The sequence below is a fragment of the Leucobacter chromiiresistens genome (assembly GCF_900102345.1).
GTDB lineage: Bacteria > Actinomycetota > Actinomycetes > Actinomycetales > Microbacteriaceae > Leucobacter > Leucobacter chromiiresistens.
In genome coordinates this window covers 507,600-734,242 of sequence record NZ_FNKB01000001.1, presented here as the reverse complement: position 1 = coordinate 734,242, position 226,643 = coordinate 507,600, and the positions used below count along the sequence as shown (strand labels likewise).

Sequence of the window (226,643 nt, the reverse complement as noted above, 5' to 3'; positions counted from 1 at the left end):
CGCAGCCGCGGCCGTCACAGCCGTGGCGTTCATCGCCGCAGGCTGCGGCACGACGACCGTCGAGGCCGGCAGCGACGACGCCCCCCGCGCCGCATCCGAGGCCTGCCAGAACGACTCGACCGCCACGTCGACCGGCCCGATCGAGCTCACCGACGGCGTCGGCCGCACCATGCAGCTCGACGCGCCCGCCGAGCGCGTCGCCGTGCTCGAGTGGCAGCAGGCGGAGGACGCCATGACCCTCTGCGTCGCCCCCGTCGCGGTCTCCGACCCCGAGGGCTACGCCACGTGGGTGAGCGCCGAGCAGCTGCCCGAAGACGTCGTCGACCTCGGCACCCGCGGCGAGCCCGACCTCGATGCGCTCTACGGGGCCGACCCCGACCTCATCATCGTCGAGGCGTTCGAGGCCGACGCCGACATCGTGCAGACGCTCGAGCAGGAGAGCGAGGTGCCGGTGCTCGTCACCGTCGGCGCCGACGCCTCCGACCCGATCGGCAACATGAAGAACGTGTTCTCGCTCATCGCCGAGGCGACCGGGCGCACGGAGCGCGCCGATCAGGTGCTCGCCGACTTCGACCAGCACCTCGCCGACGCGAAGGCGGAGGTCGCGGGCGCCGACCTGCCCACCACCGACTTCGTCTTCTTCGACGGCTGGGTCGAGGGCAGCAACCTCGTGATCCGCCCCTACGGCGAGGGCGCGCTGTTCACCGCGTTCGGCACCGAGCTCGGGCTCACACCGGCGTGGAGCGACGACATCAACGAGGCGTACGGCAGCGGCGGCGTCGACCCCGCCTACGGCCTCGCGCAGACCGACATCGAGGGCCTCACCGCCGTCGGCGACGCGAACCTCTTCTACTCGAACGAGGGCGACTGGACCGACGAGCTCGAGAAGAGCGCGATCTGGACGTCGCTCCCCGCCGTGCAGGAGGGCCGCGCGCAGGCGTTCCCCGCGGGCGTCTGGGGCGCGGGCGGCCCGATCTCGGGCGAGCAGGCCGTCGACGCCTTCGTCGATGTGATCCTCCAGAAGTAACGGGCGGATCGCGATGACGGCGAGCACCGCTCCGGCGACCGCGGCGGCGCGCGGCACGGGATCACCGGGCTCGGGCGCCCGCGATCTCGGCCTGCGCGGAAGCGCCGGCGGGATCGCGGTGCTCGCCGCCCTCCTGGTCGTGGTGGTGGCGGTCGGGGCGTGGCACCTCACGCAGGGCACGTCGGGTGTCGGCGTCTGGGATCTGGTCCGGTACGCCGGCGGCGCCCGCGAGTCGGTGAACGGCGTGCCCGTGGGCGACGTGCTCACCGGCTCCCGCCTCCCCCGCCTCGCAGCCGGAGTCGCCGTCGGCTTCGCGCTCGGAGCCGCCGGCGCGCTGCTGCAGTCCATCACGCGCAACCAGCTCGCCTCCCCCGACACGCTCGCCGTGACCGCGGGATCGTACTTCGCACTCACCGCGGTCGCGGCCCTCGGCCTCTCCCTGCCGCTCTGGGCCTCCGGAGGGGTCGCGTTCATCGGCGGGCTCGCGGCCGCCGCGCTCGTGCTCGCCCTCGCCGGCAGCACGGCGGGCACGGGCACGACCCGGCTGATCCTCGCCGGCTCGGCGCTCGCGATGGCCCTCGACGCCGGCACCGCGATGCTGCTCATCCTGTTCCGGGAGAACACCACCGGGCTCTTCGCGTGGGGCAGCGGATCGCTGGCCCAGCTCAACATCGACGCCGCCCTGCGGGCCGCGCCGCTCATCGTCGTCGTCCTGGCGGCGGCGCTCCTGCTCGCGCGCCGGCTCGACGTGCTCGGCCTCGGAGACGACACCGCATCGGCGGTGGGAGTGCCGATCCGCGCGACCCGCCTCGTCGCCGTGCTCGGCGCCGTGCTGCTCACGAGCACCGCCGTGATGCTCGCGGGCCCCATCGCGTTCGTCGGCCTCGGCGCCCCCGTGCTCGCGCGCCTCATCGCGGCGCGGGTGCGGCCCGTCGCCCGGCACCTCCTCCTCATTCCGGTCTCGGGGCTGCTCGGCGCGCTCCTCATCCTACTCGCCGACGCGGGCCTCCGCGCCATCCTCGGCGCCGAGGGGGCGACCTCGGTGCCCACCGGCATTCCGACGGCGCTGCTCGGGGCGGTCGTGATCGTGGTGCTCGCGCTGCGCATGCGCGACGCCGGAGGGGTGCGCAACCCGCCGCAGGCGAAAGCCCCCGGGCGCTCCCGGCGCCGCCTCGGCGTGGTGGTCGCGGCGGCCGCGGCCCTCCTCGTGGCCGCCGCGGTCGTCGGCCTGCTCGCCGGCAGCCTCTGGCTGCGCACCGGCGACCTCGTCCTCTGGGCGCAGGGGATCGCGCCCGACCTCGTCGCCCGCGCCCTCGACGAGCGCGTGCCGCGCGTCGCTGCCGCACTCCTCGCGGGGGCGGCGCTCGCGCTCTCGGGCTGCGTGGTGCAGTCCACCGTGCGCAACCCGCTCGCCGAGCCCGGCCTGCTCGGCATCACCGCGGGCGCCGGGCTCGGCGCCGTGATCGCCGTGACCGGCGGCGGCGGCCGGCCGTTGCTCATCGCGCTGGCCGTCGCCTGCGGCCTCGCCACGTTCGCCGTCATCGCGCTGCTCTCGTGGCGCGGCGGCATGCTGCCCGACCGCTTCGTGCTCATCGGCATCGGCTGCGGCTACGGGCTGACCGCGGTCACCACCTTCCTCCTGCTGCGCGCCGACCCGTGGAACGCGCCGCGCATCCTCACCTGGCTCTCGGGCACGACCTACGGCAGATCGCTCGGCGACGTGCTGCCGGTGGCGATCGCGCTGGTGGTCGCCCTGCCGATCCTCATCGGGCTGCGCCGCCACCTCGACCTGCTCGCCGTCGACGAGGACACGCCGCGCATCCTTGGCATCGGGGTCGAGAAGACGCGGTTCTCGCTGCTCGCGATAGCGGCGGCGTTGGCGGCGGTCAGCGTGGTCGCGGTCGGCGTCATCGGCTTCGTCGGCCTCGTCGCCCCGCACCTCGCGCGCGCCGTCGTCGGCGCCCGGCACACCCGCATCATCCCGGTGTCGATGCTGCTCGGCGCACTGCTCGTGTGCGTCGCCGACACGCTCGGGCGCACCCTCATCTCGCCCGCGCAGCTGCCGGCGGGGCTCATGCTGGCGCTCGTCGGCGCCCCCTACTTCGTCTGGCTGCTGCGCCGCTCGGCGTGAGCGCGGGCCGGGGCCCGGGCCTCGCTGCACCCCTACTTCCCCGATGCACCCGTTCTTCACACGTGCATCGGCGAGAAAGCGGTGCGATGGTGGCGCGGTCGGCGGGCGCCGACGCTCACCGCCGAGGAGCCTCCGCCAGGAAGTCGCGCACCAGCGCCGCCACGAACTCCGGCTTCTCGTCGACGAGGCCGTGCGACGTGCCGGGCACGAGGCCCAGGCGCGCGTTCGGCAGCGCCGCCGCGATGCGCAGCGTGTGCAGCGGGCGCACCGTGTCGCGATCGCCGGCGAGCACCAGGGTCGGCACGGCGACGCCCGCGAGGTCGGCGGGGTCGATGTGCGGCTCGGTCGTCCAGAGCCGCACGCACTTCTCCCACACGGCGTCGGCGTGCGCCCGACCGTCGGGCGACAGGCGCTCGTAGGCCGCGCGTTCGGGGCTCACGCGATCCGGCCCCGGGTTCGCGCCCGCTGCCGCGTCGACGCGGCGCAGCGGGGGCAGGATCGGCCCGTTCACCTCGGGGTCGCGGTCGTAGGCCGAGGGATCGAGGTTCGCGCTGATCGCCGTCAGCGAGCGCACGCGCTCGGGGCGGCGCATCGCGAGGAGCAGCCCGATGATCGCGCCGTCGCTGTACCCGACCACGTGCGCGTCGGCGAGACCGTGGGCGTCGAGGAACGCGAGTGCGTCGGAGACGCCGCGGTCGTAGTCGTACTCCCCGGCGATGTCGGCCGAACGCCCGTGGCCCGGCCGCTCGTAGGCGTGCACCCGGTACTCGGCGGCGAGCGCCTCGGCGATCGGGGCGAGCGACTCCAGCGAGCAGAAGCCGCCGTGCAGCACCACGACCGGTTCGCCCGCACCCGCGGTCTCCGCGTAGAGGTCGACACCGTTGATGCGCACGTATCCTCCGCGCTGGGCCGCCGCGCGCCGCGCCGCCGCCGCGCACTGCGCCTCCGCGCCCCCCACTCCCGCTACCGCCAGTCTCGCGACAGCCACTTGAGCTTGCGGCCCCGCCACCGCCACATGAGGGCGAGCACCGGCCGGAACAGCGGGGCGAGTGCACCCCCGATGTGCAGCTCGTCGGTCCAGACCGCGCGGTGCTGCGACGCCCGCGAGCGCGAGACGGTCATCTCGTGGCGCCACTCCGTGAGCACGGCGAGCGGGCCCGAGAGCGGCCGGCCGTGGTCGCGCATGGTGCGCGGCCAGGCGGCGGGGGCGGTGCCGGCGGGCGCGGTGCCTGCGGGGGCGGGCCCGGTGGGGGCGGGGAGGTCCGTGATCCGGATCAGCTGCGAGCCGACCGGCAGCACGCCGAAGGCCCGCAGCCGCGTGCGCATCTCGACGCCGGTGCCGAGCGTTTCGGGAAACCCCGTCTCGGGGCGCATGACGAGGAGCGGGGCGTAGAGCTGCGTCGCGACGCTCGGATCGTGCAGGGCCCGCCATGCCGCCTCGGGCGGGCAGTCGGCTTCGAATTCGGTGCGGATGCGCATGCCTCCAGTGTGCACCCGATGCATGCGAACGGGCCGAGGGAGCATCCTCCGGTCGCCCGCGCGGCGCAGGCCGCCCCTGCGACGATGAACGGGCCGCAGCACCCAGGTGCTGCGGCCCGTTCGAAACGGAGGGAACGACCTACTTCGCGACGAAGTAGAGCCGCTTGTTGGCGAACTCGCCGATGCCGATCGGCCCCATCTCGCGACCGAAGCCCGAGCGCTTCACCCCGCCGAACGGAATCTCAGCAGACTCCGCCGCGATCGTGTTCACGTGGCTCATGCCGGTCTCGAGGCGCGAGGCGACGCGCGCCGCGCGGGCCTCGTCGGTCGAGAACACCGAGCCGCCGAGGCCCAGCGCGCAGTCGTTCGCGAGCTCCAGCGCCTCCGCATCGCTCGACACCCGGTACACCGTGGCGACCGGTCCGAAGATCTCCTCGCCGTACGACTCGGAGTCGCGCGGCACGTCGACGAGCACGGCGGGCGAGTAGTACGCCGCGGGCCCTTCCGAGAGCACGCCGCCGGCGAGCAGCTTCGCGCCCTCCGACACGGCCTTCCGCACCTGGGCGTCGACGGTCTCGGCGGCGGCGCGCGAGGAGAGCGGCACGTACTGCCCCTCCTGCAGGTCCAGCTGGTCGCCCGGCTCGAGACCCTCGGCGAGGCGCACGAGCTCGGCGACGAACTCGTCGTAGATGTCGTCCATCAGGATGAGGCGCTTGTTCGAGTTGCAGACCTGGCCGGCGTTGTAGACGCGGAAGTCCCACGCCTGCTTCGCGACGTCTGCCACGTCGTCGGAGTCGAGCACGACCATCGCGTCGATGCCGCCGAGTTCGAGCACGGCCTTCTTCAGGTGCGATCCGGCCTGCGCGCCGATGATCGCTCCGGCCCGCTCCGAGCCCGTGAGCGAGACGCCCTGCACGCGGGGGTCGGCGATGATCGTGGCGATCTGGTCGTGCGACGCGAAGACGTTCTGGTAGCCGCCGACGGGAACGCCGGCCTCCTCCATGATCTCCTGGATGGTCAGCGCCGAGCGCCCGCAGACGTCGGCGTGCTTCAGCAGGATCGTGTTGCCGAGTACCAGGTTCGGCGCCGCGAAGCGGGCCACCTGGTAGTACGGGAAGTTCCACGGCATCACGCCGAGCAGGGCGCCCACGGGGCGGTGCTCGATGTACGCCTTCCCCGGGATCGTGCTCGGGATCTCGTAATCCGTGATGAGGCTCGGGCCGTGCACCGCGTAGTACTCGATGATCTGGGCGGCGAATTCGACCTCGTCGAGCGACTCGGCGATCGACTTGCCCATCTCGAGCGCGATCAGACGAGCGAGCTCGTCCTTCCGCTCCAGAAACAGCTCGGCGACTCGCTTGACGACAGCGGCGCGCTCCTGCACGCTCCGCTCCCGCCATTCCCGGTATACGGCGTCGGCGCCCGCGAGCGCCTCCTCGATCTGCGCGTCGGTGGCGGCCTCGAACGTCTCGAGAACCTCACCCGTGGCAGGATTCTGCACCCGGTACTTGGACATGGTTATCTTTCCTCCAGATAGGCGGCGCATCGACGCGCCAGGAGCGGCGTGGTGCACGCCGCTTCCGCGTTCCACTGTAGCGACGCTCATCCTCTGGGGGGAGGCGCGGGGCCGAACCCGCGCCTAGGCTCGAAGCATGGAACCGCAGGCACTCATCCTGATCATGACGATCGCCGTCCCCGGCGTCGTCGCCGCCATCGTCACCGCGCTCTGCGCGAAGCGGTGGAACGTGGCGATTCGGGCCCAGCGGGTGCGTCGTCTCGCCGAGCGCGACGGCGCGACCACCACAGGGCGCTAGCCGCGACCGCGAGGGCGATGCCGACGACGAGGGCGTCGGGCACGGATCGCGACTGCTCGAGCACCCACCCCTCGAGACGCATCTGATCGGAGGCGCCGAGCGCTCCTCCCAGGCTCGTGGTGCCGCGGGTCGCCAGCATGAAGACGCCGATGCCGATGGTGAGGGCGCCGCCGACGATGCTGCTCCAGGTGCTGCGCCACCTGCCGACGCGCACCTCGCGCGGCCTGACGATGCGGCGCACGAACGGCAGGCGCGTCCACAGCAGGCTCAGCACGAGCAGCGGCACGGCCATGCCCGCGGCGAACACCAGCAGGGTCACGCCGCCGAGCAGGGCGTTGCCCGAGACTGCGGCCATGGTGAGCGCCGCGCCGAGCAGCGGCCCAGCGCAGACTCCGGCGAGACCGTAGACCGTGCCGAGCGCGTACACGGAGAGCGCGGTGGTGCCCCCGCCGCCCTCGCGACCGCGCATGAAGGGCATGGGGATGCCCAGCAGCAGCATCGCTCCGAGCACGATGATGACGATCGAGGCCACGAGCACGAACCCCTCGCGGTGGGCGTTCACGAAGGCGCCCAGCGTGCCGGCCAGTACGCCGAGCGGCACGAGCGTCGTGATCAGCCCAAGGTAGAAGACGCCCGTGCGGGTCAGCATTGCGCCGGGCGAGGTGAAGGCGTACGAGAAGAACGCCGGGAGCAGCATCACCGAGCAGGGGCTCAGCAAGGTGAGCACCCCGCCGAGCAGGGCTCCGAGCAGGCCGAGCTCCACGGGTCAGGCAGCCGAGTCGGGCGCCGCTTCGATCGCGGCGTCGAGGAAGCCGCGGAACGCGTCGATCGGCTGCGCGCCGGAGAGCGCGTCGGTGCCGATCGCGAAGAACGGAACTCCGGTGACGCCCGCCTGCTGCGCGGTCGCGGTGCTCTGCTGCACGGCCGCGCGCAGTGCCGGGTCTTCGAGATCCGCCGTGAACTTCGCGATGTCGGGCACGCCGACCTCCTCGGCGAATCCGATCAGCTGATCCGCGGGGAGATCAGGGTGCCCCTCTGCGGGCGCCGCCGCGTAGACGGCGTCCAGGTACTCCATGAACCTGCCCTGCTCGCCGGCGGCCCGGGCGGCGACGGAGGCCGTCTCGGAGGCCTCGCCGAAGAACGCGACGTCGCGCACCTCGATGCGCACCTTCCCCGCCTCGACGTACTCGTCCACGATGGTCGGCAGCGTCTCCTGGTTGAACACCGCGCAGTAGGGGCAGCGCATATCCGTCCACTCGACGAGCACGACGGGCGCGTCGGCATCTCCGATCGCCATCGGGTCGGCCGGGTCGCGCGTCTCGAAGCCGGTCGGGGCCGCGGAGTCGCCGGCGCCGGTGTCGGCGCCGCTGCCGTCTGCGGCCGCCGCGCCCTGCTTCGCTGCGGCGCCGAACGAGCCGTTGCCCGAGTTCATCGACGCCTGCGCGAAGATCACGACGCCGAGGAACACGATCACCGCGGCCGCGAGGAAGAGCCAGGATTTCAGTCGGCGCTGAGACGTTCGAGAGGAGGTTGATCGCTGCGACACGCGTCTAGGATACAAGATGTATCCTTGCCGGGCCCCGTCCGGCCCGATCCGGCCCGATGACGGCCCGAGACGGGAGAATGGACGCATGCACCCCGCCGTCGACGAATCCGCCGCCTCCCGCGCCTACCGCGCCATCCTCGACGGCATCCTCTCCGGCGTGCATCCGGGCAGCAGCATGCTCAGCGAGTCGGCCGTCGCCTCTTCGATGGGCATGAGCCGCACCCCGGTGCGGGCAGCGCTGATCCGTCTGCAGGACGAGGGCTGGTTGACCATCTTCCCCAAGCGCGGCGCCCTGGTGCGCGAAGTGAGCGCTCAAGCGGTCGCCGACCTGGCCGGGTCGAAAGTGCTGCTCGAATCGGGCGCCGTGCGCTCGGCCGCGCCCACCTCGCGCCGCCGCACTGCCGAGGCACTGCGCCAGCAGCTCGAGACGCAGCGCGAGCGCCTCGAAGCGCGCGACCTCCCCGCATTCGTCGAGCTCAGCATCGACTTCCACCGCTCGTTCGTCACGGCCGCGCGCAATGCCGTGCTGACGGAGCTCTACGATCGGCTGGCGGATCGCCAGCGCTTCCTGCTGTTCAGCTACGGGCAGCGGCTGTTCGACCGCAGCGACGAGATCCTCGCCGAGCACGCGGCGATGCTCGATGCGCTGTATGCAGCGGGAGCGCCCGGGCAGGCGCCGCTCGAGACGGGCGAGGCCGCTCGCGCCGAACGAGCGCTCACCCGCTTCGAGTCACTGCTGCGTCATCACCTGAACGAGACCTACCGACTCGACCCGTGACGGCCGGGGGCGGGCAGTCTCGCTGCGCGACGAGACGGCGACCGGCTCAGGCCGGGTAGGGCTCGCCCCGCAGCAGCTCCGCGAGGTGGGCTGCGTTCGCCGCGGCGGTGCGGATCGCCGTGGCGACCGCCTCGGGCGTCTCCGAGAGCTCGCGGTAGTCGACTCCCTCCATGGCGCGACCGTTCCAGTACACAGAGGACTGGGCGGGAATCGTGAAGCCCGTATCGCCGAGCGCCTGCGCGAGGATGCCGCAGATGTGGTGCGCCCCGTCCTCATTGCCGACGACGACCGGGATCGCGACCTTGCCGAAGAGCGTGGGCCGGCCGGCCTCGTCGGTCGCCGAGATCTCGGCGTCGAGCCGCTCGAGCACCCGCTGCGCGACGCTCGAGTGCTGCCCCAGCCAGGTGGGCGTCACGAAGACGAGCACGTCGGCCTGCAGCACCGCCTCACGGATCTCTGGCCACGCATCGCCCTCGCCCATGTCGCTCTCGACGCCCGGCAGGATCCGGTGGTCGACGGCGCGGATCGAGGATCCCTGCACGCCGTGCTCCTGCAGCTCCCGCAGCACCTGGCCGCCGAGCACGTCGCCGCTCGACGGCTGGGGCGAGGGCTTCAGCGTGCAGTTGATGAGCAGCGCCCTCGGCGCGGCGATCAGGGCTTCGTCATGGTCGTCAAAGGTGGTCTCGTATCCCGACATGAGGCGAGCGTACGGCTCCCCGCGTGCGGAATATCAGGGGGTTTCGCATTCCGCGCGCTCGCGCTAGCTGTACTTGGTCATGAGGTTGGTATCACGAGGGGAAGGGAGAAGGCCCCCATCATTGGTGGTGTCTAAGTCATCGCCGAGGGAGGCCTTCTCTTGTCCCACCGTAATGCTGTTCTGACTATTCGTGGCCGCCAGATCCTGTGCGAACGGATCGCTGCGGGTCGTCCGGTGTCCCATGTGGCCAAGGAGATGGGGATCTCCCGCACGTGTGCTCACCGCTGGTGGGGTCGCTATCGCCGCCAAGGACCGGCTGGCCTGGAAGACCGTTCCTCCAGGCCCAAATCGATGCCGACGGCCACACCGGTGGAGATCGCGACGGCGGTCGTAGCGGCCAGGATCGCTGACCGGGACAACGCGTTCGAGTTGGCAGCCCGCTTCGGTGTCTCGCCCTCGACAGCCGGGCGGATCATCCGCCGGGCCGGCCTTCCACGTCTGGCTGATATCGATCGCGTGACCGGAGAAGTGATCCGTGCCTCACGGGCCACCGATCACCGTTACGAACGCGAGCGTGCCGGTGATCTGGTCCATGTCGACGTCAAGAAGCTGGGCCGCATCCCCGACGGTGGGGGCTGGCGCGCCCACGGCCGCTCCGAGCAGGTTCGTAAACGCGGCATCGGCTTCGACTACGTCCACGTCGCCGTGGACGACCACACCCGGTTGGCATTCGCGCAGGTCCTGCCCGATGAGCAGGCGACCACCTGCGCGACGTTCATGGCCGACGCCGCCGCGTTCTTCGCGAGCCACGGGGTCCGCATCCGTCAGGTCATGACGGACAACGCTTTGGCCTACCGACGTTCCCGCGCGTTCCGCAACGCTCTGGCCGCGCTGACGGCCACTCACGTCCTGATTCGTCCACGCTCACCGTGGCAGAACGGCAAGGCCGAACGGTTCAACCGCACCCTGGCCGACGGGTGGGCATATCGACGCCCCTACGCATCGAACGACGATCGCACCGCCGCGCTCGATGCGTGGTTGGAGCACTACAACTACGCTCGACCTCACACCGCCGCACACGGCCGTCCCCCGATCAGCCGACTGGCACCAACCTCATGACCAAGTACAGCTAGCGGGCGGATCGCGCAGGCGCCGCGGGCGGATCGCGAAGGCGCCGCGTGCCGATCGCGCGGGCGCCGTGGGCCCACGAATCTCGGCACTTTCACGGCTGGCACCGCTACTTTCTTGTCCCATGGACGACAGACCCGGTCATAGTACGAAGCTCACCCACCCAGAACACGCGGGGGGTGAGCGATGACAGGGGAAATCTGGGGCCTCCTCGCGGGGGTGCTCTTGACGCTCGGAACGGGCGTCTTCGTGGCCTCGGAGTTCGCACTCGTGAACCTCGACCGGCCCGAGCTCGAGCAGCGGCGCACCCGCGGCGAGCGGCGCTTGAGCCCGACCATCTCGGCGCTGAAGATCACGTCGACGCACCTCTCGGCGGCGCAGCTCGGCATCACACTGACGACGCTGCTCGCCGGCTACACGTTCGAGCCCGCGATCAGCTCGCTGCTCCGCGGGCCCCTCATGAGCGTCGGTGTGCCCGAGGCGGGCGTCGTCGGCGTCGGAGCCGTCGTCGCGATCGTGCTCGCGACGCTGTTCTCGATGATCTTCGGCGAGCTGATCCCGAAGAACTTCGCGCTCGCCGTTCCGCTCGCGACCTCCAAGGTGGTCATCCCGCTGCAGATCGCGTTCACGTTCGTCTTCCGCCCCGTCGTCGCACTGCTGAACGGCACCGCCAATCGGTTGATCCGCTCGATGGGCGTCGAACCGAAGGAGGAGCTGTCGGGGGCGCGCACCGCTGAGGAGCTCAGCTTCCTCGTGCGCCGCTCGGCGCTCGAGGGATCCCTCGACCACGACGAGGCGACCATGCTGCACCGCACCCTCTCCTTCTCGTCGCGCACCGCCGAAGACGTGATGACGCCCCGCGTCATCGCCGAGATGCTCCCCCGCACCGCGACGGCGGCCGAGGTCGTCGCGCGGAGCGTCGAGACCGGCCACTCCCGCTATCCGATCTTCGACGAGAGCGTCGACGACATCGTGGGCATCGTCCACGTGAAGTCCGCGTACGGAGTCGACTTCGAGCGCCGCGAGTACACGTCCGTCTCCGAGATCATGTCGGAGCCGGTGCGCGTGCCCGAGGCCGCCGGCGTCGAGTCGCTGCTCGAGGTGCTGCGGCAGCGCAGCTACCAGATGGCCGTCGTGGTCGACGAGCACGGCGGCACCGCGGGCGTCGTCACGCTGGAGGACCTCGTCGAGGAGCTGCTCGGCGAGGTGCGCGACGAGCACGACGCGCTCCTCGAAGACGTGGTGGTCAGCGGAGACGAGATCCTCTTCCCCGCCTCGCTGCGACCCGACGAGCTCTGGGATCGCCTCGCGATCCGCGTACCCGAGAGCGAGGAGTACGAGACGATCGCCGGGTACGTGCTCGACACCCTGGAGCGCATCCCCGATCTCGGCGAGGAGCTCACGCTGAGCCACGGCACCCTGCGCGTCGAGGAGTTCGACGGATCGCGCATCACCCGGCTCCGGTACCGCACCGCCGACCGCGAGAGCGACCCCGCCTTCGACACGCGCAACAAGGTCATCGACGCGTTCGAGCGGGGCCAGCAGGCCTCCCCCGACGGTCGCCCGACCGCGAAGGGCGCGCAGGCGGCGCCGCCCGCAGCGACCGCATCGCCCGCGGCGACCGCATCGCCCGCAACGCAGAGCCGACGCGAGGGAGTCGAACGATGAACGAGTACCTTCCCGGCCTCATCTGGCTCGTCGTGCTGCTGGTGGTGAACGCCTTCTTCGTGGGCGCCGAGTTCGCCGTCATCTCGGCGCGCCGCTCGCAGATCGAACCCCGCGCGGCGGCCGGCAGCAAGGCCGCCAAGACCACGCTCTGGGCGATGGAGCACGCGACGCTCATGCTGGCGACCAGTCAGCTCGGCATCACCGTCTGCTCGCTCGTCATCCTGAACGTCTCCGAACCCGCCATCCACCATCTCCTCGAGATCCCGCTGCTCGCCTGGACGGGGCTCACTGCCGAAGCGGTCTCCGTGACGGCGTTCATCGTCGCGCTGGTGCTCGTGACGTTCCTGCACGTCGTGTTCGGCGAGATGGTGCCGAAGAACCTCGCGTTCTCGGTGCCGGATCGCGCCGCACTCCTGCTCGCGCCGCCCCTCGTCTTCGTGTCGAGGGTCGTGGGGCCCCTGATCCGCTCGCTCAACTGGGTGGCCAACGGCTTCCTGCGCCTCTGCGGCGTGCAGCCGCGGGATGAGGCGAACACGGCGTTCACCATCGACCAGGTCGCGAGCATCGTGGAGCAGTCGACCCGCGAGGGAACGCTCGAGGACACGAGCGGCACGATCTCCGCCGCGTTCGAGTTCACCGAGAAGCACGTCTCCGATGTGGAGGTTCCGCTCGACTCGCTCGTGCGGCTGCCGCTCGACGTCACCCCGCGCCAGGTGCAGCAGGCCGTCTCGGAGCACGGCTACTCCCGATACGTACTCCACTCGTCCGACGGCACGCCGGAGCGCTACCTGCACCTCAAGGACATCCTCGACCTCTCGACGCCGACCGAGATCGACGCGCCCATCCCGCCCGATCGCGCTCGGGAGCTCCCGACCGTGGGCTCCGACGCCGAGGTCGAGGAGGCGCTCGAGCTGCTGCGAGACCGCGGTGCGCATATCGCCCGCGTGCGCTCGGCGGCCGGCGGGTTCACGGGCGTGCTCTTCCTGGAGGACATCGTCGAGGAGCTCGTGGGCGAGGTGGAGGATACCGCGCACGCTCTCTGACGCGCGCGAGGGCCCCGGGATCCTGCGGGATCCCGGGGCCCTTCGCGTCGAGAGCGCCTTTCGGGCTCTCGGGGCTGTATTCCAGGTGCTACGCGGAGGCGACGACCACGATCGGGTCGGTGGTCGGGGCGCCCGTGGGCGACCCGCCGCGATCCTCGACCGTAACTGCGAGCGCATCGCCGGGCGTGAAGCCCTCGGCGAGCACCGCGGCGCCGCCGTTCGCGTCGGCGTGCATCACGCCGAGCGAGATGGGCTCCTCGCCCCGCACGATCCACAGCTCGTAGTCGTGGTTCTCGGGCGCCGGGTCCATGCCCTCGGTCATGAACACGGCCTGCCGAGTCGAGTCCGACCAGTGCAGCGTGGCCTCCGCCGACCCGACGCTCACGGTCGTCGACTGCGCGTCGGGGGCGGCCTCGACCTGCTGCATCGCGACCGACACGGGATCCTGCGGCCCCATGCCGCCCTGCAGCGGCAGCGCCAGCGCGATCGCGAGCAGCACCGCGACCGACGCGGCCAACCCGAACCAGGCCCTCTTGCGGCGGGCCCGCGTGAACGCGAGCTCGGGATCCTCGGGCTCCTCGATCAGCTCGGGCACGAGGTCGGACGGCCGGGCGGGGCCCGAATCCGCCGCAGCGGCGCCGTCAGCGCCAGCGGCGCCGGCAGCATCCGCGCCAGCGTCAGCGCCGGATCCGGCCCGCACGTCGGAGGCGCCGCTCGCGGCCGGGCCGGAGACCGACCCGTCGGAGCGCGCGGAGTCCGCGTCCGCCTCGAACTGCGGCGAGCGCGAGATCAGGTCGAGGATCGCGGCGCGCGCCGCGCGGGGCGGCGCGACCTCGCCGATCGAGGTCGCCAGTGCTGCGACGGTCTCGCGATCCTCGTCGACGACCGGGAGCCACTCGGGGTGAGCCGCCAGCGCTTCCGAGAACGCCTGCTCCTCTTCCGGGGAGAGCGCGTGCAGGGCGCGGGCGGCGGAGAGCTCGCGGAACTGTTGCTCGTTCATCGCGTCGCCTCCATTTCTTTCCTCAGACGGGTCAAGCCGTCTCGAATTCTCGATTTGATGGTGCCGAGCGGGGCTCCGAGGAGCACTGCGATCTCGCTCTGGCTGTACCCGCCGAAGTAGGCGAGCACGATGGCGCGGCGCTGCGGCTCGGGCAGTTCGCCGAGGCCCTGCACGGCGCGGGTGCCGTCGATCATGAGCTCCACCTCGTCGTCGACGCCTGGCTGCGGGGCGGCGAGGTCGCGGGTGCCGACGGCGAGGTCCCGGCGGCGCGACGCCTGCGAGGCGCGCACCCGGTCGACGGCTCGGCGGTGGGCGATCGTGAGGAGCCACGTGCGGGCCCGACCGCGATCCGGGTCGAACGAGTCGGCGGTCTGCCACGCTTCGAGGAAGACCTCCTGCAGCACCTCCTCGCTCTGCGACCGATCGACCAGCACCCTGAGGATCAGGCCGAACACGCGAGCCGAGAGCAGATCGTACAACTCTGCGAAGGCGCGCTGGTCTCCCACCGCGGCGCGTGCGAGCGCCCTGTCCGCCGGATCGACGCTCGCGCCGTCCTCCGGTATCTCCACCCCGTCAATGACCATCACACTTAGCATGCCTCATTCACCTCCGCTCTGCCTTGGTCGCATCCCTGCGAGTCGCCTTCGTCGCATCCCTGCGAGTCGCCTCCGCGTGCCCGCCGGTCGCCTTCGTCACGTCCATGCGACGCTCCTCCGCCCCCGGATCCGCTCTACCCGAATGTGTACGAGTAGACCTGCACGCCCTCCGGCACGGTCATCTCGAGCACGCCCTCGGCGGGATCGTCCGCTTCGACCACCCGGTACGAGCGCGGTGTCCCGTCGATCTCGATGGTGCGGGTGCCGCCGCCCTCCACCGCGACTTCGATGGTGCCGCTGCCAGAGATGACGGTGCGCACCTCCTGCCCGCGGTAGTCGAGGCGGATCTTCGCGTCGCCGTCGCCCGCTCCGGCCGTCGGCGTCACGTACTGCGTCTCCACGGTCCATGCGCCGTCGAGCGCGAACGTGTCCTGCGGCTGGTCATCGGGGAACTCGTACTCCCCCTCGCCGGCGCGGTACTCGCCCGGTCCCGCGAAGTTGCGATCCTTCGAGGAGCCGAGGAAGGTCTCGGGTGTGGTGCTGCCGACCTCGGGCGTGGCGTCGGAGACGTCCGTCTCCTCGGGGAGCTGCTCGTCGGGGTTCGCCTCCTCGAGCAGTTCGCGCATGAGCTTCTCCGTGGTCTCGTAGTTGCCCTCGCCGAACGAGATGTGACGCACGGTGCCCTCGGCGTCGATGAGGTAGTGCGCAGGCCAGTACCGGTTGCGGTAGTTCGTCCACGTCGAGAGGTTGTTGTCCATGGCGACCGGGTACTCGATGCCGAAGTCGGCGATGCCGGCTTCGACGTTCGCCTGCTCCTTCTCGAACGCGTACTCGGGCGAGTGCACGCCGATCACCTGGAGGCCCTGGTCGCCGTAGGCCTCATCCCACGCGACCACGTGCGGGATGGAGCGCTGGCAGTTGATGCAGGAGTAGGCCCAGAAGTCGATGAGCACGACCTGCCCCTTGAGCTCGTCGAGGTCGAGCGCTTCGCCGCCCGGCGTGTTCAGCCACGTCTCGATGCCCTTGATGGAGGGCGCCTTGCCGCACGACGCGAGCTCCTCGGCGTCGTTCGCGCACTTGTCGAGATCGCGGTTCTCGTCGGTGACGAGCCCGCCGAGGTTCAGTGCGCTCTGCCCGGCCTCGCTCTCGGCGAGATCCTTCTGAATGCCCGAAGTGTAGTCGGGCAGCAGCCGCTGGAGCGCCTGGGGCACGTTGAACGCGAGGCCGACGGCGAGCGCAATCAGCGCGACGCCGCCGACGATGCGCAGCACGCGCTCCCGCTTGCGGAAGCCGCGGATGCGCTGCGCGACCTTGCTCCCGGCGAGGGCGAACACGAGCAGCGGGATCGCGACGCCGAGCGCGAAGGAGACCGTGAGCAGCACGGTCTCGATTCCGATCTGCCCGGTCGCGCCTGCGACGATGATGGCGGCGAGCACGGGGCCGGCGCAGGGAACGAACACCGTGCCCAGGGCGAGGCCCATGCCGAAGCCGTTGCCGCCCTCGCCGACCTTGCGCCGCGGCAGGCGCTGGAACGGCTTCTCGAGCAGCTGCTCGAAGCCGGGGAAGAGCATGCCGACGCCGATGATGAGCAGTACGGCGACGCCCGCCCAGCGGATCGCGCTCTGCGGGATGTTCAGCAGGCCGAGGAGCAGCGACCCGAGCAGCGTCACCACGGAGAAGCTGATGACGAGCCCCGCGATGATCCAGAACGGGCGGCTGCGCTTCGCCGCGATGACCTCGGGCGCCTTGCCGGGCGCCGCGGGCCGGGCCCCCGCCGTCAGGAAGATGACCGGGAGCACCGGCAGAATGCACGGCGATATGCCGGTGATGAGCCCGCCGAGCAGGCCGATAAGCACGATATCCATGAGAAGCCTTCCTGTTGCGAGGTGCTTCGGAGCGGACGCCCGTTCGGATGGGTCGTGCGACGCCGTGCGCTCGCCCCCGCGCGCGCCCGCACGCGCGCTCGCGCTCGCGCCCCCTATGAGTGGATGCGACAGAAGATCCGTTCACGGCGACCGGTTCAGCAGAGATTCTGTCGCCTCTTCGTCGGCCGGAGCGGGCGGGGCACCCGGCCGCCAGACGGCCGCGCCCCGGGCTCGAGAGCCGCATGGAAAACTTTTCGAAGAATTTCCCATCCGACCCCGAGAGGGCTCCGAAGACGTTCACAAGCCGCGGAAAACTGCGGATCTCATCTGAGGAGGAACCATGTTCACCAAGAAGAAGACCCTCGGCGCCGCGTTCGCAATGACGCTGGTCGGCGCCGCAATGCTCACCGGATGCTCCATGGGGGCGTCGGACGAGGCGGCCGAGGATCAGACGACGGAGCAGACGGAGGAGTCGACGCCGATGGAGGAGCCGACGGAGTCGTCGGACGCCATGGATCCGGCCGCGAATCTCGTCGGCCCGGGCTGCGCGGCGTACGCCGAGGCGGTGCCGGACGGCGACGGATCGATCCAGGGCATGTCGCAGGATCCGGTGGCGGTGGCCGCATCGAACAACCCGATGCTGAAGACGCTCGTCTCGGCGGTCAGCGGCCAGCTGAACCCCGATGTGGATCTCGTCGACACGCTGAACGGTGACGAGTTCACCGTCTTCGCTCCGGTGGATGACGCGTTCGCCAAGATCGACGCGGGCACCATCGACACGCTGAAGACCGACAGCGACCTGCTCACCAGCATCCTGACCTACCACGTGGTGCCCGGCCAGATCGAGCCGGCCGACATCGAGGGCATGCACACCACCGTGCAGGGCGCCGACCTCGAGGTGACCGGTTCGGGCGACGAGCTGATGGTCAACGATGCGAACGTGATCTGCGGCGGTGTGCAGACCGCCAACGCGACCGTGTACCTCGTCGACAGCGTGCTGATGCCGCCGGCCGAGTAATCTCGCCGGCCCGCAATACCCGGCATCGGAGTCGCGTCGACGCGGTCCGATCGCCTGCAAGACCAATGTGTCCGTCGCTCGCACAGGGGAGGCGGGCACATTGCTGTACCGATGGGAAGCGCCCGCGGTCTCGGGAGAGACCGCGGGCGCTTCGTCGTGTGCGGGCGGGGCGAGCGCCGCCCGCACACGGGCGGGGTCACACCCGCACGAGCATCTTGCCGGTGTTGGCCCCGCGCATCATGTCGAGGAACGCGTCGACCGTGTGCTCGATGCCGTCGACGATGGTCTCGTCGTAGGCGATGTCTCCCGCGGCGAACCACTTCGCCATGCGCTCCTGGAACTCGGGTGCGTGCTGCAGGTGCTTGCCGACGGTGAAGCCCTCGAGCGTGAGGGCCCGGGTGATGATGTTCGCCATGTTGTCGGGCCCGGGGGCGGCTTCGGACGTGTTGTACTGGGAGATGGCGCCGCAGAGCGCCGCGCGACCGTCGTCGTTGAAGGCGTCGAGTGCGGCTTCGAGGTGATCGCCGCCGACGTTGTCGAAGAAGACGTCGATGCCGCCGGGGGCCGCTTCGGCGAGCTGGGCGCGCACGTCGCCGTCCTTGTAGTTGAAGGCCGCGTCGTAGCCGTACTTCTCGGTGAGCAGCGCGACCTTCTCGGCGGATCCCGCGGAGCCGACCACCCGGCCCGCTCCGAGAAGCTTCGCGATCTGCCCGGCTGCGGTGCCGACCGCTCCGGCGGCACCGGAGATGAAGACGGTGTCCCCCTCCCGCATCTTCGCGATGGCGGTGAGGCCGACGTAGGCGGTCAGCCCGGTCATGCCCATGATGTGGAGGCGCAGCGAGAGCGGCGCGCCGGGGATCTCGGGAACGACGCGGAAGGTGCCGGCGTCGGCCTGCACGAGGTCCGACCACCCGTGCTGGTGGAGCACGACGGCGCCCTCGGGAACGTCGTCGGAGGCGGAGGCGATGACGCGGCCGATTGCCCCGCCCTGAATCTGCTCGCCGAGCGCGTAGGGCGCGACGTAGCTGCGGGCGTCGTTCATGCGCCCCCGCATGTAGGGGTCGACCGAGACGAACTCGTTGCGCACGCGCACCTCCCCCGGCTGCAGGTCGGCGAGCTCGACCTGCACGGTGCGGAAGTCGTCGTGGGTGGGCCAGCCGCTCGGCCGGGAGACGAGCTGGATCTGGGTGCTGATGGGTGCGGTGGGTGCGGTCACGATACCTCCAGGTGTTGGGCGATGGTGCGCCCTCGGGTGCCGGGCGGTGCCTCGGCTATTCGGAACGGTCGTTCCAATATATACTGGAACGACCATTCCCGAAAGGCGCTCCCATGGCACGCACCGCTGGCTTCGACCGCAGAGCCGTCGTGCGTGCCGCGATGGACGTGTTCTGGTCCGTCGGCTACGAGGGCGCCGCGATCTCCGATCTCGAGCAGGCGACGGGGCTGCGGCGATCCAGCATCTACAACAGCTTCGGATCGAAGCGCGGTCTCTTCGACGCCGCCGTCGAGCAGTACCTCGATACGGTGATCCGCCCGCGCGTGCGCCCGCTGCACGACGACGAGGTCACCCCCGACGCGGTCGTCGTCTACCTCGAAGGGCTGCGCGCCGCACTCGCCGATCCCGCGTCGCACTCCGCCCGCAGCGGCTGCCTCCTCATCAACACGGCGGGCTCCCCGATCGGGCACGACGCGGCGGTCGCCGCGACGGTCGCCGCCTACCGGAGCGAACTCCGCTCAGCCCTCGGTCGCGGCGTCGCGGCCCGTCTGCCGCACCTCGAGCAGCGGGATGCGGATCGCCTCGCCGACGCCTGCACCGGGCAGGTCATCGCGGCGCTGGCCCTCGCCCGGATCGACGGCGCGAGCGCGGTCGCCGCCATCGACACGGCCCTCGCGCTCATCCGCGCCGCCTGACGCCCGCTTCGCAGCGGCGCGAGCGCAGGCGGGGCGCGTCGGACGCACTGCATCTCCGACGATTCCTACTGCAAACCCGCCGGCGACATACTGCCTTCGCCCGCATCGGATACTGCAAAACGCGTGAGCACCGGGTGCGCTGCCGCGTCCATACCTACCGTCGATGGCACAGATCGATGCTGGCGTCGTGCGCTTGCGCACCCGACGCCGACGCTCGATGCAGTGACGCACGAGAGAGGTACGAGGACGACCCATGGGCGAACAGCGCATCAGTATGGAGAGCGGCTTCGCAGATCAGCTGGCACTCATTCGGAACACGGAGACGCAGTACCCCCGCGTCGACGAGATGCAGGCCGTGACCGGCCCCGGCAATGGACTGGGGCAGCACATCGCCAACGACTTGGCAGCCGGCGCCGGCCGCATGCATAGCGTCATCATGGACCTGGATCGCGACCTGCAGGCTCTGGAGCGCACCGCCGCCGCCGCGGTCGCCGATCAGCAGGAGACGGAGGCGACGATCGCCGACGAGCTGCGCGCGACACTGGCGCGCTTCGAGGCGGGCGTCGATGACGCGGGCGTCACCGGTGGCGCAGATGGCACAGGGCCTGCGGCCGCGCGTCAGAGCCGGGGGGTGCCCGGTGCGGAGTAGATCGCGCAGTCGATGGAGCGCCGCGGTGATCGCGACCGCTGCCGCGGCACTGGTCCTGGCGCCGGTGACGCCCGCGGCGGCGGAAACGGTGGGGGCTGACGAGCGAGCCGAGGGGCTCTGGCACGTCGACATGCTGGGCCTCGACGCGGTGCAGGCGGAGGGCGCGACCGGGGAGGGCGTGACGATCGCCGTCATCGATACGTTCATCAACCCCGACGTGCCGGAGCTGCAGGGCGCCGACGTGCAGGTGCGCGGATCCACCTGCGCAGACCCGGAGACGGGGGCGCCGAGGCAGATCGTGAGCGACGACCCCGCGCTCGCCGCCCACGGCACGAACGTCGTGTCGATGCTGGTGGGCACCGGCCAGGCGGGCGACGGCGGCCCCGGCGCGCGGGGCGTGGCACCGGACGCCGAGGTCTGGTTCTACGGCGTCGGCTCCCTCGATGCGGCCGATCCGGAGCACTGCGCACTGCAGGATCCGACCGTGGAGGCAGACGGCATCGATCTCACCCGCGACATCTCCTGGTTCGCCGGCGAGGTGGAGGAGAATATACAGGGACTGGGCGACCTGACGTCGCTCGCCGCCCGCGCCGCGATCCGCGACGGCGCCGATGTCATATCCATGTCGGTGCTCAGCGGATCGTCGGCCAACTGGGAGCAGGTCGCGTTCGAGTCGATGATCGCGGAGGTGCCGATCGTGTTCGGCGTGCTGAACCCGCTCCGGGAGCTGATGCTGCCGGCCGGTCCGATCGGAACGAACGGCCTGTTCCCGGTGAACGCGATCGAGCGCGATGGCCGGCTGCTGACGGACCGGGAGACCGGCAAGTCGTCGGGCATGCTGAGCAACAACATCGCCGTCGCGGCGCCCGGCGACCAGCTGCTCGGCGTGGGCGCCGCCGACGGGTGGGGGCCGACGCTCATCGCGGGCACATCGTACGCGACGCCCATCACCGCTGCGGCGGTGGCGCTCGCTCTGGAGCAGCATCCCGAGGCCACGCCGTTCCAGGTGATGCAGGCCGTGCTGCGCACGACGGGTACCGGCGGGGTGCACGACATCGAGTGGGCGCAGGACCGCCTCGGAGCCGGGTACCTGAACGTGCCCGAACTGCTCGCGGCCGAGCCGCGAGACTTCCCCGATGAGAACCCCCAGTGGGTGACGAGTCTCGAGGATCCGCGATGCGTCGACGCCGAAGGCACCGAAGGGCACATCGACGAGTCGAACGGGCTTCCCAGGTGCCACTGGACGACCGGCCCGTTTCCCGAGGGCCTCGAGAAGTACCGTGCGGTGTACGTCGACGGGGAGCCGATCACGACGTTGGACGAACCGATCGAGACCCCGTATTCGAAACCCCCGACCGATGCCGGCGCCGAGGCGCAGACCGGGCGCGAGCCGTCGACCGCTTCGTCGCCTCTGTGGACACCGGTCGCCGTCGGCGCTGTGTCGCTCGTAGGTCTGGCGGCGGCCGGCGTCATCGTCTGGAGATCAGCGGCACGGCGCGCACGATCGCGAGGGCGCTCGGAGGAGCGGGGTGAGGCGTCATGAGCGAAGCCGAACGGCAACTCGAGGAGATCGCATCGAGCAGCGGGTGGGCGCTGCCCGCGCTGAAACCGATGGCCGGCGCGCTCGCGATGATCGGCGCCCGCATCCGGCGACTGGAGACCGAGATCCGCAGCGGTGCGTGGACGGGTGCGGCGGCGAGCACGGCGGCGGCGCACCTGCACGCAGCCTTCGAGAACCATGGAAACGCGAACGAGTGGGTGAACTCCGTATCCCGACTCCTCACCACCGCGAACATCGATATTCCGCACCGCGCCAACGAGCTGCTCGACGCGCTCCCCTCGGGGGATCTTCCGCTGGCCGTCTGGGACGCGTTCTCGCAGGGCCGGTACGACGTGCTGACCGCATACGGCGTCTCCGCGGTGGCCGCGGGTCCGAGGGGGTTGGAGCAGCTCAACGCGCACTTCGCGGACGCGCGCGAACAGGCTGCTCAGGAAGCCAGGCGCGAGATCATCTTGATGATCGAGGCCCACAGTCGATCTGTGCAAGCCCGCATCGAGACCGGGTTCGCCCGGGTCGACGCCGCGGGCACGAGTCGCGGCGGCGGGGGCCGCGGCGGCGCAGAAGACGGCGGTCCGCGCAGCGGCGGTGGCAGCCGGGGCGCCGAGCAGCCCTCCGGCGCCGGAAGCATCGGCTCGAGCGCCGGCGGCCCGACACCCGCATCGCAGCCCGCCGCACATCAGGCGGCGACGACTCCCCCGCCGAGCGATGGATCCCCGGTGCCGGGGCACCCGGGCGAGACGCCTGCTCCGAGAAGCCCGCACGCGATCAGCGATCCGAATGCGATCTCGCCCGGAGATCCCGCACCACGCCCCGGCCGGCCCGGGGAGGGCGTCGGGCGTGCACACCCCGGCGATACCGGCCCCGCAGGCGTCGCGCCGGTGCACCCCGGCTCCGGCCCGAGCGTCGACAGCACGCTCGACGGCTCCACGCTGCGCGGCGGGCCCGGGAGCACCGCGCCGACGGCGGCCGGACTCGCGGCCGCCGCGCGAGCGGCGGGCATCGGGGGCGGGAGCGGTGTCGGCGGGGCTCTCGCTGCGATTCCGGGCGCAGCCGGCACGGGTGCCCCTGGCGCGGCCGGCGGCGGCCCTCGCGGAACCGCTTCGGCTACCGCCGGCAATGGGACCGGGCGCCCGTCGAGCGCCGGGTCGGGAGGGGGTACGACCGGACGGGGCCTGCGCCCCGGCGGCGTCATGATGGGGGGCGGCTCCGGCGGAGCATCCGAGAAGGCGAAGCCGACCACACGGTTCGGGCGCTATGTCGCGCCACGGCTCGAGGACGAGGAGTACGAGACGCCGCCCGCACGGGCGTCGCGGGCCGGCAGCCGCGCACCGCACCCCTGACGCCCCGTCGAAGGGGCGCGGGTCGCCCCGGCGATTGTCGGCGGCCGCTGCGAGAATGCAGCCATGCTCACCACGTTCGCCGTATCGGGGTACCGATCGCTCGTCGACCTCATCGTGCCGCTCGATCGGCTCACCGTGGTGTCGGGGGCGAACGGCACGGGCAAGTCGAACCTCTACCGCGCGATGCGGCTGCTCGCCGCCGCCGGGGAGGGGCGCATCATCGGCTCGATCGCGCGGGAGGGCGGGTTGGCGAGCGCCCTCTGGGCCGGCCCGAAGGTGGCCCGGCGCACGGCTGGGCCGGTGTCGGTCGGCGGCTCCCAGCACCCCGTCTCGCTGCGCCTCGGGTTCAGCTCGGAGGAGTTCGGCTACCTCACCGACCTCGGCCTCCCGCAGGTCGACACGGGGCGCAGCTTTTTCGTGCAGGATCCCGAGGTGAAGCGCGAGCAGGTCTTCGTGGGGCCGTTCGCCCGCCCGGCGTCCGTCATCGTGGATCGCACCCGGTCGTCGGTGCGCGTGCGAGACCCGGAGTGGCGAATGCTGGCGCAGACGCTCGGCCCGGGTCAGAGCGTGCTGCTCGACCTCGAAGACGCCGCAGCCCTCCCCGACACCCTGCGCCTGCGTCACCGCATGGCGCAGTGGCGGTTCTACGATCACTTCCGCACCGACCGCGAGGCCCCCTCCCGGGCTCCGCAGGTCGGCACCCGAACGCGGTGGCTCAGCGACGACGGCGCCGACCTCGCAGCCGTCTGGGCGACGGCGATCGAGGCGGATCAGCATCGCGACCTCGCCGCGGCGGTCGGCGACGCCTTCCCGGGCTCGCAGGTGTCGATCGACGTCTCGGCGGGCGTATTCCGACTCATGCTCAGCCAGCCGGGCCTCCTTCGCCCGCTCTCGACCGCCGAGCTCTCGGACGGCACGCTGCGCTACCTCCTGCTCTGCGCGGCCCTCCTCCCCTCCGACCCGCCCCCGCTGATCGTCGTCAACGAGCCGGAGGCCTCGCTGCACGAGAGCCTGATCCTGCCGCTCGCGTCGCTCATCGCGACCGCGGCGAAGCGCACCCAGGTCATCGTCGTCACACACTCGAGCGTGCTCCGCCGGGCGCTCGAGGGCGCGGGCTCGTCGATCGAGCTGGTCTCCGAGGGTCTCGGCACGGAGGTCGCGGGACAGGGCCTGCTCGACGTGCCGCGCTGGGAATGGCCGAAGCGGTGACCCGCACGGCGGCCGGCCGGAGCGAGTCGGAACGGGTTGCGGCGAGCGCCGCCCCGATCGCGGTCGCGGGGGCGCGCGTCCTCGTTGGCACCGCCGTCGTCGTCACGCTCATCGTCGCCTACGTCCAGGCGGGCGGCGGCCCCGCGTTCGACTTCTTCGGCTACTTCACGAACCTCACGAGCGCACTGTCGGCCGCCCTCCTCATCGCGGCCGGGTGCATCGGAATGCGGCGGAGCTCCGCGCCGCGGTGGCTTCCGCTCGGCCGCGGCACCGCGCTCGCATGCATGCTGATCGTGGCGGTCGTCTACAACGCCGTCGTGCCCGGCACCGGCTCGGCGGCGCCCTGGATCAGTGCGACGCTGCACGCCGCATTCCCCGCACTGCTCCTGCTCGACTGGGTCTGCGTCCACGATCGGCCACCGCTCCCCTGGCGCAGGCTCTGGGTCGTGCTGCCGTACCCGCTCGTCTGGCTCGCGGTCGTGCTCGTGCGCGGAGCCACCGACGGATGGGTGCCGTACGGCTTCCTCCTGCCCGAGCGCGGCGCGGCTGCGCTGCTCGCGACGAGCGGTGCGCTCCTGGCCGCACTCCTGGCGAGCGGCGCACTGGTCTGGGCGCTCAGCCGAGTGCGGGCGCGCACAGCGATCCTGCGGAGGGCTCCCAGCCCCGCTCAGTAGTGTTCCCGAGACGCAGTGGGCACGCGGCCCGCGCGCGGAAGGGGACGGGACCGGGTGCTGCCGATCGTCGACATCATCATCGTGGTCGTACTCATCGTGGCCGCGTTCGCCGGCGTGCGCTCGGGGTTCTTCTCCGTGCTCGGAGCGCTCGCGGGCCTCGTCGTCGGCGCGGCCGTATCGCCGTGGCTGCTGCCGCTCGTCGCCCGCGAACTGCCCGAGAACGGGGCGCGCAGCGCCGCGGTGGTCGGGTCGGCGATCCTGCTGCTCGCCCTCGGAGCGTGGCTCGGTTCGATCATCGGCAGGTTTCTGCGCCGCGGGGCGGATCGCCTCAAGCTCCGCGCCATCGAGCGCCTGCTGGGCGGAGCGCTCGGTCTCGTGGCCTCGGTGACGGCGGTCTCCCTCATCGGCGCCGCCATCGCCTCGTCGGGCGTGCCCCTCGTCTCGTCGGCCGTCGCCTCGTCCTCGGTGCTGCGCACCCTGCAGCAGTGGACGCCGAAACCGCTCACCGACGCGGCCGCCCGCCTGCACGCGACGGTGCTCGGCGACACCGTGATCCCGACCGTCGACGCGCTGCTCGACTCCGATCTCGGCACGGAGACGCCCGCCGCGGCGATCGACACCGATGATCCCGCGCTGGCCTCGGCGGCGGCGTCGGTGGCGCGCATCTCGGGGCTCGCGTACGGCTGCGGCACGATGCCGACCGGCACCGGCTTCGTCGTGGCCGAGGATCGCATCGTCACGAACGCCCACGTCGTCGCCGGCATCGAACGGCCGCTCGTGGAGCTGCCCGGGGAGCCCGCCCGCGACGGCACGGTCGTGTACTTCGATCCCGTCGACGACCTCGCCGTCATCGCCGCCGACGTGGATGCGAACCCGCTCCCCCTCGACGATTCGCTCGTCGCGGGCGGCGCCGGCGCGGTGCAGGGATACCCGTACGGCGGCCCCTTCACCACGGTGGCGGCGGGTGTGCTCGCCACGCGCGACGTGCCGATCTCCGACATCTACGGGTCTGCGACGGCGCCGCGGTCGGTGCACGTGCTCTCCGCCGACGTGCGGCCCGGCAACTCCGGCGGTCCGCTGCTGACGGCCGAGGGCGGCGTCGCCGGCGTGATCTTCGCGCGCGACACGGAGCGGGCGAACGTCGGCTACGCGATGACGCTCGCCGAACTGCTCCCCGTGCTCGCGACCCTCGACACGGCGCAGACGCCCGTGCCGACCGGCGCCTGTCTCGCCGAGTGAGCCTCGCCCGGCCTCGCGCGCGGGGTCAGCGCGCGGATTCGGGGCGCAGGAGCAGCCGCACGAAGGGGAGGAAGCGGTCGACGCGGTCGGGCAGCGACCCCCAGCGATCCGCCATGCCCGCCATCATCTGCGCGCCCACGTAGAGCTCGTTGATGACCTCCGCGAGCAGCCGCGGCGACTCGGTCGACGTGATCGACCCGTCGGCGACGCCCCGCTCGATCAGCATCGCCCCGTTGGCCTGCCACGTGACGTAGGAGTTGTGGCCGTGATCCCGCAGCGCCTCCGGCAGGGAGTCGACGAGCTGCAGCCCGGCCTGCACGAGCCGGTCGGTCGCCATCAGATCGGCGAGCCGGCGCAGCATGACGACGATGGTCTCGTAGCCGTTGCGGCCCACGGCGAGCTCCTCGTCGAGCGCGGCCCGCATGCGCTCCTGCTGCACCGCGAGCACGGCCTCGGCGATGTCGTACTTGTTGCCGAAGTGGAAGTAGATGGAGCCCTGGCTCGCCCCCGCCTCGTCGGAGATGTCTTTCAGCTTCGCCTGGTCGTACGAAAGTCTCGAGAAGACCCGCCCCGACGCCTCGAGCAGCGCCATGCGCGTCTCGATGCCGCGCTGCTGCTTCGTCCCAGCGCCCTCGACGTGCGGTGCCATGGGCTCCCCCTCGGTATCACTGCCTCGGCCCGAGCCATCTGGCCCGTTCCAAGATATCTGTCTCGCTGAGGAACATCATCCCCCACCCCCGGGTCCGTTACCTCACTCGACTCGCCCTGGCAAGGCACTCTCACTCGCCGCGCCGAGCTCGCAGGGTGGAGGGAGGAGGCACGAGATGAGAGCAATGACGTACCGCGGCCCGTACCAGGTGCGCGTCGAGAACAAGGCGGACCCGAGGATCGAGCACCCGAACGACGCGATCGTCAGGGTGACGCGGGCCGCGATCTGCGGATCGGATCTGCACCTCTACCACGGGCTGATCCCCGACACCCGGATCGGCCACACCTTCGGGCACGAGATCGTCGGAGTGGTCGAAGCGGTGGGGTCGTCGGTCGAGAGCCTGTCGCCGGGCGACCGGGTGATGGTGCCCTTCAACATCTCCTGCGGTTCCTGCTACTTCTGCGCGCGCGGACTGCTGTCGAACTGCCACAACGTCAACCCGAACGCGACCGCCATCGGAGGCATCTACGGGTACTCGCACTCGGCGGGAGGCTACGACGGCGGGCAGGCGGAGCTCGTGCGCGTTCCGTTCGCCGACGTCGGCCCCGCCGTGATCCCCGACTGGCTGAGCGACGACGACGCGCTCATGCTGACCGACGCGTTCTCCACCGGATACTTCGGGGCGCAGCTCGGCGAGATCGCGGAGCGCGAGACCGTGGTCGTGCTGGGCGCCGGGCCCGTCGGGCTGGCCGCCGCGCGCTCCGCCTGGTTCATGGGCGCCGGCCGCGTCATCGTGGTCGACCACCTCGACTACCGGCTCGAGAAGGCCCGCACGTTCGCGTTCGCCGAGACCGTCGCCATCGGCGACCATCGCGACGTCGTCGTGGAGATGAAGCGGCTCACCGACGGGCTCGGGGCCGACGTCGTCATCGACGCGGTCGGGGCCGAGGCCGACGGCGGCGTGCTGCAGCACGTCACCGCCGCGAAGCTGAAGCTGCAGGGCGGATCCCCGGTGGCGCTCAACTGGGCGATCGACTCGGCTCGCAAGGGCGGCCGCGTGGCGGTGCTGGGGGCGTACGGGCCGCTCCCCTCCGCGATCCGGTTCGGAGACGCGATGAACAAGGGGCTGACGATCCGCGCGAACCAGGCGCCGGTGAAGCGGCAGTGGCCGCGCCTGCTCGAGCACATCCGCAACGGAGACGTGCACCCGGGCGAGCTGCTGACGCACCGCATTCCACTGGAGCACATCGCCGAGGGGTACCACCTGTTCTCCTCGAAACTCGACGACTGCATCAAGCCGGTCATTCTCACGGGAACGGAGTAGCACCATGCCGTATCGCGCCGAACACCCGAACCGGGCGCCCTCCTCCGACCAGCTGCGGGCGCGCATCCCGGGCTGGGGAGCCGACCTCGACGCCGCGCAGCGGCCCTCGTGGCCGATGGAGACCGCCGAGCCGCAGCCGACCGGCGCGCACTGGGAGTTCCCCGAGCGCCAGCACGACGACGGCCGCCGCGAGCGCTCGATCGAGCACGAGACGCTGCCTCCGGTGTTCGGCACCGCGCAGCCCCTGCACGGGGTGTCGGGATCGATCCGCCGCCTCGCGTATCGCCGTTTCGGCGAGGGGAAGAACACGCGCTGGCTGCTCCTCGTGCTCGGCGATCGCGTCGAGGCGGTCGGCGCGCACCTGCGCTCGTTCGCCACCCCGCGCCCCGACAACCCCGTGACGCAGACGGGCGTGCTCGCCGAACTGCGCGCCCACCCGGTGCGCTCGCGCTTCGGGAGGGGCCGCGTCGACCTCCGGCACGCCTGGCTGGATCCGCTGATCGTCGCCGGCCCCTGGGTGCTCGGGGCGGCCCTCGTCGGGTCGCTGCTGCTGCGGGGGCGCCGTCGTGGATGAGGCGGGCTCCGCCCCGCCGGGCGACGGCGTGCGCCTCGTCGCCGACGACGTGGCCATGATCACCCGCGCGAACGTGAACTGCTACCTCGTGGACGCGGCGGAGGGGCCCGTGCTCGTCGATGCCGGGCTGCCGGGGAGCCGGCGCCTGCTCGCGGAGGCGCTGACGATGTTCGGGCACCGGCCCCGAGATCTCGTCGCGGTGCTGCTGACGCACGCGCACTTCGACCATGTGGGCCTCTGCAGGGAGCTGCAGCACGATCACGGCGTGCCGGTCTACGTGCACGACGCCGATGCGCCGCTGCTGAGGCACCCCTACCGCTACGCGCATCAGTCCGCGCGCCTCAGGTACCCGCTGCGCTACCCCGCGGCGGTCCCCGGCCTCGGGCGCATGGTCGCCGCGGGGGCACTCGGCGTGCGCGGCGTCGCGGAGCACCGGGGCATCCTCGACCGCGAGGCCGCCACGCGCGCCTTCGCCCCCGTGTTCAGCCCCGGACACACGCTCGGGCACTGCGCGCTGCAGTACCGGGCCTCGCGAGGCGGGTCTCCCGTAGACGTGCTGTTCAGCGGCGACGCGCTCGTCACCTACGACCCGTACACGGGCAAGCGGGGTCCGCGCCTGGTCGCACGCGCGGCGACGGCGGACGCCGATCTCGGGTTCCGCTCCCTCGACCAGCTCGCACGCACCCAAGCGGAGCTGCTGCTGCCCGGCCACGGCGCCCCGTTCGAGCAGGGGGCGCCGCGAGCCGTGCAGGAGGCGCTGCGGGCCGGCATCGACTGAGGCGCCGCCGCACCGCGAGCGCCGCGGCAGCCGCTCCGCTCCGCCAGCTACGCCGCCCCGGCGAACGCGTCGCGCACCTCGTCGTGGGGCAGCGCGAAGCTGGCGTGGCCGTCTCGGCCCTCCATGTCGCGCGCCGCGACGAGCGCGTTCAGCACGGCCTCCTCGGTCGCCTCGACCACGGCGGTGTAGAGCGCGTCGATGGCGCCCCAGCTTACGTGGGCGAGGGTCTCGACCGTGCCGCCGGGGGTGCCCATCCGCGATCTCAGCGCGCCCTCGTTCGCGGTGGAGAACGCGAGGAAGATGTCGCCGGAGAAATGGCTCCCCGTCGTGCCCGTGCGCGCGAGGCCGAGCGGCACGCGCCGCGCGAGGGCGCGGCACTGGTCGGGGAGGAGGGGGGCGTCGGTCGCGACGACGACGATGACGCTGCCCGCGCCCGGCACCGCGGCGCCGAGCGGGGCGCCGCCCGCCGCCTCGACCTCGCGCTCGAACCAATCGCTCGCCTCCATGGGGCACGGCGCCGCCGAGTCGCGCCCCAGCGGGCGGCCGACGACGCGCAGTTCGCGCCGCGATCCGAAGTTCGCCTGGAGCAGCACCCCCACCGTCCACTGCTGCTCGCCGGCGCGCACGACGCGGGAGGAGGTTCCCGTGCCGCCCTTGAATCCGTAGCAGTTCATGCCAGTGCCACCGCCCACGTTGCCCTCGGCGATCGCGCCGGAGGCCGCCGAGTCGAGGGCGGCGCGAGCGTGCTCGGGCCGCACGGCGCCGGCGTTGATCGAGTTCAGGTAGCCGTCCCACGTCTCGCCGACCACCGGCAGCATCCACTGGGCCGCGGCCGCCGCGTGTCGCTCCGCCATCCACTCGTCCACGCCCTGGTGCACGGCCCCGACGGCGTGCGAGTTCGTGATCGCGATGGGCGTCTGCAGCTGACCGGCCTCCTCGATCCAGCTGCGGCCGGTGAGCTCGCCGTTGCCGTTGAGCACGGCGATGCCCGCCGCGCACGGGGCCCCCGCGAGGTCGGCGCCCCGGGGCAGGATCGCGGTGACTCCGGTGCGCGTCGCCACCGGCTCGTCGCCGACGAGCGTCGTGTAGCCGACGGTGAGGCCGGGCACGTCGGTGATCGCGTTCTCGGGCCCGGGCTCCCCGTCGAGCGGCACTCCCAGGTCACGGGCGCGCGGCGGGAAATCGCGGCGGGGTTGGGCGGCGGTCGTCATGCGGTCTCCTCGGGGTCGGTGCGCGCGGCGGGCGGGGTGCGGTCGCCGGTGAGGCGGCAGTCGAGTGCGATCTCGGCGAACTGCAGCGTGTTGGCGAGGTAGGTCTCCCGCTGCCAGTTGTCGGGATCGAGCAGGTACAGGTCGTACGCGTCTTCGAGGGCGACGAGGTTGGCGGCGATCGCGGGCACGTCCATGCGCGGCGCGAAGGCGCCCAGGGCTACGCCGACGTCGATGATGGAGGTGTAGAGCGCGACCTGCCGTTCGAGGAGCAGGGCGATGTCGAGGCGGAACCGCGGCTGCTCGCGGGCAACCGCCGATGCCTCGTACACGATGCGCAGGTCGTCGCTGATGCGCTCGGGGATGCCGGCGTGGATCGTGGCACGGAGTCGGTCGACGGGATCGCGATGCCCCTCGGCCACCGCGCGGCGGGCGTCGATGAACTCCCCGATCGCCCCGCGCACGGCCGCCTCGACGAGCTGGTCGAAGCTCTCGAAGTGGTAGAGCACGCTCCCGGCGCTGACCTGCGCGCGTTCGGCGACGGCGCGCACGCTCGCCCCCGACAGGCCGCGCTCGCTAATGATGCGCGTGGTCGCCTCGAGCAGGTCGCGTCGGCGCTGGGCGGTCTTGGCAGCTGCCATCAGTCGTTCTCCGTCTCCGTCTGGGGCACGACCGTGACGGACTGCGTCAGCGCCGCGTACTTCTCCGGCGATCGCCGTCTCATCACGATAGCGACGACGACGCCGATGGTGAAGACGAGCGGCACGCAGGCGAGCATGAGCCCGTTGATCGGCCCGTCGACGCCGGAGACGAGGTCGAAGTGGGTGGCGATGACGAGGAAGGCGGCGAGCAGCCCGATCGCTCCGAGGATCGGCGCGACCACCACCTCCCAGACGCCGTGCCCGCGGCGATCCCGCCAGAAGAACCCGACGACGGAGACCGCGGCGATCCCCTGCGAGAAGACGAGGCCGGCCACGCCGATCGCGTAGCTCCAGAGTCCGACGCCGAGGAACGGGTCGGCGCCGGCCAGCACGGCCGCGAGGATCGCGATGAGGCTGATCGCGGTGAGCGTGAGGCTCGCCGTGTACGGCGACCGCATGCGGGGGTGGGTGCGCGCGAGCACGGCAGGCAGGAGCCGTTCGCGGCCGAGGGAGAAGAGGTAGCGCGAGCAGGCGTTGTGGAAGGCGAGCGTGCACGCGAAGAAGCTGGTGACGATGAGCACCTCGACGGTCACCCCGGCCCAGGCGCCGAGCGCGTTCTCACCGGCGATGAACATCATCTCCTCGAAGTTCTCGGATTGGGCGAGCGCGATGATGCCGTCGACGCCGAACGCGACGGTGAGCGACCAGAAGGTGAACGCGTAGAACACGGCGAGAAAGGCGATCGCGACGTAGGTCGCGCGCGGCACGGTGCGTCGCGGGTGCTTCGCCTCCTCGGCGTAGATCACGGTGCCCTCGAATCCGAGGAAGGCGCCGAATCCGAACACGAAGAGCGCGCTCGCGCCCGAGGCGAAGAGCACGTTGCGGGGGTCGAACGAGGCGGCGGTCGCCTCGGCGATGTTCGCCCCGTTCTGCGCGATCGTGGCGAGCGCGATGACGTGGAGGATGGCGATCTCCGCGGTGAGGAGCACGGCGAGCACCTTGGCGCCGACGTCGATGCGCCGGTAGCCGAGCACGCCGACGGCGAGCACGGAGGCGATCGACCAGACGCCCCAGTGCAGGTCGAGGCCGAGCAGGTGGGCGAACGTGAGCTGCGCGAAGAAGCCGAGCAGTGCGTAGAAGCAGATGCAGAGGAAGGCGTACGACACGATCGTGATGAAGGCGACGCCCACGCCGATCGGTTTGCCGAGTCCGGCTGCCGCGTACGCGTAGAAGGCGCCGGTATTGCGCACGTAGCGCGACATCGCGGTGAAGCCGATGGCGAAGAGGATGAGCACGACGCCGCTCGCGAGCATCGCTCCCGGGGCGCCGATGCCGCCGACGAGGAACGCGAGCGGAGCCGAGCTCACCGCGACGGTCAGAGGAGCGGCGGCGGAGACGACGAAGAAGACGATGTCGAGGGTGCCGAGCTTGCCCGGGGCGAGGGCGCCGGCGTCGCCGGCGGTGCCGCCGGGCGCGCGGGCGGGGTGCAGGTCGGGTGACACGAGAAACTCCTTTGTTCCGGTGCGAGGATCGAGCGCATGCGTCGCCCGATTTCTGAACGACTGTATCACTTTCTCGACGCGAGTCCAGAGCATGCGCGAAATAGAAGGAGGGTATGCCGTCGCACCGCGTTCAGTTCTCACCCCCTGCGGGGGCGCGCCGGAGCAGCCGGACGCGCCTGAGGCGCGGCATCGGGCCCCGCTCGGGGGCGCAGCGCTACTCGGCCTCGGGATCCGGAATCTCGGCGGGCCTGTAGCTCGGCAGGCGCGAAGCCGGCAGGGCCGCCACGGCGCTGATGCCGGCGAGGATGAGGAAGCCGAGCTTCAGCGTGCGCAACCGCTGATCCTCGTTCACCGCCACCGCGGCGTCGATCTGCTCGGGCGTCGCCGTCGTGCCCTCCAGCACCCCGCGCAGCTCGTCGTTGCCGACGAAGTTCACCGAGTCGAGATCCACCTGCGCGACGAGCTCCGGCGGCAGCTCCGGGTGATCCTCGACCGCCCGCGCCACCCCCGTGGTGAGCAGCGTCACGAGCACCGCGCCCATCACGGCCGTGCCCACGGCCGACGCGAGGTTCTGCGTCGTTCCGCGGATCGAGCCGACGTCGCCCGCGAGATGCTTCGGCACGGCGGTCACGAGCACGTTGAACACGAGCGTGACGAGCGCCCCCTGGCCGACGCCGAAGACGACGAGCCCGGCGATCGTCGGAATCGTCTCCCAGTTGTTCGTCACGACGAACGCGAGCCACACGAGCGCCGCCGTCGTCAGCCCGAACGAGAACAGGGCGATCGTGCGCGGCGCGAACCGGGAGTAGAAGCGCACGATCAGCGTGGCCGTCACGAACACGGTCAGGTTGAACGGCATCATCGCGAGCGAGGTGTCGAACGGCGTGCGCCCCTGCACCACCTGGATGTAGGTCGGCAGAGCGAAGTTCACCGCCGCCTCCATCAGCACGATGATGAACATGGCGTAGATCGCCGCGCGCTCCTGCGGCCGGTCGAGCACGCTCAGGTCGACGAGCGGCGTTCTGCCGCTGCGCATGCGACGCCGCGTCCACATGAAGAAGAGCTGACCGAACACCACGCCGAGCACCACTAGCACGGGCGCCGGCGAGAGCCCGAGCACCGAGAACGGCGCCCCCTCGCGCGCCGAGATCACGCCCCAGCCGTTGAGGTTGTTGAACCCGAGCGTCAGCATGACGATCGCGACGCCGATGAGCACGGAGGCCACGACGTCGATGCGCACGGAGCGATCACCGCGGTCGGATCGCAGGCGGAAGCTCAGCGCGAACACCGCGACCGCGAGACCGAGCGTGATGAGGAACACCGGGCGCCACCCGACCAGGGTGCCGAGCGTGCCGCCGATCAGGAAGGCGCTGACCCCCGAGAAGGCACGGGCCGAGCCGAGCGAACCCACCGCGGTGGCCTGCTGATCCCCCCGGTAGTTCTCGGCGATGAGGGCGACGAGCGACGGCACGATGATCGCTGCGGAGGCGCCGGCGAGCACCTGCCCGCCGATCGCCCACTCGATGGAGGGCGAGAAGATCATGAGCAACGACGATCCGGCGAACGCGACGACGACGATGCGGAAGATCAGCACCCACCCGATGCGCTGCCCCAGCTTCGCGCCGGTCATCACGAGCGCGGCGACCGCGAGTCCGTACACCACGATCGTGGTGCTCGCCGTGGTCGGGGGAACGCCGAAGTCCTCGACGAACCCGCCGAGCGAGATCGGCAGCGCCGCGACGTTGAACGACATCAGCACCTGCGCGAGGAAGAGCCCGATCATCGGAATCCAGGATCGGCGCTCCTCCACCGCCGCGCCCGTCGCGCGCTGCTCCGCATTGCTCATACTGTGCTCCCCGTTCTCGACACCCCGCTGGCGAACAGATTGAGGCCGAGCGCCCGCGAGAGGAACGCGCACGCGCGCTGGCCCCGCACGCTGTTCCCGGCCGGATCGAGCGGCGGCGAGAACGATCCGAGCGCCCCCTTGCCCGGCGAGATCGCGACGATCCCGCCCGAGACGCCCGACTTGGCCGGCAGGCCGATCTCGAAGAGCCACTCGCCGGAGCGCTCGTACATGCCGCACGAGGCGAGCACGGTGAGCGTATCCCTCGCAACCTCCTCGGCGACGACGCGCACGCCCGTCACCGGGTTGACGCCCCCATCGGCGAGCGTCGCCCCCATCACGGCGAGATCATGCGCCGTGACCGTGAGAGCGCACTGGCGCGTGTACATGTCGACGATGACGGCCGGGTCGCGCTCGAGCCGGCCGTAGCCCTCGAGAAGCCGCGCGATCGCACGATTCCGGGTGTTCGTGCGCATCTCCGACTCGTACACCTCGACGTCGACCGCGAGCTCGCGCCCCGCGAAGCGCGAGAGCCCGCCCCGGATCGCCTCCCAGCGCTCGTCGTGCGACTCCGCCGGCATCATCGCCGTCGTCGCGATCGCGCCCGCGTTGACCATGGGGTTCATCGGACTGCCGAAGTTCAGCTCGAGCGCCATCACCGAGTTGAACGGCAGGCCCGTGTTGTTCACGCCGACTCGCTCGTGCACGGCGTGGTGGCCGATCGCCTCGCAGACCAGCGCGAAGACGAACGCCTTCGAGATCGACTGGATGGTGAACGGATCGCCCGCGGCGCCGGCCTCCGAAGCCGCGCCGTCGACGCCGATCAGCGAGAGCCCGAACCGATCGGGATCGGCCCTCGCGAGCACCGGGATGTAGTCGGCGACGACGCCGTCCCGCATCGGGGCGTAGCGGTCGTGCGCCTCGCGCAGCAGCTCGCCGACGCGCTCCCGCCCGGGGAGCGACCCCGTCGAGGCGCGCTGCCGCACGCCCTCCATGTCGACTTCGAACATCCGGAACTCCCCTGGTCGGACCCCCTCCGACCAGTAAACTCCCGTCGCGTCGCCGACCGCAAGCAGTACTTCGGCTGAGGGGCGCGCCGCTCCCGCGCCCCTCAGCCGCCGATCGAGTGCACGGTGAACGCGACGGCGAAGCCGAGCGCCGTGGTGAGCCCCGTCAGCATGTGGTCGTTCTCGAACGCCTCGGGAATCATCGAGTCGGAGAGCATCGCGAGGATCGCGCCCGCGGCGAGCGCCGTGATGAACGCGATCAGCCCGCCGGGGGCTCCGTCGAGCAGCAGGAACCCGGCTGCGGCCGACACGCCCGACAGCACCGCGATGACGCTCCACACGCCGAACACGTAGGCCGCGCTACGGCCCGCCTGCTTCATCCCGGCACTGCTCGAGAGCCCCTCGGGAACATTCGAGATGAAGACGGCGACGAGCATGGCGGGGCTCACTGCGCCCGCGGTCACGAGTCCGAGCCCGAGCACGAGCGACTCGGGCACGCCGTCGAGCAGGGCGCCCACCGCGATCGCGGTGCCGCTGCCCGGCTGCTCCGACTCGCTCTTCTGGCGGCCGCTCGACCGCTTGCGGTGCCGCGCGCCCTTCCGGGCGAGCACGGCGTTCGCCGCCACGAAGATCACGGCACCGGTGAGGAAGCCGGAGACGGTGGGGATCAGCCCGCCGCCGTCGGCGGCCTCGTCGACGAGCTCGAACGCGAGTGCCGAGATCAGCACCCCGGCGCCGAAGGCCATGATCGTCGAGATCGCCTTCGGCGGGATCCGCCACCGCCAGGCAACGAATGCGCCGAGCAGCAGGGCCGCGCCGCCCACGAACCCCCACCACAGGGCCTGCAGCCACATCGGAATCATCGTCACCCCTGTTCGCGCTCGCGCGCATCGTCTCGAGGCCAAGCTACTCGCTCCAGCGCGCCCGCATCGGGGCGTTGCGCTCCGGCGCCCCGGGTCCTTAGGGCGCGGGGCGCTCCGCCCTCCCTTCATGCAGGAGATCCGGCGTCGCGCGGTCGCCTAGAGCAGAAGCCTCCTGCACGAACGCGGATCCACTGCGCGAGCGAGGCCGCGCGAGCGCGCGCCGCGCGAGATCCTCCCGAACACACAACAGCGCCCGATCCCTTCCGGGACCGGGCGCTGCACTCGTGCGCGAGGGGGGACTTGAACCCCCACGCCCTTGCGGGCACTGGCACCTGAAGCCAGCGCGTCTGCCATTCCGCCACTCGCGCGAGTCGTTTCCTGAGCGCTTCCACTCAGACAACTCCCCTAGCTTAGCAGCCGAAGCCCGACTCGCCAAAGCGGGCTAAACTAAACCAAACCGCCTCGGGCGCGATCCGGGGCTGACGAAGGGACGACACGGCACGTGGGCATTCTGGACAGCGTCGAGCGCGGGCTCGAACGAGCCGTCAACGGCGCGTTCGCGCGCACGTTCCGCTCGGGAGTGCAGCCGGTCGAGATCGCCTCGGCGCTGAAGCGCGAGCTCGACATCGGCGCCGTCGTGGTCGACCGCGATCGCGTGCTGGCCCCCAACCGCTTCGTCGTGCGCGTGTCCGAGAAGGACGCGGATCGCCTGTACCAGCTCGGCAGCACGCTCGGGCAGGAGCTGCGGGGCATCATCGCGAAGCATGCGAAGCGGCAGAGCTATCAGCTGCTCGGCGAGCCCGACGTCGAGATCCGCAGCGACAGCTCGATCACGGTCGGCGTGCTGCAGGTCGACGCCTCGCGGGTGGAGGGCGCGGTCGACTGGGTCGCGGCCATCGACGTCGACGGCACGCGCCACGAGCTGGGTCGGGGCACCACCACGGTGGGCCGCGGCAGCGACTGCGGCATCCGCATCAGCGACAACGCCGCATCGCGCAAGCACCTCGAGCTGATCTGGGACGGGGCGGCGGGCATCGCCCGCGACCTCGGCTCCACGAACGGCTCGAAGATCAACGGCCAGCGGTTCCGCGAGGCCGCGCTCTCCCCCGGCACCGTCATCACCATCGGTCAGACGAGCCTGCAGTTCCAGCTGGTGCCGGGCCGGGAGAGCAGCCGGCGAGCAGCGCCTCCCGCACCGACGCGCGCGCAGCCCGCGCACCCGGCGCAGCCCGCCCGGCCTGCGCAGCGATCGACGCCCCCCGCAGATTTCCCGAGCGCTGCGCCGAGCGCCGGCCCCGCCCCTCGCGCGGCAGACGCAGCCGACCGGGGCGCCGGGCGCAGCACCCCCCGCACGTCGAACCCGAATCCCGCGCGAGACGCGGCGCCGGGCATCGACGAAGACTTCTGGAGAGGCCTGTGAGCGAACTCACCCTCCTGATCCTGCGCATCGGCTTCCTGCTGGTGCTGTGGATCTTCATCTTCGCCATCGTCTACGCGCTGCGCAGCGACCTGTTCGGCGCCCCGGTGCGCCGCATGAAGGGAGACGGGTCTGCATCGGTGCAGGCGGTCACCCCGGCGGCCCGGCCCGCCGCACCCGCTGCACCCGCTGCACCGCAGGCGGCGACGGGGCCCCCGGCGATCACCCCGAGCGGCGGCGCGCTGCCCACGGCCGGCGGCCTGGGCGCTCCCAAGCACCTCGTCATCACGTCGGGCGTCGCCTCCGGCACGTCGATCGTGCTCGACGACGACCTGGTGACGATCGGGCGCAGCAGCGACTCCACCCTGGTGATCGTCGACGAGTACACCTCGACGTATCACGCCCGCCTCGCCCGCACCGGCGGCGAGTGGATCCTCACCGATCTCGACTCCACGAACGGCACGCGTCTCGACGGCGCCCGCGTCACGAAGTCGGTTCCCGTTCCCCCGTACACGCCGGTCACCATCGGCACGACCACGTTCGAGCTGAGGCCCTGAGCGTGACGGTCACGTACGAGAGCGCCATCGGCTCCCATGTGGGCATGGTGCGGTCCAACAACCAGGATTCGGCGTTCGCCGGCGATCACATCTATCTCGTCGCCGACGGCATGGGCGGCCACGCGGGCGGCGATGTGGCCTCCGCGATCGCGGCGAAGGCGATGGCCGAGCTCGATGTGCCGCCGACGGGCAGCCCCGAGGCGATGACCAATGTGCTGCGCACGGCGATCCTCGACACGAACACGAAGCTGCGCTCCACCGTGCGCGATCGCCCCGAGCTCGCCGGCATGGGCACGACCTTCACGGGGTTCATCCCGGTCGAGGATCAGCTGGCCATCGGCCACATCGGCGACTCCCGCCTGTACCTGCTGCGCGACGACGCGCTGCAGCAGATCACCAAGGATCACACGTTCGTGCAGCGTCTCGTCGACAGCGGCAAGATCACCGAGGAGGAGGCGAAGACCCACCCGCGCCGCTCGGTGCTGATGCGGGTGCTCGGCGACGTCGACTCCTCGCCGCAGGTCGACACCCTGGTGGTCGACACGCAGCCCGGCGACGTCTGGCTGCTGTGCTCGGACGGCCTCTGCGGCTACGTCGACGACGCCGACATCGAGAAGATTCTGCGCCGCCGCTCGACCCTGCAGAACGGCGTGGACGCGCTCATCGACAAGAGCCTGTCGCACGGCGCGCCCGACAACGTGACGGTCGTGCTCGTCGAGACCGTCGCCGCTCCCGCGGTCGACCCGGGCGACACTCTGGAGCTCAAGCAGGAGGGCCGGCGCTTCGCAGGATCGGCCGCGACGACCGAGGCCGCGATGGACGGCACGACGTCGACGGCCCGCAACCGCCTGCTCAGCCGCAAGCGCGCGGTGCGCAAGGCGCCGGTGGTCGAGGAGAGCCACTTCGAGTCCCGCGTCGACGAGTACCTGGCCGAGCTCATCGCGGAGACGAAGCGGCGCAACCGTCGCCGGCGCCTGCTGTGGGCGTTCGGCGGGATCGCCGTGCTCGTGGCGATCGGGGGCGCGCTCCTCGTCGGCTACCAGTGGACGCAGACCCGTTACTTCGTCGGCACCGACGATCGGACGGTCATCATCTACCAGGGCGTGCAGCAGAACATCGGCGCGCTCTCGCTCTACTCGGTCGCCGAGGACACCGAGATTCCGCTGGAGGATCTCGACGGCCTCGAGCAGCGGCAGGTGAAGCGCACGCTGACGGCGGGCTCCCTGGAGGAGGCGCGCGACATCGTGCTGCGGTTGGGGGATACCGATGAGTGACGCCCAGTCGGCCGACGGCGGGCAGGCCCGCACGTTCGAGAAGACCCGCACCAGCGAGACGGTGCTGCAGCGCATCACGGCGCTGCGCGCGCCGCGCAAGCTGCAGGCGCTCGAGCTGGCGCTGCTCGTCTTCGCGGTCGCCATCGGCGTCGGCGCGATCGTCATCATCGATCTCACGCTCGGGGGCGCCCCGTCGACGGAGCTGCTGCCGATGGGCGCCGCATTCGCCGTCGCGCTCATCGGACTGCACCTGACGATCCGCCGCATCGCGCCCGACGCCGACCCGCTCATCATGCCGATCGCGGCGATGCTGAACATGGTCGGCATCGCGATGATCTACCGCATCTCGTTCGACGAGGAGGCGGCCTTCCCGGTGCGGCAGCTCCTCTGGTCGACGATCGCGGTGGTCGCGGCGATCGCAGTGCTCTGGGTGATCCGCAACCACATGGTGCTGTTCCGGTACACGTACCTCACGGGCCTCGCCGCGGTCGTGCTGCTGCTGCTGCCGATGCTCCCCGGCATCGGCCAGACCCTGAACGGCGCCCGCGTCTGGATCAACATCGGCGGCTTCTCGTTCCAGCCGGGCGAGATCGCGAAGATCCTGCTGGCCGTCTTCTTCGCCGGGTATCTGGTGCGCAGCCGTGATTCGCTCGCGATGGCGGGCAAGAAGATCCTCGGCATCCGCTTCCCGCGCGCGCGCGACCTCGGGCCGCTCATCGTGTTCTGGCTCGCCGCGATGTCGGTGCTGGTGTTCCAGCGCGATCTCGGCACCTCGCTGCTCTACTTCGGCCTCTTCCTCTCGATGCTGTACCTGGCGACGGGCAGGATCGGCTGGATCATCCTCGGGCTCGGCCTCTTCCTCTCGGGCGGCCTGATCGCGAGCCAGACGCTGCCCTACGTCGGCAACCGGTTCGCGAACTGGCTCGACCCGTTCGCCGACCCGAATGGCGCGAGCTACCAGATGGTGCAGGGCCTCTTCGGCATGGCGAACGGCGGCATGACCGGCACGGGCCTGGGCCAGGGGTACCCCGCGGTGACGCCGCTCTCGTTCAGCGACTACATCATTCCGAGCATCGGCGAGGAGCTGGGCCTCATCGGGCTCTTCGTGATCCTCGCCGCCTACCTGCTGCTGGTCGGCCGGGGCCTCCGCATCGGGTTCGCCGGGCACGACGACTTCGGCAAGCTGCTCGCCGCGGGCCTCGCGTTCACCATCGCGTTCCAGGTCTTCATCGTGGTCGGCGGCGTCACCCGGGTGATCCCGCTCACGGGCCTCACGGCGCCGTTCCTGGCCGCGGGCGGCTCGTCGCTCGTCTCGAACTGGATCATCGTCGCCCTCCTGATCCTCCTGTCGAACTCGGTTCGCAACCGACCGAAACTGGTGATCCGCTCATGAACAAGCCCCTCAAGCTCATCACCCGCGCCGTCTTCGGCATGTTCATCGTGCTCTTCTTCTCGGTCACGATGGTCCAGTTCGTGCAGGCGGACGACCTGCGCGCCAACGCCCTGAACTCGCGCGCGCTGATGAACAGCTACAAGGTCGAGCGCGGCGCGATCCTCGTCGACGGCGATCCCGTCGCCTTCTCGACCCCGACCGACGACGACTTCCAGTACGTGCGGCAGTACGCGAACGGGCCCATGTACGCGCCCCTCACCGGCTACTTCTCGCGCACGCAGGGCATGACCGGTCTCGAGGCCGCGATGAACCAGGATCTGTCGGGCAGCGGCAACGCCCAGTTCTTCACACGCATCATGAACACCCTGAACGGCGTCGAGCCGCAGGGCAGCTCGATCGAGACCACCATCGACCCGGCGGCGCAGGAGGCGGCGTATGCGGCGATGACCGAGAACGGGTTCGAAGGCGCCGTCGTCGCGCTGGAGCCGAAGACCGGCAAGGTCCTCGCGCTCACCTCGACGCCGGGGTTCGATCCGAACGCGCTCTCGAGCAACAACGACGCCGACATCATCACGAACTACCGTCAGCTCAACGACGACCCGTCGCAGCCGCTGCAGAACCGCGCCATCGCCGGCGACCTGTACCACCCGGGATCGGTGTACAAGCTGATCTCGGCCGCCGCGGCGATCGAGTCGGGGGCGGCGACTCCCTCGACCGAGTTCGACAACCCGGCGCAGTGGACGCTGCCGCAGTCGAGCTCGGTGCTGCAGAACGCGTCGCGGAGCACGTGCGGCTCGGGCGACAAGGCGACGCTCGACCAGGCGATCGTGCTGTCGTGCAACATTCCGATCGCCGAGATGACGACGAAGATGGACGACAACGCGGTGCCCGACATGGCGGCGAAGTTCGGGTTCGAGCAGGATCTCGCGATCCCCACTCCGGTGACCCCGAGCCAGTCGCCCGTGCCCGAGAGCAAGGCGCAGGTCGCACTCTCCTCGATCGGTCAGCAGGACGTGCGCGCCACCCCGCTGCAGATCGCGATGGTGTCGGCCGGGATCGCGAACGGCGGCACGGTGATGAAGCCGTACCTCGTCGACAAGGTCATCACGCCCGATCTGACGGTGGAGAAGGAGTTCTCCCCCGAGCAGTTCAGTCAGCCGGTCTCCGAGAAGACGGCCGACGCGGTGGCGAGCATGATGGAGCACGGCGTGAACAAGCCAGAGGGTCTCGCGCAGAACGCGGCGATCGACGGCGTCCGCGTCGCGGGCAAGACGGGCACCGCCGAGAACGGCACGGACGCGGATGGGAATGATCTTCCCTTCACGCTGTGGTTCACTGGTTTCGCACCGGTGGAGGATCCGGAGGTCGCGGTAGCCGTAGTGATCGCCGACGGCGGTGGCGCGAACTTCGGAAATGAGGGAGGCTCGTTCGAGCTTCCCACGGCTGTTGGAAAACGAGTAATGGAAGCGGTGTTGAGCGAATGAGGCCAGCGGCAGGGATCACATTCGGCGGACGCTACGAGCTCAGCTCGAGGATCGCCGTCGGTGGCATGGGTGAGGTCTGGAAGGCGACCGACAGCATTATCGGCCGCACCGTCGCCATCAAGATCCTCAAAGACGAGTACATGGGCGATCCCGGCTTCCTCGAGCGGTTCCGCGCGGAGGCGCGCCATGCCGCGCTCGTGAACCACGAGGGCATCGCGAACGTCTTCGATTACGGCGAGGAGCAGGGCTCCGCGTACATCGTCATGGAGCTCGTGCCCGGCGAGCCGCTGTCGGCGATCATCGACCGCGAGGGGCGCCTGCCCGCGAACCGCGTCCTCGGCATCGTCGCGCAGACCGCGACCTCGCTGCAGGCGGCGCACGACGCGGGTCTCGTGCACCGCGACATCAAGCCCGGCAACCTGCTCATCACGCCCGAGGGCCGGGTGAAGATCACCGACTTCGGCATCGCGCGGATCGCCGACCAGGTGCCGCTCACCGCGACCGGTCAGGTCATGGGCACGGTGCAGTACCTCGCGCCGGAGCAGGCCAGCGGCCACACCGCGACCGCAGCCACAGACATCTACTCGCTCGGCGTCGTCGCGTACGAGTGCCTCGCCGGCAAGCGCCCCTTCACGGGCGAGTCGCAGGTCGCCATCGCCATGGCGCAGATCAACGACACGCCGCCCGACCTCCCGACCGACATCCCCGAGCCCGTGCGCAATCTCGTGCTCGCCTGCCTCGCGAAGGATGCGGCCGGCCGCCCGATGACGGCCGCCAAGCTCGCGCAGGCCGCGACCGCGCTGCACCGCGGCGACGTGCAGCTCGCCGCGAGCTACGTGCCGCAGGTGCTCGGCGACAGCCAGCCCGCGACGATGGCGCTGCCGCAGACCTCGGTCTCCGATGCCGCGACGACGGCGCTGCCGCAGACGACGGCGATGCCCGGCGCCATGCCGCTCGAGGCGCCGTCCGACGACGAGGCCCCGGTCGACGAGGAGCCGAAGAAGAAGAAGCGCAGCCCGTGGACCTGGCCGCTGATCACGCTGCTGGTGCTGCTGCTGCTCATCGGCGGCGGCACCGCCATCGCGCTGCTGAGCGGCAACAACGACGCCGACAAGCCGCCGACCACGACGACGCCGACGCGCACGACCACCCCGGCCGAGACCACGACGCCGCCCGAGCCCACCACGGGCGTCGTCGACGGCGACGAGGTCGTCGGGCGAAACGTCGACGAGGCCGTCGCCTACCTGCAGGGCCTCGGCTTCACCAACGTCACCACGGCTCCGGGCAACCAGGCGCCCGACGATCAGGTGAACCTGGTGACGTCGGTGAACCCGACGGGCAGCAGCGTTCCGCTCGACGAGCCCATCACGCTGACGTACAACGTGGCGTACGGCGAGGCGCCGGCGCCGGGAGCGCCGACCGGGCCGAGCTCGGTGGAGTCGGGCGCGTCGTTCACGGTCTCGCTGCCGACGTACGTGTGCCCCACCGGCATGCAGGTCTCGAACTACAACGTCACGGTCTCGGGCGACGGCAGCCTCGCGAGCATCTCGGGCACGACGGCGAACCTCCAGGCGAAGTCGCCCGATGCGGGCGGCACGATCACGGTGAACTACACGGTCGCCTGCCAGGGCAACGGCGCCGAGCGCGTCTCGCCCGCATCGCCCGATCTCTCGATCACGGTCGAGGCCCCTGCGGAGGAGCCGAGCGCCGGCAACGGTTCGAACGGCAGCGGCAACTCGGGTGCGAACGGCTCGGGCGGCAGCGGCAACGGGAACCCCGCGCCCGGCCTGATCGGGGATGATCGGTGAGCGGACGCGACCGGTGAACGAGGCCGACTGATAACAGGTCGGCCACACGGCGAACGCCCGGTTCGCATCGCGGTAAACTGAGGACGGTATCCATGACCACGGAAGAGGTGAACATGCCCGAAACGACCGACGTCGGCGAACAGCGGATTCTCGCCGGCCGGTACGCGATCGGGGAGTTCGTCGGCCAGGGTGGCATGGCGACGGTGTACCGAGGCACCGACACGAAGCTCGGGCGGCAGGTCGCCATCAAGGTGATGAAGGCCGACCTCGCGGGTGACGCGCAGTTCCGCTCCCGCTTCCGCCAGGAGGCGCAGTCGGCGTCGCGGATGGCGCACCCCACGGTGGTGCGCGTGTTCGACGCCGGCGACGACCTGATCCAGACCGCCGAGGGGCCGAAGCGCCTCCCGTTCATCGTGATGGAGTACGTCGAGGGCACGAACCTGCGCCAGCTCGAGGCCGAGGGGCGGCTCTCGCAGTCGGAGGCGTGCCGCGTCGTCGACTCCGTGCTCACCGCGCTCGAGTACTCGCACCGCGCCGGCATCGTGCACCGCGACATCAAGCCCGCCAACATCATGATCACGAAGAGTGGTCAGGTGAAGGTGATGGACTTCGGCATCGCCCGCGCCGTCTCCGACACCTCGTCGACGCTGCAGGAGACCACGGCGATTCTCGGCACCGCGGCCTACTTCTCGCCCGAGCAGGCGAAGGGCGAGTCGATCGACGCGCGCACCGACCTGTACTCGACTGCGGTCATGCTCTACGAACTGCTCACGGGCGACGTGCCGTTCCGCGGCGACACCGCCGTGGCCGTCGCGTACCAGCACGTCAGCGAGCGGCCGAAGCCGCCGAGCGAGCGCGAGCCCGAGGTCACCCCCGAGCTCGACCGCGTGGTGCTCTACGGTCTCGCGAAGGATCGCGCGAAGCGCTTCCAGTCGGCATCCGAGTTCCGCGAGGCGCTGCGCGAGGCCGCCAACGGCCGGATGCCGAAGCTCGCGGTGCAGCAGCAGGACACGGTGCTGTTCTCCGGCGGAGAGGAGGTGTCGGAGTCGGATCTCGCGCTGCGGCAGCTCTCCGACGGGGGCGGCGCCACCCGCACGCAGAGCCGCCCGCCGGTGATGTGGACGTGGGCCGCGATTCTCACGATCGGCGCCGTGATCGCCGCCGTCGTGTTCTGGCTCGTCACCCTCGCGCCGCAGGAGTTCATGCCGGATTCCTCGCGCGAGGTGCCCGAGCTCGCAGACATGCCGAGTGCGGAGGCTCTCGACCGGTTGCGCGAGCTGGAGCTGACGACGATCAGCGTCGAGCAGACGAGCGATTCCATCGCGAACGATCACGTGATCTCCACGCTTCCCGAAGCGGGATCGGTGCTGACGGCCGGCGACAGCATCACCGTCTACGTGTCGACCGGGCCGGAGACCGCGAAGGTGCCGGCGATCGGGCGCATGTCGGAAGAGGACTACCGCGAGAAGATCGAGGATCTCGGCCTCACGGTGGGCATCGTCTCCAAGCGCGACGACCCCACCGAGGCCGCCGGCCGCGTGCTCAGCGTCAGCCCCGAGCCCGGCACAGAGGTGCAGTCGGGCACCGGCATCGAGATGGTGGTCTCGAGCGGCAACGTGCAGGTTCCCGATGTCGTCGCGCAGCCGATGCAGGTCGCGAAGTCGATGGTGGAGAGCCTGGGCCTCAACGTGACGTACACGCCCGAACCGTCGTGCCCGACGGTCGAGGGCTACCCGATCATCGAGCAGTCGATCGTCGGCTCGCAGGCGCAGCGCTCGGCGCTCAGCCTGAAGTACTGCTCGGGCTGACGCGGTTCCGCGCGAGGCGCGACCGGTCGGCGAGCGCCGAACCGGTTCAGTCGGCGAGCAGCGGCGACAGCGTGCGCGCGACCTCTGCCGCGTTGGGCACGCCCACCACCGTGAGCCAGTTGCCGAGCTGCTGGTAGCCGCCCTCGGTGAGCACCGATTCGGGGTGGTACTGCACTCCGTAGATCGGCAGTTCGCGGTGGCGGAACGCCATGACGATGCCGCTCGCGGTCTCGGCGGTGATCACGAGGCTGTCGGGCACCGTGTCGCGCACCACCGCGAGCGAGTGATAGCGGGTCGCGTCGAACTCCGCCGCCACGCCGTCGAAGAACGGATCGTCGGTGTGCACCACCCGCGAGACCTTGCCGTGCATGAGCTCCTCGGCGTGCGTCACGACGCCGCCGAGGGCCTCCGCGATCGCCTGATGCCCCAGGCACACGCCCAGGAGCGGCACACCGGTGCGCAGCGCGAGATCGACCATGGCGATCGAGACGCCGGCGTCGGCGGGAGTGCCCGGCCCGGGCGAGATCAGCACCCCGTCGTATTCGGCGACGAGCGCTTCGAGGCCGGCGGGCGTCACCTCGTCGTTGCGCATCACGTGCGTCTCGGCGCCCAGCTGCTGCAGGTAGCCGTTCAGCGTGTAGACGAAGCTGTCGTAGTTGTCGATGACGAGAATTCTGCTCATGTGGCGACCGTCACTTCCTCGCCAGGCATCTGCGTGGCGACCCAGGGGTAGACGTACGCGATCAGCGCGTACACGATGACTGCTGCGACCAGGAGCAGCACGATGACGCGCAGCCATGCCGGTCCCGGGAAGAAGCGCCAGAGTATCGAGAACACTATTCCTGATCCCCTCTGAGGGCCTGAGTGGCGCCCATCGTCGGATTGAGGTCGAGCAGCTCCTGCGGGGGGCCGTCGGATCGGGGCTGGAAGCCCTCGTACACCGAGTAGGCGATCGCTCGCTCGTCGCTGCCCGCCATCTTCGGATGGCAGGTGGTGAGCGTGAGGATCTGGTCGTCGCCCGGGGTTCCCTCGAGCCGCGGGAAGGGGTTGAGCACGTCGACCTCGTCGGGCGTCACGTACTCGATCGACCGGAATCGGTAGGTGTACCAGCCGTCGGCCGTCTCAACGAAGAGCGGATCGCCGACGCGCAGGTTCATGACCTCGCGGAACGAGTTGATGAGCGGCCCCGAGCGGTGGCCGGCGAGGGCGAAGTTGCCCGGTTCGCCGGGCATCTGGGTCGTCTCGTACCGGCCGATCCCCTTGTCGTCGAGGTTGAGCACTGTGTCCCAGTCCGTGCCCTCGGCGACCCGATTGGCGTAGGTGGTGCCGAACGAGGGGACGCGCAGCACGGCGAAGACCTCTGCGGGCTCCGGCTGCGCCGGCACGGGGACGACGCCGTCGAAGGGCTCCGCCGACGCCTCGCTGTCCCACCGGGCCGAATCCTCGTCTGAGAGGCCGGCCTGCTTGGCGGTGACTCCGACGCCGGTGTGCCACGGCTGCCAGACGATGTAGCCCATGACGGCGAGGCCTCCGACCAGCAGCAGCTCGCCCATCACCGTCAACGGGCTCAGCCTCGCGCGACGGCGCCGGCGACCCCTCTGGACTGTCTCGTTCACCCCCACATTCTAAAGCGTGCTCACTGGGCGCGAACCAGGTTCCGGGTAGACTGTCACCCATGGCAGCAGCTGGAAAGAATGTAAGCAAGCGGAATTCGGCCGAGGTCGCGCAGAACCGCGCTGATCTTGCGGCTGCGCGGAGGGAAGCTCCGAACCCGGTCTGGTTCAAGCCCGTGATGTTCGGCTTCATGCTGCTCGGTCTGATCTGGATCGTGCTCTACTACATCACCAGCTCGAGCCTGCAGCTGCCGATTCCGGCCTTCGGCCAGGCCAACATCTTCATCGGCTTCGGGCTCGTGCTCGTCGGCTTCCTTATGACGCCGTGGTGGAAGTGATCCGAAACGTGTCGTGAATCACACGGGTGTAATTCTCCCCAGCTGGGGAGGAACCTGTGGATAACTGACTGAGGCCCGGCATCCGCCGGGCCTCAGTCAGTTGTCGAGCATTCGTCAGCCGACGAATTGCGCCGCAGGGGCCATGACGAAATAGGCTCCCGAGAGCAGCACCAGCAGTGCGCCGAGCCCGACGAGCCCCGCCACGCGACGGCGGCGCAACCGCGGACCGCGCGTCGCGAGCAGCAGCCACATCGTCGCCGCACCGACGATCAGACCGCCGAGATGCGCCTGCCAGGAGATCGCGGCGCCGGGAATCAGGCCGATCGCGAAGTTGATCGCGATCAGCACGGCGAGCGACGTGATGTTGGCCCGGGCGGCGCGCATCGCGACGAGGGTCGCGGCGAGCACGCCGAAGATCGCTCCCGAAGCGCCGACCGTCGGAACGACCAGGGCCTGCGGATCGACATAGGCCCACATCATGACGCCCAGCGATCCCCCGACTCCCGCGAACAGGAACAGCACGGCGAACGCCGCCCGCCCGATCGCCTGCTCCAGGTTCCTTCCGAACAACCACAGAGCGTAGAGGTTGAAGAGGATGTGGAGGAAGAACGTGGGCGAGTGCGTGAACATCGCCGTCAGCAATCGCCACGGCTCGAAGGCGCCGGGCATCGAGTACAGCGGCGCGTACCAGAGCGCTGCCGTGACCCCGTTCCCGCCGAAGGTCGCGCTCAGCCACTGCGCGACGAAGACGACCGCGCACAGCAGCATGATGCCGTACGTCACGGGTGCATCGAGCGCCGCGATTCTGCGCCCGGCGACCCGAGTCGACCGCGCCGCGCGCTGCCCCGCCGGCGCGCGCATCTCCTTCGTGCACTCGGGGCAGAGCACGCCCACCGCCGATACGACCTGGCAGTCGCCGCAGATCGTGCGCCCGCACCGCTGGCACAGCGCGAAGCTGCGCACGCCCGGGTGACGGTAGCAGACGTCGTCGGGGCCGGGTTCGACGCGTTCGCCGTACACCGGCCCCGACCCGTTCGTCACCTGCGTTCGTCCTTACGCTGCAGCGATGTCGACGCCGGAGATCACGACGTCCTCGACCGGACGATCCTGCGCGCCGGTCTGCACGTTCGAGATCGTGTCGACGACCGAGCGCGAGGCGTCGTCGGCCACGACGCCGAAGATGGTGTGCTTGCCGTTCAACCAGTCGGGCGCCGTCGTCGTGATGAAGAACTGCGAGCCGTTCGTGCCCGCGAGACGGCCCGTCATGTCGGGGCGCTTGCCCGCGTTGGCCATGGCCAGCTGGTAGGGCTCGCTGAAGGTGAGCTCGGGGTGGATCTCGTCGTCGAAGGTGTACCCGGGGCCGCCCGTGCCGGTGCCGGTCGGGTCGCCGCCCTGGATCATGAAGTTCGGGATGATGCGGTGGAAGATGACGCCGTCGTAGAACCCCTTCTCGGCGAGGTCGACGAAGTTCTTCACCGTCTTCGGAGCGTGATCGCCGAAGAGGTTGACCACGATGTCGCCGTGGTTCGTGTGGATGGTCGCTACTGAGGAGTGAATCGTCATGCGACCAGTGTAGGCCGCGGGGGGTGTGAGGAAAGTGTTGTCAAGGCCCTTCGGAGCCTGGGAAACCCTGACAACGTGCGGTTCTCGAGGCTCGCGCCGCCGCCGACCGGCGGGTTCGGTGTAGCGTGGAGGCTACGGGTGATATGGCTCAAAGAATTGCCTCGTCGAGCAAGGAGGATACGAATGAATCTCTCACGTAAGCGCCGCCGCGAACTCCGGAAGCTGCGGAAGAACGCCCAGGAGCTGCTCGACCAGCAGCGCGTGGTGCTGGGGCATGCCGGGGAGGTGCTCGGCCAGGTCGGCGGACAGGCCCGCCACCTCAGCGACGAGCACCTGATGCCGCGGGTGGACGGAGCACTCGAGGCGGTGCGCCCGACGCTCGATCGCGGTGTCGCGACGGCTCGTCGGGCGGCCAGCACGGTGCGTCGCGCGACCACCCCGATCGTCGCGAGCGCGCTCGCGCGCACGATCCAGACGCTCGACGAGATCGACAACCCGAAGGCGGCGAAGAAGGTCCGCGGGTTCGGCGAGCGCTCGGGCTACCTGAAGCCGAAGAAGAGCGCCGGCGGGGTCGTCGCGCTCGGGCTCGGCGTCGCCGCGGCCGTCGGCGTGGGCTACGCGCTCTGGCAGGCGTTCCGCACCGATGACGAGCTCTGGGTCGCGCCCGAGAACTGAGGCATCTGCAACGAATGGCGCTCCGGCTCACCAGCCGGGGCGCCATTCGTCGTTGTGAGGTTCGGTGCGATCCTCGCCGGCCGGCGATGCGGGAGCGGCTCCGGCTGACCAGCGGCCCGCGCCCCGATCCGGCGACTACTTGCGCGGCTTCCCCGAGCGGCCCTGCCGGTTCGCGCCCTTGCCGGGCTTGCCCACCGGGCGCCGATTCAGCCCCGCCATTCGCAGACCCGTCTGCACCAGCGACAGCGTTCGCAGCGACTTGATGTCGCGGAGCGCCACCCACCGCGCCTCATCCGACGACCCGTCGACCTCGTTGCGCAGCGGCCCGTCCACGACGGTCGCCCGATACACGATGCGAATCGTGTGCAGCTCGGGGTCGTCGCCCGTAGGCACCTCCTCGCGCACCATGACGCGCGAGTCCACACCGAGCAGCTTGCCCACCTTCGCCTCGAGCCCGGTCTCCTCCGCCACCTCGCGCACGACGGCATCGCGGGGATCCTCGCCGCTCTCGATGCCGCCGCCGGGCAGCGTCCACCCGTGCAGATGACCCCGACGCCAGTGGGTGAGCAGGATCTTGCCGCGCCGCTCAACGACGGCGTAGGCGGCGACTCGAAGATCCATGATCCGAGCCTAGTCGGTCGGGCGTCGAGGCCGCTCCGCGCGCGCCGACGCGCTCAGGACGCGGCGGTACGAGCCCTGCGGCGCCGGAGGCCCGGTGCGCCCCCTCTCGCCGCCCGCTGCGCCGCCGCCCAGCCCGCAACCCAGCGCTCGAGTCGAGCGTACGCCTCGGCGCGCACCGCATCCCGTGACAGAAAGACATCGTGCAGTGCGCCGTCGAGACGCTCGATGGTGAGCGTCGAGCCCAGCCGCAGCGACGCCTTCGCGATCTCATCGACCTCGAGCACCGTGTCGGCGCTCGTCAGCGCCTCGTCCCAGCGCAGCGGCAGCGCCGAGCGGGCCGAGAGCAGCATGAGAATCGGCGACTCGATGGCGAGCCCCCGACTCACCCGGGCATGACCGGCGAGGATCGCGCGGAGCCACACCGTCAGCACCGCGTGACTGCGCGCCGGCCGCCATCGCTCGTCGATCGTGGCCAGCTCGTCCTGCGGCCCCACCGCGCGCTGCGCACGCGTGTAGAGCCCCGCGTCGAACTGCGGTGCGGAGTCTCGCAGGTTGAACCGCGCGCCGAGATCGAGCAGTGGAGCGAGCATCTGCCGGCCCGCTCCCGTCAGCTGGAACTCGAGCCACGGGCTGTTGAGCACGAGACCGTCGGCCCGACCCGGATGGGTGGACGCCCACAGGCTCAGAATGAGGCCGCCCGTGGAGTGCCCGAAGAGGATGAGCCTGCGCGGGGCTCCTCCGTCTCGTGGCGCAGCCCCATCAGGCGCGGCGGTGCCCGCTCGCGGGCCGTCGCCCTCGCCGTGACCCATCGCGTCGAGAGCCAACCCGATCTCCAGATCGTAGTCGTCGAGATTCTCGATGTAGCCCGGGGTCTGGCCGTCGCGCAGGCTGCGACCGTACTTGCGCAGATCGAGCGCGTAGAAGCGCGCTCCCCGGTCGGTCCAGAAGCGCGCCATGCTGCGCTGGAAGAAGTAGTCGGACCAGCCGTGCACGTACAGCACGTCGACGTCGGCGAGCAGCGGCGTGCGGCGCAGCACGCGGTCGAGCAGTCGGGGAGGCGCCGGCAGGGAGCGCACGAGCGTGGCGACCAACGGACCCTCGTCGTCTGCACCGAGATCGAGTTCGGCCGCCTCGAAGCCCGCCCCGAGCACATCGGGGCGCCAGTGGAGCGGGCTGCGGGCCCACGACGCAGCCCCGGCGTTCCCGCTCGCTTCCGCGCGGGCCCGGCCCGCCGACCCGAGCGATGCGAACCGGGCCGAGGCGCCGAGCGTCGCCGACCGATCCGCATGCGGACCCGACGGTGCCGGCCCGCCCGGCATCGGGCGCGCCGGCAACGATCCGCCGTGACGCCCCGCGTCTCCGCTGTCACGCCCCGCGTCTCCGCCGTCACGCCCCGCGTCTCCGCCGTCACGCCCCGCGTCTCCGCCGTCACGCCGCGCGTCTCCGCCGTCACGCCGCGCGTCTCCGCCGTATCGCCCCGCGTCTCCGCCGTGGTCCATGCGCCCAGTGTACGGTGCGCCCGCGGAGCCGGGGCGACTCGGTGCGCAGAGGCGACTCCGTGCGCGCAGGCTACTGCAGCACGACCTTCGCGGCCTCCGCACGCACCGACACCACGTGCTTCGAGTCGTCGCTCTTCGCGAGACGGTCGTCGAACTCGCCGAGTTCGGCGGTCGCATCGACGCGGTAGTCGGCCTCCGGGAGGTCGAGCGCGGCACTGCCGGTGCTCGCCTCGACGGAGACGCGATCCGGAGCCGCGCCGGTCATCGCCACGCGCACGGATCCAGCCTCGACGCCGACCTCGGCCGTGCCGACGTCGGCGAGCTCGAGCTCCGCCTTGCCGGCTTCGACCTCGACCTCGAGGTTCTGGGCGCTGCCGTCGAGGCGGACGTCGCCTCCCTGCACGCTGACGTCGAGCGAGCGGAAGGATCCCGATCCTCGCAGCGCGCCTCCCTCGACGCTCAGCTCAGCGTCGAGCCTGCCATCCTCGATCATCGACTGCGGAAGCGTCAGCATGCCCGAGGCGTCCCCGAGCGACCCGGCGCCGCAGTTGACGAAGCAGCCCGTGGTGAACCCGCGATCCGGGGTCTCGACGGTCAGGCGGCCCTCGCGCACCGCGAGCGTCCAGTTCGCCGCGCGATCGCCCGTCGCCACGAGCTCGGCCTCGGCGACGTCGCCGAACGCCACCTCGAACGATGCGCCCGAGATCTCGACGTCCAAGGCCCGCACTGCGTCGACGGGCGCGAAGTGCGTCACCGTGCCCGACCCGTCGTCGACCACCTGCTCCGAGCCGGGCGCCGCACCGCCCGAACCATCGGTCTCGTCGAGGTCGGTCGCACTGCCGACGAAGGCGTCGATCGCATCGTAGCGCTCGGGCATGATGTCGGAGTAGGCGGTCGATGCGGCGACCGCGAGCAGTGCCACTCCCCCGACCGCGGCCGTGACCGCGACGATCACTCGCGTCGACGGCGATCCCTTGCGCGTGGCATTCTCCGTATGGGGCTTGCCGGGCTGCAATGCGTCTGGCTGGGCGGCGCCGGGCTGCGATGTGCCGGGTTCGACGGCGTCGGGGTGCCGGACTGATCCGTGGGCGGATTCGTCGGGGGTGATGGGGGTGGTCATGCTGAGGCTCCGGTCTGTGCATCGGGGGTGGAACGTCGGGGGTCGGGCCCTGCGGCGGGCGGGCTCCCGAAGCTCTCGAAGTGAGCGATCGCGGCGAGCACGCGGCGGTTGCCGCCACCGTCGGGCTCGAGTTGCAGCTTCTGGAAGATCGCGGTGATGTGCTTCTCGACGCTCGCTTCGGAGAGGAAGAGCAGGGCTGCGATCGACTGGTTCGATCGACCCTCGGCGAGCGCTGCGAGCACGGTGCGCTCGCGCTCGGTGAGTGCGCGCATGCGGTCGTCGCGCGACCGGCGGGTGAGCAGCTGGGCGACAACTTCGGGGTCGAGCACGGTGGCGCCCGAGGCGATGCGCTGCACCGACTCGATGAAGTCCCCGACGTCGGCGACGCGATCCTTCAGGAGGTAGCCGAAGGCCCCGCCCTGCGCGGCGATCAGCTCGCTCGCGTAGCGCTCCTCGACGTACTGGGAGAGCACCAGCACCGGGAGGCGCGGGTGGGTGCGGCGCAGCTCCAGCGCGGCGAGGATGCCCTCGTCGGTGAAGGAGGGAGGCAGCCGCACGTCGAGGATGCACAGCTCGGGGTCGGTCGTCGCAACGGTCTGCAGCACGGTTGTCGCATCGGGCAGGGCCGCCACGACGGTGTGCCCGCCGTGCTCGAGCAGGCGCACCAGCCCTTCGCGCAGCAGCACCGAGTCTTCGCAGATCAAGATGCGCACGGGACGCTCACCTCCAGTGTCGTGGGCCCGCCGCGCGGGCTGTCGAGGCGGGTGGTGCCGCCGGCGGCCAGCACCCGGTTCATGATGCCGTCGAGGCCGCCCCGGGCGTGACGCGCGCACCGCCGATGCCGTTGTCCTCGACCCGGGCCCAGAGGAACGGGGTCGGCGCACCGTCGTCGTCGCGCATGCGCACGATGACGCGCGCCTCGCTCGCGCGGGAGTGCTTCGCAGCGTTCGTCAGCGACTCCGCGATCGCGAAGTACACGGCGGCCTCCGCGTCGCGGCTGCAGCGCCCCGCGAGCCGCACGTCGACGTGCACGGGGATGTGGGATCGGGCTGCGAGTGCGGAGAGGGCCGCGTCGAGCCCGCGATCGTCGAGCACCGAGGCGTAGATGCCCCGCGCGAGTTGGCGCAGCTCGGTGATCGCCGCCTTCGTCGAGGTGTGCGCCTCGGCGACCAGCATCTTCGCCGCATCGGGGTCGGAGTCGATCTTCTGCTGCGCGAGGCCGAGCGTCATGCCGACGGACACCAGGCGGGGCTGCACCCCGTCGTGCAGATCGCGTTCGATGCGGGTGCGTTCGACGTCTGCAGCGCGAACCGCCCCGGCGCGCTGCTCGGCGGAGACGCGTGCGTGCTCCGTGAGCTCCGCCTCGGCCGCCGTGGATCCGATGATGGCGACGGCGATCAACCGGTGCAGCAGTGCGAGCCCGATGATGCCGCCGGCGCAGATCAGCATCCCGATGATGCCCGGCTGCCACCACACCGACCAGGTGCGGAACAGCGAGATGAACGCCTGCACGAAGCCCTGCACGAGCCCGAGCAGGGCGGCGCCCAGCGCGCTCGAGATCGCGAAGTTCGCGACCGCGCGCCACATCCGCCCGTCCACGGACTGCCGCAGCACCGAACCCAGCCATCCGCCGAAGCCGGGGCCGCGCCGCTGCTGCCACGCCGGGGCCGTGACCGCGATCCCGTACAGGCCGCCGACTCGGTACGTCTCGAACCAGGCGATGCCGTAGAGCGCGTATACGGCCGCGACGAGCAGCACGAGGCCAACGCCGATGATGAGCATGCCGATGCCGGTGCCGAGGAGCGCGGCGAGCACGAGCGTGATGGTGAATCCCACGACGCCGAGTGCGGCGAGGTGGAGGCAGGTGAGCAGCAGTCGGAAGGGGGTCTTCGAGGTCGTCGACGTCGCCGGTCGGCGGTGCTGCTGCGGGCCCGCGTGCGGAAGACCGGCCGCTGCCGGGGCCGGAGGGGCCGCGGGCGCGGTCTGCGGCGCCACTCGCGGGTACGGCAGCGTCTGCGCGTGCGGCTCCGCCTGCACCTGCGCACCCGCAGCCGTCTCCGTACTCGTGTCTGTCTGCGAGCCCGAATCCGCCAGAGACGGCTCGCCGCCGGCCGGCGGCAGTGGCGTCGTCGGCGCATCGGATGCATGAGGAGTGATCATGGTTCTACGGTAGGCGCTCCCCCGCACGCGCGTGGAGCCAGCAGACCCGACGGTCCCGTTCGGGTTTTCCCTACCCTCGTCGGCTGCGCTCCCGAACACGTTCCACGTGAAACACAACACCCCCGACGCGAACGCCGGGGGTGTTTCTCGGTGGATCCTGGGAGAATCGAACTCTAGCTGGGCCCGCACCCTGGCGTAGTGTCTCGCAAAATCAGCATGATTACACGGTTCTTTGCTCACGCCAGCCCTACTGAATGCGACCTGATTTGGCGAAGTGTTGCCACAATGTTGCCACGATCCGTTTCGCTGCCCACCCTGTTTCGTCGGCCTGGTCTTCTCTCCCACTTAGAGGCGCAGTGCCCGCAACGAAGCTTTGATCCGCCTATGACACGCCGAGCCGGGTGTGGAAAGAGGAATTTTTCGGGGCGGGCGACCTTGTGGATAAGTGGGGGAAAAGTGCGAAAGCGTGCCGAAAGTTCTCCCCAATTCCGGCCCTGCATTCGGGAGAAGTCGGTGAAAAACTACATTGGTGTAACTACGGCATGTTGTGGTTGCCCCCGGTGTGGTTCACTAGATGTAGTGCCTCAGCACGCAAAGGGGAAGGCCACCCAGCGAATGCGAGTGGCCTTCCGAATGTTCTAATTACGCCCCAGGTTTCCAACGCCAATTGGAAGCCGAGAGATCCGACGAAGGGATTTTTCTCATATGCACTACCCGGTTTGTTCTTGCTACTCTAACCGTCCTGTCCCGAGGTGCACAACTGACGCGCCGATGACTCCGATCACGCACCGACCGTGCTGGTGCCCTTGCTCCCTCAGACGAGAACTGGTCGGGGTTCCGCCCCGACATGCTCTTCTCTCATCGACGAGAGGGGGTGATTGAAATGGCATCACGCACCGTCACGCGGACCGTTCGCAAGAATGGCGTCACCGTCCGCTATACCGTGACCATTCGGACCCGCTAGTCGGGATACGAGGGTCGTATTTCATCGAGCTAAGGAAGGAGGAAGGCACTGTGTCCAAGAAGAGTTCTAGCGGTTCGAACCGCTCCGCCGTGACTGGACGGTATGTGACCTCGCGCTATGCGAAGTCACACCCGTCCACGACCGTCCATCACGCACCGAAGAAGTCCAAGTAGCTCAAATCTAGAGTTCTAATTCGGTGCCAATCACGCGGGTCGCTTCCCATGCCAGTGGGGAGCGACCCGTCCTACTTTACGCAGGAAAACTGGTAAGACACCAAACACGCGACGCCGCCGCAGTACGCTCTTTGGGTAACTTCACCGCACGCGCTTCGGAGGCCTCTTCGACGTGATCGGGGTGACGTTCGTCGCCGCAGCTACCGCGGCCGCCTGCGCGCCCTGCTCGACGCGGCGCGCGCGGAGCTCGAGCTGCATGCGAACCTTCGGCGTACCGCCCACTTCGGCGAGCAGCTTCGACAGCAGCGAATGCGTCCTCACCACAAGTCCAGTATCGCCGGTCGCGCCGGCCTCGTCGACGAGGTCAGCGAGCGCGCGCACCTGCGCCACGGCCGCCGCATCCGATGCGGCAAGCCACTTCATGCCCGCGATCGCACCCTCGACACTCTGACGCATCACACCCGCTGGAGCGTCAGACGCTGCACGTGCCCGTGCCGTCACCTCAGCACGCTTGCGGGCCCGATACTCGCGGGAATACCGCGCATTGCGCTCTCGTGGCGTCTCGTGCGTGCTGCTGGTCATCTGACGGCCTTTCTACGCGCGTTCTGGACCGGTGGGGGAAATCACTGCCGGCGAACTCTTCGCTGGTGAGGGGTGTCCGCGATCCGGACCCCCCTACCCCGTGGGGTGAGGGCAGCGAGCGCACAACTACTCGCTGCCCTCGTGCTGCGCGGATAAGAACAGCTAAGAACCCCGCGCAGCAGTCTGTGGCTGGTCGTCTACGCTTCGGTGAGCGTTGCCTTGACGATGCCAGCGGGATGATAGGTGGAGAGGCCGAAGCGGCCCTCGACGCGGGCGCGCACCTGGTTCGTGTCGAACCCGGACGACTGGTCCCACTTCGTCTCGATGGTGCCGTCGGTGTCGACGCCGACGGCGCTGCGGTCGAGTGCGAGGGCGGTGCCGGCGGCGATGCGTGTCGAGGTGACAACCTGCGTGCCCCAGAGCTTCTGCGTTGCGCGGTCGACGGGCCCACCGAGGTCGAACGAACCGGAGGTGACGCGCTGCGTTTCGATCGCGGCCCAGTCGTTCGAGTTCACTATGAAGAGATCCGCGGCGTGGCCGACGTTCTCGAGCTTCAGCGCGGCGAGGCGCAGCGTCGTGACGGCGTCGGTGGCGAATGCCTGGGTCTGCACGCCGGACGTGTTCAGGATGCCGCGCAGGTGGCCTTCGGTGCCGTCACCGTTGAGGATCTCTCCCTCGACGGCTTCGCGCAGCATGAAGAGCAGCTGCGACGTGAGGAACGACTGCAGGGCGGACGCGTCCTTCAGGAGGTACTCGGCGACGTACTCGCTGATGTGGGCGAAGACGTGCAGGCGTCCTTCGATGGGCTCGACGCTGACGAGCGACGTGGGCTTCGTGTCACCGTCGGCGACGATCGCCGCGTTGTTCTCTCGCACGGTCTGTCGCAGGTACTGGTATACCGGCTCCCCGCGCAAGACCGATCCGAGCGCCTCGAGAACGCTCGTCGGCACGACGCCGTCCGCGATCGGATCCGGCGAGATGGGAACCGTCGTGACGGTCGTTCCGGTCGCGACGAGCGACTTCGCGCCGTACTGACGCACGATCCCCTCGGCCATCTTCCGGCCCCGTGCTCCGGTGAGGAACACGTGCCCCTTCGCACCCGCACGGCTCGGAGGTGCGAGGAGCTCGTTGCCGCCAAAATCTTCGTCGAGCTGTTCGCCGACGCCGTCGATGGACTTCATGATCGCGTCGCCTCTCTCCTGGCGGTTGATCGTCGCCTTGAGCTCGGTCGCGACGTCGGCGAGCTCCTCGATCCGCTGGATTTCCGCCTGGGTTAGGTCACGCTTCGCGCTCTTCGAACCGTCGACGATGGTCTGCATCTCGGCGAGGACCGCCGCGTGCTTTGCCTTGGCATTCATGGTTGTTCTCCTACTCGTTGTTGAGCAGTCCGAGCCGTACGGCCGCCGCGAGGTGCTTCGCGTCGAGGAGCCCGAGAGCGTGCGCGTGCTGAACGGCAGTGACCTCGTGCGCCTTGAGCGTCGCTTGGTACTTCGCTCGAAGCCGGCGATCGTCGCGGCTCAGGCCATTCCAGCCTTTGCGAGTGACGAGATCGTCGAGTCCCTTCTTCGCGGTGACGTACTCAGGTGACGGCACGGGCCACGCTTGCTCCTGGTGGAGCTTGAATGCGGCGTGCTCTCGAACAGCGAGCCGGTCGAGTTCATCGCGAGACATGTCAGCGAACATGCGACACCTCCGGGTTACGGACTGCAGCGATCCGGGATGCCGTGGAGATACTCGACGCGGCAAGATCGCAATTGACAGTGGCCGGATAACCAGGCCGGGGGTGCCGGGGGATGACCGCCCGGACACCATCAGGGTACACGACCGTTCTCATTCCATACCTTCACTTCGTATCGTGTCGTCGAGTTGCGAGTCAACCTGCGTCGCGAGGATCGCGAGGTTCATCTGATCGCGCCAACCTTCACCGCGGGCGAGTTCCGCGAGGCCGGCGCAAGCTGCGGCGAGCTCGAGAATCACCGTCGTCGCGTTCAGATGGCCGGTCGCGATCTCGTGCAGCAGTGTGTGGATCTTCGCAGCGTCTTGGTCAGCGACAGCGAGGATGAGTTCCCCGCTGACTGAGCGAGCTGTGCTCATGATGAGTTCTCTCTCTGATGGGTTTTCTCTCGTCCCCGATTCGCTTGCGAATTGGGGCTGGTATAGATCACTGGTTTAATCACTGGTATCTCACTGGTAGTAGGCGAAAATTGCCGGTCGTTTTGGCGAAATTTGCCGGTGGTTCTGGCGAAATCTGCCTACGGTCGCGCGAAATCTGCCTACGGTGCGTCGAAAAAGCGGCGAAATCTGCCTACGGTCACGCGACGTTCCAGCCGTGATTTCGAATCCACTCCGGGTCGTCATCGCGGAACTCGTTCGGGACATTCAGCACGTACACGTTGTGCGGCCACCGACCTCCTGGCGACCGGCGCTTCTCGATCGCAAACGCGCCGACCAGCTCGAGAGAGGCGAGGTGCTCCCGCACAGTGCGCGTGGACTGAGACGTCCACTTGGCGATCGTTTCCTGGTTGGGAAATGAGTACCCGAGCTCCGTATTCTCCAGCTCTGCGAGACACAAGAGCACGAGCTTCTCGCCGGGCTTGATCTTCCGGTGGTGGACCTCCTCGATCGCCCACGCCCAGTTGCGGGCGGAAAGGCTCATGCTTCACCGTCACCCTCCCCGACCGTCCGGAGCTTCGCAGCGAGCTCGAGCATGAGCCGCCCTGTTGCTTCGAGCTCGTCGACCTGCTCGGGCATCCACTTCTTCACGATCCGGTCGTATCCGAACGCGACGCCGATCATGCCCGTGCCGCCGAGGATGGGTGACACCCACTGCTGCGCGAGCTGCTGCGGCGTGATGGCCCTCATGCGTCATCACCGTCGTTCTCGCGCTCAGCAGCCTCCTGCTGCGCCTTGAACAGGTCACCGACCGTCGCACCAGGCCCGAGCGCGTTTGACCGCTGAATGAGCGCCTCCGCACCCTTCTCCGCCTCATCATCCAACGGCGCATCGACGTAGTTGCCCGCCCTTCGCCACTCGTCGAGGTCCGAGATCATCGCCGGCGCGGAGTCCGCCGCCATGATTGCCGCGAGCGAACTCGCAGCGGCCATGTGGCGGTCGGTGAAGACCTTCCGGTCACCGTCGTATCTCGGGTAGAACATGGCAATAGCCATGCCGCTGCGGAACGCTTCCACCACCGGACTCCCGTCGTCGTAGACGCGCGTCGCGGGTGGCAGGTGCCGGAGATCTCCGAGGTGCTCGTCGCGACCGACGGGAAGGTGCTCAGCGATCGCGCTGTACTGCTGCTGCCGAAGCGCATCGAGGTACTCGAGCACGCTCTCGGGCACCTCTGCGTCACCCCCTGCAAGTTCGTGCCCGAGGTGATCGAGCGCGTCGATGTTGCGCAGCACGAGAGCTTTCAGGGTGTCGAGCGGGCTGCTCGCGGGCGTCGTCGGGTTCATCTCGGTCATGCTGCTGCTCCGATCGTCTGGTTGTTGAGTCGATCGCATTCGGCCTGCATTTGCTCATAAGCTTCGGCAAGAGCGCGAATCTCTTGCAGGCCCTGCGGTCCTTCCGTGGGATCGGTGATTGCGGAACACGATGCTTCCCAGGGGCGACCGTGGAAGCGGAATGCGTGCACCGTGCACCAATCCGCCGGCCGCCGGATTTCGAGCGCGCACGGCTCGTTCTGCTCGTCCCCGCTCCATGAATGCCACTGGTCCACGCACGCCGCGTCGCGGCACTCGCGCACCTCATCGTCGTGCCGTTCGGTACCGGCTTCGACTGTGCCTCCCATCCACCGCCAGCCGTACTCGGTCCGGGCCCAGAGGTCACCGCCGCGCACCTGGTCGCCGACGCCGTCGACCTTCGCGCACTCCACGACGCGTTGCGCGGTCTGCAGGTCTCTAAGTGTCGCTTCGGTGTACAGGTGGATCATGAACCGACGGGGCTCTTCGAGGCGCACGGTCACCGCGAACGCCTGCCGAACCCACCGGCCCTGAGAGTCGAGGGCGCGCCTTACGCGCTGCTCCACGAACCGGGTGACCGTGGGGAGGTCGGCGAGGTGCGAAGCCGCCCAGAGTCGCGCTGCGTTGTCCTGCGCACGCGTTTGTGCAGTGTCCGATTGGGTGAGCATCATGTTCACAGCCCACCTCCGATGCCGTCGGTCTCCGGCGCTGCTGCGAGATCCGCGGGGCGCTGCAGCTCGCGCGGTGCGAGAATGGGTGTGGTTCGTGGACTATCAAGGTTTTCAGCGGACTTCTGGCCGTCGTCGAGGTGCAACTCGGCGGCGGCTTTCTTCGCGCTCACGCGCCAATCTCCGCGGTCGAGGTGCGCGCTGCCTGTTCGATCCATTCGAGGACTTCCTCGAGCTTGTAGAACACAGTGCGCGGCGTTGGCTTGTAGAAGCGCGGACCTTTCCCGGTGAAACGCAGTTGAGCCAGATGCCCCTTGGTGAGGCCGGGCACCCGTTCGCACACCTGGTCGGGGGTGATGAACTCGGACATGTTTCCTCCATCTCGTTTTCAGTGACTTCGGTAGTGCTAATTACTGCCGAATGCCCTTATTTGTACCACACAAATTCGGGGCCTGTAAACTCGTCCGTAAAAATTGCTAAGGAGAGTGGCCTATGCAGATCGAGGAGATCGCCGATACCCGCATGGTGGCCGCCGCGCCCGGTGTTCACGCGCAATCACCGCTACGTGTGGTCCGTCGTCTGGATGACCCCAGTGGGTTCAGATCTCTAGAGACGCACGAACAGGTGGAGTTCCCCTACGAGTTCATCGCCGAGGTTGAGGTCGTCGAAGGCAGGTACGAGATTGTCCAGCTCCTCTTTCGAGGAGGACAGAACCCGATCGGCACCGGCTGGCTGGCGAAAACTCCCATCGCGGACATCAGGCTGTACGCGTTGAACTACACCAACATTGAGGTACAGGACCAAGACGGTCAGAAACGCGAGATCTATGCGAACAAGTTCATCGACACTTGGTGCGAAGAGGCTAGAGGAGGATCACCCGCATCTGACTTACGCTCTCTCGCCATTGTCTACCGCGTGATTCGCCTCGGATGGCGTAACCCCGTAGCCCGCCTTGCCGGTCTCCTTGGGGTGCACCATGACACAGTGCGCCGCTGGATTGTTTCCGCGGTCAAGAGTGGCCACTTGGAAGCGTGGGAACGTGGGTAGCGTCTACTCGTACACGACGAAGGCCGGCGAGCGCCGCTACCGCATCATCTACCGGCGTCCCGACAACTCGCAGACCTCGGAGCGCGGGTTCGTTCGCAAGCGCGACGCCGAGCTGCGACTCGCCGAGGTCGAGGTCGGGAAGGCGAAGGGCGACTACGTCAACCCGACCGACGGGCACACCACGGTGCAGTCGCTCGGCGCCGACTGGCTGCGATCGCAGAAGACCGTGCTCAAGCCGTCGAGCTACCTGTCATTCGAGACCGCCTGGCGCGTGCACGTCGCACCGAAGTGGGGCGCACGCAAGGTCGGCGGCATCCGCCACGGCGAGGTGCAAGCCTGGGTGTCAGAGCTCGCCGGCGCGAAGTCGGCCACGGTCGTGCTGCGCGCGCACGGCATCCTCGCGGCAGTTCTCGACACTGCGCTGCGGGATCAGCGCGTCTCGAAGAACGTCGCCCGAGGCATCGCGCTACCGAAGAAACGACCGAAGGCGAAGGCCTATCTCACTCACGCGCAGGTCGAGCAGCTCGCGGCCGCGTCATCGAAGCCTACGATCGTGCGCTTCCTCGCGTACACGGGGCTACGGTGGGGAGAAATGGCCGGTCTGCACGTGGAGCACGTCGACACCGTGAAACGGCGCGTGAACGTTGTACAGAACGCCGTCACCGTCGGCAGCTTCGTCGAGGTCGGTACTCCGAAGACCCATGAGGCTCGAACCGTGCCCTACCCGGACTTCCTCGACACCGAGCTCGCCGTGCAGGCTGCCGGGAAAGCGCGCACCGCGATCCTGTTCGGCGACGGCAGTACTTACATGCCGCTCCCCCGCACGGGCTCCGGCTGGTTCAGCCGTGCAGTTGACCGCTGCATCGCCGCCGACACGAAACTCGCCGAGGAAGCCGCAGCGCGAGGAGAGACGCCGCCGGCGATCTTCCCACGCGTCACACCGCACGACCTCCGCCATACCGCGGCGTCGCTCGCGATCAGCGCCGGCGCCCACGTGAAGGCCGTGCAGCGTATGCTCGGACACGCTTCTGCAGCGATGACGCTCGACACCTACGCGGACCTCTTCGACGATGACCTCGACGACGTGGCCGCGGCCCTCAGCCGGGCTCGCTCGTCCGCGATTGTTGCCAACGCGTTGCCAGCAGAAGCGCGAAAGGAATGAGAAAGGCCCCGACTTCCCAATGTTTTCTAGGGAAGTCGGGGCCAATCAGTTTGTGGATCCTGGGAGAATCGAACTCCCGACATCCTGCTTGCAAAGCAGGCACTCTACCAACTGAGTTAAGGACCCGTGGGAGTCGAAGACTTCCACTCGTCGCTCCCGTCGCAGACCGGAACAACTCGATCTACTCTACAGACTTCCTTCGTGAAGCGCAAAGCGGCCGTGCCGCGATCCGGCTCGCAGGCCGCGGCAGACCGGTGCATCCGCTCCTCGCGCCCGAGCCCGGGAACACGAAAGCCCCGCCGAGATGCAGCGGGGCTTTCGTGTGGTTTCGGTGGGGCTACCAGGACTTGAACCTGGGACCTCTTCATTATCAGTGAAGCGCTCTAACCACCTGAGCTATAGCCCCCGACCAAGCAATGACTCTACCCGAATCCGAGACAAATCCGAAATCGTCTGCGGATACCGGGCGTGGCCCGACCCTCACCGGGGCCGGGCCACGGCTCAGTTGCTCGTGAACCCGAGCTGGAATCCGCCGAGAACCCGCACGAGCAGGTTGTAGACGAGGGATCCGACCGCCCCGAGTGCGGTGCCCACGATCACGTTGAGAATGCCGACGACCACGGAGAAGCCGAGCACCTGCGGGAAGCCGATGATCTTCATGAGGCTGTTGTCCTCGCCCACGATGTCCATGAACAGCTGGTCGACCTGCGCGAATACACCGGTCTGCAGCAGCACGGTGTAGACGAGGATCGTCGAGACGACGCTGACGACCGCGAAGCAGATGGCGACGAGGAACGAGAACTTCACCGCCGACCAGAAGTCGACGTAGACGAGCTTGAGGCGAACCTGCTTCGCCGGCGCCTTCTTACGGGTCTTCTTGGCCAGTTTGTCGGCGACAGTGTTACTCATTCAGGTCTTCCTCGTTTTCCGCGTTCTCGGGCCCTGCGGCCTCGGACTCATCGTCGTCGAGCCCACGCTCCGGGTTGCGCGCGATGCCAATAATACGGTCCTGCTCTGGGAATCGTGCAAAGACCACCCCCATGGTGTTGCGGCCCTTCGCCGGCACCTCCGCCACTCCGGAGCGCACGACCTTGCCGCTCGCCAGCACCGCGAGCACCTCGTCGGTCTCATCGACGATCAGGGAGCCCACGAGCACTCCGCGGTTCTCGTCGAGCTTCGCGACCTTGATGCCGTACCCGCCGCGCTGCTGCACTCGGTACTCGTCGACAGCGGTGCGCTTCGCGTACCCGCCCTCGGTGACGACGAAGACGTAGCCGTCGCTCCCATCGATGCGCGACGCACCGAGGAGGGCGTCGCCCTCGCGGAAGTTCATGCCGCGCACGCCGCTCGTCGAGCGCCCCATGGGGCGAAGTGCCTGATCAGAGGCGGTGAAGCGCACCGACATGCCATGCCGCGACACGAGCAGCACGTCATCGGTCGCCTCTGCGATGAGCGCTGAGACGAGTTCGTCACCGTCGCGCAGCTTGATGGCGATGATGCCGCCCGTGCGGTTGGTGTCGTACTCCGTCAGTGCGGTCTTCTTGACCAGCCCGTCTCGGGTGGCGAGCACCAGGTAGCCGGCGGCGTCGAAGTCGCGCACGTCGAGGATCTGGGTGACCATCTCGTCGGGCGCGAGCGCCAGCAGGTTCGCGAGATGCTGCCCCTTCGAATCCCGACCGCCCTCGGGCACCTCGTACGTCTTCGCGCGGTAGACGCGCCCGGTGTTCGTGAAGAACAGAAGCCAGTGATGCGTGGTGGTGACGAAGAAGTGCTCGACGATGTCGTCGGCGCGCAGCTGGGCGCCCTTGACGCCCTTGCCGCCGCGGTGCTGAGACCGGTAGTTGTCGATGCGCGTGCGCTTGACGTACCCGCCGCGGGTGATGGTGACGACCATCTCCTCCTCGGGAATGAGGTCCTCCATCGACATGTCGCCGTCGTATCCGTGGAGGATGGCCGTGCGACGCTCGTCGCCGAACTTCGTGACGATCTCCCCGAGCTCCTGCACCACGATCCCGCGCTGCTCGGAGGGCGAGGCGAGAATCGCCTCGTACTCGGCGATCTGCGCCTCGAGCTTCGCGGCGAGGTCGAGAATCTTCTGACGCTCGAGAGCGGCGAGACGGCGCAGCTGCAGGCCGAGGATCGCATCCGCCTGGATCTGATCCACGCTGAGCAGCCCCATGAGCCCCTCACGGGCCTCCTCGACCGTCGGCGAGCGGCGGATGAGGGCGATGACCTCGTCGAGTGCGTCGAGCGCCTTCAGGTATCCGCGCTGGATGTGGGCTTCCGCGTCCGCCTTCTTCAGTCGGAACGCCGTGCGACGTACGATGACCTCGATCTGGTGCTTCGCCCAGGCGGTGATGAACCCGTCCAGCGCCAGCGTGCGGGGAATGCCGTCGACGATCGCCAGCATGTTGGCGCCGAAGTTCTCCTGGAGCTGCGTGTGCTTGTAGAGGTTGTTCAGCACGACCTTCGCGATGGCATCGCGCTTGAGCACGACGACCAGGCGCTGACCGGTGCGGCCGCTCGACTCGTCGCGGATGTCGGCGATGCCCTGCACCTTGTTGTCTTTGACGAGGTCGGCGATCTTGACGGCGAGGTTGTCGGGGTTCACCTGGTACGGCAGTTCGGTGACGACGAGACAGGTGCGGCCCTGGATCTCCTCGATGTTGACGACCGCCCGCATGGTGATCGATCCGCGGCCGGTGCGGTACGCCTCGCGGATGCCCTTGGTGCCGAGGATCTGGGCGCCGGTCGGGAAGTCCGGCCCGTGCACGCGCTCCATGAGCGCGTCGAGGAGCTCGTCGCGACTCGCATCGGGGTGCTCGAGGTGCCAGATCGCCGCCTCGGAGACCTCGCGAAGGTTGTGCGGCGGAATGTTCGTCGCCATGCCCACGGCGATGCCGACCGAGCCGTTGACGAGCAGGTTGGGGAAGCGCGAGGTGAGCACCGTCGGCTCCTGCGTGCGACCGTCGTAGTTGTCCTGGAAGTCGACGGTGTCCTCGTCGATATCCCGCACCATCTCGAGGGCCAGCGGCGCCATCTTCGTCTCGGTGTATCGGTGCGCAGCGGCGCCGTCGTTGCCCGGGGAGCCGAAGTTGCCCTGTCCGAGCGCGAGCGGGTACCGCAGTGTCCACGGCTGCACGAGACGCACCAGCGAGTCGTACACCGCGCTGTCACCGTGCGGATGGAACTGACCCATCACGTCGCCGATCACGCGCGTGCACTTCGAGAAGGCCTTGTCGGGTCGGTACCCGCCGTCGTACATCGTGTAGATGACGCGTCGGTGCACGGGCTTGAGCCCGTCGCGCACGTCGGGGAGGGCGCGCCCGACGATCACGCTCATGGCGTAGTCGAGGTACGACCGCTGCATCTCGAGCTGCAGATCGACCTGGTCGATCCGACCGTGCATGGCCTCGTCCTGCGCGGCCACCTCGCTGATGTCGGTCTCCGGGGTCTCGTTCTCAGATGTCAAGGAAGCGCACGTCCTTCGCGTTCTGCTGGATGAAGGTACGGCGCGCCTCGACGTCTTCGCCCATGAGGGTGGCGAAGATCTCGTCGGCGATCGCCGCGTCTTCCATGGTGACCTGCAACAGGGTGCGGGTCTCGGGGTTCATGGTGGTCTCCCACAGCTCTTCGTGGTTCATCTCGCCCAGGCCCTTGTAGCGCTGCACGCCGCTCTCCTTCATGAGGCGCCGGCCCTGCTCCGCGCCGGCGGCGAGGCGCGCGTCGCGCTCCGAGTCGCTGTACACGTACTCGTCCTCCGCATTCGACCACTTGATGCGGTAGAGCGGCGGCTGGGCGAGATAGACGTATCCCAGGTCGATGAGGGGCCGCATGTAGCGGAAGAGCAGTGTGAGCAGCAGCGTGGTGATGTGCTGCCCGTCGACGTCGGCGTCGGCCATGAGCACGATCTTGTGGTACCGCGCCTTCTCCGGCGTGAAGTCCTCGCCGATGCCCGCACCGAACGCGGTGATCATCGCCTGCACCTCGGCGTTGTTGAGCGCGCGATCCAATCGGGCCTTCTCGACGTTCAGGATCTTTCCGCGCAGCGGCAGGATCGCCTGCGTGTGCGGGTTCCGGCCGGTCTTGGCGGAACCACCGGCCGAGTCGCCCTCGACGATGAAGATCTCGGAGATCGTCGGGTCCTTGCTCGTGCAGTCGGAGAGCTTGCCCGGCATCCCGCCGGATTCCAGAAGCCCCTTCCGGCGCGCCGTCTCGCGCGCCTTGCGGGCGGCGAGACGAGCCGAGGCGGCCTGGATCGACTTCCTGATGATGTCTTTCGCCGGCCCCGGGTTGCGCTCGAACCAGTCGCCGAGCTGATCGCCCACGACTTTCTGCACGAACGCCTTCGCCTCGGTGTTGCCGAGCTTCGTCTTGGTCTGGCCCTCGAACTGCGGCTCGCCGAGCTTGACCGAGATGACCGCGGTGAGCCCCTCCCGCACATCATCGCCCGAGAGATTGTCGTCCTTCTCGCGGAGGATGTTCTTCTCTCGTGCGTACCGATTGACGAGCGTGGTGAGCGCGGCGCGGAAGCCCTCTTCGTGCGTGCCGCCCTCGTGCGTGTTAATCGTATTCGCGTAGGTGTGCACGCTCTCGGTGTACGAGGTCGTCCACTGCATCGCCACCTCGGCGGCGATCTTGCGGTCCGGATCCTCGGCCTCGAAGGAGATGATCTCCTCGTTGACGAGCTCCGATCGCTTCGCCGCGTTGAGGTGCTGCACGTAGTCCTGGATGCCGTTCTCGTACAGGAATTCGTCGTGCAATGCGGGCGGAGCCTCGAGCTCGCCCTCGGCGTTCTCGACCGGCTCCTGCTCGCGCAGGTCGGTCAGCGCGATCCGCAGCCCCTTGTTCAAGAAGGCCATCTGCTGGAACCGAGTGCGCAGCGTCTGGTAGTCGAAATCGATCGACTCAAAGATGTCGGCGCTGGGCCAGAAGGTGATGGAGGTTCCCGTCTCCGAGCTCAGATCCCCCTGGGCGAGCGGCGCATCCGGAACACTGTCGGTGAACGACATGTTCCACGTGAAACCCTGACGCTGCACCGAGACCTCGAACCGACGCGACAGCGCGTTGACGACCGAGGAGCCCACGCCGTGCAGACCACCGGACACCGCATACCCGCCGCCCCCGAACTTTCCGCCGGCGTGCAGCACGGTGAGCACCACTTCCACCGTCGAGCGCCCCTCCGTCGGGTGCTCGTCGACGGGGATGCCTCGCCCGTTGTCGACGACCCGCACTCCCCCATCTGCGAGAATGGTGACGTCGATGAAGTCGCAGTACCCCGCGAGCGCCTCGTCGACGGAGTTGTCGACGATCTCGTACACCAGGTGGTGCAGACCGCGCGGGCCAGTCGAACCGATGTACATGCCCGGACGCTTGCGAACCGCTTCGAGCCCTTCGAGTACCTGGATCGCTCCGGCACCGTAATTCTCCGCGGCGGGAGCCTGCTCTGAACTCATACGTAGAATGATCCTTATCTGGGCGTCTCAGGGCGCGTTCGAGCCCCATCCACTTCCGCCGTCCAGCTTATCAAGATTCAGGCCGCCACAGGCGCGTTAGGGGCCTCAGAACCCCCGAATTCGCCGGGGATCGTCCCCTTATCCGTATCCGACGACCGTTCGCACGTCGATCCGTGCGCGGCCGCGCTCGGAAACAGCCGGGTCACCCGTACGTATCGCGCGGACCGCGTCCGGGAACCGAGCGCGGTCCGTGCCGCCAACTCGGGGCTCCAGGGGCGAGGAAGCGGATGTCACGCACCTCAGAATCGGGGTAGTCCCGCAGCAGCCGCGTGAGCAGTTCGCCGCGGAGCCGGCGCAGTTCGGTCGCCCAAGTCGTCGAGTCGCACTGGATCTGCAGCACGCCGTGGCTGATGCCGACAACGTTCGTGTGCTCCGCGGTCGCTCCGCCAGCGAATTCCGGCCACTCCCCGATCAGACGCGCCTGCTCCAGTTCGACACTCCACCCCATATCGGAGGCGACCGTCACCAGCACGTCCGAGAGAGCGCGCGGATCGCGCCCGAAGCCGAACGGACTGCCGCCCGCGGCGCTGTCCTCCTGCCGCCGGGCTCGGCGGCGGTGCGGTACACCGCGCCACACCGACTTGGCGCGCAGATACGCCTCCGTGGCGAACGGCGTCCGATCCTCAGGCACCATCCGGCGACTCCGACGTCTCTTCGGTACGATCAGGCTCCAGGGTGCCCGCCGAGATCCGCGTGCGACGCCACGCCACGTCATCGGGAACGTCGGCCTCGACCGCCGCCGTGACGATCACCTGTTCGTAGTCGGCCACCGCACGCATCAGTCGACCGCGCCGCGTCGCGTCGAGCTCGGCGAACACGTCATCGAGAATGATCACCGGATCGCCGGCCGTGGATTCGTTCCTCAGCAGTTCGGCGAGAGCGAGTTTGAGTGAGAGTGCGAATGACCAGGATTCGCCGTGACTCGCGAACCCCTTCACCGGGAGACCATTGAGAGCGAGTGCCAGATCGTCGCGATGGGGGCCGACGAGCGTGACGCCGCGCTCGATCTCGCGGCCGCGGACTATTGCGAGCGCTTCTCGGAATTCACGCGCGAGCGTTTCACGTGAAACGTCGGCCTCGCGGACGAGATCCTCGTCGGACGGTGTTTCACGTGAAACGGAAGCGGACTGCCGCGCATCGCCGACGCTCTCGAACATCGACACCCGCGGCGCGTGATCGCCGCCGACCAGCGCGGCGTAGTGGTCGCGCAGGGGTTCACTCAGATCGCGCAGCAGCTCTCGGCGAGCGAGCATGATCTGGGTTCCATGGTCGACCAGCTGATCATCCCAGACCGGAAGGGTCGCCAAAGCGGACTGGCCTCGCCCGCGCGCAGACTTCAAGAGCGAGGTGCGCTGACGCACCACCTTTTCGTAGTCGCTGAGCGCCCCTGAGGCGACCGGATGTCGGGCGAGCAGCGCATCATCCAAGAAGCGCCGCCGTCCTGAGGGCTCTCCACGAACGATAATCAGGTCTTCGGGAGCGAACGTCACTGCGGAGAACCACCTTGTAACCTCGCGCGGGCGAACGGCATTGCCGTTCACCTGCGCGCGATTCGCACTCCCCTGGTTGAGCTGGAGCTCGAGCCGCACCTCGCGCTCCCCCGCACGAACGCGCATGCGGGCGATCGCCGACGATCGACCGGCGCGGATGAGGGCGGCATCGCCGGAGACCCGGTGAGAGCGCAGCGTAGCGAAGTAGGCGATCGCCTCGACGAGATTCGTCTTCCCCTGGCCGTTCTGCCCGATCAGCAGATTGGGACCGGCCGACAGACCGAGCTCCGCAGACGCGTAGTTGCGGAAATCGCCCAGGGAGAGATGCGCTACCCGCATCCCGAACCTACCGCAGCAGCAGGTTCGGCTGCAGGAGGTAGCGGAAGCTCTTCTCGTCCGCGTCGTCCTTGCTGCGCTGGCTGGTGATCAGCACCGGCCCGGGCTTGCCCGGGTTGTCCGTGCGGGTGAAGCCGATCCGAGCGAACTCCGAATGCGTCGAGCGCAGACCATCGAGCAGGAACTGAGGCTTGAGCGAAACCACCATGTCATCGCCGACCAGATGCGCGTCGACCGTCTCGACCGCCTGAGCCGATTCCGTGCCCGCCGCCTCCAGCGTGACGACGCCCTCGGCGAAGGAGAAGCGGAGGGCGGCCTCGCGTTCGAGCACGAGCCCGACGCGACCCACCGCCTCGATGAGTTCCGAGGTGCTCACCACGGCGTAGTTCTCGACGCTCTCGGGGAACAGGCGCCCCACCGGCGGGTAATTGCCCTTGATGAGCAGGGACGTCACCGTCTTCGTGCCGCCGGTGAACGCCACGAGCTCGCGATCCGCGTCCTTCACGACGCTCACCTGGACCTCGCCCACGCCCGAGAACGTCTTACCCACCTCGGTGACGATCTTCGACGGGACCAGGGCGTTCAATGACTCGCTCGCATCCCGATGCTCCCAGTCGATGCTGCGCATCGCGACGCGGTAGCGGTCCGTGGCCGTCAACGTCACCGAATTCGCGTCGACTTCGAACTGCACGCCGGTGATCACCGGCGTCACATCGTCCTTCGACGCAGCCAGGGACACCTGCGAGACGGCTTCGGAGAATACATCGGCCGGAACCGAGCCCGACACCGAATCGATCTTCGGGATCTGGGGGTACTCCTCCACGGGCATCGCGGGAAGACTGAAGGAGGCCGAACCGCAGCGCACTTCCACCCGGCTCTCCAGCAGCGACACCTCCACGTCCGAATGCGGCAGGCGCTGCGCGATCTCGCCGAGCAGGCGACCGGAGACGAGTGCGCGGCCGGCGTCTGCGACGACCGCGGAGATGGAGGTGCGAGCCGAGACCTCGTAGTCGAACGACGACACGGTGAGCTGATCGCCCTCAGCTTCGATGAGCGCTCCGCTCAAGAGCGGCTGCGTCGGGCGAGGAGGGAGCAGTTTGACTGCGAAAGACACAGCATCGCTGAATACGTCACGATTGACGGTAAATCGCATCGGGCTTCCCTTCGCACGCGTTCTGGGTCGCGTCGTTCTCCTCGGCCTGACAATCTTTGCATACTCCCGAGGGCTCGGCATCCGAGAGTACGCGTTGTGCCCGGCGCCGGCGTTCGGCCTGATCCGGATCGCGTGATCGAACGCCCGTCTGAAGAGATGAGAAGTGTTAACAGTGTTAACGGCTGTGGATTCTGTGGATAACCGGAGCGATCCCAATTCTTGTAAGAGAACTACACGAATGTGAGTTGTGCAATCGCGGTGGATGAAGGCTGAACCGCGGGATGATGCCGAAGTACGCGGCGGACCCCTCGTGCACAGGTCATCGCGATCCATGCACAGAAACGGCTCGGTTCTCCCCAGATATTCACATGTGCATGAATGTCTGTGGATAACTCGTTCAGCGCGTGCCCTGCTTGATGCGGGTCGTCAGCTCCGTGACCTGGTTGTAGATGGAACGGCGCTCGGCGATCAGCTGCGAGATCTTCTTGTGCGCGTACATCACCGTCGTGTGGTCGCGCCCCCCGAAGAGCTGTCCGATCTTGGGAAGCGAGAGCGGCGTGAGCTCCCGGCACAGGTACATCGCGATCTGCCGCGATGTTGCGATCTGCTGCGCGCGGGTCGGCCCGTAGAGATCGTCGACCGACAGGTCGAAGTACTCGGCCGTCTTACTGATGATGTCGGAGGGCTGCACCTCGTTGTCGGCATCGAGGGTGATGAGGTCCTTGAGCACCGTGTGCACGAGCTGCATGTCGATGCGCTGCTGATTCAGGCTGGCGTAGGCGGTGACGCGAATCAGCGTGCCCTCGAGTTCGCGGATGTTGGAGGAGAACTTGCTCGCGATGAATTCGAGGATGCTGTCGTCGATCACGAGGCTCTCCCGCTCCGCCTTCTTGCGGAGGATCGCGATTCGGGTCTCGAGGTCGGGGACCTGGATGTCGGTGAGCAGACCCCACTCGAAGCGGGAGAGCATGCGCTCCTCGAAGCCTCGGAGCTGCTTGGGCTGCACGTCGCTCGTGATGACGACCTGCTTGTTGTGGTCGTGCAGCGTGTTGAACGTGTGGAAGAAGGCCTCCTGCGTCTCCACCTTGTCCTCGAGGAACTGGATGTCGTCGACGAGGAGGATGTCGACGCTCCGGTAGCGCGCATGGAAGGCGGCGCCCTGGTTGTTCGCGATCGAGTTGATGAAGTCGTTCGTGAAATCCTCCGAGCTCACGTACCGAACGCGCACGTCGGGGAAGAGCTCGCGTGCGTAGTGGCCGATCGCGTGCAGCAGGTGGGTCTTCCCGAGGCCGGAGTCGCCGTAGATGAACAGCGGGTTGTAGGCACGGGCGGGGGCCTCCGCGACGGCGACGGCAGCCGCGTGCGCGAAGCGGTTCGACTGACCGATCACGAAGCTGTCGAACCGATACTTCTCGTTGAGTCGGCTGTCCACGGCCTCATCGGCTCCGTGGCGGCGGCGCGGTTCCGCGACGGGGCGCTGCGTATCGTGGCGCGGCGAGTCGAACCGGGCGCCGCCGAAATCGGGAGCGTCGCTCTCACGTACCGAAGCGGCTGCGGGCTGCGGCTCGGGCGCGGGTTCGGGATCGATGTCGGGGTGGGCGTCCTCGTCGACGATGACGATGAAGTTGTCGATCTCGTGCGCTTCGGGAATCCGCGCGATGGCGGCCATGATCGCCGGGCGAAGGCGGTTCTCGAGCAGCTTGAGCGTGAAGTCGAGCTGCACGGCGAGATAGAGCGTGCCCGCCGCGATGCCCCGAGGCAGCGCGAGAGCGAGCTGCGCGCCGACCGCCGGCCCGACCGCCGGGTCTCCCATGACCGCCTGCGTCACGCGCTCCCAGACTTCCTGCAGTTCGTCCTCAGTCACGTTGCTCCCGGCTCGCTGTTCATCATGAAGAATGCCCGTTATACCCAGGCTTATCCACAGACGGAAGGGCACAATCTCGCGGAAAATCAGCGGAGTGCGGCCGTGTGGAAACGCTTGCGCCCACGTTAGTCACAGATTTGTCCACAGGCAAGTCGACTTCCACGCTCGGCGCGGGGCGCCCGCCGCGCGCGACCGGGCCATCCCCGATCGCGCTCAACTTTGACGGAATCGTGCGGAAGGCGTAGAGTAAAGACCTTGTATGGGTGGCTCGTGCCAGACGAGCGCATCACCGTGTGCTCGGAATATCCCGGATGCGCGGACCAGTGCGCGTGCGCGAGCAGCCAACATCCGACTTCCTCACCGCCCCTGAGGCGTGGGGATCTATCCCATAAGTCACGGAGTCTTCACTATGAGCAAGCGTACCTTCCAGCCCAACAACCGCCGCCGCGCCAAGGTGCACGGCTTCCGCGCCCGCATGCGCACGCGCGCCGGCCGCGCCATCGTGGCGGCTCGTCGCGGCAAGGGCCGCTCGAAGCTCACCGCGTAATCGCCTGACTCCCCCCGTCGGTCATGCCTGCACGGCGCAATCGTGTGACCCGGGGAGAGGACTACCGGCAGACCGTTCGTGCCGGACGCCGCGTGGGAGGTGCGTTATGCATCACCCACGCGGTTTTGCGTTCCCCCGCAGACGATGCGCGCTTCGGCTTCATCATCTCGAAGGCCGTGGGCAATGCCGTGACGCGCAACCTGGTGCGTCGGCGTATGAAGTCGATCGTCGAGGAGCGCCTGCACCGCGGCATCTCGGGGGTCGACGTGGTGTTCCGCGCCCTCCCTGCAGCTGCTGAGGCCGAGTTCGCGGATCTCGAGCGGGAGATCTCCCGGGCGCTCGACCGCGTCGAGCGCTGGCAGGCTCCCGCGAAGGCCGAGCCGTGATGCGATTCGCCGCCGAGCTCTGGCTGCTTCCGCGGAACGTCGCGCTCGCCTGCATGCACCTCTACCGCAGATGGGTGTCGCCTCTGTACGGCGAGGTGTGCAGGTATTATCCATCGTGTTCCAGATACGCTGTTGAGGCGTATCAATCCCGCGGCTTCGTCGTCGGAACCGCGCTCACCGCGTGGCGGTTGCTGCGCTGCAATCCGTTCACGGTCGGAGGCATCGATGACGTGCCGCCGCGCGCGCACTCCCATTTCGTGACCAACACCCGCGGCTTCGTCCGCCCCATCGAGCGAAAGGCTTAACCCGGTGGACTTCTTCGAAACAATCCTGTGGCCGCTGCGCTGGCTCGTCGAGCTCGTGCTCGCGGTCTGGCACCAGGCCTTCACCTGGATCGGCATGGATCCGGAGTCGGGCCTCACCTGGGTGCTCTCGATCATCGGTCTCGTCGTCGTGGTCCGTTCGGCGCTGATCCCCGTGACGGTGCGGCAGATCAAGTCGCAGCGGCGCATGATGGATCTCGCTCCCGAGATGAAGAAGATCCAGGACAAGTACAAGGGCAAGAAGGATCAGTACTCCCGCGAGGCGATGAGCCGGGAGACGATGGCTCTGTACAAGAAGCACGGAACGAACCCGTTCTCGTCGTGCCTGCCGATCCTCATCCAGATGCCGGTCTTCTTCTCGCTCTTCTACGTGCTGCGCCACGCCTCGGACAACACGACGGGCATCGGCTTCATGACGGCGGAGCTCACCAAGAACTTCAACGCGGCGGAGCTCTTCGGCGCCCCGCTGAAGATGACCTTCACGCAGGGCTGGGAGTCGGGCAACTGGACCGTGGTCGTGCTGCTCGGCATCAACGTCATCCTCATGATCGGGTCGCAGTTCTTCACGCAGCTGCAGATCATGTCGAAGAACGTCTCGGACGAGACGAAGAACTCGCCGATGTACCGCCAGCAGCGCATCCTGCTCTACATCATCCCCTTCGCGTTCCTCTTCTCCGGCGTCGCCTTCCCGCTGGCGCTCAACGTCTACTGGTTCACCTCGAACCTGTGGACGATGGGGCAGCAGTTCATCGTGATCCGCAACATGCCGACGCCGGGCAGCGATGCCTGGCGCGCGCGCCAGGAGCGCCTCAAGGCCAAGGGCAAGCTGACGGACGATGAGAAGCGCGCGCAGGCTCGCGGCGAGGTGATCGCTCCCCCGAAGGCGGGTCAGCGTCAGCAGCCGGTGAGCGCCAAGCGATCGAAGAAGAAGGGCAAGTGATGGCGAACGACGACCGCGCGGCTGCCGACACGGCGGCGGAAGAACTCAGCCTGGAAGAGCTCGAGGCCGACGGGGATCTGGCTGCGGACTACATCGAGGGCCTGCTCGACATCGCGGACCTCGATGGCGATATCGACATCGACGTCGCCAACGGCCGGGCCTACGTCTCGGTCACCGGCGGCGACGCCGACCTCGAGCGCCTGACGGGCGCGGAGACCGTGCAGGCCCTGCAGGATCTCACGCGACTCGCGGTGCAGGCGAAGACCGGGCGCTTCTCGCGCCTCATCGTGGACGTCGGCGGCTCGCGCGACGCGCGCGCCGGGGAGCTCAAGCGCATGGTCGATGCGGCCGTCGCGCAGATCGCGGCGGGTCGCGACCAGGTCGAGCTCGAACCGATGTCGTCGTACGAGCGCAAGCTCGTGCACGACGATGTCGCGGATCGCGGCTACTTCTCCGAGTCGCGTGGCGAGGGCCGGGACCGTCGTCTGGTCATCAGCCGCGCCTGAGTGCGCGCCCGTTTCACGTGAAACCTCTGGAAGGACGACCATGCCCGTCGAGCAGCTGATCGAGCAGGAGCCCGCTGCGGCAGCGGTGCTCGCCGGCGACCGCATCGACGTGCTCCGGGCGTTCGCGGCGGACCTCGGTGCGCGGGGCGAGGAGCTCGGTCTCATCGGGCCGCTCGAGGCGCCGCGGCTCTGGACGCGTCACGTGGTCAACAGCGCCCTGCTCGCACCGCTCATCGGCGCGGGGGCGCGCGTCGCCGACATCGGGACCGGCGGCGGCATGCCCGGCCTCGTGCTCGCCATCGTTCGGCCGGATGCGCAGTTCCTCCTCATCGAGCCGATGGAGCGCCGGTGCGCGTGGCTCTCCGAGCAGATCGAGGTGCTCGGGCTGGCGAACGCCGAGGTGCGCCGCGGGCGCGCGGAGGAGTTCCACGGCGCCTTCGACGTCGATCAGGTCACGGCGCGCGCGGTCACCGCTCTGCGGAAGCTCGTTCCGCTCACGGCCCCACTGCTGCGAGACGGCGGGGAGATGCTCTTCTTGAAGGGCTCCTCCGTGGAGAACGAGATCGAGGCGGCGGCGAAGGTGCTGCAGAAGCATCGTGTGCGCGGAGTCGAGGTTGCAGAGCTGGGCGCCGAATTGGCGTCGAATGGGCTGCTCGCCGAAACCACCCGCGTCTTCCGCGCTAAAATCGTGAGACATGGCTGAAGCGGAGAAGTCGCTCGTCGGCGACCATCTCGTCGACAAGATTCGGCGACGACGCAAACTCGCGGAGACGGTGTCTCCCCTCCCCTCGGAGACCCGTATCATCACGGTCTCGAACCAGAAGGGCGGCGTGGGTAAGACCACGACGACGGTGAATCTCGCGGCGGCCCTGGCTCGTCGGGGAGCCACCGTGCTCGTGATCGACATGGACCCGCAGGGCAACGCCTCCACGGCGCTGGGTGTGCCGCACCGCCCCGAGGTCACCAGCATCTACGACGTGCTGCTCGGAGACGACACGATCCCCGATGCGCTGCAGCCCACCACCGATCACGAGAACCTCTGGTGCGTGCCCTCCACGATCAATCTCGCCGGCGCCGAGATCGAACTGGTCTCGCTCGTCGCCCGCGAGCAGCGGTTGCGCACCGCGCTGCAGACCTTCCTCGCGGAGAGCGAGCGCACGTTCCACTACGTGTTCATCGACTGCCCGCCCTCGCTCGGGCTCCTGACCGTGAACGCGTTCGTCGCGGCGCACGAGGTGCTGATCCCGATTCAGACCGAGTACTACGCGCTGGAGGGCCTCAGCCAGCTGCTGGGCAACATCCAGCTGATCCAGAAGCACCTCAACCCCGAACTGCGCATCTCGACGATTCTGCTGACGATGTACGATGCACGCACGAACCTCGCGCAGGAGGTGGCGGGCGAGGTGCGGGCGCACTTCCCCGACCAGGTGCTCAGCGCGATCGTGCCGCGCTCGGTGCGCATCTCCGAAGCCCCGAGTTACGGGCAGACGGTGCACGCGTACGACGGAGCCTCGATCGGCGCCCTCGCCTATCTGGAGGCGGCCGCCGAGATGGCGGAGCGCGGAGCCGGCGGCACGCCGGCAGCAGACATTCAGCACGACGGAAAGGCGTAAGGCATGGCGACCAAGAAACGAGGCGGTCTCGGTCGCGGGATCGGCGCGCTCATTCCGCAGACGGCGTCGGGTGAGGAGCGCCCCGTCGATGTCTTCTTCCCCGCTGGCCCCGCGGCCGGAGCGGGTGCGGCGAGCACCCCGTCGAGCGCGGTCGCCGCGTCGAGCGACGGCGCCGCGGAGAGCGCTGCGGGCGATGCCGACGAGGCGCCGCTGCAGGAGGTGCCCGGGGCGCGCCTCACGCGCCTCGACATCGACGATGTCGTGCCGAACCGCGCGCAGCCGCGTACCGAGTTCGACGAAGAGGCGCTCGAGGAGCTGACGCACAGCGTGCGAGAGTTCGGGGTGTTCCAGCCGATCGTCGTGCGCGCGATCGAACCCGAGCCCACCGAGGGGGCGCGCTACGAGCTGATCATGGGCGAGCGCCGCTTGCGCGCGTCGAAGCGGGCGGGCCTGGAGACCATCCCCGCGATCGTGCGCAGCACGTCGGATGAGCACATGCTGCGCGATGCGCTGCTCGAGAACCTGCATCGCGCTCAGCTCAACCCGCTCGAAGAGGCGTCGGCCTACCAGCAGCTGCTCGCCGACTTCGGGATCACGCAGGAGCAGCTCGCCGAGCGCATCGGACGCTCCCGCCCGCAGGTGTCGAACACGATCCGACTCCTCCGTCTCCCCGAGCCCGTGCAGGCGCGCGTCGCCGCCGGAGTGCTCTCTGCGGGCCACGCGCGCGCGATCCTCTCGCTCGACGGGGACGTCGACGCGATGCAGCGCCTCGCCGACAAGGTGGTGAACGAGGGTCTCTCGGTGCGCGCCGCAGAGGCCGCCGCCGCGGAGGAGCCGAAGCGCAACAAGCCGAAGCCGCGCGCCGGCGGCGTGCAGGCGCAGCTCGGGGAGATCGCGGAGCGCCTCGGCGACCGGTTCGACACCCGGGTCGCCGTCAAGCTGGGCGCGAAGAAGGGGCAGATCGTCATCGACTTCGCGACGATCGCCGACCTCAAGCGCATTCTCACCGACCTGGGCGATCCCGGCTTCGGCGCCTGAGCGACACCCGCGCGTGAGAACGCGAACGGCCGGCGATCATGGTGTCGATCGCCGGCCGTTCGCGTACCGGGGAGCGCGTCTCCGCTCCCCGGGATGGGTTCAGATGATGCCGTCGAGGTGCTTCTCGATCATCGGCTTCGGCATGGCTCCGATGATCTCGCGCACCTCGCTGCCGCCCTTGAAGACCTTCATCGCGGGGATGGACGTGATGCGGTACTGCGCCGCGAGATTCGGGTTCTCGTCGACGTTGAGCTTGGCGATCACGATCTTGCCCTCGTTCTCGGCAGCGATCTGATCGAGCACGGGCGCGACGGCGCGGCAGGGGCCGCACCATTCCGCCCAGAAGTCGACGAGGACGGGAACGTCGCTCTGGAGAACGGCCTGCTCGAAGCTCTGCTCGTCGACGGTGATTGCTTGTGACACGGTGACTCCTTCTGTCGGTTCTTGCGGTTAGACAGTCGCGAGTGCGATCTGCTCGGCCTGCTCGCGCGCCGCGAGATAGTGCTCGGCGTCGAGGGCGGCGACCGTACCGGACGCCGCAGCGGTGATCGCCTGACGGTACGACGGATCGATCACGTCACCCGCGGCGAACACGCCCGGCGACGACGTGCGCGAGCTGCGCCCCTCGACGGCGATGGTGCCGTCGGCGGTCAGATCGAGCTTGCCGTGCACCAGATGGGTGCGCGGATCATTGCCGATCGCGATGAACAGGCCCTCGATCGCGAGCTCCCGCTCCGAGCCGTCGACCGTGTCGCGCAGCGTCAGGCCGGTGACCTCGGATTCGCCGTGGATCGCGGCCACCTCGGAGTTCCACACGAATTCGATCTTCGGATTGTCGAAGGCGCGCTGCTGCATGATCTTCGACGCCTTCAGCTCCTCGCGGCGGTGGATCACGTAGACCTTGTCGGCGAAGCGGGTGAGGAACGTCGCCTCCTCCATGGCCGAGTCGCCGCCGCCGACGACGGCGATCGTCTTCTCGCGGAAGAAGAACCCGTCGCAGGTGGCGCACCACGATACGCCGTGACCGGAGAGGCGATCCTCATCGGCGATGCCGAGCTTGCGGTAGGCCGAACCCGTCGCGTAGATGACGGTGTGCGCCTCGTGCACCGAGCCGTCGCCCGCCGTGACGCGCTTGACCTCGCCAGAGAAGTCGACCTCGGTGATGTCGTCGTAGACGACCTCCGTGCCGAACCGCTCGGCCTGCTCCTGCATCTTCTGCATGAGATCGGGGCCCTGCACGCCCTCGGGGAAGCCCGGGAAGTTCTCGACCTCCGTGGTGTTCATGAGCTCGCCGCCGATGCCGACGGCGCTCGCGAACAGCACGGGCTTGAGACCGGCGCGCGCGGCGTAGATCGCCGCGGTGAAACCGGCCGGGCCGGATCCGATGATGATGATCTGGTGCATGACGCTCCTCGCACACCTGGGGATTGTGTCGCGGTGATGACCGCTCGGGTGGTACAACCCATCCTAGGCGCGCCGTATTCCTGGGCGGCTGGGCGCCGGCACTACATCGCGGGGGGCTGATCCCGGCGCGCCTCCGCCGGGGCTCCCCCGGTGGCGCTCCGCCCGCGACGACGGCGCACGCTGCGCACGATGCCGAAGACGAGGAGCAGCACGACGAGGCCGCCGAGCGCCCAGAAGATGATCGTCTCGATGCTGCTGCGGATCGTGATCGACAGGGTGCCGGTGAACACGGTCGTCTGCGCACTCGCATCCGACACGCTGACGACGAGACCGGACTCCCCCGACGAGACGCGGCTGCGCACGGGCACGAGCACGCGCTCCGTCGTCTCCGCGGGCACCACGACGTCCGCGAACCGGCGCTCCTCCACGGAGAGGGCCGCCGACGCCGGATCGACGTCGACGGAGACCACGGCATCGAACGGCAGCGCGTTGCGCAATTGCACGGGCACCCGCGACGAGCTGCCCACGAGCTGGATGTGCTCCGTGCTGATCGCCTGCACGCCGCTGAGCAGCTCGGCGTCGCGCTTGCGGTAGTCGGCGGCGATCTTCGCGAACCCCGACGCGTCGCCCGCGTACCGCGTCGAGAAGAGCTCGAGCAGTCGGGTGCGCTGGTAGCCGCTCAGATACTCCGGATGCGTGAGCACGGCGCCGAGCTCGTTCACCGATCCCTCCCGGTTCGAGGCGGAGCGGAGCAGTTCGAGTCGATCGGGGAGCGGGCCGGACTCGCGGAGTTCGACGGTTCCGGTGCGCTGCTCGGCGAGCGTCGTGGGCGTCGACCAGTCGAACGCCTCGAGCTGTTCGAGCAGGGCGGCGGGATCGGCGGCGTCTCCAGTCGCTCCGCGATCGAGGGCGATCACGACGCCGTCCGAGCCGCGCTGCGCGTCCACGGCGAGGCGCGCCGCGAGCTGCGCGACTCCCCCGGCGCGCTCGGTCTCAGTGGCGGCCTCGAGCGCGGTGCGCGCTGCGGCGTCGAGCCCGGCGTCGGTGACGGTGACGCTCGTGTCGCCGAGCGCGGCGCGCGGCCCCCCCGAGAGAGTCGCCCCATCGGAGCTCAGTACGAGGCCGTCGACGCCCTCGCGCTCGAGCAGCGGGAGGAGCGCGGGGTCGGCGCGCCCCTCGGCGGGCCAGACGCGGGCGGCATCCTCCTGCGGCCAGGCGAGCAGATCGGCGAGCGCCGGGAGCGACTCGGTCTCGGGATCCGCTGCGCCGTCGGCGTCCGATCCTCCTTCGGCGCCCTCGGCATCGACGCCCTCGGCATCGGCATTCGCGGCATCGGCGCCGTTCGCGGAACCGGCGCTCGATTCCGCGTCCTGACCGGCGCCGGACGCCGCGCTCGACCCCGAGGCGGATCCCGCACCCGACGCGTCGGCGTCGGCTTCGACGCCGACGGCGCCCCCGGTGCCTGCTTCGCCGCCGAAACTGCCGAAGCGGCTGACGAAATCGAGATTGGTCGGTTCGAGCAGGGTCGTGAATCCGAGCGCCGCCTGGGCGGAGGGGTCGGCATCCGCGAACTGCAGCAGGAACGATGGGAGCGGAGTCGTCTCGAGACGGCTGAGGAGCAGCTGCGCATTGCGCGGCGCCTCGTCGCCGTAGGCGCGAATGCCCGCGATGATGCGCGGATCGATGGCGAGGGTCGCCTCATGGGCGCGCGCCGCGGTGAGCAGCCGGTCCCAGCCGGGGGCGAGCTCTTCGAGCTGCCCACGGGTCGGCAGCGTGCGGATGTCGGAGGGCAGCACGAACGGCACGATGACGCTCACCGGAACCGATTGCGCCCCCGCGCCCCTCCAGACGACGGCGGTGGTGCTCGACACGGGCGACGGAACGTTCGCGGGATCGTCGGAGGGCTCGTCGGCGGGCTCGGAGCCGAACACCGCGAACCCCGGCTGCGGCTCCTCCGTGAACTCCAGCGTCGCTCCGACCCGGTAGGCGCCCGGGGCGGCGCCCGGATCGATGGGCAGGTCGGCGCGCGCCACGGTCACCGTCGCGGTCTGGTCGGCCCCCGATGCGGTCGGCCCCACCTCTGCTTCGGCAAAGCCGACCGCGGCGGCGGGCGGCTCGGCGTCGAGGTCCGCGGCGTCGGTGACGCGAGCAGCGCCGATCTCGAGCGTCACGGTGCCGGCCGGCAGCTCGGCGGACGTCGCGTTGCGGATCAGCAGGCCGAACTGCACCTCGTCGTCGGCCGCGGCGATCACCGGTTGGCGCGGTGCCACGACGAGTTCGATGTCGGGGTCGCCGCTGACCTCCGCGGAGGGTGCGGCGTCGGCGCTGCGCGGAGCTGCGAGCACGGGACCCGTGATCGCGCCGATCAGCACGGCTCCGGCGAGTGCCCAGGATCCCGCGGAGCGCGCGTGCCGACGGAGAACAGGGAGCATGGCGACAAGTCTAGGGATCCGACCCGCGAGGCGGACCCGGCTACCCTAGAGGGATGCCTTCCCTCGCTGCATCCATGGATGCGCTGCGCGCCATCGCCGGCTCGGCCCCGGTCGCGGCCCTCTCCGCCGCGTTCGCCGAGCGCGGCCACGAATTCGCCCTCGTGGGCGGCCCGGTGCGCGACGCGCTGCTCGGCAGACCCGTGACGGACCTGGACTTCACGACCTCGGCCCACCCCGACGAGACGCGCGCGGTGCTCGACGCGATCTCGACGAACGTCTGGGACGTGGGCCGCGATTTCGGCACGATAGCGGCGAACGTGCTCGGCGAGACCGTCGAGATCACCACATACCGCGCGGAGACGTACCGCGACGACTCGCGGAAGCCCGAGGTGCGGTTCGGCAAGACCATCGAGGGCGACCTCGTGCGGCGCGATTTCACGATCAACGCCCTCGCACTGATGCTCCCCGAGATGCGTCTCGTCGACGTCTCCGGCGGCCTCGAGGATCTGCTCGCCGAGCGGATTCGCACGCCGGGCGCCCCGGAGGAGTCGTTCACCGATGATCCCCTGCGCATGCTGCGCGCCGCGCGCTTCTCCGCGCAGCTCGGATTCGAGGTCGACGCGGCGACACGGGCGTCGATGGCGGAGCTCGCCGAGCGGCTCGACATCATCTCGGCCGAGCGGATCCGCGACGAGTTCGTGAAGCTCCTCTCCGCCCGCGACCCGCTCCCCGGCATCCGCCTGCTGGTCGAGACGGGGCTCGCCGAGCGGTTCCTGCCGGAGCTGACGGCGCTCATCGCGACGCAGGACGACCACGGGCGGCACAAGGACGTGTACGAGCACAGCCTCACGGTGCTGCGGCAGGCCATCGAGCTGGAGCTCGCCCGGCGGGATCGCGACGACGACGACGGCGACGCCTCGACTCCGGGCGCCGGCTCCCCCGATGTCGTGCTGCGCATCGCCGCGCTGCTGCACGACATCGGCAAGCCGGCGACCCGGCGCTTCGAGCGGGGCGGCGTGACCTTCCACCACCACGACGTGGTGGGCGCGAAGCTCGCGAAGAAGCGGTTGCGCGAACTGCGGTTCGACAACGACACGGTGAAGCGCGTCGCACGTCTCATCGAGCTGCACCTGCGCTTCTTCGGCTACAGCGATCAGCCGTGGACGGATTCGGCGGTGCGGCGCTACGTCCGCGACGCGGGCGAAGAGCTCGAACGGCTCCATATCCTGACCCGGGCCGACGTCACGACGCGCAACCGCCGCAAGGCGGAGCGCCTCGATCACGCCTACGACGACATCGAGCGCCGCATCGCCGAGCTCGCCGAGGCCGAGGAACTCGCAGCGGTGCGACCCGAGCTCGACGGCGAGCAGATCATGGCGATCCTCGGCATCGGGCCCGGTCCCGCGGTGGGGCGCGCGTATCGCCACCTGCTCGAGGTGCGCCTCGACGAGGGTCCGATCGGAGCGGAGGCCGCGGAGGCGCGGCTTCGCGAGTGGTACGCCGAGCACGGCGGCGAGTGAATGGGAGTGCGTGACGTGAATGCAGACGTAACGACGTGGTTCGACGGGCGGGCGCGGGTGCTGTTCGTGCACGCCCACCCCGACGATGAGACGATCGCGACCGGCGGCACGCTCGCGGCCCTCGCGGAGGCCGGGCGGGAGCCGCTGCTCGTGACGCTCACGCGCGGAGAGCGCGGCGAGGTCGTGGCGGGGCCGCTGGAGGCGCTCGTCGCCGCCCACGGCATCGCCGTCGCCCGGCAGAACGAGCTGAAGACCGCGCTCGGCATGCTCGGGGTGGATCGCCACGCGTTCCTCGGGGTCGAGCCCGCCCGCGCCGAAGGGTATCCCCCGGCGATCTACGAGGACTCGGGCATGGCGTGGGGCCCCGACGGCCGCGCGACGGCGGCGGAGGATGCGAGCCCGGATGCGCTCACCTCGGCGCCCGCGGTCGAGGCGCTGAACGACCTGCTGGCCGCCGCGTACCAGTCGAACGCGCAGGCGATCGTGAGCTACGACGACGGCGGCGGCTACGGCCACCCCGATCACGTCTTCGCGCATCGGCTCGCGCGCGCGGTCGCGCATGCGCTCGAGATCCCGTTCTGGGCGATCGTCTCCGACGTCTTCTCGAGCGACGCCGGCCCCGTGCCCGCCGACACGTCGCCGAACACGGTGGAGGCGCACGACGTCTCCCCCTGGCTTCCCCGCAAGACCGCAGCACTGCGGGCGTACGCGACGCAGCTCACCGTCGACGGCGACGAGATCGTGCACGTCGGCGGGCAGCGGGAGCCGATCGGCACGGTCGAGGCGTTCCGGCGCCTGACGCCGGCACCGAGCGGGCCCGGCGCCGAATCGGCGCCGGGTGGAGAGGCGTCGAGCGCAGAGGCGCCGGCCGGGTGAGCCGCTATCTCGGCCCGGCGCAGCAGCTCGCGACCCTCCCCGAGATCAGGCGGAGCAGCACGGCTTTCCATCTCGCCTGGTCCATCGGCTTCGTGGTGCTCGGTGGCGTCTTCGTGGCCGTTTCCCTCGGCGCCGCAGCAGGTGCGGGCCCGACCTGCAGCCCGGGGATCGACTGCTCGGCCGCGGCGGGGGCGAGCCGCGCCCTCACGCTGGCGATGATCCCGTTCGGCCTCATCTTCATGCTCGCGATCTCGCTCGGCGGGGCCTTCATGATCCGCCACCGCCTCTGGTTCAACCGCAGTGCCGACGGGTTGCGGCGCAGGTCCACGGGCACACCGGTGGTGCGCGTCTTCGAGCGCACCTGGCACTCCGACGACGCCTGGAACGCGTGGATCTACGAGCAGCTGCGGGCCGGCAACCTCGCGGCGCTGCACCAGCTCGGCATGCCGCAGTGGCACAACATGGGCGATCTGCACCTGCACGTCTACGAGGCGCGCGCGGATCGCGTCGCCTACGTGTGCATCGGCTCGAACGCGGCCATGCGCCGCGGCGTCGACACCGGGTGGCGGCCGATCGTGATGACGGGCCCCTGGTACGACTACACCCTCCAGTTCTTCCGCGGCGGCGCCGGAGTCTGATCGGATGACGGTGCCGCTCGAAGGTGCTAAGCTGTTGAAGTTGTCTGCGTTCAGCGCACCTGCGCTGCGCGACGGCACGATGTATCAACACCCTCCTGTCACAGAAATCCTGTGGCCGTGAAGTCCGAAGGAGGTGGGTCAATAATGCATCCGTACGAACTGATGGTGATCCTCGATCCGGGTATCGACGAGCGCACCGTGGCCCCCAGCATCGAGAAGTTCCTCGGCGTCATCCGCAATGCGGGCGGCGAGATCGAGAGCACCGATATCTGGGGCAAGCGCCGTCTGGCCTACGAGATCAAGAAGCAGTCCGAAGGCATCTACGTCGTGGTGAACTTCACCGCGACCCACGAGGCCACCGCTGAGCTCGATCGCCAGCTGGGTCTCTCCGAGGCCGTGCTCCGCACCAAGGTGCTGCGCTCCGACGAGCTCATCGCCCAGCGCGCGGCTCAGACGAAGCACGACCAGGCTAAGGCCGCTCGCGCAGCCGCGAAGGTCGGCGCCTAGCGCATGGCCGGCGAGCCGCTGATCACAGTCGTCGGCAACCTCGTTGCCGACCCGGAGCCGCGCGTCAGCCAGGCGGGCAAGTCGTGGGTGACCTTCCGGATCGCCTCGACCCCTCGCGTGCGCGACCGTCAGTCGGGCGATTGGTCGGACGGCGAACCGCTGTGGCTCGGGTGCCGCGCATACGGCGAGTACGCCGATAACATCGCGGCATCGCTCACCAAGGGCATGCGCGTCATCGTGCAGGGCCGCCTCACCCAGCGCAGCTACACCGACAACCAGGGCCAGCAGCGCACCTCTCTCGACCTCGAGGTCGAAGAGGTCGGGCCGTCGCTCCGGTTCGCCACGGCCCAGGTCGCTCGCGGCCAGGCTCGCGGCCAGGTGGGCGGCTTCGGCGGCGGCAACGCCGGCGGAAACCAGCCCGCAGGGCAGAGCAGCTGGGGCCAGCCCGCAGCTCCTCAGCAGCAGGACAACCCCTGGACCAACTCGGGTCAGGGCCAGTCCGGCAGCGGCGGCGGCTTCGGCGGCGGTTTCGACGACGAGCAACCCTTCTAAACTTCTTGATCCGGCTCAGCCGGAACGCATCACGAAAAGAGACCAATTATGGCAGGCAAGTCCAGCGGCACAGCCCGCAAGCCGGGTCGCGGTAAGAACGCCAAGACCCTCGCACCCGCGAAGAAGCAGACCGTCGGCGTCATCGATTACAAGGATGTCGCCACGCTCCGCAAGTTCATCTCCGAGCGTGGAAAGATCCGCGCCCGTCGTATCACCGGTGTGTCCGTTCAGGAGCAGCGACTCATCGCGAAGGCCGTGAAGAACGCCCGCGAGATGGCTCTCCTCCCCTACGCCGGTTCCGGCCGGTAAGGAGTAGAGAAATGTCAAAGGTAATCCTCACGAACGAGGTCCAGGGCCTCGGTTCCGCCGGTGACGTCGTCGACGTCAAGACCGGGTACGCGCGCAACTACCTCGTGCCCCAGGGCTACGCGGTGCACTGGACCCGCGGCGGCGAGGCTCAGGTCGCGCAGCTCCGCGCTGCGCGCGAGGCCCGAGCGCTCGCGTCGGTCGAAGAGGCGCAGGCGCTCAAGGCCAAGCTGCAGGAGGGCAAGATCCGCCTCGTCACCAAGACCGGCAACGGCGGCCGTCTGTTCGGCTCCGTGAAGCCCGCGGCAGTCGCGACGGCGGTCTCGGAGGCGGGAATCGGCGAGATCGACAAGCGCAAGATCACGCTCCCCGCGATCAAGACGACCGGCGAGTACGAGGCCATCGTGCACCTGCACGAGGGCGTCGACGCCAAGGTCACGCTGCAGGTCATCGCTCAGCGATAACGCCTCGCGCACGTCACGGCGGGACGTCGGCTCGGTTCTCCGGGCCGGCGTCCCGCCGTTCGCATCTGCGCCCGCCGCTGACCGCCGGCTCGCCGCTCGCAGCCCGCAGTTCGCGCTCGTGCGCCCTTCTCGCGCGCCCTTCTCGGGCGCCTCTTCTCGTGGTCGGCGCGCCCGTTCCGCGCGCCCTGACGGGCCCGTCGCGTTGATCTACGAGATGGCTGCGGGGCGCTGAACGGCCCGTGAACGGCGTGATGCGGTCGAGCTCGGGAGCCGCTACCGCGGCGCCTCCTTCGAGTGCAAGTTCTCCACATGTCGGGCGTTTCTCGAAGACTCAAGTTGTACCTGAGACTTGAATAACTTTTCGCCTGTGGATATCCAAAACCCCAGTTCACAGGCGCGAAAGAATTCCGCTTCCACACCCCATCCACAAGTTCTCCCCAAGCATGTGGACAACGAACGGCTCTGCGCGGTGAGTTCTCCACCGAGTTATCCACAGGCGCGGACACTTCGCCGGGCGGGGCGTTTGGACCGCCGGGATGCGGGGCCTACCGTGAATGTCCGGGGTCTGGTGTCTGATCGTTCAGTAGCCGAATCCATCGCTGTGAGAGGAAGTCTGCGTGTCCATTGCACACCTGGGTATCTCGGATCCGTTCGTCGACGATGAGTCGCGCGGGCACGAGCGCACTCCCCCGTACGACCTGCTCGCCGAGCAGAGCGCCCTGGGCGGCATGCTGCTGTCGAAGGATGCGGTCGCAGACGTCACCGGGCTGCTGAAGGGCTCCGACCTCTACGTGCCCAAGCACGAGGTGATCTACGAGGCCGTGCTCTCGCTCTACTCCCGGGGCGAGCCCACCGATGTCATCACGGTCACCGACGAGCTCACCAAGAGCGGCGAACTGCAGCGCGCCGGCGGCGCCGAGTACCTGCACACGCTGACCAGCATCGTCCCGACCGCCGCGAACGCGAGCTTCTACGCCGAGATCGTCGCCGAGAAGGCGCTGCTCCGACGCCTCGTGGAGGCGGGAACCCGCATCGTGCAGATGGGGTACGCGGGCGAGGGCGAGGCGATCGACCTCGTCAACGTCGCCCAGTCCGAGATCTACGGCGTGACGGGGGAGAGCCAGGGCGAGGACTACGTGCCGCTCCACCTGGCCGTGGACGCCGCGCTCGAGGAGATTAACAAGGCGAACGGCGCCGCCGACGGCATGCTTGGCGTGCCGACCGGCTTCAGCGAGCTCGACGCCATGACCAACGGCTTCGCCGGCGGGCAGATGATCATCATCGCCGCCCGACCCGCCATGGGCAAGTCCACGCTCGCGATGGATGTCGCGCGCAACGCCTCGGTGCACGCGAATGCGCCCACCGTGTTCTTCTCGCTCGAGATGGGGCGCGCCGAGATCGCGATGCGTCTGCTCGCGGCGGAGGCCAGCATCCCCATGCAGACGCTGCGCAAGGGCGCGCTCGACAACCGCGACTTCCAGAAGCTCGCTGCGACCCAGGCGCGCGTGGCCGAGGCACCGCTCTACATCGACGACAGCCCGAACCTCACGCTCGTCGAGATCCGCGCGAAGTGCCGCCGACTGAAGCAGCAGCACGGGCTGCGCATGGTCGTGATCGACTACCTCCAACTGCTGTCGAGCGGCAAGAAGTCGGAGAGCCGCCAGCAGGAGGTCTCGGAGTTCTCGCGCGCGCTCAAACTGCTCTCCAAAGAGCTCGACGTGCCGGTGATCGCGCTCTCGCAGCTGAATCGAGCCTCCGAGCAGCGCGCCGACAAGATGCCGGCCATCAGCGACCTCCGCGAATCGGGCTCGCTCGAGCAGGACGCCGACATGGTGATCCTGCTGCACCGCGAGGCGGTGGGGGATCGCGACAGCCCGCGCGCGGGGGAGGCCGACTTCATTCTCGCGAAGCAGCGCAACGGCCCCACGGGAACCGTGACCGTCGCCTTCCAGGGGCACTACTCGCGCTTCCAGGACATGCCCCAGGTGTGACGGCCGCCCGCGGCGCTGCGGCCGCCCGCGGCTCCGCCCCGTGGCGGGGAATCCGCCCAGCGACGCCGGGGTAGACTGGGTCCGACCGAGAAAGGGGTGTCATGCCTGCTGCAGTTTCGACAACTGCGGGATCGACGACTCCCGAAACGCCCGTGTCTCGCCCCATCAAGCTGGTGCGCGTCGCCGTGCTCCTGCTCTCCGGGATCGCCATCGCCTTCTCGGCGACACTGCACGAGCAGCTGTCGTTCGACCTCGGCATGGCCGCGCTCACCATCGGAGCGGTCGGCATCGCGCACCTCGTCGAGTGGTGGTCGCTCCGCTCTAGCGGCGGCAATCCGCTCCCGCTGCTGCTCGGCGCAGTCTCGCTCGCCGCAGCGCTGGGCCTCGCCCTCGCCGACACCGTCATCGTCTTCGCACTCGTCGTGGCCGGCTGGGCGCTGCTCAGCGCGCTCCTCGAATTCGTCGGCATGGCGGTGCGCCCGGGCAGCCGCCAGGACGCCGTGTTCCTCGGGGCGACCGGCATGCTGCTCGCACTGCTCGTCATCCTCGTGCGCACGGATGAGGTGGCCGTGCTCGGCTTCCTCGGCGCGTACGCGGTGCTCGCCGGCGTGTTCCTCGGCATCTCCGCGTTCGACACGCGCCGTGCGCACGCGCCCAGCGACGGCGCCTCCAGCGACCGTTCACCCCTCTCGAGCCCTCCGGAAAGCAGACGATGACTCAGTCCCCCGAGCCCGCCAATCAGGATCCCGTGACGCCGACGCGCCGTGACCGCCTGAAGCCGCTCGAGCTCATCGGCTTCTCCGTCGTGCTCGGCGTGTTCGCCGGACTCGTCGTGCTGCTGACGACGCGCGACCTCGTTCTCGGCGCCGTCTTCCTGGGCATCGGCTTCATCGTGTCGATCATGATGGTCGCGCTGGTCGGCCTCGGCGGCAAGCCGAGCCAGGACGACCTCGACGCGCGCAAGGATCTGCAGCAGCCCGACGACAAGCCCAACTGGCACTGATCCCCGCGGCCGCGGCGCGGCGGGAGCGGCGGCCCAGAGCGAGACTCCGTGCGCGACCGCCGCGATCCCGCACCTACCGCTGCAGGTAGTCGACGAGCCGCACCGCGTCGCCGATGTACGTCGCCGGGGTGAGGGCGAGCAGTCGCTGCTTCGCCGCGTCGCCGATCTCGAGACCCTCCACGAACTCGACGAGGTCGGCCTGCCCGATGCGGCGGCCGCGCGTGAGCTCCTTGAGCGCCGCGTAGGGGTCGCTGATCGACGAGCGGCCCGCGGTCACCTCGGCGCGGATGACGGTCTGGATCGCCTCGCCGAGCACCTCCCAGTTCGCGTCGAGATCGGCGGCGAGCACCTCGGGGGCCGCATCGATCTGCCCGAGCCCCTTCAGGATGTTGTCGAGCGCGAGCACCGAGTGCCCGAGCCCCACGCCGATGTTGCGCTGCGCGGAGGAGTCGGTGAGGTCGCGCTGCCAGCGGCTCGTGACGAGGGTCGCCGCGAGCGAGTCGAGGATGGCGTTCGAGAGCTCGAGATTGGCCTCGGCGTTCTCGAATCGGATCGGGTTGACCTTGTGCGGCATCGTCGACGAGCCGGTGGCGCCCGCCACGGGGATCTGGCGGAAGTAGCCGATCGAGATGTAGCTCCACACGTCGGTGGCGAGGTTGTGCAGAATGCGGTTCGCGTGCGCGATGCGCGTGTACAGCTCCGCCTGCCAGTCGTGCGACTCGATCTGCGTGGTGAGGGGGTTCCAGTCGAGACCGAGGCCCTCGACGAACTCCTGCGACACCTGCGCCCAGTCGGTATCGGGATCCGCTGCGAGGTGCGCGGCGAACGTGCCGGTGGCCCCCGAGAACTTGCCGAGGTATTCGACGTCGTCGATCTGGTTGAGCTGACGCTCGAGACGGTGCACGAACACCGCGAGCTCCTTGCCGAGCGTCGTGGGCGTCGCAGGCTGGCCGTGGGTGCGGCTCATCATCGGGAGCTCGCGGTACTGCTCGGCCTGCCGGGCGAGCTCGGCGATGACCCGCTCGAAGCGCGGACGCCACACGTCGGCGATCGCCTGCTTGACGGTGAGGGCGTACGAGAGGTTGTTGATGTCCTCGCTCGTGCAGCAGACGTGGGTGAGCTCCGCGAGATGCCCGAGGCCCTGCGTCTCGAGGCGCGCGCGCACCAGGTACTCGACCGCCTTCACGTCGTGCTGGGTGGTGCGCTCCGTCTCGGCGAGCTCGTCGATCTCGTCCTGGCCGAAGTCGGCAGCCCACTCCCGCAGCGCGGCGACCTGATCGGCGTCGATGGGGGAGCCGCCGATCAGGGAGTGCTCGGTGAGGTGCACGAGCCACTCGACCTCGACGTGCACGCGCGCCTTGTTGAGGCCCGCCTCAGAGAGCGTCTCGCCGAGTTCGGCGACCGCAGCGCGGTAGCGTCCGTCGAGGGGGCTGATGGGCTGCGTGGGAAGCGGGGTCATGTGAGCCTCTCGGAGTCGGGATCGCGGTCCGTCGACCATTCTCCCACGCCGCCCGCCCGGGGCGTCGTCGCTGGGTCGGAGCTCAGCCGGCCTGCTTGCGCGAGGTGCCGAGCAGGCCGTTCAGGATGCCCGAGAGGATCGACAGCACCAGCGCCGCGAGCACGCCCCACCAGAACCCGTCGAGGCGCAGCCCGAACCCCGCGAGGTCGGAGAGCCAGGCGACGACGGCCAGGAGCAGGCCGTTCACGATCAGCCCGAAGAGCCCCAGCGTCACGATGTAGAGCGGAATGGAGACGAAGCGCACGACCTTGCCGAGGGTGCCGTTGACGAGACCGAACACCAGGGCGACGAGCACGAGCGTCAGCACCTTGCCCGATCCGTCGTCGTTGATCGGCTCGACCCACACGCCGTGCTCGCCGCTGCCACCCACGATGAGCGTGGTGAGCCACAGTGCGAAGGCGTTCACGAGGATCCGGATGAGCGTGCGCATGCCTCATTGTCTCACCTGCGCTGCGCGGGCGGCAGGGCACGCGAATCGGGGCGGTTCGCGAGAACGGGTGCGGTTGCCACGAGCACGTGCACTTCGCGCGAACGGGTGCGGTTCGCATGAGCACGAGCACTTCGCGCGAACCGGAGCAGTTCGCACTCGCGGGCCCTGCCGCTCGCGCACGGCCCATCACTACACTGAAGCTCATGAGTGACCAGGCCGTGCCCCCCGTCAGCTTCCGCGCAGACGTGCTCGCCGTTCCCGCATACCGTCAGGGCGCCGCGCCGACGAAGCCGGGCTACAAGCTCTCGAGCAACGAGAACCCGTTCCCGCCGCTTCCCGGCGTGCTCGACGCCATCGCCCAGCGCGCCGACGTGAACCGCTACGCGGCCGTCGCGATGCCCGAGCTGCGCGAGACCATCGGCGCGGAGTTCGGCGTCGACGGAGCGCACGTGCACCTCGCAGCCGGCTCCGTCGCGATCCTCTTCCAGCTCGTGCACGCCGCCGCCGGCGCGGGCGACGAGTACCTGCACGCCTGGCCGAGCTTCGAGGCGTACCCGTCGCTCGGCCTCGCCTCGGGGGCCGTGGCCCGCCGCGTGCCGCTCACCCCGAGCGCCGAGCACGACCTCGACGAGATGGCCGCCGCCATCACCGAGCGCACCCGCGTCGTGCTGCTGTGCTCGCCCAACAATCCGACGGGCCCGACGATCCGCCGCGCCGACTTCGACCGGTTCATGACGCGCGTCCCCGCGCGCACGCTGGTCGTGCTCGACGAGGCCTACCGCGAGTTCGTCACCGACCCCGAGGCTGTACGCGGCGAGGACGTGCTGCGGCAGCACCCGAACCTCGTCGTGCTGCGCACCTTCTCGAAGGCGTACGGGCTGGCGGGGCTGCGCATCGGATACGGCGTCGGCGACCCGGCAATCTTCGCGGCCGCGGCCAGCGTCGCGATCCCCCTGTCGGTGACCGGGATCGCGGAGAGCGCCGCCCGCGCATCGCTCACCCCCGAGGCCCGCGCCGTGCACGCCGAGCGCGTCGCCGAGCTGACCGAGCGCCGCGACGCGCTCGCCGCAGCGCTGCGCGACCTGGGCCTCGCGATCCCGCAGGCGCAGGGCAACTTCGTGTGGATCCCCGAGACCGGCGAGACGCCCGGGGGAGTGCCCGACGCGCTCGCGCTCGCCGCCGACTTCTCGGAGGCGGGAACGCTCGTGCGCCCATTCGGGGGCGTCGGCGTGCGCATCTCTGTCGGGGAGCCCGAGAGCGTGCCGGTCGTCATCGACATCGTGCGACGGCACCTCGAGGCGATCGCATATCCCGCGGGGCGCAGCACCACTCATTACACTGAATCGAGATGAGCGAAGAGAGCACCGAGCGCCTGCTGCGCGGCGACGATCCCGAGCCGATCCGCTTCCTGGACGCGGAGGGCGGGTACGCGCCGTCGGCGACCGCTGCCGAGTACGCGGCCGAGCTCGAGGGCGTCGGCGTCGAAGCCTTCTCCCAGTGGTACCGCGACATGGTGACGACGCGCGCCTTCGACACCGAGTGCACGCATCTGCAGCGCCAGGGCCAGCTCGCCCTCTGGGTGCCGAGCGTCGGCCAGGAGGGGTGCCAGGTCGGGCTGGTGCGCGCCACCGAGCCGCAGGACCACGTCTTCCCGGCGTACCGCGAGCACCTCGTCGCCCACGTGCGCGGCGTCGACCTGCTCGACATCGCAGCGCAGTTCCGCGGCGTGACGCACGGCGGCTGGGACATCACCGACCCCGCCAACGGCAACGTGCACCTCTACACCCTGGTGCTCGGCTCGCAGACGCAGCACGCGACCGGCCACGCCCTCGCACAGGTGCTCGACGCGAAGCGGCGCACCGGCAGCACCGCGCTCGACGCCGGCGAGCCCGGCACGCCGACCGGCGAGGCCACCATGGTCTTCTACGGCGACGGCACCACCAGCCAGGGCGACCCGAACGAGGCGATGATCTTCGCGGCCAGCTACCAGACGCCCGAGGTCTTCGTCGTGCAGAACAACGGCTGGGCCATCTCCGTGCCGGTCGCCCGGCAGTCGCGCACCCCCCTCTACCGCCGCGCGCTCGGATTCGGCCTGCGCGCCGTACAGATCGACGGCAACGATCCGCTGGCGGCGTACGCCGTGGGCCGCCGATTCCTGCGCCTCGCCCGCGAGGGGCACGGCCCGGGGTACATCGAGGCGCTCACGTACCGCATCGGCGCGCACACCACCGCCGACGACCCCACCCGCTACCGCCCCGAGGGCGAACTCGAGACGTGGCGCCTGCGCGATCCCATCGCCCGACTGGAGGCGCACCTGCGCGAGCTCGGCGTCGACGACGCGTTCTTCGCCGAGGTCGCCGAGACCGCCGACCGCAAGGCGAAGGCGGTGCGCGACCAGATCCTGACCCTGCCGAAGCCGCACCCCGAGTCGATGTTCGCGCACGTCTACGCCGAGCCGCACCCGCGCATCGACGAGCAGCGCGCCTGGTTCACCGAGTACGAATCCTCGTTCGAGGGGGGCGACGCATGACCGAGATCCAGACGCTCGCCGAGCGCACCGAACTGCCCATCGCCCGCGCGATCAACGAGGGCCTGCGCACCGCCATGGTCGAGAACGATCGCGTGCTGCTCATGGGCGAGGACATCGGCCCGCTCGGCGGCGTCTTCCGCGTCACCGACCGACTGCAGGCCGACTTCGGATCGGCCCGCGTGCTCGACACCCCGCTCGCCGAGGCGGGCATCGTCGGCAGCGCCATCGGCCTCGCCCTGCGCGGCTACCGCCCCGTGGTCGAGATCCAGTTCGACGGGTTCATCTTCCCCGCCTTCAACCAGATCACCACGCAGCTCGCGAAGATCCGTGCGCGGCACGACGGCGCCGTATCGATGCCGATCGTCATCCGCGTGCCCTACGGCGGGCACATCAACTCGATCGAGCATCACGAGGAGAGCCCCGAGGCGTACTTCGCCCACACCGCAGGGCTGCGCGTGGTCGCCCCATCGACTGCGAACGACGCCTACTGGATGATCCAGCAGGCCATCGCCTCGGACGATCCGGTGCTCTTCTTCGAGCCGAAGGCGAAGTACTGGCAGAAGGGGGCCGTCGACCCGGGCGCCCCCGCCGCCGCACTCCACGAGAGCCGCGTCGCCCGCGCCGGAACCGACTGCACCGTCGTCGGGTTCGGCGCCATGGTCACGACCCTGCTGCAGGCGGCCGAGATCGCCCAGTCGGAGGGCACCAGCCTCGAGGTGATCGACCTGCGCACCGTGTCTCCCATCGACTACGAGCCCGTGCTCGCATCGGTGCGCAAGACCGGGCGCCTCGTCGTGGCGCAGGAGGCGTCGGGCAACGCCAGTGTCGGCAGCGAGATCGCGGCGACCGTCGCCGAGCGCGCGTTCTACTCGCTCCAGGCGCCCGTGCTGCGCGTCTCGGGATACGACGTGCCCTTCCCCGCCGCCGCCATCGAACCGATGTTCCTCCCCGACGCGGACCGCGTGCTCGAGGCCGTCGACCGCACGATGCACTACTGACCCCGAACCGACTGCAGGAGTTTCCATGAGCGAGATGACGTTCCCCCTCCCCGATGTCGGCGAGGGGCTCACCGAGGCCGAGATCGTCGCCTGGCACGTCGCGCCGGGCGACGCCGTCGCGCTGAACCAGGTGATCTGCGAGATCGAGACGGCGAAGTCGCTCGTCGAGCTGCCGTCGCCGTTCACAGGAGTGGTCTCCGAGCTGCTCGTCGAGGTCGGCGCGACCGTGCCGGTCGGCGAGCCGATCCTGCGCGTCAGCGTGGAGGGCGCGGGCGCCGAGAGCGCGCCCGGCGGCGGGCAGACGTCGGCCGAACCCGGCGCCGGCGCCGACGCGGCGAACGGGCCGCACGACACCGACGAGACCCGCGACGTCGTCGCCGACACCACCGCCAGCGTCGCCCACGAGAACGGCGACGGCGGAGCGGTGCTCGTCGGCTACGGCACCGGCGGCGCCGTGAAGTCGCGCCGTCGCCGCGGCGGCGAGCCCGTGCTGCGCCGCGAGGCGGGCGGTGCGGACGCGGGCCGCGGAGCCCCCGCCGGGGCGGCCGGTGCCGGTGCGCACCACGGATCGCACGCCGTCATCCCGGTCGCCGAATCCGCGCCCGTGATCGCGAAGCCGCCGATCCGCAAGCTCGCGAAAGACCTGGGCGTCGACCTGACACAGGTCACCGGCACCGGCATCGCCGGAGAGGTGCTGCGCGACGACGTCGTGCGCGAGGCCTCGCAGGCCAGCGTCTTCCGCAACCTCTCGACCCCCGAAGTCGCGGAGGCGCGCGAGGAGCGCATCCCGCTCAAGGGGATCCGCAAGATGACCGCGCAGGCGATGGTGACCAGCGCCTTCGAGGCGCCGCACGTCAGCGTGTTCACCGACGTCGATGCGACGCGCACCATGGAGTTCGTGAAGCGGCTGAAGAGCTCCACCGACTTCGCCGGCGTGAAGGTCTCGCCGCTGCTCATCTTCGCGAAGGCGATGCTGTGGGCCGTGCGGCGCAGCCCCGAGGTGAACGCCACGTTCACCGACACCGAGATCATCCGCCACAACTTCGTGAACCTCGGCATCGCCGCGGCGACCCCCCGCGGACTCGTGGTGCCGAACATCAAGGATGCGCAGGATCTCAGCCTGCTCGACCTCGCCCGCGCCATCGAGCAGCTGACGATCACCGCCCGAGACGGGCGCACCTCGCCGAGCGACATGGCGCGCGGCACCATCACGATCACCAACATCGGCGTCTTCGGCATGGATTTCGGCACGCCGATTCTGAACCCCGGCGAGTGCGGCATCATGGCGATGGGCACGATCCGGCAGAAGCCGTGGGTGGTCGACGGCGAGGTGCGGCCGCGCATGGTGACCACCGTCGGCGGATCGTTCGACCATCGCATCGTGGACGGCGACGTGATCTCGCGCTTCGTCGCCGATGTCGCGTCGGTGCTCGAGGAGCCCGCGCTGCTGCTCGACTGAGCCGGGGTGCCCGGGGGCCCGGGGCGGGCGCCGAGGCACCGGGCGCCGGCCCGGGCCGCCCCGCCGCGAGCCTCGGTGAGAGATCCGGCGTCGGTGAGGGGTTTCGCGGTGATTCGGCCTCACCGACGCCGAATCTCTCACGGAAGCCCCGGCGCCGGGGACGGAAGCCGCAGCTCCCGCGGCGCGCACTATCCGACTCGGCGTGCGCCCTCCGACTCGGCGTGCGCCCGCCGACGCGGCGTGCGCCCTCCGACTAGGCGTGCACGCGCTCGCCCGCGGCGAGGTGGCTGCGCGGCTCCAGCTGCAGCGTGACGTGATCGGTGTCGAAGTGCTCGTGGAGGCAGGCGCGCACCTCGTCGAGGATCGCGTGGTATCCGCGCTCGTTCCAGGCCGCGTCGGTCACCGTGACGTGCGCCGAGAAGGCGGCGACGCCCGAGGTGATGGTCCAGGCGTGCACGTCGTGCACCTCTTCGACTCCGGGCACCGCCTCCATGTGCGCGCGCGCCGCGTCAACGTCGATGTGCTTGGGGGACGCCTCGAGCAGCACGTCGACGACGTCGCGGAGCAGGCTGATGGCGCGGGGGAAGATGAGGAGCGCGATGAGGATCGACGCGATCTGGTCGATCGCGTTCCACCCGGTGATCAGGATGACGATCGCGGCGGCGATGACGGCGACCGACCCCAGGAGGTCGCCGAGCACTTCGAGGTAGGCGCCGCGCACGTTGAGGCTCTCGCGCTGCCCGGAGCGCAGGATGAGCAGGGAGATCAGGTTGGCGACGGCGCCGATCACCGCGGCGGCGAGCATCGGCCCGGAGTGCACCTCGACCTCGGCGCCGAAGCGGGCGATCGCCTGGACGAGGATAACGATGGCGATGACGCCCAGCACGATGCCGTTGACGAGCGCGGCGAGGATCTCGATGCGCAGGTACCCGAAGGTGCGCTTGGAGGTGGCGGCGAGGCCGGCGATGAGGCTCGCGATGAGCGCGATCGCGACTCCGGTGGCGTCGGTGAGCATGTGCCCGGCGTCGGCGAGCAGGGAGAGCGAGTTCGAGACGACGGCGCCGACGAGCTGCACGACGAAGACCGTGAGCGTGATCGCGAGTACGATCACGAGTCTGCGCCGGTGCTTCGCGGTGGCCGTGGTCGCGCCCTGCAGCCCGTGATCGTGGCCGTGGCCGTGCGACCCGCGCGGGTCGGCGGCCGCTTCGGGCCGTGCGGGGTGCCCGGCGCTGAACTCGGGCTCGCAGGCGTCGTCGGCGCGGTGCGTCGCGTTCACGGGGCCTCCTCGGGTGCCGGTCGGGTTCGTCTTCGCCCACCATACCTCCCTGGGGTATCGGGCGTCGAGTGCGAACGCGGAGTCGATGGGACATGTGCCGACGGCCCCCGGCCGTGCCGCTACGCTCGACGTATGACTACCGCAGCACTTTCGATCGGCTTCGTGATGCTGCACACCTCCCCGCTCGACGTGCCGGGCACGAAGGACGCGGGCGGAATGAACGTCGTCGTGCGCGCGCAGGCCGAGGCGCTGGCCCGGGCCGGGCACCGCGTGCGCATCTTCACCCGGCGCAGCGACACCGAGACGCCGTCCTCCGTCGAGCTGATGCCGGGCCTGACGGTGGTGCTGCTCGACGCCGGCCCGCCCCGCTTGCTGGCGAAGGGCGAGCACGAGCACGTGATGGACGAGTTCAGCCGACTGCTGCACGACGCGATCGCGGGCGACCCGGTCGAGCTGCTGCACGCCGAGCACTGGTTCTCGGGCATCGCCGCGCTGCCGGTCGCGCGGGAGCACGGCATCCCGCTCGTGCAGAGCTACCACTCGATCGCCGCGCCGCCCGAGTCGCCCATCGGCGACGGCGAGCGGCCCGAGTCTCCCGGGCGACTCGCGGGGGAGGCGCGGCTCGCCGCCGAGACCGACCTCATCATCGCGGTGAGCGAGGCGGAGCGCGCCACCGTGCTCGAGCGGCTGCAGGGCGACGCGGATCGTGTGCGCGTCGTGCCCCTCGGCGTCGACACCGCGCTGTTCCACCCGTGCGACACGGCCGAGTGCGACGAGCAGCGCGACTGGTTGCGGGGCGGCGGGCGGCCCGAGGTGATCCTCGTCGGCCGGCTGCACCCGCTGAAGGGCTTCGACCTCGCGATCGAGGCGATCGCGCGGCTGCCGCATGCGAAGCGCCCGACGCTCCGCATCGTGGGGGCGCCGCCGCCCGACGGCGATGACTACGCCCGCGAGCTGCACGAGGCGGTCGTCGCGAACGGCATGCTCGGCACGACGGCGTTCGAGGGGGCGCTCCGGCGGCGGGAGCTCGCCGAGCGCATCCGTTCGGCGAGTCTCATGCTCGTGCCGTCGCACACCGAGACGTTCGGCCTCGTCGCGCTGGAAGCGGCGGCGTCGGGGGTGCCCGTGATCGCGCGCGACGCGGGCGGGCTGCGGGAGGCCGTCGTCGCGGGAACGACCGGCGTGCTGCTCGCCGATGACGACCCGGCGGTGTGGGCCGCGACGATCCGGGACCTGCTCGCGGACGAGCCGGGGCTGAAGCGCATGGGCGAGGCGGCGCGGGAGCACGCGGTGCAGCGCAGCTGGCAGGCGTCGGCCGACCGGCTGGTGGAGGTCTACCGCGAGGTCATCGCCCGCTCGCCGGGGGCGCCGCGTCAGCGGGAGACGAGCGTGGTCTCGAACGAGTAGAGGTCGGGCCGGTAGCAGTGGTGGCCGGCCTCGATGACGCTGCCGCCCTGGTCGAAGGCGACGCGATCCATCGTGAGCACCGGGCTGCCCTTCGCCACGTCGAGCAGCTCGTGCTCGTCGCTGTGGGTGCGCCGCGCGCCGATCGTCTGGTTCGCGATCTTGATGGCGATGCCGCGGGCCCGCAGCATCTCGTACAGGCCGTGCGTCTCGAGGTCGTCGCGGGTGATGTCGGCGTACTCGGGCGGCAGCAGGTTCTCGAGGATCGCCATCGGCGTGCCGTCGGCGCTCCGCAGGCGGCGGATGCGGGTGATCTCGGTGCCCGCCGCGACGCGCAGCCGCTGCGCGGCCTCCTCGTCGGCGGGGATGCGGTCGAGGGAGAGCACGCGCGTGCTGGGGTGGTGACCGGCGCGCGTGAGGTCCTCCTGCAGGCTGGTGAGTTCGACGGGTCGGCTCACTCGCGCCTGCACGACCTGGGTGCCGATGCCCCGGCGTCGCACGAGCAGCCCCTTGTCGACGAGCTCCTGAATCGCCCGCCGCACGGTGGGGCGGGAGAGGCCGAGGTGCTGCCCGATGGCGATCTCGTTCTCGAGGCGGGCCCCGGCGGGGATGATGCCGTCGCGGATGGCGCGCTCGAGGCGGCTGGAGATCTGGAAGTAGAGGGGGATCGGGCCGCTGCGGTCGAGGTCGGCGAAGAGCTCGCCGGGCCAGACGGGTTCAATACTCATGTGCGGTGCTCCTCGGCGCTGGGGTGGCACGCGGGTCGAAGGCGGTGGGCCGCGGGCGACCCCTTTGTGATGACAACATTACCCCCGTCGTCACGGTGCGCGTGTCTCCCCTCCACTTCGTGCTATTGTTAGGACAAATGCAGCGGTGCACGAGGCCCGCCTGCGCCACCACGAGAAGGCGAGTAGCGAATGTCGGAACAGCGGCGTCGAGATGACGTTCTGGCACTGGGTCGGCTCGGCGTCGACATCTACCCGTTGCAAGACGGCGTCGGCCTCGAAGATGTGACGAGCTTCGGCAAGTACCTCGGCGGGAGCGCCGCGAACGTCGCCGTCGCCGCGGCGAAGTACGGGCGGGCGAGCGCGCTGATGTCGCGCGTCGGCGACGACCCCTTCGGCCGCTACCTGCTGCGCGAGCTCGAACGCCTGGGCGTCGACAACCGCGAGGTCCGCGTCGATCCGCAGTACCCCACGCCGGTCACGTTCTGCGAAATCTTCCCGCCCGACGACTTCCCGCTCTACTTCTACCGCAAGCCGAAGGCGCCCGACCTGCAGATCGCCACCGACGATCTCGACCTCGACGCGGTGCGCGACGCCCGCATCCTGTGGTTCACCCTCACCGGGCTGAGCGAGGAGCCGAGCCGCGCGACGCACCTCGCAGCGCTCGAGGCCCGCGCGGGGGCCGCGCACACCATCTTCGATCTCGACTACCGCCCGATGTTCTGGGACACCCCGGCGGAGGCCGCGGAGCAGGTCGCGGCGGCGATCGAGCACACGACGATCGCGGTCGGCAACCGGGAGGAGTGCGAGGTGGCCGTGGGGGAGACCGAGCCCGACCGCGCGGCCGACGCGCTGCTCGAGCGCGGCCTCCAGCTCGCGATCGTGAAGCAGGGCCCCAAGGGCGTGCTCGCGAAGACGCGGGAGGAGCGCGTCGAGGTGCCCCCGCACCTCGTCGACGTGGTGAACGGCCTCGGCTCGGGCGACGCCTTCGGCGGCGCGCTCTGCCACGGGCTGCTCGAAGGCTGGGACCTCGAGCGCATCTTCCGCTTCGCGAACGTCGCCGGCGCCATCGTGGCCACACGCCGCGAGTGCTCCACCGCGATGCCCGACGCCGCAGAGGTCGACGCCCTGCTCGAGCAGGGGGCCTGATCATGGCACTCGACTTCGACCGGCTGCGCCACCTGCGCGCCGCAGCACCCTCGGCCATCGCGCACGCGCTCACCGAGCGCCGCCGGCGCGAGGTGGTCGCCGGCGACGGCAGACTCTTCATCGTGGCGGCGGATCACCCGGCGCGCGGCGCCATCGCCGTCGGCAGTGATGCCACCGCCATGGCGAACCGGTACGACCTGCTCGAGCGCATGGCGCTCGCCCTCTCGCGGCCCGGCGTCGACGGCGTGCTCGGCACGCCGGACATCATCGACGACCTCGCCGCCCTCGGGCTGCTCGACGACAAGATCGTCGTCGGCTCGATGAACCGCGGCGGGCTGCGCGGCGCCTCGTTCGAACTCGACGACCGCTACACGGCGTACGACATCGACGCCATGGTGCGGCAGGGGCTCGACTTCGCGAAGACGCTCATCCGCGTCGACCTGGACGATGCGGGCACGGCGGCCACCCTCCAGGCGACCGCACGCGCCGTCGACGCCGCTGCGGCGGCCGGGCTGCCGATCATGCTCGAACCGTTCATGAGCCGCCGCGTCGACGGCAGGGTCGTGAACGACCTCTCCGCCGACGCGGTGATCCTCTCGACCGCCATCGCATCGGGCCTCGGCAATTCGAGCGCCTACACCTGGATGAAGCTGCCCGTGGTGCCCGAGATGGAGCGCGTCATGGAGGCGACCACCATGCCGACGCTGCTGCTCGGCGGCGACAACGGCGGCGACCCCGACGAGACGTTCGCATCGTGGGAGCGCGCCCTCGCCCTGCCCGGGGTGCGCGGCCTCACGGTCGGCCGCACGCTGCTCTACCCGCACGACGGAGACGTGGCCGCCGCGGTCGACACCGCCGCGCGGCTCGTGCACCGCGACCTCGCCGAGACTCCCCGCGATCCGGGTTCCGCTCCGCGCCGATCCGAACCCGCACCCGTCTCCTGAACGCACGCCCCGACCCCACGCACGCCCGAACGACACGCACGCCCCGAACGACACGAAGGACGCACGCCATGAGCACCGAATCCCTCCCCGTGATCCCCCACTGGATCGACGGCGCCCGCACCGCCTCCGCGAGCGGCCGCACCGCGCCCGTCTACAACCCGGCGACGGGCGAGGTGCAGGCGCACGTCGCCCTCGCCGACGACGCCGAGATCGCCGCCGCCATCGCCTCGGCGAACCGCGGATTCGAGACCTGGAGCGCGCTCTCCATCGCGAAGCGGCAGACCGTGATCTTCGCGTTCCGCGAGCTGCTGAACGCCCGCAAGGGCGAGCTCGCCGAGATCATCACGCGCGAGCACGGCAAGGTCGTCTCGGATGCGATGGGCGAGATCCTGCGCGGCCAGGAGGTCGTGGAGCTCGCGACCGGGTTCCCCCACCTCATCAAGGGCGCCTTCTCCGAGAACGCCTCCACCGGCATCGACGTCTACTCGATCAAGCAGCCGATCGGCGTCGCCGGCATCATCGCGCCCTTCAACTTCCCCGCGATGGTGCCGATGTGGTTCTTCCCCGTCGCGATCGCCGCGGGCAACGCCGTGATCGTGAAGCCCTCGGAGAAGGATCCCTCCGCCGCCCTCTGGCTCGCCGAGCTGTGGCAGGAGGCCGGTCTTCCCGACGGCGTCTTCACGGTGCTGAACGGCGACAAGCTCGCCGTGGACGGTCTGCTGACCGACCCGGGCGTGCAGTCGATCTCGTTCGTCGGCTCGACGCCGATCGCGCAGTACATCTACGAGACGGCCTCGAAGCACGGCAAGCGCGTGCAGGCCCTCGGCGGAGCGAAGAACCACATGCTCGTGCTGCCCGACGCCGACCTCGACCTCGTCGCCGATCAGGCGATCAACGCCGGCTACGGCGCCGCGGGGGAGCGCTGCATGGCCATCTCCGTGGTGCTCGCCGTCGAACCCGTCGCCGACGAGCTCATCGAGAAGATCGCGGAGCGCATCGCGCAGCTCACCGTGGGCAACGGGGCCTCCGCTCCCGAGCCCGACATGGGGCCGCTCATCACCGACGCGCACCGCGACAAGGTCACCGGCTACATCGACATCGCCGAGCAGGACGGCGCGACCATCGTGGTCGACGGCCGGGACTTCTCCGTCGAGGGGCACGAGAACGGCTTCTTCGTCGGCCCGACGCTGATCGACCGCATCCCCACGACGTCGCGCGCCTACACCGAGGAGATCTTCGGGCCCGTGCTCGAGGTGGTGCGCGTCGACACGTTCGAGGAGGGCGTCGCGCTCATCAACTCGGGCGCCTTCGGCAACGGCACCGCGATCTTCACGAACGACGGCGGCGCTGCCCGCCGCTTCCAGCACGAGATCCAGGTCGGCATGATCGGCATCAACGTGCCCATCCCGGTGCCCGTCGCCTACCACTCCTTCGGCGGCTGGAAGGCGTCGCTCTTCGGCGACGCGAAGGCGTACGGCGTGCAGGGCTTCGAGTTCTTCACCCGCGAGAAGGCCATCACCAGCCGCTGGCTCGACCCCGCCACCCACGGCGGCATCAACCTCGGCTTCCCGCAGAACGACTGATCGCACGCACCTGAGGAGGGGCGACATGACGCACGACGCGCAGCAGACGGCACCGGCCGGTCGATGGTTCCACCGGCGGGGCGAACTCGCCGAGGGCGGATGGGAATCCGTCGTCGACGAGCGCATCCCGGGATGGGAGCACACCGGTGTTCGCGTCGCCCGGCTCGGCGAGGGCGACGCGATCGCGCTCGACGGCACCGGCGTCGAGCGCCTCATCGTGCCCCTCTCCGGGTCGTTCGCGGTGACGTACCGGGAGGGGGACGCCGCCGACATCGCGGTGGACCTCGCAGGCCGGGCCTCCGTCTTCGACGGGCCCACCGACGTGCTCTACCTCTCGTCGGTCGCCACCGCCGAGGTGACCGCCACCGCGGCGCCGGCCGGGGAGGCCCGCTTCCTCGTCGCCACCTCGCCGGTGCCGGCGGGCGACCCCGATCTCGTGCGCCCCTCGCGCCACCTGACGGCCGACGACGTACCGGTCGAGCTGCGCGGTGCGGGCGCGTCGAGCCGCCAGGTGCACAACTTCGGCCGCAAGGAGTCGCTCGACGCCGCCCGGTTCATCGTCGTGGAGGTCATCACCCCCGCTGAGAACTGGTCGTCGTACCCCCCGCACAAGCACGACGAGCGCATTCCCGGGCACGAGTCGCAGCTCGAGGAGATCTACTACTTCGAGGTCGCGCCGACGCGCGATGCGCCCGCCGGCGTCGACGCCGAGCGCGCCTTCGGCATGTTCAGCACGTACTCCTCGCCCGCCGGCCCCATCGAGATCGACGCGCAGGTGCGCACCGGCGACATCGCGCTCGTGCCTCACGGCTACCACGGCCCGGCGGTCGCGGCCCCCGGTTACGACATGTACTACCTCAACGTGATGGCGGGGCCCGACCCCGAGCGCTCCTGGCTCATCAGCGACGACCCGGCGCACGGCTGGGTGCGCGACACCTGGGAGGATCAGCAGCTCGACTCCCGGCTCCCCTTCACCCCGAAGCCGACGACCGGCGCCCCGACGACCGGCGCCCCGAAGACCGAGACGGAGCAGGCACGATGACGACGCGACGCATGACGGTGAGCCAGGCGCTCATCGAGTTCCTGGCGAACCAGTGGACGGTGGATCGCGCGGCCGACGGCGCCGAGATCCGCGAGCGCACGATCCCGGGCACCTTCGGCATCTTCGGCCACGGCAACGTGGCGGGCATCGGCCAGGCCCTCAAGCAGGTCAACGTCGAGCAGCCCGACTTCATGCCGTACTACCAGGCCCGCAACGAGCAGGCGATGGTGCACCAGTCGGTCGGGTACGCCCGCATGCACCGCCGTCGCGGCACCTACGCCTCCGCCGCATCGGTGGGGCCCGGCGCGACCAACCTGCTGACGGGCGCAGCACTCGCCACGACCAACCGCCTCCCCGCGCTGCTGCTGCCGAGCGACACGTTCGCGACGCGCGTCGCCGATCCCGTGCTGCAGCAGCTCGAGCAGCCGCACGACATCGGGCTCACCGTGAACGACGCGTTCCGGCCGGTCTCCCGCTTCTTCGACCGCGTGCAGCGGCCCGAGCAGCTGTTCTCGATCGCGCTCGCCGCCATGCGCGTGCTCACCGACCCCGCCGAGACCGGCGCCGTCACCATCGCGCTCCCCGAAGACGTGCAGGCGGAGGCCCTCGACGTGCCCGCGGAGTTCCTGCAGCCGCGCGAGTGGCGCATCCGCCGCCCGCGCCCCGAGCGCGATGCGCTCGCCCAGGCGCTCGAGGCGATCCGCGGCGCGCAGCGGCCCTTCATCGTCGCCGGCGGGGGCGTGCTGTACTCCGACGCGGAGCAGCAGCTGCGCGCCTTCGTGGAGGCCACCGGCATTCCCGTCGGATCATCGCAGGCCGGCGGGGGCGTGCTCGACTGGGATCACCCGCAGTACCTCGGCGGGGTGGGCGCGACGGGCACGCTCGCCGCCAACCGGCTCGCCGCCGAGGCCGACGTCGTCATCGGCATCGGCACCCGCTACAGCGACTTCACGACGTCGTCGCGCACCGCCTTCCAGAACCCCGACGTGCGCTTCGTCAACATCAACGTCGCCGCGTTCGACGCCTACAAGCACGGCACCCAGATCGCGGTGATCGCCGACGCCCGCGAGACGCTGACCGAGCTGCTCGACGCGCACCGCGCGCAGCCCGACGAGGGCCTCGGCGTCGCCGCCTCCTACGCCGAGCGCATCGCCGCCGAGAAGGCGGAGTGGGACGGCCTCGTCGACGGGGCCTTCGCCGCGTCGGGGCGCGAGCTGCCCGGCCAGCCCGAGATCATCGGCGCCGTGCAGCGCGCGAGCGCGCCCGAGGACGTGATCGTGCAGGCGGCCGGATCGCTGCCCGGCGACCTCCACAAGCTCTGGCGCGTGCGCGACCCGCTCGGCTACCACGTCGAGTACGCGTACTCGTGCATGGGTTACGAGATCGCGGGCGGCATCGGCGCGAAGCGCGGGCTGGTCGCCGCGGGCGACGACCGCGACGTGATCGTCATGGTGGGCGACGGCTCGTACCTGATGCTGAACAGCGAGCTCGTGACCGCCGTGGCCGAGGGCATCAAGGTCATCGTGATCCTCATCCAGAACCACGGCTACGCCTCGATCGGCCACCTCTCGGAGACCGTCGGATCGGAGCGCTTCGGCACCTGGTACCGCGCGTACGACGACGACGCGAAGAACTTCCAGGGGCCGCGCGTGCTGCCCGTCGATCTCGCGATGAACGCCCGCAGCTACGGCATGGACGTGATCGAGGTCGAGCCGACCGCCGACGCGATCTCGGACCTCGAGTCGGCGATCGCCCGCGCGAAGGCGTCGGATCGCGCCACCTTCATCCACATCAACAGCGACCCGCTGCTCTACGCGCCCGACGGGGCCGGCTGGTGGGACGTGCCCGTGCCGCAGGTGTCGACCCTCGACTCGACGCAGCGCGCCCGCGCCGAGTACGAGGAGCAGGTCGCCGCGCAGAAGCCGCTGCTCGGCTAGCGGCGCGCCGCCCCGAACATCACCCGATGCTCTCAGCCGCATCGACGACGCTCGTGGAAGTACTCGCCGAAACAAAAACGAACAAAATGAATCAAACCTTTTTGTTTGACGCCTTCCTCGAGTCGATCCCTCACTGCCCAGTGCCTGGGTCGAGTTTGTCGATTCTCGCAGCAAGGTCCCCGCTCGCGACCCAAAGCGCGGGTCGTGACTTCGGAAGCCTGAAGAGCAAGCCGAGCCGTTCGAGATGACGAAGATCGTTTCGTCCCGTTTGCTCCGTGACATGGAACCGATTGGCGACGGTTGCGGCGCTCACTGCGGTGTACTCCTGACTCGACAGCGACTCCAGAATCTCGCCTTGCCGGAAGTTGAATTGTTCAGCGGCGCCTGTGAGCGCGCGTTGCAGCCGAGAAGTCTCTGCTCGTCGTGTCTCGATATGGGTATCGAGCCGGTCGAGCGCCCGTTTGAATACTCGAAGTTGATGCAAGACGAAGTACGTCAGGTCTCCATCGTCGTCCTCTGAATGCTCGTAGGCGTCACCGTGCTTGCCAGGGGCTTTTCTCAGGATCTCCGAAATAGTGGCATATTCCGCAAGCCAGTAGTCATTGTGCAGCATCGACCAGTAGAAGGCCGCCCTCGCCGTGCGTCCGTTTCCATCCTCGAAATAGTGATCGTATCCGAACATGAAGTGAGTGATTATCGCTCGAACAACGGGTGGCAGGTACGGCGAATCTTCTGGTGTGCCGTTTGCGAATTCGGAGAGCTTCTGCAAGCGTTCCGGAAGCTCTTCCGCTGGGGGCGGGACGTGCACGCACACGTCTCCTGCCCAGACGCTCACGCGTTCATCCGAGGGCGTCTGCAGCCGACCCGATCCGTCGGGATCCTCAAGCGTGTTCTGGGTGAGCGTACGGTGCAGATCGAGCACGAGTTCCGGCGTGAGGGGGCTGCTCGATTCTGTTTTCGCCTCCTGCATAGCGACATAATTGTTGAGAATCATCGTCTCGGAAACGTCTTGGGGTTCCCGCCCACTATCGATCATTTCGACTGCGACTCTCCGGGTGGTGGAGGCGCCTTCGAGTTGGCTCGAACGGATCGACTCTTCGAGGAGTGAACGGACGAGGTATGTGTCTGCTCCGGTTCGATTGAGGTCGTTCTTAGCTCCCCCGACAGTGCCTCCGGCACGGCGGGCGATCTCCTCGGAAAGCTGCAGTACTTCGTCGGTCAGATTGACGGTGAAGGCGGAGCCGTTCTTCGCGTGCAGGGGGAGTCGGCGTGACTGCGCCAAGCGACTGATTTTGAGAGCGACCCACCACTCCTCATGCGTGAGGTCGCGCGGCGGTGTTCGTCGTGAGATCTCGTCCCAATGCATATAGCGAGAATCGTCGAGATCGGACATTGTGAATACGCGGAAGAAGCGCTCGCCATCCTGCTTCATGAGTTTCGCCTGCAGGGCCGCGAGGTCTGGCGCTGGATTTCGGAGGGGCACACACCGATCGTACCAAAATGAAACAAAGAATTTTGTTTCAGGGCGCACGCGAGGGTGCGCCGAATCGCTGCAAGAGCCGCCCGTCAACAACGCTTTCTCTGGCTCCGGTTTCGCGAGTTCTCGCCCTCCGATAGACTATGGCCTATTGTCATATCAAATAGGCGGCAAGTGCCCCTTTTCGAACGATGGAGTTTGCGCGTGAATGCACCACTGAACGCGGAATCCGGGCTCCGGATCGGCACCGCACCCGACTCGTGGGGCGTCTGGTTTCCCGACGACCCTGGCCAGGTGCCCTGGCAGCGCTTCCTCGACGAGGTCGTCGCCGCCGGCTACGAGTGGATCGAGCTCGGCCCGTACGGGTACCTGCCGACCGACCCGCATCAGCTCGAGGACGAGCTCGGCGCGCGCGGGCTGAAACTCACCGCGGGCACGGTGTTCACCGGCTTCCACAAGGGCGACGACGAGTGGCAGCGCGCCTGGGATCAGGCGCTGCAGGTCGCGGGCCTCGCCTCGCAGCTCGGCGCGGAGCACCTCGTCGTGATCCCCGACCTCTGGCGCAGCGACGCGACGAGTCAGGTGCTCGAGCCGCGCACCCTCACCGACGAGCAGTGGGCGAAGCTCGGCGCCGGCCACGACCGACTCGGCAAGGCGCTGCTCGAGGAGTTCGGCGTCAAGCAGCAGTTCCACTCGCACGCCGACAGCCACGTGGGCACCACCCGCGAGGTGCTGCGCTTCCTCGACGAGACCGACGAGCGCTACACGAACCTGTGCCTCGACACCGGGCACTTCGCCTACTACGGCGGCGACACCGTGCGGCTCATCGAGGAGCGCCCCGAGCGCATCGGCTACCTGCACCTGAAGCAGGTCGACCCCTCGCTGCTCTTCGACGTGCTGAAGAACGACGTGCCGTTCGCCGAGGCGGTGACCCAGGGCATCATGATCGAACCGCCGCACGGCATCCCCGACCTCGCGCCCGTGATCGAAGCCGTCGCCGAGATCGACCCCGACATCTTCGCGATCGTGGAGCAGGACATGTACGGATGCGACGTCGACCGGCCGCTGCCCATCGCCACCCGCACCCGCGAGCACATCTTCTCCTGCACGCACCGCGCGCGGGCGTAGCGCGCGCACGCCCCCGCGCGGTGCACGCGCCCCGCCCGGAACCCCCTCCCGGCCCCGCCCGCAACCGCCCGGCCCCGGAGTCGAATCGAAAGGAACCCACCCCATGACCGAAGATCTCCGCGTCGCCGTCGTCGGCGCCGGCAAGATGGGCGCCGACCACATCGCCCGCATCACCGAGCGCATCAGCGGCGCACGCGTCTCGGCCGTCGTCGAGCCCGACGCCGGCCGCGCCGCCGCCGCCGCGCAGGACGCCCCCGGGGCGCAGCTGTTCGCGCGCCTCGAGGACGCCATCGAGGCCGACGCGCTCGACGCCGTGCTCATCGCCGTGCCCGGCCAGTTCCACGCACCGGTGCTCGCGCCCGCGCTGGCGGCGCAGCTGCCGATCCTCTGCGAGAAGCCGCTGACCCAGGACTCGGCGAGCTCGTGGGAGGTGCTGCAGCTCGAGCAGCGGCTCGACCGGCCCCACATCCAGGTCGGATTCATGCGCAGGTTCGACGCCGAGTACCAGGCGCTGCGCGACCTCGTCGCGTCGGGGGAGAGCGGCGAGCTGCTCATGGTGCGCGGCGTGCACCGCAACCCGTCCGTGCCCGACACCTACACCAACGACATGCTCATCACCGACTCCGTGGTGCACGAGTTCGACGTCGTGCCCTGGCTCGCGGGATCGCGCGTCGTGAGCGTCGAGGTGAAGCACCCGCGCCGCAACTCGCTCGCGCCGGAGCGCCTGCACGAGCCGATCCTCGTCATCATGGAGCTCGAGAACGGCGTGCTCGTCGACGTCGAGATGAGCGTCAGCGTGCAGTTCGGGTATCAGGTCGCCACGGAGGCGGTCTTCGAGCAGGGGGTCGCCCGCATCGGCCAGCCCGCGGGGCTGCAGCTCTGGAGCGCCGGCCGCTGCAGCACGAAGGAGCACGAGTCGTTCACGACGCGCTTCGCCGCCGCCTACGACGAGCAGATCCAGCGCTGGGTCGACGCGGTGCGCCGCGGCGATCTCGTCGACGGGCCGAACGCCTGGGACGGCTACCTCGTCGCGCTCTCCTGCGAGGCGGGCGTCGCCGCGATGCACGACGGCGGCGTCGTGCCCGTCGACGCGCCCGAGCGGCCCGCGTTCTACGCGTGAGCCCCGGGTTCCCGGGCGTTCGGGAACCCGGGCGCTCCGGAAGCGTGAGCGATGCGGCTTCCGTGAGACGAAATCTGCTGAAATGCTCTCACCGAAGCCGAATCGCTCACCGAAGCCGAAGCACCATGACCAGCAGCACCGCGAATTCTGAGGAGGCCCCCGCGTGCGCATCGCACTCGACCCCACGCCGTACAACGATTCCGTCCACCTGCTCGACTTCCCCGACGTCGTCGCGCGGCTCGGGTACGAGTACCTGCAGCTGACGCCGAACCCCGACTTCGGGCGGCACTTCCACTACCCGAAGGTCGACAGCGCGCTCATCGCGCAGCTGAAGAAGCGCGCGAAGGACGCCGGAGTGACCATCACCTCGGTGCTGCCCGTGCAGCGCTTCGGCGGGCCCGAACCGCACCAGGTCGAAGCGGCCGTCTTCAACACGACCCGCTACATCGAGATCGCCGCGGAGCTCGAGGCGCCCATCGTGAACACCGAGTTCTCAGGTCGCCCCGAGCGCGAGGAGGAGTCGGAGTACGCCTTCTACCGCGCGATGGAGCAGCTCATCCCCGTGCTCGAGCGGGAAGGGGTCGCGCTCAACTTCGACCCCCACCCCGACGACTTCGTGGAGGACGGCCTCGAGGCGTGGCGCATCATCCGCGGGCTGAACACCGATCGGGTCGGCTTCGTGTACGTCGCGGCGCACACCTTCCACTCGGGCGATCGGGCGTCGAGCCTGATCCCGGAGCTCGGTGATCGCCTCGGCGCCGTCTACGCCGCCGACACGTTCGACCACACCCGGTCGCACGCGCTGCGCTACATCACCAATCCGCCGGGCAACGCGGTGCGCGTGCACCAGCACCTCGCGATCGGCGACGGCGACGTCGACTGGCAGGAGCTCTTCGGAGCCCTGCGCGCATCGGGGTATCTCGACCGCGACGACGCCCTCATCGTGTCGAACGTGTTCGCCGAGGACGAGCGGGCCGACGAGGTGTCGCGCTTCCAGCTCGCGAAGCTTCGGGAACTGGCCGGCCTGAGCTGAGGGGGGCGGGGCTCAGAAGACGACGAGGTAGAGCGCGGCGAGGATCGTCACGACGAGCACCGCGCTCTCGAAGACGCGCTGCGAGATGCGCGCCGCGATCCAGCGCCCGATCAGCGCGCCGATGACGACGCCCGGTACGAGCAGTAGGTCGAGCGCGAGGCTGGAGGCGTCGATGAGGCCGAGCCCGAACGAGAACGGGAGCTTCGCGAGGTTGATGAGCGCGAAGAACCAGGCCGCGGTGCCGAGGAACGCCTGCACGGGGAACTTCGCGGCGAGGAAGTACATCGACATGACGGGCCCGCCGGCGTTCGCGACCATCGTGGTGAAGCCCGACAGGGAGCCGTAGACGATGCTGCCGGTGCGCCCCCCGGGCCCCGCCGACGCCCCGACGGAGAAGTAGCGCCGCCAGACCGTGAAGGCGACGACGAGCAGCAGGATCCCGCCGATTAAGCGGCGCACCCAGCCATCGCTGGCGAACGCGAGGAACGCCGCGCCCAGCGCGAGGCCCGCGACGACGGCGGGGGCGAGACGCAGGATCGTCTGCCAGCTGGTGTGCCTGCGGTAGGCCCACACGGCGAAGACGTCGCCGACGATGAGCAGCACGAGCAGCGCCCCGGTCGACTGCTTCGCGGGCAGGATCGCGGCGAAGATCGCGATCGCGACCGTGTTCGCGCCGGGGAGCGCCGTCTTCGAGAACCCGACGATGCACGCCGCGAGGGCGAGCAGCGGCCAGGCGAACGGGGCGAGCTCGGGCAGCGCGGACATCACCGGTCCACTGTAGCGCGTTGAAAAGTTTGTCCAAATGTAACGACATTGTTAGGCTCAGATGAAGCGACCGTTACTCGGCGAGTCGCGTGCACGACGAAGGAGTCACAGAATGCCAGTCGGAACCGCGGGCGAGAGTCGCACATCGCTGCCCCCGCTCGGAACCGGGCCCCACCGGCGCCGCCTCGGACTCGTGGCGCTCATCGCCACCTTCGGCGGCCTGCTCTTCGGGTACGACACCGGAGTGGTCAACGGCGCTCTCAGCCCCATGTCGCAGGAGCTCGGCCTCACCCCGTTCCTCGAAGGCTGGTTCACCAGCTCGCTCGTCTTCGCCGCCGCCCTCGGCGCAATGGTCTGCGGTCGCCTCTCCGACGCCTGGGGTCGGCGCAAGACCATCATCCTGCTCGCCGTGCTCTTCTTCGCCGGCACCGCATTCGTCGTCTTCGCGCCCGGCGGCGACACCCCCGGCACGCACACGCCGCTCGGCTTCGGCACGCTCATCCTCGGCCGCGTGCTGCTCGGGCTCGCCGTCGGCGGCGCCTCGACCGTGGTCCCCGTCTTCCTCGCAGAGCTCGCGCCCTACGAGATCCGCGGATCCCTCGCAGGCCGCAACGAGCTCATGATCGTCGTCGGCCAGCTCGCCGCCTTCGTCGTCAACGCCGTCATCGGCAACGTGTTGGGCCACATCGACGGCATCTGGCGCGTCATGTTCGCCGTCTGTGCGGTGCCCGCGATCGCCCTCTTCTTCGGAATGCTGCGCATGCCCGAATCGCCGCGCTGGCTCGTGGGCCGCGGCGACTACGCCGGCGCCGAACGCGTGCTCGCCACCGTGCGCACCCCCGAGCGCGCCGCCGCCGAGATCGGCGAGCTGCGCGCACTCGTCGACGAGGAGCGCGGCGCGTCCCAGATCGGCTGGCGCGCCATCCTCTCGAACCGCAACCTCACCAAGATCATCCTCGTCGGCATCGGGCTCGGCATCGCCCAGCAGCTCACCGGCATCAACTCGATCATGTACTTCGGCAGCCAGGTGCTCGAGCAGTCGGGCTTCTCCCAGAACGCGGCCCTCATCGCGAACGTCGCACCGGGCGTGATCGCCGTGATCGGCGCGATCATCGCCCTCCAGATGATGGACCGGCTCGACCGCCGCAAGACCTTCATCACCGGGTTCACGCTCACGACGGTGAGCCACCTCCTCATCGGCGCCGCCTCGCTCACCCTCCCCGAAGGCAGCGCCGTGCGGCCCTGGGTGATCCTCGCCCTCGTCGTCATCTTCGTCGGGTCCATGCAGACCTTCCTGAACGTCGCCGTCTGGGTCTACCTCTCGGAGATCTTCCCGCTCCACATGCGCGGCATCGGCATGGGCATCTCGGTGTTCGCCCTCTGGATCATGAACGGCGTCGTCGCCCTGTCCTTCCTCCCCCTCGTCGACGGGATCGGGATATCCAACACGTTCTTCGTCTTCGCCGCCGTGGGAGCGCTCGCGCTGCTCTTCGTCTGGAAGAGTGTGCCCGAGACGCGCGGGCGCACGCTCGAGGCCCTCGAAGAAGAAGTGACCACCGGCGCGATCTACGTGCCGCGAAGCAGGTAAGGAGCGCACATGCGCATCGGAATCGTCGGATTCGGCGTCGGAGGACGCCTGTTCCATCTGCCGTACGTGCAGGCCGCCGCCGAATGGGAGCTCGTCGGCGTGGTCGCGCGATCCGAGACCACGCGCGCCGCGCTCGCCGCAGCCGCGCCGGGCGTGCCCGCCTACGCATCGCTCGATGCGCTCATCGACGCGGGCGTCGACGCCGTCGTCATCACCACCCCGCCCGCGACCCGGCGCGAACTCGTGCTGCGCGCCCTCGAACGCGGCGTGCACGTGGTCGCCGACAAGCCGTTCGCGCCCGACGCCGCAACCGCCCGCGAGCTCATCGCCGCAGCGGGCGCGGCGCAGCGCACGCTCACCGTGTTCCACAACCGGCGCTGGGACACCGACCTCGTCACGCTGCAATCGGTGCTCGCCTCGGGCGAGCTCGGGCCCGTGTGGCGGGCCGACTTCGCGCTCGAGCAGGACGACCGGTCGGTGCTCGACCAGGGCCCCGACGAGGGGCTGCTGCGAGACCTCGGCGCGCACGTCGTCGACCAGCTCACGCAGCTCTTCGGGCCCGTGGAGCGCGTCGACGCCCACCTCGACTGGATCGGCACGGGCGAGCAGCGCGTCGACGTCGGCTTCTTCCTCGGACTGCACCACGCGTCGGGCGTCTTCAGCGCGGTGTCGTCGACGAAGGGCGCGCGGCGCGACGACCGCCGCATGATCGTCATCGGCCGCGAGGGCAACTACGAGTCGCACATGTCCGACGTGCAGGTCGAGCAGCTGCGCGCCGGGCTGACGCCCGCCGCAGATGCGGACGTCTGGGGCGTCGAGGCCGAGGAGCGCTGGGGCGTGCTGACGACCAGCGCCGGCGCGACCCGCGTCCCCTCGCAGCGCGGCGACTACACCGAGTTCTACCGCGACCTGCACCGCGCGATCGTCGCGGGCGAGACCCCGAACGTGACCCTCGAGCAGGCGCTCCACACGGTCGCGGTGCTCGACGCCGCGCGGGCGAGCGCGCTGACGGGCGAGCGCGCGGCGGTGTGAGGGGCGAGGGCACCGACCGGCGAGCGCGCGCCGAAAGCGCAGTTCCGGTCGCGCCCGCTCGCGCGGACGACGCCGACTGCGCTTTCGCGGGCGGCGGGCGTCGGGCCGCGGGCCGCGGGCCACGCGATCCGCGGCCCGCGAGGCCCCTCGACCTACAGGCCGGCTCGCAGCGCGGCGTCCGCCTCGAGCAGCACCTCCGACGCGACCTGCAGCCCCTCGAGGCGGCCGAGCGAGACGTCCTCGTGCTCGATGTTGACCCACATCTCGGGGTCCACCTCGTGGAGCGCCCGCAAGAACTCCGTCCAGAACGCGGTGTCGTGGCCCCTGCCGAGCGCGACGAAGTCCCAGGCCGAGCGCTCCGGCCACGCATTCGCCCACTCGTCTCCGCCGAGATGGGTGCGGGGTTCGTCGGGCGCCAGGCGGCGGAACGAGTTGTCGAGCACCCCGTTGAGCCGCGCCCACTCCGGGTTCACGCGCACGTCTTTCGCGGCGGCGTGGAGGACGAGCTCGCCGAGGTGCCGCACTACGGAGACCGGATCCATCTGCTGCCAGAAGAGGTGCGACGCGTCGAGTTCGACGCCGAGGTGCGTGGCGCGCGTGAGCTCGATGAGCTTGTGCACGTCGGCCGAGTTGAAGACCAGGTTCTGCGGGTGCAGCTCGAGGGCGACGCTCACACCGTGGTCCGCCGCGAAGCGGTCGATCTCCCGCCAGAATCCGGTCGCGATATCCCACTGGTAGTCGAGCACGTCGAGTGCGGCCGAGTTCCAGGCGTTGACGACCCAGTTGATGACGGTCGACCCGGGTTCGCCGCCGGGGAGGCCCGACATCGTGACGACCCGATCCTGCCCGAGCCGCTCGGCGAGCCGGATCGACCGGCGCACGTCTCCTGCGTGCGCGTCGCCGATCACGGGGTCGGGGTGCAGGGGGTTGCCGTTGCAATTGAGCCCGGCGATCGAGACGCCGGTGCCCGCGAATACGCCGAGGAAGTCGTCGCGCGCCGCGTCGGAGACGAGGATCTCGTCGAGGGTCGGGATGTGCGTCGCCGGGAGGAAGCCGCCGGAGTTCAGCTCGATCCCGGTGAGGCCGAGGTCGCGCACGACCGCGATCGCTTCGGGGAGGCTGCGGTCGTGCAGGATCGCGTTGTAGACGCCGAGTTTCATGCTGGTGCTCGTTTCGTGGTGGAGGGCTGGGTGCGGGGCGGGGCGGATCAGCCCACCGCGACCGCGGCACCGCCGGCGCGCGCGGATTCGGCGACGGCTGCGAGCACCTCCATGTTGTGCACGCCGTCGTCGAAGGTGCGGCATCGAGGCAGCGACTGCGCGGCGGGGAGTCCCGCCACCTCCTCCAGGAAGGCGCGCGCCTGGTGCACGAAGAGGTCGTTCTGGCCGATGCCCACGCCCGGGGCGTCCATCGCCCATCCTCCCGCGTAGTGGGGGTGCGCCGGCCCGAGCGCGACGGTGCGGAACCCGGCCACGTCGGTGTGCTCGTCGTTCAGCATCACCTCGACCTGGGCGGGATTCGTCTGCGACCATCGCGCGGCTCCGCCCGATCCGAAGACCTCGATGGTGCAGGTGTTCGGGTGGCCGGCCGCGACGCGCGATACCTCGATGCTGCCGACGCACTGCGCGAACTCCGCGCTGAACGAGGCGTAGTCGTCGTTCGTCACGGGGGCGGTCTCGTCGCTCACCCCGCCGCGACTGTGCCCGACGACCTGGCCGAGCGGCTTCGGGCGTTCGGTGATGGCCGTGTGGAATCGCCCGCCCGAGACCTCGCGGGCCGGCCCGCAGAGGTATTCGGCGATGTAGCCGAGGTGGCTGCCGACGTCGCCGATTGCTCCGGAGCCGGGAGGGCCCTGGTAGCGCCAGCTGATGGGGGCGTCGGTGCGGCAACCGTAGTCGGTCCAGTAGCGACCTGAGAAGTGGAGCACTTCGCCGAGCCTGCCGTCGTCGATGAGCTGCCGGATGAAGGCGATTCCCGGTGCGCGCAGGTAGCTGAAGCCGATGCGCGCGATGATGCCGGACGCCGCGGCGCGGCGCGCGGCCTCGGCCATGGATCGTGCATCTTCGATGGTGTCGCTGAGCGGCTTCTCGCACAGCACGTGCTTGCCCGCCGCGAGGAGCCCTTCGACGATCTCGCGGTGGAGCGGATTGGCGACCACGACGCTGACGACGTCGATGTCGTCGGACGCTGCGATGTCGCGCCAGTCTGCGACGTGGCGCTCGAAGCCGAATCGCTGCGCGGTCTCCGTTCCGAGCGGCTCGAAGACATCGCCGATGGCGACGAGCCGGATGTCGGGGAGCGCGGGCGTGTAGAGGGTGGTGGCCGCCCGGTATGCGGCGGCGTGGGCCTTGCCGGCCATGCCCGCGCCGATCACGGCGACGCCGATGGATGCGTTCATGATGTTCCCTTCGGATGCTGCGTTGCTCGAATTCGCGTCGTGGCACGCGTTGGAGCGCTCCAATGCTAGTCACGCTAGCCGCAGACGTCGGGCCTGTCAATCGTTCGCGCGAAACGGGGCGCCGTTCCCGTAACCTGAAGCGGGCCCCGTGAAAGGACTGCGATGCGACGACCGACCATTTACGACGTGGCGGAGCGCGCCGGCGTCTCCAAGTCGCTCGTCTCGCTGGTGCTGCGCGACTCGCCGAAGGTGAGCGCCGAGAAGCGGGAGGCGGTGCTCGCCGCCATCTCCGAACTCGACTACACCCCGAGCAGGCTCGCCGCCGGACTCGCCGGAACCCGCACCCGCAGCGTCGGCGTGGTGATCGACGACTTCTCGAACCTCTGGTTCGTCGACGCCCTGGCGGGGCTGCGCGCGTCGCTCGGACGGGAGGGCTACGCGCTCAGCGTCGCGGATGCGCACCTCAACGCGCACCTGGGCGTCGACCCGATCGACGCCTTCCGCGCACTCCGGGTCGACGGTCTCGTGCTCGCCGGCGAGGCGAGCGGTGACGCCGTTCAGCGCGCGGGCGTGCCTGCCGTCGTGCTCGGCATCCGAGCCGTCGGCGCGGCCGACGTTCCGGTCATCGCGAGCGACGAGGTGGCGGGGGGCCGGATCGCCACTCGCCACCTCGTGGAACTCGGACATCGCACCATCGCCTGCATCTCGGGCCCCGGGGCGAGTGCGGCGGCGCGCGAAACCGGGTACCGCGAGGCGATGGCGGACGCCGGGCTCGCGCCCTCGATCGTGCACGCCGACGTCAACGAGGAGCGCGCTGCCCGAGCGGCGGCCTCGGCGCTGTTCGGGGTTGGGTCGGGGTCGGGGTCGGGTGAGGCGCTGCCGCGCGCGGGGTTCCGCGAGGCGCCCACTGCGGTGTTCGCGGTGAACGACCCCATGGCGGTCGGGGCGATCGCAGCGGCCCGCGCTGCGGGGCTCGCGGTGCCGTCCCGAGTGTCGGTCGTCGGCTACGACGACTCCCCGCTCGCCGCCTACGGCATCGTCTCGCTGACGACGATCAGCGGAGATCCGCGGGAGCTCGGCGAGCGCGCGGGGGAGGCGCTGCTCGCGCTGCTCGCCGACGGGAGCCGGGGCCCCGCGACCAGTGGGGGCGACGCGGGGGCCGTCGCGGAAGACGACGCGGGGGTCGAACGCGCGTGCGGGCGTTCTGCTGACGAGGTCACGGGTTCGCCCGTGGGATCGCGCACCTTCGCCCCGCGCCTCGTCGTCCGCGGGTCCACGGCGCCCTGCGCGCCATCGCCCCGCCCCGTGTAGCGCGCCGTTCCTCGCCCGCCCCGCGGTCCCGTTCGCCTGCCCGAGCGTCGGCATCCGCTCGTGATCGTCGCCCCCCTTTCCGGGTGGCGCCCTCCCCCGGGTGAGTAGTTGCTGCATTCGAACCCGGCTTGCGGTCGCAGAAAGCGCTCACCGCCCGAGAGGAGACGAGCGAGGGTGAGCAGTTGCGGTACTCGTACGCAGGTATGCGTCGCAAGAACTGCTCACCCCGGGGCACCCCCGCCCCGCCCCCGGCCCCACGCCCGGCAGGGCGCAGGTGGCGCACCGACCCCGCCGCGCCCTACAATCAGAGTTTGTACGAACATTTCGTTCGCGCGGGCATGCGGCCCGCACCGCGTCCGAGCCCCCCGGCCTTCGCAGCGCCGCAGAACCGCTACCGAACCGCACGAGACCCAAGGGAACCGCAATGACGCAGCAACCCGTACGCATCGGACTCATCGGAACCGGCCGCATCGGCCAGGTGCACGCCGCGAGCATCGCCGCCTCTCCCGAGGCGGTGCTCTCGTGGGTGGCCGACCCCTTCATCGCGGGCGCGAGCGCGGTCGCCGAGCGGTACGGGGCGATCGCCACCGAATCCGCCGAGCAGCTCATCGCGTCGGGCGAGGTCGATGCGATCCTCATCGCCTCACCGACCCCCACCCACGTCGACCTCATCGAGGCCTCCGTGCGCGCCGGCCTGCCCGTGCTGTGCGAGAAGCCGATCGACCTCGACATCGCCCGCGTCGACGCCCTGCGCCCGCTGATCGCGGCGAGCGGCGTGCCGGTCGCGCTCGGATTCAACCGGCGCTTCGACCCGAATCACGCCTCCGCCCGCGCCCGGGTGCGCGCGGGGGAGATCGGCGCGCTCGAGCAGCTGATCATCATCAGCCGCGACCCGGCAGCGCCTCCGGCGGAGTACATCGGGGTGTCGGGAGGCATCTTCCGCGACATGACGATCCACGACTTCGACATGGCGCGCTTCTTCACGAGCGACGACCGCATCGTCGCCGTCAGCGCCACCGGCGCGCGCACCTTCGACGCCGGCGCGCGCGAGCACGGCGACTTCGACACCGCCGTCGTGACGCTCCAGACGGAGTCGGGTGCGATCGTCACGATCGTGAACTCGCGCCACAGCGCCATCGGCTACGACCAGCGCATGGAGGCGTTCGGCGCGACCGGCATGCTGCAGGTGGGCAATCCGCAGCAGAACACCGTCGTGCTCTCGAACGGCGACGCGGTCGAGGCGCGGCCGCCGTACCCCGAGTTCTTCCTCGAGCGCTACGCGACGGCGTACGCCGCGGAGCTCGGCGAATTCGTGCGGCTGGTGCGCGGCGAGCCGTCCACGAGCCCGACGTTCGACGACGGGCGGGCGGCGCTGATTCTGGCCGATGCCGCGCAGCGATCCGCCGAGACCGGCGCGACCGTCGGCGTCGAGCTCTAGCGGATCGCGCAGACGCCCGCATCGCGCGAACGCCGTGATCGGGCGAACGCCCGGATCGCGCCGGCGCCGCCCCTATGATGAACGGGACGCGAGGAGAGACGATGGTGCACGACACGAGCGCAACGCCGGGAGGGCCCGTGCGCTCGCCCACGATCCGCGATGTCGCCCGGGTCGCCGGGGTCTCGAAGTCGCTGGTGTCGCTCGTGTTCACCGGAGGCGGCACGGTGAGCGAGGAGCGCCGACTGCGCGTGCTGCACGCGGCCGAGCAGCTCGGGTACCGCCCGAACCTGGTCGCGCAGTCGTTGTCGGCGGGGCGCCGCGACATCGTCGCGATCCTCGTCTCGAACCTGCACAACCCGTTGTTCGCCGAGATCGTCGGGGCGGCGAAGGCGCGTCTGGCCGAGGCGGGCCGGCGCACCATGATTCTGAGCGCGCAGGTCGACGACGGGGCGGGCGGCGCGGTGCTGGATCGCGACAACATCGACGTGCTGCGCGATCTGCGCCCGTCGGGGCTCATCGCGGTCGGCACGATTCCGGAGTTCGCGGAGCTGGCTGAGCTGACGGCCGCGATTCCGACGGTGGTGGCGAGCGCGATCGATGCGACGCCCGACGTCGTCGCCGCGGTGCGCACCGACGATGCGGCGGGGCTCGACCTCGTGGTCGCGCACCTCGCCGCCCAGGGCGTCGAGCGCGTCGCGTTCGTGGGCGGCGACGGCGGCACGGTGGCGGCGGCGCGGGAGCGCGCGTTCGTCGCGGCGGCCGAGCGGCGGGGTTTCGGCGCGCGCGCGTGGGTCGAGCGCGCCGACTCCTCGGATGCGGGCGCTCGCGACGCCGCGGTGGCTGCGCGCCGCGCGGTGGCGCGGCTGCTCGCGGAGGATCGTCTGCCCCAGGCCATCGTCGCCGTGAACGACGTGACCGCGGTGGGCGTCATCACGGCGCTCGAGTCCGCAGGCGTCGGGGTGCCGCGCGGGTGCCGCGTCGTGGGGTACGACGGCACGACCCTCGCCGCGATCCCGCGCATCTCCCTGACGACCGTCGACCCCGACAATCGGCGCATCGGCCGGGAGGCCGCGGAGGCGCTGCTCGCGGCGCCGGGTTTCGCGGCGCCGGGGGTCGCGGCACCGTGGCGGCAGGGTGCGGACCGGGCCGGCGCGGAGTCAATGAGTGCGGATCGGGCGGGCGCGGGGTCAATGGGCGCGGGGGATCGGTCGAGCGGCGAGGTGCTGATCCCGCCGACGCTCGTGGTGCGCGCCTCGGCGTGACGAGCTGCGGAGGGCGCCGACAGGGCGCACCCGCCGTGCACGGGGCGCGCTCGCCGCCGCGGGCGCACCCGGCGCGACCGCCCAGCACGGAGCGGGCCCGCCGGGAGCGGTACGCTGCAAGAGGCTCCGACGGCGCCGGCCGGAACCACCTGCGCCCGAAGGAGCCTGACGGCGAGCGGTGATCCCGACGGCGCTCGAAGGCGCCCGACCGCCCGCAGCCGTGCGCAGTCGAGCCGTGAATGCAGCGCCGCGCGGTCGTTACCCAACCTTTATCGGAGGAGATGCTTGTTCGTGAAAGTTACGGTACTGTGAACCCAGAGCGCAAGCTTTGTAACGACATTAGTTCAATTACACGATGGAGTGCAGCTATGTTGAAATCACGTTTCGGGCGTTGGTCGAAGATCGGCCTCGCGGGCCTGGCTGGTGTCGGAGCACTGGCCCTCGCTGCATGCGGCTCGCCCGCGGGCGCCGGCGGGGGAGCCGCCGGAGGCGGCGGAGGCGTCGATGAAGAGGAGATCAAGGTCGCCCTCGTCACCCACGCCGCACCGGGCGACACGTTCTGGGACACGATCCGGGCGGGCGCCGAGAACGCCGCCGAGCGCAACAACGTCGAACTGCTGTACAGCTCCGACCCCGACGGCGCGCGCCAGGCCCAGCTCGTGCAGCAGGCGGTCGACCAGGGCGTCGACGGCATCGTCGTGACGCTCGCCAAGTCCGACGCCATGGCGGGCGAGGTGCAGAAGGCGGTCGACGCCGGCATTCCGGTATTCAGCATCAACGCGGGCGAAGACGCCTTCAAGGATCTGGGCGTGCTCGCCCACTTCGGCCAGAACGAGTTCATCGCCGGCCAGGCCGCAGGCGAGCAGTTCAACGAAGCGGGCCTGAAGAAGGCCGTCTGCGTCATCCAGGAGCAGGGCCACGTCGGCCTCGAATCGCGCTGCGAGGGGCTCGCCGACACCTTCGAGGGCACCTCCGAGGTGCTGTACGTGCAGGGCACCGACATGACCAACGTCGCATCGACCATCACGTCCAAGCTGCAGACCAACGCCGACATCGACGCCGTGCTCACCCTCGGCGCACCCTTCGCCATGACCGCGATGGACTCGATCGCCGACGCCGGCAGCAGTGCGACCCTCGCGACGACCGACCTCAACGCCGACGTCTACGCGGCCATCAAGGACGGCACGATCCTCTTCGGCATCGACCAGCAGCCGTTCCTGCAGGGCTACTCGGCGGTCGAAGCCGTGCGCCTCTACACGGAGGGCGGCTACGTGCTCGGCGGCGGCCAGGCGGTGCTGACGGGCCCCGCAGTCGTCAACGCGGACAACGCCGAGAGCGTCGCGTCGCAGTTCGACGGCGGCGACGCGGAGTCGGCGGAGTAGGAAGGGTCGCACCGGAAGGTCGAATCCATGAGTACAGCAACAGCTCCGAAGCTCGACGAGCGCGTCGCCTCCGGCAACCTCTTCACCAGGTTCTTCACGAAGCCCGAAGCGGGCGCCACCGCGGCCGCACTGGTGCTCGCGATCATGTTCGCCGTGGTCGCCCCCCAGTTCACCCAGCCGAACTCCATCGCGACGATCCTGTACGGCGCGTCGACGGTCGGCATCATGGCGGTGGGCGTCTCACTGCTGATGATCGGCGGCGAGGTCGACCTGTCGGCCGGCGTCGGCGTCATCTCGGCGGCGCTCTCCTCGTCCCTCTTCATGTACTGGTTCGGGGGGAACGTCTGGGTCGGAGCGACCGTCGGGCTGGTCTTCTCGCTCCTGATCGGGCTGCTCAACGGCTGGCTGCTGACGAAGACGAAGCTCTCGAGCTTCATCATCACGCTCGCGACCTTCTTCATGCTGACGGGCCTCAACCTGGGCGTCACCCGCGCACTCACCGGCGGCGTCGCCGCCCCGTCCATCGCCCAGTGGCCGGGGTTCGCCTCGGCGGAGGCCGTGTTCGCCGCCGACATCCCCGTCTTCGGCGTCAACGTCAAGATCACGGTGTTCTACTGGATCATCCTGGTGCTCATCGCGACCTGGATTCTGCAGCGCACCAAGATCGGCAACTGGATCTTCTCGTCGGGCGGCGCCCCCGACGCGGCTCGCGCCGTGGGCGTGCCCGTCGTGAAGACGAAGATCGGCCTCTACATGGGCGTGAGCTTCTGCGCCTGGCTGCTCGGCATGCATCAGCTCTTCGCGTTCAAGACGGTGCAGTCGGGCGAGGGCATCGGCAACGAGTTCCTCTACATCATCGCGGCCGTCGTGGGCGGCTGCCTCATGACCGGCGGATACGGCTCGGCGATCGGCGGCGCGATCGGCGCCCTGATCTACGGCATGGCGCTCAAGGGCGTCGTCTACGCCGAATGGAATCCGGACTGGCTGAAGTTCTTCCTCGGCGCCATGCTGCTCGGCGCGACCGTGCTGAACTTCACGCTGCAGCGCCGCGCGGCGCGGGGAGGGAAGAAGTGAACGCCACAGCGACCGCCGCTGCGCCGCTCGTCGAGCTGCGCGAGGCCGAGAAGCGGTACGGCAACATCATCGCGCTCCGCGACGTCAGCCTGAAGGTCTCGGCCGGCGAGGTGATGTGCGTGCTCGGCGACAACGGCGCCGGCAAGTCGACGCTCATCAAGATCATCGCCGGCCTCCATCAGCACACCGCGGGCGAGTACCTCGTCGAGGGGGAGCCCGTGCGGTTCGATTCGCCGCGCGAGGCGCTGAACCGGGGCATCGCGACGGTGTATCAGGATCTCGCCGTCGCTCCGCTCATGCCGGTCTGGCGCAACTTCTTCCTCGGCTCCGAGCAGACGAAGGGGTGGGGTCCGTTCCAGCGCCTCGACGTCGACTTCATGCGCCAGACGGCGAAGCAGGAGCTGCTCGACATGGGCATCGACCTGCGCGACGTGGATCAGCCGATCGGCACCTTGTCGGGTGGTGAGCGGCAGTGCGTCGCGATCGCCCGGGCGGTGTACTTCGGGGCGAAGGTGCTCATTCTCGACGAGCCGACCGCGGCGCTCGGCGTCAAGCAGTCGGGCGTGGTGCTGCGCTACATCATCCAGGCGCGGGATCGGGGCCTCGGCGTGATCTTCATCACGCACAACCCGCACCACGCCTACCCCGTGGGCGACCGCTTCCTGCTGCTCAAGCGCGGCCAGAGCATCGGCTACCACGAGAAGTCGGCGATCTCGCTCGAGGAGCTGACGGGCCTCATGGCCGGCGGCGCCGAGCTGGAGCAGCTCGTGCACGAGCTCCGCGATGTCGGCACGAGCACCGATGCGGTGCGCACGATCCGCGACGAGATCCAGGGCGACACCGCCGCAGGCGTGGGCCGGGTCGAGGTGACCGAGTCGGTCACCGTCATCCCGGGCGAGTACGCCGACGACGAGGACGAGCCCGAAGGCGGCGTCCGCGGGCGGTCGCGCCGCTGAGCGCGAGGGGCGCGCAGCGGGCCGCGATGCGCCCGGTGCGCGCCGGCCCCCGCGCTGCCCGGGGCCCCGCGCCGCGCCGCCCGGGGCCCCGCGCCGCGCTCAACCTCGCCGAGACCGAGGGTTTGCGCCGACCACGAGCGAATCGCACGCGCGAACTCCCTCGGTCTCGGCGCGAACCCTCGGTCTCGGCGCAGGAGGGGGGGGAGGCGCTGGACGACGGGCGCGGAGGCGCGCGGGACGGGCGCGGGCGCGGAGGCGCGCGGGCGCCGGACGGCGGGCGCGGACGCGGGGCGGGCGCGGGGCGGGCGCGGGGCGGGGAGCCCAGGGGCGCGCGAGCAGTGCCGTTGACAGCGCGACGACTTTGTTCATACAATTTGGACCGGTCCACCCCGCGGCGCTCCAGTGCACCTCGCCGCCGTTCGGGCCTCCACGATGACGATCGGTGCGCAGCACCACGAACACGAAGGCGGGCGCTCATGCGGAAACGGGAAGACGGGACCGTCGAGATCGGGGTGGGGCTCATCAGCGTCGGCTGGATGGGGCGACTGCACAGCCGGGCCTACGCGAACCTGCGCTACGCGTACCCCGACCTCGGCCTGCGCCTGCGCCTCGTGCACGCGGCCGATCCGGCGCCGGGGCGCGCCGACGAGGCCGTGGAGGTGCTCGGGTACGAGCGCGCTTCGGCCGACTACCACGACGTGCTGCGCGATCCCGAAGTCGACGTCGTCTCCATCTGCGCCCCCAACTTCCTCCACGCCGAGATCGGCATCGCCGCCGCGCGCGCCGGGAAGCACTTCTGGATCGAGAAGCCCGTCGGCCGCGGCGAGCACGAGACCCGGGCGGTCGCCGAAGCGGCGGCGGAGGCCGGGGTGGTGAGCTCGATCGGGTTCAACTACCGCCACGCCCCGGCGATCGAGTACCTGCGCGAGCTCGTGCTCGACGGCCGGCTCGGCCGCATCACGAACGTGCGCGGCCAGATGTTCGCCGACTACTCGGCGGACCCCCGCGGCGCGCTCTCGTGGCGCTTCGTGCGGGAGCACGCGGGCACGGGCGTGCTCGGCGATCTCATGGGGCACCTGGTCGACCTGGTGCAGTACACGCTCGGGCCGATCGCGGAGGTCAGCGCGGTCACGTCGACGGTGTACACCGAGCGCCCCGAGCTGCCGATGGGCACGGGCACGCACTTCGCCGTGATCGAGAACGGCGACACGAAGCCGGTCGAGAACGAGGACTACGCGGGGATGCTGGTGCGCATCGCGGAGGGCGCCCCGGGGGCGCACGCGGTCGGCGCGCTGGAGGCCTCGCGCGTCTCGGTGGGGCCGCGCGCGAGTTACGGCATCGAGGTGTACGGCACGCACGGGTCGGCGCACTGGGATTTCGAGCGGATGAACGAGCTGCACCTCTCGGGCGGTCTCGGCGCCGAGAATCAGGGGTACACGCGGGTCATGGCGCGGCCGGGCATGGGCGACTTCGCCCGATTCCAGCCCGGCGCCGGCACGTCGATGGGGTACGACGATCTCAAGGTCGTCGAGGCCAAGAAGTTCGTGCAGGCGGTGCTCGGCCGCGAGGCGCTGAACGCGAACATCCAGGACGCGCTCTCTGCGGCGCAGGTGGTGGGCGCCGCCGAGCGCTCGGCCGAGACGCGCACCTGGCAGCCGAGCGCCCCGGTAGACGGGACGACGGCGGCCGGCGCCTGAACGCGGATCCCGCCGCGCACCCCTCCCACCGCACCACCGCTCACCCGCACCACCGCCCCCGCGCAACACCGCCCCACCGCTCACCCCGCACGACTGACGAAGGAGTCGCACATGGCACGCACCGCGCGCATCGCCGCAGCCCCCATCAGCTGGGGCGTCATCGAAGTTCCCGACTGGGGGGTGCAGCTCGATCGCGAGCGCGTGCTCGCCGAGATGGCGTCGCTCGGGATCGCGGCGACGGAGTTCGGGCCCGAGGGGTTTCTGCCCGATGCGCCCGCCGAGCGCGCATCGGCGCTCGCAGCGGCGGGGCTCGACGCGGTCGGCGGGTTCTTCCCGGTCGTGCTGCACCGCGACGGGCAGGATCCGCTGCCTGCGATCGAGCGCGAACTCGAGGCGTACGCGGCCGGGGGCGCGACGACCCTGGTGCTCTCGGCGGTCACCGGCGACGCGGGCTACGACGGGGCGGTCGAGCTGAGCGATGCGGAGTGGGCGACGCTGCTCGCGAATCTCGATCGCGCGCTCGTCGCGGCGGAGGCGGCGGGGGTGGTGGCGACGCTGCACCCGCATCTCGGCACCGTCGTGGAGACTCCGGAGGCCGTGGAGCGGGTGCTCGCGGGATCGCGCATCGGCGTCTGCCTCGATACGGGGCACTACACGCTCGGCGGCGGCGATCCGGTCGCGTTCGTGCGGCGGCACGCGCGCCGCATCGTGCACGCCCATATGAAGGATGTGAGCGTCGCCGTCGCCGCGCGGGTGCGGGCGGGTGAGATCGACTACCGCGAGGGGGTGCGGCAGGGCATGTACCGGCCGCTCGGCTCGGGCGACGCCCGCATCGGCGAGATCGTCGCCGCGCTGCGCGATGCCGGGTACGCGGGCTGGTACGTGCTCGAGCAGGACGCGGTGATCGAGCGCGACGCCGACGCCGACGCTGCGCTCGAGCACGCCCGCCGCAGCGTCGCGCATCTGCGCGAGATGCTCGGCGAGCGCGAGGGGGAGGCGGCATGAGCGCTCCGCTGCGCATCGGCGTGCTGGGCGCGTCGCGCATCGCCGATGCGGCGATCGTGGCCGCGACGCGCGAGACCGGCGATGTGCGCGCCTCGGTGGCGGCTCGGGATCCCGATCGGGCGCTGCGGTACGCCGCCGACCGAGGGTTCGCGTCTGCGGCGGAGAGCTACGCGGCGCTCGTCGCCGATGACTCGCTCGATCTCGTCTACATCGGGCTGCCGAACGCCCTGCACGCGGAATGGGCGGTGCGCGCGCTCGCGGCCGGTCGCAATGTGCTCGTCGAGAAGCCGTTCGCGGCGAATCTCGCGGAGTTCGACGGGGTCGCCGCCGCGATGGAGCGCGCGCCGGGGTGGGCGTGGGAGGCGTTCCACTACGCCGATCATCCCGCGCTGCATCGACTCGTCGACGTGGTGCGCGCGGGCGGGATCGGGGAGCTGCGGGGCGTCGATGTGCACGTGGACATGCCCGCGCCGGGCGCGGACGATCCGCGGTGGAGCTTCGAGCTGGCGGGCGGGGCGCTCATGGATCTCGGCTGCTATGCGCTGCACGCCCTGCTGCTGCTCGGCGATGCGCTCGCGGGGTCGGCGCTGCCCGCCCTTGCGGCCCCCGAGCTGCTGTCGGCGCGGGCGCGACGGTGGGTGCATGACGACCGCGTCGACGCAGAGGTCGTCGCGGAGCTGGATCTCGGCGGGGTGCCGGTGCGGGTGCACACGAGCATGGTGAGCCCGGAGTGGAACTTCGGGTTGCGCGTCTCGGGCTCCCTGGGGGAGACGGTGCTGCCGAACTTCGTGAAGCCGCAGGAGGAGGGCCGCCTGATCGTGCGCACGACGACCGGAGCGGGAGCGGAGGAGCGGGTCGAAGACGTCGGATCCGCCGCGTCGTACGCGTATCAGCTGCGTCGCGTGCGGGAGGCGGTGCGCTCGGGGGAGCGCTCCGCGGCGGGGTTCGAGCGCTCGCGGCGCACGATGGCGCTCATCGACGCGGTCTACGCGCGGGCGGGTCTCCCGCCGCGTCCGGGGCGGCTCTCGACGTCGCGCGCATAGCGCGGGCGGGGGTGCTCGCGTCCCCCGCCCGCGCGGTGCGCATTGTTCGTGCGGCCGCCGACTCGTGCACGTGCGGGCGGCCGCGGCGGTCGGCTAGTGCGTGAGGGACTTCTGGGCGTCGCGGCGCTCGGAGCTCGGATCGGCGGAGTCGAGGTGCGCGGCCTGGCCCTCGACCGCGATCTTGCGCGGCTTCGCCTGCTCGCTGACCGGGATGACCACGCTGAGCACGCCGTTGTCGTACGACGCCGAGATGCCCGCGATGTCGACGCCCTGGCCCACGCTGAACTGACGCAGGTAGGTGCCGGAGGGGCGCTCGCGCGTCAGCCACTTGGAGCCCTCGGCCACGTCGGCCGTGCGCTGGGCCCGGATGGTGAGGAGCTGGCCGTCGACATCGATATCGATCGAGCCGGGATCGACGCCCGGCAGGTCGGCGTTCAGCACGTACCGCTCGTGGTCGCGCTGGAGGTCGACGGGCATCTGCCGGGGGCCGGAGCGGGCCTGCTGCAGCGCGGTGGCCGCCCATCGGTCCATCTCGCTGAAGGGATCGAACGTCATTGCCATGATGGTTATCTCCTTCCAGTGAAACTTGAGTGGAGGTCACTCAATGTGCTGGTAGATTAGCACTCGGTACCTGAGAGTGCTAATGAAAAAAGCTGCGAGAACTCTGGGATCCCTGCGAGCTGCGAGCTGCGAGCTGCGACCTGCGAGCCGAGACCTGAGACCTGAGACCGCGGGCGGCCCGGGCCCGAGCTCACTCCGCGGCGAGCTGTGCGGCGAGCTGCAGCAGGCGGTGCTCCCCGCCCACCCGGCCGATGATCTGCACCCCCATCGCGTGTCCTGTCGGCAGACGCAGCACGGGCACCGCGATCGCCGGCAGCCCCGAGACGTTCACCATCGAGGTGAACGGCGCCCACTCGCACTGCAGCCGGTAGTCGTCATCGGCGTCGAGCGACGTGAAGGCGCCGATGCGGGGCGGCAGCATCGTGAGCCCGGGCGTGAGCACGGCGTCGTAGGCGCCCCACTGCTCGCGCACGTCGGCGGCGAACTCGCGGAGGCGGGCGCCCGCGCGGGCGTGCGCGGCATCGCTCCGCGCGACGGCGCGGGTGCGGAAGGCGCGCGTGAGCGGCATGAGCCGCTCCTCGGCGCTCGCGGCGAGGGGGAGGCGCGACAGCCCGGCCGTCCACGAGGTGGTGAAGGCGTCGGGGTAGCCCGGGTCGTAGACGAAGTCGGCCGCCTCGAGGCGGTGGCCGCGCCGGGCGAGGCGGTCGCGCGCCGTCTCCGCGGCGCGGCGCGCCTCGGGGCCGATCGCGATCGGGTACGCGGAGGCGAACGGCGACGCCTCGGTGCAGGCGATGCGCAGCCCGGTGAGGGAGTCGGCGGCGCGCACCGCCGCCAGCGCCGGCTCGGCGGCGGCCCCGCGCTGCGCGTCGTAGAGCATCGCGGCATCGGCCGCGCTCCTCGCGAGGGGGCCGCTCACGGTGAGGCGCGGCGCGCCGAACTCGTCGTGCACGGAGGGCGCTGCGGCGCTCCCGAAGTCGCCGGGAACCGCCCCGAGGCCCGGCTTCAGCCCGACCAGGCCGCACGCGAGGGCGGGGATGCGGATCGATCCGCCGCCGTCCGTTCCCGGCCCCACGGGAATCAGGTCGGCGGCGATCGCGGCCGCGCTGCCGCCGGATGAGCCGCCCGGGGTGCGGGTCGGGTCGAGCGGGTTGCGGGCGGGCGGAGCGATCGCGTTCTCCGAGTACCCCGTGAGGCCCAGTTCGGGCACCTGGGTCTTGCCGAGGGGGATCGCGCCCGCGGCTCGGAGCACGGCGACGCCGGGCGCGTCGCTCGCGGCGACGGGGTGGCGCAGGGCCGCGCTGCCGCGGGTCGTCGCGGCCCCGGCCACCTCTACGAGGTCCTTGACTGCGGTCGGGAGGCCGTGGAGCCGGGGCAGGCCCCCGCGCTCGGATCGGGGCGTGGCGGCGAATCGCGCGTCGGCAGCCGCGGCGGCGGCGCGGGCGTGCTCGGCCGTGACGGTGAGGAATGCTCCGAGCTCGGCGCGATCCTCGATGCGGGCGAGGAAGTGCGCGACGGCCTCGCGAGCCGAGATCTCTCCGCGCCGCAGCGCGTCGCGCCACGCGATCGCGGTCTCGGGCGCGCCCGCTGCTGTCATCGCTCCAGCTTACGAGCGCCCCGGGCGCAGGTGTATAGTGATACTCGTTCTCATTAGAAAGTGTGTCATGACTCCTCACCCCCGCGCCCTGAAACCCGCCGTCCTCGCCGGCGCCGCCCTCGCGTCACTGCTCGCGCTCACCGCGTGCAGCGGCGGAGCATCCGCAGACCAGGGCGGGGGCGCAGGCGGCCTCAAGGTCGTGGCGACCACGACGCAGCTCACCGACTTCGCGAGCGAGGTCGGCGGCGACGACATCGAGCTCACCGGGCTCCTGTCGCCGAACGCCTCGGCGCACCACTTCGACCCGAGCCCCGCCGACCTGCTGGCGCTCGGCGAGGCCGACGTGCTGATCGTCAACGGCGCCAACCTCGAGACCTTCGTCGACGACGCCGTCGACGCCTCCGGCTTCGACGGCACCATCATCACGGCGGCCGACGGCATCGACCTCGACGAGGCGAAGCACATCACCGCCGAGGGCGGAGAGACCGAGAGCCACGACCACGAGCACGCCGACGAGGAGCACGCCGACGAGTCCGAGCACGACCACGAGCACGACCACGAGCACGCGGAGGACGCGCACGCCGAGCACGATCACGATCACGGCGACCTGAACCCGCACATCTGGACGTCGCCGAAGAACGCCATCGGCATGGTCGCGGAGATCGCCGACGGCCTCGCGGCCGCGGACGCCGAGCACGCGGACGGCTACGAGCAGCGCGCCGGCGACTACACCGAGCGCCTGCAGCAGCTCGACGCCTGGGTCGCGGCGCAGTTCGAGCGCGTGCCTGCCGAGGAGCGCGTGCTCGTGAGCGGCCACGATTCGCTGCGGTACTACCTGCACGAATACGGAATCGAGTTCGTCGGGTCGATCCTGCCCAGCTTCGAGGACAACGCGGAGCCGAGCGCCGCCGACATCGACGCGCTGGTCGCCGCGATCCGGGAGCGCGGTGTGAAGGCGGTGTTCGTCGAATCGTCGATGAGCCCCAAGCTCGCGCAGACCATCGCCGACGAGGCGGGCGTCGAGGTCGTCGACTCCGAGAACCTCTACGCCGATTCGCTCGGCGCCCCCGACAGCGACGGCGCCACCTACATCGGCGCGACGGTGCACAACACCGCGCTCATTCTCGACGCCTGGGGCGCGCAGGTCGACGCGGTGCCCGATAGTCTGCAGGGATGACCGCCGCACGCGACGCAGCAGCACCCGACGCCGGCGACGCGCAGCAGTGCGCCGCCCCGAGCGCGATGCAGCTCCCGGGCACCGCGCCCGGGGGCTCCGCGCTCGGCATCGACGCCGATGACGCCGCTCTCGTGCTCGACGACGCGGCCTTCGGGTACGACGGCACCGCCCGCGTCGAGCACCTGTCGCTGACGGTGCCCGCCGGCGCCGCGGTCGCGCTGATCGGGCCGAACGGGTCGGGCAAGTCGACGCTCCTGCGCGGCATCCTCGGCCTCGCCGAACTCACGGCCGGCTCGATCCGGGTGCTCGGGGAGACGCCGGATCGCGCACGTCGCCGCATCGGCTCACTGCCGCAGGCCGACACCCGCGACGCCGAGCTGCCCATCACCCTCCGCCAGGTGGTGACCATGGGGCTCTACCGCTCGCGCGGGGCGCTGCGCCCCATCGGGCGGCACGGCCGCGAGGCCGTCGGGCAGGCGCTCGAACGGGTCGGCCTGTCGGGGTGGGCCTCCCGCCGCTTCGGCGAGCTCTCGGGCGGGCAGCAACAGCGAGGCATCCTCGCGCGGGCCCTCGTCTCCGATCCGCAGCTCCTCCTCCTCGACGAGCCGTTCAACGGCCTCGACCGCGAGAACCGCGATGTGCTGCTGCGCCTCGTGCGCGAGCTGCGCGCCGAGGGCCGCACCATCATCGTCTCGACCCACGACCTCGAGATCGCGCAGGAGGCGTGCTCGCACGCCCTCCTGCTCGCGAGCGGCCACCACCCGCAGCAGCCCGGGCACCCGGCGGCGTTCGGCTCCGTCGACGCCGCGCTCACGCTCGACGCGGTGCAGCACGCCTTCCAGGACACGACGGTCGAGCTCGACCACCACACGGTGACCACGACGCGGGAGACGGAGTGACGCCGGCGGCGCTCATGCCCGCGCTCCACCTGATGCAGGCGGGCCCGCTCGAGATCTTCGCGCTGCCGTTCATGTGGCGCGCGCTGCTCACCGTCGCGATCCTCGCCGTCGCGGCCGGCGTGGTCGGCCTGTTCATCAGCTTCCGCGAGCTCGAGTTCGTGAGCGACGGGCTCGTGCACTCCGTGTTCCCCGGCCTCGTCGCCGGCTCCCTGATCGGCGGATCCGCGGGCCTGCTGCCGGGGGCGCTCGTCGCGGCGATCCTCGCCGCCGTGCTCTTCACCGTCATCGAGCACCGCGGCGGCGTCGAAGCGGACGCCGCCATCGCGGTCGTGCTCACCGGGCTCTTCAGCCTGGGAGTGGTGCTCGTGTCGCGGCAGGAGGGCTACGTGTCCGAGCTCACCGAGCTGCTCTTCGGGCGCCTGCTGACGGTGACCGAGACGCAGCTCTGGCAGATCCTGCTCGTCGCCGTCGTCGCGATCGCGATCGTGGGCTGCACCTGGCGGGCGCAGCTCTTCCGCTCCTTCGACGCCGCAGGCGCGGCGGCCGCCGGCTTCCGCGTGCTGCGCGCAGACCTCGCCCTCGCGATCGCGGTGGCCCTGCTCGTCGTCGCGGGCGTGCAGGCGCTCGGCGTGCTCATGGTGATCGCGCTGCTCACCGTGCCCATGGCCGCGTCACGACTGCTCACGCGAGGCTTCGCGCTGCTCATCCCCGTCGCGGTGCTGCTGCCCCTCGCCGCGGGCATCGCCGGGCTGTGGATCTCGTTCGCCTGGTCGACGTCGCTCGGCGCGACCGTGTCGCCCGGTGCGGTCGTCGTCCTGCTGCTCGTCGGCGGATACGTGATCGCCGCGCTCCTGCGCGTGGCCGCGACGGCGGTGCGGCGGCAGCGGGGGCGCGCCCTCCGGCGCGGGCGCGCGGCGGGGAGCGGGCGCTCGGCGGGGAGCGGGCGCTCGGCGGGGAGCGGGCGCTCCGACGGGCTCGAGCAGGGCGCCGCATGAGCTACTTCGCCCTCGCCGCCCTCGAACTCGCGCTGCTCGGCGCGCTCTCGGGCGTCGCCGGCACCCTCATCGTGCTGCGCCGGCGCTCGTTCTTCGCCGTGGCCCTCAGCCACGCCACGTTCCCCGGCGGCGTCGTGTTCGCCCTCCTCGGCTGGAACCTGCTCATCGGGCAGGCGCTCTTCGCCGTGGTGCTCGTGCTCGCGATGACGCTGCTCTCGCGCATCCCCGGCCAGGGGCGGCAGGTGACGAGCGGCGTCGTGCTCTCGTTCGGGTTCGCCCTCGGCACGCTGCTCGCCGCCCTGAACCCCGGTCTCGGCGTTCCCGTGGAGGCGCTGCTCGTCGGGTCGCCGCTCGGGGTGAGCGCAGCCGACGTGGCCGCCACCGCGGCGGTGCTCGTCGTCGCGCTGGCGCTCGCCGCGATATTCGGCCGGCGCATCATCTTCCACACCTTCGACCCGGTCGGGTTCGCGGCCGCCGGGTTCCGCACCTGGCCGATCGAGCTCGTCGTGACCGGGATCATCGCCGCCTCGGTGGTGGTCGCGATGCCCGCGGTGGGCGCGATCCTCGGCGTCGCCGTGCTCATCGCGCCGGCCGCGGCCGCCCGCGTGCTCACGCGGCGTCTCGAGTGGATTCCGGTGATCTCCGCCGCGATCGGCATCGCCGGGGGCCTCATCGGGCTGTGGGCGTCGCGCGAGTTCTCGTTCGCGGCCGGCGGCGCGGTGGGGCTCGTGCTCACCGCGATCTTCCTCATCTGCGCCCTCTTCCGGCCGCGCAAGGTGTCAGCTCGGTAACGATTCACGCCCGCGCCCGGGCATGCGGATGCGACGCTCGGCGCTTCCGTGCGCTGCTCGAGACGTTCTCGCGGGCGATCAGGAGTTTTGAGACACCCTAGCCAGCTTTGTGGAAGCTGCACAAGTCCTCGCACGCGGCGCCCCGGTGTTTGTACGATCGCAGCATGGGAGACACGACAGCGGTCAGAGTGGTCCGCGACGATCGAGAGCCACTCGTCATCATCGATGCGGTGAACAAGCACTACGGCGACCTGCACGTGCTGAACGACATCAACACGCAGGTCGGGCGCGGCGAAGTCGTCGTGGTGCTCGGGCCGTCGGGATCGGGCAAGTCGACGCTCTGCCGGGCGATCAACCGTCTGGAGACCATCGACTCGGGCACGATCTCGATCGACGGGCAGCCGCTCCCCGAGGAGGGGAAGGGCCTCGCGACGCTCCGTGCGGACGTCGGGATGGTCTTCCAGCAGTTCAACCTGTTCGCCCACAAGACGATCCTGCAGAACGTCACGCTCGGGCCGATGAAGGTGCGCGGCCTCTCGCGGAAGGAGGCGGAGGAGAAGGCGATGGCGCTGCTCGACCGCGTCGGCATCGCGAACCAGGCGCACAAGCTTCCCTCGCAGCTCTCGGGCGGGCAGCAGCAGCGCGTCGCCATCGCGCGCTCCCTCGCGATGGACCCGAAGCTGATCCTGCTCGACGAACCCACCTCGGCGCTCGATCCCGAGATGATCAACGAGGTGCTCGACGTCATGATCGGGCTCGCGAACGACGGCATGACGATGGTCGTGGTGACGCACGAGATGGGGTTCGCACGGCGCGCCGCCGATCGCATCATCTTCATGGCCGATGGCCAGATCGTCGAAGAGGCGACGCCCGAGCAGTTCTTCACCGACCCGCAGACCTCCCGCTCCCAGGACTTCCTGTCGAAGATCCTGGGCCACTGACCCCGACCACCACTCCGGTCGACCGGGCCTCGGCGCAACCATCCGCCCCGGGCCCACCCCACTCACCGAAGAGAAAGCAGACACCATGCGAATCGCACAGTACGCAGCCGTGCTCGCCGCAACCGGACTCCTCGCCCTCACCGCATGCGCATCGGGCTCGCCCAACGACGCCGGCGAAGAGTCGTCGGCTCCCGCGCCCGCCGAGGACGTGACGTTCGACGAGGGCACGACGATGGCCAAGCTCAACGAAGCCGGCAAGATCACCATCGGCACGAAGTACGATCAGCCGCTCTTCGGCCTGATGAACCCGACCACGAACTCGCCCGAGGGCTTCGACGTCGAGATCGGCAAGATCATCGCGGCGAAGCTCGGCCTCACCGAAGACCAGATCGAGTGGAAGGAGGCGGTCTCGGCGAACCGTGAGCCCTTCATCGAGAACAACGAGGTCGACCTCGTGATCGCCACCTACACCATTAACGACGACCGCAAGCAGGTCATCGACTTCGGCGGCCCCTATTACATCGCCGGTCAGGATCTCCTCGTGCTCTCGGGCAACCCCGACGGCATCACGGGCATCGACGACGTCAAGGGTCAGAAGGTCTGCTCGGTCACCGGGTCGACCTCGGAGGAGAACCTGAAGGAGGCCGGCGTCGACGTGCTCGCCACCGACACCTACTCGAACTGCCTCGAGCCGCTGCGCTCGGGCGAGGTGGTCGCCGTCTCGACCGACAACGTGATCCTCGCCGGCCTCGCCGACCAGAACGAGGGGGAGTTCGAGGTCGTCGAGAACCCGTTCACGGAGGAGCCCTACGGCATCGGCCTCATGAAGGGCGACGACGACTTCCGCTCCTTCGTCAACGACACGCTCGAGGAGTCGTTCGACAACGGCGACTGGGCGGCCGCCTGGGAGAAGACCGCCGGCAAGGTGCTGGAGACCCCGGAGCCCCCCACCGTCGATCGCTACTGATCGGCCGCGGCTCCCGCCGCACCACCCGCACGTTGCCATCGAGCTGATCCTGAGGCGGCGCACGCCGCCTCAGGGATCCGCCCCGAAGAAGGGATCCCGTTCGTGGATGTCCTACTCGCGAACGCCGACGACATTCTCGCCGGCTTCCTGACGACGCTGCAGCTGCTGCTGTTCGGCGGAGTCGGCGCGCTCCTGATCGGCCTCCTGGTCGCCGTGATGCGCATCTGCCCCGTCGCGTCGCTCCGCGGATTCGCGACGGCGTACACCGAGCTGATCCGCAACATCCCGCTCACGCTGCTGCTGCTCTTCATGGTGTTCGTGCTCCCGCTGATCGTGCCCGACAAGCCGCCCTACGTCGTGCTCGCCTCCATCGGCCTCGCCGTTTACACCTCGCCGTTCGTCGCCGAGGCGCTGCGCAGCGGCATCAACGGCGTGCCCGTCGGGCAGGCCGAGGCGGCCCGCTCCATCGGCCTCGGCTTCGGCCAGACGCTGTCGCTGATCGTGCTGCCACAGGCGCTGCGCATGGTCGTGCCGCCGCTCATCAACGTCTTCATCGCGCTGACGAAGAACACCTCCGTGGCGGGCGGCTTCTTCGTGGTGGAGCTCTTCGCCACGGCGCGCCAGCTCACGAACAACAACGGGCAGGCGGTGATCCCGATCCTCATCGGCGTGGCCTGCTTCTACCTCTTGATTACCATTCCGCTCGGCCTCATCGCCGGGCAGATCGAGAAGAAGGTGCGGGTGCTGCGATGAGCACGGCGACGGTTCTCTACGACGCCCCGGGCCCCCGGGCGCGACGGCGCTCCCGCATCATCTCGATCGTCGGCGTGATCGCGCTCGCCGCACTGCTCGGCTGGGTCGTCTGGCGTCTGGCGCAGCCGCAGATCTCCGTCAACGGCAACGAGAACCCCGGCATGTTCGATCCGTCGCGCTGGGACGTGCTGGCGTACGGCGAGGTGTGGCAGTTCATCGGGCGGGGCGTGCTGAACACGCTGCGCGCCGCGGCGGTCGCGATGGTCGGCGCGGTGCTGCTCGGCATGGTCTTCGCGTTCGGCCGGCTCGCGACGAATCCCTTCATCCGCATCCCGACGACCGTGCTGCTCGAGTTCTTCCGCGGCATGCCCGTGCTGCTCATGATGCTCTTCATCCTGCTCGTCGCATCGACCGGCGCCTTCGGCGCGGTCGTCATCGCGCTCATCGTCTACAACGGCGCCATCATCGGCGAGGCGCTGCGAGCGGGCATCGTCGCCCTGAACAAGGGGCAGCGCGAAGCCGGTCTCTCGATCGGGCTCACCCCGGTGCGCACGCGACTGCTCATCGAGTTCCCGCAGGCGTTCACGCAGATGCTGCCCATCATCATCGCCCAGCTCGTCGTGCTGCTGAAGGACACGTCGCTCGGCTACATCGTCGCGTACTCCGAGCTCGCGTCGACCGTGAAGCAGGCCTCGACGTTCTACGGCAACCGGTATCTCTTCACCTTCTGGGTCGTCGCCGTCGTCATCTACCTGGCCATCAACCTGTCGGTCTCGTGGCTCGGCCGCCGGGCCGGCCGCCTGGCCGCGATGCGCAGCGGCAAGCCGCTCTCGGCGGCGAAGGCGCCCGCGGTGGCGGCCGCGATCGGCGGCGAGGTGGGCACCGGGCTCGCCGCCGGGGAGGGCGATCTCGGCTCCGGCGGCGGAGCGCACGGCCCCGGTTCGGGCGGGCGGTCGCGCTGACGGCCCGGCGGCCGGTCGCTCCGCGCGTGCCCGAGCGGCAGTACGTCGACCCCGCCTCGGGGGAGCGGATCCCGCTCGAACCGGGGCGTTGGCGCTCGGGCACGGGCGGCCCGATGCTCCTGGAGCCGGGGCGCGGGATCACCCGAGCGGAGATCGAGCCCGACGCTCCCGGTCTGTGGCGCTATCGCGCGGCATTCGCCGGCGAGATCGCCGCGCCGGTGGTGCTCGGCGAGGGGCGCACGCCGCTCGTGGCGGGGGAGTGGGGCGGTGCGCGGCCGCTCTGGAAGCTCGAGTGGTGCTCGCCCACCGGCAGCTTCAAGGATCGCGGGTCGAGCGTGATGCTCTCCCTGCTGCGGCAGCAGGGCGCCCGGGCGGTGATCGAAGACAGCTCGGGCAACGGCGGGGCCTCGGTCGCCGCCTACGGCGCTGCGGCGGGCCTCGACGTCTCCGTGTTCGCCCCGGCGAGCACATCGCCCGGCAAGCTCGTGCAAGCGCGGGCGTACGGGGCGCGCATCGAACTGGTCGAGGGGCCCAGGGTGGCCGCCCAGGATGCCGCGATCGCCGCCGCGGAGCGCGGGTTGGGCTGGTACGCCAGCCACAACTGGCACCCGTTCTTCCTGGAGGGGACGAAGACCCTGGCCTACGAGATCTGGGAGGATCTCGGGTTCGTCGCCCCCGACGCCGTGGTGATGCCGGTCGGGGCGGGCAGCAGCCTGCTCGGGTGCGCCCTCGGGTTCCGCGAGCTGCTGCGTGCCGGCGAGATCGACCGGCTGCCGAGGCTCTACGCCGCGCAGCCCCTGCACTGCTCGCCCGTGGACGCGGCGTTCCACGTGAAACGGGGCGACGCTGCCCGAGCGCGAGCGGTGCTCCCGACGATCGCGGAGGGCGCGTCCATCGCCCGGCCGCTCCGCCTCGAACCGATGCTCGACGCACTCCGGGAGAGCGGCGGCGGCACGGTCGCGATCCCCGAGGACGGCATCCGGGCGGCGCACGCGCAGCTCGCGGCGCGCGGGCTCTTCGCCGAGCCGACGAGCGCGACCGCGGCCGCGGCGCTCGGAGTGCTGGTCGAGCGCCGCGCGATCCTGCCCTCCGACACGACCGTCGTGCTGCTCACCGGCTCGGGGCTCAAGGCGCCGCCGCCCGCCTGAAGCGGTGCGGTGCGGCGGTGCGGTGGCGCGGTGGTGCCGCCCCCCGCCCCGACCCCCCCGCTGAGACCGAGGGTTTTCGCTGAGACCGAGGGTTTCTCGGCTTGCGGAACCCTCGGTCTCGGCGCATGGCCTCCGTCTCGGCGGGGATAGAGGGGCTCCGGAGGGCTGCGGAGGGGCTGCGGAGGGCTGCGAAGCGCCCCTACGCGCGGGCCTCGCCGGCAGCGCCCGGCTCGCCGCCGCCGCTCGGCTCGACACCGCCGGCCGGCTCGCCGCCGCCGGCCGTTCCGTCCTCGCCCGCCGCGTCGGCCTCGGGCGAGCGGCCGCCCGCCGACCCCGCCGACCCCGCCGAACGCGCCGTCGAACGGTTCGCCCGCGCCGCGCGCTTCGCCTCGCGCCCTTCCCGCTTCGCCGCCCGCTGCGCCGCCCGCGCCGCCTGCTTCGCCTCGCGGGCCTCCTGCTTCGCCGTGCGCTGCTCGGCGGCGAATTCGCGCTGGGCGTCGCGCGCCTCGGTGGGAGCGCTCGCACCGTCCGCTCGCAGGGCGAGCCTCCGCTCTCGCCGGGCGGCGCGCTTCACGAGCCTGCGCTCTCGGCGGCGCTCCACGAGCGTGTAGAGGATCGGCACGAGGATGAGCGTGAGCAGCGTCGACGAGACGAGTCCGCCGATCACGACGATGGCGAGGGGCTTCGAGATGAACACGCCGCCCCCGGTGAGCCCCAGCGACATCGGGATCAGCGCGAACACCGTGGCCGCAGCCGTCATGAGGATCGGGCGCAGGCGCAGGCGGGTGCCGTGCTCCACGGCCTCGTCGAGGGTCGCCCCCGCCTCGCGGAGCCGGTTCACGAGGTCCATCAGCACGATGGCGTTCGTCACGACGATGCCGATGAGCATGAGCAGGCCGATCAGGGCCGGCAGCCCGAGAGCGGTCTGCGTGACGAGCAGGCCGATGATGGCGCCGGTCGCCGCGAACGGGATGGAGATGAGCAGCACCAGCGGACCGCGGAAGCTGCGGAAGGTGGCGACCATCACGAGCAGCACGAGCATGATCGCCGCGAGCATCGCGAGGCCGAGCTGCCCGAACGCCTCGTCCTGCTGCTCGGCGGCCCCGCCCTGTTCGAACTGCACGCCGGCCGGCAGCTTCGTCTCGGCGATGGCGGTGTCGATCGAGAGGCTCGCGGTCGCGAGCTCGCCGTCGCGGGGGATCACGGTCAGCGACACCTGGCGCTCGCCGTCGGCACGGGTGATCGTGGGCGCCGTGAGCTCCTGCTCGATCGTAGCGACCGCCGAGAGGGGGATGGCGTCGCCCGTGACCTCGGCCGCTTCGCGCTGCTCGGCCTCGGCGGCCTCGGCCTCCGCCTGCCGCGTCGCCGCGTCGGTCTGCGCCTGGCGCAGTGCGGCGATCTGCTCGTCCATTCCGGTGATGCCCGCCTGCGCGCTCTCGAGCGCGCCCTGCAGGCCTGCGAGCTGCTCGGCGCGCTCCTCCTGGGCGCGCACCAGCGCATCCTCGTCGGGGGTGCGCGGCGCCTCGGGTACGACGGGTGCGGCCGAGAGCTGCGCGAGCTGCTCGTTCAGCGCTCCGATCTGCGACACGAGTTCGGCGCGCTGGTTCGCGGCGTCGGCGATCTGGGCGTCCAGCTCGTTCGCCGCCTCGATGCGGGCGGCTTCGGCCTCGGCCTTGGCCTTGTCCTCGAGCACCTTGCCGGCGGCCTTCTGCGCCTCCGCGGTCTGCTGCGCGGTGACGGGCAGCAGCACCTCGCCGAGCTGGTCGGCGGCGCGCTCCGTGCCCGGGGTGCGCACGATGATGTCGCGCTCCTGGCCGCCGAGCATGAGGGTGCCGACGGTCGAGCCCGAGAGGGCCTCCTGCACGGCGGTCGCGATGGTGGTGCGGTCGAAGCCGAGGCGGGTCGCCTCCAGCTCGTCGACGACGACGCGCAGCACGGGCTGCTCGCCCGAGAGCTCGCTCGTGACGGAGCGCACCCCGTCGGCATCGGCGAGCTGCGCTTCGAGCAGGTCGCTGGCCTCCCGCAGCGCCTGCCCGTCGTTGCCCGAGATCTGCAGCGCGATGCCCTCTCCGGCGGCGCCGGCCACGAACGCATCCTGCGAGGCGAGCGAGATCTCGCCCGCGTCGGGCAGCGCGTCGACGGCATCCTGGACCGCCGCCTCGACCGTCTCGACATCGGCGCCGTCGTCGAGCTGCAGGTCGTAGCTGATGGTGCTCGGCGTGCCGGGGGTGGGCATGGGGATCGACGTCATCACGTCGGCGATGCCCGGAATCCTGCCGAGTGCGGCTTCGACCGGCTCGGCGGCGGCCACGAGGTCGTCGCCGGCCTCCTGCGGGGGAGCCTGCGTGAGCTGCAGGCTCTCCTGGCCCGACGAGCCGAGGAAGTCGGTCTTGATGAACGCGGTCATGCCGAGGGTGGCGACGAGCAGCAGTCCCGACACGACGAGTGTGATGGCCGGGTGCCGGCGGGTGGCGTTCAGCGCGGGCATGAAGGTGCGCTGCAGCCGATCCGGCGCGGTTTGGATCTCGTCGAGCTCCGACGGCTCGGCGGGGAGGGATCGCGGGGCGTCGGCGCTGCCGGCCCCGAAGGCGGCGGGTTCGGGCGCGCGCTCGTGATCCTGCACGGCCCGGCCCGCACGGTCGGCGTCGGCTGCGCCGTCGGCCGCGGAGGCTGCCGCTCCCCGGTGCGCGGGGGCGTGCCGCAGGAACCAGTAGGCCAGCACGGGAACGATGGTGAGCGCGACTACGAGGGAGGCGATGAGGGCGATCGACACGGTGACGGCGAACGGCCGGAAGAGCTGCCCCGCGATGCCCGACACGAACGCGATGGGCAGGAACACCGCGACGGTCGTGAGCGTCGACGCGGTGATCGCGCCGGCCACCTGCCGCACGGAGGCGACGACGCCCTCGACGGTCAGCGGGCCGTCGCCCCTGCGGCGGCTGATGTTCTCGATGACGACGATCGAGTCGTCGACGACGCGGCCGATGGCGATGGTGAGTGCGCCCAGCGTCAAGATGTTGAGGGTGTTGCCGCTCGTCCAGAGCCCGATGAGGGTGATGAGCAGGGAGAGCGGGATCGAGACGGCCGCGATGACGGTCGATCGCCACGACCAGAGGAACGCCAGGATCACGAGTACCGCGAAGAGCAGCCCGAGCCCGCCCTCGACCGAGAGATCGTGGATCGACTGCTCGATGAAGGGCGCCTGGTCGAAGATGGTGATGAACTCGGCGTCGAGGGTGGGCGCGAGGCGATCGAGCTCGGCGTGCACCGCGTGCGAGATGTCGACGACGTTCGCTCCCTGCGCCGGCGTGATCTGCAGGGTGAGCGACGGGTTGCCGTTGACGCGCGACAGGTTCTGGGCGGGCACCGCCTCCAGCTCGACATCGGCGAAGTCCGAGATGCGCACGGCGCCGTCGGCGGTGGGCACGGGCAGTGCGGCGATGTCCTCGAGGGAGGCGAGGGGAGTGCCGACCGTCACCGAGATGGGCCCTTCGGCCGACTCGGCCTGCCCGGCGGGGAGCGCCGCGCCGTGCGACTGCAGGATCGGCTGCAGGCTCGCGGGGTCGACCTCGAGCCGCGTGACGTCGGCCGCCCGCAGGGCGATCGTGATGCGGTGCTCCTGCTGCCCGGCGAGATCCACGGTGCGCACGCCGGGGATGTTCTGCAGTGCGGGCACCACGGTCTGGGCGAGCGCGTCGCCGAAGGCCTCCTGATCGCCCGACGTGCCGGCGCTCAGCATCATCGCGGGCATGTCGTCGGCGCCGCCCGACATGACCTGCAGCTCGCTGCCCGACGGGAACGACGGGCGCAGCGCCTCGGCGGCGCTGCGGATGGCGCGCAGGGTCTCGTCGTCGTCCTCCCCGAACCTCCACTCGGCGATGATCTGCGCATCGCCGCTGGAGGTGGTCGAGGTGACGCTCGTGACTCCGGGCACGGCGAGCAGCGCCTGCTCTACGGGCTCGGTGACGGTGCTCGCCATCTCCTCGGGGGCGAGGCCCTGCGACTGCGCCATGACGAACGCCATGGGCACCTGCATCGAGGGCATCAGCTCCTGCTTCAGCGATCCCATCGAGACGACGCCGATCACGGCGATCGCGAGGGTGGTGAGGCCGACGATGAGTCGGTTCTTGAGACTGGTGCGCGTGAGGAACGACATGAACGCTTTCGGCTGGGCGTCGGGCGGCGCGACGGCGGCCGGCGCACCCGGGGATGCGTCGGCCGCCGTGCGTCCGGTGAGACGAGACGGGAGACGCAGCCGGGCGCGAGCCGGGCGGCGTGATCGACCCTCTCAGCTTGTCGGCTCCGGCGAGCGCGGGCATCGGCCCGCGGTACCATTTCGGATCATCCCGAGGGATGATTCGGGGAAGCCGGAAGGGCCCCTACAGGCGGCGGCGGGGCCGGCGTCGGGCACGCCGGAGGCCCGCTACCGCACGTAGCGGTCGCGGCCCGCGAGCACCCCGAGCCCCATCAGCAGCACGCCGATGCCGCCGATCGTCCACAGCGCTGGCGCCCATGATCCGGTCGCGTCGTGGAGCAGCCCGATCGCGGGCGGCCCGGCGGCGGCGCACAGGTACCCGACGGCCTGCGCCATGCCGGAGACGGCGGCGGCGTGGCGGTGGTGGTGGGTGCGCAGCCCGAAGAACGAGAGCGCCAGCACGATCGAGATGCCGCCCGACAGGCCCCCGCACCCGGCCCAGACGGCGCCCCACTGGGGGGCGAACGCGAGCCCGACGGCGGCCACCACGAAGAAGAGGCCCGAGACCGCGCCCAGCCCGCGCTGGTCGCGGAACCGCGGAATGAGCGCCGAGCACACGGTGCTGCCGATGATCGCGACGGCGTTCAGAATGAGCAGGTGGAGCCCGGCGGCGGAGGGCGAGATGCCCGATGCGACCTCGATCGAGGGCAGCCAGAGGATGAGGATGTAGTAGGCGACCGACTGCACGCCCATGAACGCGGTGAGCTGCCAGGCGAGGGCCGACCTCCAGGGCGAGAACCGGTCGCGCGAGGTGCCGCCGCCGGGCAGCGCGATGACCTCGCTGGGCGCGCTGTCGCGCGGCGAGCCGCTGCGCAGAATCCGCGGAACGAGGGCGGCGAGCGCGAGGAGCGCGAACCCGGCCCACAGGCCGAGCGACAGTCGCCACCCGAGGCTCGTCGCGTCGGCGAGGGGCACGGAGACGCCCGCCGCGATCGCGGCGAACACCGACTGCACCACCGAGTACGCGCCCGTCACCTGCCCGATGCGCCTCGGGTAGTCGCGCTTCACGAGTGCGGGCAGCGACACGTTGAGCGACGCGATCGCGACGCCGAGCACGATCGTGCCCACCCAGAGCCACGCGCCGCCGACGGAGCGCAGCGCGATTCCCGCGGCGAGCATCGCGAGGCTGCCGCCGAGCAGCCGTTCGAGCCCGAGGCGCGCCGCCACGGACGGCACGATCGGCGACACCCCGGCGAACGCGAGCAGCGGCAGGCTGATGAGCATCGAGGCGGCGAGCGAGCTCAGCCCGAGCTCCGACTGCAGACGGTCGAGGATCGGGCCGACCGAGGTGAGGCTCGCACGCAGGTTGCCCGCGACGAGCAGCAGCCCGGTGAGCGCCAGCGCGCCCGCGAGCGCCCGAGGGCGGCGGCCGCTCGATTCGGAGGGCGCGGTCATGCGGAGGGGGCGGAGTCGCGCTCGCGGGGCTCGATCCGCGTCCACTCCGCGTACTTCGCCGTGCGGCCGTCTCCGCTGGAGCGTCCGGTCAGTCGGCGCTGCACCCACGGCACCACGTGCTCGCGGGTGTAGCGCAGCTGATCCCTGCGGGTCGGACGCGGGATCGGCCCGGCCTGCACCTCCCAATCGACCGGGGGCGCGTACCCCATCGCCCGCAGCACGTTCGCAGCCACGCGATGGTGGCCGACGGGGGCGAGATGGAGCCGGTCGGGCGACCAGTACTGCCCGCCGGCGAGCTCGGGGTCGCTCCAGTTGTCGGCGAAGCGCACCTCCAGGCGCTCGGCGATGGCGCGCGCGGCGCGCACCAGCTCGTCGCCCTTCGCCCGCACGCGCACGCCGCCGGGCAGACCGGCGGTCGGGTTCGCACCCGCGAGCAGCACCGGCTCGGCGCCGGCGTCGCGGATCCGCAGGAGGGCGCGCTCGGTCTGGGCCGCGATCCAGGAGATGTTCGTGCGCGGCCGGAGCATGTCGTTGCCGCCGCCGTTGAACGTCACGACGGTGGGGCGCAGCGCGAGCGCCGGCTCCAGCTGCTCGGAGATGATCGGCGCGAGCAGTCGGCCCCGGATGGCGAGATTCGCGTACTCGACGGGCGCACCCGTCGCATCGGCGAGCCCCTGCGCGACGAGATCCGCCCACCCGCGCACGGAGCCGTCGGGTCGCTCGTCGCCGACCCCCTCCGTGAAACTGTCGCCGATCGCGACGTATCGGATCGGGGCGGGTTCGGTGGCTTCGTGCGACTCGATCACGGCCTCAGCCTACGCCTGTTCCCGATACGCACTTTCCCGTCGCCCGAATGCGTAAAACCCGCCGGAAGTGCGCGGAGAACGGGCTGCCGAATACGTAAACATCGCGTTTCACTACCCAAAGTGCTGCGATTTCTCCGCGCAACGGCTTCGGCGACAGTACGTTTACCCAAATGTGTGAGCGCCGCACAGCGGTGACCGCCCTCCCGCCTCCGGCCCCGGCCGGCGATCCGGCAGCCGCGCCGCGAGCCGCGCGCAGGGGCCGCGAGCGCGGTCGGCGATCGGGTGCGGCGACAGCAGGCGGAGAAGTGGGAGACGACTATGGGGGAGACCGGCACCGGGCTGCACTGGCGCGCCGCCGCCCAGCGGCCCCTCCGCGATGATCGCTCTCGCGCCCGCATCGACGGCGAACTCGTTCGGGTGCTGCGCGAGAAGGCCGCGGCGGAGGTGACGCTGCTCCGACTCCGTGACGAGCTCGTCGAGGTGCAGCGCTCCGTGCAGCGCGCCGCGCAGAAGCGTCACGTCGTCGAGCAGCGCCAGGCCGAGGAGGCGATGTCGCTCGAGCGCGTGCGCACGACCCTCGAGCAGCTGCGCGCCCAGCAGGCCAAGCTCGAATCGAATGTCGCGCTCCTGCGCAAGAGCCGGGCCGATGCGACGCGCACCGCGGCGCTGATCGACACCGGCGAGATCGCCACCGGGGAGCGCCGCGGTGCGGTGACGCCGCCCGGGACGGTGCGATCGGCGCTCCCCGCCGCGGGTGCGAGCTCAGCGGAAACGGCCCCGTCGATCGCGACGGGCACTGCGGCGGCGGCTTCGCCGAGAATCGCCCCGTCGAGAACCGCAGGTGCAGCGCACGTTCCACCGGCGCAGGATGCGCTGCGGGCCGATGCGGCGTCGACCGACGTCGACCGAGCGGCGGAACCCGCGAAGCCGGAGACCACGGACTCGGCGGCGATGGAGCCGACGGCGACGGAGCCCGCGTCGACGGAGCCCGCGTCGATGGAGCCCGCGTCGATGGAGCCGACGGCGGAAGCGACGACGGGGGCCGCGGCCCCGGGCGCAGCCGCACCGGAGTCCGAGGCGGATACGGAGCCGGTGCTCGCTGCGCGGGCGCCCGCCCAGTCGGCACCGGCACCCGCGATCGCCGCCGCGGCAGAGCTCGCAGCACCGGAGCCCCGCGCAGCGGCGCCTGCCGAAGCGGAGCCTGCCGAAGCGGAGCCCGCAGCACCGGCGCCCGCCGAGCAGCGCGCATCCGCGCCGGAGCCGGCCAGCACCGATGCGGCGACCAGCACCGATGCGGTGGCCAGCACCGATGCGGCGGCGGGCGCCGACGGCGGTGCCGTGCAGAACGGCGCCGCCGCCGCGGGCGCGGCGGAGGGCGACGCGCCGGAGGATCCTCACGGTCCCGATCACCCGGCTCGGAGAAGAACCGGCTTCGTTCCGGTCGACGCGTTCGACGAGCGCACCAAGAAGGAGCGGAAGAAGGCCGACCGCGAGGCGCGTCGATACCTGCAGCAGGAGCAGCGCGAGGAGAAGCGCCGGGCGAAGGCGCGCAAGCAGCAGATGCGCGACGCGGTGAAGGCGAAACGCAGCGGATCCGAGAAGCAGCCCGAGAAGCTCGACGCCGCGACCGCCGCGACCGGCGAGGAGCCGAGCGGCAAGCGGGGCTGGGGCGCCGTCGACCTCATGCTCGCCGTGCTGATCATCGCACTGCTCGCAGCCGGGTTCGCGATATTCGCCTGGCCGCACCTGGAAGACACCGTCGCGGGATGGACGTCCGCCGGGCTGCTCGCGACGCCCCTGCCCCTCCGTCGCAGTGCCGCAGGGCCACCGGCCCGCTCCCGCGACCGCAACCAGATCACGATCGCGGCGGAACGCCCGGCACCCACGAGAAAGACACCGACCCCATGAGCATGCACACGTACGCGATCTCCCCGGAGCGGAAGGGATACTCGCGCCACGAAGTCGACCGATTGCTGCGCAACCTCGACTCCACGATCGACGAACTCCAAGCCGAACGCGGTGCGCTCACCGAGCGGATGCGGGCGATCGAGACCGAGCTCGAGATCGCCAACAAGAACCTCAGCAAGGCGCAGTCGCAGAAGCCCACCTTCGCGGGGCTCGGCTCGAAGTTCGAGGAGGTGCTCCGCACCGCCGAGGTGCAGGCCGAGCACATGCTCGACGAGGCGAAGCGGCGCTCGGAATCGATCACCGTCGAAGCCGAAGCGGCGGCGCAGCGCCTGCTCCGCAGCAGCGAGGAGCAGGCGGAGCACATCCTCAACGAGGCGCAGCGCCGAGCCAAGGATGCGGCGCTCCAAGGCGAGACGGCCGCCGTCGAGGTCGCCGCGATCGCCAACGCCCGGCTCGGAGAGGCGAGCGAAGCCGTCACGCAGGCCAAACGCGACGCGGCGAACATCCGCGCCGTCGCCGAGGGCGAGATCATGCAGGCCCGCCAGGAGGCCCAGGCGCACATCGATCAGCAGCGCGAGGAGATCCACCGGCTCCGCGAGGAGACCGAGCACCATGCGATCGAGGTCGAGCGCATGCTGCTGGAGCGCCAGGCGGAGGTCGAGGCCCAGTGCGACCGGGCGCTGTCGGAGGCCACGGAGCGCTCGGCGGCCATCCTGGACCAGGCGAACCTGAAGGCGGCCGAGATCAACGAGCGCGCCTATGCGGTCGGGCAGGAGAGCGAAGCCCTCCACGAGCGCCTGCGGCAGGAGGTGCAGCGGCAGCATGCGGAGGCGCGCAAGCACGCCTCCGACCTGATCGAGCAGGCGCAGCTGTACTCCAACAACCTGGTGAACCAGGTCGAGATGTTCTCCGACAAGGTGCACGCCCGCGCGCAGGCCCGACTCGAAGCGCTCAACGACGAGGCGGAGTTCATCCGCACGTTCATCGACGACCACCGCGTCTCGCGCAAGACCGAAACCGTCATCGCGCAGATCGAAGAGCATCTGCGGCAGGCGAGCGCCGACCGGCACAACGGATAGTGGAGGAGAGCCGACATGAAACTGCAGATCAGCGATCAAACGGCAGAGATCCTCGTTGCCGATCAGAGCACGTCCGCACGCATTCTCGCCGAGATCGCGGCGCAGCACGCCCCGCTGCGCGACCGGATCCGCCAGCACCCGAACGTCTACCCGGATCTCATCGACTGGATGGACGAGGTCGCGAGACGGGAGACGAGCGGAGACGACGCCGAATCGGAGCCCAGCGTGCCCGAATACCAGGGGCCGAGCGACACCGGTGCGAAACCGGCAGCGGTGCCGCCGCGACGCCCGCACGCCGCGAACGCGGGGGCGCGCGCGGCAGCGGACGGGCCGGAGGCCGGGGCCGGCGCCGAGAAGCGCCCGGGGCTCGATCGGGCGACGCGCATCAGCGAGCCGAAGCCGCGGCCCGCGCCGGAGGCGCGCGTCGACACGGCGACCGCGCCGCGACCGCAGTCGGTCGCGGAGCGGCCGCAGCCGACCGCGACGCAGGCCTCCATCGAGAAGCTCCGCGCCCGCTACGCCGCCGCGTTCGAGGAGCCGAAGACCCCGCGCGGTGCCACCGACCGCGACACGGAGCTGCGGGAGTACTCCGACACCCGGCTGCGCGACATGCGCGCGCAGCTCGACGCCGAGGTGAAAGCACGCCTCGAAGCGGAGGCGCGGGTGCAGCTCGCCTTCGAAGCGAGGGACCGATCGCAGGAGGAGACGCTCGCCGAAGCCCGCGCGCGCGCCTCGGCCGAAGCGCAGAGCAGACTCGAGGAGGAGGCGCGCGAGCGAGCCGAAGCCCTCGCGAGGAGCGAGGCCGAGGTGCGGCGAAGCCTCGAAACCCAACTCGTCGAGCTGCGCCGCGAGATCGAGGAGCTGACGGCGCAGCACGAGGAGGAGCAGCAGCAGCGCGCCGCAACCGAAGCCGAGCTCGAGCAGGCGGGCGAGCGCCTCACGCAGCTGGCGGAGGAGCGGGCGACGCTCGACGAACGGCTCGCCGTCGTCTCGCAGCTCGCCTTCGAGACCGAGGCACTGCTCACCGCCGAGGCCGACACCCGATCCGAGGCCGAGGCCCGCGCGCGCAACGAATCGCTCATGCGCACCGAACTGGAGGCCCAGGTATCGGTCGAGCGCAGCGCACGGAAGAGCGCCGAGGCGCAGGTCGCCGACCTGAACGAGCAACTGCTCTCGCTGCAGAACGAACTCGACGTGTTCCGATCCGAGATGGAGCGTCAGGCCGAGCAGCGCACCGTCGAGAACGTCGCCGCCGAAGCCGAGCTGGAGCTGCGCGTGACCGAACTCGAGGCGCTGCTCACGGACGAGCGCTCGCGCGCGCGCCAGCTCGAGCAGACCATCTTCGACGAGACCCAGTCGCGGCTCGCCCTCGAAGCGCGGCTCGACGCCGAGAGCGACGGCCGCTCCGCAGCGGAGGAGCGCGAGCGGCGCGAGCGGCTGCTGCGCGTCGAACTCGAAGAACGCCTGGCGCTGATGGGCGCCGCGCAGCGCTCCCTCGACGAATCGTGAACCGGGAGTCCGCGCCTGCACGCCTGACGCTCGACGCCGCCCGCGAGCTGCTCGCCGCGCCCACGACCGCGGCCGCCGAACTCGCGGAGATCGCCGCGAAGTTCCCCGAGCTCCGGGGCAGGGTCGCCGAGCACGCGAACATCACCCCCATGCTCGCCGACTGGATCGCGCGCAACAGCGCTCCCGTTCGCGAGGCGCACGACCCCGCGCCCCCGCACGCCCCTTCGGAGCGGCGTGCAGCACCCCATGCCGATGGCGGCGCGTCGCTCTCCGAGTGGGAGCGCCGCCTCGCGGCCAAAGAGGCGGAGCGCCTGCGCCGCGCCCGCCTCGAGGCGGAGGAGGAGCTGCGCGACGTCGTGCGCGACAAGGCCCGCGTCGAATCCGAAGTCGAGATCGCGCGGCAGAACCTCGCCCGGGCGAAGGCGGCCCTCGACTCCGAGCAGGCGCGGATACGCGAAGCCGAGGCGCGGATCAGCGAGCAGATCGGGGCGCGCGCCGAACTCGACGACGTGGTGAAGATCCTGCGCACCAACATCGGAGACCTCGAGTACGTGCTCGAGCAGGAATCACTCGCCTACGCGCAGGCGGAGACGCGCCTTGCGCAGGTGAAGCGCGAGCACGACGCCTGAAGCGCCCGCTCGCCGCCGTTCCACTTGCCCGAAGCGCCGTAATGACGTATGCTCGATCTTTGGCTGTGCGCCGTCCCAGTGCACAGACCGCGTGAATCGATCGCAGCGAGCCGAGACCGGCGCCGTCGCAGACTCGCGCAGACAAGAAATCTTGGGTGAGGCCGTCCGGTCTCACGGTATGAGAGGAAACATCATGGCAGCAGTGTGCCAGGTGACCGGCGCCGTTCCCGGCTTCGGACACAACATTTCGCACTCGCACCGTCGCACGAAGCGTCGGTTCGATCCGAACATCCAGAAGAAGACCTACTACGTGCCCTCGCTCGGTCGCAAGGTGACCCTGACCCTCTCGGTCAAGGGCATCAAGATGATCGATGCACGCGGCATCGAGTCGGTAGTCGCTGATCTGCAGAAGCGCGGGGTGAAGCTCTAATGGCTAAGGACAAGGACGTACGTCCGATCATCAAGCTCCGTTCGACGGCAGGCACCGGGTTCACCTATGTGACCAAGAAGAACCGTCGCAACACCCCCGATCGTCTCGTGCTGAAGAAGTACGACCCGGTCATCCGCAAGCACGTCGACTTCCGAGAGGAGCGTTAATCATGGCGAAGAAGAGCATGATTGCGAAGAACAAGCAGCGTCAGGCGATCGTTGCGCGTTACGCGGCGAAGCGCCTCGAGCTGAAGAAGGCCCTCGTCGATCCGAACGGCACCGACGAGAGCCGCGAGGCGGCACGCGTCGGGCTGCAGAAGCTGCCCCGCAACGCTTCGCCGGTGCGCGTGCGCAGCCGCGACGTCATCGACGGCCGCCCCCGCGGCGTGCTGACGAAGTACGGCGTCTCGCGTGTGCGTTTCCGCGACATGGCGCACCGGGGCGAGCTGCCCGGCATCACCAAGTCGAGCTGGTAACGCTCGAGCCGGCGACAGCCGCAACGCGAAAGGCGCGGATCCTTCGGGTCCGCGCCTTTTCGCATTTCCGGCGAACGGTACTGAAAAACGCTCTCAGACCACTGCAATATCGCTTCCCGATACCTAAGTCTGGGGAATCCCCGGCTGAAGTTCGGCATCATTCCGCCGAATTGGGGTAGATTCGTACCGATCAATCGATCGGACCCTCCACCCGGAGGGAACCCTGAACCCAGATCTAGGGGCATGCCCGGTTGCGGCGCATCGCCTTGGAAGGACACAACATGGCACTCAACAAGACCGAGCTTGTCGCGAAGATCGCCGCCGAGACCGGCCAGAGCCAGGCCGCCGTCTCCAGCGTGATCGACGGGCTGTTCTCCGCTGTCTCCGACACCGTCGCTTCGGGCGACAAGGTGTCGATCCCCGGCTGGATCTCCTTCGAGACCGCGACCACCGCTGCTCGCACCGGCCGCAACCCCCGCACGGGCGAGTCCATCGACATCCCCGCCGGCAAGCGCGTCAAGGTGTCGGTCGGCAGCAAGCTCAAGGCTGCTGTCAAGTAACTCCGTCTTCCTCGAAACCCTCGGACCGCGAAGCGGTTCGGGGGTTTCGTCGTTCCAACACGTCTCGCGTCCGCGTCGCGTCGCCGCGCAGCCGCGCAGCCCCGCCCCCGCGCCCCCGCGCCTCCGCATGGGTGCCGACCGAGCTCACACCGCGGTGCGCGTAGGCTAGTCGGGTGCCCCGTTTCGTCCGCGTTCTCGCCCCTGCCGTGCTGCTCGCCGCTACGCTGCTGGCGCTCTGGCTCGGCCTCGGCATCGGCGGTGCCGCCGCCGAGCGCTCGATCGCCGATCCGGGCGCGTTCGTGCGCTTCGGGCTGCCGCTGACGCGCACGATCGTGAACGTCGCGATGGCGGGCCTCATCGGCTCGGTCGTGATGGCGGTCTGGGTGTTCGCCAACGACCGGCCGGAGACGCGGCTCGCCATGGACTTCGCGGCGGGATCCTCTGCGGTGCTCACCGTGGCGAGCGCCGCGGCGACGCTGCTCACCTACCTGGACGTGTCGAGCCAGCCGTTCTCGGGCGACGCCTCGTTCGGAGCGGGTCTCGCGCAGTTCTTGACCGAGATCGAGCTCGGCCAGTTCTGGCTGCTCGAACTGCTGCTCGCCGCGGTGACCACGGTGCTCGCGTTCGCCATTCGCGGCAGGAAGCTTACGCTGGTGGTGCTGGTCGCAGCGCTCGCGACGGCGCTTCCGCTCGCCCAGCAGGGGCACGCGGCGGGGGCCTCGGGGCACGGCGCCGCCGTGAACGCGCTGCTCGTGCACATCGTGGGCGCCGCGGTGTGGCTCGGGGGCCTGCTCACGCTGATCTGCGTCGCGCGCACGATCGACCATCAGCGCCTCTCGGCGTACACCGCCCGCTACTCGTCGATCGCGCTGCTCGCGTTCATCGGCGTCGCTGCCTCGGGCGTCGTGAGCGCCTGGCTGCGCGTCGGCTCGTGGGATGCGCTGCTCGGCACCGGCTACGGCCAGCTGGTGCTGCTCAAGACGGGATCGCTCGTGGTGCTCGGCGCCTTCGGCGCGATGCAGCGGGTGCGGCTCATCCCGCGCATCGCGGAGTCGGCGAGCGGCACCCGGCCGTTCGCCTGGTTCGTGGTCACCGAGCTCGCGGTGATGGGCATTGCGAGCGGGATCGCCGGGGCGCTCGGCCGCACCGCCACGCCTGTGGCCCTGGAACCCGTGCGCGATCAGCCGGGCGGCATCGGACCGGCCGAGTGGCTCACGGGCGATCCGCTGCCGCCCGAGCTCACCCCGATGCGGTATCTCACGGAGTGGAAGTTCGATCTGCTCTGGGTGCTGGTGTGCGTCTTCGCGATCGCGATGTACCTGGCCGCCGTGGTGCGACTGGCCCGACGCGGCGACCGGTGGTCGGCGGGGCGCACGACGGCGTGGGTGCTCGGCATCCTGCTGCTCGCGTACACGACGAACGGCGCGCTCAACGCGTACGAGCAGTACCTCTTCAGCGTGCACATGCTCGGCCACATGATGTTCGCCATGCTGATCCCGCTCTGCCTCGTGCTCGGCGCGCCCGTCACGCTCGCGCTGCGGGCCACGCACAAGCGCGGCGACGGCTCGTGGGGCGGCCGCGAGTGGATTCTGTGGGGGGTGCAGACGCCCTTCTCGAAGCTGGTCACGCACCCCGCCTTCGCCGCCGTCATGTTCTCGGGATCGCTGTGGGTGTTCTACTTCACGCCGATCGCCCGGTGGGCGGCGGAGGAGCATCTCGGGCACCAGTGGATGATCATCCACTTCCTGATCTCGGGCTACCTGTTCAACCTGTCGATGATCGGCGTCGATCCGGTGCCGTACCGCTTCCCGTACCCGCTGCGCATCGTCACCCTGTTCGCGACGATGGCGTCGCACGCGTTCTTCGGCGTCACCATCATGACGGGCGACGGCCTGCTGCTCTCCGACTGGTACGGGGCGATGGGTCGCACGTGGGGGGCGCCGCCGCTGGAGGATCAGTCGACCGGCGGCGGCATCGCCTGGGGCATCGGCGAGCTGCCGACGCTCGCGCTGGCGTTGATCGTCGCCATCCAGTGGTCGCGGAGCGACGAGAAGGAGCAGAAGCGCAAAGATCGCGCAGACGACCGCTCGGGCGGCGCCGAGCTGGAGGCCTACAACGAGATGCTCGCGCAGCAGGCCCGGCGCGACGCGCAGCGCTCTGCGCCGCGGCGCTGACGCGCACCGAGCGGCCCCGACGCGCGCTCGTGCGGTGCGGCGGCGTCGGCGCACGCCCCCGGGTTGCTAGCCTCGAGGCATGACGCACCCCGCCTCGCACGGCCTGCCCGCACTCGACGCCGTGGGCCAGCGCGAGTTCGACGCGCTGTCCCGCTCGCGCATGCGGTTCTTCCTGCGGTTCGCGCTGACCGAGGGCGCGGTGCTCGCGATCCTCATCGTGCTCATGTACGTCGCGCGCGTGATCGATCCGGATCTCGGGCTGTACCTGCTGATCGGGGTCGCCCTGGTCGGCGGCCTCGTGCTGTCGACGGTGCTCACCCGCCAGGCGAAGCAGCAGCAGCGGATCGTCGCCGAGTCGGAGGCGCGCCGCGCGCGCGGCGAGACGTGAGGGCCTGGATCTATCTGGCCGCCGCGATTCTGCTGGAGGTCGCCGGATCGATGAGCCTGAAGGGCGCGCTGGACGCCCCGGCGCTGTACGCGGCGGTCGCCGTCGGGTACGTCGGCTCGTTCGTCTGCCTCGGCAAGGTGCTGTCGCTCGGCATGCCGCTCGGCGTCGCGTACGGCATCTGGGGAGCGACCGGGGTCGCGCTCACCGCCGGGCTGTCGACGGTCGTCTTCCGCGAGCCGTTCACCGCGCTCATGGGCGCCGGGATCGTGCTGATCATCGGGGGCGTGCTGCTCGTCGAGCTGGGATCGCAGGCGGCGCAGCGCCGTGCAGCGCGCGCAGCGCCGCGAGCGTCGGAGACGGCCGGCGCATGATGTTCGTCACCCTGGCCATCGCGATCGTCACCGAGGTGTCGGCGTCGCTCTCACTGCGTGTCGCGACGACGGCGACGCCCGGAAAGCGCCCGAGCCGGCTCTGGTTCGTCGCTGTGGCGGTCGGGTATCTGACGGCGTTCGTGATGCTGTCGGTGACGCTGTCGCTCGGCATGGCGCTGGGCGTCGCGTACGGCATCTGGGCGGCGATCGGCGTCGCGCTCACCGCCGTGATGAGCCGCGTGCTCTTCAAGGAGCCGCTGACGTGGGTGATGGGCGCGGGCATCGCGCTGATCGGCGCCGGCGTGCTGCTCGTCGAGCTGGGCGCGCAGCACTAGGCGCGCGGTACGCGCCGCGCACGGGCGGGGCGCAGCGCGAGCAGCGGCCCGCCGATCCGCCCGCCGGGTATCAGGCCCCGAGCGCTCCGGCAGAGGTGGCGGTCACGTCGGCGCGGTGGAAGTTGAGGTGCGAGCGCGAGGCCGTCGGGCCGCGCTGGCCGAGGTAGCGCGAGAACGTCGCGCCCGAGCCGTAGGGGCGCTCGGCGGGCGAGGTGAGTTTGAAGAAGCAGAGCTGGCCGATCTTCATGCCGGGCCAGAGGCGGATCGGCAGCGTCGCGACGTTGGAGAGCTCGAGGGTGACGTGACCCGAGAAGCCCGGATCGATGAAGCCGGCGGTCGAGTGGGTGAGCAGGCCGAGCCGCCCGAGCGAGCTCTTGCCCTCGAGTCGCGCGGCGATGTCGTCGGGCAGCGAGACCTGCTCGAACGTCGATCCGAGCACGAACTCGCCGGGGTGCAGAATGAAGCCCTCCTCGGGGTCGACCTCGATGAGGCGCGTCAGCTCCGGCTGCTCCTCGGCGGGGTCGATCACCGCGTACTTGTGGTTGTCGAACAGGCGGAAGTACCGGTCGAGCCGCACGTCGACGCTCGAGGGCTGCACCATCGAGGCTTCGCTCGGGGCGAGCCCGATGCGTCCCGATTCGAGTTCGGCCTTGATGTCGCGATCTGAGAGCAGCACGGCTCGATTCTACGGGAGCGGGGGTATCCTCGTCTCGAGAGCGGGGAAGGGGATCTCGTGCCGACACTGCTGCAGATCGACGGAGCCGTTGCCGATCGCGCCTCGCGCACGCGCGTGCTCACGAACGCGGTCGCGGAGGCCTGGATGGGTCGGGGCGATGCGTTCACGGTGGTGCAGCGGGACCTGCACGACGACCAGCCGCCGCACCTGCGCGAGCGCGCGCAGCACTGGCCGGAGGCGCTGCGCGGCGGCGACCCGCTCGAGGCGTCGACGCGGCGCATGCAGGATCGGCTGATCGCCGAGCTGCTCGACGCCGATGCCCTGGTGGTGGGTGCGCCGATGTACAACTATGCCATGCCGTCGACGCTGAAGGCGTGGATCGATCTCGTGCACGTGCCCGGCGTCACGGCGTCGTGGGCGGGTTCGGAGCGCCCGCTGGCGGGACGGCCCGCGGTGATCGTCACCGCGCAGGGCGGGCCGCTCGAGCCGGAGGTGCAGGATTTCGTGACGGCGCCGCTCGCGCATCTCTTCGCGGCGGGGTTCGGCATGGAGGTGCACGTGGTGGGCACGAGCCGCACGCTCGCGGAGATGCTGCCGGAGCTCGGGGCGGAGTGGGCTGCGGCGGACCTGCGGCGTGCGGAGGCGGAGGCCGCCGAGCTGGGTCGTACGATCAGCGCGGGGTGACGGGCGGCGTCGCGACGTGCCGGGCCGCTTCGCCCGGCTCGATCGGCTCGACCGGCTCGGTCACCGCGAAGAGCAGCTCGCCGATCTCGCGGGGGAGCGCGGCGATGCCGCGCGGGTGATCCTCGCCCCCGGGCGCGCCTTGCAGGGCCGAGACGCGCGCCGCGCGCTCGCACATGTCGTTGATGAGCTCGGTGGTGCGATCGGTGGGGAGGGTGAAGCGGCGGCCGGCCGCGGCGATCGCGGTCTCGACGAGTGCGGCGAGGCCGGCGGTCGCGCGTTCGAGGAGTGCGAGGTAGCCCGGTGCGATCTCGGGGTCGCGCATCGCGAGCAGCGCGAACTCGTGCTCGAGGATGATCCAGTGGGCGCCGCCCTGCTCCGCGGCGATGAACCGGGCGATGTAGGCGGCGGCCTGCTCGGCGTCGATGCTGCCGTGGTGCTGCTGCAGCGTGGGCGTGAGCTCGGCGATGGTGGCTTCGACGTCGTCGATGCGCCGGTCGAATTCGCGCTCGAGCAGTGCGAGGAACAGCTGCTCCTTGGAGGTGAAGTTCGAGTAGAACGCGCCGCGGGAGTAGCCGGCGCGGGCGCACACCTGCTCCACTGAGGCGCTCTGCACCCCGGCCTCGGCGAAGACCTCCGTGGCGGCGTCGAGCAGGCGGCTGCGTGTCTCTCGGCGGCGCGCCGTCGGCGGATCCTGGTGCGCGGTGCTCGTCATCGCGGGCCTCCTCTCCGGTCTGCGGCCAGCAGGGAGAGCCTAGCCTGAGCGGCTCCCGATACAGGAGTGTACCGAATCGGATACACTCGTGCATCGGAACGGATGCACTCGTGCATCGAACCCGCTCCGCCGGCTCCCCGCTCCGCCCGCTCCCCGCTCCGCCCCGACCGAGAGGCTCCACCCCATGTCGACTCTGCTCCACGCGATCGGACTCTGGGCGACGCGCGCGAGATGGCTGGTGCTCGCGATGTGGATCGCGATCCTCGCCGTGCTCGGCATCGCAGCCGGCCTGTTCTCGCAGGGCGCGAACGCGCCGATCACCATCCCCGGCACGGAATCGCAGGAGGCGATCGACACACTCGGCCGTACCTTCCCCGAGGTGAGCGGCACGAGCGCCACCATTATCGTCGTGGCCCCCGAGGGCGCCCGCGCCGACGAGCCGCGCACCCGGCAGGCCGTTGCAGCAGCCGTCGACGAACTCGAGCAGCTCGACCACGTGAGCGCCGTCGCATCCCCCTTCGCCGAGCAGGGGGCGAGCGACCTCAGCGACGACGGGCGGGCCGCGCTCCTCACGATCCAGATCACCGATTCCCAGAGCGACGTGCCCGAGGCGACGACCGACGGCATCATCGAGACGACCGAGCGCCTCCAGGATCGCCTGCCCCAGGGCACCCAGGTCTCCTACGGCGGCGACGTGTTCTCCGTGTCGATCCCCGGCTTCACCGCGACCGAGGCGATCGGCGTGCTCATCGCCTTCATCGTGCTGCTCTTCACGCTCGGCTCCCTCGCCGCCGCCGGCATGCCGCTCGTCATCGCGATCATCGGGGTCGGCGTCACGATCGCCGGGCTGTTCGTCACCACCGCGTTCGCCGAGATGACCTCGACCACCCCCATGCTCGCCCTCATGCTCGGGCTCGCCGTCGGCATCGACTACACCCTCTTCATCGTGAGCCGGCACCAGGAGCAGCTGCGATCGGGCCTCGGCATCACCGAATCGATCGCCCGCGCCACCGCGACGAGCGGATCGGCCGTCGTCTTCGCCGGGCTCACGGTGATCATCGCCCTGCTCGGCCTCGCCGTCGCGGGCATCCCGTTCCTCACCGCGCTCGGCGTCGCCGCAGCAGCCGGCGTCGCGGTCGCCGTGCTCATCGGCGTCACGCTCACCCCCGCCATCCTCGCCATGGCCGGGCTCAAGATTCTGCCCCGGCGCCAGCGCGCCGCGCTCGCCGCGGGCGACGCCGTCGAAGCGCCCGCGAGCGCGCCCGCGCGGGCGACGAGCCGCGCCGACCGCTTCTTCGGCGGATGGGTGCGCGCCGTCACCGCGAAACCCGTCGCCACGATCCTCGCCGTGCTGGTGGTGCTCGGCGTCGCGGCCATCCCGATGACGCAGCTCCGACTCGCGCTCCCCGGAGCCGAGACCCTCGAGGCGACCGACCCCGCCCGCATCACCTACGAGCTCACCGGCGAGCACTTCGGCGAGGGCGCCAACGGGCCGCTCCTGCTCACCGGATCGATCATCACCAGCGACGACCCAGTCGGGCTGATGGAGGATCTTGCCGACGAGGTGCGCGGCATCCCCGGCGTGCACGACGTGCCGCTCGCCACACCGAACCAGAACGCCGACACCGGCATCATCCAGGTCGTGCCCGAGGAGGGCCCGCAGGCCGAGAGCACATCCGAGCTCGTCGCCGAGCTCCGCGCGCACCACGACGCCTGGCTCGACGAGTACGGCGTCAGCCTGGCGGTGACCGGATTCACCGCAGTGGGCATCGACGTGTCGCACCTGCTCGGCGAGGCGCTGCTGCCCTTCGGCGTGCTCGTGGTCGGGCTCTCGCTGATCCTGCTCGCCATGGTCTTCCGCTCGGTGTGGGTGCCCATCAAGGCGACGCTCGGCTACCTGCTCTCCGTCGGCGTCGCCTTCGGAGCGGTCGTCGCCGTCTTCCAGTGGGGCTGGTTCGGCGACGCCCTCCACGTGCACGCGACCGGCCCCGTGCTGAGCTTCATGCCCATCATCCTCATGGGCGTGCTCTTCGGCCTCGCCATGGACTACGAGGTCTTCCTCGTCTCGCGCATCCGCGAGGAGTACGTGCACGGCGCCGACGCGCAGACCGCGATCCGCCGCGGATTCGTCGGCAGCGCGAAGGTGGTGACCGCCGCCGCGCTCATCATGTTCGCCGTGTTCGCCGCCTTCGTGCCCGAGGGCGACCCGAGCATCAAGGTGATCGCGCTCGGGCTCGCCGTCGGCGTCTTCGTCGACGCGTTCATCGTGCGCATGACGCTCGTGCCGGCGGTGCTCGCGCTCCTCGGCGACCGCGCCTGGAGCATGCCGCGCCGGCTCAGCCGCATGCTGCCCGTCTTCGACGTCGAGGGCGAGGGCCTCGCCCGCGAGCTCGCGCACGCCGCCTGGCCCGCCGACCTGCCCGACGCCCGGGTGGCGGCGGACGCCCTCGCGCTGCGCCCGGGCGCCGTGTCGCCGACGGTGCGCGTCGCAGCGGGCCAGGCGCTCGTGCTCGACCCGCACGAGCTCGCCGACGCGGCTCCGCTCGCCGAGGCGCTGACCGGTCGACGGCCCATCGCCGGGGGCACCGCGAAGGTGGCAGGACTGCTGCTCCCCGAGCGCGCCGCCTCCCTGCGCACGCGCTCCGCCTGGGCGACCGCGGAGACGCTGCGCGCCGCCCTGCGCGACCGCCCCGCAGTGCTCGTGCTCGACCTGCGCGGGCGCTCGGGCGCCGACGCCGACCCGGGGGCGGTCGACGACGCGGCCCCGGCGGTCGACGACGCGCGATCCGCCCTCGCGGCGCACGCCGTCGACGGCGCGCGCGGAGCGGCACCCGAGTGCACCTTCCTCGTGCTCGGCGGCGCCGAAGCCGCGCGGCGCCTGCTGCCCGCCGACACGGAGCTCGTCGCCCCGGCGAGTGCTCACGGGGTGGGCGCTTCCGCGGTGGGCGCTTCCGGGGAGGGCGTTCCTGCGGTGGGCGCCCCCGAGACGGGCACCCGCCCCGCAGAACCGCACGCGGCGTCGCAATCCCGCGACCACGAAGGGAGCGCACGATGAGCGCAGCACTGACTCGACTGAAGAGCACCCGACCCGTGCGATGGACCACGGTCGTCGGCATCATGCTCGTGCCGCTGACGATCGCGGGCGTGCTGCTCTGGGGGCTCTGGAACCCGAACGAGCGCCTCGAGCGCGTGACCGCCGCCGTGGTCAACCTCGACGAGGGGGCCGAGGTCGACGGGCAGGTCGTGCCCCTCGGGCGCGTGCTCGCGGGCGAGCTCATCGGCGATCCGGGCGCCGCTGATCCGGGCCGCGATACCGGAGCGGGCGCGATATCCGCCGACGGCGGCACGACGAATTTCACGTGGGTGCTCACCGACGCCGACGACGCAGCCGCGGGCGTCGCCGACGGCCGGTACGCGACCGTCGTGACGATTCCGAAGAGCTTCTCGCGAGACGCGACCTCGCTGTCGGGCGACCCGAGCGATGCGACGCAGGCGAGGATCGACGTGACCGAGAGCGACCGCGGCCGACTCATCGACACCGCGCTCTCGGGCATCGTGACGCAGACCGCGACGCGGGTGCTGAACGAGCAGCTCGGCGAGCAATTCGTCGACGGCGTCTACGTCGGCTTCAACGAGCTCGGCGCGGGGGTGGGCGACGCCGCAGACGGGGCCGCCGGGCTCGCGGACGGCGCCTCCGACCTGTCAGCGGGAGCCGCGCAGCTCGACGACGGCGTGACGCAGCTCGCCGACGGCACCCGGCAGCTCGCCGACGGCACCCAGCAGCTCGCGAGCGGCGCCGGCGCACTCGCGACCGGATCGGGCGACCTCGCGACGGGAGTCGGCGCCTACGTCGCGGGCACGCAGCAGCTCGCCGATGCGTACCCCTCGCTCGCAGCCGGCGCGACGGCCGCCGTGCAGCAGCTGCAGAGCCTCGCGGGGGCGCTGCAGCAGCTGCAGGCGAGTGCGGCGGCGCCGTCGGTGCAGCTCGAACAGGGGCTGACGAGCGCCGGCGCCGGTGCGACCGCGCTCGCCGCAGACATCGAACCGCTGGTCGCCGAGTGCTTCGCGAGCGGGAGCGACCCCGCCTTCTGCGAGGGGCTCGCAGGCAGGCTGCAGGCCCACGCCGGCGCGATCGGCGGCGGGCTCGCCGACGCGGGCACGGGCGCCGCCGGCGTGGCGCAGGCCACCGACGCGCTGCAGCAGCAGATCGGCGGCGGGGCTGCCGGGGCCGACCCCGCGGCGCAGCTCGCCCAGCTCGGGCAGCTCACCGACGGCCTGACCGAGTTCGGCTCGGGCCTCGACCGACTGGCGGCGGAGGGCGGGCAGCTCTCGGCGGGTGCGGCGCAGCTCGCCGATGGCGCGGCGACGCTCAGCGCCGGCACGGGGGAACTGGCCGCCAGCGCCCCGCAGCTCGCCGACGGTGCGACGCAGCTCGCCGACGGCACCGGCGAACTCGTGGGCGGCACCGAGCAGCTCGCCGGCGGGGCCGGGGAGCTCGCGACCGGTCTCGAGACCGCGGCGGAGAGCGTGCCGGTCACCACCGACGCCGAGCGGGAGCGGCTCGCGCGCACCGCCGTGACGCCGGTGCTGGCCGAGGGCGGCAGTGACGAGCTGTTCACCGCCTCGGGCGCCCCGCTCTTCGCGGGCATCGCGCTCTGGGCGGGCGCGCTGGCCGCGTTCCTCGTGCTGGCGCCGCTGTGGCGGCGCACCCGCGATGCGGCGCGCGGGGTGGGGTACATCACGCTGCGCAGCGCGCTCCCGGCGGTCGTGCTCGGCGCGATCCAGGGCGCCGCCGCCGGGCTCGTGCTGCCCGTCGCACTCGGGTACGACGTCGCCCAGGGGCTGCGGTTCCTCGGCTTCGCGCTGGTCGCGGGCATCGCCTTCACGCTGCTCGTGCAGGGGATGTCGGCGCTGCTCGGCGGCGCCGGACGATTCCTCGCCTTCGTACTGCTGGTCGTCGCCTTCGCCGTCGGCGTCGTCTCGACCGTGCCGGCACCGCTCGCCGCGGTGGGCGACGCGAGCCCGCTGGGGGCGGCGCTCGACGGCTTCCTGGGCATCGCGACCGGCTCGGGATCGGCCGGGGGCTCGGCCGTGGTGCTCGCCCTGTGGGCGGCGGCGGGCCTGCTGCTGACCGCGTTCGCGGTCGCCCGCGCGCGGCGCTCGGCGGCGCGGTAGGGGGCGGCGGAGGCGGTGGGGGCGGCGTGGGCGGTTGGGGCCCGCGCCGCCCCTGCGCCCCGCCGCCTGCGGCGCCGCCGCCTCCGGCGCACGCCGCCGCTCCTGGCGACGTCAGCCGTCCTCCCCGCGGCGAGCACGAGGGTGTACGCCGAGAATGAGGGTTTCGCGCGGCGCGATTCCCTCGTGCTCAGGCGGAACCCTCGTGCTCGGCGGGCGACCCGGCTCGCGCGGAACCCTCGTGCTCGGCGGGGGAGCGCGAGCGCGAGCGCGCGGTAGGGGGTGCGGCAGGCGGCGCTGCCGGCCTCACACCTGCGAGCACGAGGGTGTGCGCCGAGTGTGAGGGTTTCGCGCGGCGCTATTCCGTCGTGCTCAGGCGGAACCCTCACTCTCGGCGGGGGAGCCTGCTCAGGCGGAACCCTCACTTTCGGCGGGGAGCCTGCTCAGGCGGAACCCTCGTGCTCGGCGGGGGAGCGCGACCGCGAGCGCGCGCTCAGCAGCCCCGCCGCGACGCACACCCCCGCGACGAGCGCCACCGGCATCCACGCCGCGCCGAAGAGCAGCACGCCCGCGGTGGCCGTTCCCGCGGATCCGGCGGCGATCTTCAGCGCGCCGACCCAGATGAAGACCTGGCCGCGGGCCTCGACGGGCGCGTACTCGCTGCGGGCTGCGAGCGTCGCGGCGAAGAACAGGGCGTTCGCGACTCCCGCGGCGCCGCACGCGATGAGCGCTGCCGCGAAGGTCGGCATCGCGGCGACCACGGCGAGCGCTGCGGCGACGGCGAAGCACAGCGCCACGACGAGTCGGTCGGCGTCGCCGGGCAACGGCTTCGCCATGAGGATCGCCGACCCGACCAGATTGCCGACCCCGTAACCGGCGACCAGGGCGGCCGCGAGGGCGGCGCCGCCGAACTGCGGAGCGACCGCCACCGCGTAGATCGGCAGCACGGCGACCGAGAACGCGACCGTGACGGTGAGGGCGAGCGTGCGCCGCAGCGGCCCGGAGCCCCAGATGCGCCGCAGCGTCTGCACCGGCGACGGCACCGCCGCGGCGTCGGCGGCGGCGGTCTGCCGGGGGAGCGCCAGCACCGCGGCCGCCCCGAAGATCGCGGCGCCCGCGAGCACGAGCGCCGCCGTCAGGGGCCCGGGGCCCGCCGCGATCCACGCCACCGACGCGGGGCCGAGGGTGCCGCTGACGCCGTAGCTCGCCACGTCCCAGCTCTGCGCCCGCCGCTGATGCCGCTGCGCGGGGCCCGCGATCGCGGGCAGTCGGCTGCTGATGCCGCCGGTGAGCATCGGGCCGAAGAGGCCCGAGACGCCGAGGAGGAGTGCGGGCACCACGGCCCAGGTGTGGGGCAGGAGGAGCGCGGCGATGCCGAGCAGTGCGCCGTGCACGAGGGCGGCGGCGGCGATGACGATGCGCCCGTCGCGGGCCGTGTCGAGTCTGCGCGAGATGAATGGGCCGAGCAGGTGCGGTGCGGTGATCGACGCGCCCAGCAGGCCCGACACCCAGGCGGGGAGCCCCGCGTGCTGCGCGAGCAGCACGATCGCGACGACCGCGCCGCCGTCGGCGCTCCGCACGAGCGTCGCGGCGAAGACGTAGCGCGCGAGCCCGCCGCGCGGCCGCTCGACCTCGCCGCTCCGCGCTGCCGCATCCGCAGCTGCATCAGCAGCCGCAGCCGCATCCGCAGCCGCATCCGCAGCCGCATCCGCGCCCCCGCCGCGCGGCATCGCGTCAGCTGACGAGGCCGAGGTCATCTGCGACCTGTGCGACTTCGGCGCGCTGCGCCTCGGTGAGGCCGAGGATCGGGAGGGGGAGGGATCCGCGGCGCACGAGCCCGAGGTGCTCGGCGATCGCGGCGACGACGCGCAGGCTGCCGCTCATCGTACTGAAGAGGCGCCAGAGGGGGTGCAGCGCCTCCGATTCCCGGATCCCGGCGCCCGGATCGCCCGACCGCGCCGCGCGGAGGATGCGCAGCGCGGTCTGCGGCAGCGTGCCGGCGGTCACCGAGTACCAGGCGTCGCACCCCGCCGCGAGGCCCGCGGCGGCGAACGCGTCGCCCGAGATGCCGACGGTGACGTGCTCGGGGAGCACCGCCCGGATCCGGGCCATGCGATCCGCGGCGGCCGTCGCGTCGGCGGGCAGGGCGGGAATCTTGACCGACGCGATGCCGGGCAGCTGCGCGATGCGGCCGTAGAGCTCGGTGGTGAACGCGAAATGCGTCGTGCCGGGGTTGTCGTAGACGATGATGGGCAGCTGCGTGGCCCCCGCGACGGCGGCGAACAGCTCGAAGACGTCGTCGTCGGTGAGCGGCTGGTAGGTCATCGGCGCGAGCAGCACCCCCGAGGCTCCGGCGGCCTCGGCGCTCCGCACGTTGTCGAGCACGTGCGAGGTGCGGAGCGCGCCGACTCCGACGTGCACGGGGGTCGCGCCCGCGTGCGCGACGGCGAGGCGGGCGACGCGCGAGCGCTCCTCGGGGCTCAGGTACGCGTACGAGCCCGTCGATCCGAGGGCGGTGATCGAGTCGACCTCGGTGGCGGCGAGCCGCTCGACGAGGCTGGCGTAGGCGGTTTCGTCGACGGCGTCGTCGACGAAGGGGGTGAGGGGAAACGCGCTGAGACCGGTGAACACGGGAGCTCCATTCCTGAACGTGCTGAGGGGGCGGATCGGGGGCGGATCGGGGGCGGATCGGGCCGCCCGGGGCGATCGGCCGTGCGCGTCTCCGATCGACGCGAACGGCCTGAGCACTATCGTGCCGCGCCGACTGGTTGTACCGTTACTCCGGAATCATTCATGTTCAGTGGACCGGAAAGGCGGCGATGCGACATCGGATCCCGGTCGACCTCGTGCTCGACACGACCGCGGCGCCCGGGGCGACGGCTCGGGAGCACCTCGTCGAGCAGCTGCGGGAAGCGGTGCTCGCGGGGCAGATCGCGGCGGGCGCCCAGCTCCCCTCCTCCCGGTCGCTCGCGGCCGCGACGGGCTGCTCCCGCGGCACCGTCATCGCCGCGTTCGAGGAGCTCATCGGCGAGGGCTACTGCGTCTCGGTGCCGGGGTCGGGCACCTTCGTCGCGGCGGATCTGAGCATCGTCGCCGGGCGACGGCCGACGCCGCGCCCGGCGCGGCCCGATCGGGATCCGCCCGCGCCCGGCGCCCGGAGCGGCGCCCCGGGGCGCAGCGCCCATCACCTGTCGCCCGGGAGCCCCTCCACGCAGTTCGGCGGCACGCGCGAGTGGCAGACCGCCTGGCGCCGAGCGCTGCGCCGCGACCTGCCCTCCGTGCCGCCCCCGCCGGCGGGCGACGCGCGCCTGCGGGAGCTGATCGCCGACCATCTGCTGCAGGCCCGCGGCGTGCGGTGCGACCGCGACGACGTGCTGCTGACCGCGGGCACGAACGACGGGATCGCGCTGCTGATGCACGCGCTCCGCGCGGAGGGGCCGGTGGGTGCGCGGATCGCGACCGAGGAGCCGGGGTACCCCGCATCGCGCCGGGTGATCCGGCGCCTGGGCGGGCACTCCGTCGGCGTTCCCGTGCGCGGCGGCGGCATCGACGTCGAGGCGCTGCGCGCGCAGGAGGGGCCGTTCGCCGGCGTGCTGCTCACGCCGAGCCACCAGTACCCGCTCGGCGGCCGCATGCCCGTCGCAGGCCGCCTCGCCGTGCTCGACTGGGCGCGCGAGCGCGACGCCCTCGTGATCGAGGACGACTACGACAGCGAGTTCCGCCACGGCGCCCCCGCGCTGCCGGCGATCGCGTCGCTCGACGACGAGCGCCGCGTCGCCCTCGTCGGCAGCTACTCGAAGACGCTCTCGCCGTGGCTGCGGTGCGGGTACGTGGTGGTGCGGCACCCCGATGTGCGCGAACGGGCGCTCGCGGCGCGCGCCGATCTCGGGCTGCCGCTCTCGGGAACGGTGCAGCACGCCCTCGCGGAGTTCTTGGAGAGCGGCGGGCTGCGGCGTCACCTCGCGCGGGTGGGGCGCGCGTACGCGCATCGCCGCACGCTCGTGATCGACGCGTTCGCGGGTGCGCCTGGGGTGCGCGTGCACGCGGTCGAGGCCGGGCTGCACGCGACGCTGACCTGGGAGCCGGGGCCGACGGCCGCCGCGGCGGTGCGCGAGCTCGCGGCGCGGGGGGTGGCCACGACCCCGCTGCACGAGTACTACGACGACCCCGCGAGCGCCCCGCACGGCCTGGTGCTCGGCTACGGGGCGGCGAGCGACGTGCAGCTGCACGGGGCGCTGCAGCACATCACCGAGGTGCTGGCGGGGGCTCGGAACGAGGATCGGTGCGAGGATCGGGGCGAGGACCGGGGCGCAGTTCAGGGCGCGGATCGGGGCAGCGCGTCGGTGCGCGCGTGATAGGGCATCGCCTTGACGAGGTTGCTCATGCGCATCGTGCAGCACCGGTGGCCCCCCTCGTCGGTGACCACGATCTCGTGCACGGTGAGACTGCGCCCGAGATGCACGGGCGTGCAGACCGCGGTCACGAAGCCCGCGGTGGCCGAGTGCGTGTGCGTCGCGTTGATGTCGATGCCCACGGCGAGGCGACCCGGCCCGGCGTGGAGGTTCGCCGCGAGCGACCCGAGCGTCTCGCCGAGCACCACGTAGGCGCCGCCGTGGAGGAACCCGACGGTCTGCCGATTGCCCCGCACCGGCATGCGGGCGACCGTGCGCTCGACGGTGTACTCGAGGAACTCGATGCCCATCGCGTCGGCCAGCTCGCCGGCGCCGTGCTCGGCGACGTAGTTGCCCGCGCTCACGCCTGCACCCGCGCCCGCGCTCGCACTCGCACCCGCGCTCACGCCCGCACCCGCGTTCACGCCTGCACCTCGGAGGAGCGCTGGGAGCGGGAGCCGCCGGTGAACTCGGGCCGCCGCTTCTGCTGGAACGCCGCGAACCCCTCCCGGTAGTCGTCGGTGCCGCAGAGCGCGGCCTGCACGCGGTTCTCGTGCGCCATCGACCGCCACAGCCCGAGGCGCTCATCGCGCAGCTCGGCGACGAGCGCCTTCGACGCGAGGAACGCCTCGGTCGCGCCGCGCGCCGCGCTCGCCGCAGCCGCACGGGTCGCGTCGAGCACCTCGGCGTCGGGGAACGACCGCGAGAAGAGGCCCGAGGCCACGGCCTCGGCGCCCGACATGAGGCGGCCCGAGTAGATGAGGTCGAGGGTGCGGTGAGCGCCGAGCCGCTCGAAGAACAGGGCGTGCCCGCCCGAGTCGAGGGTCGCGCCGAGGTTCGCGAAGGGGCTCCCGATCTTCGCGGTCTCGGCGACGTAGACCACGTCGGTCGCGATGAGCAGTCCGAGCCCGACGCCGAGGCACGCGCCGTGCGCGGCGGCGAACGTGGGGGCGGGGAAGCGGCTCATGCGCTCGAGCAGCGGCTGCACGAGCTCGCCGAGATAGCCGTGTACGTCGTCGGTGCGCGGGTCGACGCCCGAGATGTCGCGCCCCGCGCAGAACGCGAGCCCCTCCCCGCGCAGCACGAGTGCGCGCACCCGCTGCTGCTCGGCGCGCGCGTATGCCTCCGAGAGCTCGCGGAGGTCGTCGGGGCCGAGCGCGTTCAGGCGCTCGGGCGCGTCGAGGGTGATCTCCGCGACGTCGTCGGCGATGGTCAGAGTGATCATGCGGGCTCCGGTTCGGTCACGCGTCGTAGTCGACGACGACGCGGTCTGATTGCGGGTGGGACTGGCAGGTGAGCACGTAGCCGCGCTCGATCTCGTCGGCTTCGAGGGCGTAGTTCTCGGTCATGGACACCGATCCCTCGACCACCCGAGCGCGGCAGGTGCCGCAGACGCCGCCGGCGCAGGCGAACGGCACGTCGCTGCGCACGCGCAGGGCGGCGTTCAGAATGGTCTCGTGCGCGCTGACGGGGCTCTCGACGCTCGCGGAGGTGCCGTCGAGGGTGAAGTCGATCGCGATCGTGCGCTCGCCGGCGCGCACTTCGACGGGGCGCGCCCGGGTGGGGGCGGGCTCGCCGGTCGAGAACAGCTCGAAGCGCACGTGCGCCGGGTCGACGCCGAGCTCGGCCAGCAGGTCGCGGCACAGCTGCACGAGCTCGAAGGGGCCGCAGAGCACCCATTCGTCGGTCTGATCGACCGGGATCACGGTGCCCAGGATGGTGCGCAGGCGATCCTCGTCGAGTCGCCCAGACATCACCGGCGCCGACCGCTGCTCGCGGGAGAGCACGTGGTGGATGGCGAAGCGCTGCGGATACCGGTCCTTGAGGTCGGCGAGCTCCTCGACGAACATGACGTCGAGCGACGACCGGTTCGTGAAGAGGAGATCGAAGCGGCTCGTCTCGCTGTGCGTGAGCACCCGGTGCGCCATCGTGATGATCGGGGTGATGCCGGAGCCGGCGGCGACGCCGACGACGTGGCGGCCGTCGAGCTCGTCGAGGTTCGAGGTGAAGGCGCCCTGCGGCGTCATCACCTGCAGGGTGTCGCCGGGTCGCAGCGAGTCGTTCGCCCAGGTGGAGAAGCGGCCGCCGAGGTCTCGCTTGACGGCGACGGAGATGCGGCCCGGCGTCGGGGGGCGGCAGATCGAGTACGAGCGGCGCAGATCCTCGCCGTCGACCGTGGCGCGCAGGGCGAGGTACTGCCCGGCGAGGTAGGCGAAGTCGGGTGCGAGCCGATCGGGAACCTCGAACGTCACCTCGACGCTCGATTCGGTCAGCGGGCGCACCTCGGCGACCCGGAGTTCGTGGAACGTCGCGCGCTGCCGCGCGCCCAGGTTGATGGCGGCCATGATGCTCCTAGTGGACCTTGAAGTAGTCGAACGGCTCGAGGCACTCGCGGCACTCGTACAGGGCTTTGCACGAGGTCGAGCCGAACCGGGCGATCTCGCGGGTGCGGGTCGAGTGGCAGCGCGGGCACTTGACCGCGAGGGCGACGGGGATCGGCCCCGAGCGCGCCGCCGACCGGAAGTCGGGGGGCGCGATGCCGTACGCGGCGAGCTTGCGCTTGCCCGCCTCGCTCATCCAGTCGGTCGTCCACGCCGGGCTGAGCGTGGTGTCGACGCGCACGCGCGCATAGCCGGCGGCGCGCAGCCGCTGGGCGACGTCGTCGCGCATCTGGTCGATGGCGGGGCACCCCGAATAGGTGGGCGTCAGCACGACGCGCACCTCGTCGGCGGCGGTGGAGACGGTGCGGAGCACGCCCAGGTCTGCGATGGTGAGCACGGGCACCTCGGGATCCGGCACCTCCGCCGCGATGTCCCAGACCCGCGCCGCCTCGGGTTCGGCGGGGCGCCCCGCGGTCACCACGATGCTCCGGGATGCCGTCGGGGGAGCCACTGCATCTCGGCGAGCAGGTAGCCGAGCCGCGTGCTGTGCAAGCCGCGACGCCCGCGCGCGAGCGCCGGCTGCACGTCGGGGGCGTCGAGCTCGGCCTCGGCGAGCACCGCGCCCACCGTGCGATCGAAGCCGGCGCGCAGCGCGCTCGGGCGCGGGGCGACGCCGGCGAGGCGCTCGGCGAGTTCGTCGTCGGCGAAGAGCTCGTCGACGTACGGCCACAGGTCGCGCAGCGACGCGGTGATGCGGGTGCGCGATGCGTCGGTGCCGAGCGCGAGCCGCAGCATCCACTGGGCCGAGTGGTCGAGGTGGTAGCGCACCTCCCGCTCGGCCTTCCCGGCGATGGCGCTGAGGGTCGCATCACTGCTGCCGAGCAGCTCGCGGTACAGTTCGGCCTGGTACGCCGAGAAGAGGAACTGGCGGGCGATCGTGTCGCCGTAGTGGCCGTTCGGCTGCTCGACCAGCCAGCAGTTGCGGAACTCGGGCTCGTCGCGCCAGAACGCCAGGTCGTCTTCGCTGCGCCCGGTCGCGCTGCCCGCGTAGTGCAGCAGGGAGCGCGCGTGCCCGAGCAGGTCGAGCGCGATGTTGCTCAGCGCGAGATCCTCCTCGAGCTCGGGCCCGCGCGACACCCACCAGCCGAGTTGCTGGGCGAGGATCAGGGCGTCGTCTCCGAGTCGCAGCGCGTACTCGGCCGTGTCGGGCGTCGCCGAGGCGCCGGCGCCGGCTCCGGTCAGCTCGTCGGCGAGTTCGAGGTCGTCGACGCTGACGTCGCCGTGCGGGTCGGCCGCGTCCGGGCGCGCCGTCGCCGTCTGCGCCGTGGCAGCCTCCGGCTTCGTCTGCGCGCTCACAGGTGCTTCACCCCTTCGGCGCGGGCGTAGTAGACGGCGTGGCGGAAGTTCTTGCCCGCGGGCGACTCGAAGAACACGCCCTTCGAATCCGGGTCGCTGGTGGTGATCGCCGCCGCCGGCACGACCCAGATCGAGACGCCCTCGTGGCGCCGCGTGTAGAGGTCGCGGGCGTTGCGGAGGGCCATCGCCTCATCGGGAGCGTGCAGGGATCCCGCGTGCACGTGGCTCAGTCCGCGGTTCGCGCGTATGAACACCTCCCACAGGGGCCAGGCCTCGGTGCCCGTCTCTCCGGGTGTCGACATCTTCGTCTCCTCGTATCTGCTGCGTGCGCCGCCCCGGCGGGCGGGGTGCGCGGGGTTCGGTGCCGGGCGCGGGGCTCAGCGCTCGGTGCGCGGGGTTCGCCGCTCGGCGGGCGTCAGGCCGCGAAGCGGCGGCGATCCTGCATCTTCTGCGCGTAGGCGGCGGCGGCCTCGCGCACCCAGGCGCCGTCGTCGTGGGCCTCGCGCCGGTGGCGGAGGCGCTCGGCGTTGGCGGGGCCGCGGCCGGCGAGCACCTCGGAGAACTCGTTCCAGTCGATCTCGCCCATGATCCACCGGCCCGTCTCCTCGTCGTAGCGCAGGTCGCGGTCGGGGCACTCGAGGCCGAGCGCCTCGAACTGCGGCACGCACATGCCGACGAAGCGCTGGCGCAGCTCGTCGTTCGAGAACCGCTTGATCTTCCAGGCCATCGACTGCGCCGAGTTGGGCGATGCGTCGTCGCTCGGGCCGAACATCATGAGCGAGGGCCAGTACCAGCGGTCGACCGCGTCTTGCGCCATGCGCTTCTGCTCGGCGGTGCCGTGGGAGAGCTCGTACAGAATCTCGAACCCCTGGCGCTGGTGGAAGGACTCCTCTTTGCAGATGCGCACCATCGCGCGGCCGTAGGGGCCGTAGGAGGCGCGGCAGAGCGGCACCTGATTGCAGATCGCGGCGCCGTCGACGAGCCAGCCGATGGCGCCCATGTCGGCCCAGGTCGGCGTGTGGTAGTTGAAGATCGACGAGTAGCGGGCGCGGCCCTCGATGAGCGCGTCGGTCATCTCCTCGCGGGTGATGCCGAGGGTCTGCGCGGCCGAGTAGAGGTAGAGCCCGTGGCCCGCCTCGTCCTGCACCTTCGCGATGAGGATGGACTTGCGCTTGAGGCTCGGGGCGCGCGTGATCCAGTTCGCCTCGGGCTGCATGCCGATGATCTCGGAGTGCGCGTGCTGCGAGATCTGCCGGATGAGGGTGCGGCGGTACGCCTCGGGCATCCAGTCCCGGGGCTCGATGCGCTGCTCGTCTGCGATCAGGGCGTCGAAGCGCTGCTGCTCGGCGACTTCGGCGAGTTCATCGGTCGTCGATGTCATCTGATGCCTCCGTGTCTGGGTGCGGGTTCGGGATCGGCCGGTGCGAATGCTCGTGAAGTCTCGCCACGGGCGGAACACTGGTGGTAGAGTCGTCAACGGAATTACTGACCGACCATTCAGTCAGTATACGCCTCCCCCCGCGGCACCGCAAAGGGGAGAGGCGCACCGTTCCCACCGACGCAATGGAGCGCCACATGAGTACACCCGCAGACGTGATGCCGCAGGACGGCATCGAGGATCGCATCGCCTTCGACCCGAGCTGGGCCGCCACCGCCATGCTGCAGGCCGACACCGCGAAGACCGCGTTCGGCATCCGCCTCCGCGCACTCGAGCGCGGCCGAGCCGAGCTCGCCATGACCGTGCGCGACGACATGGTCAACGGCTTCGGCATCACGCACGGCGGCATGGTCTTCACCCTCGCCGACACGGCCTTCGCCTACGCGTGCAACGAGGGCGAGCACGCCGTCGTCGCCTCCGGCGTCGACATCACCTTCACCCGCGCCAGCCGCGCCGGCGACACGCTCACCGCCGTCGCCGAGCGGCGATGGGTGTCGGGGCGCAACGGGCTCTACGACATCACCGTGCGCGACCAGCGCGGCGACACGATCGCCGAGTTCCGGGGCCGGTCGTTCGCCACCGACCGGCCCCTCCCGCCCCTGACCGACCCCTAGCTTGCCCCCCAGCCTGCCCGCCCCTGAGCCTTCGAAGACGAAAGAGCGAATCCATGATCACCGAGACCCACGATCCCGTCGCCCCCGCCGCCGTCGCACCCGCGCCCGCTTCGGGCGGAGGGCAGCCCGACGCCCTCCACGCCGCGGAGCGGCTGACCCGCGCCGAGCTCGAGGCGCTCCAGCTCGAGCGCCTGCAGTGGACGGTGCGCCACGCGTACGAGAACGTGCCGTTCTACCGCGAGAGGTTCGCCGCGGCGGGCGTGCACCCCGACGACATCCGCGCGCTCGCCGACATCGAGAAGCTGCCCTTCACCACGAAGAGCGACCTGCGCGACCACTACCCCTTCGGGCTCTTCGCCGTGCCCATGGACGAGGTGCGCCGCGTGCACGCCTCATCCGGCACCACCGGCAGGCTCACCGTCGTCGGCTACACGGAGCGCGACCTCGACACCTGGGCCGATCTCATCGCCCGATCGCTCTACGCCGCAGGGGTGCGCCCCGGCTGGCGCGTCCACAACGCTTACGGGTACGGCCTGTTCACCGGCGGGCTCGGCGCGCACGCCGGCATCGAGCGGCTCGGCTGCGTGGTGATCCCCATGTCGGGCGGGCAGACCGAGAAGCAGGTGCAGCTGATCCGCGACTTCGAGCCCGACGCGATCATGTGCACCCCCAGCTACCTGCTCACCATCGCCGACGCGTTCGAGCGGGCCGGCCTCGACCCCCGCGGCACGAGCCTCAAGGTCGCGATCTGCGGCGCGGAGCCCTGGACCGAGGCGATGCGGCGCGAGCTCGAGGAGCGGATGGGCATCCGCGCCGTCGACATCTACGGCCTCTCGGAGATGATGGGCCCCGGCGTGGGCAGCGAGTGCGTCGAGACGCAGGACGGCCCGCACATCTGGGAGGATCACTTCCTGCCCGAGATCATCGACGAGCGGTTGCAGCAGGTGCCCGACGGCCAGACCGGGGAGCTCGTCTTCACCACGCTCTCGAAGGAGGCGTTCCCCATGATCCGCTACCGCACGCGCGACCTCACCTCGCTCCACCCCGGCACCGGCCGGCCCGCGCACCGGCGCATCGCGAAGATCACGGGACGCAACGACGACATGATCATTCTGCGCGGCGTCAACCTCTTCCCCACTCAGATCGAGGAGATCGCGTGCGAGGTCGAGGGGCTGACGAGCCACTTCGTGCTCGAACTCACGAAGCGGGCCGCGCTCGATCACCTCACGATCAGGATCGAGGCCGATCCCGACGCGGACCCCGCGGGCGCCGACGCCGCGCTGCGACGCCTGCAGAAGTGCGTGAAGGATCGCATCGGGGCGACGATCGCAGCCGAACTCGCGCCGACGGGATCGCTGCCGCGCTCGGAGGGCAAGCTCAAGCGCCTCTACGACCTGCGGGCCGGCGCCTCGCCCGCCTGAGGTAGATTTGCAGGCGACGCGGAAGGCCGCGTGCACGCCTCGCGAGCCGCGGGGCCGCGCCTGAGGGGAAAGATCTATGGAGAGCTCGGACGCCGCACCCCGCAGGGGGCGGCCGGGGTACGACCAGAGCAGCATGCTCGAGGTCATCGTCGAGGTCTTCACCGATCACGGATACGACGCCTCGTCGCTCGGCATGATCGCGAGCCGGCTCGGGCTCTCGAAGTCGGCGGTGTACCACCACTTCGCCTCGAAGGCCGAGATGCTCGAGATCGCGCTCGAGCGCGCGCTCGGCGCACTGGAGCGGGTCTTCGACGAGGCCGAGGCGGAGGCGGAGGCCGGAGGCGCCCCGGCCGGGGCCGTGGGGCGGATCACCGAGATCGTACGCGCCGCGGTGCTCGTCGCCTGCGAGCAGCAGCCCTACCTGATCCTGCTGCTGCGGCTGCACGGCAACTCCGAGGTGGAGCTGCGCGCCCTGGAGCGGCGCCGCGCCCTGACCGCCCGGCTGCGCGCGATCTTCGAGCGCGCACGGAGCGAGGGCGCGCTGCGCGACGACCTCGACCCCGGCCTCGCCGCGCGGTTCACGTTCGGCCTGGTGAACTCGCTGGTCGAGTGGTACCGCCCCGACGGCCCCGAGACGCCCGAGGCGCTCGCCGACGCTGTGCTCGCCTACGTGCGCTCGGGCCTCAGGGTCAACGAGGTGGCCGACTTCCGCTAACCCCGCGGTGCCGGGGCGGCGACCGCCTCGTGCGACTTCGACACCAGCGTGAGCACGTCGTACGTGGCGACGACCTCGTCGCGGTGATTGGTGAGCACCGCGTCCCAGTGCACCTCGCCGTACTCGTCGGTCTCGCGGGGGATGATCTGCTTCGCGGTGAGCGCGACCCTGATGCGGTCGCCCGGCGACACGGGCGTGATGAAGCGGAGGTGCTCGAGGCCGTAGTTCGCGAGCACCGGCCCGGGCTCGGGCGAGACGAAGAGGCCGGCGGCGAACGACAGCAGCAGGTAGCCGTGGGCGACGCGGCCGGGGAAGAACGGGTTCGCGGCCGCCGCGGCCTCGTCGGTGTGGGCGTAGAACGTGTCGCCCGTGAACTCCGCGAAGTGCGCGATGTCGTCGAGCGTGACCTCCCGCTCCTCCGACACCACGCGATCGCCGACCCGCAGCTCCTGCAGCGGCTTGCGGAACGGGTGGGCCTCGTCGCGGGTCGCCGCACCCGCGTGCCACACGCCGGTGACGGCGGTGAGCATCTCGGGGCTGCCCTGGATCGCGGTGCGCTGCATGTAGTGGTAGACGCTGCGCACCCCGCCGAGCTCCTCGCCGCCGCCCGCGCGGCCCGGGCCGCCGTGCACGAGGTTCGGCAGCGGCGAGCCGTGCCCGGTCGAGGTGCGGGCGTCGGTGCGGTCGAGCACGAGCATGCGCCCGTTCGCGGACGCGCTCATGCGCGTGAGGCCGGCGACGAACACCGGATCCGCCGAGGCCACGCTCGTGACGAGGGATCCGCCGCCGCGCACGACGAGCTCCGCCGCCTCCTCGGGGGTCGCGTACCCGATCAGCGATGCGACGGGGCCGAAGGCCTCGGTGTCGTGCACCCGGGGCGCGAGCGCGTCGTCGAAGCGCAGCAGGATCGGCTCCACGAACGCCGTCTGCTCGCCCGGTCGCTGGCCCTCGCCGATGACGACGCGGCCGCCGCCGTCGACCAGCGCCTGCACCTGGCGCAGCACCTCGTCGCGCTGCTCGATCGAGGCCAGCGGGCCCATGGTGGTCGCCGCCTCCCGCGGGTCGCCGACGACGACCTTCGCGGCGATCCGATCGCGCACCGCGTCGACGAGCGGGTCGATGAGTGCATGCGGCACGATGGCGCGGCGGATGGCCGTGCACTTCTGCCCGGCCTTCGCGGTCATCTCGGCGACGAGCTGCCGCACGTAGGCGTCGAACTCGGGCGTGCCGGGCACCGCGTCGGGGCCGAGCACCGAGGCGTTGATCGAGTCGGTCTCGGCGCCGAAGACGACCCCGCCCGTCTGCACCGCGTCGTGGCGCCGCAGGGCGTCGGCGGTGGCGGCCGAGCCGGTGAACGAGACCACGTCGCCGAGTCGCGCGTGGTCGAACACCTCGCGGATCGAGCCGGTGACGAGCTGCAGGGACCCGGCGGGCAGCAGCCCCGATTCGACGATGATGCGCACCAGGTGCTCGGTGACGTACGCGCCGGGGGTCGCCGGCTTCACGATCGTGGGCATGCCGGCGAGGAACGCGGGTGCGAGCTTCTCGAGGGCGCCCCACACCGGGAAGTTGAAGGCGTTGATCTGCACGGCGACGCCGGGCAGCGTGGTTCTGATGTGGCGGCCGAGGAACGTGCCGTCCTTCGACAGCGGCTCGACGGGGCCGTCGAGCTGCACGCGGGCGTTCGGCAGCTCGCGGCGGCCCTTGCCCGAATAGGTGAAGAGCACCCCGATGCCGCCGTCGATGTCGACCCACGAGTCGGCCTGCGTGGCGCCGGTGCGCGTGGAGAGCTCGTACAGCTCGGCCTTCCGCTCGGTGAGCGCGAGGGCGAGCTGCTTCAGGATCACCGCTCGCTGATGGAAGGTGAGCTCGCCGAGGTGGCGCTGGCCGACCCGCCTGGCGTGCGCCATCGCGCCGGCGAGGTCGAGCCCCGCGCTCGAGACGACGGCGACCGTCTCGCCCGTGGTGGCGTCGCGCACCTCCGCCCCTCCGGCGGCATCGGCCGGGCTCCACCAGGCGTCCTGGACGTAGCTCTGCAGCGTTCGGGTCATTGGGGGGCTCCTGTCGTGCCGGGATCGGATGAGGGGTGGGGCGCGGGCGCGGGGGCGGCGTCGGGCGCCGGCCACTCGTAGAAGCCGCTGCCGCTCTTGCGGCCCAGGCGCCCCTCCGCCACCAGGTCGCGCAGCAGCTGCGGCGGTGCGAAGGCGGGGCCGAGCTCGCGTTCGAGCTGCTCGGCGATGCCGAGCCGCACGTCGAGCCCGACGATGTCGGTGGTGCGCAGGGGCCCGACGGGGTGCCGGTAACCGAGCTCCATCGCGAGATCGATGTCGGTCGCGCTGGCGACGCCCTGCTCGACCATGCGCATCGCTTCGAGTGCGAGCGCCACGCCCAGGCGGCTCGACGCGAAGCCCGGGGCGTCTCGCACGGTGATCGGCGTCTTGCCGAGGGCGCGCGCCCATCCGGCCGCGACCTCGGGCAGTCGGGGCGCGGTGCTCGGGCTCACCACCACCTCGATCAGCGACGACGCCGGCACGGGATTGAAGAAGTGGAGGCCGATGCAGCGCTCGGGGTGCTCGAGGGCGTCGGCGAGCCGGGCGAGGGGGATCGACGAGGTGTTCGACGCGATGACGGCGTCGTGCGCGAGCTGCTGCTCGATCTCGGCGAGCGCGCGCGTCTTGAGCTCGAGCGATTCGGGCACCGCCTCGATCACGAGCGCGCACCCCGCGAACGCGGCGACGCCGGTGGTGACGGCGAGGGCCCGTGCGAGCCGCTCGGGATCGCCGGCGTGCCCGCGCGCGATCGACGCGGCAATGCTCCGCTCGATGCGCTCCCGCGCGGCCTCAGCTGCGGCGTCGCTCTGCTCGACCACGACGACGGAGCTGCCGGCCATGAGGAAGGCGTGCGCGATGCCGGCGCCCATGCGCCCACCGCCGAGCACGCCGACGCGCTCCGGAACGGCGGGGGAGGTCGTGTCGGCGTTCGTCGTGTCGTTTGCGCTCATCGCTGCTGCTTTCGCTCGAGGAAGGCGGTCATGCGCCGGTGCTTCTCGGGGCTGTCGAAGAGGATCGCCTGCTCGGCGAGGTCGATCTGGGGGTGCGCGGAGCGGGGCGCGCCGAGCACGCGCTTCGACGCCTGCACGGCGGCGGCATCGAGTCGGGCGATGCGCTGCGCGATGGCCGCGGCGGCCGCGAACGCCGCATCGCCGTCGTCGTGGAGGTGGGTGATGAGGCCGGCGGCGAACGCCTCCGCGCCCGTGAGGATGCGTCCGGCGAGCAGCATCTCGGCCGCGAGCCCGTCGCCGACGATCTCGCGCAGCCGCCAGCTCGCCCCGGCGGCCGCGATGATGCCGAGCCCGGGCTCGGGGTTGCCGATCGTGAGGGCGTGCGTGCCGATGCGGATGTCGGCGCTGTAGGCGAGCTCGGCGCCGCCGCCCAGCGCGTGCCCGTCGAGCACGGCGATCACCGGCATGGGCAGGGCGTGCACGCGCATGAAGGCGCGCGTGTTGATGCCCGCGCGCGCGTCGGCGGCGGTGCGCTCGCGCAGCTGCGCGATGTCCGCACCCGCGGCGAAGCTGCCCCCCGCCCCGCGCAGCACCAGCGTGCGCGGCTGCGACTCGAGGTCGGCGCACAGCGCGTGCAGTGCGTCGACGACGGCGCGGTCGATCGCATTGCGCTTCTCCGGCCGATCGAGGGTGGCGAGCACGAAGTCGCCGCGATCCTCGACTCGCAGCGCCGGGCCGGTCATGGCGCCAGCCGCTCGATGATGGTCGCCGTGCCCTGACCGACGCCGACGCACATGGTCGCGAGCCCGTAGCGCGATCCCTCGCGCTCCATGCGGCCGAGGAGGGTCACGAGCAGTCGCGATCCCGATGAGCCGAGGGGATGGCCGAGGGCGATCGCCCCGCCGTCGGCGTTGACGCGGGCGGGGTCGAGGCCGAGGCGGCGCATGCAGGCGAGCGACTGGGCGGCGAAGGCCTCGTTGAGTTCGATCGATCCGATGTCGTCGATCGAGAGGCCGGCTCGCGCGAGCGCCCGCTCGGTGGCGGGAACGGGGCCCAGCCCCATGATCTCGGGGGCGAGGGCGGCGGAGACGCTCGTCACCACGCGCGCCCGCGGTGCGAGGCCGTGCCGTTGCACCGCCGCCTCGCTCGCGACGAGCAGCGCCGATGCTCCGTCGTTCAGCGACGACGCGTTGCCCGCGGTGACGACGGCGCCGCCCGCGACGACGGGCCGCAGGCCGGCGAGCACCTCGGAGGTGGTGCCCGCGCGGGGGCCCTCGTCGGTGTCGACGATCCGCGTCTCGCCGCGCCGCTCGGCCGCGGGTACCGGCACGATCTCGTCGACGAAGCGGCCGGCCGCGATGGCGGCGAGGGCGCGGCGGTGGCTCTCGACGGCGAACGCGTCGGCGTCGTCGCGGGTGATGCCGTCGAGGCGGGCGACCTCCTCCGCCGTCTCGGGCATCGAGAGCGTCGCCCGCTCGCGGCGCTGCAGTTCGGGGTTCGTGAAGCGCCAGCCGATCGACGTGTCGAACTGGGGGCCGGGTTTCGCCCAGGCCCGGTCGGGCTTCTGCTGCACCCAGGGCGCGCGGGTCATCGACTCGACGCCGCCGGCGATCACCAGGTCGGCGTCTCCGGCGCGGATCGCCTGCGACGCGCTCGCCACGGCCGTCATGCCCGAGGCGCAGAGGCGGTTGACCGTGTACCCGGGCACGCTGTCGGGCAGCCCGGCGAGCAGCGCCGCCATGCGCGCGACGTTGCGGTTGTCCTCGCCGGCCTGGTTGGCGGCGCCGAGGATCACCTCGTCGATCTCCGATTGCGGCACTCCGGTGCGTTCGACGATCGCCCGCACGGCGAGCGCTGCGAGATCGTCGGGGCGCACGCTCGCGAGCGCGCCGCCGTACCGGCCGACCGGGGTGCGGACGCCCGCGACGAGAAAAGCCTCTGGCATGGGCGCTGACCTCCGTGTCTGCCCGCGTCAGCCGAATTAGTGACTGACCGTTCGGTAATGAATACCAGAATAGGGTGCGGCGCCGACGGGCGCAAACCACCCGCGCCTCCCGCCCGCGCCTCGCACCCGCCGTCCGCGTCAGCAGGCGGGCTGCGCGATTCCGCAGCGCCCCGAAAAAACTTCTCGAAACGCGCGTCACGAAACCGTCTATCCCCCGTGTTATCGGTGAGTCGGCTCCTGCACGCCGTCCCCGACGCACCCCCGGGGGCCGACCGCTGCCGCTTCCGAGGCGCCCGTGAACGGTCACGAGCGCTGCGGAAGCCACCGCGCCGGCGCGGATTGCCGGCGGTCGAGCGGCGCGAGACGCCCGCCCCACCGCGGCATGCATTGGACTGAACCAGCCCAGATGAGGAGAGAAAGCGCGCACATGCGTTCCCACACCACACACGGACCCCGCGTCCGCACCTTCCGGCTCGGAAGAGTCGTCTCCGCGATCACCGCAGGAGTGCTCGCACTGAGCGGCCTGCTGGCGATCCCCGCTGCAGCGCACGCGGCCCCCAACCCCGCCATCGTCGTCGACGAGGTCGTCATCGGCGGGGGCACCGGCCCCGGCGGCCAGCTCGTCGTCGGCGACACGGTCTCCGTGACCGGGAGCTGGGACGCGGCCGCCGCCGAGCCCCGCCCCGGCGACGTCTTCACCATCGGGCTGCCCCGAGAGCTGAACATTCCGGCCAATGTGCCGTTCGCGCTCAGCGGCCCCACCGAGACCGGCGAGGTCGTCGACTGGGCGACGTGTCTCGCCGACGCCGAGACCGGCGTGGTCACGTGCACGCTCACCGAGCAGGTCGCCCTCTTCCCCGAGCTGGTGCTCGGGGAGTTCGCGTTCGACGTCACCGCGGTCGAGGCGACCGACGAGCGCGCGCTCGTCTTCGACCTCAACGGGAAGCAGGTTCCCGTCGAGCTCCCCGGAGGCGGCGGCATCGACGACGGCATCGAGGTTCCCGACACCTGGAGCAAGGCCGGCGAGATGAAGGCCAATAACTGGTCCATGAAGTGGACCATCGACCTGCCCGGCTCGCGGATGCGCGCCCACGACGCGATCACCATCGCCGACACCCTCTCGGGCACGGCGCACGCGCTCTGCACCCCGGCGAACCTCAAGGTGCAGACTGTGCGCGGCAGCACCGTCGTCGACGTGACGAGCATCGCCCAGCTGGTTCCCGGCGCCGACCCGCAGCACTTCTCGATCCGCCTCACCGCGCCCGAGCCGAACGGCTTCGACGGCGACGTGACCTACCGCGTCACGTACGACACCTGCACGCCCGACGGGCAGATCGATCCCGAATCCGCCGAATACCTGAACGAGGCGACGGTCGATGTGTGGGGCGAGTCCTCCGGCACCATCGGCGTGCACCCGCGGCCCTGGCAGGGCTCGCTCACCAAGTCTGGCACTGTGCTCGGCGGGGGCGAGCGCAACGGCAAGATCGCCTGGACCGTCAGCGTTCCCGGCGACCAGCTGCTCGGTCGCGACGGCTTCGTGTTCAGTGAGACCCTCGGCGCCGGGCACGAGGTGTGCCCCGACACGATCAGCGGCATCAAGATCACCGAGCGGTACGGCCCCAGCAACCAGCTGCAGCGCGACGTCACCGGCATGCTCGCCCCGAGCGTGACCGCGGAGTCGGCGCAGGCCTTCACCATCGACTACGGCATCGCCGATCCCGCATTCGCCTTCAAAGCGTCCGACTACCGGTACGTCATCACCTACACGACGTGCGTGAGCCAGGACGGTCTGCCCGCAGGCGGCACGGCCTACACCAACGAGGTCTCGGTCAACGGCCAGGTCGCCGGCACCGAGACGAAGGTGCCCGGCCGCTCCGAGGGCAAGGGCGGCTCCATCAACGGGAGCGCCGTGACGCTCGACGGCGTCGAGCACCTGCCGCAGACCACGCTCAACTGGAGCATCACCGTTCCGGGCGAGCGCGTCGCGGCGATCGAGAGCGATCTCGTCGTCACCGACACCCTCAGCGGCGCGCACGAGGTCTGCGTCGCGGGCGACCCGAGCGACGGCACCGCGGCGCAGCTCGGCCTGCGGGTGCAGGCCCGCGATCAGGTGAACGGCGGCGGCCTCGCCACCGTCGACCTGACCGACTCGGTGACCGCGGAGCACGAGGACGGGGTGCTCACGTTCACGATCCCGCGCCCCGAGCTGCCCCAGCCGGGCGGTGCGAACGCCACCGGATTCAGCGCCGAGTACCAGTACGTCATCAGCTACACCACCTGCACGTCGAGCGGCGGCATGGACGCACCGGGCACCGCGTACGGCAACGCCGCGGAGGTCGCCGGGAAGACGTACGAGAAGTCGGTCACGCAGAACAACCGCGGCAGCGGCACCGGGCAGGGCGTCTCGCGCGGCTCGGTGGGCATCAGCAAGTCGCTCGCCGACACCCCGGGTGCGGCGTTCGTGCCCGACGGCACCACCTTCCAGGTGCACGTGCAGGAGATCGACCCGCAGGGGCGGGTGCAGGTCGAGTACGACCTCGACGTGCCGCTGAACGGCGACCGCATCAGCGGCCCCAACTCCCGCGGCGCCGGCTGGACCGTCGTGCTCTCGGAGCCCGAGTTCCCGCAGATTCCCGGCGTCGTGTTCGGAGACCCCGTGTTTGCGGCCGAGGACGGCGTCACCGTGCGCGACGGCGGCAAGACGGCCGTCGCGGCCCTCACGCCCGGGCGCAACATCACCGTCGACCTCGAGAACCGTGCGCAGATGGGCGCCCTGTCGCTCGTGAAGCAGGTCGCGGGCGGCGCCGCGGGCGAAGTCGATGCCGCACGGGCCTACGAGGTCACCGCGAAGATCAACACGGCCGCGCTGGGCGCCGACTTCCCGGCGCAGGCGGATCGCACAGTCACCGTGACCGCGGGCGAACCCGTGCGCATCGACGACCTGCCGATCGGCGCGACCGTCACGCTGAGCGAGGCCCGGCCCGCCGACGACGACCGGTTCACCTGGGGCGATCCGGTCTTCTCGCCGCAGAGCGTGACGGTGACCGCCGCGCACGCGACCGAGCCCGCGGTGGTCACGCTGACGAACTCGGTCGAGCGCACGGTGGGCAGCTTCTCCGTCGCGAAGCGGGTGACCGGTGCCGAAGCCGACAACCCGGCCGTACCCGACGCGGTGACCGTCACGGCGAGCTGGGAGCAGGCCGGCGTGCCCGGCTCGAAGACGCTCACCGTGCCCACCGACGGCACGCCGGTCGCGCTCGGCGAACAGCTGCTGATCGGCACGCAGGTCGAGCTGACCGAGACCCCGCTGGCCGACGGCTCGGGAATCGCCTGGGGATCGCCGACCTGGTCGGGCGACGGCGTCGCCGTCTCCGGCGCGTCGGCGACCGTCACGATCGGGCGCGACGCCGAGGCGCAGGTGCTCCTGGAGAACCACGCCGCGACGTCCGTCGCCGGTATCAGCGTGCTCAAGGGGCTCGGCGGCGAGGCCGCGGGCGAGGTCGACTCCGACACCCGGTTCCCGGTCACCGCGACCTGGACCGACGCGAACGGCGAGCAGTCGAAGGAGCTCATGATCAGCGCCGTCGAACCGACACCGCTCGGCGTCGACCTGCCCGCCGGCACGGTCGTGACGATCACCGAGGGCGATCGCCCGGGCATCGACACGGTCGTCTGGAAGACGATCGCGATCTCCGGCGATCGGGTCACCGACCACGGCGACGGCAGCGCCGAGATCGTGGTCTCGGATCAGCAGGGCGAGATGACCCTGGTGACCGTGGTGAACGAGGCCGCATGGGCTCCGGGCACCTTCTCGATCGCGAAGCGCGTCGAGGGCGTGCAGCCGGGCGCCCCGGGCGTTCCCGAATCGGTCGCGGTGACGGCCTCGTGGTTCGAGGCGGGCGAGCCCGTCTCCGCCGAGCTCGCGCTCCCGACCGACGGCACCGCGGTGGAGTTCGGGAGGGATCTCCCGCACGGCACCGAGGTGACGCTCGCGGAGGCGCTGCCCGATGCGACGAGCGCGTTCACCTGGAACGCGCCGCGCTGGGAGATGGACGGCATCGTCGCCCACGACGACGGCACCGCGACGCTCACCATCGGTGCGGCGCAGACGCTCGCGGTCGACCTCGTGAACACCGTGACGCCGAAGCTCGGCAGCCTCACGCTGACGAAGTCGGTCACGGGTGACGGCGCTGCTCAGGTGCCCGCAGGCACCGTCTACCCGGTCAGTGCGAGCTGGACCGACCTCCTGGGCGAGCAGCAGCAGTTCGATCTCGAACTCGTCGCCGGAGAGCCGACCGTGCTCGACGGGCTCCCGCTCGGCACCGAGGTGACGCTCGCCGAGGCAGAGGCGGATCTGCCGAGGGCCGTGACGTGGGTCGGCGCCGAGTGGTCGACCGAGTCGACGGGAGCCGTGATCGACGGGTCGGGGCGGAGCATCGTGCTCACCGTGACCGGCGATGACGGAGCCGACGGCGCCGGCGGTGCCGGCGCTGCTGGTGGTGCCGATGCGAGCGTCGCCCTGGAGAACCGGATCGGAACCGCACCGGGCCTCGCGGTCACCGGCGGTGAGCTGCTCGGCGGCGGGCTGCTCGCACTGGGCCTCGCGGCGGGCGGAGTGCTCCTCCTCCTCGTGCGGCGTCGTCGCGTGCAGTGAGCCGCGTGCAGTGAGCCGCGCGGTGTGAGCCGCGCGGCTCGGCGGGGGCGGTCGGACGGGTTCGTCCGGCCCCCCGGCTGCATTCGCGGCGCCTCGAGCACGCAGGCGAGGCATTGCGCGGGGAACTGCCGGGGTGCTGCGCGGGGAACTGCCGGGGAGCGCGCCGCCCCGTGGACCGCGGGCGCGGCGGCGGGGTATCGTGGTTCGGTGAGTTTGGTAGATCCTCAAGAAGCCGCACGACGCGACCACGCACGACACCGCGGAACCGCCTCAGCGCTCATCGCCACGATCTGCTTCGGCGTTCTGGCGCTCGCCGCGGCCACCGTGCTCGGGTTCGCGGTCGGCGGCGTGTTCGAGCAGCTGCGCGTCATGAGCATCAACAGCGTCTTCGGGAGCTGGGAGACGGAGACCCCCATCGCGTTCCGGGCGTGGGGCCTGCCGCTCGGCATTCTCGGGCTGATCGTAACCCTCGGGCTGTACGGCACCTGGAACCACCGCTACAGTGGCCGCAGCGACTTCTTCGTGATCGTCGGGCCGTTGACGATCGTGCTGGCGGGGCTCACCGTGGGCACCTGGCTGGCGTCGACGATGTGGGCGGCGCCCGACGCGGTCGGCGTGGCCGTCGATCCCGTATTCGGTCAGAACGAGACGTGGGGCATCGGGGCGTGGGCGCTCTACGCGGGCACCTGGTGGCTGCCCGGGCTGTTCGCGCTGCTGACGGTGCTCAGCCTCATCGGGCGGGTGCTGGCGGCGCGGCGGCGCGAGCGCAACGGCCGCGTCGTCGAGCAGCTGCTCGCTCGGGGCGTGCGCACCGAGGCCGAGATCACGCAGGCGCCGCTGCCCGAGCCGAGCGCCTCTCGCATGATCGCGCCGCTCGTCGCGAGGTTCTCGGATTCCGAGGGCGTCAGCCGGTGGGTCGCGTGCACGGCAGCGCTCCGCACGCGAGACGTGCCGGCGGTGGGGGCGCGGCGGCCCCTCGTCTTCGACCCGGCGGATCCCGGCGACGTGCAGCGCATCTTCCTGTCACCGGCGGGCGGCACCGATCCGAGCAGTTTCGAACCGGTGCGCGCCGCGCAGTGACGCCTCGGCCCGCACCGAGTGCCGTCGCCCGGTGCGAACCCAGCGCCGCGCTCAGTACCCGCGCACGGACACCGAGAACTTCCAGTCGACGACCCCGCGATCGGTCATCGTGAAGCACTGGCTCGCGCGGGTCCACGTCGAGTTCATGGTGACGCGCTTCGCGTCGCAGTCCGCCTTCGTGGTGAAGTTCGTCGGGTACAGGTACGAGTAGCCGGCGGCCTGCGCGGGCGACGCGACGCCGAAGAGGCCTCCGGCGATGATCCCGATCGCGGCTGCGCAGCCGACCAGCTTCTTCCGGGGGGTCAGGGACATGTGACTCAGCTCCTTCGCTCGACAACAGTGGGCGTCCATCGTACTGCGCACGCACTTCTCGCCGCTGGCCCTTTCGTGTACGCTCTATTACTGGCCGAACGGTCGGTAACTTGGCCGTCCTTACGAACAATGGAGTTCACATGACCATGACTGCTGTCGACAAGCAGGCGGAACGGCGCAAGGTGCTCGCGGGCACCGTCGTCGGCACCACCATCGAGTGGTACGACTTCTTCATCTACGCGCAAGCGGCGGGCGCCGTCTTCGCCGCGCTCTACTTCGCGCCCGCGGGCGAGACCATCGGGCAGATCGTCGCCTGGGCCTCGCTCGGCATCTCCTTCCTCTTCCGGCCGCTCGGCGCGATCGTCGCCGGGCACCTCGGAGACCGGCTGGGCCGCAAGCGCATGCTCGTGCTCACGCTCGTGCTCATGGGTCTCGCGACCGCACTGATCGGCGTACTGCCCACCTACGCTCAGATCGGCGTCGCAGCCCCCGTGCTGCTCGTGCTGCTGCGCGTGCTCCAGGGGTTCTCCGCCGGCGGCGAGTGGGGCGGTGCCGCCCTCATGTCGGTCGAGCACGCCCCCGAGAACAAGCGCGGCTTCTTCGGGGCCTACCCGCAGATCGGCGTGCCGCTCGGCATGATCCTCGCGACGGCGACCATGTGGGTCATCACCACGACCCTCACCGAGGAGCAGTTCCTCTCGTGGGGCTGGCGCCTGCCCTTCCTCTTCTCGATCGTGCTGATCCTCGTGGGCTACTTCATCCGTCGGGCCGTCGAGGAGTCGCCGGTGTTCAAGGAGCTGCAGGAGCGCAAGGGAGAATCGGCCGCGCCGCTCAAGACGCTCTTCTCGAAGCATGCGAAAGAGGTGCTGCTCGCCGCCCTCATCTTCATCGCGAACAACGCCGCCGGATACCTGCTCATCGCGTTCTTCTCCGCCTACGCGACCCGGCCCGAGGCCGACGGCGGCCTCGGCCTCGCCCGACCCCCGGTGCTGCTCGCCACGACGCTCGCCTCGTTCGGCTGGCTCGCCTTCACGCTCTTCGGCGGCATCATCTCCGACCGCATCGGCCGCGTGCGCACCTTCCAGATCGGGTACGTGCTGCTCGGCATCTGGGCCGTGCCGATGTGGTTCCTCATCGACACCGGCAACATCTTCATGTACTTCGTCGCCCTGTTCCTCATGACCGTCGGGCTCGGCCTCTCGTACGGCCCCCAGGCGGCGCTGTACGCCGAGATGTTCCCCGCCGACGTGCGGTACTCGGGCGTCTCCATCGGGTACGCGATCGGGGCCATCTTCGGCGGCGCGTTCGCCCCGCTGATCGCCGACCTCGTCTTCGGCGCCACCGGGGCGTCGTGGACGATCGGGCTCTACATCCTCGGCGTCACGATCGTCTCGCTGGTGGCCGTGTCGGTCGTGAAGGAGCCGAAGGGCGTCGCGCTCAACACCCGCTCGAACGAGGTGGTGCCGGTCTAGCGGGCGCTGCGCGGACGCGGGCGGGCCCGCGAGCCTGCCCCCGCCCGCCCGCGCCCGCCTGCGGCGCCCGCCTGCGAAATGATGCGACAGAAGGTCCGCTCCCGGAGAGCTGGGGAGCGGACCTTCTGTCGCATTTCCCGTTGCTCCGGGGAGCGGAGGCGAGCCCGTCGGGCCGTCGCGGATCGGAGCGCGCGTTACGCGCCTGCGCCGTCGTTCCAGCGTCGCGCGCGCCGTTCCCAGAGGAGCACGCAGACGGTGAACACCACGAAGACGTAGATCCCGCTCGCGATGATCGAAATCGCAAGGCCGGCTCCGAACTCCGAGAGAGAGAGGAGGAAACCGAGCGGAAGCGCCCCGATTGCGCCGCTTCCCGCTCCGACGATCAGTGCATGGGGTACGGGAAGATCCCGGTTGAAGAAGCGTTGCGTGGCTCTGCTGCAGACGTACCCGATCAACCCGACAACAAGTCCCACTGCGGCGATGGGGAGGACGAGCAGTGCAAGCCCCCATTGCAGTCCGAAAAGCACCGATGAGAAGTCCGGAGCAATGAGAAGGAAGTAACCCAGCACATACAGGAAAATTGGCGCACCGCACACGATTGGGCCGAAACAGATCAGGGAAAGGGTGGACCGGTGACTCACTTCGTCTCCGCACTGTACTTGTTGATCACATTCCTGAAGTTTGCGGCTTGTAGTGACCAGGCAACGTAGGCGCCTGCGCCCGACTCATCCTGCTCATGGCGCGATCGTAAACGCAGCATCGAACGCAGTGAGTTCGTCGGGCGGAGAATGCAGCATCCCTGAGCGACAAATTCAGTATCTGCACCGCGTCCTTGCGGGGCTTCGGGCGTCGATTGCAGCATCGGCTCTCGGGAGAGATCAGTAGCAAGGATGCGACAGAAGGTCCGCTCCCCAGCTCTCCAGGAGCGGACCTTCTATCGCATTCCCAGGTGCTCCGGGGGCCGGGGCGGGCAGGAGTCGGGGCGGGACGAGGGGGGCTCCCGGCCCGCCTCACACGCCGGGGTAGGCGCGCAGCGGGTGCTCGAGCAGGTCGACCACGGTGCGCAGGAAGCCCGCCGCGTAGCCGCCGTCGCAGACGCGGTGGTCGAATACGAGCGACAGCTGCGCGACGCGCCGCACCTCGACCCGGCCGTTGACCACCCACGCCCGTTCGAGCACGCGCCCGATCCCGAGCATCGCCACCTCGGGATGGTTGATGATCGCCGCAGAGCCGTCGACGCCGAGGCCGCCGTAGTTGTTGAGCGTGAACGTCGAGTCGCGCAGCTGCTCGGGCGGGGTGCGGCCATCGCGGGCCGACGCGCTCAGCGCGCGCAGATCGGCGTCGAGGTCGGCGATCGACCGGTCGTGCGCCTCGCGCAGCACCGGCACCATGAGCCCGCGGTCGGTGTCGACGGCGATGCCCAGATTGACGCCCTCGTACACCTCGATCGCGTCGCCCTGCGGGGTGAGTCGGCCGGCGAGTATCGGGTACTGCCGCAGGGTGATCAGTGTGAACCGGGCGAGGATCGCGGTGAGCGACGGCGGCCGCGCGCCGTCGGCGGCCATGCGCGGTCGCAGCTCCCAGAGCTCGGTGAGGTCGACGTCGACCCACACGGTCGCCTCGGGAATCTCGGCGCGGCTGCGCGAGAGCTTCTGCGAGACGACGCGCCGCAGCGGGGTGAAGCGCTCGACGCGGGCGACGGGGAGCGGCGCACCGTGCCCGGTGCTCGACGGGGCGTCGTGCCCGGAGCTCGGCCGGATGCCGTGCCCGGCGGGAGCGATATCACCCGCGGCGCGCAGCACGTCTGCGCGGGTGACGGCCCCGTCGGCACCGCTCGGCTGCACGCGGCGCGGGTCGACGCCAAGGTCGCGGGCGAGGCGCCGCACGATGGGGGAGCGCACGGCGACGGTGCGCCGCAGAGCGGCGTCGGAGGGCTCCGCCGACGCGACCGCCCCCGTGGCGGGCGGGGTGCCGGGGCCGCTCCGCGCGCGGCGCCGGCGCCCCTTCGCGGGCCCGCGCCCGGTGCCGTAGCCGATGAGCACGTTGCCCGATCCTGCTCGCTCCTCGGTGCGGTAGGCCTCGTGCTCGTCTTGCGGCTTCCGAGCGACGGACCCTGCCGACCCGGCGGAGCGCTCAGACTCGAGCGCGCTCTCGGGGCCGGGGACGTTCTCGGGGTTGGGGCGTCGCCCCGACTCGGCGGAGTGCTCGTCACCGACCTCGATCACGGGTGCGCCCGTCTGCAGCGCTTCGCCCTCGGCGCCGTGCAGCTGCACCACCACTCCGGCGTAGGGCGAGGGCAGCTCGACGATGCTCTTCGCCGTCTCGACTTCGGCGATGGGCTGATCGATGGCGACGGTGTCGCCCACGGCGACCATCCACCTGACCAGTGCGGCCTCGGTGAGCCCCTCGCCGAGATCGGGGAGCATGAAGGTGCGGGTGGTCATCGCGACTCCTCCCAGTGCAGCGTCTCGATCGCGTCGAGCACGCGCTCGGCGTCGGGAAGGTACCAGTGCTCGAACTTCGGCGATGCGAACGGGGTGTCGAAGCCGGTCACGCGGCGCACCGGGGCTTCGAGGTACTCGAAGCACTGCTCGAACACCCGCGCCTGGATCTCGGAGGCGACGCTCGCGAACCCCGGCGCCTCGGCGATGACGATCGCGCGCCCCGTACGGCGCACCGACTCCATCACCGTGCGGTCGTCGAACGGCGTCAGCGTGCGCACGTCGATCACCTCGACGCTGCGCCCGTCGGCCTCCGCGGCCTCGGCGGCCTCGAGCGCGATCGGCACGGACGGGCCGTAGCCGATGAGCGTGAGGTCCGATCCCGGTCTCACGACCCGAGCGCGGCGCAGCTCCGCCTCGATGCTCGTGTCGACCGGCCCCGTCGACCAGTAGAGCTTCTTCGGCTCCATGAAGACCACCGGGTCGGGGGAGGCGATCGCGGCGCGCAGCAGCGAGTACGCGTCCTGCGGCGTCGACGGCGATACCACCGTGAGCCCAGGGGTGTGCGCGTAGTACGCCTCCGAGGAGTCGCAGTGGTGCTCGACGCCGCCGATGCCGCCGCCGTACGGGATGCGGATCACGAGCGGCATGCGCAGATCACCGCGGGTGCGATTGCCGAGCTTCGCCACGTGGCTCACCACCTGCTCGAAGGCGGGCAGCGCGAAGGCGTCGAACTGCATCTCCACGACGGGCGTCATCCCATTCATCGCCATGCCGACCGCGGTGCCCACGATCCCCGATTCCGCGAGGGGCGTGTCGAAGCACCGGGATTCGCCGAAGCGCTCCGTGAGCCCGTCGGTGATGCGGAAGACGCCGCCCAGCGCTCCCACGTCCTCGCCGTAGACCACGACCCGGTCGTCGGCCGCGAGGGAGTCGGCGAGCGCCCGGTTGAGCGCCGCCGCCATCGACATGGTCGTCGGCGTCGTCTCCCGCTGATCCGCGGGCCCGGTCACTGCGCCCCTGCGCTGCGCCCCCGCGGCCCCCGCGCCCGCGGCGCCCGCGTCCCTGCTCCGCGCGGTTCCGCCCCGCGCCATCGTCGTGCTCACGAGTCGACCTCCGTGCGTTCGATCTCATCGCGCAGCACGCCCCACTGCGCGTCGAGTGTCTCCGGGCGCTCGGCGTAGACGTGCGCGAAGAGCTCCTCGGGGTCGAGCTGCGGGTTCGCGTTCATCGCGTAGCGCAGCTCGCTCGCGATCTCCTCTGCGGCGGCGGCCAGCTCCGCCTCGTCGGCCTCGGTCAGCGCGCCCGTGTCGAGCAGATGCGTCCGCACGCGGGCGAGGGGATCGCGACCGGCCCACGCCTGCACGGCCTCTCGCTCGCGGTACCGGGTGTCGTCGTCGGCGTTCGTGTGCGCGAGCATGCGGTAGGTGTGCGCCTCGACGAGGCTGGGGCCGTCGCCGGCGCGAGCCCGATCCACCGCGGCGCCGAGCACCGCCAGCAGCGCGGCGACGTCGTTGCCGTCGACGCGCTCGCCCGGCATCCCGTACCCGATCGCCTTGTGCGCGAGCGACGGTGCGGCGGTCTGCCGGGAGAGGGGCACGGAGATGGCGAACTCGTTGTTCTGCACGAAGAACACGACGGGCAGGTGGAAGACGGCGGCGAAGTTCATCGCCTCGTGGAAGTCGCCCTCGCTCGTCGCGCCGTCGCCGCACATCGCGAGCACGACGGTGTCTTCGCCGCGCAGGCGGGCGGCGTGCGCGAAGCCGACGGCGTGGAGCAGCTGCGTGGCGAGCGGTGTCGCCTGCGGGGCGATGCCGTACTCGGTGGGATCGTAGCCCGAATGCCAGTCGCCGCGCAGCAGCACCATCGCCGCGGCGGGGGCGACGCCGCGCGCGATCACGGCGACCGAATCGCGGTACGTCGGGAACAGCCAGTCGCCGCGCTCGAGGCAGAGGGCGGCCGCCACCTGGCAGGCCTCCTGCCCCGTCGAAGCGGGGTAGACCGCGAGTCGGCCCTGGCGCACGAGCGCGTTGCACTGATCGTTGATGCGACGGCCGTTCACGAGGCCCGCGTAGGCGCGGCGCAGCGTCTCCCCATCGGGCATCGAGAACTCGGCGTCGGCGTGCACGACGCCCTCGGCGTCGAGCAGCTGCACGGGGGTGTCGCGCGGCAGCAGCGCGCTCGCTGATCGGGACACGGTTCCTCCTTGAATCCGTCCGTCAATATGTCGCCCATTGTGCTCCGAATCCGCTCGTCTGTGCGCGATCCAGCAGCACTTCTGTATGTTTGATCGCGAAAGCGCCGAAATGCTGGACGAGTGTATCGGCTCGCGATCCAGTCTCCGAGGGAGGACGACATGCAGGTGGACGACACCGACCGGGCCATTCTCGCGGTGCTCGCCGAGGACGCGCGAGTGTCGATGACCGCGCTCGCCGAAGCGGTGCACATCTCGCGCGCCGGAGCGCATGCGCGGGTCCGCAGGCTCGTCGACAGCGGCGTCATCATGAACTTCACGATCCGCACCGATCCGGTGCTCGCCGGGTCGCACGCATCGGCGTACGTGACGCTCCTGGTCGACCAGACGGGGTGGCAGGAGGTGCGCGCCCGGCTCGGCGAGATCGCCGAGGTCGAGCACATCGCCCTGGTGGGCGGAGACTTCGACGTGCTGCTGCTCGTGCGCGCCGCCGACAACAGTCACCTGCGGCGCGTGGTGCTCGAAGACATCCAGTCGATCCCGTGGGTGCGCAACACCCGCACCATTCTGATCTTCGAGGACTTCGCCGGCGGGCCGCCGCCCGCGCTCGCGACCGGCCGGTGATGCGGGAGGGCGGTGCTCTGGGAGCGACCGCGCCCGGGGAGGGCGGCGGCCGGGAGCCGGTCAGCTCTGGTCGGAGCGGGGCGCCTGCGGATCGGGGCTCGGGAACTCTGCCTCCCGCTGCGACGCGGGGTCGGGGTCGGTGATCGCTCCCGTCGGTGCCGACTCCTCGATCCGATGCTCGAGGTGGTGCTCGGCGGCGAGTTCACGGCCGGCCTGCACCGCTTCGTCTCTGTCGCGGTAGCTTCGCGAGAGGTGCGGGGCATCTGCTACCTCGTTCACCCACTGGCCGTTCTTCGACTTCGTGGTCACGGTCGACTGGCTCATAGTGCTGCCCTCCTGATGCGTGCTGCGTGCTGCGTTCCGGCGTGCTGGGTGCCGGCGTGCCGGGTTCCGGCGCGCTCCGCGCCGATCTGCGCTGATGTCGAGCTGATCCGCTGCGTCTCAGTCGCGAAAGGGTTCGACCGCCGGCGCGTCGTCCTGATCGAGTTCCACGGTGATCGACTGCTCGAGCGCGTCGGCGGAGTTCGCCTCGGATGACGAGGTGCGCATCGTGTCGTCGGCACTCGATTCGCTCTCGAGGCCGGCATCCCTGCGCTGCTCGAGGGCATCGGCCTCCGGTACTTCCGCCGAGAAGGGATCGCTCATGCTCATGGTCGCTCTGCTCCTGATCGCGTCGAACGGTGGGTGGGATCTCCACGGTCTCAACCGGCGCTCGCGAACGCGAGGGGGTTGCGCTATTGACCGTCTCGGGGTGGGCCCTGCATCTGTGCGGTGCGCAGCGCCGCAGCAATGTCGGTTGCCAATAAGGAAAGCCTCAATTAGAGTTGCCGCTATGGAAAGTCACTTCGGCGGTATGGCGTCCGGTCAAGATCCTGCGCTCACTTCTCGGGAAGCCCGTGCCGTTCTCGATGACCTGAAAAACGATGGTTCGCGACTTGCTGAAAGGATGATCACTCCGTGGTGGTATCACGTCTCGCTCGCCGGCATCGTCGCGCTGTTCGTCTGCTCTCAGGCACTTCCCGTCACTGCGAGCATGAGCCTGGTCGTCGCCGGGATCATCGCGCTTCCCGTGCTGACGAGCGCGTACAAGCAACGTAACGGCGTTGGCATCAGTCAGCCCGCGGGCCCGCGCAGCAGAAGCATCTTCATCGCCACGATGGTGATCATCGGCTCCTGCCTGCTCGCCGCACTCGTCATCAGGTTCAGTGAGCTGGTGCCGTGGTGGAGCCTGGCGCCGACTGCACTCGCTTTTGCAGCAACCGTCGCACTGGGCTATCGGTACGACCAGGCTCTTCGCAGCGAGGTCGCGGGAAGCGCGTCGCACGCATGAGGGATCCCGTGCAGCCCGCGTTCAACGATGTGATCCACTCACCAGTCCGTCTGCGCATCTGCGCACTGATGCGCCGAACTGACGAGCTCGAGTTCGCAGTCATTCGGGACACGCTCAAGCTCAGCGACGCCCACCTCTCGAAGAACCTGAAAGTGCTCGGCGACGCGGGTCTCGCCACGGTTCGCAAGGTGAGCTCTTCGAGTCGGGCCGATGCTCGTCGTCTCACCTGGGTCGCCCTCACCGCCGACGGGAAGCGGGCGCTCGAAGGGCATCTGGCTGCCCTCGCGCACATCGCAGACGGTACTCCCGAAACCCTGACCTGAGCGGGCCCATTACGACTGCGCATCGTGAGGTGCGGGCGGGTGACGCTCAGAGGCAGTGTCTGCCACTCGACCACGAGGAGCCGATGCGGCGCATCGGAGGGAACGCGAGTCCGAGCAGCCACCCAATCCGGCCGATCGGCGTAGGCTCGCAGCATGACCACGATGCGCGCGATCACCGTTGCCCAGGCCGGCGGCCCCGAGCTGCTGGCGTTCACCGAGATGCCCGCCCCGGAGGCGGGGCCGGGCGAGCTGCTCGTGCAGACCCGGGCGGTGGGGGTGAACTTCATCGAGACCTACCAGCGCTCCGGGCAGTACGCGGTGGAGTACCCCTTCACCCCGGGCGGCGAGGCGGCCGGCCTGGTGCTCGAGGTCGGTGCGGGGGTCGAGGGCTTCGCCGCCGGTGACGTGGTCACAACGGCGGAGGCCTCGGGCACGTACGCCGAGCGGTTCGTGGTCTCGGCGGACCGCGCCGTGCGGGTGCCCGACGGGATCGCCGCCGACGTCGCCGCCGCCATCCCCCTGCAGGGGCTCACCGCGCACTACCTCGCCACGTCGGCCGCGCAGCCGCGCGAGGGGGACACGGTGGTGGTGCACGCCGGCGCAGGCGGCGTCGGCCTGCTGCTCACGCAGCTCCTGGTCGCGCGCGGGGTGCGGGTGCTCACGACGGTCTCGACCCCCGAGAAGCGCGAGCTGAGTCTCGGCGCCGGCGCCGCCGAGGTCTTCGACTACGACGATTTCGCTCGGCGCGCGCGGGAGGCGACCGGCGGCGAGGGCGTCGCGGTGGTCTACGACGGCGTCGGGGCGCGCACCTTCGACGATTCGCTGTCGGCGCTCCGGGTGCGCGGCGAGCTCGTGCTCTTCGGCGCGGCGAGCGGGCCGGTGCCGCCCTTCGACCTGCAGCGGCTCAACTCCGGGGGATCCCTCTCGGTCACGCGGCCGTCGCTCGGCCACTTCGTGCGCACGGCCGAGGAGCGCGCCTGGCGCTACGGCGAGATCTTCGACGCGCTGCAGGCGGGGCGACTCGACTTCCGCATCGGCGCGCGGTTCCCGCTCGCGGAGGCCGAGGCGGCGCACCGGGCGCTCGAATCGCGGGCGACCACGGGCAAGGTGATTCTCGAGCCGTAGGTCGGGGTAAGGCGTCGGATCGCCCCGCCTTCGGAGAGCGATTCGGCTTCGGTGAGAGGATCGGGGCCCGGAAGGTGTCACCGAAGCCGAATCCCTCACCGACGTCGAGGCAGCTCAACCCGCCCACCCAGGCTCGCGCAGCGGATGCTCAGCGCGAGCAGCGCGAGCGCGGCCGCGTACGGCAGGGGCGACGCCAGCCCCGCGAGCAGCGCGACGGCGGTGCCGGCGATCCCGCACACCACGCTCAGCACCGCGGCCCACGTGCGAGCGGCACCGGCGTCGGGGTGCGCGGGCGGCGTCGCAGCGACCGCGTGGAGCAGGTCGAGCACCCGCCGTTCGACCGGGGCGATGAGCGCCGCCAGCGGGAGCACGCAGCATGCGATGGTGAGCAGCCACGGAAGGCGGGTCGCCCACCAGGCGGCGGAGTGGGGAGCGGGCAGGGGCAGCCCGGTCGCCCACATCACCGCCACCAGCGCGAGGATCACGGGCATGTGCCAGAGGTACACCCCCATCGCCGCGGCGTTGGCGCGTGAGATGAGGCGCGCGATGCGGGGCGCGCGCGTCAGTGCGTCGAGCCGCGGGCGCAGCAGCTGCAGGGCGCAGAACTGGGCGGCCCCGAGCAGCATGATCGCCGTCGTGGGCGGGTTGAGGTTCTCGAGCAGGTCGGGCGACCATCCGCCGCCGACCAGCGCGAGCAGCGCCGCGAGGGCGCCGAGGAGCCCGCAGACGAGGCGGCGCCGCGGCCAGACGGCGACGGAGATGCCGTCGCGCATCATGAATCCGAGCTGCTGCATGAGCGGCCAGACCAGCACGAGGTTCAGGTATCCGACGGGCACGCCGAATCGGGCGTTCGCCACGTCCACGCAGACGACGCCGATCGCGAGCGCGAGCACCGTGAGCCGCGGCGCGCGGTCGTGCAGGCGCGCCATCACCGGCACGAGGGCGGTCACAGCGAAGTACACGGCGAGGAACCACAGGGGTTGGCCGATCCTCAGGCTCGCCTCCGCGACGAGCGCTGCATCCGCGCCGACGGCGCGTGCGAGCAGCAGCGCCCCGCCGACCGACCCGATCATGAGCGCGGCGGGCACCGCGAGCCGGCGCGTGCGGGCCGTGATGTAGGCGACGGCGCCGTCCCCGCGGCGCTGCATGCGCCGCCACTGCGCGAGCGAGGCGAAGCCGCCCGCGATGAAGAACAGCGGCATGATCTGCAGCGCCCAGGTCATCGGCGCGAACCAGGGCTCGCCCGAGAGCGCGACGCTCGGGTGGAGCGACCCGGCGGGGGTGAGCTCCACGCCGACCATCAGCGCGTGCAGCACCACGACGATCAGCAGCGCGCCGGCCCGAACGGCGTCGATCGTCGTGTCGCGGTGCGGGGCTGCGGAGCGGTGCGGGGCTGCGGAGCGGTGCGAGGCTGCGGAGCGGTGCGGCGCTGCCGGGCGGTGCGGGGCGGGGGTGCGGCGCGAGTGTGTGAAGGGCGGGGCGAGGCGCGCGGTGTCGAGCGCGAGCCGGTCGGGCTGCGAGGGTGCGAGGGTCACGGGGGCTCCTTGTGTCGGGGACAAGGAGAGACGGTACGAGCGAGGCGATCCGCACCGCGTCACTCCGGCGGGTGAACCGCCGAGAACCTCGGAGGGAGCGGGGTCAGCGCCCCACGCCGACGAGCCCCGACTCGTAGGCCGCGATGACGACCTGCGTGCGGTCGCGCAGCCCGAGCTTGCCGAGCACCCGCGAGACGTGCGTCTTCACGGTCTGCTCGGAGAGGAACAGGTGCTCGGCGATCTCGCCGTTCGACTTGCCGACCGCGATGAGCTTCATGACGTCGAGTTCGCGCTCCGTCAGCCCCGACAGCAGCGCGGAGGTGTCGCGGGGAGCGGGGCGCGCGACGTAATCGGCGATGAGCCTGCTCGTGATCGACGGGGCGAGCAGAGCATCGCCGGCCGCCACGACGCGCACGGCGGCGACGAGGTCTTCGGCGGTCGCATCCTTCAGCAGGAACCCGCTCGCCCCCGCCTGCAGCGCCGAGAAGACGTACTCGTCGGCGTCGAAGGTCGTCAGCATGATGACCCGCGGGTGCTCGAGACCGGGCATCGCGAGCACGCCGCGGGTCGCGTCGAGGCCGTTCATCTCGGGCATGCGGATATCCATGAGGATCACGTCGGGCCGCGTGCGCCGCACCAGCTCGACGGCCTCGCTGCCGTCCGACCCGCTGCCGACGACGGAGAGATCGGGTTGCGCGTCGAGCAGCGCCCCGAAGCCCTGGCGCACCATCGCCTGGTCGTCGATGATCGCCACCCGGATGGGGGCTCGGTCTCGGTCGCGGTCTCGGTCTGTCGACGCCATGGCTCGATCGTATCGAGAGGACGGGCGACGAGGATCACCCGATCGTCTCACCCGGGTTCACCCCCGAGGGTGACGCGGCGGCGCGCGGGGCACTCGTACGGTGAGGCTCATGCTCATCATCCCCGTTCTCCTCGCCGTCTTCGGCGCCGTCGGTCTCGCCGTGGGAACGCACCTGCAGCACCGCGCGGTGCGGACGGGTGCGTCGCGGGCGTGACGGCAGCCTCGCTGGCTGCTCGGCGGCGCCGTGATCGCGGGCGCCACGGCGCTCAACGTCGTCGCCCTCGGGCTCGCGCCGATCTCCATCGTGCAGCCCGTCGGCGCACTGGCGCTCATCGTGGCGGTCGTCATCAGCGCCCGCTCGTCGGGTTTGCGCATCTCGGCGGGCCTGGCGGCGGGCATCGTGCTCACCGTGCTCGCGGTCGCCGCGTTCGTCACCATCAGCGCCGGTCACGCCCGCGATGCGCAGCCGACGGAGGAGCGGATGCTGCAGCTCGCCGCGCTGCTGTGCGGCTGCGTCGCGTTCGGGCTGCTGCTCGCAGCGGGTCGCGCGGGGCATCACGCCCGGGTGGCCGCCGCGGGCGTGGTCTACGGCGCCGTCGTATCGGCGATGCACGTCGTGGCGGTCGCGGGCGTCGCGACGCTGCGCCGAGACGGCGCAGACGGACCGGATGGCGCGCACGGCGCGCCGAACGGCGCGCTGATCCTGCTGCTGCTCGGCCTGCTGCTGGCCGCCGCCCTCGCCGGGCTCTGGCTGGTGCAGACCGCCTACGCGAGCGGGCCGCCCGAGACGGTGCTGGCGGGGCTGACGGTGCTCGATCCGCTCGTCGCCGTGGGCATCGGCATGCTGCTGCTCGGCGAGTACGCTCCGCTGCCGCAGGCGGCGGTGGCCGGGCTCGCGGTGAGCGGTGCGGCTGCGGCGGCCGGCATCGTGCTCATCGCGCGCCATCACCCCGAACTCACCGACCCCGCGGCGCCCATGGCGCCGCACCGCGACGCCGTTGGCGCCGCACCGCAGAATAGGAGAAGCTGACATGGTGAACCACTCCTCGGGCAGCACCCGACGCTCCGCTCGACTGCACCGCCTGGGGCGCGATTACGCCCTCATCATGCCGGGGTTCCTGCTCTCGCTCCTGGCGTTCGTCGTGCTCGTGCCGCTCCTGGCGCTCTCGATCGGCACGTTCGTCGTGTGGATCGGCGCCCTGCTGCTCCCGCTGACGCTGCGCACCGCCTCGGCAGCCGCGCAGCTGTCGCGCGCTCGGGTGCGCGCCTGGGGCGCAGACCTGCCCCCTGCGCACTACGCGAGCCCGTCGCCGGGCCTGCGCGGGCAGCTGCTGCTGCTCGCCGAACCGCGCCGCTGGGCCGACCTGGCGTTCGAGACGCTCATCGCGTTCCCCCTCCGCACGGTGACCGCGGTGCTGGCGATCACCTGGACGGCGGTCGCGCTCGGCGGCGTCACGTACGCCGCATGGGGCGTCTTCCTCCCGCCGCATGAGCAGACGTTTCCGGGCATCGCGATCGAAGCGGCGACCGGTGCCGAGGCCGGCACCTACACCCACTCGCACCTCGTGAACGCCGGGTTCAACTTCGTAGTGGGCGTCGTCTTCCTGCTGCTGCTGCCCGCGGTGCTGCGCGGCCTCGCCCGACTCGACGTGCTCGTGACCACCGCCGCGCTCGGCCAGGTGGCGCCGGGCGGCGGTGCGGATGCGTCTTCCGAGCTCTCAGCCGCTCCCGCCGGGGCGCCCGGAACCTCCGCGGGTGGGGCGCCCCAAACCTCCGCGGGCGGGCTCGCAGCAGGCCGCCCCGTCTCGTGGTCGGCCGAGAACTGGGCGTGGATCGCGGCGGCGTTCGTGGCGGTCGTCGCACTCGCGGTGGGCTGGCCGGTGCTCGCGGCCCTCTACGGGGTTCACGTCGCAATCGCGATGGTCATCGCGGCAGGGCAGGCGGTCGCCGTGGTGCTCGTGGTGCGCTGGCCCGCGGCGGGCATCGCGGTGCAGACGGCGGCGGCGGTCGCGACCGTGCTCGCGAGCGCGTCGACGCATGCCGCGTGGCCGTGGCCCTGGCCGGTCATGGCGCTGCTCGTGCAGGCCGTGCTCGTGCTGATCGTCGCGCTGCGCCGCCACTGGCTCTGGGCGGCGGCCGCGTGGGCCGCCCCGCAAGCGGCGGTGGCGCTCGCCGCGGCCGGCGTCGGCGTCGACGGCGCCGCGGGGGCCAGCATGATCGTGTCGGCGTCGGTCTCGGCCGCGATTCTCGCCGGGGGCGTGCTCGGGCGCCAGTGGCTCGCGAATCGCGGGGCGTTGCGCGAGGAGCGGCGCACGAGCGCGGGGCTGAGCGCTCAGCGGCGCGAGCTCGAGGAGCGCAACCGCATCGCCCGCGAGCTCCACGACGTCGTGGCGCACAGCATGTCGGTGATCAGCGTGCAGGCGACCACGGCGAAGTACCGCTTCCCCGAGCTCGGCGACGATGCGGAGCGCGAGTTCGCGTCGATCGCGGGGTCGTCGCGGCAGGCTCTCGCCGAGATGCGCGGCCTGCTCACGCTGCTGCGATCCACCGATGAGGATCACGGCGCCCCGCTCGCCCCGCAGCCCACGATCGCCGAGATCCCGGCGCTCGTCGCAGCGACTCGCCGCTCCGGCCTGCGCATCGCGCTCGTCGTGGAGGGGGTGCCCGACGCATCGGCGCTCGCCCCGGCGGTCGGCCTGACCGCGTACCGCATGGTGCAGGAGTCGCTCAGCAATGCGATGCGCCACGCGCCCGGCGCCGAGGTCTCCGTGTCGGTGCGGGCGGGGGCCGGCGCGCTCGAGATCGACGTGGTGAACGGCGCGGCGACGACGAGCGGCCAGCACGCCGCGCCCGGGTCGGGGCTCGGCCTCGCCGGAGTGCGGGAGCGCGTGGAGGCGCTCGGCGGCACCGTCGCGTTCGGCCCGACCGCAGAGGGCTTCGCGGTGCGGGCGCGCCTGCCGCTGGGGTGAGCGGTCTGCGCCCCGCCGGGCCGCGTCGAGGCTCGCTTCGGTGAGGGATTCGGCTGCGGTGAGATGCCTCAACGGGTCTTCGGCTCACCGAAGCCGAATCCCTCACCGACGGCGAGGCGCGGGGCGCCGCCCGGGCTCACCGGCGCCACCCGGGCTCACCGACGCCGGATCTCTCACCGACGGCGCGGGGGCCCCGCCGAGCGCCGCAGCGGCGCACCGCCTACGGCACCCGGCGGATCCACTCCTCCGTCAGGAACTTCTTCTCGACGAGCCGCTCGGCGGCGTCCCACTCGCCCTCGGTGACCTCGCCGTCGGTGCCGCCGTGCCGGCGCTTGAAGACCTCGATCATGCGCTCGATGATCTCCTCCCGGGGCAGGCCGGTCTGGCTGCGCAGCGGGTCGACGCGCTTCTCGGCGCTCGCGGTGCCCTTGTCTGAGAGCTTCTCCCGGCCGATGCGCAGCACCTGCGTCATGGCGCCCGCATCCATGTCGTACGCCATGGTGACGTGGTGCAGCACGGCGCCCGATCCGAGTCGCTTCTGGGCGGCTCCGCCGATCTTGCCCTGCGGGCTCGTGATGTCGTTCAGCGGCTTGTACACGGCGTCGATGCCGAGCGACTTCAGCGCTTCGAGCACCCACTCGTCGAGGTACGCGTACGAGTCGGCGAAGCTCATGCCCCGCACGAGCTCGCCCGGCACGTACAGCGCGTAGGTGATGCACGCCTCCGGCTCCATGTACATCGCCCCGCCGCCCGAGATGCGGCGCACGATCTGGGCGTGCCGCGCCTTCGCCTGCTCCTCGTCGACCTCGTTCTTCACCGACTGGAAGCTGCCGATGAAGACGGCGGGGGCGTTCCACTCCCAGATGCGCAGCGTCGGCCCGCGCAGGCCCTCGCCGACGGCCGCGGTGAGCACCTCGTCGAGGGCCGCGTTCAGCACGGGGGCGATGGGCGGCTCGTGCACGATCTGCCAGTCGTAGTCGCGCCAGTGCGCGGCGCCCGTCACGGCGCGGCGGATCGCGACGCCCACCGAGTCGGGCGTGAAGCCGAGCAGGTGCACCTCGCTGGGGAGGGCCTGTCGGATGGCGGTGGCGAACTCCTCGATCGTGCCGTTCGGGTGGTGGCCCTCGATGGCCGCGTCGATGCAGGCGAGCGCGTCGTCGGGCTCCAGGAAGAAGTCGCCCGACAGGCGGAAGTCGGTGATGCGGTCGTCGACGACGTCGAAGTCGACGACGACCAGCTTGCCGCCAGGAACCTTGTACTCGCCGTGCATGCTCATATCTTCAGCGTACGCCCGAGCGCGGCGTTTCCACACCGTTTCCCTCCCGGCGAGCGCCCGGTTCAGTCGCTGGCGACGCGCTCCTGGATCCACGTGGCGACATCGGCGAACACCTCGTCGCGGTTGGTCTCCTGCAGGATCTCGTGGCGTGCGCCGGGGTAGAGCCTCACGGTCACGTCGCGCACGCCCTTCGCGCGGTACGCCTCGGCGAGCAGTCGGATGCCGTCGCCGCGGCTCAGCGGATCGTCGGATCCGGAGACGATGAGGATCGGCACCTCGGGCGCGAGCCCCGAGCCCGGCTTGCCGAACAGTCGCAGACCGTCGGCGACCCCGAAGAGGCGGAGGATGTCGGCTTCGAAGCACAGCGGATCGTTCGCGAAGGCCTCGGAGACCGAGGGGTCGCGGCTCAGCCACTCGAACCCGTTCGCCTCGGGCGCATCCCACCGGGCGTTGAGGTTGCCGCTCTCCATGTGGCGGAAGGTGCGGAACGCCGACCCCGAGAGCACCACCGCGTCCCAGGTGCGCGGGTGCTCGTTCATGATGCGCTGCGCCATGAGCGACCCCCACGAGTGGGCGAAGACGACGAGCGGCAGCCCCGGATGGCGCTCGCGCGCGATCTCGGCGAGCTGCCGCACCCCCGCCTCGGCGGCGGGCAGCCCGCCGGTGCCGAGCCTGCCGAGGCGCGAGAGATCGCCGTCGTGCTGCCGCCGACCCGTCTCGCCGTGCCCGCGGTGGTCGTCGGCGACGACCGTGAAGCCGATGGCGGCGAGATGCCGGGCGAATGCGTCGTACCGGAGGGCGTGCTCGCCGATGCCGTGGGAGATCTGCACGACGCCCACCGCGTCGGCGGCGCGCCACTCGTAGCAGCGGATCTCGACGCCGTGTGCGTCGACGAAGTCGAACTCGACGCGCTCTTCCGTGATGCTCATCTGCCCATTCTGCTGGCTCGGTGCGGCGGACACCAGGGAAGCCGCTGAACGCGGGCGGGCGTCAGGATCCGTCGCCGACGCCCCAGCCGTAGGCGAGCTTGTGCGCCTTCAGCACGAAGAACGACTCGGTCGACACGACCCCGGGCACCTGCTGCAGGGTGCTGAACATCAGGTCGGTGTAGTGCTCGATATCGCGGCACACCACCTCGACCATGACGTCGAACCCGCCGCTCGTGAGCACGACGTAGCTGGTCTCCGTCAGCTCGGCGAGCGCCTCGCACACCGACGGGGCGGTGCCCGGCTCGCACTTGATGCCGATGAGGGCGAGCCGGTCGAACCCGATGTTCAGCGGGTTCGCGATGCCGACGATCTGGAAGAGCCCGCTCTCCTGCAACCGCTGCACGCGATACCGCACCGACGACGCCGACACCCCCAGATCCTGCGCCAGGCTGCTGAACGGCGTGCGGCCATCGACCTGCAGGGCGGCGATGAGCTTGCGATCCAGCTCGTCGAGATCGAGGTGGGATGCCGCGTGGTCGCGCTCCGTCATGAGGCCTCCTCGGCTGATCGATGGCGGATTCAGTCTAGGGGCGCCCTCACGGCGCAGCGGGCGCGGGCTCGCCGTCGACCACGGTGAGCACGGCCGAGGCGCCGAGCAGCAGCTCCGGGTTCTCGACGAGCGGGTTCGCCGCCCACACCACGAAGCTCGCACGGAACCCCGGCGCGATGGTGCCGAGCTCGTCGTCGCGGCCCGTCGCGTACGCCGTGCCGACGGTGAAGGCCTCGAGCGCCTGCGGCGGGGTGAAGACGCGCTCCGGCTGGTAGGGCGCGCGATCGCGCTCGAGCACCGACTGCGCGGTCAGCGCGATGAAGAGGTTGTCGGCCGCCTCGTGCGGCGCCGTCGGCGCGTCGGTGCCGAGCGCGAGCCGCACCCCGGCCTCGCGGAACTTGTGCCACGGGAAGCCGGTCACCGCGCGCTCGTCGCCGAGCACCGCCTGCCAGTTGTCGAGCACGGCGGGATCGCAGTGCACGGGCTGCATCGAGGCCGTGACGCCGAGCTCGGCCATGCGGGCGATGGTGTCGTCGGCGACGTACTCGAGGTGCTCGACGCGCGCTCGCCGCTCGGGGCGGGCGCCGTTGACCCGCTCGGCTTCGGCGACCATGTCGAGCGCGATGGTGCTCGCCTCGTCGCCGATCGCGTGCAGCGCGAACTGCAGCCCCGCGGCGTCGGCCGCGACGGCGACGGGCAGCGCGAACTCGCGCTCCCAGATCGGGCCGGGGAGCGCGCCGTTCGCGTACGGCGCGCGCATCGCGGCGGTGCACGCGTCGATGACGCCGTCGAGGATGAACTTGACGCCCGAGATGCGCAGCCACTGGTCGCCGTACTTCGCGGCGACCTCGTCGCGGATGCGCGCCACCTCGGCGATCTCGGCGAGGTCGGTGTCGAGGTCGCCCGAAGCCGTGAGCAGCCAGTGCGCGTTCACGGGGAACGGCAGGCGGCCGTCGCGGTCGAGCAGGCGGCTGTACGTCGACAGCTCGGCGTACCCGAACGACATCTCGGTCGCGCCGGTCACCCCGGTCTCGAGGTAGGCCGAGAACGCGTTCGCGAGGAAGCGGTCGCGATCCTCGTCCGTCGCCACCGACTCCAGATAGCTCCAGGCGTGCTTCACCGCCGCGGTCTCGAGGAGGAACCCGGTGGCGTCGCCGTTCGCGTCGCGCACGATCTCGCCGCCCACGGGGTCGGGGGTGTCGCGGGTGATGCCCATCGCCGCCAGCGCCGCGGTGTTCGCCCAGACGGAGTGCAGGTCGTTCGCGTCGAGCACGACGGGCACGTCAGAGATGACGGCGTCGAGCATCGCGGCGGTCGGCCGCTCGCCGGGGCCGAAGATGTCGAAGCGCCAGCTCACGCCCGTGATCCGCTGCGCGTCGGGGTTCGCCTCGCGCGCCGCGGCGAGTCGGCGCTGCACCTCGGCCACCGAATCGGCGTCGCGCAGCTGCACCTTGCCGAGCGCCTCGCCGAGCATGAGCATGTGGGCGTGGCCCTCGGTGATGCCGGGGGTGACGAACGCTCCCGCGAGGTCGATCTCACGGGCCTCCGCGCCGGCCGCCGCGCGCACCGATGCGAGGTCGCCGACGGCGATGAAGCGGTCGCCCGAGACGGCGAAGCTCTCCTGCGGGGCGGTTTCCGCGGGTCCGGTGAAGACGACGGCGTTGCGGTAGACGGTGGTGGGTGCCGGCATGGAGGGCTCGCTTTCGGTGCTCGAGTGGTGGTGGCTGGTGGCTGGTGCTGGTGCTGGTGCTTCGGTGCGGGGTGCGGGTCAGGCGTTCGCGGGGGCGGCGTCGCGGGCCGCGGCGCGGGCGAGCGCGCGCTCGGCCCCGGTGGAGACGCGGGCGACGAACACCATCGGAACGATCACTGCGAAGCTGACGATACCGGTGATGAGCGTGAACGGGGCGATGCCGAGCCCGTCGATCAGCACACCGCCGATGAGCGGCGCGAAGCTGGAGCCGACGAGGTACGCGCCGAGCAGCGGCCCCGACCAGCGCCCGCGCGCGTCGAGCCCCGCCGCCGTCGCGATGAAGAGCGCGAATGCGAAGGCGTAGATCGAGCTCACGGCGATGATGAGCACGGCGAAGGTCAGCGGATCGGCGGTGAGCCCGGTCCACACCTTGAGCGCGCCGCCGATCACGAGTGCGATGGTCAGCGGCCAGGCGCGCCCGAACCGGTTGCCCAGAACCGCGGCGATCAGCATGCCGAGGATTCCGCCTGCTGCGGAGAGGCTGAGCGTGAATCCGAGCGACTGCTCGTCGATGCCGAGCACGTCGCCGAGCACGGGGGCCATCGTCCAGATCGCGTCCTCGCTGGTGCCCCAGATCGGGAAGAGGATGAGGATCGCGATGCCGGCGAGCGTGATGCGGCGGGGCTCGGCGATCTGCAGGCTCTGGGTGACGTCGACGGGGGCGGCGTGCTCGGGCGCATCGGGCAGCCAGGCGGCGAGCACGAGCCCGACGAGCGAGATCAGCGCGAGCGTGCCGAAGACGCTGCCCTGCGTGATGCCGATGAGGGGGATGACCGCGAGGATGACGGTGATGAGGGCCCGGTTCACGAGTCCGCTGGTCGCCGAGATGCGGTTGGGATTGCGGAGGGCGGCGATGGCGGCGCCGGAGGTGGAGATCGCCGCGCCGACGCCGGCGCCTCCGACGATGAGGCCGGTCACGACGATGGCGGTCGCGGGCACGAGGGCCGCGGCGCCGAACGCGACGACGGCGATGACGAGGCCGGCGATGGCGAGCGGACGTCGCAGGCGGCCGGACGCGACGCGCCCGGTGCCGAGGCCGACGACGGCCGAGGCGAGCAGCGCCCAGGTGAGGATGTTGCCGGAGGCGACGGCGTCGAACCCCAGGGCGCCGAGCGCGGTGATGATGAACGGCGCGAGGTTCGCCATCATGAGGCTGGCGAGTGCGATGAGGAAGGTCGCGCTGCCGTTGCGGAGGGTCAGTGGGAGCCGAGGATCGGCGTCGATCTGCGTGCGTGACACGGGAACTCGTTTCTCCGGCTGCGTCGCCGGGTGGTGCAGCGTAACCGAATTCGTTTCGGTTTAGCCGCATACATGTTCCCCCGGTGTGGGAGGATCTGTCAAACGGATCTGTCGATTGATCCGCGGATGGGATCGGATCGGATCCGTCGATCGGACCCGTCGATCGGACCCGTCGATCGGATCCGCCGATCGAGTACGCGAGAGGGGCAGAGGTGGCGCGACCGAAGACCGCACGGCTGAGCCGCGAGATCATCGGGCGGGCGGCGATCGAGCTGGCCGAGTCCGGACGCGAGCTGCAGCTCGTGCCGCTCGCACGGGAGCTCGGGGTGAGCGTGTCGTCGCTCTATCATCACGTCGACGGGCGCGATGGCGTGATCCGGGCGATGCGCGAGGTGCTCGTGCCGCAGTACCTCGCCGATGTGCCGCAGGGGTCGGGGTGGGAGGAGCGGATCCGCCTCGAGGTGGAGCGCACGTGGCGCATGTACGCCGGCCACCCGCGCGTGCTGCAGTACATGGTCACCTCGGTCATCGACGAGCCCGATGTGATGCGCTTCTACAACGCGCTGGCCGATGCGCTGGCCGAGGCCGGCCTCCCGGCGGGCGAGCTGCTGACGACGATCGAGGTGATCGATGCGTTCACGTTCGGGGCGGCGCTCGACACGCTCTCGCCCGACACGATCCTCGACCCGGCGAGCGCCGGCGACGTGCTCGGCGGGCTGCTCGCCGACCACCCGGTGGGCGCCGAGCGCAACCGGCGCCTCTTCGACCGCGGCCTCGATCTGCTGCTCGCCGGTATCGCGGCGCGCGTGGCGAAGGCGACGACGTAACCCAGCCGCCGCGCTGATTTCGCCCCGCCGATGCAGCGGGGTCACTTCAGGAGTGTGTTGCGCCCGGAGCATCCGCCGACACGCTCCCGAAGTGACCCCGCTCGCAACGTGCGCGCGCCGCGCGCCGCGCGCCGCTCGCAAGGAGGTCGGCGAGTCGTGCGCCGATTTGTGCCTGATCAGTCACAGTGTGTATGGTGAGTCACGGGGGCAGTGTCGACGAAAGGTCCCCGTGCATCCCGCGCAATCGAAGCAGCCCGGCCTGCTGGCGAGCCTGGAACGCGCCGCGCAGCGCGACCGCGCCTCGGCCGTCAGGTACCCCATTCCTCCCGTGCTGTACGTTCCGGTGCGCGAGAGCGCCGCGGGCAGGATCGCCGAAGTGCGACCGACCCGCGAGGGGCGCCGGGCGCTGCTCGCGTACAGTGCGCTCGACCGACTGCTCGCGCACTGCGGAGACGCCCAGCCGTGGGTGCTCGTGCGCCTCGCCGATCTGGAAGTGATCATGGCCGAGCAGCCGTTCGATCTGGTCGCCTTCGACTCGGAGATTCCCGTGGGCTTCAGCGAGAACGGTCGACTGGTATGACGCAGATCTCCGTCGAGCAAGACGCCGTCGAATCCCTCCTCGGGAAGTACCGCTCGTTCATCGACGACGTGGATGCTGCGCTGGCGGCCTTTCCGGGAGTGGTCGACGGTGGCCTCGCATCGGAGAAGATCGGGATCATCGTCGAGAACGTCGTGCACCTCGGCACACTCGCAACGGTGGTCGAGGAGGCCCTGTGCCGGGCGACGTCGGAAGTCGTCGTGGCGCTGCTCGACAATGATCAGGACGCCGCCGACGTGTTCGCCGGGCTCGAGGGATACGGATCGCTATGACCGACCGCATCGACCTGCGCATTCCGGGTGACCCCTCGGCGATGTACGCGATGGGCGCGTGGCTCGACAGGCAGTTGGGGGCGGCTATCGACGACATGATCGGCCAGCTGAAGCGCGTGCAGAGCGACGTGCAGTACAGCTGGGAGGGCGAGTCGATGGAGGCGTTTCACACGACCGCGTCGGTGCACGCGATGGAACTCAGCGAGTTGCCGAGATTTCTGAAGCGTGTTCGAGAGACGCTCGAAGCTTTCGCGGACCGGCTCACGCGCGGGCGCGGGCACTTCGCCGGCTACGCTGAGGAGGCTGCGGCCGCGGGAATGGCGGTGGACGGCGCCGAGTACATCTCACCCCCCGAGCCGCCGCTCGATGTCGCTTCGACGGGATCGCTCACCCCCGCGGCCGAGCGCGAAGCGGCGAGCGCGCGACGCGCCTACGAGAGTGCCGCACTGCTCTTCGAGGAGATACGCGGCTTGGTCGACGACTGGAATGCCGACACGGTCGCATGGATCGACACGAACTTCGATCCGCTCATCGAACAGCTCGATTCCTTCGACAGAATTCGTGGGCTCGCCGACTATCTCGAACTGAACGGGTTCACGTTCGTGGGTGCATTGCTCATCATTGCGGAGGAGCATGCTCGTGCGAGGCTCGGGGACTTCCGCGACCGACAGACACTGCTGCAAGAGGAACATGTCGAGCAGCGGAGCAAGCTGCGTTCCGGCAACCCCGCACGCCGCGCGGAGGGGCAGGAGTATGAGAAGAACCGGCAGGATGCGAACCGGAAGGAGTTTGAGCGAGCGGCCCTGCACGTGAGTTGGCTCGACCCGACCGTGAAGGTGCTGGGGGCCGCAGGCCCTGTCAACGATCTCATCGAAGCCGGTGTCGACCTGTCGAGCGGGAGGTCGCCTTCGTCCGTCGCCGTCGATTTGGCGGGCGGGGCCGCCGGAGCCGCGACGGGGGCGAGAGTCGGGGCGGAGACAGGGCTGAAGCTTGCGCCGATGATAGGCCCGGTGAAAGCTGCCGTCGGCTCCGCATTCTTGAGCGCCGGAGGAGCGATTCTCGGAGGAATCGGGGGTAGCGGCGTGGTCTCGGGCGCGTGGGAGACAGGGGTGCCGCTGAAAGTTCGAGATGCCATTGACGAAGGCCTGCGGTATCGATTCACCGGCGAGTATCGGTTGGTGCGGCAGATTCTGCAAGACGAAGCGCAGGCTTCTCGATGATCATCGATCGATTCCGCCTTCCCATCGTTGGAGATCCGCCGCCGCTGAAACCCGAATCCCGTTCGCCGACGGTTCGAATTCTCGGCGCGTGTGCAGTGGGCATCTTGGGCGGAGTTCTCAGTATCGCCCTCATCGTCGGAGGTCAGCTGACGCCGAAACTCCTCTTCATGGGGACGGTGTACGGAGTGATCGCATATTTCTGCTGGGGCCGGGTCATGATGGCAGTGTGGCCATCGAAGCGGACCATGTATCTCCCCGGCAGTGTGAGCTACGAGCAGCAGTCCGGTCGGTTGAGAATGCGCACACCGCTCGCGGCGAAGACAACGTTCGTCGCCTTCTGGGCGTTGGGGTTGATCGGATCGGGCGCGAGCTCGACGGTCGCGTTGTGTTGGAGCGTCGCCGAGGCTACCGGATGGGAGAAGAGCTGGATTCGTATGGGGCTGGTGAGCCTGTTTCTTCCGTTGGGGATAGGCATCCTGATCTCGACGTTCTGGCGCGTGCGCACTACATGCGGGGTCTCGCTGGCGCCTACGAGCATTTGCGGGCAGGCAGAGGGGATGCGCTTGGAGGAAGTGCCCTGGGAGTCTCTCCGAGCGGCATCGGTGGGTGAAACGCCGGCGACGAAGTTCACGCCCCTGTTCACGTCGCTCAGGCTGACAACGGATCGCGGAGCGTTCCACGCGAGCTCTGCGGCACTCGGCTCCGACCCGCACAGTGTGCGGTGCGTCATCGAGTTCTTCCAGCAGCACCCCGAGCACCGAAACGCGCTGGAGGATCCACGCGCGGCGCTCGAACTGGTGCGGAATGCGATGCTGTCCGGGTGGCGCGGAACGGAGGCTGCCGCATGACCGTCGACCGATTCCTCCTGACGACGGCCGAGCGCCCGCCCTCGTCTCCGCAAGGCACGTTTCGTCGAGTGATCTGCGCGCTGGGCTTGGCGGCGGCGATCGCGCTGACCCTGTGGTACCGCGTGGAGGTGCTCGACGATTTCGTGCCCTGGCCCAGCGACATCTGGGAGCACGTGGTCAACCTGTCGATCGTCTACTTCTGCGTGCTCGCGCTCATCGCAGTACTGCGGCCCCGATGGCGTACGGACCCCGAACCCGGCGCGGTGAGTTACGAGCGGCGTTCGGGAGGCCTGACGATCCGCACTCCCGTCGCCTCGACGACGTGGTTGCTGGCGGCAGCCGCACTCGGCCTCATCGGCCTGGGCGCGTGCGCGCTGGGCATGCTGATCTGGTCTCGGCCTCCTGCGGTATGGCTCTGGGACTGGGGGCTGACCCTCATTGCCGTGGGCGTCGCGTGCTTGCCCGCCGGGATCGACCTCGCGATCAGGACGATCGCATACGCGATCACCGCCCGGGGGGTCACGCTGACGTCGACGCACATCAGCGCGCAGGCGGAGGGAAGTCGTCTCACGGAGGTGCCGTGGGAGGAACTCAGGTCGGTCACGGCTCCCCACGTCGCAGCGACGAAGCTCTCATCTGCGGGCGCATTCCTCATGCTCGCGACGGACTGGGAGGTGTTCACCGCGACAAGCGCGGCCTTCGACTCCGACGTGCGCAGCGTGCAGCAGATCATCGAGTTCTACCGCCAGCACCCCGAGCACCGAGGGGCGCTGGCGGATCCGCGCACGGCACTCGAGCTGGTTCAGCGCACGCCGACGACCCCTTCGTCGGGTGGCGATGCGAGCTCGCGGTAGGCCCCGCGGAAGAAGAGCAGCGGTGGGCGCCGCCGGTCGGTCGAGATCCCGGCGACTGCGACGAGGAGGATGAGGTGGTCGCCCGCTTCGATCTCCTGCACGATCTCGCCGGCGACCCAGCCGGTCACGTCGTCGAGCGTCGGCGCGCCGTTGACCTCGGACGGGCTCCACGTCACGCCGGCCCACTTGTCGGTTCCCGAGCGCGCGAACTGGCCGCTGAGCGCCTGCTGCGGTGCGCTCAGAAAGTTCACGACGACCCGACCGTGCGCGCGCAGGGCGGCGAGACTCTTCGAGGTGCGGGAGATCGAGAACGAGATGAGCGGCGGGTCGACGGAGATGCTCGTGAACGACTGGCAGGTAAATCCGACCGGCCCATCGGGCCCGTGCGTCGTGATGATGGTGATGCCCGAGGCGAACCCGCCCATCGCGTCGCGGAATTCGCGCTGATCGAACGCCGCGGGCTGCGCCGCGGGCTGCGCGGCGGACGCGGCGGGAGCCGAGGCTGCGGTCGGGGCGCCGGCGAATGCGAGAGCGCCGGCGCTCATGCGTGCACCTGCAGTCGCGCCTCGGCCGGGCGCAGGAGGCCGCCCTCGGCGGCGACCCACGCGTCGAGCAGCTCGTCGCGCCGGTCGAATCGCGGGGTGGAGAAGGCGACGCCGCGGGTGGGCACGCTCGCTCCGAGCTCGACGAGGAGCGGGCGCAGCGTGAACTCGACGGCGAGGGCGTGCTCGTCGGAGGCGGTGGTGAAGAGGGGGATCGCGGTCACGCCCTGGAGCCCGCCCGCGGGGTACCGGTCGAGGAACGCCTTCAGCAGGCCCGTGTAGCTGGCCTTGTAGGTGGGCGTCGCGATGATCGCGTAGTCGGAGTCGCGCAGCTGCGCGCTCCACGCGTCGACGTGGGGCGCCGGCCACGCGAAGAGCTCGTCGGCGTGGTCGACGAGGTCGATGGTGGGCAGCAGTTCGGCGCCTGTGCGCTCGGCGATGCGCGCTGCGAGGGCCTCGGCGATCAGGCGCGTGCGTGAGCGGGGTTTCGGGTTTCCGATGATGACGGAGAGTGTGGACATGACGTTCCCTTCTCGGCGGTCGGTCGTGATCCACGGTGTGGTGTCGCGGAGGCGCCCGTGATCTCATCCCGGAGCGTGGTGCTCAGTGTAGGGCGCGCGTTCCGGCGTTCGGCGGGCTGCGCGCAACAGTCCGTAACGGTCATCGTTCGTCATCTTTCTTCCGGGATCGAGATTCTGCGCCATAAGCTCACCGCATGTCTTCCATAACCGTACCGAAACAGACTGCTCCGCCGTTCACCGTCGGCATCGCCCTCGACGGCGCCGGCTGGCACCCGAGCGCCTGGCGCGACGATGCAGCGCGCCCCGCCGATCTGTTCTCCCCCGAGTACTGGTCGGAGCTCGTCGACACCGCCGAGCGCGGGGGCGCCGACTACGTCACCTTCGAGGACGCGCTGCGGCTGCAGGGTGCCCCGGAACCGGGCCCCGACGCCCCGGCGGGATCGCGCACCCTCGATCCCGCACGCGTCGAGGGCCGTCTCGACGCGCTGCTCACCGCCAGCTGGCTCGCCCCCCGCACCCGCAGCATCGGGCTCATCCCGACGGTCACGACGACGCACACCGAGCCGTTCCACGTCGCGACCGCGCTGCAGACGCTCGACCACGTCTCGGGCGGGCGGGCCGGCTGGCAGCTGCGCTTCTCCGCCGACCGGGCCTCGGCCGATGCGTTCGGGCGGCGCCCCGCACCCGAGCTCGACATCGAGCGCGTGTTCGCCGGCGAGCCGGAGGCGGGGCTCGACGCCCTCGTCGCCGACGCCGCCGACGCCGCCGAGGTCGCGCGGCGGCTCTGGGACAGCTGGGAGGACGACGCGATCATCCGCGACCTCGAGACCGGCCGCTTCCTCGACCGCGACCGCGTGCACCACATCGACTTCGAGGGAGACGGGTTCTCCGTCATCGGCCCGTCGATCGTGCCGCGCTCGCCGCAGGGGCAGATCGTCGTCACCCTGCTCGCACACGCGGCCCCGATCTTCGACCTCGCCGCGCGCACCGCCGACGTCGTATTCATCACCCCCGAGAACGAGGCGCCCGCAGCCGGAGCCTCCCGCGGCAAGACCGCGGCCGACCTCATCGCCGAGGTGCGCGAGGCCGAAGCCGGCGTCGATCGTGCCGCCCTCGGCCTGCACCCGCTCCGCATCGTCGCCGACCTCGTCGTCGCGCTCGACACCGACGCGGAGGGCGGCGCGGATCGCGTGGCGCGGCTCGACCGACTCGCGGGGGTCGCCGCCGCGGGCGACGCGCGCGTCGAGGCGGGGCCCGCCGAGCGCATCGCCGACCGGATCGCCGCGTGGCGCGACGCGGGCGTCGACGGCGTGCGCCTGCGCCCCGCCGTGCTGCCGCTCGACCTGAGCCTCATCGCCTCCGAGCTGCTGCCGCTGCTGCGCGCACGCGGGCTCGCGAACCCCGCCGCCTCCGAGCCGACCCCGCTGCGCGAGCGCTTCGGCCTCGGCCTCGCACCCAACCGATACGCCACCCGGCGCGCACCTCAGGAGGTCTCCGCATGACTCAGCGACAGGCGCGACTCGTCGCCCACTTCCCCGGCGTCAACAGCACCACGGTCTGGAGCGACCCCGATTCGGGCAGCCAGATCGACTTCGCGTCGTTCGCCCATTTCGCCCGCACCGCGGAGCGCGGGCTGTTCGACTACGTCTTCCTCGCCGAGGGCCTCCGCCTGCGCGAGCACGGCGGGCAGATCCACGATCTCGACGTCGCCGGGCGGCCGGCCACGCTCGCGATCCTCGCCGCGATGGCGTCGGTCACGCAGCACATCGGCGTCGTCGGCACGCTCTCCAGCACCTTCAACGAGCCGTACGAGCTCGCGCGCCAGCTCGCCACCATCGACACGCTCTCGGGCGGCCGGGTCGGATGGAACGTGGTGACCTCGCCAGACGCCTTCCACGGCGCCAACTTCCGCCGCGGCGGGTTCCTGCCGTACGAGGATCGGTACACGCGCGCCGAGGAGTTCGTGGCCCTCGCGAAACGCCTCTGGGATTCGTGGGAGACGGGCGCGGTGCTCGCCGACCGCGACTCGGGGCGCTTCATCGACGAGCAGCTCGTGCACCCCGTCGTGCACACCGGCCCGCAATTCGACGTGCGCGCGACCGGGTCCCTCCCGCGGAGCCCGCAGGGGTACCCGGTCATCGTGCAGGCCGGCGACTCGCCGGCGGGGCGCGACTTCGCCGCCGCCAACGCCGAGATCATCTTCTCCCGCCACGCCGACTTCGCGGCGGGGCAGCAGTTCTACCGCGACGTCAAGGGGCGCCTGCCCGCGGCGGGGCGCACCGAGGAGTCGCTGCTGATCCTCCCCGCCGCCACCTTCGTGATCGGCGACACCGACGCCGACGCGGCGGAGGCCTCACGGGCGATCGGCTTCGCGCAGACCACCCCGCAGACCGCGGTGGCGTGGGTGGAGGCGATCTGGGGTCGCGAGCTGCCGGGGCTCGACCCCGACGGGCCGCTGCCCGTGACCGAGCCGGGAGCGGGCGAGCAGCGTCTCGGCCAGGTCTCGACGCGGGTCGAGGATCGCGTCGCGCGGGCCGCGCAGCTGCGGGCGCGCGCCGCCGCGGAGGGGCTGACCGTGCGGCAGCTGGTGGCCGCCGAGACGGCGTCGCACACCTTCGTCGGCTCGCCCGAGACCATCGCTGCCGAGATCGACCGCCATGTGCAGGGCCGCGCCTCCGACGGGTTCGTGCTGGTGCCGCACCTCACGCCCGGCGGGCTCGATCCCTTCGTGGATCGCGTCGTGCCGCTGCTGCAGGAGCGCGGTGTGCTCCGCGAGCGGTACGAGACGGATCCCGAGACCGGATCCCCCGTCACCCTGCGCCGCACGCTCGGCCTGCCGCAGCCGCCCCGCCCCGCGCGCGACGCCGCGAAGCGGGAGGCGGCGGCGTGACCGCGACGGCGCCGCTCACGGCGGAGGCAGAGCGCGAGGCGGAGGCAGAGCGCGAGGCGGTCACTGCGGCGGCGCACCCCGAGGCCGCATCGCTCGCCGTGCGCATCGTGCATCCCGACGACGCCCTGGCGCGGCCCCTGCTCGCCGATCTCGAGCGCGAGTACGACGCCCGGTACGGCGTCGAGGTGTTCGGCGAGGCGGCCGCGGTCGAGTTGAACCGGTATCCGGTCGAGTCGTTCGTCGCCCCCACCGGCGCCTTCCTCGTGATGCTGCTCGACGGCGCACCTGTCTCGGGCGGGGCGTTCATGCGGTACGACGACCGCACGGCCGAGTTCAAGCGGGTGTGGACCCGCGCCGACCTGCGGGGCCGCGGCCTCGCACGGCGCGTGCTGAGCGCCCTCGAGCGGGAGGCGGCGCGGCTGGGCTACGAGCGCGTGTACCTCACGACCGGGCCGCGCCAGCCTGAGGCCGTCGCGCTGTACCTGCGCGCCGGTTACGCTCCGCTGTTCGACCCGCGACGCGACGCCGCCGACATCGGCATCCACGCGTTCGAGAAGCCGCTGCCGCCGGCGGCGGCGGATCCCGATCGCGCAGCCCCGGATTCCGATCGCGCAGCCCCCGACCCGGATCGCGCAGCCCCCCTCGATCTCACGCCGACCGCCCCGCAGGAGGACCGACCATGACGACCACGCTCGACGCCCCGCAGACCGAGGTGGTGAACCGCGCCGCCCGGCCGAAGACCCTCGACATCGTGCCGCTGCGCCACTGGTGGCGGTGGGCGTTCAGCGCCGTCGCCGTCTTCCTGCTCGCGCAGCTCATCTGGACCTTCTTCTCCAACCCCCAGTGGCGCTGGAACGTGTTCGCCGAGTACTTCTTCAACGAAGCCGTGCTGCGCGGGCTCTGGCTCACCCTCTGGCTCACCGGCATCTCCGCCGTCATCGGGTTCGCGCTCGGCGGCATCCTCGCCGTCGCCCGGCTCTCGGGCTCGGCGCTGCTCAGCTCGTTCGCCTGGGGGTTCATCTGGTTCTTCCGCTCCGTGCCGCTCGTGGTGCAGCTCGTCATCTGGTACAACCTCGGGTATCTGTTCCCGACGCTGGGCATCGGGTGGCCCTTCACCTACGACTTCTTCGTCGTCGAGTTCGACACGGTGCGGCTGCTCTCGGGGTCCGTCGCCGCCATCCTCGGTCTCTCGCTGCACCAGGCCGCCTACTCGGCCGAGATCATCCGCGGCGGGCTCCTCTCCGTCGACCAGGGGCAGCTCGAAGCCGCACGCGCGCTCGGCATTCCGCGGGGGCGGCGCTTCTTCCGCATCGTGCTGCCGCAGGCGGCGCGCGCGATCCTGCCCAACGCGTTCAACGAGGTCATCGGGCTCCTCAAGGGCACCTCGGTGGTCTTCGTCGTCGCCCTGCCCGAGCTCTTCTACACCGTGCAGGTGATCTACAACCGCAACCAGCAGGTGGTGCCGCTGCTGCTGGTCGCCGCGGTCTGGTACACGATCTTCACGACGGTGCTCAGCATCGCGCAGTACTACATCGAGCGCCGCTTCTCGCGGGGCACCGCCCGCGAACTTCCCCCCACGCCGCTGCAGCGCGTGCGTCGCCGGATCACGGCGCTCGCGGGCGACGCCCGACGCGGGCCCCGTTCGGGCCGTGAGCGGTCGCCGCGCGGCGACCGCACGGGTGCGGCGACCGGCCCAGTATCCGCCCATTCCGTCGCGGCGATCACCGCGCACGCCCAATAGGAGCATCGCATGTCCACCCTCACCGCAACCGCCGCCCCCCGCGAGACCCGCGCGAACGACCGCGCCGGGCTCGTCGAGATCGACGGCGTGCACAAGTCGTACGGTGCGCACGAGGTGCTGCACGGCATCTCGCTGCGCGTCGAGCCCGGGCAGGTGGTGAGCCTGCTCGGCCCCTCCGGCTCGGGCAAGTCGACCCTTCTGCGCGCCATCAACCACCTCGAGACCATCGACGGCGGCTCCATCACCATCGACGGCGAGTACATCGGGTACGAGCGCCGCGGCGACGCGCTGCACGAGCTCCCCGAGAAGGAGGTGCTGGCGCGGCGCACGCGCGTCGGCATGGTCTTCCAGAACTTCAACCTGTTCCCCCATCTCACCGCGCTCGAGAACATCATCGAGGCGCCCATCGGGCTGAAGCGAGCGCGTCGCAGCGAGGCGGTGGCGCAGGCCCGGGTGCTGCTCGAACGCGTCGGGCTGGCGGATCGCGAGAGCCACTACCCGCGCCAGCTCTCGGGCGGCCAGCAGCAGCGCGTGGCGATCGCGCGCGCCCTCGCGCTCGAACCCGACGTGCTGCTGTTCGACGAGCCCACCAGCGCGCTCGACCCGGAGCTCGTGGGGGAGGTGCTGCGGGTGATCCGCGACCTCGCCCACGGCGGCACCACGCTCATCATCGTCACGCACGAGATCGGGTTCGCCGCCGAGGTCTCCGACCACGTCGTCTTCCTCGACGCCGGCCGGGTCGTCGAAGCGGGCTCCCCGCAGCAGGTGCTGCGGGCGCCCGAGCAGGCCCGCACCCAGGAGTTCCTCGACTGGGTCATCTGACGCGGGCGCCCACGGCCCCGCGCGGCACCCCTGCCCTCCGCTCTCCCCCCTCTTCTCCCACTGCATCAGAAACCACCACCCGAAGGACGTCACCCATGCCCACCATCAGCCCCCGCATCCGCACCGGCGCCGCACTCCTCACCCTGACCGCGTTCGCGCTCGGCGGGCTCACCGCCTGCAGCGCGGTCGTCACCGAGGATCAGGCGAACGCCGAACCCGGCGCCACGGCCGGCGCCGACAGCACCGGCTCGCCCTTCGACCTCACGAGCGCGAACGCCGAGGAGCGCCTGCACATCGACCCCGTTCCCGAGGCGGTCGAGGCGCTCGAGCAGAGCGGCTTCGATCCCGTGCAGGAGGGCAAGCTCACCGTCGCGCACTCCGCGTACGAGGCGCCGCTCGGCTTCCTGGCCGAAGACGACAACGCGACCCTGCTCGGCATCGAGCCCGACATCGCGAACCTCGTCGCCGACGGCCTCGGTCTCGAGTACGCCCCCGAGAACGTCGCCTGGGCCGACTGGCCGCTCGGCGTCGAGTCGGGCAAGTACGACGTCGTGGTCTCGAACGTCACCGTCACCGAGGAGCGCAAGGATCTCTTCGACTTCGCGACGCACCGCAACGACGTGCTCGCGTTCTCGGTCGCCGCCGACAGCGAGATCGACGCCATCGACGGGCCCGAGGACGTCGCCGGCCTCACCGTCGTCGTCGGGAGCGGCACCAATCAGGAGAAGATCCTGCTCGACTGGTTCGCCGAGAACGAGCGGAACGGACTCGAGCCGGGCGAGGCGGTGTACTACGACGACAACGCCGCAGGTCAGCTGGCGCTCGTCTCGGGCCGCGTCGACGCCATCTTCGGGCCGAACCCCACCGCATCGTACGTCGCCGCCGTGAGCGGCGAGTCGAAGGTCGTCGGCACCCTCAACGGCGGCTACCCCGAGAACGCGCAGATCGGCGTCACCACGGCGAAGGGCAACGGCCTCATCGACCCGGTCGCGATCGTGCTCAACTCCATCATCGAAGACGGCACCTACGCGGAGGCGCTCGCGCGCTGGGATCTCGAAGACGAGGCGGTCGCCGAATCGCTCGTCAACCCGGCCGGCCTGCCCCGCCCGTAGCGCACGCCCCGCCGGCATCGGCTGCGCGCGCCGACGTCGGCCGCGCGCGCCGATGCGGCCGGGAGCGCACGCCCCGCACCGCACACCTCAGCCGCGCCGCATCGCGCGGCGCACCACTGGAGAACTCATGACCCACGCACCTTCCGCCACGCCCGAGTCGGGAGCCCGCTCCCCGCGCCGCCGCCTCGCCGCACTCGGCCTCCTCGCCGCATCGGCGCTCGCGCTCACCGCCTGCTCGGCGGTGATCAGCGACGACGAGCGATCCGGATCCGGGGCCGCCCCCGAGGGCGCCGGCCCCGCGACGGCCGAGGCCGCGTTCGATCTCACGACCGCGAACCTCGACACCCGCCCGCACATCGAGGCGATCCCCGAGGCCGTCGAGGCGCTCGAGGCGAGCGGGTTCGAGCCGGTGCAGCCCGGGCGGCTCACCGTGGCGATCCTCGGCGCCGGCGCACCGCCCACGTCGTTCTTCGCCGAGGACGACGCCCAGACGATCATCGGCAGCGATGCCGACTTCGCGTCGCTCATCTCCGAGGGGCTCGGGCTCGAGTACGCCCCCGAGAACGTCGCCTGGGCCGACTGGCCGCTCGGCGTCGAATCGGGCAAGTACGACCTCGCGCTCATCAACATCGGGGTCACCGAGGAGCGCAAGGAGCTCTTCGACTTCGCCACGTACCGCGATGCCGTGATGGCGTTCAGCGTCGCCGCGGGCTCCGAGATCTCGGAGATCGCGGAGCCCGCAGACGTCTCGGGCCTGCGAGTGATCGTCGGCAGCGGCACCAACCAGGAGCAGTACCTGCTCGACTGGTTCGCGCAGAACGACGCGGCCGGCATCGACGCGGGCGAGCCCGTCTACTACGACGACTCGGCAGCCGGGCTGCTCGCGCTCACCTCGGGGCGGGCCGACGCGAGCATCGAGCCGTACGCGCTCGCCGCGTTCCGGGAGCAGACGCTCGGCGAGACCCGCATCGTCGGCAAGTTCAACAGCGCCTACCCCGTCGACGGCCAGATCGGTGCAGTCACGGCGAAAGGCAACGGTCTCGTCGAACCCGTGCAGCTCGTGATCGCGTCGCTCATGGAGAACGGGCAGTACGACGCCGTGCTCGAACGGTGGGGGCAGACCGAAGAGGCCGTGCCCGAGTCGCTCATCAACCCGCCCGGGCTGCCGAAGCCATGAGCCCGTCGCAGCGATCCGACGCCGCAGCCGTCTCCGTCGTGTGCATCGGGGCCGGGCCCGCAGCGATCATGATGCTCGAACGCCTGGCGGCGAACCACGCGCACCGCGACCCCGAGCAGCGGATCGACGTGCGCCTCGTCGATCCGCATCGCCCCGGCGGCGGCCGCATCTGGCGGCGAGATCAGTCGCCCCTGCTGAAGCTGAACTCGATGCTCGAAGACGTCGCCTGCTTCACCGACGCATCGAGCAGCATCGACGGCCCTGTCGCGCCGGGCCCCTCGCTCGCCGAGTGGGTGCGCGCCGTGCGCGCGGGGAGCATCGCGGCGCCAGACTGGGCCGACCCCGCGCTCGAAAAAGAGATCGCGGAGATCGGCGACCGCGACTTCCCCACCCGCCGCCTCAACCACGCCTACCTCTCGTGGGTGTTCGCCGAGACGGTGCGGCGCGCCTCGGATCGGGTAGCGGTCGAGTGGGTGCCCGACACCGCCGTCGCGGTCGAGCCGGCCGGGCCCGCGCCCGGGTTGCGCGATGATGCGGCGGAGCGCGACGGCGGAGCGGAGCGCGGCGGCGGGGCGAAGCGCGGCGGCGGGGCGGAGCGGCAGATCGTGCGGCTGGCCTCGGGAGGCGCGCTCGCCGCCGACATCGTGATCCTCGCGCTCGGGCACAACGGCACTGATCCGTCTGACGAATCCGTGCGGCTCGCCGACTTCGCAGACGAACACGGTCTCGAGTACGTCGCCCCGGCGTTCACCGCCGACCTCGACCTCGACCACCTGCCCGCCGGTTCCGATGCGATCGTGCGCGGCCTGGGGCTTGCGGCGATCGACCTGGTCGTGATGCTCACGGGCGGCCGGGGCGGTCGATTCGAGACGCGAGCCGACGGCTCGCTGCGCTACCTGCCCAGCGGGCGCGAGCCCGTGCTGCACCTCGGCTCTCGCCGCGGCGTGCCCTACCGCTCCAAGGTCACGAGCCGAGTGCAGGGCGATCCGGTCGGGCTCGCCTACCTGGGAGCATCCTTCCGGGAGGCGACGGCCGCCCGAACCGAGCCCCTCGACTTCGTTCGCGATGCCTGGCCGCTGGTCGCGGCAGACCTGCTCACCGGCTACTACCGGGAGCTGTTCACCGGGCACCCGACGCGGGTATCCGCTTCGTGGAAGCGGTTCGAACCCCGGTTGCGCGCGGTGCTGGCGCGGCCGGGCGGGTTCGCATCGCCCGAGCTCGCCGAACTGGTGCGGGCGCACGTGCCCGATCCCGACGATCGCCTCGACCTCGCCGCCTTCGACCGGCCGCTCGCATTCCCGCCCGAGGGGTCGGAAGCGGGCACCGTGAGCGCGAGCGCCAATGCGGCCGATGCGGTGCAGCAGCGGGTGCTCGCGCACATCGCCGCCGACCTGCGGCTGCGCTCGCGGCCCGAGCACAGCGCGACGCAGGCGCTCTTCATGACCGGGCTGTACGCCTTCCTCGCCCTTGCCGAGGTACCGCCCGAGCGGTGGAACGCTCGCAGCCGCACGCGCGACCTCCCGGGGCGCTGGTTCGCGTACTTCAGCTACCTCGCAAGCGGCCCGCCCGGGCACCGCCTCGACGAGCTGATCGCGCTTGCGGAGGCGGGCGTCGTGCGGTTTCTCGGTGCGGATGTGCGGGTCGAAGCCGACGCCGAGCGCGGCGTGTTCACGGCGACCGGGTCTGCGGTGGTGCGCGGGGCGGGGGAGGGCGAGCCCGTCGCTGCGACCGCCGCAGTCAGCGCGCGTACGCTCATCGACGCGTGGCTGCCCGAGGCACGGGCGTCGCGGAGTGACAATCCGCTGCTGCGTCAGCTCGTCGCGTCGGGGCAGCTGCGAGAGCTCGCCGTCGTCGACGAGACCGGAGCCGAGGGCACGGGCCTGATCGAGGTCGGGCCGGGCGGGCGCGTGCCGGGATCCTCCCTCCAGTTCGCCCTCGGGCCGTTCGTCGCGGGCCTCACCGGGGGCGCGTTCACGCGGCCGGGCATCGACGCGCTGCCGTTCCGCGTGCACGACCGGGTCGCCCGAGCGGTGCTCGACGCGGTGACGGAGGTCGCCGCCGCGCGCACGCCCGCCTCGCGCCCCGCCGCCGCGCCGCACCCGCACCTGCCGCACCCGCCCCATCCCCACCCGCCCCATCCCCACCCGCCCCATCCCAACCCGCCCCATCCTGCAGCGGGGTCACTTGCGGAGCGTGTCGCGCGCCGAACGCCGGTCGACACCCTCCGCAACTGACCCCGCTCGCGCGGGGCGCGGCGGCGCGCGGGAGCGCGGCGGCGCGCGGGCGCGAGGGCGCGCGGGCGGGGCAGCGCGGCGCGGACCGCGGGCGGGCCGCGGCGAGATCGCCGACCCCGCTCGCGCGGGGGCGGGGGTTGCGACGAGAATGAGGAGATGGCACTCGATCACCCCGGCACGCTGAGCGGCCGACTCGTCACCCTCGAACCGCTCGACCTTGCCCATCTGGAGGGGCTCGCCGACGCCTCGCGCGACGGGGAGCTCTGGAGGCTCTGGTACACGGCGATCCCGGCGCCCGACGAGATGGAGGCCGAGATCCGGCGCCGTCTGCGCCTGCAGCAGGAGGGCTCGATGCTGCCGTTCACCGCGCGCCGCACCGACACCGGGGTGATCATCGGCATGACGACGTTCATGAACATCGACCCGATCACGCCGCGGGTCGAGATCGGCTCCACCTGGAACGCCGCCAGCGCGCACGGCACCGGCACGAACGCCGAGTCGAAGCTGCTGATGCTGCGGCACGCCTTCGAGGTGTGGGGGTGCCCGGCCGTCGAGTTCCGCACCGACCACAACAACCACCAGTCGCGTGCGGCGATCGCGCGGCTCGGAGCGAAGCAGGATGGCATTCTGCGCGGGCACCTGCGGCCCGCGGCCGGGTACCTGCGCGACACCGTCGTGTTCTCGATCACCGCACCGGAGTGGCCCGGGGTGCGGCTCGGGCTCGAGCACCGCCTCGCGCGACGGCTCGCGGGCTGACGCGCGGTACGCGGCGGGCGGGCCGGGCGCGTGGCGGCCCGCGACGTCGCGGGCGGCGAGCGCCGCGAGCACCGTCAGGCGCGCGGCGGTCCCACGGCGACGACGACGAGTGCCGCGATCGCGTGATCGTCGAGCGGTGAGCGGCTGAGGGCGCGCAGCAGCAGCGCGCCGACCAGCGCTTCCGAGATGTCGTCGATCGGCGCGCCCTCGGGCAGATGCGGTTCGCTGCCGATGGCCGCGGCGAGCCGGGTGGAGAGCGCTCCGGAGCCCGAGCCGGCGATCGCGTCGCGCAGGCGCTGACCGACATCGGCGTTGTCGGTCGCCGCGGCGATGAGCGAGCGCACCAGCCCCTCGCCCTGCGGGCTCAGCAGCACGTCGCCGACGGCCCGCAGCCATGTCGTGAGGTCGCGTCGCACGTCGCCCGTGTCGGGCACTTCGAGCCGCTCGCCGAGGATCATGCCTTCGAGCAGGGCCTCGGCGATGATCGCGCTCTTCGACTTCCACCAGCGGTAGATGGTCTGCTTGCCGACGCCGGCGCGGGAGGCGATGCCCTCGATGGCGAGATGGTCGTACCCGCGCTCGGCGAGCATCTCGATGGCCGCCTGCAGGATCGCCTGGCGTGCAGCCTCGCTGCGCACGGGGCCGCTCCGCGATGACACTGCCACGGGATCTCCATTCAGTAAAGACGAGACGGTCCGTGTTATCTTATCCCCTGCTGGTCGACGACGATGGCGGCCTCGCGACGCGGCCGCCGCGCAGAATGGGAGATGGCATGGCCGAGTTGCTGCACCGACTGGGAACCTTCGCGGCGAAGCGCGCCTGGACGGTGATTCTCGCGTGGATCGTCATCCTCGGCATCGCCGTCGGCGGCTTCCTCGTCGGGTTCAAGGGGCTGAGCTCGAGCTTCGACGTGCCCGGCACCGCCTCGGGCGACGTGCTCGAAGAGCTCGAAGCGTCGCTCCCCGACTTCAGCGGGGCATCGGGCACGGTCGTCTTCCACTCCGAGGACGGGGCGCCGCTCACCGAGGCCCAGCGATCCGACATCTCAGACCTCGCCGAGAGCGCGAAGGATCTGCCCGACGTCGCCGACGTGATCGACCCCTTCGATGCGCAGCAGCAGCTCGCAGACCAGCAGCAGCAGATCGTCGACGGCCGGCAGCAGATCGAGGACGGGCGCGCGCAGGCCGAGGCGGGCCAGCAGCAGCTCGACGCCGCGAGGGATCGGATCGCCGAGGGTCAGGCGCAGCTCGACGCAGCAGGCGCGCAGCTCGCCGCAGTGGAGATGCCCGAGGAGATGCGCGCTCCCCAGCTCGCCGCGCTCGAAGAGCAGCAGCGGCAGCTCGACGCCGGGGGCGCCGAACTCGACGCGCAGCAGGAGCAGCTCGACGCGGGCATCGCCGAACTCGACGCGAACCAGGAGAAGCTCGAGCAGGGCGCCGAGCTCGCCTCGTACGCCGAGGGCATCGGCGTCGTCTCCGCAGACGGGGCGACCGCGCTCGTCAACGTCTCCTTCACCGAACCGCGCCTCGACCTGTCGCAGGAGACCAAGGACGCCGTCGTCGAGCACTTCGAGAGCACCCCCATCGACGGCGTGCAGACGGCCATCTCGACCGACATCTCGCAGGGCGTTCCCGAGATCCTGGGCGTCGGCGAAGCGGTCGGCGTCGTCATCGCCGCGATCGTGCTCATCGTCGTGCTCGGGTCGATCCTCGCCGCCGCGTTCCCCATCGTCACGGCACTCGTCGGGGTCGGGATCG

General features: G+C 70.8%; 215 protein-coding genes and 3 tRNA genes (2 of these 218 cut by a window edge). 123 read left to right on the top strand and 95 right to left on the bottom strand.

Translation table 11 applies throughout. From position 1 onward, the window contains the following. Both BLT44_RS03385 and BLT44_RS03380 read left to right on the top strand, forming a co-directional pair. On the top strand, positions 1–1,027 hold the 3' portion of the coding sequence (locus tag BLT44_RS03385; RefSeq protein ID WP_010155523.1) for an iron-siderophore ABC transporter substrate-binding protein. It extends 26 nt beyond the left edge of the window; only the last 1,027 of its 1,053 coding nucleotides appear in the window; its start codon lies beyond the left edge, outside the window; its stop codon occupies positions 1,025–1,027. A 13-nt stretch (positions 1,028–1,040) separates the two neighbouring features. Continuing rightward, positions 1,041–3,158 (top strand): iron ABC transporter permease, encoded by a 2,118-nt coding sequence (locus tag BLT44_RS03380; RefSeq protein WP_074689918.1) that lies wholly within the window; start codon positions 1,041–1,043, stop codon positions 3,156–3,158. Positions 3,159–3,273: 115 nt separating this feature from the next. On the opposite strand, the gene BLT44_RS15745 is transcribed toward BLT44_RS03380, so the two are convergent. The 5 genes from BLT44_RS15745 to BLT44_RS03355 all read right to left on the bottom strand — a co-directional run bounded on the left by BLT44_RS15745 (position 3,274) and on the right by BLT44_RS03355 (position 7,997). After that, a complete protein-coding gene (locus BLT44_RS15745; protein ID WP_010155526.1) occupies positions 3,274–4,050 on the bottom strand; it encodes an alpha/beta fold hydrolase in 777 nt (258 codons plus the stop codon). Between the two features lie 71 nt (positions 4,051–4,121). Beyond that, a complete protein-coding gene (locus BLT44_RS15740) occupies positions 4,122–4,637 on the bottom strand; it encodes a hypothetical protein (RefSeq protein ID WP_010155527.1) in 516 nt (171 codons plus the stop codon). Between the two features lie 139 nt (positions 4,638–4,776). Next, positions 4,777–6,153: an NAD-dependent succinate-semialdehyde dehydrogenase gene (locus tag BLT44_RS03365; RefSeq protein WP_010155529.1), complete on the bottom strand. Its 1,377-nt coding sequence runs from the start codon at positions 6,151–6,153 to the stop codon at positions 4,777–4,779. 200 nt (positions 6,154–6,353) lie between these two features. Then, positions 6,354–7,214: a cytochrome c biogenesis CcdA family protein gene (locus tag BLT44_RS03360; protein ID WP_010155530.1), complete on the bottom strand. Its 861-nt coding sequence runs from the start codon at positions 7,212–7,214 to the stop codon at positions 6,354–6,356. A 3-nt stretch (positions 7,215–7,217) separates the two neighbouring features. Then, on the bottom strand, positions 7,218–7,997 hold the full coding sequence (locus BLT44_RS03355; RefSeq protein WP_010155532.1) for a DsbA family protein: 780 nt from the start codon (positions 7,995–7,997) through the stop codon (positions 7,218–7,220). Between the two features lie 85 nt (positions 7,998–8,082). On the opposite strand from BLT44_RS03355, the gene BLT44_RS03350 reads away from it, so the two are divergent. Further along, positions 8,083–8,775, top strand: coding sequence for a GntR family transcriptional regulator (locus tag BLT44_RS03350; protein WP_010155533.1), 693 nt, complete (start codon positions 8,083–8,085; stop codon positions 8,773–8,775). A gap of 46 nt (positions 8,776–8,821) precedes the next feature. Here the strand turns inward: BLT44_RS03350 and BLT44_RS03345 are convergent, their stop codons facing one another. Then, positions 8,822–9,472: a flavodoxin family protein gene (locus tag BLT44_RS03345; protein WP_010155534.1), complete on the bottom strand. Its 651-nt coding sequence runs from the start codon at positions 9,470–9,472 to the stop codon at positions 8,822–8,824. Positions 9,473–9,631: 159 nt separating this feature from the next. Here BLT44_RS03345 and BLT44_RS03340 point away from each other — a divergent pair, with 159 nt between their 5' ends. The 3 genes from BLT44_RS03340 (at position 9,632) to BLT44_RS03330 (ending at position 13,311) form a co-directional block, all read left to right on the top strand. Continuing rightward, entirely contained in the window at positions 9,632–10,591 is a 960-nt protein-coding gene (locus BLT44_RS03340) for an IS481 family transposase (RefSeq protein WP_083351965.1), read from the top strand. A 195-nt stretch (positions 10,592–10,786) separates the two neighbouring features. After that, on the top strand, positions 10,787–12,268 hold the full coding sequence (locus tag BLT44_RS03335; protein ID WP_010155535.1) for a hemolysin family protein: 1,482 nt from the start codon (positions 10,787–10,789) through the stop codon (positions 12,266–12,268). Continuing rightward, positions 12,265–13,311, top strand: coding sequence for a hemolysin family protein (locus tag BLT44_RS03330; protein WP_010155536.1), 1,047 nt, complete (start codon positions 12,265–12,267; stop codon positions 13,309–13,311). The genes BLT44_RS03335 and BLT44_RS03330 overlap by 4 nt, the downstream gene beginning before the upstream one ends. An 88-nt stretch (positions 13,312–13,399) precedes the next feature. Here BLT44_RS03330 and BLT44_RS03325 read toward each other — a convergent pair whose 3' ends face one another. The 3 genes from BLT44_RS03325 to BLT44_RS03315 form a co-directional block, all read right to left on the bottom strand. Then, complete coding sequence (locus tag BLT44_RS03325) at positions 13,400–14,311, bottom strand: anti-sigma factor (RefSeq protein WP_074689914.1); 912 nt, start codon at positions 14,309–14,311, stop codon at positions 13,400–13,402. Beyond that, the gene (sigK, locus tag BLT44_RS03320) at positions 14,308–14,895 is read right to left on the bottom strand and encodes an ECF RNA polymerase sigma factor SigK (RefSeq protein ID WP_010155539.1); all 588 of its coding nucleotides are present in this window, start codon (positions 14,893–14,895) and stop codon (positions 14,308–14,310) included. The genes BLT44_RS03325 and sigK overlap by 4 nt, the downstream gene beginning before the upstream one ends. Positions 14,896–15,041: 146 nt before the next feature. After that, positions 15,042–16,772, bottom strand: coding sequence for a cytochrome c biogenesis protein DipZ (locus BLT44_RS03315; protein WP_010155540.1), 1,731 nt, complete (start codon positions 16,770–16,772; stop codon positions 15,042–15,044). A 340-nt stretch (positions 16,773–17,112) separates the two neighbouring features. Between BLT44_RS03315 and BLT44_RS03310 the strand changes: the two genes are divergently transcribed. After that, positions 17,113–17,790 (top strand): fasciclin domain-containing protein, encoded by a 678-nt coding sequence (locus BLT44_RS03310; RefSeq protein ID WP_010155542.1) that lies wholly within the window; start codon positions 17,113–17,115, stop codon positions 17,788–17,790. Positions 17,791–17,986: 196 nt separating this feature from the next. On the opposite strand, the gene BLT44_RS03305 is transcribed toward BLT44_RS03310, so the two are convergent. After that, complete coding sequence (locus BLT44_RS03305) at positions 17,987–19,006, bottom strand: NADP-dependent oxidoreductase (RefSeq protein WP_010155543.1); 1,020 nt, start codon at positions 19,004–19,006, stop codon at positions 17,987–17,989. A 113-nt stretch (positions 19,007–19,119) separates the two neighbouring features. On the opposite strand from BLT44_RS03305, the gene BLT44_RS03300 reads away from it, so the two are divergent. From BLT44_RS03300 to BLT44_RS03270, 7 genes are all read left to right on the top strand, one after another. Beyond that, entirely contained in the window at positions 19,120–19,701 is a 582-nt protein-coding gene (locus BLT44_RS03300) for a TetR/AcrR family transcriptional regulator (protein WP_010155544.1), read from the top strand. A 253-nt stretch (positions 19,702–19,954) separates the two neighbouring features. Then, positions 19,955–20,350 (top strand): hypothetical protein, encoded by a 396-nt coding sequence (locus BLT44_RS15540; protein ID WP_010155545.1) that lies wholly within the window; start codon positions 19,955–19,957, stop codon positions 20,348–20,350. Positions 20,351–20,375: 25 nt separating this feature from the next. Beyond that, positions 20,376–21,893, top strand: a complete 1,518-nt coding sequence (locus tag BLT44_RS03290; RefSeq protein ID WP_010155546.1) for a S8/S53 family peptidase — start codon at positions 20,376–20,378, stop codon at positions 21,891–21,893. Beyond that, positions 21,890–23,251 carry a hypothetical protein gene (locus BLT44_RS03285; protein ID WP_074689910.1) on the top strand — a complete coding sequence of 454 codons (1,362 nt, stop codon included), beginning with the start codon at positions 21,890–21,892 and terminating at the stop codon, positions 23,249–23,251. Before BLT44_RS03290 ends, BLT44_RS03285 begins: the two co-directional genes overlap by 4 nt. Before the next feature lie 63 nt (positions 23,252–23,314). Then, positions 23,315–24,460 carry an AAA family ATPase gene (locus tag BLT44_RS03280; protein ID WP_010155548.1) on the top strand — a complete coding sequence of 382 codons (1,146 nt, stop codon included), beginning with the start codon at positions 23,315–23,317 and terminating at the stop codon, positions 24,458–24,460. Then, entirely contained in the window at positions 24,445–25,134 is a 690-nt protein-coding gene (locus BLT44_RS03275; protein ID WP_010155550.1) for a Pr6Pr family membrane protein, read from the top strand. Before BLT44_RS03280 ends, BLT44_RS03275 begins: the two co-directional genes overlap by 16 nt. 54 nt (positions 25,135–25,188) lie before the next feature. After that, positions 25,189–26,373 carry a MarP family serine protease gene (locus tag BLT44_RS03270; protein ID WP_010155551.1) on the top strand — a complete coding sequence of 395 codons (1,185 nt, stop codon included), beginning with the start codon at positions 25,189–25,191 and terminating at the stop codon, positions 26,371–26,373. A 25-nt stretch (positions 26,374–26,398) separates the two neighbouring features. Here the strand turns inward: BLT44_RS03270 and BLT44_RS03265 are convergent, their stop codons facing one another. Further along, positions 26,399–27,022 (bottom strand): TetR/AcrR family transcriptional regulator, encoded by a 624-nt coding sequence (locus BLT44_RS03265; RefSeq protein ID WP_010155552.1) that lies wholly within the window; start codon positions 27,020–27,022, stop codon positions 26,399–26,401. 175 nt (positions 27,023–27,197) lie between these two features. On the opposite strand from BLT44_RS03265, the gene BLT44_RS03260 reads away from it, so the two are divergent. The 3 genes from BLT44_RS03260 to BLT44_RS03250 are packed head-to-tail and all read left to right on the top strand — an operon-like array spanning position 27,198 to position 29,698. Continuing rightward, a complete protein-coding gene (locus BLT44_RS03260; RefSeq protein WP_010155554.1) occupies positions 27,198–28,346 on the top strand; it encodes a zinc-dependent alcohol dehydrogenase in 1,149 nt (382 codons plus the stop codon). A 4-nt stretch (positions 28,347–28,350) separates the two neighbouring features. After that, positions 28,351–28,920, top strand: a complete 570-nt coding sequence (locus BLT44_RS03255; RefSeq protein WP_010155555.1) for a hypothetical protein — start codon at positions 28,351–28,353, stop codon at positions 28,918–28,920. Next, positions 28,913–29,698 carry an MBL fold metallo-hydrolase gene (locus tag BLT44_RS03250; protein WP_010155556.1) on the top strand — a complete coding sequence of 262 codons (786 nt, stop codon included), beginning with the start codon at positions 28,913–28,915 and terminating at the stop codon, positions 29,696–29,698. Before BLT44_RS03255 ends, BLT44_RS03250 begins: the two co-directional genes overlap by 8 nt. Positions 29,699–29,745: 47 nt before the next feature. Here BLT44_RS03250 and BLT44_RS03245 read toward each other — a convergent pair whose 3' ends face one another. The 7 genes from BLT44_RS03245 to BLT44_RS03215 form a co-directional block, all read right to left on the bottom strand. Next, positions 29,746–30,909: a DmpA family aminopeptidase gene (locus tag BLT44_RS03245; protein ID WP_074689908.1), complete on the bottom strand. Its 1,164-nt coding sequence runs from the start codon at positions 30,907–30,909 to the stop codon at positions 29,746–29,748. Continuing rightward, positions 30,906–31,547 carry a TetR/AcrR family transcriptional regulator gene (locus BLT44_RS03240; protein ID WP_010155560.1) on the bottom strand — a complete coding sequence of 214 codons (642 nt, stop codon included), beginning with the start codon at positions 31,545–31,547 and terminating at the stop codon, positions 30,906–30,908. Before BLT44_RS03240 ends, BLT44_RS03245 begins: the two co-directional genes overlap by 4 nt. Further along, the gene (locus BLT44_RS03235) at positions 31,547–33,049 is read right to left on the bottom strand and encodes an APC family permease (protein ID WP_010155561.1); all 1,503 of its coding nucleotides are present in this window, start codon (positions 33,047–33,049) and stop codon (positions 31,547–31,549) included. The genes BLT44_RS03240 and BLT44_RS03235 overlap by 1 nt, the downstream gene beginning before the upstream one ends. Positions 33,050–33,263: 214 nt before the next feature. Then, entirely contained in the window at positions 33,264–34,895 is a 1,632-nt protein-coding gene (locus tag BLT44_RS03230) for an MFS transporter (protein ID WP_010155562.1), read from the bottom strand. Next, positions 34,892–35,902, bottom strand: a complete 1,011-nt coding sequence (glsA, locus tag BLT44_RS03225; RefSeq protein ID WP_010155563.1) for a glutaminase A — start codon at positions 35,900–35,902, stop codon at positions 34,892–34,894. The genes BLT44_RS03230 and glsA overlap by 4 nt, the downstream gene beginning before the upstream one ends. A gap of 101 nt (positions 35,903–36,003) precedes the next feature. Next, a complete protein-coding gene (locus BLT44_RS03220) occupies positions 36,004–36,759 on the bottom strand; it encodes a ZIP family metal transporter (RefSeq protein ID WP_029608127.1) in 756 nt (251 codons plus the stop codon). Positions 36,760–37,047: 288 nt separating this feature from the next. Beyond that, positions 37,048–37,130: transfer RNA gene (locus tag BLT44_RS03215), tRNA-Leu, on the bottom strand. A 134-nt stretch (positions 37,131–37,264) separates the two neighbouring features. On the opposite strand from BLT44_RS03215, the gene BLT44_RS03210 reads away from it, so the two are divergent. The 7 genes from BLT44_RS03210 (at position 37,265) to pknB (ending at position 46,503) form a co-directional block, all read left to right on the top strand. Beyond that, positions 37,265–38,182 (top strand): DUF3662 and FHA domain-containing protein, encoded by a 918-nt coding sequence (locus BLT44_RS03210; RefSeq protein WP_074689906.1) that lies wholly within the window; start codon positions 37,265–37,267, stop codon positions 38,180–38,182. After that, on the top strand, positions 38,179–38,736 hold the full coding sequence (locus BLT44_RS03205) for an FHA domain-containing protein FhaB/FipA (protein ID WP_074689904.1): 558 nt from the start codon (positions 38,179–38,181) through the stop codon (positions 38,734–38,736). The genes BLT44_RS03210 and BLT44_RS03205 overlap by 4 nt, the downstream gene beginning before the upstream one ends. Before the next feature lie 2 nt (positions 38,737–38,738). Then, positions 38,739–40,010 (top strand): Stp1/IreP family PP2C-type Ser/Thr phosphatase, encoded by a 1,272-nt coding sequence (locus tag BLT44_RS03200; protein ID WP_010155568.1) that lies wholly within the window; start codon positions 38,739–38,741, stop codon positions 40,008–40,010. Next, complete coding sequence (locus tag BLT44_RS03195; RefSeq protein ID WP_010155569.1) at positions 40,003–41,403, top strand: FtsW/RodA/SpoVE family cell cycle protein; 1,401 nt, start codon at positions 40,003–40,005, stop codon at positions 41,401–41,403. The genes BLT44_RS03200 and BLT44_RS03195 overlap by 8 nt, the downstream gene beginning before the upstream one ends. After that, positions 41,400–42,887, top strand: coding sequence for a penicillin-binding transpeptidase domain-containing protein (locus BLT44_RS03190; protein WP_010155570.1), 1,488 nt, complete (start codon positions 41,400–41,402; stop codon positions 42,885–42,887). The genes BLT44_RS03195 and BLT44_RS03190 overlap by 4 nt, the downstream gene beginning before the upstream one ends. Beyond that, positions 42,884–44,695 (top strand): protein kinase domain-containing protein, encoded by a 1,812-nt coding sequence (locus tag BLT44_RS03185; RefSeq protein WP_029608128.1) that lies wholly within the window; start codon positions 42,884–42,886, stop codon positions 44,693–44,695. Before BLT44_RS03190 ends, BLT44_RS03185 begins: the two co-directional genes overlap by 4 nt. 92 nt (positions 44,696–44,787) lie before the next feature. Beyond that, the gene (pknB, locus tag BLT44_RS03180; protein ID WP_010155573.1) at positions 44,788–46,503 is read left to right on the top strand and encodes a Stk1 family PASTA domain-containing Ser/Thr kinase; all 1,716 of its coding nucleotides are present in this window, start codon (positions 44,788–44,790) and stop codon (positions 46,501–46,503) included. A gap of 46 nt (positions 46,504–46,549) precedes the next feature. On the opposite strand, the gene BLT44_RS03175 is transcribed toward pknB, so the two are convergent. The 3 genes from BLT44_RS03175 to BLT44_RS03170 are packed head-to-tail and all read right to left on the bottom strand — an operon-like array spanning position 46,550 to position 48,119. After that, positions 46,550–47,185: an anthranilate synthase component II gene (locus BLT44_RS03175; protein ID WP_010155574.1), complete on the bottom strand. Its 636-nt coding sequence runs from the start codon at positions 47,183–47,185 to the stop codon at positions 46,550–46,552. Continuing rightward, positions 47,182–47,340, bottom strand: coding sequence for a hypothetical protein (locus tag BLT44_RS15535; protein WP_010155575.1), 159 nt, complete (start codon positions 47,338–47,340; stop codon positions 47,182–47,184). Before BLT44_RS15535 ends, BLT44_RS03175 begins: the two co-directional genes overlap by 4 nt. Next, positions 47,340–48,119 carry a class E sortase gene (locus BLT44_RS03170; protein WP_231291508.1) on the bottom strand — a complete coding sequence of 260 codons (780 nt, stop codon included), beginning with the start codon at positions 48,117–48,119 and terminating at the stop codon, positions 47,340–47,342. The genes BLT44_RS15535 and BLT44_RS03170 overlap by 1 nt, the downstream gene beginning before the upstream one ends. A gap of 59 nt (positions 48,120–48,178) precedes the next feature. Here BLT44_RS03170 and BLT44_RS03165 point away from each other — a divergent pair, with 59 nt between their 5' ends. Beyond that, complete coding sequence (locus BLT44_RS03165) at positions 48,179–48,454, top strand: cell division protein CrgA (protein ID WP_029608130.1); 276 nt, start codon at positions 48,179–48,181, stop codon at positions 48,452–48,454. A gap of 114 nt (positions 48,455–48,568) precedes the next feature. Here BLT44_RS03165 and BLT44_RS03160 read toward each other — a convergent pair whose 3' ends face one another. Both BLT44_RS03160 and BLT44_RS03155 read right to left on the bottom strand, forming a co-directional pair. Further along, positions 48,569–49,495 carry a rhomboid family intramembrane serine protease gene (locus tag BLT44_RS03160; protein ID WP_010155578.1) on the bottom strand — a complete coding sequence of 309 codons (927 nt, stop codon included), beginning with the start codon at positions 49,493–49,495 and terminating at the stop codon, positions 48,569–48,571. Between the two features lie 12 nt (positions 49,496–49,507). Next, a complete protein-coding gene (locus BLT44_RS03155) occupies positions 49,508–50,017 on the bottom strand; it encodes a peptidylprolyl isomerase (RefSeq protein WP_010155580.1) in 510 nt (169 codons plus the stop codon). A 183-nt stretch (positions 50,018–50,200) separates the two neighbouring features. Between BLT44_RS03155 and BLT44_RS03150 the strand changes: the two genes are divergently transcribed. Then, positions 50,201–50,692 carry a hypothetical protein gene (locus tag BLT44_RS03150; RefSeq protein ID WP_010155581.1) on the top strand — a complete coding sequence of 164 codons (492 nt, stop codon included), beginning with the start codon at positions 50,201–50,203 and terminating at the stop codon, positions 50,690–50,692. 135 nt (positions 50,693–50,827) lie between these two features. Here BLT44_RS03150 and BLT44_RS03145 read toward each other — a convergent pair whose 3' ends face one another. The 15 genes from BLT44_RS03145 to BLT44_RS03080 form a co-directional block, all read right to left on the bottom strand. Continuing rightward, a complete protein-coding gene (locus BLT44_RS03145) occupies positions 50,828–51,313 on the bottom strand; it encodes an NUDIX hydrolase (protein ID WP_010155582.1) in 486 nt (161 codons plus the stop codon). 53 nt (positions 51,314–51,366) lie between these two features. Continuing rightward, positions 51,367–52,632 (bottom strand): alpha/beta hydrolase, encoded by a 1,266-nt coding sequence (locus BLT44_RS03140; protein ID WP_010155584.1) that lies wholly within the window; start codon positions 52,630–52,632, stop codon positions 51,367–51,369. 250 nt (positions 52,633–52,882) lie between these two features. After that, positions 52,883–53,932, bottom strand: a complete 1,050-nt coding sequence (locus tag BLT44_RS03135; protein ID WP_010155585.1) for a DUF4097 family beta strand repeat-containing protein — start codon at positions 53,930–53,932, stop codon at positions 52,883–52,885. Next, positions 53,929–54,645, bottom strand: a complete 717-nt coding sequence (locus tag BLT44_RS03130; RefSeq protein WP_010155586.1) for a response regulator transcription factor — start codon at positions 54,643–54,645, stop codon at positions 53,929–53,931. The genes BLT44_RS03135 and BLT44_RS03130 overlap by 4 nt, the downstream gene beginning before the upstream one ends. A gap of 79 nt (positions 54,646–54,724) precedes the next feature. Continuing rightward, on the bottom strand, positions 54,725–56,092 hold the full coding sequence (locus BLT44_RS03125; protein ID WP_331270905.1) for a sensor histidine kinase: 1,368 nt from the start codon (positions 56,090–56,092) through the stop codon (positions 54,725–54,727). Between the two features lie 1,278 nt (positions 56,093–57,370). Next, complete coding sequence (locus BLT44_RS03120; protein ID WP_010155588.1) at positions 57,371–57,685, bottom strand: terminase small subunit; 315 nt, start codon at positions 57,683–57,685, stop codon at positions 57,371–57,373. A 323-nt stretch (positions 57,686–58,008) separates the two neighbouring features. Further along, entirely contained in the window at positions 58,009–59,169 is a 1,161-nt protein-coding gene (locus BLT44_RS03115) for a phage major capsid protein (RefSeq protein ID WP_010155589.1), read from the bottom strand. Between the two features lie 10 nt (positions 59,170–59,179). After that, positions 59,180–59,482, bottom strand: coding sequence for a hypothetical protein (locus tag BLT44_RS03110; protein WP_143025954.1), 303 nt, complete (start codon positions 59,480–59,482; stop codon positions 59,180–59,182). A gap of 159 nt (positions 59,483–59,641) precedes the next feature. After that, complete coding sequence (locus tag BLT44_RS03105; protein ID WP_010155591.1) at positions 59,642–59,905, bottom strand: hypothetical protein; 264 nt, start codon at positions 59,903–59,905, stop codon at positions 59,642–59,644. A gap of 217 nt (positions 59,906–60,122) precedes the next feature. Further along, positions 60,123–60,467 (bottom strand): helix-turn-helix domain-containing protein, encoded by a 345-nt coding sequence (locus tag BLT44_RS03100; RefSeq protein WP_010155593.1) that lies wholly within the window; start codon positions 60,465–60,467, stop codon positions 60,123–60,125. Beyond that, positions 60,464–60,673 (bottom strand): hypothetical protein, encoded by a 210-nt coding sequence (locus tag BLT44_RS03095; RefSeq protein WP_010155594.1) that lies wholly within the window; start codon positions 60,671–60,673, stop codon positions 60,464–60,466. Before BLT44_RS03095 ends, BLT44_RS03100 begins: the two co-directional genes overlap by 4 nt. Next, entirely contained in the window at positions 60,670–61,275 is a 606-nt protein-coding gene (locus BLT44_RS03090; RefSeq protein WP_010155595.1) for a hypothetical protein, read from the bottom strand. Before BLT44_RS03090 ends, BLT44_RS03095 begins: the two co-directional genes overlap by 4 nt. Next, positions 61,272–61,949 (bottom strand): hypothetical protein, encoded by a 678-nt coding sequence (locus BLT44_RS03085; protein ID WP_010155596.1) that lies wholly within the window; start codon positions 61,947–61,949, stop codon positions 61,272–61,274. Before BLT44_RS03085 ends, BLT44_RS03090 begins: the two co-directional genes overlap by 4 nt. After that, positions 61,946–62,113 carry a hypothetical protein gene (locus BLT44_RS15530; protein WP_155819011.1) on the bottom strand — a complete coding sequence of 56 codons (168 nt, stop codon included), beginning with the start codon at positions 62,111–62,113 and terminating at the stop codon, positions 61,946–61,948. The genes BLT44_RS03085 and BLT44_RS15530 overlap by 4 nt, the downstream gene beginning before the upstream one ends. Further along, positions 62,110–62,310 carry a helix-turn-helix transcriptional regulator gene (locus BLT44_RS03080; RefSeq protein ID WP_010155597.1) on the bottom strand — a complete coding sequence of 67 codons (201 nt, stop codon included), beginning with the start codon at positions 62,308–62,310 and terminating at the stop codon, positions 62,110–62,112. Before BLT44_RS03080 ends, BLT44_RS15530 begins: the two co-directional genes overlap by 4 nt. A 122-nt stretch (positions 62,311–62,432) precedes the next feature. Between BLT44_RS03080 and BLT44_RS03075 the strand changes: the two genes are divergently transcribed. Continuing rightward, positions 62,433–62,987: a hypothetical protein gene (locus BLT44_RS03075; RefSeq protein ID WP_010155598.1), complete on the top strand. Its 555-nt coding sequence runs from the start codon at positions 62,433–62,435 to the stop codon at positions 62,985–62,987. Continuing rightward, positions 62,980–64,149: a tyrosine-type recombinase/integrase gene (locus BLT44_RS03070; RefSeq protein WP_010155599.1), complete on the top strand. Its 1,170-nt coding sequence runs from the start codon at positions 62,980–62,982 to the stop codon at positions 64,147–64,149. The genes BLT44_RS03075 and BLT44_RS03070 overlap by 8 nt, the downstream gene beginning before the upstream one ends. A gap of 53 nt (positions 64,150–64,202) precedes the next feature. Here the strand turns inward: BLT44_RS03070 and BLT44_RS03065 are convergent. The 9 genes from BLT44_RS03065 to dnaA all read right to left on the bottom strand — a co-directional run bounded on the left by BLT44_RS03065 (position 64,203) and on the right by dnaA (position 74,508). Further along, positions 64,203–64,275 (bottom strand) — tRNA-Ala (locus BLT44_RS03065). Between the two features lie 206 nt (positions 64,276–64,481). Continuing rightward, a tRNA-Ile gene (locus tag BLT44_RS03060) sits at positions 64,482–64,555 on the bottom strand. Between the two features lie 95 nt (positions 64,556–64,650). Further along, positions 64,651–65,058, bottom strand: coding sequence for a DUF3566 domain-containing protein (locus BLT44_RS03055; RefSeq protein ID WP_010155601.1), 408 nt, complete (start codon positions 65,056–65,058; stop codon positions 64,651–64,653). Beyond that, positions 65,051–67,558, bottom strand: a complete 2,508-nt coding sequence (gyrA, locus tag BLT44_RS03050; RefSeq protein WP_050803163.1) for a DNA gyrase subunit A — start codon at positions 67,556–67,558, stop codon at positions 65,051–65,053. Before gyrA ends, BLT44_RS03055 begins: the two co-directional genes overlap by 8 nt. 52 nt (positions 67,559–67,610) lie before the next feature. Next, on the bottom strand, positions 67,611–69,605 hold the full coding sequence (gene gyrB, locus BLT44_RS03045) for a DNA topoisomerase (ATP-hydrolyzing) subunit B (protein ID WP_010155603.1): 1,995 nt from the start codon (positions 69,603–69,605) through the stop codon (positions 67,611–67,613). A gap of 202 nt (positions 69,606–69,807) precedes the next feature. After that, complete coding sequence (locus BLT44_RS03040) at positions 69,808–70,299, bottom strand: DciA family protein (protein WP_010155604.1); 492 nt, start codon at positions 70,297–70,299, stop codon at positions 69,808–69,810. Beyond that, complete coding sequence (recF, locus tag BLT44_RS03035; RefSeq protein ID WP_010155605.1) at positions 70,289–71,494, bottom strand: DNA replication/repair protein RecF; 1,206 nt, start codon at positions 71,492–71,494, stop codon at positions 70,289–70,291. Before recF ends, BLT44_RS03040 begins: the two co-directional genes overlap by 11 nt. A 7-nt stretch (positions 71,495–71,501) precedes the next feature. Then, positions 71,502–72,644: a DNA polymerase III subunit beta gene (dnaN, locus tag BLT44_RS03030; protein ID WP_029608132.1), complete on the bottom strand. Its 1,143-nt coding sequence runs from the start codon at positions 72,642–72,644 to the stop codon at positions 71,502–71,504. A 397-nt stretch (positions 72,645–73,041) separates the two neighbouring features. Further along, positions 73,042–74,508 carry a chromosomal replication initiator protein DnaA gene (gene dnaA / locus BLT44_RS03025; RefSeq protein ID WP_010155607.1) on the bottom strand — a complete coding sequence of 489 codons (1,467 nt, stop codon included), beginning with the start codon at positions 74,506–74,508 and terminating at the stop codon, positions 73,042–73,044. Between the two features lie 409 nt (positions 74,509–74,917). On the opposite strand from dnaA, the gene rpmH reads away from it, so the two are divergent. From rpmH to BLT44_RS02985, 8 genes are read left to right on the top strand one after another with little or no spacing between them, the layout of a single operon-like run. Continuing rightward, positions 74,918–75,055, top strand: coding sequence for a 50S ribosomal protein L34 (rpmH, locus tag BLT44_RS03020; protein ID WP_010155609.1), 138 nt, complete (start codon positions 74,918–74,920; stop codon positions 75,053–75,055). Positions 75,056–75,078: 23 nt separating this feature from the next. Next, complete coding sequence (gene rnpA, locus BLT44_RS03015; RefSeq protein WP_029608133.1) at positions 75,079–75,441, top strand: ribonuclease P protein component; 363 nt, start codon at positions 75,079–75,081, stop codon at positions 75,439–75,441. Next, on the top strand, positions 75,441–75,746 hold the full coding sequence (yidD, locus tag BLT44_RS03010; protein WP_010155611.1) for a membrane protein insertion efficiency factor YidD: 306 nt from the start codon (positions 75,441–75,443) through the stop codon (positions 75,744–75,746). Before rnpA ends, yidD begins: the two co-directional genes overlap by 1 nt. A gap of 4 nt (positions 75,747–75,750) precedes the next feature. Then, positions 75,751–76,704 carry a membrane protein insertase YidC gene (yidC, locus tag BLT44_RS03005; protein WP_010155612.1) on the top strand — a complete coding sequence of 318 codons (954 nt, stop codon included), beginning with the start codon at positions 75,751–75,753 and terminating at the stop codon, positions 76,702–76,704. After that, on the top strand, positions 76,704–77,210 hold the full coding sequence (locus tag BLT44_RS03000; RefSeq protein ID WP_010155613.1) for a Jag family protein: 507 nt from the start codon (positions 76,704–76,706) through the stop codon (positions 77,208–77,210). The genes yidC and BLT44_RS03000 overlap by 1 nt, the downstream gene beginning before the upstream one ends. Before the next feature lie 40 nt (positions 77,211–77,250). Next, entirely contained in the window at positions 77,251–77,913 is a 663-nt protein-coding gene (rsmG, locus tag BLT44_RS02995; RefSeq protein ID WP_010155614.1) for a 16S rRNA (guanine(527)-N(7))-methyltransferase RsmG, read from the top strand. Further along, a complete protein-coding gene (locus BLT44_RS02990; RefSeq protein ID WP_010155617.1) occupies positions 77,906–78,823 on the top strand; it encodes a ParA family protein in 918 nt (305 codons plus the stop codon). Before rsmG ends, BLT44_RS02990 begins: the two co-directional genes overlap by 8 nt. Before the next feature lie 3 nt (positions 78,824–78,826). Beyond that, positions 78,827–79,861, top strand: coding sequence for a ParB/RepB/Spo0J family partition protein (locus BLT44_RS02985; RefSeq protein ID WP_010155618.1), 1,035 nt, complete (start codon positions 78,827–78,829; stop codon positions 79,859–79,861). A gap of 99 nt (positions 79,862–79,960) precedes the next feature. Here the strand turns inward: BLT44_RS02985 and trxA are convergent, their stop codons facing one another. From trxA to BLT44_RS02970, 3 genes are all read right to left on the bottom strand, one after another. After that, positions 79,961–80,284, bottom strand: a complete 324-nt coding sequence (gene trxA, locus BLT44_RS02980) for a thioredoxin (protein WP_010155619.1) — start codon at positions 80,282–80,284, stop codon at positions 79,961–79,963. Positions 80,285–80,311: 27 nt separating this feature from the next. Continuing rightward, positions 80,312–81,265 carry a thioredoxin-disulfide reductase gene (gene trxB, locus BLT44_RS02975; RefSeq protein ID WP_010155620.1) on the bottom strand — a complete coding sequence of 318 codons (954 nt, stop codon included), beginning with the start codon at positions 81,263–81,265 and terminating at the stop codon, positions 80,312–80,314. A 101-nt stretch (positions 81,266–81,366) separates the two neighbouring features. After that, positions 81,367–83,697: a DUF6049 family protein gene (locus tag BLT44_RS02970; RefSeq protein WP_010155621.1), complete on the bottom strand. Its 2,331-nt coding sequence runs from the start codon at positions 83,695–83,697 to the stop codon at positions 81,367–81,369. A gap of 53 nt (positions 83,698–83,750) precedes the next feature. Between BLT44_RS02970 and BLT44_RS02965 the strand changes: the two genes are divergently transcribed. The 10 genes from BLT44_RS02965 to BLT44_RS02920 all read left to right on the top strand — a co-directional run bounded on the left by BLT44_RS02965 (position 83,751) and on the right by BLT44_RS02920 (position 91,554). Continuing rightward, positions 83,751–85,217: a CCA tRNA nucleotidyltransferase gene (locus tag BLT44_RS02965; RefSeq protein ID WP_029608134.1), complete on the top strand. Its 1,467-nt coding sequence runs from the start codon at positions 83,751–83,753 to the stop codon at positions 85,215–85,217. 15 nt (positions 85,218–85,232) lie between these two features. Beyond that, a complete protein-coding gene (locus BLT44_RS02960) occupies positions 85,233–86,093 on the top strand; it encodes a PIG-L deacetylase family protein (protein WP_231291512.1) in 861 nt (286 codons plus the stop codon). Next, positions 86,090–86,731, top strand: coding sequence for a hypothetical protein (locus tag BLT44_RS02955; protein WP_010155625.1), 642 nt, complete (start codon positions 86,090–86,092; stop codon positions 86,729–86,731). Before BLT44_RS02960 ends, BLT44_RS02955 begins: the two co-directional genes overlap by 4 nt. Before the next feature lie 144 nt (positions 86,732–86,875). After that, complete coding sequence (gene rpsF / locus BLT44_RS02950) at positions 86,876–87,238, top strand: 30S ribosomal protein S6 (protein WP_010155626.1); 363 nt, start codon at positions 86,876–86,878, stop codon at positions 87,236–87,238. A 3-nt stretch (positions 87,239–87,241) separates the two neighbouring features. Beyond that, a complete protein-coding gene (gene ssb, locus BLT44_RS02945) occupies positions 87,242–87,790 on the top strand; it encodes a single-stranded DNA-binding protein (protein WP_010155627.1) in 549 nt (182 codons plus the stop codon). A gap of 48 nt (positions 87,791–87,838) precedes the next feature. Then, entirely contained in the window at positions 87,839–88,099 is a 261-nt protein-coding gene (rpsR, locus tag BLT44_RS02940) for a 30S ribosomal protein S18 (RefSeq protein WP_010155628.1), read from the top strand. Positions 88,100–88,110: 11 nt separating this feature from the next. Next, positions 88,111–88,560 (top strand): 50S ribosomal protein L9, encoded by a 450-nt coding sequence (rplI, locus tag BLT44_RS02935; protein WP_010155629.1) that lies wholly within the window; start codon positions 88,111–88,113, stop codon positions 88,558–88,560. A 617-nt stretch (positions 88,561–89,177) separates the two neighbouring features. Further along, entirely contained in the window at positions 89,178–90,551 is a 1,374-nt protein-coding gene (gene dnaB / locus BLT44_RS02930) for a replicative DNA helicase (RefSeq protein WP_010155631.1), read from the top strand. A gap of 101 nt (positions 90,552–90,652) precedes the next feature. Next, positions 90,653–91,267, top strand: a complete 615-nt coding sequence (locus tag BLT44_RS02925) for a hypothetical protein (RefSeq protein ID WP_029608135.1) — start codon at positions 90,653–90,655, stop codon at positions 91,265–91,267. Continuing rightward, positions 91,264–91,554: a hypothetical protein gene (locus BLT44_RS02920; protein WP_010155633.1), complete on the top strand. Its 291-nt coding sequence runs from the start codon at positions 91,264–91,266 to the stop codon at positions 91,552–91,554. Before BLT44_RS02925 ends, BLT44_RS02920 begins: the two co-directional genes overlap by 4 nt. 73 nt (positions 91,555–91,627) lie before the next feature. On the opposite strand, the gene purB is transcribed toward BLT44_RS02920, so the two are convergent. Together purB and BLT44_RS02910 are read right to left on the bottom strand one after the other, a co-directional pair. Further along, on the bottom strand, positions 91,628–93,013 hold the full coding sequence (gene purB, locus BLT44_RS02915; RefSeq protein ID WP_010155634.1) for an adenylosuccinate lyase: 1,386 nt from the start codon (positions 93,011–93,013) through the stop codon (positions 91,628–91,630). Positions 93,014–93,095: 82 nt separating this feature from the next. Next, on the bottom strand, positions 93,096–93,503 hold the full coding sequence (locus BLT44_RS02910; RefSeq protein ID WP_010155637.1) for a phage holin family protein: 408 nt from the start codon (positions 93,501–93,503) through the stop codon (positions 93,096–93,098). A gap of 203 nt (positions 93,504–93,706) precedes the next feature. Between BLT44_RS02910 and BLT44_RS02905 the strand changes: the two genes are divergently transcribed. From BLT44_RS02905 to BLT44_RS02890, 4 genes are read left to right on the top strand one after another with little or no spacing between them, the layout of a single operon-like run. Then, a complete protein-coding gene (locus BLT44_RS02905; protein WP_040505193.1) occupies positions 93,707–94,855 on the top strand; it encodes a histidinol-phosphate transaminase in 1,149 nt (382 codons plus the stop codon). Continuing rightward, entirely contained in the window at positions 94,852–96,033 is a 1,182-nt protein-coding gene (locus tag BLT44_RS02900) for a thiamine pyrophosphate-dependent enzyme (protein ID WP_010155639.1), read from the top strand. The genes BLT44_RS02905 and BLT44_RS02900 overlap by 4 nt, the downstream gene beginning before the upstream one ends. Then, the gene (locus tag BLT44_RS02895; RefSeq protein ID WP_010155640.1) at positions 96,030–97,031 is read left to right on the top strand and encodes an alpha-ketoacid dehydrogenase subunit beta; all 1,002 of its coding nucleotides are present in this window, start codon (positions 96,030–96,032) and stop codon (positions 97,029–97,031) included. Before BLT44_RS02900 ends, BLT44_RS02895 begins: the two co-directional genes overlap by 4 nt. Before the next feature lie 25 nt (positions 97,032–97,056). Next, the gene (locus tag BLT44_RS02890) at positions 97,057–98,490 is read left to right on the top strand and encodes a dihydrolipoamide acetyltransferase family protein (protein ID WP_074689902.1); all 1,434 of its coding nucleotides are present in this window, start codon (positions 97,057–97,059) and stop codon (positions 98,488–98,490) included. A gap of 253 nt (positions 98,491–98,743) precedes the next feature. On the opposite strand, the gene BLT44_RS02885 is transcribed toward BLT44_RS02890, so the two are convergent. Beyond that, positions 98,744–99,766, bottom strand: a complete 1,023-nt coding sequence (locus tag BLT44_RS02885; RefSeq protein ID WP_010155643.1) for a cation diffusion facilitator family transporter — start codon at positions 99,764–99,766, stop codon at positions 98,744–98,746. Positions 99,767–99,898: 132 nt separating this feature from the next. Here BLT44_RS02885 and BLT44_RS02880 point away from each other — a divergent pair, with 132 nt between their 5' ends. Continuing rightward, entirely contained in the window at positions 99,899–101,173 is a 1,275-nt protein-coding gene (locus tag BLT44_RS02880) for a glycosyltransferase (protein ID WP_010155644.1), read from the top strand. Here BLT44_RS02880 and BLT44_RS02875 read toward each other — a convergent pair. Next, positions 101,140–101,898, bottom strand: coding sequence for a GntR family transcriptional regulator (locus BLT44_RS02875; RefSeq protein WP_010155645.1), 759 nt, complete (start codon positions 101,896–101,898; stop codon positions 101,140–101,142). The two genes, BLT44_RS02880 and BLT44_RS02875, sit on opposite strands and share 34 nt — an antisense overlap. A 189-nt stretch (positions 101,899–102,087) precedes the next feature. Here BLT44_RS02875 and iolC point away from each other — a divergent pair, with 189 nt between their 5' ends. From iolC to iolD, 5 genes are all read left to right on the top strand, one after another. Further along, on the top strand, positions 102,088–103,044 hold the full coding sequence (iolC, locus tag BLT44_RS02870) for a 5-dehydro-2-deoxygluconokinase (protein WP_010155646.1): 957 nt from the start codon (positions 102,088–102,090) through the stop codon (positions 103,042–103,044). Between the two features lie 2 nt (positions 103,045–103,046). Next, on the top strand, positions 103,047–103,988 hold the full coding sequence (locus BLT44_RS02865) for a class I fructose-bisphosphate aldolase (RefSeq protein ID WP_010155647.1): 942 nt from the start codon (positions 103,047–103,049) through the stop codon (positions 103,986–103,988). A gap of 68 nt (positions 103,989–104,056) precedes the next feature. Then, positions 104,057–105,571 (top strand): CoA-acylating methylmalonate-semialdehyde dehydrogenase, encoded by a 1,515-nt coding sequence (locus BLT44_RS02860; protein WP_010155648.1) that lies wholly within the window; start codon positions 104,057–104,059, stop codon positions 105,569–105,571. 25 nt (positions 105,572–105,596) lie between these two features. Next, positions 105,597–106,613: a 5-deoxy-glucuronate isomerase gene (iolB, locus tag BLT44_RS02855; protein WP_010155649.1), complete on the top strand. Its 1,017-nt coding sequence runs from the start codon at positions 105,597–105,599 to the stop codon at positions 106,611–106,613. Continuing rightward, positions 106,610–108,550, top strand: a complete 1,941-nt coding sequence (gene iolD, locus BLT44_RS02850) for a 3D-(3,5/4)-trihydroxycyclohexane-1,2-dione acylhydrolase (decyclizing) (protein ID WP_010155650.1) — start codon at positions 106,610–106,612, stop codon at positions 108,548–108,550. The genes iolB and iolD overlap by 4 nt, the downstream gene beginning before the upstream one ends. 130 nt (positions 108,551–108,680) lie before the next feature. On the opposite strand, the gene BLT44_RS02845 is transcribed toward iolD, so the two are convergent. Then, positions 108,681–109,982 (bottom strand): Fic family protein, encoded by a 1,302-nt coding sequence (locus tag BLT44_RS02845; RefSeq protein WP_231291514.1) that lies wholly within the window; start codon positions 109,980–109,982, stop codon positions 108,681–108,683. A gap of 249 nt (positions 109,983–110,231) precedes the next feature. Here BLT44_RS02845 and BLT44_RS02840 point away from each other — a divergent pair, with 249 nt between their 5' ends. From BLT44_RS02840 to BLT44_RS02830, 3 genes are all read left to right on the top strand, one after another. Beyond that, positions 110,232–111,155, top strand: coding sequence for a sugar phosphate isomerase/epimerase family protein (locus BLT44_RS02840; protein ID WP_010155652.1), 924 nt, complete (start codon positions 110,232–110,234; stop codon positions 111,153–111,155). A gap of 103 nt (positions 111,156–111,258) precedes the next feature. Then, positions 111,259–112,275, top strand: coding sequence for a Gfo/Idh/MocA family protein (locus BLT44_RS02835; RefSeq protein ID WP_010155654.1), 1,017 nt, complete (start codon positions 111,259–111,261; stop codon positions 112,273–112,275). A gap of 163 nt (positions 112,276–112,438) precedes the next feature. After that, a complete protein-coding gene (locus tag BLT44_RS02830) occupies positions 112,439–113,308 on the top strand; it encodes a sugar phosphate isomerase/epimerase family protein (RefSeq protein ID WP_010155656.1) in 870 nt (289 codons plus the stop codon). Positions 113,309–113,320: 12 nt separating this feature from the next. On the opposite strand, the gene BLT44_RS02825 is transcribed toward BLT44_RS02830, so the two are convergent. Continuing rightward, positions 113,321–114,073: a sulfite exporter TauE/SafE family protein gene (locus BLT44_RS02825; protein ID WP_010155657.1), complete on the bottom strand. Its 753-nt coding sequence runs from the start codon at positions 114,071–114,073 to the stop codon at positions 113,321–113,323. 112 nt (positions 114,074–114,185) lie between these two features. Here BLT44_RS02825 and BLT44_RS02820 point away from each other — a divergent pair, with 112 nt between their 5' ends. Then, positions 114,186–115,661 carry a sugar porter family MFS transporter gene (locus tag BLT44_RS02820; RefSeq protein ID WP_010155658.1) on the top strand — a complete coding sequence of 492 codons (1,476 nt, stop codon included), beginning with the start codon at positions 114,186–114,188 and terminating at the stop codon, positions 115,659–115,661. Between the two features lie 9 nt (positions 115,662–115,670). Next, the gene (locus tag BLT44_RS02815; protein ID WP_010155659.1) at positions 115,671–116,693 is read left to right on the top strand and encodes a Gfo/Idh/MocA family protein; all 1,023 of its coding nucleotides are present in this window, start codon (positions 115,671–115,673) and stop codon (positions 116,691–116,693) included. A gap of 152 nt (positions 116,694–116,845) precedes the next feature. On the opposite strand, the gene BLT44_RS02810 is transcribed toward BLT44_RS02815, so the two are convergent. Together BLT44_RS02810 and BLT44_RS02805 are read right to left on the bottom strand one after the other, a co-directional pair. Continuing rightward, the gene (locus BLT44_RS02810) at positions 116,846–117,853 is read right to left on the bottom strand and encodes a sugar phosphate isomerase/epimerase family protein (protein WP_010155660.1); all 1,008 of its coding nucleotides are present in this window, start codon (positions 117,851–117,853) and stop codon (positions 116,846–116,848) included. A gap of 47 nt (positions 117,854–117,900) precedes the next feature. Continuing rightward, complete coding sequence (locus BLT44_RS02805) at positions 117,901–119,091, bottom strand: Gfo/Idh/MocA family protein (protein ID WP_010155661.1); 1,191 nt, start codon at positions 119,089–119,091, stop codon at positions 117,901–117,903. Positions 119,092–119,253: 162 nt separating this feature from the next. Between BLT44_RS02805 and BLT44_RS02800 the strand changes: the two genes are divergently transcribed. The 9 genes from BLT44_RS02800 to BLT44_RS02760 all read left to right on the top strand — a co-directional run bounded on the left by BLT44_RS02800 (position 119,254) and on the right by BLT44_RS02760 (position 130,259). Next, positions 119,254–120,402 carry a LacI family DNA-binding transcriptional regulator gene (locus BLT44_RS02800; protein WP_010155662.1) on the top strand — a complete coding sequence of 383 codons (1,149 nt, stop codon included), beginning with the start codon at positions 119,254–119,256 and terminating at the stop codon, positions 120,400–120,402. Between the two features lie 424 nt (positions 120,403–120,826). Next, positions 120,827–121,840 (top strand): inositol 2-dehydrogenase, encoded by a 1,014-nt coding sequence (gene iolG / locus BLT44_RS02795; RefSeq protein WP_010155663.1) that lies wholly within the window; start codon positions 120,827–120,829, stop codon positions 121,838–121,840. Between the two features lie 101 nt (positions 121,841–121,941). Next, positions 121,942–123,102 carry a LacI family DNA-binding transcriptional regulator gene (locus tag BLT44_RS02790; RefSeq protein ID WP_083351964.1) on the top strand — a complete coding sequence of 387 codons (1,161 nt, stop codon included), beginning with the start codon at positions 121,942–121,944 and terminating at the stop codon, positions 123,100–123,102. A 368-nt stretch (positions 123,103–123,470) separates the two neighbouring features. Next, positions 123,471–124,484, top strand: a complete 1,014-nt coding sequence (locus BLT44_RS02785; RefSeq protein ID WP_010157812.1) for a sugar ABC transporter substrate-binding protein — start codon at positions 123,471–123,473, stop codon at positions 124,482–124,484. 27 nt (positions 124,485–124,511) lie between these two features. Beyond that, positions 124,512–125,558, top strand: a complete 1,047-nt coding sequence (locus BLT44_RS02780) for an ABC transporter permease (RefSeq protein ID WP_010157811.1) — start codon at positions 124,512–124,514, stop codon at positions 125,556–125,558. Beyond that, positions 125,555–126,514 (top strand): ATP-binding cassette domain-containing protein, encoded by a 960-nt coding sequence (locus BLT44_RS02775; protein WP_010157810.1) that lies wholly within the window; start codon positions 125,555–125,557, stop codon positions 126,512–126,514. Before BLT44_RS02780 ends, BLT44_RS02775 begins: the two co-directional genes overlap by 4 nt. A gap of 476 nt (positions 126,515–126,990) precedes the next feature. Further along, a complete protein-coding gene (locus tag BLT44_RS02770; RefSeq protein WP_010155665.1) occupies positions 126,991–128,211 on the top strand; it encodes a Gfo/Idh/MocA family protein in 1,221 nt (406 codons plus the stop codon). A 111-nt stretch (positions 128,212–128,322) separates the two neighbouring features. Then, the gene (locus BLT44_RS02765; RefSeq protein ID WP_010155667.1) at positions 128,323–129,216 is read left to right on the top strand and encodes a sugar phosphate isomerase/epimerase family protein; all 894 of its coding nucleotides are present in this window, start codon (positions 128,323–128,325) and stop codon (positions 129,214–129,216) included. Further along, on the top strand, positions 129,213–130,259 hold the full coding sequence (locus BLT44_RS02760; protein WP_010155668.1) for a Gfo/Idh/MocA family protein: 1,047 nt from the start codon (positions 129,213–129,215) through the stop codon (positions 130,257–130,259). The genes BLT44_RS02765 and BLT44_RS02760 overlap by 4 nt, the downstream gene beginning before the upstream one ends. A 93-nt stretch (positions 130,260–130,352) precedes the next feature. Here the strand turns inward: BLT44_RS02760 and BLT44_RS02755 are convergent, their stop codons facing one another. Next, positions 130,353–130,820 carry an Hsp20/alpha crystallin family protein gene (locus BLT44_RS02755; RefSeq protein ID WP_029608139.1) on the bottom strand — a complete coding sequence of 156 codons (468 nt, stop codon included), beginning with the start codon at positions 130,818–130,820 and terminating at the stop codon, positions 130,353–130,355. A gap of 190 nt (positions 130,821–131,010) precedes the next feature. Continuing rightward, a complete protein-coding gene (locus tag BLT44_RS02750) occupies positions 131,011–132,414 on the bottom strand; it encodes an amidase (RefSeq protein WP_074689900.1) in 1,404 nt (467 codons plus the stop codon). A gap of 67 nt (positions 132,415–132,481) precedes the next feature. Here BLT44_RS02750 and BLT44_RS02745 point away from each other — a divergent pair, with 67 nt between their 5' ends. From BLT44_RS02745 to BLT44_RS02705, 9 genes are all read left to right on the top strand, one after another. Next, entirely contained in the window at positions 132,482–133,591 is a 1,110-nt protein-coding gene (locus BLT44_RS02745) for a metal ABC transporter substrate-binding protein (protein ID WP_010157849.1), read from the top strand. Then, on the top strand, positions 133,588–134,490 hold the full coding sequence (locus BLT44_RS02740; protein ID WP_010157850.1) for a metal ABC transporter ATP-binding protein: 903 nt from the start codon (positions 133,588–133,590) through the stop codon (positions 134,488–134,490). The genes BLT44_RS02745 and BLT44_RS02740 overlap by 4 nt, the downstream gene beginning before the upstream one ends. Beyond that, complete coding sequence (locus BLT44_RS02735; RefSeq protein ID WP_244887462.1) at positions 134,487–135,485, top strand: metal ABC transporter permease; 999 nt, start codon at positions 134,487–134,489, stop codon at positions 135,483–135,485. The genes BLT44_RS02740 and BLT44_RS02735 overlap by 4 nt, the downstream gene beginning before the upstream one ends. Further along, on the top strand, positions 135,482–136,276 hold the full coding sequence (locus BLT44_RS02730) for a metal ABC transporter permease (RefSeq protein ID WP_010155671.1): 795 nt from the start codon (positions 135,482–135,484) through the stop codon (positions 136,274–136,276). Before BLT44_RS02735 ends, BLT44_RS02730 begins: the two co-directional genes overlap by 4 nt. A gap of 164 nt (positions 136,277–136,440) precedes the next feature. Continuing rightward, the gene (locus tag BLT44_RS02725) at positions 136,441–137,217 is read left to right on the top strand and encodes an amino acid ABC transporter ATP-binding protein (protein ID WP_050803097.1); all 777 of its coding nucleotides are present in this window, start codon (positions 136,441–136,443) and stop codon (positions 137,215–137,217) included. A gap of 85 nt (positions 137,218–137,302) precedes the next feature. Beyond that, positions 137,303–138,184 (top strand): glutamate ABC transporter substrate-binding protein, encoded by an 882-nt coding sequence (locus BLT44_RS02720; protein WP_010155673.1) that lies wholly within the window; start codon positions 137,303–137,305, stop codon positions 138,182–138,184. Between the two features lie 102 nt (positions 138,185–138,286). Next, positions 138,287–138,937 (top strand): amino acid ABC transporter permease, encoded by a 651-nt coding sequence (locus BLT44_RS02715; RefSeq protein WP_010155674.1) that lies wholly within the window; start codon positions 138,287–138,289, stop codon positions 138,935–138,937. Further along, positions 138,934–139,899, top strand: a complete 966-nt coding sequence (locus tag BLT44_RS02710) for an amino acid ABC transporter permease (RefSeq protein ID WP_074689898.1) — start codon at positions 138,934–138,936, stop codon at positions 139,897–139,899. Before BLT44_RS02715 ends, BLT44_RS02710 begins: the two co-directional genes overlap by 4 nt. Positions 139,900–139,925: 26 nt before the next feature. Beyond that, on the top strand, positions 139,926–141,047 hold the full coding sequence (locus BLT44_RS02705; RefSeq protein WP_074689896.1) for a pyridoxal-phosphate dependent enzyme: 1,122 nt from the start codon (positions 139,926–139,928) through the stop codon (positions 141,045–141,047). Between the two features lie 199 nt (positions 141,048–141,246). Here BLT44_RS02705 and BLT44_RS02700 read toward each other — a convergent pair whose 3' ends face one another. The 3 genes from BLT44_RS02700 to BLT44_RS02690 all read right to left on the bottom strand — a co-directional run bounded on the left by BLT44_RS02700 (position 141,247) and on the right by BLT44_RS02690 (position 147,503). Continuing rightward, positions 141,247–145,203 carry an efflux RND transporter permease subunit gene (locus BLT44_RS02700; RefSeq protein WP_083351963.1) on the bottom strand — a complete coding sequence of 1,319 codons (3,957 nt, stop codon included), beginning with the start codon at positions 145,201–145,203 and terminating at the stop codon, positions 141,247–141,249. Between the two features lie 267 nt (positions 145,204–145,470). After that, positions 145,471–146,697, bottom strand: coding sequence for an MFS transporter (locus BLT44_RS02695; RefSeq protein ID WP_029608140.1), 1,227 nt, complete (start codon positions 146,695–146,697; stop codon positions 145,471–145,473). Further along, positions 146,694–147,503 carry an SGNH/GDSL hydrolase family protein gene (locus tag BLT44_RS02690; RefSeq protein ID WP_010155679.1) on the bottom strand — a complete coding sequence of 270 codons (810 nt, stop codon included), beginning with the start codon at positions 147,501–147,503 and terminating at the stop codon, positions 146,694–146,696. Before BLT44_RS02690 ends, BLT44_RS02695 begins: the two co-directional genes overlap by 4 nt. Before the next feature lie 318 nt (positions 147,504–147,821). Here BLT44_RS02690 and BLT44_RS02685 point away from each other — a divergent pair, with 318 nt between their 5' ends. From BLT44_RS02685 to BLT44_RS02630, 12 genes are all read left to right on the top strand, one after another. Further along, positions 147,822–149,411, top strand: a complete 1,590-nt coding sequence (locus tag BLT44_RS02685; RefSeq protein ID WP_074689894.1) for a hypothetical protein — start codon at positions 147,822–147,824, stop codon at positions 149,409–149,411. Further along, positions 149,408–150,490: a coiled-coil domain-containing protein gene (locus BLT44_RS02680; RefSeq protein ID WP_010155682.1), complete on the top strand. Its 1,083-nt coding sequence runs from the start codon at positions 149,408–149,410 to the stop codon at positions 150,488–150,490. Before BLT44_RS02685 ends, BLT44_RS02680 begins: the two co-directional genes overlap by 4 nt. Before the next feature lie 15 nt (positions 150,491–150,505). Continuing rightward, positions 150,506–151,999 (top strand): variant leucine-rich repeat-containing protein, encoded by a 1,494-nt coding sequence (locus tag BLT44_RS02675; protein ID WP_074689892.1) that lies wholly within the window; start codon positions 150,506–150,508, stop codon positions 151,997–151,999. After that, a complete protein-coding gene (locus tag BLT44_RS02670) occupies positions 151,996–152,628 on the top strand; it encodes a variant leucine-rich repeat-containing protein (protein WP_010155685.1) in 633 nt (210 codons plus the stop codon). Before BLT44_RS02675 ends, BLT44_RS02670 begins: the two co-directional genes overlap by 4 nt. Positions 152,629–152,821: 193 nt before the next feature. Continuing rightward, a complete protein-coding gene (gene rpmB / locus BLT44_RS02665) occupies positions 152,822–153,058 on the top strand; it encodes a 50S ribosomal protein L28 (protein ID WP_010155686.1) in 237 nt (78 codons plus the stop codon). After that, positions 153,058–153,225 (top strand): 50S ribosomal protein L33, encoded by a 168-nt coding sequence (rpmG, locus tag BLT44_RS02660; RefSeq protein ID WP_010155688.1) that lies wholly within the window; start codon positions 153,058–153,060, stop codon positions 153,223–153,225. The genes rpmB and rpmG overlap by 1 nt, the downstream gene beginning before the upstream one ends. A 2-nt stretch (positions 153,226–153,227) precedes the next feature. After that, positions 153,228–153,533, top strand: coding sequence for a 30S ribosomal protein S14 (gene rpsN, locus BLT44_RS02655; protein ID WP_010155689.1), 306 nt, complete (start codon positions 153,228–153,230; stop codon positions 153,531–153,533). A gap of 281 nt (positions 153,534–153,814) precedes the next feature. After that, positions 153,815–154,093: an HU family DNA-binding protein gene (locus BLT44_RS02650; protein WP_010155690.1), complete on the top strand. Its 279-nt coding sequence runs from the start codon at positions 153,815–153,817 to the stop codon at positions 154,091–154,093. Between the two features lie 173 nt (positions 154,094–154,266). Then, positions 154,267–156,267 (top strand): bifunctional copper resistance protein CopD/cytochrome c oxidase assembly protein, encoded by a 2,001-nt coding sequence (locus BLT44_RS02645; protein ID WP_010155691.1) that lies wholly within the window; start codon positions 154,267–154,269, stop codon positions 156,265–156,267. Positions 156,268–156,346: 79 nt separating this feature from the next. Next, positions 156,347–156,655 carry a hypothetical protein gene (locus BLT44_RS02640; protein WP_010155692.1) on the top strand — a complete coding sequence of 103 codons (309 nt, stop codon included), beginning with the start codon at positions 156,347–156,349 and terminating at the stop codon, positions 156,653–156,655. Further along, complete coding sequence (locus tag BLT44_RS02635; RefSeq protein ID WP_010155693.1) at positions 156,652–157,026, top strand: DMT family transporter; 375 nt, start codon at positions 156,652–156,654, stop codon at positions 157,024–157,026. Before BLT44_RS02640 ends, BLT44_RS02635 begins: the two co-directional genes overlap by 4 nt. Then, positions 157,023–157,361, top strand: a complete 339-nt coding sequence (locus tag BLT44_RS02630; RefSeq protein WP_010155694.1) for a DMT family transporter — start codon at positions 157,023–157,025, stop codon at positions 157,359–157,361. The genes BLT44_RS02635 and BLT44_RS02630 overlap by 4 nt, the downstream gene beginning before the upstream one ends. Before the next feature lie 70 nt (positions 157,362–157,431). Here the strand turns inward: BLT44_RS02630 and dcd are convergent, their stop codons facing one another. Then, positions 157,432–158,037: a dCTP deaminase gene (gene dcd, locus BLT44_RS02625; RefSeq protein ID WP_010155695.1), complete on the bottom strand. Its 606-nt coding sequence runs from the start codon at positions 158,035–158,037 to the stop codon at positions 157,432–157,434. Between the two features lie 57 nt (positions 158,038–158,094). Here dcd and BLT44_RS16025 point away from each other — a divergent pair, with 57 nt between their 5' ends. Next, positions 158,095–158,721, top strand: coding sequence for an FMN-dependent NADH-azoreductase (locus tag BLT44_RS16025; protein ID WP_010155697.1), 627 nt, complete (start codon positions 158,095–158,097; stop codon positions 158,719–158,721). Here the strand turns inward: BLT44_RS16025 and BLT44_RS02615 are convergent. Further along, a complete protein-coding gene (locus tag BLT44_RS02615; RefSeq protein ID WP_010155698.1) occupies positions 158,708–159,433 on the bottom strand; it encodes a TetR/AcrR family transcriptional regulator in 726 nt (241 codons plus the stop codon). The genes BLT44_RS16025 and BLT44_RS02615 overlap by 14 nt on opposite strands. Positions 159,434–159,617: 184 nt before the next feature. Between BLT44_RS02615 and BLT44_RS02610 the strand changes: the two genes are divergently transcribed. Beyond that, positions 159,618–162,488 (top strand): MMPL family transporter, encoded by a 2,871-nt coding sequence (locus BLT44_RS02610; RefSeq protein ID WP_083351962.1) that lies wholly within the window; start codon positions 159,618–159,620, stop codon positions 162,486–162,488. Next, positions 162,485–164,608 (top strand): YhgE/Pip domain-containing protein, encoded by a 2,124-nt coding sequence (locus tag BLT44_RS02605; protein WP_074689890.1) that lies wholly within the window; start codon positions 162,485–162,487, stop codon positions 164,606–164,608. The genes BLT44_RS02610 and BLT44_RS02605 overlap by 4 nt, the downstream gene beginning before the upstream one ends. Positions 164,609–165,048: 440 nt before the next feature. On the opposite strand, the gene BLT44_RS02600 is transcribed toward BLT44_RS02605, so the two are convergent. Further along, positions 165,049–166,362: an MFS transporter gene (locus tag BLT44_RS02600; RefSeq protein WP_218130072.1), complete on the bottom strand. Its 1,314-nt coding sequence runs from the start codon at positions 166,360–166,362 to the stop codon at positions 165,049–165,051. Continuing rightward, complete coding sequence (locus BLT44_RS02595) at positions 166,340–167,236, bottom strand: dihydrodipicolinate synthase family protein (protein ID WP_010157897.1); 897 nt, start codon at positions 167,234–167,236, stop codon at positions 166,340–166,342. Before BLT44_RS02595 ends, BLT44_RS02600 begins: the two co-directional genes overlap by 23 nt. 188 nt (positions 167,237–167,424) lie before the next feature. Here BLT44_RS02595 and pdxR point away from each other — a divergent pair, with 188 nt between their 5' ends. Then, positions 167,425–168,960, top strand: a complete 1,536-nt coding sequence (pdxR, locus tag BLT44_RS02590; RefSeq protein ID WP_074689888.1) for a MocR-like pyridoxine biosynthesis transcription factor PdxR — start codon at positions 167,425–167,427, stop codon at positions 168,958–168,960. Here pdxR and BLT44_RS02585 read toward each other — a convergent pair. From BLT44_RS02585 to paaA, 7 genes are all read right to left on the bottom strand, one after another. Then, positions 168,921–169,421: a hotdog fold thioesterase gene (locus BLT44_RS02585; RefSeq protein WP_010155703.1), complete on the bottom strand. Its 501-nt coding sequence runs from the start codon at positions 169,419–169,421 to the stop codon at positions 168,921–168,923. The genes pdxR and BLT44_RS02585 overlap by 40 nt on opposite strands. Continuing rightward, the gene (locus BLT44_RS02580; RefSeq protein WP_010155704.1) at positions 169,418–170,221 is read right to left on the bottom strand and encodes an enoyl-CoA hydratase/isomerase family protein; all 804 of its coding nucleotides are present in this window, start codon (positions 170,219–170,221) and stop codon (positions 169,418–169,420) included. The genes BLT44_RS02585 and BLT44_RS02580 overlap by 4 nt, the downstream gene beginning before the upstream one ends. 16 nt (positions 170,222–170,237) lie before the next feature. After that, positions 170,238–171,341 (bottom strand): 1,2-phenylacetyl-CoA epoxidase subunit PaaE, encoded by a 1,104-nt coding sequence (gene paaE, locus BLT44_RS02575; RefSeq protein ID WP_010155705.1) that lies wholly within the window; start codon positions 171,339–171,341, stop codon positions 170,238–170,240. Positions 171,342–171,348: 7 nt separating this feature from the next. After that, positions 171,349–171,858: a 1,2-phenylacetyl-CoA epoxidase subunit PaaD gene (paaD, locus tag BLT44_RS02570; RefSeq protein WP_029608144.1), complete on the bottom strand. Its 510-nt coding sequence runs from the start codon at positions 171,856–171,858 to the stop codon at positions 171,349–171,351. Continuing rightward, on the bottom strand, positions 171,852–172,733 hold the full coding sequence (gene paaC, locus BLT44_RS02565; protein ID WP_010155708.1) for a 1,2-phenylacetyl-CoA epoxidase subunit PaaC: 882 nt from the start codon (positions 172,731–172,733) through the stop codon (positions 171,852–171,854). The genes paaD and paaC overlap by 7 nt, the downstream gene beginning before the upstream one ends. Then, on the bottom strand, positions 172,730–173,035 hold the full coding sequence (gene paaB, locus BLT44_RS02560) for a 1,2-phenylacetyl-CoA epoxidase subunit PaaB (protein ID WP_010155709.1): 306 nt from the start codon (positions 173,033–173,035) through the stop codon (positions 172,730–172,732). Before paaB ends, paaC begins: the two co-directional genes overlap by 4 nt. A gap of 113 nt (positions 173,036–173,148) precedes the next feature. Continuing rightward, positions 173,149–174,114: a 1,2-phenylacetyl-CoA epoxidase subunit PaaA gene (paaA, locus tag BLT44_RS02555; protein WP_010155710.1), complete on the bottom strand. Its 966-nt coding sequence runs from the start codon at positions 174,112–174,114 to the stop codon at positions 173,149–173,151. Between the two features lie 194 nt (positions 174,115–174,308). Between paaA and paaI the strand changes: the two genes are divergently transcribed. From paaI to BLT44_RS02540, 3 genes are all read left to right on the top strand, one after another. Continuing rightward, positions 174,309–174,785: a hydroxyphenylacetyl-CoA thioesterase PaaI gene (gene paaI, locus BLT44_RS02550; RefSeq protein ID WP_010155711.1), complete on the top strand. Its 477-nt coding sequence runs from the start codon at positions 174,309–174,311 to the stop codon at positions 174,783–174,785. Positions 174,786–174,838: 53 nt separating this feature from the next. Further along, a complete protein-coding gene (locus BLT44_RS02545) occupies positions 174,839–176,206 on the top strand; it encodes a phenylacetate--CoA ligase family protein (protein ID WP_010155712.1) in 1,368 nt (455 codons plus the stop codon). 76 nt (positions 176,207–176,282) lie between these two features. Then, positions 176,283–176,921 (top strand): TetR/AcrR family transcriptional regulator, encoded by a 639-nt coding sequence (locus tag BLT44_RS02540; RefSeq protein WP_010155713.1) that lies wholly within the window; start codon positions 176,283–176,285, stop codon positions 176,919–176,921. Here the strand turns inward: BLT44_RS02540 and paaZ are convergent. From paaZ to BLT44_RS02520, 4 genes are read right to left on the bottom strand one after another with little or no spacing between them, the layout of a single operon-like run. Beyond that, the gene (paaZ, locus tag BLT44_RS02535; RefSeq protein ID WP_010155715.1) at positions 176,918–178,972 is read right to left on the bottom strand and encodes a phenylacetic acid degradation bifunctional protein PaaZ; all 2,055 of its coding nucleotides are present in this window, start codon (positions 178,970–178,972) and stop codon (positions 176,918–176,920) included. The genes BLT44_RS02540 and paaZ overlap by 4 nt on opposite strands. After that, positions 178,969–179,922 (bottom strand): 3-hydroxyacyl-CoA dehydrogenase family protein, encoded by a 954-nt coding sequence (locus BLT44_RS02530; RefSeq protein ID WP_010155716.1) that lies wholly within the window; start codon positions 179,920–179,922, stop codon positions 178,969–178,971. Before BLT44_RS02530 ends, paaZ begins: the two co-directional genes overlap by 4 nt. Beyond that, a complete protein-coding gene (locus tag BLT44_RS02525; protein ID WP_010155717.1) occupies positions 179,919–180,665 on the bottom strand; it encodes an enoyl-CoA hydratase/isomerase family protein in 747 nt (248 codons plus the stop codon). Before BLT44_RS02525 ends, BLT44_RS02530 begins: the two co-directional genes overlap by 4 nt. Continuing rightward, positions 180,662–181,867, bottom strand: coding sequence for a thiolase family protein (locus BLT44_RS02520; protein WP_010155718.1), 1,206 nt, complete (start codon positions 181,865–181,867; stop codon positions 180,662–180,664). The genes BLT44_RS02525 and BLT44_RS02520 overlap by 4 nt, the downstream gene beginning before the upstream one ends. A gap of 427 nt (positions 181,868–182,294) precedes the next feature. Between BLT44_RS02520 and BLT44_RS02515 the strand changes: the two genes are divergently transcribed. Continuing rightward, on the top strand, positions 182,295–186,521 hold the full coding sequence (locus BLT44_RS02515) for a DUF5979 domain-containing protein (RefSeq protein WP_010155719.1): 4,227 nt from the start codon (positions 182,295–182,297) through the stop codon (positions 186,519–186,521). A gap of 207 nt (positions 186,522–186,728) precedes the next feature. Further along, positions 186,729–187,601, top strand: coding sequence for a hypothetical protein (locus tag BLT44_RS02510; protein ID WP_029608147.1), 873 nt, complete (start codon positions 186,729–186,731; stop codon positions 187,599–187,601). Between the two features lie 51 nt (positions 187,602–187,652). Here BLT44_RS02510 and BLT44_RS02505 read toward each other — a convergent pair whose 3' ends face one another. Beyond that, entirely contained in the window at positions 187,653–187,913 is a 261-nt protein-coding gene (locus BLT44_RS02505; RefSeq protein ID WP_010155721.1) for a hypothetical protein, read from the bottom strand. A 140-nt stretch (positions 187,914–188,053) separates the two neighbouring features. Here BLT44_RS02505 and BLT44_RS02500 point away from each other — a divergent pair, with 140 nt between their 5' ends. Further along, on the top strand, positions 188,054–189,385 hold the full coding sequence (locus BLT44_RS02500; RefSeq protein WP_010155722.1) for an MFS transporter: 1,332 nt from the start codon (positions 188,054–188,056) through the stop codon (positions 189,383–189,385). Positions 189,386–189,579: 194 nt separating this feature from the next. Here the strand turns inward: BLT44_RS02500 and BLT44_RS02495 are convergent, their stop codons facing one another. From BLT44_RS02495 to pdhA, 4 genes are all read right to left on the bottom strand, one after another. Then, positions 189,580–190,026: a DUF3021 family protein gene (locus BLT44_RS02495; RefSeq protein ID WP_029608148.1), complete on the bottom strand. Its 447-nt coding sequence runs from the start codon at positions 190,024–190,026 to the stop codon at positions 189,580–189,582. 369 nt (positions 190,027–190,395) lie between these two features. Further along, positions 190,396–191,829 carry a dihydrolipoamide acetyltransferase family protein gene (locus tag BLT44_RS02490; protein ID WP_074689886.1) on the bottom strand — a complete coding sequence of 478 codons (1,434 nt, stop codon included), beginning with the start codon at positions 191,827–191,829 and terminating at the stop codon, positions 190,396–190,398. Beyond that, positions 191,826–192,920: an alpha-ketoacid dehydrogenase subunit beta gene (locus BLT44_RS02485; RefSeq protein WP_081473378.1), complete on the bottom strand. Its 1,095-nt coding sequence runs from the start codon at positions 192,918–192,920 to the stop codon at positions 191,826–191,828. The genes BLT44_RS02490 and BLT44_RS02485 overlap by 4 nt, the downstream gene beginning before the upstream one ends. 8 nt (positions 192,921–192,928) lie before the next feature. Next, positions 192,929–194,023 (bottom strand): pyruvate dehydrogenase (acetyl-transferring) E1 component subunit alpha, encoded by a 1,095-nt coding sequence (pdhA, locus tag BLT44_RS02480; protein ID WP_010155728.1) that lies wholly within the window; start codon positions 194,021–194,023, stop codon positions 192,929–192,931. A 159-nt stretch (positions 194,024–194,182) separates the two neighbouring features. Between pdhA and BLT44_RS02475 the strand changes: the two genes are divergently transcribed. Then, positions 194,183–194,644 carry an Lrp/AsnC family transcriptional regulator gene (locus tag BLT44_RS02475; RefSeq protein WP_010155729.1) on the top strand — a complete coding sequence of 154 codons (462 nt, stop codon included), beginning with the start codon at positions 194,183–194,185 and terminating at the stop codon, positions 194,642–194,644. A 60-nt stretch (positions 194,645–194,704) separates the two neighbouring features. Here the strand turns inward: BLT44_RS02475 and BLT44_RS02470 are convergent, their stop codons facing one another. Further along, positions 194,705–194,968, bottom strand: coding sequence for a DUF2188 domain-containing protein (locus tag BLT44_RS02470; RefSeq protein WP_010155730.1), 264 nt, complete (start codon positions 194,966–194,968; stop codon positions 194,705–194,707). A 117-nt stretch (positions 194,969–195,085) separates the two neighbouring features. Beyond that, on the bottom strand, positions 195,086–195,295 hold the full coding sequence (locus tag BLT44_RS02465) for a hypothetical protein (protein ID WP_010155731.1): 210 nt from the start codon (positions 195,293–195,295) through the stop codon (positions 195,086–195,088). Positions 195,296–195,476: 181 nt separating this feature from the next. On the opposite strand from BLT44_RS02465, the gene BLT44_RS02460 reads away from it, so the two are divergent. The 3 genes from BLT44_RS02460 (at position 195,477) to BLT44_RS02450 (ending at position 197,422) form a co-directional block, all read left to right on the top strand. Next, positions 195,477–195,974: a hypothetical protein gene (locus BLT44_RS02460; RefSeq protein ID WP_143025952.1), complete on the top strand. Its 498-nt coding sequence runs from the start codon at positions 195,477–195,479 to the stop codon at positions 195,972–195,974. Then, on the top strand, positions 195,971–196,297 hold the full coding sequence (locus tag BLT44_RS02455) for a transcriptional regulator (protein WP_029608150.1): 327 nt from the start codon (positions 195,971–195,973) through the stop codon (positions 196,295–196,297). Before BLT44_RS02460 ends, BLT44_RS02455 begins: the two co-directional genes overlap by 4 nt. A gap of 153 nt (positions 196,298–196,450) precedes the next feature. Beyond that, positions 196,451–197,422, top strand: a complete 972-nt coding sequence (locus BLT44_RS02450) for a quinone oxidoreductase family protein (RefSeq protein ID WP_010155735.1) — start codon at positions 196,451–196,453, stop codon at positions 197,420–197,422. 95 nt (positions 197,423–197,517) lie between these two features. Here BLT44_RS02450 and BLT44_RS02445 read toward each other — a convergent pair whose 3' ends face one another. After that, positions 197,518–198,957 (bottom strand): acyltransferase family protein, encoded by a 1,440-nt coding sequence (locus tag BLT44_RS02445; protein WP_010155736.1) that lies wholly within the window; start codon positions 198,955–198,957, stop codon positions 197,518–197,520. A gap of 103 nt (positions 198,958–199,060) precedes the next feature. Next, the gene (locus tag BLT44_RS02440) at positions 199,061–199,759 is read right to left on the bottom strand and encodes a response regulator (protein ID WP_010155737.1); all 699 of its coding nucleotides are present in this window, start codon (positions 199,757–199,759) and stop codon (positions 199,061–199,063) included. Between the two features lie 244 nt (positions 199,760–200,003). Here BLT44_RS02440 and BLT44_RS02435 point away from each other — a divergent pair, with 244 nt between their 5' ends. After that, complete coding sequence (locus BLT44_RS02435) at positions 200,004–200,789, top strand: DMT family transporter (protein WP_010155740.1); 786 nt, start codon at positions 200,004–200,006, stop codon at positions 200,787–200,789. A 1-nt stretch (position 200,790) separates the two neighbouring features. Next, positions 200,791–202,728, top strand: coding sequence for a sensor histidine kinase (locus tag BLT44_RS02430; protein ID WP_074689884.1), 1,938 nt, complete (start codon positions 200,791–200,793; stop codon positions 202,726–202,728). 220 nt (positions 202,729–202,948) lie between these two features. On the opposite strand, the gene lplAB is transcribed toward BLT44_RS02430, so the two are convergent. From lplAB to BLT44_RS02405, 5 genes are all read right to left on the bottom strand, one after another. Further along, a complete protein-coding gene (lplAB, locus tag BLT44_RS02425; protein WP_010155742.1) occupies positions 202,949–203,998 on the bottom strand; it encodes a lipoate-protein ligase LplAB in 1,050 nt (349 codons plus the stop codon). Positions 203,999–204,066: 68 nt separating this feature from the next. Then, a complete protein-coding gene (locus BLT44_RS02420; protein WP_010155743.1) occupies positions 204,067–204,933 on the bottom strand; it encodes an alpha/beta fold hydrolase in 867 nt (288 codons plus the stop codon). Positions 204,934–204,994: 61 nt separating this feature from the next. Further along, positions 204,995–205,483, bottom strand: a complete 489-nt coding sequence (locus BLT44_RS02415; protein WP_010155744.1) for an Lrp/AsnC family transcriptional regulator — start codon at positions 205,481–205,483, stop codon at positions 204,995–204,997. Between the two features lie 46 nt (positions 205,484–205,529). Further along, the gene (locus BLT44_RS02410) at positions 205,530–207,173 is read right to left on the bottom strand and encodes an amidohydrolase (protein ID WP_010155745.1); all 1,644 of its coding nucleotides are present in this window, start codon (positions 207,171–207,173) and stop codon (positions 205,530–205,532) included. 78 nt (positions 207,174–207,251) lie between these two features. Further along, on the bottom strand, positions 207,252–208,472 hold the full coding sequence (locus tag BLT44_RS02405; RefSeq protein WP_010155746.1) for an MFS transporter: 1,221 nt from the start codon (positions 208,470–208,472) through the stop codon (positions 207,252–207,254). 212 nt (positions 208,473–208,684) lie between these two features. Here BLT44_RS02405 and BLT44_RS02400 point away from each other — a divergent pair, with 212 nt between their 5' ends. The 6 genes from BLT44_RS02400 to BLT44_RS02375 all read left to right on the top strand — a co-directional run bounded on the left by BLT44_RS02400 (position 208,685) and on the right by BLT44_RS02375 (position 213,091). Then, entirely contained in the window at positions 208,685–209,299 is a 615-nt protein-coding gene (locus tag BLT44_RS02400; protein WP_010155747.1) for a TetR/AcrR family transcriptional regulator C-terminal domain-containing protein, read from the top strand. Between the two features lie 229 nt (positions 209,300–209,528). After that, positions 209,529–209,879 carry an SAV_915 family protein gene (locus tag BLT44_RS02395; protein ID WP_010155748.1) on the top strand — a complete coding sequence of 117 codons (351 nt, stop codon included), beginning with the start codon at positions 209,529–209,531 and terminating at the stop codon, positions 209,877–209,879. Next, the gene (locus tag BLT44_RS02390; RefSeq protein WP_010155749.1) at positions 209,876–210,169 is read left to right on the top strand and encodes a hypothetical protein; all 294 of its coding nucleotides are present in this window, start codon (positions 209,876–209,878) and stop codon (positions 210,167–210,169) included. Before BLT44_RS02395 ends, BLT44_RS02390 begins: the two co-directional genes overlap by 4 nt. Further along, positions 210,166–211,389, top strand: coding sequence for a hypothetical protein (locus tag BLT44_RS02385; RefSeq protein ID WP_010155750.1), 1,224 nt, complete (start codon positions 210,166–210,168; stop codon positions 211,387–211,389). Before BLT44_RS02390 ends, BLT44_RS02385 begins: the two co-directional genes overlap by 4 nt. Next, positions 211,386–212,237 (top strand): hypothetical protein, encoded by an 852-nt coding sequence (locus tag BLT44_RS02380; protein ID WP_143025951.1) that lies wholly within the window; start codon positions 211,386–211,388, stop codon positions 212,235–212,237. Before BLT44_RS02385 ends, BLT44_RS02380 begins: the two co-directional genes overlap by 4 nt. Next, entirely contained in the window at positions 212,234–213,091 is an 858-nt protein-coding gene (locus tag BLT44_RS02375; protein WP_010155752.1) for a hypothetical protein, read from the top strand. The genes BLT44_RS02380 and BLT44_RS02375 overlap by 4 nt, the downstream gene beginning before the upstream one ends. Here BLT44_RS02375 and BLT44_RS02370 read toward each other — a convergent pair. Then, positions 213,040–213,636 carry a flavin reductase family protein gene (locus tag BLT44_RS02370; RefSeq protein ID WP_010155754.1) on the bottom strand — a complete coding sequence of 199 codons (597 nt, stop codon included), beginning with the start codon at positions 213,634–213,636 and terminating at the stop codon, positions 213,040–213,042. The two genes, BLT44_RS02375 and BLT44_RS02370, sit on opposite strands and share 52 nt — an antisense overlap. Then, positions 213,633–214,154 (bottom strand): NADPH-dependent FMN reductase, encoded by a 522-nt coding sequence (locus BLT44_RS02365; RefSeq protein WP_010155756.1) that lies wholly within the window; start codon positions 214,152–214,154, stop codon positions 213,633–213,635. The genes BLT44_RS02370 and BLT44_RS02365 overlap by 4 nt, the downstream gene beginning before the upstream one ends. Before the next feature lie 194 nt (positions 214,155–214,348). Between BLT44_RS02365 and BLT44_RS02360 the strand changes: the two genes are divergently transcribed. The 9 genes from BLT44_RS02360 to BLT44_RS02320 all read left to right on the top strand — a co-directional run bounded on the left by BLT44_RS02360 (position 214,349) and on the right by BLT44_RS02320 (position 224,886). Beyond that, positions 214,349–215,656 (top strand): LLM class flavin-dependent oxidoreductase, encoded by a 1,308-nt coding sequence (locus tag BLT44_RS02360; RefSeq protein ID WP_074689882.1) that lies wholly within the window; start codon positions 214,349–214,351, stop codon positions 215,654–215,656. Beyond that, a complete protein-coding gene (locus BLT44_RS02355) occupies positions 215,653–217,044 on the top strand; it encodes an NtaA/DmoA family FMN-dependent monooxygenase (RefSeq protein WP_074689880.1) in 1,392 nt (463 codons plus the stop codon). Before BLT44_RS02360 ends, BLT44_RS02355 begins: the two co-directional genes overlap by 4 nt. Continuing rightward, positions 217,041–217,727 (top strand): GNAT family N-acetyltransferase, encoded by a 687-nt coding sequence (locus BLT44_RS02350; RefSeq protein ID WP_244887461.1) that lies wholly within the window; start codon positions 217,041–217,043, stop codon positions 217,725–217,727. Before BLT44_RS02355 ends, BLT44_RS02350 begins: the two co-directional genes overlap by 4 nt. Beyond that, positions 217,724–218,785: an amino acid ABC transporter permease gene (locus tag BLT44_RS02345; protein ID WP_010155760.1), complete on the top strand. Its 1,062-nt coding sequence runs from the start codon at positions 217,724–217,726 to the stop codon at positions 218,783–218,785. The genes BLT44_RS02350 and BLT44_RS02345 overlap by 4 nt, the downstream gene beginning before the upstream one ends. 9 nt (positions 218,786–218,794) lie before the next feature. Beyond that, positions 218,795–219,607 carry an amino acid ABC transporter ATP-binding protein gene (locus tag BLT44_RS02340; protein ID WP_010155761.1) on the top strand — a complete coding sequence of 271 codons (813 nt, stop codon included), beginning with the start codon at positions 218,795–218,797 and terminating at the stop codon, positions 219,605–219,607. Between the two features lie 95 nt (positions 219,608–219,702). After that, the gene (locus BLT44_RS02335) at positions 219,703–220,719 is read left to right on the top strand and encodes an ABC transporter substrate-binding protein (RefSeq protein ID WP_010155762.1); all 1,017 of its coding nucleotides are present in this window, start codon (positions 219,703–219,705) and stop codon (positions 220,717–220,719) included. A 127-nt stretch (positions 220,720–220,846) separates the two neighbouring features. Further along, positions 220,847–221,896 carry a transporter substrate-binding domain-containing protein gene (locus BLT44_RS02330; protein WP_010157855.1) on the top strand — a complete coding sequence of 350 codons (1,050 nt, stop codon included), beginning with the start codon at positions 220,847–220,849 and terminating at the stop codon, positions 221,894–221,896. After that, positions 221,893–224,130 carry an FAD/NAD(P)-binding protein gene (locus tag BLT44_RS02325; protein ID WP_074689878.1) on the top strand — a complete coding sequence of 746 codons (2,238 nt, stop codon included), beginning with the start codon at positions 221,893–221,895 and terminating at the stop codon, positions 224,128–224,130. Before BLT44_RS02330 ends, BLT44_RS02325 begins: the two co-directional genes overlap by 4 nt. A gap of 156 nt (positions 224,131–224,286) precedes the next feature. Continuing rightward, the gene (locus BLT44_RS02320; protein ID WP_074689876.1) at positions 224,287–224,886 is read left to right on the top strand and encodes a GNAT family N-acetyltransferase; all 600 of its coding nucleotides are present in this window, start codon (positions 224,287–224,289) and stop codon (positions 224,884–224,886) included. 74 nt (positions 224,887–224,960) lie between these two features. On the opposite strand, the gene BLT44_RS02315 is transcribed toward BLT44_RS02320, so the two are convergent. Beyond that, positions 224,961–225,551: a TetR/AcrR family transcriptional regulator gene (locus BLT44_RS02315; RefSeq protein ID WP_010155763.1), complete on the bottom strand. Its 591-nt coding sequence runs from the start codon at positions 225,549–225,551 to the stop codon at positions 224,961–224,963. Between the two features lie 107 nt (positions 225,552–225,658). Between BLT44_RS02315 and BLT44_RS02310 the strand changes: the two genes are divergently transcribed. After that, positions 225,659–226,643, top strand: the 5' end (the start) of a protein-coding gene (locus BLT44_RS02310) for an MMPL family transporter (RefSeq protein WP_010155764.1). 1,544 nt of this gene lie beyond the right edge of the window; the window shows 985 of its 2,529 coding nt (coding positions 1–985); it begins with the start codon at positions 225,659–225,661; the stop codon falls past the right edge of the window.

Bases quoted from the DNA above. Each gene is read 5' to 3' on its own strand.
- BLT44_RS03380 (WP_074689918.1), top strand. From the start codon at position 1,041: ATGACGGCGAGCACCGCTCCGGCGACCGCGGCGGCGCGCGGCACGGGA.
- BLT44_RS15740 (WP_010155527.1), bottom strand. From the start codon at position 4,637: ATGCGCATCCGCACCGAATTCGAAGCCGACTGCCCGCCCGAGGCGGCA.
- BLT44_RS03365 (WP_010155529.1), bottom strand. From the start codon at position 6,153: ATGTCCAAGTACCGGGTGCAGAATCCTGCCACGGGTGAGGTTCTCGAG.
- BLT44_RS03350 (WP_010155533.1), top strand. From the start codon at position 8,083: ATGCACCCCGCCGTCGACGAATCCGCCGCCTCCCGCGCCTACCGCGCC.
- BLT44_RS03345 (WP_010155534.1), bottom strand. From the start codon at position 9,472: ATGTCGGGATACGAGACCACCTTTGACGACCATGACGAAGCCCTGATC.
- BLT44_RS03335 (WP_010155535.1), top strand. From the start codon at position 10,787: ATGACAGGGGAAATCTGGGGCCTCCTCGCGGGGGTGCTCTTGACGCTC.
- BLT44_RS03330 (WP_010155536.1), top strand. From the start codon at position 12,265: ATGAACGAGTACCTTCCCGGCCTCATCTGGCTCGTCGTGCTGCTGGTG.
- BLT44_RS03325 (WP_074689914.1), bottom strand. From the start codon at position 14,311: ATGAACGAGCAACAGTTCCGCGAGCTCTCCGCCGCCCGCGCCCTGCAC.
- sigK (WP_010155539.1), bottom strand. From the start codon at position 14,895: ATGGTCATTGACGGGGTGGAGATACCGGAGGACGGCGCGAGCGTCGAT.
- BLT44_RS03315 (WP_010155540.1), bottom strand. From the start codon at position 16,772: ATGGATATCGTGCTTATCGGCCTGCTCGGCGGGCTCATCACCGGCATA.
- BLT44_RS03310 (WP_010155542.1), top strand. From the start codon at position 17,113: ATGTTCACCAAGAAGAAGACCCTCGGCGCCGCGTTCGCAATGACGCTG.
- BLT44_RS03300 (WP_010155544.1), top strand. From the start codon at position 19,120: ATGGCACGCACCGCTGGCTTCGACCGCAGAGCCGTCGTGCGTGCCGCG.
- BLT44_RS15540 (WP_010155545.1), top strand. From the start codon at position 19,955: ATGGGCGAACAGCGCATCAGTATGGAGAGCGGCTTCGCAGATCAGCTG.
- BLT44_RS03285 (WP_074689910.1), top strand. From the start codon at position 21,890: ATGAGCGAAGCCGAACGGCAACTCGAGGAGATCGCATCGAGCAGCGGG.
- BLT44_RS03280 (WP_010155548.1), top strand. From the start codon at position 23,315: ATGCTCACCACGTTCGCCGTATCGGGGTACCGATCGCTCGTCGACCTC.
- BLT44_RS03275 (WP_010155550.1), top strand. From the start codon at position 24,445: ATGGCCGAAGCGGTGACCCGCACGGCGGCCGGCCGGAGCGAGTCGGAA.
- BLT44_RS03265 (WP_010155552.1), bottom strand. From the start codon at position 27,022: ATGGCACCGCACGTCGAGGGCGCTGGGACGAAGCAGCAGCGCGGCATC.
- BLT44_RS03260 (WP_010155554.1), top strand. From the start codon at position 27,198: ATGAGAGCAATGACGTACCGCGGCCCGTACCAGGTGCGCGTCGAGAAC.
- BLT44_RS03255 (WP_010155555.1), top strand. From the start codon at position 28,351: ATGCCGTATCGCGCCGAACACCCGAACCGGGCGCCCTCCTCCGACCAG.
- BLT44_RS03245 (WP_074689908.1), bottom strand. From the start codon at position 30,909: ATGACGACCGCCGCCCAACCCCGCCGCGATTTCCCGCCGCGCGCCCGT.
- BLT44_RS03240 (WP_010155560.1), bottom strand. From the start codon at position 31,547: ATGGCAGCTGCCAAGACCGCCCAGCGCCGACGCGACCTGCTCGAGGCG.
- BLT44_RS03230 (WP_010155562.1), bottom strand. From the start codon at position 34,895: ATGAGCAATGCGGAGCAGCGCGCGACGGGCGCGGCGGTGGAGGAGCGC.
- glsA (WP_010155563.1), bottom strand. From the start codon at position 35,902: ATGTTCGAAGTCGACATGGAGGGCGTGCGGCAGCGCGCCTCGACGGGG.
- BLT44_RS03195 (WP_010155569.1), top strand. From the start codon at position 40,003: ATGAGTGACGCCCAGTCGGCCGACGGCGGGCAGGCCCGCACGTTCGAG.
- BLT44_RS03190 (WP_010155570.1), top strand. From the start codon at position 41,400: ATGAACAAGCCCCTCAAGCTCATCACCCGCGCCGTCTTCGGCATGTTC.
- BLT44_RS03185 (WP_029608128.1), top strand. From the start codon at position 42,884: ATGAGGCCAGCGGCAGGGATCACATTCGGCGGACGCTACGAGCTCAGC.
- pknB (WP_010155573.1), top strand. From the start codon at position 44,788: ATGACCACGGAAGAGGTGAACATGCCCGAAACGACCGACGTCGGCGAA.
- BLT44_RS03175 (WP_010155574.1), bottom strand. From the start codon at position 47,185: ATGAGCAGAATTCTCGTCATCGACAACTACGACAGCTTCGTCTACACG.
- BLT44_RS03165 (WP_029608130.1), top strand. From the start codon at position 48,179: ATGGCAGCAGCTGGAAAGAATGTAAGCAAGCGGAATTCGGCCGAGGTC.
- BLT44_RS03155 (WP_010155580.1), bottom strand. From the start codon at position 50,017: ATGACGATTCACTCCTCAGTAGCGACCATCCACACGAACCACGGCGAC.
- BLT44_RS03150 (WP_010155581.1), top strand. From the start codon at position 50,201: ATGAATCTCTCACGTAAGCGCCGCCGCGAACTCCGGAAGCTGCGGAAG.
- BLT44_RS03145 (WP_010155582.1), bottom strand. From the start codon at position 51,313: ATGGATCTTCGAGTCGCCGCCTACGCCGTCGTTGAGCGGCGCGGCAAG.
- BLT44_RS03140 (WP_010155584.1), bottom strand. From the start codon at position 52,632: ATGCCGGGCGGGCCGGCACCGTCGGGTCCGCATGCGGATCGGTCGGCG.
- BLT44_RS03135 (WP_010155585.1), bottom strand. From the start codon at position 53,932: ATGACCACCCCCATCACCCCCGACGAATCCGCCCACGGATCAGTCCGG.
- BLT44_RS03125 (WP_331270905.1), bottom strand. From the start codon at position 56,092: ATGATCACTCCTCATGCATCCGATGCGCCGACGACGCCACTGCCGCCG.
- BLT44_RS03120 (WP_010155588.1), bottom strand. From the start codon at position 57,685: ATGCGTCAGAGTGTCGAGGGTGCGATCGCGGGCATGAAGTGGCTTGCC.
- BLT44_RS03115 (WP_010155589.1), bottom strand. From the start codon at position 59,169: ATGAATGCCAAGGCAAAGCACGCGGCGGTCCTCGCCGAGATGCAGACC.
- BLT44_RS03110 (WP_143025954.1), bottom strand. From the start codon at position 59,482: ATGTCTCGCGATGAACTCGACCGGCTCGCTGTTCGAGAGCACGCCGCA.
- BLT44_RS03105 (WP_010155591.1), bottom strand. From the start codon at position 59,905: ATGAGCACAGCTCGCTCAGTCAGCGGGGAACTCATCCTCGCTGTCGCT.
- BLT44_RS03100 (WP_010155593.1), bottom strand. From the start codon at position 60,467: ATGAGCCTTTCCGCCCGCAACTGGGCGTGGGCGATCGAGGAGGTCCAC.
- BLT44_RS03095 (WP_010155594.1), bottom strand. From the start codon at position 60,673: ATGAGGGCCATCACGCCGCAGCAGCTCGCGCAGCAGTGGGTGTCACCC.
- BLT44_RS03090 (WP_010155595.1), bottom strand. From the start codon at position 61,275: ATGACCGAGATGAACCCGACGACGCCCGCGAGCAGCCCGCTCGACACC.
- BLT44_RS03080 (WP_010155597.1), bottom strand. From the start codon at position 62,310: ATGTCCGAGTTCATCACCCCCGACCAGGTGTGCGAACGGGTGCCCGGC.
- BLT44_RS03075 (WP_010155598.1), top strand. From the start codon at position 62,433: ATGCAGATCGAGGAGATCGCCGATACCCGCATGGTGGCCGCCGCGCCC.
- BLT44_RS03055 (WP_010155601.1), bottom strand. From the start codon at position 65,058: ATGAGTAACACTGTCGCCGACAAACTGGCCAAGAAGACCCGTAAGAAG.
- gyrA (WP_050803163.1), bottom strand. From the start codon at position 67,558: ATGCACGGTCGGATCGACCAGGTCGATCTGCAGCTCGAGATGCAGCGG.
- gyrB (WP_010155603.1), bottom strand. From the start codon at position 69,605: ATGAGTTCAGAGCAGGCTCCCGCCGCGGAGAATTACGGTGCCGGAGCG.
- BLT44_RS03040 (WP_010155604.1), bottom strand. From the start codon at position 70,299: ATGGTGCCTGAGGATCGGACGCCGTTCGCCACGGAGGCGTATCTGCGC.
- recF (WP_010155605.1), bottom strand. From the start codon at position 71,494: ATGCGGGTAGCGCATCTCTCCCTGGGCGATTTCCGCAACTACGCGTCT.
- dnaN (WP_029608132.1), bottom strand. From the start codon at position 72,644: ATGCGATTTACCGTCAATCGTGACGTATTCAGCGATGCTGTGTCTTTC.
- rpmH (WP_010155609.1), top strand. From the start codon at position 74,918: ATGAGCAAGCGTACCTTCCAGCCCAACAACCGCCGCCGCGCCAAGGTG.
- rnpA (WP_029608133.1), top strand. From the start codon at position 75,079: ATGCCTGCACGGCGCAATCGTGTGACCCGGGGAGAGGACTACCGGCAG.
- yidD (WP_010155611.1), top strand. From the start codon at position 75,441: ATGCGATTCGCCGCCGAGCTCTGGCTGCTTCCGCGGAACGTCGCGCTC.
- BLT44_RS03000 (WP_010155613.1), top strand. From the start codon at position 76,704: ATGGCGAACGACGACCGCGCGGCTGCCGACACGGCGGCGGAAGAACTC.
- rsmG (WP_010155614.1), top strand. From the start codon at position 77,251: ATGCCCGTCGAGCAGCTGATCGAGCAGGAGCCCGCTGCGGCAGCGGTG.
- BLT44_RS02990 (WP_010155617.1), top strand. From the start codon at position 77,906: ATGGCTGAAGCGGAGAAGTCGCTCGTCGGCGACCATCTCGTCGACAAG.
- BLT44_RS02985 (WP_010155618.1), top strand. From the start codon at position 78,827: ATGGCGACCAAGAAACGAGGCGGTCTCGGTCGCGGGATCGGCGCGCTC.
- trxB (WP_010155620.1), bottom strand. From the start codon at position 81,265: ATGCACCAGATCATCATCATCGGATCCGGCCCGGCCGGTTTCACCGCG.
- BLT44_RS02970 (WP_010155621.1), bottom strand. From the start codon at position 83,697: ATGCTCCCTGTTCTCCGTCGGCACGCGCGCTCCGCGGGATCCTGGGCA.
- BLT44_RS02965 (WP_029608134.1), top strand. From the start codon at position 83,751: ATGCCTTCCCTCGCTGCATCCATGGATGCGCTGCGCGCCATCGCCGGC.
- rpsF (WP_010155626.1), top strand. From the start codon at position 86,876: ATGCATCCGTACGAACTGATGGTGATCCTCGATCCGGGTATCGACGAG.
- ssb (WP_010155627.1), top strand. From the start codon at position 87,242: ATGGCCGGCGAGCCGCTGATCACAGTCGTCGGCAACCTCGTTGCCGAC.
- rpsR (WP_010155628.1), top strand. From the start codon at position 87,839: ATGGCAGGCAAGTCCAGCGGCACAGCCCGCAAGCCGGGTCGCGGTAAG.
- rplI (WP_010155629.1), top strand. From the start codon at position 88,111: ATGTCAAAGGTAATCCTCACGAACGAGGTCCAGGGCCTCGGTTCCGCC.
- BLT44_RS02925 (WP_029608135.1), top strand. From the start codon at position 90,653: ATGCCTGCTGCAGTTTCGACAACTGCGGGATCGACGACTCCCGAAACG.
- BLT44_RS02920 (WP_010155633.1), top strand. From the start codon at position 91,264: ATGACTCAGTCCCCCGAGCCCGCCAATCAGGATCCCGTGACGCCGACG.
- purB (WP_010155634.1), bottom strand. From the start codon at position 93,013: ATGACCCCGCTTCCCACGCAGCCCATCAGCCCCCTCGACGGACGCTAC.
- BLT44_RS02910 (WP_010155637.1), bottom strand. From the start codon at position 93,503: ATGCGCACGCTCATCCGGATCCTCGTGAACGCCTTCGCACTGTGGCTC.
- BLT44_RS02905 (WP_040505193.1), top strand. From the start codon at position 93,707: ATGAGTGACCAGGCCGTGCCCCCCGTCAGCTTCCGCGCAGACGTGCTC.
- BLT44_RS02900 (WP_010155639.1), top strand. From the start codon at position 94,852: ATGAGCGAAGAGAGCACCGAGCGCCTGCTGCGCGGCGACGATCCCGAG.
- BLT44_RS02895 (WP_010155640.1), top strand. From the start codon at position 96,030: ATGACCGAGATCCAGACGCTCGCCGAGCGCACCGAACTGCCCATCGCC.
- BLT44_RS02890 (WP_074689902.1), top strand. From the start codon at position 97,057: ATGAGCGAGATGACGTTCCCCCTCCCCGATGTCGGCGAGGGGCTCACC.
- BLT44_RS02880 (WP_010155644.1), top strand. From the start codon at position 99,899: ATGACTACCGCAGCACTTTCGATCGGCTTCGTGATGCTGCACACCTCC.
- BLT44_RS02875 (WP_010155645.1), bottom strand. From the start codon at position 101,898: ATGAGTATTGAACCCGTCTGGCCCGGCGAGCTCTTCGCCGACCTCGAC.
- iolC (WP_010155646.1), top strand. From the start codon at position 102,088: ATGTCGGAACAGCGGCGTCGAGATGACGTTCTGGCACTGGGTCGGCTC.
- BLT44_RS02865 (WP_010155647.1), top strand. From the start codon at position 103,047: ATGGCACTCGACTTCGACCGGCTGCGCCACCTGCGCGCCGCAGCACCC.
- BLT44_RS02860 (WP_010155648.1), top strand. From the start codon at position 104,057: ATGAGCACCGAATCCCTCCCCGTGATCCCCCACTGGATCGACGGCGCC.
- iolB (WP_010155649.1), top strand. From the start codon at position 105,597: ATGACGCACGACGCGCAGCAGACGGCACCGGCCGGTCGATGGTTCCAC.
- iolD (WP_010155650.1), top strand. From the start codon at position 106,610: ATGACGACGCGACGCATGACGGTGAGCCAGGCGCTCATCGAGTTCCTG.
- BLT44_RS02845 (WP_231291514.1), bottom strand. From the start codon at position 109,982: ATGAAGCAGGATGGCGAGCGCTTCTTCCGCGTATTCACAATGTCCGAT.
- BLT44_RS02835 (WP_010155654.1), top strand. From the start codon at position 111,259: ATGACCGAAGATCTCCGCGTCGCCGTCGTCGGCGCCGGCAAGATGGGC.
- BLT44_RS02825 (WP_010155657.1), bottom strand. From the start codon at position 114,073: ATGTCCGCGCTGCCCGAGCTCGCCCCGTTCGCCTGGCCGCTGCTCGCC.
- BLT44_RS02820 (WP_010155658.1), top strand. From the start codon at position 114,186: ATGCCAGTCGGAACCGCGGGCGAGAGTCGCACATCGCTGCCCCCGCTC.
- BLT44_RS02815 (WP_010155659.1), top strand. From the start codon at position 115,671: ATGCGCATCGGAATCGTCGGATTCGGCGTCGGAGGACGCCTGTTCCAT.
- BLT44_RS02810 (WP_010155660.1), bottom strand. From the start codon at position 117,853: ATGAAACTCGGCGTCTACAACGCGATCCTGCACGACCGCAGCCTCCCC.
- BLT44_RS02805 (WP_010155661.1), bottom strand. From the start codon at position 119,091: ATGAACGCATCCATCGGCGTCGCCGTGATCGGCGCGGGCATGGCCGGC.
- BLT44_RS02800 (WP_010155662.1), top strand. From the start codon at position 119,254: ATGCGACGACCGACCATTTACGACGTGGCGGAGCGCGCCGGCGTCTCC.
- iolG (WP_010155663.1), top strand. From the start codon at position 120,827: ATGACGCAGCAACCCGTACGCATCGGACTCATCGGAACCGGCCGCATC.
- BLT44_RS02790 (WP_083351964.1), top strand. From the start codon at position 121,942: ATGGTGCACGACACGAGCGCAACGCCGGGAGGGCCCGTGCGCTCGCCC.
- BLT44_RS02785 (WP_010157812.1), top strand. From the start codon at position 123,471: ATGTTGAAATCACGTTTCGGGCGTTGGTCGAAGATCGGCCTCGCGGGC.
- BLT44_RS02780 (WP_010157811.1), top strand. From the start codon at position 124,512: ATGAGTACAGCAACAGCTCCGAAGCTCGACGAGCGCGTCGCCTCCGGC.
- BLT44_RS02770 (WP_010155665.1), top strand. From the start codon at position 126,991: ATGCGGAAACGGGAAGACGGGACCGTCGAGATCGGGGTGGGGCTCATC.
- BLT44_RS02765 (WP_010155667.1), top strand. From the start codon at position 128,323: ATGGCACGCACCGCGCGCATCGCCGCAGCCCCCATCAGCTGGGGCGTC.
- BLT44_RS02760 (WP_010155668.1), top strand. From the start codon at position 129,213: ATGAGCGCTCCGCTGCGCATCGGCGTGCTGGGCGCGTCGCGCATCGCC.
- BLT44_RS02755 (WP_029608139.1), bottom strand. From the start codon at position 130,820: ATGGCAATGACGTTCGATCCCTTCAGCGAGATGGACCGATGGGCGGCC.
- BLT44_RS02750 (WP_074689900.1), bottom strand. From the start codon at position 132,414: ATGACAGCAGCGGGCGCGCCCGAGACCGCGATCGCGTGGCGCGACGCG.
- BLT44_RS02745 (WP_010157849.1), top strand. From the start codon at position 132,482: ATGACTCCTCACCCCCGCGCCCTGAAACCCGCCGTCCTCGCCGGCGCC.
- BLT44_RS02740 (WP_010157850.1), top strand. From the start codon at position 133,588: ATGACCGCCGCACGCGACGCAGCAGCACCCGACGCCGGCGACGCGCAG.
- BLT44_RS02730 (WP_010155671.1), top strand. From the start codon at position 135,482: ATGAGCTACTTCGCCCTCGCCGCCCTCGAACTCGCGCTGCTCGGCGCG.
- BLT44_RS02725 (WP_050803097.1), top strand. From the start codon at position 136,441: ATGGGAGACACGACAGCGGTCAGAGTGGTCCGCGACGATCGAGAGCCA.
- BLT44_RS02720 (WP_010155673.1), top strand. From the start codon at position 137,303: ATGCGAATCGCACAGTACGCAGCCGTGCTCGCCGCAACCGGACTCCTC.
- BLT44_RS02710 (WP_074689898.1), top strand. From the start codon at position 138,934: ATGAGCACGGCGACGGTTCTCTACGACGCCCCGGGCCCCCGGGCGCGA.
- BLT44_RS02700 (WP_083351963.1), bottom strand. From the start codon at position 145,203: ATGTCGTTCCTCACGCGCACCAGTCTCAAGAACCGACTCATCGTCGGC.
- BLT44_RS02695 (WP_029608140.1), bottom strand. From the start codon at position 146,697: ATGACCGCGCCCTCCGAATCGAGCGGCCGCCGCCCTCGGGCGCTCGCG.
- BLT44_RS02685 (WP_074689894.1), top strand. From the start codon at position 147,822: ATGGGGGAGACCGGCACCGGGCTGCACTGGCGCGCCGCCGCCCAGCGG.
- BLT44_RS02680 (WP_010155682.1), top strand. From the start codon at position 149,408: ATGAGCATGCACACGTACGCGATCTCCCCGGAGCGGAAGGGATACTCG.
- BLT44_RS02675 (WP_074689892.1), top strand. From the start codon at position 150,506: ATGAAACTGCAGATCAGCGATCAAACGGCAGAGATCCTCGTTGCCGAT.
- rpmB (WP_010155686.1), top strand. From the start codon at position 152,822: ATGGCAGCAGTGTGCCAGGTGACCGGCGCCGTTCCCGGCTTCGGACAC.
- rpmG (WP_010155688.1), top strand. From the start codon at position 153,058: ATGGCTAAGGACAAGGACGTACGTCCGATCATCAAGCTCCGTTCGACG.
- rpsN (WP_010155689.1), top strand. From the start codon at position 153,228: ATGGCGAAGAAGAGCATGATTGCGAAGAACAAGCAGCGTCAGGCGATC.
- BLT44_RS02650 (WP_010155690.1), top strand. From the start codon at position 153,815: ATGGCACTCAACAAGACCGAGCTTGTCGCGAAGATCGCCGCCGAGACC.
- BLT44_RS02640 (WP_010155692.1), top strand. From the start codon at position 156,347: ATGACGCACCCCGCCTCGCACGGCCTGCCCGCACTCGACGCCGTGGGC.
- BLT44_RS02630 (WP_010155694.1), top strand. From the start codon at position 157,023: ATGATGTTCGTCACCCTGGCCATCGCGATCGTCACCGAGGTGTCGGCG.
- BLT44_RS02615 (WP_010155698.1), bottom strand. From the start codon at position 159,433: ATGACGAGCACCGCGCACCAGGATCCGCCGACGGCGCGCCGCCGAGAG.
- BLT44_RS02610 (WP_083351962.1), top strand. From the start codon at position 159,618: ATGTCGACTCTGCTCCACGCGATCGGACTCTGGGCGACGCGCGCGAGA.
- BLT44_RS02605 (WP_074689890.1), top strand. From the start codon at position 162,485: ATGAGCGCAGCACTGACTCGACTGAAGAGCACCCGACCCGTGCGATGG.
- BLT44_RS02600 (WP_218130072.1), bottom strand. From the start codon at position 166,362: ATGACCTCGGCCTCGTCAGCTGACGCGATGCCGCGCGGCGGGGGCGCG.
- pdxR (WP_074689888.1), top strand. From the start codon at position 167,425: ATGCGACATCGGATCCCGGTCGACCTCGTGCTCGACACGACCGCGGCG.
- BLT44_RS02580 (WP_010155704.1), bottom strand. From the start codon at position 170,221: ATGATCACTCTGACCATCGCCGACGACGTCGCGGAGATCACCCTCGAC.
- paaE (WP_010155705.1), bottom strand. From the start codon at position 171,341: ATGGCCGCCATCAACCTGGGCGCGCGGCAGCGCGCGACGTTCCACGAA.
- paaB (WP_010155709.1), bottom strand. From the start codon at position 173,035: ATGTCGACACCCGGAGAGACGGGCACCGAGGCCTGGCCCCTGTGGGAG.
- paaA (WP_010155710.1), bottom strand. From the start codon at position 174,114: ATGACATCGACGACCGATGAACTCGCCGAAGTCGCCGAGCAGCAGCGC.
- paaI (WP_010155711.1), top strand. From the start codon at position 174,309: ATGAGTACACCCGCAGACGTGATGCCGCAGGACGGCATCGAGGATCGC.
- BLT44_RS02545 (WP_010155712.1), top strand. From the start codon at position 174,839: ATGATCACCGAGACCCACGATCCCGTCGCCCCCGCCGCCGTCGCACCC.
- BLT44_RS02540 (WP_010155713.1), top strand. From the start codon at position 176,283: ATGGAGAGCTCGGACGCCGCACCCCGCAGGGGGCGGCCGGGGTACGAC.
- paaZ (WP_010155715.1), bottom strand. From the start codon at position 178,972: ATGACCCGAACGCTGCAGAGCTACGTCCAGGACGCCTGGTGGAGCCCG.
- BLT44_RS02530 (WP_010155716.1), bottom strand. From the start codon at position 179,922: ATGAGCGCAAACGACACGACGAACGCCGACACGACCTCCCCCGCCGTT.
- BLT44_RS02525 (WP_010155717.1), bottom strand. From the start codon at position 180,665: ATGACCGGCCCGGCGCTGCGAGTCGAGGATCGCGGCGACTTCGTGCTC.
- BLT44_RS02520 (WP_010155718.1), bottom strand. From the start codon at position 181,867: ATGCCAGAGGCTTTTCTCGTCGCGGGCGTCCGCACCCCGGTCGGCCGG.
- BLT44_RS02515 (WP_010155719.1), top strand. From the start codon at position 182,295: ATGCGTTCCCACACCACACACGGACCCCGCGTCCGCACCTTCCGGCTC.
- BLT44_RS02505 (WP_010155721.1), bottom strand. From the start codon at position 187,913: ATGTCCCTGACCCCCCGGAAGAAGCTGGTCGGCTGCGCAGCCGCGATC.
- BLT44_RS02500 (WP_010155722.1), top strand. From the start codon at position 188,054: ATGACCATGACTGCTGTCGACAAGCAGGCGGAACGGCGCAAGGTGCTC.
- BLT44_RS02490 (WP_074689886.1), bottom strand. From the start codon at position 191,829: ATGACCACCCGCACCTTCATGCTCCCCGATCTCGGCGAGGGGCTCACC.
- BLT44_RS02485 (WP_081473378.1), bottom strand. From the start codon at position 192,920: ATGGCGCGGGGCGGAACCGCGCGGAGCAGGGACGCGGGCGCCGCGGGC.
- BLT44_RS02475 (WP_010155729.1), top strand. From the start codon at position 194,183: ATGCAGGTGGACGACACCGACCGGGCCATTCTCGCGGTGCTCGCCGAG.
- BLT44_RS02470 (WP_010155730.1), bottom strand. From the start codon at position 194,968: ATGAGCCAGTCGACCGTGACCACGAAGTCGAAGAACGGCCAGTGGGTG.
- BLT44_RS02465 (WP_010155731.1), bottom strand. From the start codon at position 195,295: ATGAGCATGAGCGATCCCTTCTCGGCGGAAGTACCGGAGGCCGATGCC.
- BLT44_RS02460 (WP_143025952.1), top strand. From the start codon at position 195,477: ATGGAAAGTCACTTCGGCGGTATGGCGTCCGGTCAAGATCCTGCGCTC.
- BLT44_RS02455 (WP_029608150.1), top strand. From the start codon at position 195,971: ATGAGGGATCCCGTGCAGCCCGCGTTCAACGATGTGATCCACTCACCA.
- BLT44_RS02450 (WP_010155735.1), top strand. From the start codon at position 196,451: ATGACCACGATGCGCGCGATCACCGTTGCCCAGGCCGGCGGCCCCGAG.
- BLT44_RS02440 (WP_010155737.1), bottom strand. From the start codon at position 199,759: ATGGCGTCGACAGACCGAGACCGCGACCGAGACCGAGCCCCCATCCGG.
- BLT44_RS02430 (WP_074689884.1), top strand. From the start codon at position 200,791: ATGGTGAACCACTCCTCGGGCAGCACCCGACGCTCCGCTCGACTGCAC.
- lplAB (WP_010155742.1), bottom strand. From the start codon at position 203,998: ATGCACGGCGAGTACAAGGTTCCTGGCGGCAAGCTGGTCGTCGTCGAC.
- BLT44_RS02420 (WP_010155743.1), bottom strand. From the start codon at position 204,933: ATGAGCATCACGGAAGAGCGCGTCGAGTTCGACTTCGTCGACGCACAC.
- BLT44_RS02415 (WP_010155744.1), bottom strand. From the start codon at position 205,483: ATGACGGAGCGCGACCACGCGGCATCCCACCTCGATCTCGACGAGCTG.
- BLT44_RS02410 (WP_010155745.1), bottom strand. From the start codon at position 207,173: ATGCCGGCACCCACCACCGTCTACCGCAACGCCGTCGTCTTCACCGGA.
- BLT44_RS02390 (WP_010155749.1), top strand. From the start codon at position 209,876: ATGACGCAGATCTCCGTCGAGCAAGACGCCGTCGAATCCCTCCTCGGG.
- BLT44_RS02385 (WP_010155750.1), top strand. From the start codon at position 210,166: ATGACCGACCGCATCGACCTGCGCATTCCGGGTGACCCCTCGGCGATG.
- BLT44_RS02380 (WP_143025951.1), top strand. From the start codon at position 211,386: ATGATCATCGATCGATTCCGCCTTCCCATCGTTGGAGATCCGCCGCCG.
- BLT44_RS02375 (WP_010155752.1), top strand. From the start codon at position 212,234: ATGACCGTCGACCGATTCCTCCTGACGACGGCCGAGCGCCCGCCCTCG.
- BLT44_RS02370 (WP_010155754.1), bottom strand. From the start codon at position 213,636: ATGAGCGCCGGCGCTCTCGCATTCGCCGGCGCCCCGACCGCAGCCTCG.
- BLT44_RS02365 (WP_010155756.1), bottom strand. From the start codon at position 214,154: ATGTCCACACTCTCCGTCATCATCGGAAACCCGAAACCCCGCTCACGC.
- BLT44_RS02360 (WP_074689882.1), top strand. From the start codon at position 214,349: ATGTCTTCCATAACCGTACCGAAACAGACTGCTCCGCCGTTCACCGTC.
- BLT44_RS02355 (WP_074689880.1), top strand. From the start codon at position 215,653: ATGACTCAGCGACAGGCGCGACTCGTCGCCCACTTCCCCGGCGTCAAC.
- BLT44_RS02345 (WP_010155760.1), top strand. From the start codon at position 217,724: ATGACGACCACGCTCGACGCCCCGCAGACCGAGGTGGTGAACCGCGCC.
- BLT44_RS02340 (WP_010155761.1), top strand. From the start codon at position 218,795: ATGTCCACCCTCACCGCAACCGCCGCCCCCCGCGAGACCCGCGCGAAC.
- BLT44_RS02335 (WP_010155762.1), top strand. From the start codon at position 219,703: ATGCCCACCATCAGCCCCCGCATCCGCACCGGCGCCGCACTCCTCACC.
- BLT44_RS02330 (WP_010157855.1), top strand. From the start codon at position 220,847: ATGACCCACGCACCTTCCGCCACGCCCGAGTCGGGAGCCCGCTCCCCG.
- BLT44_RS02325 (WP_074689878.1), top strand. From the start codon at position 221,893: ATGAGCCCGTCGCAGCGATCCGACGCCGCAGCCGTCTCCGTCGTGTGC.
- BLT44_RS02320 (WP_074689876.1), top strand. From the start codon at position 224,287: ATGGCACTCGATCACCCCGGCACGCTGAGCGGCCGACTCGTCACCCTC.